This is a genomic window from Kitasatospora sp. NPDC005751, from assembly GCF_040630835.1.
GTDB lineage: Bacteria > Actinomycetota > Actinomycetes > Streptomycetales > Streptomycetaceae > Kitasatospora.
This window is the reverse complement of sequence record NZ_JBEXYC010000012.1, coordinates 1-174,606: the sequence shown is the minus strand read 5'-3', so window position 1 is coordinate 174,606 and position 174,606 is coordinate 1. Positions and strand designations below refer to the sequence as shown.

General features: G+C 73.7%; 161 protein-coding genes and 1 tRNA gene. 98 read left to right on the top strand and 64 right to left on the bottom strand.

The window, feature by feature from the left end; translation table 11 throughout:
- The first annotated feature begins 166 nt into the window (after positions 1-166).
- The 3 genes from ABZ497_RS15100 to ABZ497_RS15090 all read left to right on the top strand — a co-directional run bounded on the left by ABZ497_RS15100 (position 167) and on the right by ABZ497_RS15090 (position 1,158).
- Positions 167-406 carry a hypothetical protein gene (locus ABZ497_RS15100; protein WP_359805272.1) on the top strand — a complete coding sequence of 80 codons (240 nt, stop codon included), beginning with the start codon at positions 167-169 and terminating at the stop codon, positions 404-406.
- Entirely contained in the window at positions 403-687 is a 285-nt protein-coding gene (locus ABZ497_RS15095; RefSeq protein WP_359805271.1) for a hypothetical protein, read from the top strand. The genes ABZ497_RS15100 and ABZ497_RS15095 overlap by 4 nt, the downstream gene beginning before the upstream one ends.
- 102 nt (positions 688-789) lie before the next feature.
- Positions 790-1,158: a VOC family protein gene (locus ABZ497_RS15090; RefSeq protein WP_359805269.1), complete on the top strand. Its 369-nt coding sequence runs from the start codon at positions 790-792 to the stop codon at positions 1,156-1,158.
- A gap of 17 nt (positions 1,159-1,175) precedes the next feature.
- Here the strand turns inward: ABZ497_RS15090 and ABZ497_RS15085 are convergent, their stop codons facing one another.
- From ABZ497_RS15085 to ABZ497_RS15075, 3 genes are all read right to left on the bottom strand, one after another.
- On the bottom strand, positions 1,176-1,790 hold the full coding sequence (locus ABZ497_RS15085; protein WP_359805267.1) for a potassium channel family protein: 615 nt from the start codon (positions 1,788-1,790) through the stop codon (positions 1,176-1,178).
- Between the two features lie 129 nt (positions 1,791-1,919).
- The gene (tatA, locus tag ABZ497_RS15080) at positions 1,920-2,240 is read right to left on the bottom strand and encodes a Sec-independent protein translocase subunit TatA (RefSeq protein WP_359805265.1); all 321 of its coding nucleotides are present in this window, start codon (positions 2,238-2,240) and stop codon (positions 1,920-1,922) included.
- A gap of 180 nt (positions 2,241-2,420) precedes the next feature.
- Positions 2,421-2,816 (bottom strand): DUF202 domain-containing protein, encoded by a 396-nt coding sequence (locus tag ABZ497_RS15075; RefSeq protein WP_359805264.1) that lies wholly within the window; start codon positions 2,814-2,816, stop codon positions 2,421-2,423.
- Between the two features lie 145 nt (positions 2,817-2,961).
- On the opposite strand from ABZ497_RS15075, the gene ABZ497_RS15070 reads away from it, so the two are divergent.
- Complete coding sequence (locus ABZ497_RS15070) at positions 2,962-3,819, top strand: DUF3626 domain-containing protein (RefSeq protein ID WP_359805262.1); 858 nt, start codon at positions 2,962-2,964, stop codon at positions 3,817-3,819.
- A gap of 193 nt (positions 3,820-4,012) precedes the next feature.
- Here ABZ497_RS15070 and ABZ497_RS15065 read toward each other — a convergent pair whose 3' ends face one another.
- Complete coding sequence (locus ABZ497_RS15065; RefSeq protein ID WP_359805260.1) at positions 4,013-5,584, bottom strand: MFS transporter; 1,572 nt, start codon at positions 5,582-5,584, stop codon at positions 4,013-4,015.
- Between the two features lie 122 nt (positions 5,585-5,706).
- On the opposite strand from ABZ497_RS15065, the gene ABZ497_RS15060 reads away from it, so the two are divergent.
- Positions 5,707-6,297 carry a TetR/AcrR family transcriptional regulator gene (locus tag ABZ497_RS15060; RefSeq protein WP_359805258.1) on the top strand — a complete coding sequence of 197 codons (591 nt, stop codon included), beginning with the start codon at positions 5,707-5,709 and terminating at the stop codon, positions 6,295-6,297.
- Positions 6,298-6,334: 37 nt separating this feature from the next.
- Here the strand turns inward: ABZ497_RS15060 and ABZ497_RS15055 are convergent, their stop codons facing one another.
- A complete protein-coding gene (locus ABZ497_RS15055; protein ID WP_329488429.1) occupies positions 6,335-6,652 on the bottom strand; it encodes a cupin in 318 nt (105 codons plus the stop codon).
- A gap of 168 nt (positions 6,653-6,820) precedes the next feature.
- Here ABZ497_RS15055 and ABZ497_RS15050 point away from each other — a divergent pair, with 168 nt between their 5' ends.
- On the top strand, positions 6,821-7,099 hold the full coding sequence (locus ABZ497_RS15050) for a hypothetical protein (RefSeq protein WP_329488428.1): 279 nt from the start codon (positions 6,821-6,823) through the stop codon (positions 7,097-7,099).
- A gap of 283 nt (positions 7,100-7,382) precedes the next feature.
- Here the strand turns inward: ABZ497_RS15050 and ABZ497_RS15045 are convergent, their stop codons facing one another.
- On the bottom strand, positions 7,383-8,540 hold the full coding sequence (locus tag ABZ497_RS15045; protein WP_329488427.1) for an acyl-CoA dehydrogenase family protein: 1,158 nt from the start codon (positions 8,538-8,540) through the stop codon (positions 7,383-7,385).
- 320 nt (positions 8,541-8,860) lie between these two features.
- Between ABZ497_RS15045 and ABZ497_RS15040 the strand changes: the two genes are divergently transcribed.
- Positions 8,861-10,033 (top strand): TetR/AcrR family transcriptional regulator, encoded by a 1,173-nt coding sequence (locus tag ABZ497_RS15040; protein WP_359805256.1) that lies wholly within the window; start codon positions 8,861-8,863, stop codon positions 10,031-10,033.
- Positions 10,034-10,184: 151 nt separating this feature from the next.
- Here the strand turns inward: ABZ497_RS15040 and ABZ497_RS15035 are convergent, their stop codons facing one another.
- Positions 10,185-10,505 carry a hypothetical protein gene (locus ABZ497_RS15035; protein WP_329488425.1) on the bottom strand — a complete coding sequence of 107 codons (321 nt, stop codon included), beginning with the start codon at positions 10,503-10,505 and terminating at the stop codon, positions 10,185-10,187.
- Between the two features lie 427 nt (positions 10,506-10,932).
- On the opposite strand from ABZ497_RS15035, the gene ABZ497_RS15030 reads away from it, so the two are divergent.
- From ABZ497_RS15030 to ABZ497_RS15005, 6 genes are all read left to right on the top strand, one after another.
- A complete protein-coding gene (locus tag ABZ497_RS15030) occupies positions 10,933-12,906 on the top strand; it encodes an ATP-binding protein (RefSeq protein WP_359805254.1) in 1,974 nt (657 codons plus the stop codon).
- A gap of 226 nt (positions 12,907-13,132) precedes the next feature.
- Entirely contained in the window at positions 13,133-15,490 is a 2,358-nt protein-coding gene (locus ABZ497_RS15025; protein ID WP_359805252.1) for a hypothetical protein, read from the top strand.
- 151 nt (positions 15,491-15,641) lie between these two features.
- Positions 15,642-16,295 (top strand): VTT domain-containing protein, encoded by a 654-nt coding sequence (locus tag ABZ497_RS15020; protein WP_359805250.1) that lies wholly within the window; start codon positions 15,642-15,644, stop codon positions 16,293-16,295.
- 178 nt (positions 16,296-16,473) lie between these two features.
- On the top strand, positions 16,474-18,363 hold the full coding sequence (locus tag ABZ497_RS15015; RefSeq protein WP_359805248.1) for a threonine/serine exporter family protein: 1,890 nt from the start codon (positions 16,474-16,476) through the stop codon (positions 18,361-18,363).
- 152 nt (positions 18,364-18,515) lie between these two features.
- On the top strand, positions 18,516-19,595 hold the full coding sequence (locus tag ABZ497_RS15010) for a hypothetical protein (protein WP_359805246.1): 1,080 nt from the start codon (positions 18,516-18,518) through the stop codon (positions 19,593-19,595).
- A gap of 418 nt (positions 19,596-20,013) precedes the next feature.
- Positions 20,014-21,231, top strand: a complete 1,218-nt coding sequence (locus ABZ497_RS15005; protein WP_359805244.1) for a C40 family peptidase — start codon at positions 20,014-20,016, stop codon at positions 21,229-21,231.
- 48 nt (positions 21,232-21,279) lie between these two features.
- Here ABZ497_RS15005 and ABZ497_RS15000 read toward each other — a convergent pair whose 3' ends face one another.
- A complete protein-coding gene (locus ABZ497_RS15000) occupies positions 21,280-21,708 on the bottom strand; it encodes a DUF4190 domain-containing protein (RefSeq protein ID WP_359805242.1) in 429 nt (142 codons plus the stop codon).
- A 143-nt stretch (positions 21,709-21,851) separates the two neighbouring features.
- Here ABZ497_RS15000 and ABZ497_RS14995 point away from each other — a divergent pair, with 143 nt between their 5' ends.
- The 3 genes from ABZ497_RS14995 to ABZ497_RS14985 all read left to right on the top strand — a co-directional run bounded on the left by ABZ497_RS14995 (position 21,852) and on the right by ABZ497_RS14985 (position 25,399).
- Positions 21,852-23,189, top strand: coding sequence for a histidine kinase (locus ABZ497_RS14995; RefSeq protein WP_359805241.1), 1,338 nt, complete (start codon positions 21,852-21,854; stop codon positions 23,187-23,189).
- Positions 23,186-23,971, top strand: a complete 786-nt coding sequence (locus tag ABZ497_RS14990) for a response regulator transcription factor (RefSeq protein ID WP_359805239.1) — start codon at positions 23,186-23,188, stop codon at positions 23,969-23,971. Before ABZ497_RS14995 ends, ABZ497_RS14990 begins: the two co-directional genes overlap by 4 nt.
- Before the next feature lie 123 nt (positions 23,972-24,094).
- Positions 24,095-25,399, top strand: a complete 1,305-nt coding sequence (locus tag ABZ497_RS14985) for a GNAT family N-acetyltransferase (protein WP_359805237.1) — start codon at positions 24,095-24,097, stop codon at positions 25,397-25,399.
- A gap of 113 nt (positions 25,400-25,512) precedes the next feature.
- Here ABZ497_RS14985 and ABZ497_RS14980 read toward each other — a convergent pair whose 3' ends face one another.
- On the bottom strand, positions 25,513-26,340 hold the full coding sequence (locus ABZ497_RS14980; RefSeq protein ID WP_359805235.1) for a TetR family transcriptional regulator: 828 nt from the start codon (positions 26,338-26,340) through the stop codon (positions 25,513-25,515).
- A 183-nt stretch (positions 26,341-26,523) separates the two neighbouring features.
- Here ABZ497_RS14980 and ABZ497_RS14975 point away from each other — a divergent pair, with 183 nt between their 5' ends.
- The gene (locus ABZ497_RS14975) at positions 26,524-27,066 is read left to right on the top strand and encodes an N-acetyltransferase (protein WP_359805233.1); all 543 of its coding nucleotides are present in this window, start codon (positions 26,524-26,526) and stop codon (positions 27,064-27,066) included.
- Positions 27,067-27,084: 18 nt separating this feature from the next.
- Here ABZ497_RS14975 and ABZ497_RS14970 read toward each other — a convergent pair whose 3' ends face one another.
- Entirely contained in the window at positions 27,085-27,570 is a 486-nt protein-coding gene (locus tag ABZ497_RS14970) for an Appr-1-p processing protein (protein WP_359805231.1), read from the bottom strand.
- A gap of 10 nt (positions 27,571-27,580) precedes the next feature.
- Positions 27,581-28,885 (bottom strand): MFS transporter, encoded by a 1,305-nt coding sequence (locus ABZ497_RS14965; protein WP_359805229.1) that lies wholly within the window; start codon positions 28,883-28,885, stop codon positions 27,581-27,583.
- A 110-nt stretch (positions 28,886-28,995) separates the two neighbouring features.
- Here ABZ497_RS14965 and ABZ497_RS14960 point away from each other — a divergent pair, with 110 nt between their 5' ends.
- Positions 28,996-29,961: a LysR family transcriptional regulator gene (locus ABZ497_RS14960; protein WP_359805227.1), complete on the top strand. Its 966-nt coding sequence runs from the start codon at positions 28,996-28,998 to the stop codon at positions 29,959-29,961.
- A gap of 134 nt (positions 29,962-30,095) precedes the next feature.
- Here the strand turns inward: ABZ497_RS14960 and ABZ497_RS14955 are convergent, their stop codons facing one another.
- Positions 30,096-30,707: a YceI family protein gene (locus ABZ497_RS14955; RefSeq protein ID WP_329488406.1), complete on the bottom strand. Its 612-nt coding sequence runs from the start codon at positions 30,705-30,707 to the stop codon at positions 30,096-30,098.
- Positions 30,708-30,955: 248 nt separating this feature from the next.
- Here ABZ497_RS14955 and ABZ497_RS14950 point away from each other — a divergent pair, with 248 nt between their 5' ends.
- The 4 genes from ABZ497_RS14950 to ABZ497_RS14935 all read left to right on the top strand — a co-directional run bounded on the left by ABZ497_RS14950 (position 30,956) and on the right by ABZ497_RS14935 (position 36,461).
- Positions 30,956-32,080 (top strand): MerR family transcriptional regulator, encoded by a 1,125-nt coding sequence (locus tag ABZ497_RS14950; RefSeq protein ID WP_359805225.1) that lies wholly within the window; start codon positions 30,956-30,958, stop codon positions 32,078-32,080.
- 395 nt (positions 32,081-32,475) lie between these two features.
- A complete protein-coding gene (locus ABZ497_RS14945) occupies positions 32,476-32,667 on the top strand; it encodes a hypothetical protein (protein WP_329488403.1) in 192 nt (63 codons plus the stop codon).
- Positions 32,668-33,279: 612 nt separating this feature from the next.
- Positions 33,280-35,721 carry a sel1 repeat family protein gene (locus tag ABZ497_RS14940; protein ID WP_359805223.1) on the top strand — a complete coding sequence of 814 codons (2,442 nt, stop codon included), beginning with the start codon at positions 33,280-33,282 and terminating at the stop codon, positions 35,719-35,721.
- Between the two features lie 128 nt (positions 35,722-35,849).
- Positions 35,850-36,461, top strand: coding sequence for a hypothetical protein (locus ABZ497_RS14935; protein ID WP_359805222.1), 612 nt, complete (start codon positions 35,850-35,852; stop codon positions 36,459-36,461).
- An 85-nt stretch (positions 36,462-36,546) separates the two neighbouring features.
- Here the strand turns inward: ABZ497_RS14935 and ABZ497_RS14930 are convergent, their stop codons facing one another.
- Complete coding sequence (locus ABZ497_RS14930; protein WP_359805220.1) at positions 36,547-36,948, bottom strand: hypothetical protein; 402 nt, start codon at positions 36,946-36,948, stop codon at positions 36,547-36,549.
- Between the two features lie 393 nt (positions 36,949-37,341).
- On the opposite strand from ABZ497_RS14930, the gene ABZ497_RS14925 reads away from it, so the two are divergent.
- From ABZ497_RS14925 to ABZ497_RS14915, 3 genes are all read left to right on the top strand, one after another.
- A complete protein-coding gene (locus tag ABZ497_RS14925; RefSeq protein ID WP_359805218.1) occupies positions 37,342-37,758 on the top strand; it encodes a helix-turn-helix transcriptional regulator in 417 nt (138 codons plus the stop codon).
- Positions 37,759-37,775: 17 nt separating this feature from the next.
- The gene (locus ABZ497_RS14920; protein WP_359805216.1) at positions 37,776-38,303 is read left to right on the top strand and encodes a hypothetical protein; all 528 of its coding nucleotides are present in this window, start codon (positions 37,776-37,778) and stop codon (positions 38,301-38,303) included.
- A 146-nt stretch (positions 38,304-38,449) separates the two neighbouring features.
- Positions 38,450-38,803 (top strand): DUF2516 family protein, encoded by a 354-nt coding sequence (locus tag ABZ497_RS14915; protein WP_359805215.1) that lies wholly within the window; start codon positions 38,450-38,452, stop codon positions 38,801-38,803.
- Positions 38,804-38,941: 138 nt separating this feature from the next.
- On the opposite strand, the gene ABZ497_RS14910 is transcribed toward ABZ497_RS14915, so the two are convergent.
- Positions 38,942-40,426 (bottom strand): SpoIIE family protein phosphatase, encoded by a 1,485-nt coding sequence (locus tag ABZ497_RS14910; RefSeq protein WP_359805213.1) that lies wholly within the window; start codon positions 40,424-40,426, stop codon positions 38,942-38,944.
- A 243-nt stretch (positions 40,427-40,669) separates the two neighbouring features.
- Between ABZ497_RS14910 and ABZ497_RS14905 the strand changes: the two genes are divergently transcribed.
- Positions 40,670-41,305: an O-acetyl-ADP-ribose deacetylase gene (locus ABZ497_RS14905; protein WP_359805211.1), complete on the top strand. Its 636-nt coding sequence runs from the start codon at positions 40,670-40,672 to the stop codon at positions 41,303-41,305.
- Between the two features lie 259 nt (positions 41,306-41,564).
- Here the strand turns inward: ABZ497_RS14905 and ABZ497_RS14900 are convergent, their stop codons facing one another.
- Positions 41,565-42,395 carry a class I SAM-dependent methyltransferase gene (locus ABZ497_RS14900; RefSeq protein ID WP_359805209.1) on the bottom strand — a complete coding sequence of 277 codons (831 nt, stop codon included), beginning with the start codon at positions 42,393-42,395 and terminating at the stop codon, positions 41,565-41,567.
- A 512-nt stretch (positions 42,396-42,907) separates the two neighbouring features.
- Between ABZ497_RS14900 and mshA the strand changes: the two genes are divergently transcribed.
- Together mshA and ABZ497_RS14890 are read left to right on the top strand one after the other, a co-directional pair.
- Positions 42,908-44,233, top strand: a complete 1,326-nt coding sequence (gene mshA / locus ABZ497_RS14895) for a D-inositol-3-phosphate glycosyltransferase (RefSeq protein WP_329492153.1) — start codon at positions 42,908-42,910, stop codon at positions 44,231-44,233.
- 152 nt (positions 44,234-44,385) lie between these two features.
- A complete protein-coding gene (locus ABZ497_RS14890) occupies positions 44,386-44,901 on the top strand; it encodes a YbjN domain-containing protein (RefSeq protein WP_359805207.1) in 516 nt (171 codons plus the stop codon).
- Positions 44,902-44,936: 35 nt separating this feature from the next.
- Here the strand turns inward: ABZ497_RS14890 and ABZ497_RS14885 are convergent, their stop codons facing one another.
- A complete protein-coding gene (locus ABZ497_RS14885; protein WP_359805206.1) occupies positions 44,937-46,385 on the bottom strand; it encodes an MFS transporter in 1,449 nt (482 codons plus the stop codon).
- Between the two features lie 147 nt (positions 46,386-46,532).
- Between ABZ497_RS14885 and ABZ497_RS14880 the strand changes: the two genes are divergently transcribed.
- Both ABZ497_RS14880 and ABZ497_RS14875 read left to right on the top strand, forming a co-directional pair.
- Positions 46,533-47,291, top strand: a complete 759-nt coding sequence (locus ABZ497_RS14880; RefSeq protein WP_329488392.1) for a phosphoglyceromutase — start codon at positions 46,533-46,535, stop codon at positions 47,289-47,291.
- 263 nt (positions 47,292-47,554) lie between these two features.
- The gene (locus ABZ497_RS14875) at positions 47,555-48,142 is read left to right on the top strand and encodes a lytic polysaccharide monooxygenase (RefSeq protein ID WP_359805204.1); all 588 of its coding nucleotides are present in this window, start codon (positions 47,555-47,557) and stop codon (positions 48,140-48,142) included.
- 145 nt (positions 48,143-48,287) lie between these two features.
- Here ABZ497_RS14875 and ABZ497_RS14870 read toward each other — a convergent pair whose 3' ends face one another.
- Together ABZ497_RS14870 and phoU are read right to left on the bottom strand one after the other, a co-directional pair.
- Positions 48,288-48,464, bottom strand: coding sequence for a hypothetical protein (locus tag ABZ497_RS14870; RefSeq protein WP_329488390.1), 177 nt, complete (start codon positions 48,462-48,464; stop codon positions 48,288-48,290).
- Positions 48,465-48,819: 355 nt separating this feature from the next.
- Positions 48,820-49,497, bottom strand: coding sequence for a phosphate signaling complex protein PhoU (gene phoU, locus ABZ497_RS14865; protein ID WP_359805202.1), 678 nt, complete (start codon positions 49,495-49,497; stop codon positions 48,820-48,822).
- Between the two features lie 307 nt (positions 49,498-49,804).
- On the opposite strand from phoU, the gene ABZ497_RS14860 reads away from it, so the two are divergent.
- Positions 49,805-51,091, top strand: a complete 1,287-nt coding sequence (locus ABZ497_RS14860; RefSeq protein WP_329488388.1) for an ATP-binding protein — start codon at positions 49,805-49,807, stop codon at positions 51,089-51,091.
- Between the two features lie 2 nt (positions 51,092-51,093).
- Positions 51,094-51,786: a response regulator transcription factor gene (locus ABZ497_RS14855; protein ID WP_238863613.1), complete on the top strand. Its 693-nt coding sequence runs from the start codon at positions 51,094-51,096 to the stop codon at positions 51,784-51,786.
- A gap of 218 nt (positions 51,787-52,004) precedes the next feature.
- On the opposite strand, the gene ABZ497_RS14850 is transcribed toward ABZ497_RS14855, so the two are convergent.
- A complete protein-coding gene (locus tag ABZ497_RS14850; protein ID WP_359805199.1) occupies positions 52,005-52,676 on the bottom strand; it encodes a DUF461 domain-containing protein in 672 nt (223 codons plus the stop codon).
- A gap of 546 nt (positions 52,677-53,222) precedes the next feature.
- Between ABZ497_RS14850 and ABZ497_RS14845 the strand changes: the two genes are divergently transcribed.
- From ABZ497_RS14845 to ABZ497_RS14815, 7 genes are all read left to right on the top strand, one after another.
- On the top strand, positions 53,223-53,705 hold the full coding sequence (locus tag ABZ497_RS14845) for a CarD family transcriptional regulator (protein WP_030244332.1): 483 nt from the start codon (positions 53,223-53,225) through the stop codon (positions 53,703-53,705).
- A gap of 271 nt (positions 53,706-53,976) precedes the next feature.
- On the top strand, positions 53,977-54,735 hold the full coding sequence (gene ispD, locus ABZ497_RS14840) for a 2-C-methyl-D-erythritol 4-phosphate cytidylyltransferase (protein WP_329492152.1): 759 nt from the start codon (positions 53,977-53,979) through the stop codon (positions 54,733-54,735).
- Complete coding sequence (gene ispF / locus ABZ497_RS14835; RefSeq protein ID WP_359805198.1) at positions 54,725-55,297, top strand: 2-C-methyl-D-erythritol 2,4-cyclodiphosphate synthase; 573 nt, start codon at positions 54,725-54,727, stop codon at positions 55,295-55,297. The genes ispD and ispF overlap by 11 nt, the downstream gene beginning before the upstream one ends.
- 234 nt (positions 55,298-55,531) lie before the next feature.
- Positions 55,532-55,927: a PPOX class F420-dependent oxidoreductase gene (locus tag ABZ497_RS14830; protein ID WP_329488383.1), complete on the top strand. Its 396-nt coding sequence runs from the start codon at positions 55,532-55,534 to the stop codon at positions 55,925-55,927.
- A gap of 116 nt (positions 55,928-56,043) precedes the next feature.
- Positions 56,044-57,438 (top strand): cysteine--tRNA ligase, encoded by a 1,395-nt coding sequence (gene cysS, locus ABZ497_RS14825; protein WP_359805196.1) that lies wholly within the window; start codon positions 56,044-56,046, stop codon positions 57,436-57,438.
- Between the two features lie 134 nt (positions 57,439-57,572).
- Positions 57,573-58,568, top strand: a complete 996-nt coding sequence (gene rlmB, locus ABZ497_RS14820) for a 23S rRNA (guanosine(2251)-2'-O)-methyltransferase RlmB (protein ID WP_352286100.1) — start codon at positions 57,573-57,575, stop codon at positions 58,566-58,568.
- A 380-nt stretch (positions 58,569-58,948) separates the two neighbouring features.
- Entirely contained in the window at positions 58,949-60,580 is a 1,632-nt protein-coding gene (locus ABZ497_RS14815; RefSeq protein WP_359805194.1) for a DoxX family membrane protein, read from the top strand.
- Between the two features lie 112 nt (positions 60,581-60,692).
- Here the strand turns inward: ABZ497_RS14815 and ABZ497_RS14810 are convergent, their stop codons facing one another.
- From ABZ497_RS14810 to ugpC, 3 genes are all read right to left on the bottom strand, one after another.
- Positions 60,693-61,529, bottom strand: coding sequence for a nucleotidyltransferase family protein (locus ABZ497_RS14810; RefSeq protein WP_359805192.1), 837 nt, complete (start codon positions 61,527-61,529; stop codon positions 60,693-60,695).
- Between the two features lie 37 nt (positions 61,530-61,566).
- Positions 61,567-62,007, bottom strand: coding sequence for a hypothetical protein (locus ABZ497_RS14805; protein WP_329488377.1), 441 nt, complete (start codon positions 62,005-62,007; stop codon positions 61,567-61,569).
- 184 nt (positions 62,008-62,191) lie between these two features.
- Positions 62,192-63,283, bottom strand: coding sequence for a sn-glycerol-3-phosphate ABC transporter ATP-binding protein UgpC (gene ugpC, locus ABZ497_RS14800; protein WP_329488376.1), 1,092 nt, complete (start codon positions 63,281-63,283; stop codon positions 62,192-62,194).
- Positions 63,284-63,560: 277 nt separating this feature from the next.
- Between ugpC and ABZ497_RS14795 the strand changes: the two genes are divergently transcribed.
- From ABZ497_RS14795 to ABZ497_RS14785, 3 genes are all read left to right on the top strand, one after another.
- Positions 63,561-63,634 (top strand) — tRNA-Thr (locus ABZ497_RS14795).
- Between the two features lie 353 nt (positions 63,635-63,987).
- Positions 63,988-64,221, top strand: coding sequence for a hypothetical protein (locus ABZ497_RS14790; RefSeq protein WP_329488375.1), 234 nt, complete (start codon positions 63,988-63,990; stop codon positions 64,219-64,221).
- A gap of 137 nt (positions 64,222-64,358) precedes the next feature.
- Positions 64,359-64,904: a methylated-DNA--[protein]-cysteine S-methyltransferase gene (locus tag ABZ497_RS14785; protein WP_359805190.1), complete on the top strand. Its 546-nt coding sequence runs from the start codon at positions 64,359-64,361 to the stop codon at positions 64,902-64,904.
- Between the two features lie 88 nt (positions 64,905-64,992).
- On the opposite strand, the gene ABZ497_RS14780 is transcribed toward ABZ497_RS14785, so the two are convergent.
- The gene (locus ABZ497_RS14780) at positions 64,993-66,057 is read right to left on the bottom strand and encodes an ATP-grasp domain-containing protein (RefSeq protein ID WP_329488372.1); all 1,065 of its coding nucleotides are present in this window, start codon (positions 66,055-66,057) and stop codon (positions 64,993-64,995) included.
- A gap of 381 nt (positions 66,058-66,438) precedes the next feature.
- On the opposite strand from ABZ497_RS14780, the gene ABZ497_RS14775 reads away from it, so the two are divergent.
- Both ABZ497_RS14775 and ABZ497_RS14770 read left to right on the top strand, forming a co-directional pair.
- Positions 66,439-67,866 (top strand): family 2B encapsulin nanocompartment shell protein, encoded by a 1,428-nt coding sequence (locus tag ABZ497_RS14775; protein ID WP_359805188.1) that lies wholly within the window; start codon positions 66,439-66,441, stop codon positions 67,864-67,866.
- 87 nt (positions 67,867-67,953) lie between these two features.
- A complete protein-coding gene (locus ABZ497_RS14770) occupies positions 67,954-69,003 on the top strand; it encodes a family 2 encapsulin nanocompartment cargo protein polyprenyl transferase (RefSeq protein WP_352286110.1) in 1,050 nt (349 codons plus the stop codon).
- A 231-nt stretch (positions 69,004-69,234) separates the two neighbouring features.
- On the opposite strand, the gene ABZ497_RS14765 is transcribed toward ABZ497_RS14770, so the two are convergent.
- On the bottom strand, positions 69,235-70,302 hold the full coding sequence (locus ABZ497_RS14765; RefSeq protein ID WP_359805186.1) for an NAD-dependent epimerase/dehydratase family protein: 1,068 nt from the start codon (positions 70,300-70,302) through the stop codon (positions 69,235-69,237).
- Positions 70,303-70,604: 302 nt separating this feature from the next.
- On the opposite strand from ABZ497_RS14765, the gene ABZ497_RS14760 reads away from it, so the two are divergent.
- From ABZ497_RS14760 to ABZ497_RS14750, 3 genes are all read left to right on the top strand, one after another.
- Positions 70,605-71,978, top strand: a complete 1,374-nt coding sequence (locus ABZ497_RS14760) for a DUF1254 domain-containing protein (protein ID WP_359805184.1) — start codon at positions 70,605-70,607, stop codon at positions 71,976-71,978.
- Positions 71,979-72,122: 144 nt separating this feature from the next.
- Entirely contained in the window at positions 72,123-73,457 is a 1,335-nt protein-coding gene (locus tag ABZ497_RS14755; protein ID WP_359805182.1) for a DUF1254 domain-containing protein, read from the top strand.
- A gap of 38 nt (positions 73,458-73,495) precedes the next feature.
- Positions 73,496-74,167, top strand: a complete 672-nt coding sequence (locus ABZ497_RS14750; protein ID WP_359805181.1) for a GAP family protein — start codon at positions 73,496-73,498, stop codon at positions 74,165-74,167.
- A gap of 88 nt (positions 74,168-74,255) precedes the next feature.
- Here ABZ497_RS14750 and ABZ497_RS14745 read toward each other — a convergent pair whose 3' ends face one another.
- On the bottom strand, positions 74,256-76,340 hold the full coding sequence (locus ABZ497_RS14745) for a sigma-70 family RNA polymerase sigma factor (protein ID WP_359805179.1): 2,085 nt from the start codon (positions 76,338-76,340) through the stop codon (positions 74,256-74,258).
- A 169-nt stretch (positions 76,341-76,509) separates the two neighbouring features.
- On the opposite strand from ABZ497_RS14745, the gene radA reads away from it, so the two are divergent.
- Together radA and disA are read left to right on the top strand one after the other, a co-directional pair.
- Positions 76,510-78,021 (top strand): DNA repair protein RadA, encoded by a 1,512-nt coding sequence (radA, locus tag ABZ497_RS14740; protein WP_352286122.1) that lies wholly within the window; start codon positions 76,510-76,512, stop codon positions 78,019-78,021.
- A gap of 140 nt (positions 78,022-78,161) precedes the next feature.
- A complete protein-coding gene (gene disA, locus ABZ497_RS14735) occupies positions 78,162-79,268 on the top strand; it encodes a DNA integrity scanning diadenylate cyclase DisA (protein WP_329488361.1) in 1,107 nt (368 codons plus the stop codon).
- Between the two features lie 172 nt (positions 79,269-79,440).
- Here the strand turns inward: disA and ABZ497_RS14730 are convergent, their stop codons facing one another.
- Positions 79,441-80,322 (bottom strand): hypothetical protein, encoded by an 882-nt coding sequence (locus tag ABZ497_RS14730; RefSeq protein ID WP_359805177.1) that lies wholly within the window; start codon positions 80,320-80,322, stop codon positions 79,441-79,443.
- Positions 80,323-80,548: 226 nt separating this feature from the next.
- On the opposite strand from ABZ497_RS14730, the gene ABZ497_RS14725 reads away from it, so the two are divergent.
- A complete protein-coding gene (locus ABZ497_RS14725; protein ID WP_359805175.1) occupies positions 80,549-81,496 on the top strand; it encodes an A/G-specific adenine glycosylase in 948 nt (315 codons plus the stop codon).
- A gap of 114 nt (positions 81,497-81,610) precedes the next feature.
- Here the strand turns inward: ABZ497_RS14725 and ABZ497_RS14720 are convergent, their stop codons facing one another.
- Entirely contained in the window at positions 81,611-83,218 is a 1,608-nt protein-coding gene (locus tag ABZ497_RS14720) for an MDR family MFS transporter (RefSeq protein ID WP_359805174.1), read from the bottom strand.
- A 237-nt stretch (positions 83,219-83,455) separates the two neighbouring features.
- Here ABZ497_RS14720 and ABZ497_RS14715 point away from each other — a divergent pair, with 237 nt between their 5' ends.
- Positions 83,456-84,082, top strand: a complete 627-nt coding sequence (locus tag ABZ497_RS14715) for a helix-turn-helix domain-containing protein (protein WP_352286128.1) — start codon at positions 83,456-83,458, stop codon at positions 84,080-84,082.
- Positions 84,083-84,163: 81 nt separating this feature from the next.
- Here the strand turns inward: ABZ497_RS14715 and ABZ497_RS14710 are convergent, their stop codons facing one another.
- A complete protein-coding gene (locus tag ABZ497_RS14710) occupies positions 84,164-85,120 on the bottom strand; it encodes a M23 family metallopeptidase (RefSeq protein WP_359805172.1) in 957 nt (318 codons plus the stop codon).
- 357 nt (positions 85,121-85,477) lie between these two features.
- Between ABZ497_RS14710 and ABZ497_RS14705 the strand changes: the two genes are divergently transcribed.
- On the top strand, positions 85,478-86,641 hold the full coding sequence (locus ABZ497_RS14705) for a beta-eliminating lyase-related protein (RefSeq protein WP_359805170.1): 1,164 nt from the start codon (positions 85,478-85,480) through the stop codon (positions 86,639-86,641).
- 162 nt (positions 86,642-86,803) lie between these two features.
- Here ABZ497_RS14705 and ABZ497_RS14700 read toward each other — a convergent pair whose 3' ends face one another.
- From ABZ497_RS14700 to ABZ497_RS14610, 19 genes are all read right to left on the bottom strand, one after another.
- Complete coding sequence (locus ABZ497_RS14700) at positions 86,804-89,158, bottom strand: immune inhibitor A domain-containing protein (RefSeq protein ID WP_359805168.1); 2,355 nt, start codon at positions 89,156-89,158, stop codon at positions 86,804-86,806.
- Positions 89,159-89,509: 351 nt separating this feature from the next.
- Positions 89,510-92,029, bottom strand: a complete 2,520-nt coding sequence (locus ABZ497_RS14695; RefSeq protein WP_329488353.1) for an ATP-dependent Clp protease ATP-binding subunit — start codon at positions 92,027-92,029, stop codon at positions 89,510-89,512.
- Between the two features lie 710 nt (positions 92,030-92,739).
- On the bottom strand, positions 92,740-93,090 hold the full coding sequence (locus tag ABZ497_RS14690) for an Lsr2 family protein (protein ID WP_329488352.1): 351 nt from the start codon (positions 93,088-93,090) through the stop codon (positions 92,740-92,742).
- 92 nt (positions 93,091-93,182) lie between these two features.
- Positions 93,183-93,719, bottom strand: coding sequence for an amino-acid N-acetyltransferase (locus tag ABZ497_RS14685; protein ID WP_329488351.1), 537 nt, complete (start codon positions 93,717-93,719; stop codon positions 93,183-93,185).
- A gap of 9 nt (positions 93,720-93,728) precedes the next feature.
- On the bottom strand, positions 93,729-94,166 hold the full coding sequence (locus tag ABZ497_RS14680; protein ID WP_329488350.1) for a BlaI/MecI/CopY family transcriptional regulator: 438 nt from the start codon (positions 94,164-94,166) through the stop codon (positions 93,729-93,731).
- A gap of 117 nt (positions 94,167-94,283) precedes the next feature.
- A complete protein-coding gene (locus ABZ497_RS14675) occupies positions 94,284-94,406 on the bottom strand; it encodes a hypothetical protein (RefSeq protein WP_329488349.1) in 123 nt (40 codons plus the stop codon).
- A gap of 4 nt (positions 94,407-94,410) precedes the next feature.
- Positions 94,411-95,973, bottom strand: a complete 1,563-nt coding sequence (lysX, locus tag ABZ497_RS14670; protein ID WP_329488347.1) for a bifunctional lysylphosphatidylglycerol synthetase/lysine--tRNA ligase LysX — start codon at positions 95,971-95,973, stop codon at positions 94,411-94,413.
- 123 nt (positions 95,974-96,096) lie between these two features.
- A complete protein-coding gene (locus ABZ497_RS14665; RefSeq protein WP_359805166.1) occupies positions 96,097-96,825 on the bottom strand; it encodes a hypothetical protein in 729 nt (242 codons plus the stop codon).
- A gap of 99 nt (positions 96,826-96,924) precedes the next feature.
- Positions 96,925-98,160 (bottom strand): ABC transporter permease, encoded by a 1,236-nt coding sequence (locus ABZ497_RS14660; RefSeq protein ID WP_359805164.1) that lies wholly within the window; start codon positions 98,158-98,160, stop codon positions 96,925-96,927.
- Positions 98,157-98,852 (bottom strand): ABC transporter ATP-binding protein, encoded by a 696-nt coding sequence (locus ABZ497_RS14655; protein ID WP_359805163.1) that lies wholly within the window; start codon positions 98,850-98,852, stop codon positions 98,157-98,159. The genes ABZ497_RS14660 and ABZ497_RS14655 overlap by 4 nt, the downstream gene beginning before the upstream one ends.
- Positions 98,849-100,411: a peptidoglycan-binding protein gene (locus ABZ497_RS14650; protein WP_359805161.1), complete on the bottom strand. Its 1,563-nt coding sequence runs from the start codon at positions 100,409-100,411 to the stop codon at positions 98,849-98,851. The genes ABZ497_RS14655 and ABZ497_RS14650 overlap by 4 nt, the downstream gene beginning before the upstream one ends.
- A 323-nt stretch (positions 100,412-100,734) precedes the next feature.
- Positions 100,735-101,520, bottom strand: coding sequence for a type III pantothenate kinase (locus tag ABZ497_RS14645; RefSeq protein ID WP_352286146.1), 786 nt, complete (start codon positions 101,518-101,520; stop codon positions 100,735-100,737).
- A 35-nt stretch (positions 101,521-101,555) separates the two neighbouring features.
- Positions 101,556-102,518 carry a carboxylating nicotinate-nucleotide diphosphorylase gene (gene nadC, locus ABZ497_RS14640; protein ID WP_329488339.1) on the bottom strand — a complete coding sequence of 321 codons (963 nt, stop codon included), beginning with the start codon at positions 102,516-102,518 and terminating at the stop codon, positions 101,556-101,558.
- A 4-nt stretch (positions 102,519-102,522) separates the two neighbouring features.
- Complete coding sequence (locus tag ABZ497_RS14635) at positions 102,523-104,196, bottom strand: L-aspartate oxidase (RefSeq protein ID WP_359805159.1); 1,674 nt, start codon at positions 104,194-104,196, stop codon at positions 102,523-102,525.
- A 17-nt stretch (positions 104,197-104,213) separates the two neighbouring features.
- Entirely contained in the window at positions 104,214-104,663 is a 450-nt protein-coding gene (panD, locus tag ABZ497_RS14630; RefSeq protein ID WP_329488337.1) for an aspartate 1-decarboxylase, read from the bottom strand.
- 115 nt (positions 104,664-104,778) lie between these two features.
- Positions 104,779-105,687 (bottom strand): pantoate--beta-alanine ligase, encoded by a 909-nt coding sequence (panC, locus tag ABZ497_RS14625; RefSeq protein WP_329488336.1) that lies wholly within the window; start codon positions 105,685-105,687, stop codon positions 104,779-104,781.
- Positions 105,687-106,631 carry a DUF2520 domain-containing protein gene (locus ABZ497_RS14620; protein WP_352286152.1) on the bottom strand — a complete coding sequence of 315 codons (945 nt, stop codon included), beginning with the start codon at positions 106,629-106,631 and terminating at the stop codon, positions 105,687-105,689. Before ABZ497_RS14620 ends, panC begins: the two co-directional genes overlap by 1 nt.
- A 193-nt stretch (positions 106,632-106,824) precedes the next feature.
- Positions 106,825-107,514 carry a response regulator transcription factor gene (locus tag ABZ497_RS14615; RefSeq protein ID WP_329488334.1) on the bottom strand — a complete coding sequence of 230 codons (690 nt, stop codon included), beginning with the start codon at positions 107,512-107,514 and terminating at the stop codon, positions 106,825-106,827.
- A gap of 31 nt (positions 107,515-107,545) precedes the next feature.
- Positions 107,546-108,772, bottom strand: a complete 1,227-nt coding sequence (locus ABZ497_RS14610) for a sensor histidine kinase (RefSeq protein WP_329488333.1) — start codon at positions 108,770-108,772, stop codon at positions 107,546-107,548.
- A 128-nt stretch (positions 108,773-108,900) separates the two neighbouring features.
- Here ABZ497_RS14610 and ABZ497_RS14605 point away from each other — a divergent pair, with 128 nt between their 5' ends.
- A complete protein-coding gene (locus ABZ497_RS14605) occupies positions 108,901-109,920 on the top strand; it encodes an SAM-dependent methyltransferase (RefSeq protein WP_359805156.1) in 1,020 nt (339 codons plus the stop codon).
- Entirely contained in the window at positions 109,917-111,086 is a 1,170-nt protein-coding gene (locus ABZ497_RS14600) for an NADH-quinone oxidoreductase subunit D (RefSeq protein ID WP_329488331.1), read from the top strand. Before ABZ497_RS14605 ends, ABZ497_RS14600 begins: the two co-directional genes overlap by 4 nt.
- A gap of 65 nt (positions 111,087-111,151) precedes the next feature.
- Here ABZ497_RS14600 and ABZ497_RS14595 read toward each other — a convergent pair whose 3' ends face one another.
- A complete protein-coding gene (locus ABZ497_RS14595) occupies positions 111,152-111,988 on the bottom strand; it encodes a hypothetical protein (RefSeq protein WP_359805278.1) in 837 nt (278 codons plus the stop codon).
- Positions 111,989-112,245: 257 nt separating this feature from the next.
- Here ABZ497_RS14595 and ABZ497_RS14590 point away from each other — a divergent pair, with 257 nt between their 5' ends.
- From ABZ497_RS14590 to ABZ497_RS14550, 9 genes are all read left to right on the top strand, one after another.
- A complete protein-coding gene (locus ABZ497_RS14590; protein WP_329488330.1) occupies positions 112,246-112,662 on the top strand; it encodes a hypothetical protein in 417 nt (138 codons plus the stop codon).
- Positions 112,663-112,843: 181 nt separating this feature from the next.
- Entirely contained in the window at positions 112,844-115,735 is a 2,892-nt protein-coding gene (locus tag ABZ497_RS14585; protein ID WP_359805154.1) for a toxin glutamine deamidase domain-containing protein, read from the top strand.
- Between the two features lie 130 nt (positions 115,736-115,865).
- Positions 115,866-117,170, top strand: coding sequence for an SUKH-4 family immunity protein (locus tag ABZ497_RS14580; RefSeq protein ID WP_359805152.1), 1,305 nt, complete (start codon positions 115,866-115,868; stop codon positions 117,168-117,170).
- Between the two features lie 212 nt (positions 117,171-117,382).
- Positions 117,383-118,243: a glycerophosphodiester phosphodiesterase gene (locus tag ABZ497_RS14575; RefSeq protein WP_359805150.1), complete on the top strand. Its 861-nt coding sequence runs from the start codon at positions 117,383-117,385 to the stop codon at positions 118,241-118,243.
- A gap of 108 nt (positions 118,244-118,351) precedes the next feature.
- A complete protein-coding gene (locus ABZ497_RS14570; protein WP_329488325.1) occupies positions 118,352-119,314 on the top strand; it encodes a Ppx/GppA phosphatase family protein in 963 nt (320 codons plus the stop codon).
- A gap of 636 nt (positions 119,315-119,950) precedes the next feature.
- Positions 119,951-120,754: a sugar phosphate isomerase/epimerase gene (locus ABZ497_RS14565; protein WP_359805276.1), complete on the top strand. Its 804-nt coding sequence runs from the start codon at positions 119,951-119,953 to the stop codon at positions 120,752-120,754.
- Between the two features lie 28 nt (positions 120,755-120,782).
- Positions 120,783-121,562, top strand: a complete 780-nt coding sequence (locus ABZ497_RS14560; RefSeq protein WP_359805148.1) for a class I SAM-dependent methyltransferase — start codon at positions 120,783-120,785, stop codon at positions 121,560-121,562.
- 118 nt (positions 121,563-121,680) lie between these two features.
- Positions 121,681-123,525 carry a dihydroxy-acid dehydratase gene (gene ilvD / locus ABZ497_RS14555; protein ID WP_359805146.1) on the top strand — a complete coding sequence of 615 codons (1,845 nt, stop codon included), beginning with the start codon at positions 121,681-121,683 and terminating at the stop codon, positions 123,523-123,525.
- A gap of 106 nt (positions 123,526-123,631) precedes the next feature.
- Positions 123,632-124,165, top strand: coding sequence for a hypothetical protein (locus ABZ497_RS14550; RefSeq protein ID WP_329488322.1), 534 nt, complete (start codon positions 123,632-123,634; stop codon positions 124,163-124,165).
- A 4-nt stretch (positions 124,166-124,169) separates the two neighbouring features.
- Here the strand turns inward: ABZ497_RS14550 and ABZ497_RS14545 are convergent, their stop codons facing one another.
- A complete protein-coding gene (locus ABZ497_RS14545; protein WP_359805144.1) occupies positions 124,170-125,519 on the bottom strand; it encodes a hypothetical protein in 1,350 nt (449 codons plus the stop codon).
- Between the two features lie 114 nt (positions 125,520-125,633).
- The gene (locus ABZ497_RS14540; protein ID WP_359805142.1) at positions 125,634-126,083 is read right to left on the bottom strand and encodes a hypothetical protein; all 450 of its coding nucleotides are present in this window, start codon (positions 126,081-126,083) and stop codon (positions 125,634-125,636) included.
- A 187-nt stretch (positions 126,084-126,270) separates the two neighbouring features.
- Between ABZ497_RS14540 and proC the strand changes: the two genes are divergently transcribed.
- From proC to ABZ497_RS14525, 3 genes are all read left to right on the top strand, one after another.
- Positions 126,271-127,098: a pyrroline-5-carboxylate reductase gene (gene proC / locus ABZ497_RS14535; protein ID WP_329488318.1), complete on the top strand. Its 828-nt coding sequence runs from the start codon at positions 126,271-126,273 to the stop codon at positions 127,096-127,098.
- A 22-nt stretch (positions 127,099-127,120) separates the two neighbouring features.
- Positions 127,121-127,774 carry an HAD family hydrolase gene (locus tag ABZ497_RS14530; RefSeq protein WP_329488317.1) on the top strand — a complete coding sequence of 218 codons (654 nt, stop codon included), beginning with the start codon at positions 127,121-127,123 and terminating at the stop codon, positions 127,772-127,774.
- Between the two features lie 100 nt (positions 127,775-127,874).
- A complete protein-coding gene (locus ABZ497_RS14525) occupies positions 127,875-129,080 on the top strand; it encodes an MFS transporter (protein ID WP_329488316.1) in 1,206 nt (401 codons plus the stop codon).
- A 24-nt stretch (positions 129,081-129,104) separates the two neighbouring features.
- On the opposite strand, the gene ABZ497_RS14520 is transcribed toward ABZ497_RS14525, so the two are convergent.
- A complete protein-coding gene (locus tag ABZ497_RS14520) occupies positions 129,105-129,584 on the bottom strand; it encodes a MarR family transcriptional regulator (RefSeq protein WP_352286174.1) in 480 nt (159 codons plus the stop codon).
- A gap of 129 nt (positions 129,585-129,713) precedes the next feature.
- Here ABZ497_RS14520 and ABZ497_RS14515 point away from each other — a divergent pair, with 129 nt between their 5' ends.
- The 6 genes from ABZ497_RS14515 to ABZ497_RS14490 all read left to right on the top strand — a co-directional run bounded on the left by ABZ497_RS14515 (position 129,714) and on the right by ABZ497_RS14490 (position 134,359).
- On the top strand, positions 129,714-130,091 hold the full coding sequence (locus ABZ497_RS14515) for an HGxxPAAW family protein (protein ID WP_359805139.1): 378 nt from the start codon (positions 129,714-129,716) through the stop codon (positions 130,089-130,091).
- Positions 130,092-130,177: 86 nt separating this feature from the next.
- Positions 130,178-131,374 (top strand): acetoin utilization protein AcuC, encoded by a 1,197-nt coding sequence (locus ABZ497_RS14510; RefSeq protein WP_359805137.1) that lies wholly within the window; start codon positions 130,178-130,180, stop codon positions 131,372-131,374.
- A 226-nt stretch (positions 131,375-131,600) separates the two neighbouring features.
- Positions 131,601-131,810, top strand: a complete 210-nt coding sequence (locus tag ABZ497_RS14505) for a helix-turn-helix domain-containing protein (protein WP_148644250.1) — start codon at positions 131,601-131,603, stop codon at positions 131,808-131,810.
- A gap of 190 nt (positions 131,811-132,000) precedes the next feature.
- Entirely contained in the window at positions 132,001-132,099 is a 99-nt protein-coding gene (locus tag ABZ497_RS14500) for an AURKAIP1/COX24 domain-containing protein (RefSeq protein WP_003948845.1), read from the top strand.
- A gap of 147 nt (positions 132,100-132,246) precedes the next feature.
- Complete coding sequence (locus ABZ497_RS14495) at positions 132,247-133,341, top strand: NAD-dependent epimerase/dehydratase family protein (protein ID WP_359805274.1); 1,095 nt, start codon at positions 132,247-132,249, stop codon at positions 133,339-133,341.
- A gap of 7 nt (positions 133,342-133,348) precedes the next feature.
- On the top strand, positions 133,349-134,359 hold the full coding sequence (locus ABZ497_RS14490) for a lysophospholipid acyltransferase family protein (RefSeq protein ID WP_359805135.1): 1,011 nt from the start codon (positions 133,349-133,351) through the stop codon (positions 134,357-134,359).
- A 193-nt stretch (positions 134,360-134,552) separates the two neighbouring features.
- On the opposite strand, the gene ABZ497_RS14485 is transcribed toward ABZ497_RS14490, so the two are convergent.
- The 3 genes from ABZ497_RS14485 to ABZ497_RS14475 form a co-directional block, all read right to left on the bottom strand.
- Complete coding sequence (locus ABZ497_RS14485; RefSeq protein ID WP_359805133.1) at positions 134,553-135,851, bottom strand: DUF5667 domain-containing protein; 1,299 nt, start codon at positions 135,849-135,851, stop codon at positions 134,553-134,555.
- 280 nt (positions 135,852-136,131) lie between these two features.
- Complete coding sequence (locus ABZ497_RS14480; RefSeq protein ID WP_359805131.1) at positions 136,132-137,016, bottom strand: ECF subfamily RNA polymerase sigma factor, BldN family; 885 nt, start codon at positions 137,014-137,016, stop codon at positions 136,132-136,134.
- A 504-nt stretch (positions 137,017-137,520) separates the two neighbouring features.
- Entirely contained in the window at positions 137,521-138,537 is a 1,017-nt protein-coding gene (locus tag ABZ497_RS14475) for an HAD-IB family hydrolase (RefSeq protein ID WP_359805130.1), read from the bottom strand.
- 152 nt (positions 138,538-138,689) lie between these two features.
- On the opposite strand from ABZ497_RS14475, the gene ABZ497_RS14470 reads away from it, so the two are divergent.
- The 7 genes from ABZ497_RS14470 (at position 138,690) to hemB (ending at position 146,083) form a co-directional block, all read left to right on the top strand.
- Positions 138,690-138,974, top strand: a complete 285-nt coding sequence (locus ABZ497_RS14470) for a glutaredoxin family protein (protein WP_359805128.1) — start codon at positions 138,690-138,692, stop codon at positions 138,972-138,974.
- Positions 138,975-139,154: 180 nt separating this feature from the next.
- Positions 139,155-139,868, top strand: coding sequence for a 3'-5' exonuclease (locus ABZ497_RS14465; RefSeq protein ID WP_359805126.1), 714 nt, complete (start codon positions 139,155-139,157; stop codon positions 139,866-139,868).
- Between the two features lie 101 nt (positions 139,869-139,969).
- Positions 139,970-140,869: a redox-sensing transcriptional repressor Rex gene (locus ABZ497_RS14460; RefSeq protein ID WP_359805125.1), complete on the top strand. Its 900-nt coding sequence runs from the start codon at positions 139,970-139,972 to the stop codon at positions 140,867-140,869.
- Between the two features lie 100 nt (positions 140,870-140,969).
- Positions 140,970-142,304, top strand: coding sequence for a glutamyl-tRNA reductase (locus tag ABZ497_RS14455; protein ID WP_359805123.1), 1,335 nt, complete (start codon positions 140,970-140,972; stop codon positions 142,302-142,304).
- Between the two features lie 41 nt (positions 142,305-142,345).
- Positions 142,346-143,359 (top strand): hydroxymethylbilane synthase, encoded by a 1,014-nt coding sequence (hemC, locus tag ABZ497_RS14450; protein WP_329488303.1) that lies wholly within the window; start codon positions 142,346-142,348, stop codon positions 143,357-143,359.
- Positions 143,356-145,023 (top strand): uroporphyrinogen-III synthase, encoded by a 1,668-nt coding sequence (locus ABZ497_RS14445; protein ID WP_329488302.1) that lies wholly within the window; start codon positions 143,356-143,358, stop codon positions 145,021-145,023. Before hemC ends, ABZ497_RS14445 begins: the two co-directional genes overlap by 4 nt.
- Before the next feature lie 79 nt (positions 145,024-145,102).
- Complete coding sequence (gene hemB / locus ABZ497_RS14440; RefSeq protein ID WP_359805121.1) at positions 145,103-146,083, top strand: porphobilinogen synthase; 981 nt, start codon at positions 145,103-145,105, stop codon at positions 146,081-146,083.
- 68 nt (positions 146,084-146,151) lie between these two features.
- Here hemB and ABZ497_RS14435 read toward each other — a convergent pair whose 3' ends face one another.
- The 3 genes from ABZ497_RS14435 to ABZ497_RS14425 form a co-directional block, all read right to left on the bottom strand.
- The gene (locus tag ABZ497_RS14435; RefSeq protein ID WP_329488300.1) at positions 146,152-146,409 is read right to left on the bottom strand and encodes a hypothetical protein; all 258 of its coding nucleotides are present in this window, start codon (positions 146,407-146,409) and stop codon (positions 146,152-146,154) included.
- 221 nt (positions 146,410-146,630) lie between these two features.
- Complete coding sequence (locus tag ABZ497_RS14430) at positions 146,631-146,975, bottom strand: rodlet layer protein (protein WP_329488298.1); 345 nt, start codon at positions 146,973-146,975, stop codon at positions 146,631-146,633.
- A 75-nt stretch (positions 146,976-147,050) separates the two neighbouring features.
- Positions 147,051-147,395: a rodlet layer protein gene (locus ABZ497_RS14425; protein WP_313764319.1), complete on the bottom strand. Its 345-nt coding sequence runs from the start codon at positions 147,393-147,395 to the stop codon at positions 147,051-147,053.
- A gap of 301 nt (positions 147,396-147,696) precedes the next feature.
- On the opposite strand from ABZ497_RS14425, the gene ABZ497_RS14420 reads away from it, so the two are divergent.
- Positions 147,697-148,353, top strand: a complete 657-nt coding sequence (locus tag ABZ497_RS14420; protein WP_359805119.1) for a hypothetical protein — start codon at positions 147,697-147,699, stop codon at positions 148,351-148,353.
- Positions 148,354-148,443: 90 nt separating this feature from the next.
- Here the strand turns inward: ABZ497_RS14420 and ABZ497_RS14415 are convergent, their stop codons facing one another.
- From ABZ497_RS14415 to ABZ497_RS14400, 4 genes are all read right to left on the bottom strand, one after another.
- Complete coding sequence (locus tag ABZ497_RS14415; protein ID WP_359805117.1) at positions 148,444-148,830, bottom strand: hypothetical protein; 387 nt, start codon at positions 148,828-148,830, stop codon at positions 148,444-148,446.
- A gap of 119 nt (positions 148,831-148,949) precedes the next feature.
- On the bottom strand, positions 148,950-149,219 hold the full coding sequence (locus ABZ497_RS14410) for a chaplin (protein ID WP_329488294.1): 270 nt from the start codon (positions 149,217-149,219) through the stop codon (positions 148,950-148,952).
- A gap of 110 nt (positions 149,220-149,329) precedes the next feature.
- Entirely contained in the window at positions 149,330-149,572 is a 243-nt protein-coding gene (locus ABZ497_RS14405; RefSeq protein WP_329488293.1) for a chaplin, read from the bottom strand.
- 311 nt (positions 149,573-149,883) lie between these two features.
- Positions 149,884-150,135: a chaplin gene (locus ABZ497_RS14400; protein WP_329488292.1), complete on the bottom strand. Its 252-nt coding sequence runs from the start codon at positions 150,133-150,135 to the stop codon at positions 149,884-149,886.
- 231 nt (positions 150,136-150,366) lie between these two features.
- On the opposite strand from ABZ497_RS14400, the gene ABZ497_RS14395 reads away from it, so the two are divergent.
- From ABZ497_RS14395 to ABZ497_RS14375, 5 genes are all read left to right on the top strand, one after another.
- Complete coding sequence (locus tag ABZ497_RS14395; protein ID WP_329488290.1) at positions 150,367-150,606, top strand: chaplin; 240 nt, start codon at positions 150,367-150,369, stop codon at positions 150,604-150,606.
- Positions 150,607-150,855: 249 nt separating this feature from the next.
- Positions 150,856-152,541 carry an RICIN domain-containing protein gene (locus ABZ497_RS14390; protein WP_359805115.1) on the top strand — a complete coding sequence of 562 codons (1,686 nt, stop codon included), beginning with the start codon at positions 150,856-150,858 and terminating at the stop codon, positions 152,539-152,541.
- A gap of 203 nt (positions 152,542-152,744) precedes the next feature.
- A complete protein-coding gene (locus ABZ497_RS14385) occupies positions 152,745-154,016 on the top strand; it encodes a hypothetical protein (RefSeq protein ID WP_359805113.1) in 1,272 nt (423 codons plus the stop codon).
- Positions 154,017-154,129: 113 nt separating this feature from the next.
- A complete protein-coding gene (locus ABZ497_RS14380; protein ID WP_359805111.1) occupies positions 154,130-154,618 on the top strand; it encodes a MarR family transcriptional regulator in 489 nt (162 codons plus the stop codon).
- 93 nt (positions 154,619-154,711) lie between these two features.
- Positions 154,712-156,229, top strand: coding sequence for a DHA2 family efflux MFS transporter permease subunit (locus tag ABZ497_RS14375; RefSeq protein WP_359805109.1), 1,518 nt, complete (start codon positions 154,712-154,714; stop codon positions 156,227-156,229).
- A gap of 627 nt (positions 156,230-156,856) precedes the next feature.
- On the opposite strand, the gene ABZ497_RS14370 is transcribed toward ABZ497_RS14375, so the two are convergent.
- Both ABZ497_RS14370 and ABZ497_RS14365 read right to left on the bottom strand, forming a co-directional pair.
- Positions 156,857-158,101, bottom strand: a complete 1,245-nt coding sequence (locus tag ABZ497_RS14370; RefSeq protein WP_352286205.1) for a helix-turn-helix domain-containing protein — start codon at positions 158,099-158,101, stop codon at positions 156,857-156,859.
- Positions 158,102-158,212: 111 nt separating this feature from the next.
- Complete coding sequence (locus tag ABZ497_RS14365) at positions 158,213-158,386, bottom strand: hypothetical protein (protein ID WP_329488283.1); 174 nt, start codon at positions 158,384-158,386, stop codon at positions 158,213-158,215.
- 193 nt (positions 158,387-158,579) lie between these two features.
- Here ABZ497_RS14365 and ABZ497_RS14360 point away from each other — a divergent pair, with 193 nt between their 5' ends.
- The 4 genes from ABZ497_RS14360 (at position 158,580) to ABZ497_RS14345 (ending at position 162,578) form a co-directional block, all read left to right on the top strand.
- Complete coding sequence (locus ABZ497_RS14360) at positions 158,580-159,557, top strand: ParB N-terminal domain-containing protein (RefSeq protein ID WP_359805107.1); 978 nt, start codon at positions 158,580-158,582, stop codon at positions 159,555-159,557.
- Positions 159,558-159,767: 210 nt separating this feature from the next.
- Positions 159,768-160,763, top strand: a complete 996-nt coding sequence (locus tag ABZ497_RS14355) for an NAD(P)/FAD-dependent oxidoreductase (RefSeq protein ID WP_329488281.1) — start codon at positions 159,768-159,770, stop codon at positions 160,761-160,763.
- Between the two features lie 61 nt (positions 160,764-160,824).
- The gene (locus ABZ497_RS14350) at positions 160,825-161,145 is read left to right on the top strand and encodes a hypothetical protein (protein WP_329488280.1); all 321 of its coding nucleotides are present in this window, start codon (positions 160,825-160,827) and stop codon (positions 161,143-161,145) included.
- Positions 161,142-162,578 (top strand): PLP-dependent aminotransferase family protein, encoded by a 1,437-nt coding sequence (locus ABZ497_RS14345; RefSeq protein ID WP_359805105.1) that lies wholly within the window; start codon positions 161,142-161,144, stop codon positions 162,576-162,578. Before ABZ497_RS14350 ends, ABZ497_RS14345 begins: the two co-directional genes overlap by 4 nt.
- Positions 162,579-162,594: 16 nt before the next feature.
- Here the strand turns inward: ABZ497_RS14345 and ABZ497_RS14340 are convergent, their stop codons facing one another.
- A complete protein-coding gene (locus ABZ497_RS14340; RefSeq protein ID WP_359805103.1) occupies positions 162,595-163,872 on the bottom strand; it encodes an MFS transporter in 1,278 nt (425 codons plus the stop codon).
- An 87-nt stretch (positions 163,873-163,959) separates the two neighbouring features.
- Between ABZ497_RS14340 and ABZ497_RS14335 the strand changes: the two genes are divergently transcribed.
- From ABZ497_RS14335 to ABZ497_RS14295, 9 genes are all read left to right on the top strand, one after another.
- Positions 163,960-164,937, top strand: coding sequence for an ArsR family transcriptional regulator (locus ABZ497_RS14335; protein WP_352286215.1), 978 nt, complete (start codon positions 163,960-163,962; stop codon positions 164,935-164,937).
- Positions 164,938-164,990: 53 nt separating this feature from the next.
- Positions 164,991-166,277, top strand: coding sequence for an MFS transporter (locus tag ABZ497_RS14330; RefSeq protein WP_352286217.1), 1,287 nt, complete (start codon positions 164,991-164,993; stop codon positions 166,275-166,277).
- Positions 166,278-166,634: 357 nt separating this feature from the next.
- Positions 166,635-167,336, top strand: a complete 702-nt coding sequence (locus tag ABZ497_RS14325; RefSeq protein WP_352286218.1) for a hypothetical protein — start codon at positions 166,635-166,637, stop codon at positions 167,334-167,336.
- A gap of 89 nt (positions 167,337-167,425) precedes the next feature.
- Positions 167,426-168,682 (top strand): ATP-grasp domain-containing protein, encoded by a 1,257-nt coding sequence (locus ABZ497_RS14320; protein WP_359805101.1) that lies wholly within the window; start codon positions 167,426-167,428, stop codon positions 168,680-168,682.
- Positions 168,675-169,916 (top strand): ATP-grasp domain-containing protein, encoded by a 1,242-nt coding sequence (locus ABZ497_RS14315; RefSeq protein ID WP_359805099.1) that lies wholly within the window; start codon positions 168,675-168,677, stop codon positions 169,914-169,916. Before ABZ497_RS14320 ends, ABZ497_RS14315 begins: the two co-directional genes overlap by 8 nt.
- Positions 169,913-170,653: a GNAT family N-acetyltransferase gene (locus ABZ497_RS14310; protein WP_359805098.1), complete on the top strand. Its 741-nt coding sequence runs from the start codon at positions 169,913-169,915 to the stop codon at positions 170,651-170,653. Before ABZ497_RS14315 ends, ABZ497_RS14310 begins: the two co-directional genes overlap by 4 nt.
- Before the next feature lie 143 nt (positions 170,654-170,796).
- Positions 170,797-172,137 carry a hypothetical protein gene (locus ABZ497_RS14305; protein ID WP_359805096.1) on the top strand — a complete coding sequence of 447 codons (1,341 nt, stop codon included), beginning with the start codon at positions 170,797-170,799 and terminating at the stop codon, positions 172,135-172,137.
- A 66-nt stretch (positions 172,138-172,203) separates the two neighbouring features.
- On the top strand, positions 172,204-173,424 hold the full coding sequence (locus ABZ497_RS14300; protein ID WP_359805094.1) for a biotin carboxylase: 1,221 nt from the start codon (positions 172,204-172,206) through the stop codon (positions 173,422-173,424).
- A 183-nt stretch (positions 173,425-173,607) separates the two neighbouring features.
- Positions 173,608-174,555 (top strand): EamA family transporter, encoded by a 948-nt coding sequence (locus ABZ497_RS14295; RefSeq protein ID WP_359805092.1) that lies wholly within the window; start codon positions 173,608-173,610, stop codon positions 174,553-174,555.
- Positions 174,556-174,606: the final 51 nt, after the last annotated feature.

Here is a 174,606-nt window from a genome sequence, read left to right as displayed (position 1 = left end):
ACCCCCGCCGACCCCTACGCCCTCTCCGGCCGGGGCCTGCACCTCGTCCGCTCCCTCACCCACCGCTTCGGCACCGACCCCCGCAAGCACGGCAAACGCGTCTGGTTCGAACTGGACGCCGCCGCGTGACCACCACCCCCCGACCCGACACCGAGAGGAACCCCCCGTGGGAGTCCTGATCCCGATGACCACCGACGCCATCCACACCGAGCGCACCACCGTCGCCTACCTCACCGTCGAACACACCCCCGACGCCACCGTCCAGCTCCGCCTCGCCGTCGACCTCGACATCCACACCGGCCCCGGCGAACACCTCGCCCTCCCCCTCACCCACGACCAGGCCCACGAACTCCTCCACGACCTCGCCGCCCACCTCGGCCACCGCGTCCTCGGGATCCGCCGATGAGAACCGGCACCGCCAACTTCCTCGTCGGCGCGGCCCTCCTCACCCTCCTCGCCCTCGCCCTCACCACCGTCGCCCTCGGCGTCCTCACCACCCTCAAGGTCAACGACGACCAGCAGCCCACACCACCCCCGATCACCCGCCACGGCCGCTGGGAACTGCGCACCCGCCCCGACGGCACCCACGAATACGCCTGGATCGCCCGCCAGGCCGGCCACTACGGCCCCGAAACCCACCACCGCACCCCACCGAAGAAACCCGCACGCCACGCCCAACCGCACTGACCGGACGCCCGTGCCGGGGTGATGGGCCATCCGCCCGTCGCTCCGGGCGACCCGGGTGGAATTCCCGGTGGCCGGAGCTCGCGACCGGGCAGAATCGGGCCCATGTTGACCATCGGATCCATCGTGTTGGGTGTCGCGGACGTGCGGCGGGCCGTCGACTTCTGGACGGAGGCGCTGGGCTACGCGGCCCGTGACGAGGTCGAGGACCACTGGGCCGTCCTGGAACCCGCCGAGGGGCCGGGCGTGCAACTGGCACTCGGCCTCAGCGGATCGCCCCTCCAGGAGCACCCCCGCGTCCACCTCGACCTGTACACGGCGGACGCCGCCGAGCAGGCGGCCGAGATCGAGCGGCTGCTCGCCCTCGGAGCCAGCTCGGTCGACTGGGACAGCTACCCCGAGGACCCGGACTTCGTCGTCCTCGCAGATCCCGACGGCAACCGGTTCTGCGTGATCGACACCACTCACGGCTGACGGCCGGTCGGGCTCCGTCAGTCGCCCCGCTCGTCGTGTTCGTCCTGCTCCTCCGCCCGGTGACGGCGGCGGGGGAGGCCGTGCCGGTGCTCCCCGCCCTGCGCCCGGGGGAGCCGGCTCTCCAACCCGGTGCGGAGCCGCTGCGTCAGTGTCCCGGCGGCGGTCGCGAGGAAGACGAAGTTGTAGACGATCTGCAGGATCACCACCAGCCGGGGCCCCTGCCCGGCCGCCGTGATGTCGCCGTAGCCGACGGTGGCCATCGTGACGACGGTGAAGTAGAGCGCGTCGAGCCGGGTGTGCAGGCCGTCGAACTCGCCCACCGAGGCGGCCAGCACGTAGTACGTGCCCGCGAAGACGTTCATCGACAGGCAGATCAGCACGACCAGCCACAGCCCCGGCCGTCGGCCCGTCCCGCGCAGCAGGTCGAGGACCCGGCCCAGCAGCAGGCCGCTCAGCAGGGTCAGGACACCGGCGAACACGAGCCAGCTGAGGACCGGGCGGCGTTCGCCGAAGTAGCGCAGCGGCAGCGTGAAGTACGCGAGCATCAGAACGGCGAACGAGCCGAGCAGCAGGAACCAGGCCCGCACGTCGACGCGGTGCTCCTGGGCGAGGGGGGTCGGGGTCGCGGACATCCCGCTCAGCCTGTCGCAGTGCCACCGGTCCCGCTCGCCGGGCTGCTCCGAACGGACCGGCCGGCCAGGGCGGGGCCCGGACACGACGAAGCCCCCACCGTTGCCGGTGGGGGCTCGGTCGGAGAAACCTCAGGCGGTGGTCGTGGCCCGGGGGGTCTCGGTGGCCTTGGTCACGTTGGTCGGCGCGACCACCTGCGGGGCCACCGGCTGCTGCGGCGCGGTCTGCGCCTGCGGAGCAGCGGTGCTCTGCGCCGTACCCGGCGCGGGGGCGGCAGCGGCGTCCGCGGCCGGAGCCTCGTCCTCGCGCAGCGCCTTGGTCTCCGCCTTCAGGATGCGCATCGACTTGCCGAGGCCACGGGCCATCTCCGGCAGCTTCTTCGATCCGAACAGCAGGATTACGACAGCCAGCACCACCAGGAGGTGCCAGGGCTCAAGACCGTTCCGCAGCATCCCCGGCCACCGGTCCCTTCTTGTCTAGAGTCACGGGTGGGCAAAGCGCCCGACCTGGCCAGTATGCATGGCCGCGGAGGCGAACGTATACACCGGTCGGGAAACGCTGGTCAAAAACCAGGTGTTGACCAGGCGGATGGCGATTAGTCGCAGGCCGCGCGGTGAATTCCGGCCACCGGGTCAATTGCCGTATCCGATGATGAGGCCGCAGAACACCGCCGCCACCAGCGCCACCCCGACCGACAGCACCAGCAGGACCCGGGTGCCCGGCAGCGGCGCCCCGGCGCGGATCGCCGCCTCGACCCGGATCCACCGCCGGTACGCGGTGGCACCGAGCACCGCCCCGCCGAGGGCGCAGATCACGGCCAGGGCGATCCGCAGCGGCGCGGGGGCGACGTCGGGGGTCAGCTGGTCGACGGCGATGCCGCCCGCGAGCAGGCCGAGTGCCGTCCGGATCCAGGCCAGGAAGGTCCGCTCGTTGGCCAGCGAGAACCGGTAGTCCGGCTCGCCACCGCCCGGCGACCGCGCGCCGTCCGCCTCCGGCCCCGGCCCCGGCCCCGGCCCCGCCTCCGGCATCGGTCCTCCCGCCGCTCTCCCGAGTGTTCCCGTCGAACCCCAGGCTGCCCTGGCGCGCCCGGCCCCGCAGCTCAGGGCCGGGCGGGCCGCCCGGCCGGCGGGAACTCGGGTGCGGAGGGCGGCCGGCCTCGGCCAGACTGCCGCGATGAGCATCGACACGGCCGGCCCCGCGACCCCCAGCCCCGCCCAGGAACGAGCCCTGCGGCACGTCACGGCGCTCGCCACCGGCGGCCCGCTCGCCGCCGGACTGCGCATCACCCTCAACTTCCACCCCGACCGCGCCGACGGCGGCCGGGACGTCCTGGAGGCGCTCGCCCAGGACGGCGTCTACCGCTCCCAGTTCGTCACCGGTACCGGCAACGGCGGGCTGACCGCCCACCCCGGCGGTGACCGCTGGCGCTGGGAGAGCCGGATCTTCGGCGGCGCCTACGACGAGGCCCCGGCCGAGGAGCGCCCGGTGTACGGGGCGCTGGACTACCGGCGCAAGCCCGTCGGCGCGGCGCCGCGCTTCGGCTCGGCCCATCTCCGGCTCGCCCCGCACGCCCTCGCCCGGGCCACCTTCTGCTACCCGGACAGCTACCTCGACCCGTCCGACTTCGGCACCGCCGACCGGATGGCCCTGATCGCCCTCGCCGAGGCCGACGACGCGGACGAGCTGGACGACTACATCGAGGCCCAGGTGCACGGGCCGGTCCGGCTCGACAGGGACGTGGAGGCGGTGGTGCTGGACCCGAGCTACCGGGGCACCGCGGTCGAGGAGCGGGCCCGCCGGCTGCCGTGCCCGCTCGCCTGGCACCCCGGCCTGCGGCTGTCGACCGAGGAGCTGAGCCGCCACCCCGACTACCGGGGAGCCGAGTTCGTCGCCCTCGGCCTCGCGATCGCCGAGGACGGGCTGCTCGACCCGCGCGTCATCGGTGACGCCGTCCGCACCGGCCGGCACGATCCGCAGGCCCTCAAGCGGGTCTGGCACTACCTGGCGCGCTTCGGCTCACCCGTCGAGTAGCCGGTCGGCCTGCGCTCCCCGTGACGTCGACCGCGTGACGTCAGCTCCCGGTGACGCGGCCCCGGTGGGGTCGGCGTCCCGACGGGCCGGCAGGTAGCCCCCGCCGGGTGGCCGCTTACGGGCGAGAGCCCCCGCCCGGGGGCGGGGGCTCTTGATGACGCGCGGGGGCGGATGCTCCGGTCAGCTTCTTCGCTCAGACGGTGGCGGGCTCGGCGCCCTTTCGGTCGACACCCTCGGTGTCGTCCGTGGCCGGCCGGGCGGGGAGGTGGGACATCAGGCGGTAGGCGAGGAGGGCGGCGCCGACCGCGAAGACCAGGCCGACCAGGGCGGCCACGTGCAGGCCGTCGGTGAAGGCGGCCCGGGCGGTGTCGAGCAGCTCGGTGCCGAGGCGGCCGGGCAGCCGGGCGGCGACGGTGACCGCGCCACCGAGGGTGTCCTGGGCGGTGCGGGCGGCCTCGCCGTCGATCCCGGCGGGGAGGGCGCCGTCCAGCCGAGACCGGTAGACCGCGGCGCCGGCCGCACCGAGCAGGGCGATGCCGAGCGAGCTGCCGAGTTCGACCGCCGTCTCGGAGGTGGCGGAGGCGGTGCCGGCCCGCTCGATCGGTGCGGCGGAGACGACCATCTCGGCGGTGAGCGTCATGGTGCCGACGGTGCCGGCGGCCAGGACCCCCGCCGCGGTGAGGATGAGGGCGAGCGGCGAGTCGGCGCCGACCTGGGTCATCATCGCGAAGCCGGCCGCGCCGATCAGGAAGCCGCCGGCCATCAGCACCGCCGGCCGGACCTTCCCGGCGAGCGCCGCGCCCAGCCCGACCGCCGCACCGACGCCGACGCTGGGGACGAGCGACCAGAGCGAGGCCGTCAGCGGGCTCATGCCCTTGACCAGCTGCAGGTACTGCGAGGTGAAGAGGGTGAAGCCCATCATCGCGAACATCGCGACCATGTTGACGCTGATCGCCCCGGTGAAGGCGCGGATCCTGAACAGGCTCAGGTCGAGCAGCGGGGCGGCGGCGGTGCGCTGGCGGAGGACGAAGAGGGCGGCGAAGACCAGCCCGACCGGGACGGCCGCGGCGGCGAGCGGGCTCCAGCCGTCCACCGCGAGGGTCTTGACGCCGTAGACCAGCGGCAGGATCGAGGCCAGCGAGAGGCCGGCGCCGAGCAGGTCGAAGCCGCCCTGCTGCGGGGAGCGGTACTCGGGCAGCAGGAAGGGGGCCACGACCAGCAGCAGGGCCATCACGGGGACGGCGACCAGGAAGACCGAACCCCACCAGAAGTGGGCCAGCAGGAACCCGCCGACGACCGGGCCGAGCGTGGCCCCGGTGGTGAGGACGCCGCCCCAGGCGCCGAGGGCGAGCTGCCGCTGCTTGGGGTCGTGGAACATGTTCCGGATCAGCGCGAGGGTCGAGGGCATCACGGTCGCCCCGGCGGCGCCGAGCACGGCGCGGGCGGCGATCAGCTGGCCCGCGCCGTCGGCGTAGGCGGCCAGGACCGAGGCCCCGATGAAGCCGGCGGCGCCGATCATCAGCAGCCGGCGCCGGCCGATCCGGTCGCCCAGCGAGCCCATCGTGATCAGCAGCCCGGCCAGCAGGAACGAGTACATGTCCATGATCCAGAGCTGCTGGGTGCCGCTCGGCGCCAGCGTGGTGGAGATGTACGGGACGGCGAAGAAGAGCACGCCCATGTCCATGGTCAGGACGAGCGTGGGGAGCAGGAGGACGGCCAGGCCGATCCATTCGCGACGGCCTGCGCGGCCGGTGGTTGCGGTCATGGGGAAGACGGTACGGGCGTGTCAGACGCTTGTCTAGTACAGATGTCTAAATCGCCTGTCTCAGTCTTCCGTGTGAGACGAACGTGCAAGACATCTGTCCAGACAGGCCGTAGCATCGGGCCATGGGAAATCGTGAGGACCTGCTGGCCGGCGCCAAGCGCTGTCTGTACGAGAAGGGCTACGGGCGGACCACCGCCCGGGACGTCGCCACCGCCTCCGGCGTCAGCCTGGCGGCGATCGGCTACCACTTCGGCTCGAAGGAGGCGCTGCTCAACACGGCGCTGATCGAGGCGACGGGGGAGTGGGGCGTCGCACTGGGCGCCGTGGTGGCGCACGCGAACGAACTCGCGGACGGGCCGGAGGAACGGTTCGTCGCGGTCTGGGACGGGGTGAAGGAGACCTTCGTCGAGCACCGCGGCCTCTGGGCGGCGCAGTTCGAGGCGATGGTGCAGACCGACCGGGCACCCGAGCTGGCGGCGGCGCTCACCGCGGCGCAGAAGGGCGGGCGGCTCGGGCTCGCGGCCCTGTTCCAGGGCCTCGCCGAGGTGCCGGACACCGAGGACGAACTGGCCCGCGGGATGTTCTACCAGGCGCTGCTGGTCGGCCTGGCCGCCCAGTGGCTGGCCGCGCCCGAGATGGCGCCGACCGGGCGGGACTTCCTGCGCGGCCTCCAGCTGGTCGCCCCCTCCGTGCTCGGCGCGGCCGCGCCGTAGGCCGCCGTGGGCCGCCGTGGGCCGCGTCGCCCGGCGGCTACGCCGTGACCGCCGTCAGCAGCACCACCGAGTCGACGTGGGCCAGCAGCCCGTGCCGGTCCTGCGGGATCGGGTGCAGCTGGCCCGCCGACAGCTCCTGCAGATGCCCGGCGACGGTGAGCGAGACCCGGCCGCGCAGCACCTGGATGCTCGCGGCGGCGGGGGCGTTGTGCTCGTCCAGCGACGTCCCGGCGGTCAGCGCGATCACGGTCTGCCGCAGCACGCCGTCGTGCACCACGAGGTGGGCGCTGCGCCCGTGCGGGCTCTCGGTGGCTTTGGCCGCGTGCTCCACGGCGAGCTGTTCGAGATCGACCATGGGTGTCCTCCTGGGCCTGCCTGCCGGGTCCGTCGGCGGGTCCGTCGCCGGGCCCGCCTGCCGGGCCGTTCGCGGCGGCCCTGGGGCCAGCGTCGCGGACGGGCCCGGCTCCCGCACCCCGGAGCGGCTCGGCGTGCGGGGATCGCCGACTGCGCCCATGGTGGACGCATGGCGACCAATGACAGTTTCCTCAGTGGCTTCCAGGTCAACCGTTCGCTGCTGGCCGGCGGAGCGGTTCTCACGGGCATCGGCGCGGTGCTCGGCGCGGCCGGTGCGGCCATGGTGTGCGCGGCGCTGGCCACGGCCGGGCGTACGTGGATCAGGCGGTTGGAGACCCCGCCGACGGCGGTCGCGACGGCCGTCGCGCAGCGGGCGCTGCGCGAGGCGAAGGTGGCCTCGGCGGCCGGCTGGGAGGCCTGGCGCGCCGAGCACAGCTCGCCCAACTGAGCGGCCCGGGCGCGGTCCGCGTGCCGTCCCGCTGCCCGCCGGGCCGCCCCGCCGCCCTCTCCACCGTCCCGCCGCGCCGCCCGGCTTCACCCGGGCGGCGCAACCGTCGTGACCGCGCGGGCGGGGGGAGCGCCGGCGGGCCGCCATGGGGGTGCGGCCCGCCGGCTTTCCCGGCTGTGCCGGCCCGGTGGGTGCGGCCGGCCCGGCTCCCGTTGCGGGGGTCCTCGCCGCCGGGCGCTCGCCGCCGGTGCCCCGCCGCAGGGTCCTCGCTACAGGGTCCTCGCTACAGGCCGAGCGACTTCGCGACGATGCTGCGCATGACCTCGCTGGTGCCGCCGTAGATCCGGAACACCCGGTTGTCGGTGTAGAGGCGGGCGATCGGGTACTCCAGGATGTAGCCGTAACCACCGTGCAGCTGGAGGCACTTGTCGATCACGCCGGAGGCCGACTCGGTGCAGAACAGCTTGGTCGCCGCCGCGTCCGCGACCGTCAGCTCGCCGCTCTGGTAGAGCTCCAGCGCGCGGTCGACCATCGACTGCTGGGCGACCACCTGGGCCTCGCAGTCGGCCAGCGTGAACTTGGTGTTCTGGAACTCGGCCACCGCCTTGCCGAACACCTTGCGGTCCTTGACGTACTGGACCGCGAACCGCACCGCCGCCGCGGAGGCCGCGTAGGCGCCGACCGCGATCGCCAGCCGCTCCTGGACCAGGTTGTGGGTCAGGTAGGAGAAGGCCTTGCCCTCCTCGCCGAGCAGGTTCTCCACCGGCACCTTGACGTCGCTGAAGGCCAGCTCGGCGGTGTCGGAGGTGCGCAGACCGATCTTCTGCAGCTTGCGGCCCACGGTGTAGCCCGCGGAGGCCGTGTCCACGCAGAGGATGGAGAGGCCGGCCCGGCGGTTCTCCGGGTCGTACGGCGCGGTCCGGCAGATCACCAGGACGAGGTCGGCGAGCACGCCGCCGGTGATGAAGGTCTTGGCGCCGTTGAGGACGTAGTGGGTGCCGTCCTCGGAGAGCCGGGCCGTGGTGGTGATGCCCGCGAGGTCGGAGCCGGCGCCCGGCTCGGTCATCGCGATGGCGGTCATGATGTCGCCGGAGACGAAACCGGGCAGCCAGCGCTGCTTCTGCTCCTCGTCGGCGTACTCCAGCAGGTACGGCAGCACCAGGCCGGTGTGCACGCCCGAGGAGCCGAAGCTGACGCCCGCCCGGGCGGTCTCCTCGGCCACCACGGCCTGGTACTTGAAGCCGCTCTCGCCCGCGCCGCCGTACTCCTCGGGGACCTCGATGCCGAAGACGCCGAGCGCGCCGAGCTGGCGGTAGAAGTCGCGCGGCGGGTGGCCCTCGGCCTCCCAGCCCTCGTAGACGGGCACCACCTCGTTGGCGATGAAGTCCCGGATGGTCTCCCGGAAGGCCTCGTGGTCCTCGGTGAACACGGTGCGGCGCACGACGGCGCTCCCTTCGGTGGTGCCAGGCGGTGCGGGCCGGCACGGGCGGCTGCGGGCCGGTGGACAGCTGATCGCCCCACAAGTTAATCCCGGGTAGCTTCGACTTGTCCAGGGTCGGCGCGGCGGTGTCCGTACCGTGACCGAGCCCGCTGTGACCGGCCCCGGCCCCCCACAAGTGAATCCTTGCTAGCCTACGGTCGGCGGGTGGCGCCCGTAGTCCGCTCCGACCGCGGTGCGGGGCCGCGGCGCCGCAGACCTCGTGGACCGGCATCCGGGCGAGGTGCCCGGCATACGGGCTGGCGAGGGCGAGGAGCGACGTCATGGTGGTACGACGGCCGCCCGCGCGATCCCGGCAGGCGCAGATCCTCGCCGTGGCCGCCGAGCGCTTCCACCGCAGCGGTTACCACCAGGTCTCCATGACGGAGGTCGCCGCCGGGGTCGGCATCACCGCGCCGGCCCTCTACCGGCACTTCCGGGGCAAGCCCGAACTGCTGGACCGCACTCTCCGGTTGGGGCTGGACGAGCTGTCCGGCGGACTGCGCGCGGCTTCGACCACGGCTGACGTCGGCGCCGCGCTGGCCGCCGTCGCGGTCGGGCACCGGCCGCTCGGCACGCTGGTGCAGCGGGACGCCCGGTTGCTGCCGCCGGTCCGACGGGCCGGACTGCGCCGCGAGCTGCGCGCGGACGTCGCGCTGATGGCCGGGGTGCTCCGGGCGGAGCGCCCGGAACTCGGGAGCGCCGACGCCGAGTTGCTCTGCTGGTCGGCGCTCTCCGCCGGAGCCGGCCTCTCCTACCAGTCGGCCGTGCCGCAACCGCGCCGGGCCGAGCGGCTGGTGCGCGAGCTGGTGGCGGCGATCCTGGCGGTGCCGCTGGGCGACACCTCGCCCGACCCGCGGGACTACTGCCCGGCGGCCGCGCCGGTGTCCCGGGCGCAGTCCCGCCGGGAGGAACTGCTCGCGGCGGCGGTGCGGTTGTTCCACCAGCGCGGGTTCGACAACGTCAGCACCGACGAACTCGGCGCCGCGGTCGGCATTTCGGGGCCCAGCGTGTACCGGCACTTCGAGAGCAAGGCCCAGCTGCTGGCCGCCTCACTGGTGCGCAGCAGGGAACGGCTCTGGCACGAGGTCGAGGGCGCGATCGCCGTCGCCGACGGGCCCGGGCCGGCCCTGGAGGCCGCGCTGGCCGCCTACGTGGGCTTCGCCCGGCGCAACAGCGACTACCTGGGCGCGATGCTGAGCGAGACCGAGCGGCTGGCCGCGTCGGACCGGCGGGCCGCGGTGGACTTCCGCCGGGACTTCCTGCGGACCTGGGTCGAACTGCTCTGCCAGGTCCGCCCCGAGTACGACGCGGCCCAGGCCAGGATCCGGGTGCACGCGCTGTTCGCCCTGGTCAACGACGGGGTGCGGAACCGCCCGTACTGTGAATGGCCGGACCTCGGGGACTGCCTGCGGCGGCTCGGCCGGGCCGTCCTGGGCCTCCCCGGGCCCGCATAGCGACGGCCGGGTGCCCGCCCCCGAGGATGGTGGGGGCAGGCACCCGGCCGGCGTCGCGACCCGGTGGATCCGGTCGGGGCCGCGAGCGCACTGGTGCTCGGTCCGGGTCTCGCCGCCGCCGGAGCGGAAGCGGCGGCGAGGAGGGCCGGGACTAGAAGAAGATGTGCGGGTGCACGTCGGCGGCGAGGTTGCCGTTGCCCTGGAGGGCGCCGACGTTGCCGGCGTTGCCGGCGACCGCGAGGCCGTTGTTCTGGTTGCCGGCGCCGGAGCCGGTGGCCGTCTGCTGGGTGCTGACCAGGTTGCCGGTCACGTTGCCGATCACGTTGCCGGAGCCGTTGTTGTTCACGACGCTGCTGTTGGAGTGGTCGTTGGCACCGGCGCCGTTGTCGGCGTACGCCGTGGCGGACCCGAGACCGACCAGGAGGAAGGCCCCGAGGGCGGTGACGGCGGCGGCTGCGCGGATACGGGACACGCTGATCTCCCTGAGAGAGTGCGAAAAAGTGGCGCGTCCGGGGTGGCCGCCCCGCAGCGCCGGTTCCTGACGTCGCACGACCAGCATTCACCAGCACCTGGGCGAACTCCACCGAATGGGTGGCAATTCGCCCGATGGTGTCATGAAGACGACGAACCGGGAGGGGTGGGAGGAGCCGCGCGCGGTCACGCGGAGAGCGGCAAGTTCCCTCGAAGGAGGGCGGATTGGGTCCACCGGACGGCGGCTTCGACGGGACTGCACTGTCAATGCCAGGTTGACCGGTCCTCCGGTGTCAGCCCGGTGTCAGGCCCTCTCAGGCCGAGTCCCGGTCGACCCCGGACCGAGTCCCGGTCGATCCCGAACCGATTCCGGGCCGGCCTCAGAAAGAAATGGTCGCCGGATAGTCGCACTGGCACACTGAGGACCCATGTCTGATGGTCTCCCGCCCGACCCCGTGCCCACCGAGGATCTGCGTACGACCGAGGTCGATCTCGGCGGACTGGTGAACGTCCTCGCCACCCACCTCTACTCCACCCCGCTGGTGGCCCTGCGCGAACTCGTCCAGAACGCGCACGACTCGCACACCCGGCGGCTCCTGGAGGACCCGGACGGCGGCCACCGCCCGCTGATCCGGGTACGCGCCGACGCCGTCCGGCGCACCGTCGGCATCGAGGACACCGGCGCGGGCCTCACCGAGCCGGAGATCCACGCCTACCTGGCCACCGTCGGCACCGGCTACACCCGGATGCTGCGCGAACTCACCGGTAACCAGGAGCTCATCGGCGCCTTCGGGCTCGGCTTCCTCTCCGCCTTCTCGGTGGCCGACGAGGTCACCGTCACCACCACCTCGCACCGCGAGCCGCTGCTCGGCCACCGCTACCGCAGCTTCGGCGGCGAGCAGTACAGCGTCGAGCGGGTGCCCGCCCGGCCGGCCCCCGGCACCCTGGTCGAGCTCGCGCTGAAGACCGAGCACGCCCACCTCGCCGACGAGAACGCGCTGCGCGAGGTGCTCGGCCGGTACTGCGTCCTGCTGCCGATCCCGGTCTACGTCGGCGACGACGAACAACCCGTCAACGCCGTCCCGGTGCCCTGGCGCCAGGCGGTCGACGGCGACCCGTACGCGGCCCGGATGCGGTTCGCCGGCGCCTTCGGCCGCCGCTTCGAACCGCTCACCGCCTTCCCCGTGCAGCCCGTCGAAGGCGGCAGCGACGCGGTCGGCCTGCTCTGGGTCCAGGACGGCGGCACCTACGGCAGCAGCGACAACCGCGACCTCGCCGTCTACCTGCGCGGCATGCTGCTCGCCGAGGACGCCCGCGACCTGCTGCCCAGCTGGGCCGGGTTCATCGGCGGTGTGGTCGAGTCCAGCCGGCTCACCCCCACCGCCAGCCGCGAGGACCTCCAGCGCGACGAGCACTACCGGGCGCTCCAGCAGGCCCTCACCGACGCCGTGGTGGAGGGCCTCTACGAGACCGCCCGGCTGCGCCCCGCCGTCTGGCGCCGCATCCTCGCCCGGCACGGCCAGGACCTGCTCGGCGCCGCGCTCTGCGACGACCGGCTCTTCACCCTGCTCGCCGACGACGTCCCGGTGCCCACCTCACAGGGCGACCTGACGGCCGGTGCGCTGCGGGCCGCCGGCGGCGGCGCGGTGCACGTCGCGCTCGGCAGCGGCGGCGGCTTCGAGGAGATGCTGTACCGGGCGATGCAGGTGCCGATCGCGCGCGGCGACCGCTACGCGGTACTGCCCTTCCTGCGCCGCTACGCCGCACTGCGCGACTGCCGGATCGTCGAACTCGGCAGTGAGAACGGGAACCGTGAGCTGTTCCGCGACCCGGAGCGGCCGCTGCCGGCCGAGGAGACCGCCTGGCTGACCGGCGCCCTGGCCGACCCCGGCGAGCAACTCGTCCCGGCCCGGTTCGACCCGCCGGGCCTGCCGCTCGTCCTCGTCCCGGACCGCGAGGCCGAGCTGAAGGCGCGGATCGAGGACGACCAGGCGGACGCCCGGATCCCGTCCGCCGCACTGCGTCTGGCCCGGGCCTTCACCGCGCGGTCCGGCGGCGAGGTGAAGGCCCGGCTCTACCTCAACCTGGCCTGCCCGGCCGTCCAGGACCTGCTCACCGCCTACCGCGGCGGGCACACCGGCAGCGCGACCGCGGCGGGGCTGCTCCGCTCGCTCAAGGTGATCATGGCGGCGGCCTCGGCCGGGTCCGCCGGGTCCGCCGCGTCCGCCGGCTCGGGCTCGGGCGGTGGCGACCTGGGCGGCGCGCTGGCGGGCATCGGGACGGCGGTCTCCGCGCTGACCGCCGCCGTGCCGGCCGGGCTGGGCACGGTGCCGGACAGCCCCGGCGAGCTCGGGGAACCGGGCGGACCCGGTGACCCGGGGGGCCTTCGCGACCGGGGCTGAACGGCGCGGCCCCCGAGGCCCGCCCGGGGGTCATGCCCCGCACCGGCCGTCCAGGGCCCGACCGTCCGGGACCTGCCCGTTCGGGTCCCGGTCGGCCGGAACCTGTTCGGCCGGGACCCGCCCATCCGGGACCCGCCCGTCCGGGACCGTCGGACGGATTGTCAGAGGTGGTCAGCACACTGTCCACCAGCACAGCGCACCACCCGCAGGGGGAGACGCAAGCAGTATGAGCACCGACATCTGGGCCTGGGTGCACGACACCCACCAGCAGCTGGCCGAGGCCGGCCACCGGCGGCTGGCCGACGCCATCTACGAACTCCCCGGCCACGCCAACGAGGGGCGCAACGACCAGCTCGACGCCGTCTACCCGGAGGCGGTCGCCGCCGCCCGGGCGCTCGGCCTGCCCTGGGTCGAGGTCTACCTGCGGCACTGGCGGATGCAGAACCTGCTGAACAAGCGCCACCAGGGCGAGCAGGCGCTGCCCGAGGCGGTCGACCTGCTGGAGTTCGCGCACCGCGAGGAGACGGCGGGCTGCCCGCAGTCCGTCTGCGTGGTGCAGGACTTCGCGATCTGCCACGCCCGGGTCGACGGTCCCGGCTACGTGCCCGAGCGGCTCGCCGTGCTGAGCGAGACGCTGGAGCGGATCGAGCCCGCCCGGGCCTGCTTCGACTGCCTCTCCCGGGAGTACTCGGACGCCCTGGAGGACGACGGTCGGCCGGCCGAGGCGCTCAGTCACCTCGACACCGCCGCCGCCCGGATGCAGTCCGCCGGCCAGCGGCTCTCGCTGCACTTCCACCACTCCCGGGCCGGCACCCTGCACCTGCTCGGCCGGCACGAGGACGTACTGGCCCTGCTCGACACCGCCGAGCAGGCCGAGCGCGGCCGGGGTCGTGAGATCGACGAGAGCGACCGGCGCTGGGGCGCCGTGCTGCGCGCCCGCGCGCTCGCCTCGCTCGGCCGCACCGACGAGGCGCTGGCCCTGCTGCCGAGCCTGGCGGACGCCGAGCGCCACGCCGACATCCGGGCCGCCTGGACGGCGACGGTCGAGCTGCTGGTCGCCGCCGGCGCCCGCGAGAACGACGCCGAGCTCGGCGCCGCGCTGGCCGGCTGGGTCGGGTACCTGGACGGCACCGGTTCGCACCGCCCCTGCGTCGACCTGCTGCTGGCCGCCGGCCGGCTGGCCGTCGCACGCGGCGCCCGGACGATCGCGCTCACCCTGGCGGCCTTCGGCGAACGGAAGCTGACCCGGCTGCGCCGCACCGACGGCGTCGCCGAGCAGGTCGCCCGGCTGCGCGCGGACGCCGAGGCGCTGCCCGTGCCGGAGCTGCCCGTCCCGGCGGCCGAGCTGTCCGCGTACCTCGGGGAGGCGCAGGTGCCCTACGAGGCCGGCGCCGACCTGCTCGCCGCCGCCCTGGACGAGTACCGGGGCGAGCCGGCCGGCGCCACCGGGCTGGCGCTCGACCTGGCCGCGGTGCTGGGCGGCCTCGGCCACTCCCGGGCCGCCGCGGACCTGCTCTGGGACCGGCTGGACGCCGACCCGGCGAGTGAGGGCCTGACCGCGATGCTCGGCAGCGCCCTGATCGACGCCGGGGACGACGAGGGCATCCGTCGGCTCGCCGACCGGATCACCGGGACCAACCCGTCCGGCGGCCACTGGATCCGGGCGCGCTGGGCCGCCGCCGAGAGCCGCTGGGCCGACGTGGTGGAGCAGTGCGAGGCGATCCTGGCCCTGCACCCGGACCGGATCAACACCCGCCGGCTGGCCGCCGCCGCGGCCACCGAGCTGGGCGACCACGCGGCCGCGCAGCGGTACTACCAGGAACTGCTGGAGCACGCGCTGCCCGCCGAGGGCACTCCGGACGAGCAGCGGCACCGCACCGTCCAGGAGCCCGACCTCTGGCACCTGATCACCGCGGCCACCGTCAACCGGGACTGGGCGACGGTCCGCTCGACCGGCGCGCTGATAGGCATGGAGTTCGACGAGGCCGAGGGCCCGGTCGACGAGGAGTGGCACATCGTCACCGTCCGGGCCACCCGGACCAACGGCGCGACCGCGGACCTCCCGGCCGTCCGCACCGGCCCGGCCACCGCCCGCATCCTGCCGGTGCTCGGTGACGACCTCACGCTCAACCACGGCGACGTGGTGGTCTTCGCCCCGGCCCTGCTGGAGGAGCCGCCCGGCGAGGACACTCCGGAGGAGGAGCGGCGCCGCCACCGCCCGGTGTTCGGACTGCTGGCACTGCTCGACCCGGCCGGCTACACCACCTACTGGATCGACGGCGGCTGGCCCGGCGACGAGGCCTGGGCCCGGCTGCGCGAGGAGCTCGGACAGGCCGGGTACGCGGTCTGGGCCTACAGCGGGGAGCAGTACAGCGTCACCGACCCGACCGACGAGGACGAGGTCCTGCCCGGGATCTACGCCGCCGTCGGGGTGCCGCCCACCGAGCGGGCCACCGACGCCGACGCGCTGCTGCGCCGCCTCACCGCGGCCTGGCCGCACCCGCCCGCCTGGCTCGACCTGGCCCGGGCGGCGGGCACGGACACCGCCCGGCACGAGGAGATCATCGAGCGCTACGGGCTGTAGCGGGCCGCTGGTAGCGGGCCCGGGTTTCGACCCCGAGTAGCCGCCCCGAGGAGTGCCCCCGGTGCGGGGCAGGGACTCCCGGATCAAGAGGCTCTTGGCAAATGCTTTACTGTTTCATTGCCAAGACTCGACCTCCAGGAGTGCCTGCCCCGTGACCAGCCTCGCCCTCGGCCCGTCCTGGCTCGATCCGACCACCCTGATCTCCACCTTCGGGCCGCTCGGCATCCTCGCCATCGTCTTCGCCGAGTCCGGTCTGCTGATCGGTTTCTTCCTGCCCGGCGACTCCCTGCTCTTCACCACCGGCCTGCTGATCGCCGACGGCACCTACCTGCACCTGCCGCTCTGGCTGATGTGCCTGCTGATCGTGGCCGCGGCCGTGGCCGGCGACCAGGTCGGCTACCTCTTCGGCCGCAAGGTCGGACCGGGCCTCTTCCGGCGGCCCGACTCCCGGGTCTTCAAGCAGGAGAACGTGGAGAAGGCGGCCGCCTTCTTCGACCGGCACGGCCCCAAGGCGATCGTGCTGGCCCGCTTCGTGCCGATCGTGCGGACCTTCACCCCGATCGTCGCCGGGGTGAGCAGGATGAACTACCGCACGTTCGTCGTCTACAACGTCATCGGCGGTGTGCTCTGGGGTGCCGGCGTCACGGTGCTCGGCTACTTCCTCGGCCAGATCCCCTTCGTCCGGGAGCACATCGAGGCGATCCTGGTCGGCATCGTGCTGGTCTCGGTGGTGCCGGTGGCGGTCGAACTGCTGCGGGCCCGCCGGTCCGGCCGGTCCGTCCCCGCCCGCCACCGCGCCGGGTAGGCACCCGCGCGGGCGGCCGCCCGCCGCGACGTACATGTGCGTCCGGCAGTTCGATCAGGCAAGGTGTAACCCGTGATCGAACGGCGCCGGGCCGACCCGGCGCCATCAGGGGCGGCAAGGAGCGGAAGTGCCTAAGCGGGGCCGACCGGGCGGAGGCAAGCGGGCCAGGGGCGGCAGGGTGGCCCGTCAGGCGCGACAGACACGCCCGGGGCCGGAGCCGCGTCCGCTCCACCCCTCCGAGGCCCCGCCCACCGAGGGCCTGCTCGGCCACCCCGCCCCGACCGTCGAACCCGCCACCGTGATCCCGCTGGTCACGCCGGTCCGGGAGACCAAGGGCCTGCTGAACCCGGAGCCGGCCGCCGAGCCCTCGGAGCCGGAGCTCGCGGAGGCGGAGCTCTTGGAGGCCGAGCTCTTGGAGGCGGAGCCCCAGCCGGGGCCGGTCGGTGCGGCGGGCGCGGTCGTCGCCGAGGGCGTCGTCGCTGGTGCCGCCGCGGCCGCTGGGGTCGCCGGGGGGCTGGACACCGACACCGTGCCCGGCAGCCGTCGGCGCTCGGTCGCCGAGGACACCCTCACCCCCGAGGAGTGGCGGGCCGCCGGCTACACCCCGCCCGACGGCATCGCCATCCCCACCCTGACGGCGGGCGCGCCCGGCGAGGCGCCCTGGCCGGACCGGATGCGCACCCTGCTGCGCACCCCGATGTCCGAGCGCCCGGCCTTCGAGCGGACCCCCCGTGAGCTGCACCCCTCCGCCGGCCGGAGCGTCCCGCGCATCCTCGACCTGACCCTGCGCATCGGCGAACTGCTGCTCGCCAGCGGCGAGGCCGCCGAGGACGTCGAGGCGGCCATGCTCGGCATCGCCCACGCCTACCGGCTGGACCACTGCGAGCCGCAGGTCACCTTCACCCTGATCGGGATCTCGCACCAGCCCTCGCTGGTCGAACCGCCGGTCACCGCGGACCGGGTGGTGCGCCGCCGCACCTCGGACTACACCCGGCTGAACGCGGTGTACGAGCTGGTCGCCGACATCACCGCCGAGACGGTCTCGGTCAACGACGCGTACCGCCGCCTCGCGCTGATCCGCCGCAACCGGCACCCGTACCCGACCTGGCTGCTCGCGCTGAACACCGGACTGCTGGCCGGCGCGGCGACCTTCCTGGTCGGCGGCCGGATCGACGACAAGGCCTGGCTGGTGTTCGCCAGCGCGTTCATCGCGGCCGTCCTCGGCGACCGGCTGGCCTCACTGATCGCCCGGCGCGGGCTGCCGGAGTTCTACCAGTTCGTGCTGGCCGCGATGCCGGCCGCGGCCTCCGGCATCATCCTCTCGTTCAACACCTTGGGCCTGCGCGGTTCGGTGGTGATCACCGGCGGGCTGTTCGCCCTGCTGCCCGGCCGCGCCCTGGTGGCCGCCGTCCAGGACGGCCTGACCGGTTTCTACATCACCGCCGCCGCCCGGCTGCTCGAAGTGATCTACCTGGTGTCGGGCATCGTCATCGGCGTGATGCTGATCCTCTACCTGGGGGTCGGGTTCGACCCCCAGCTCAAACCGGACGAGAGCCTGGCCGGGGCGAACTACCCACCGGTCCAGATGATCGCCGCCCTGGTGCTCACGCTGGCCTTCGCGATGCTGCTGCAGACCGACCGCCGCTCGCTCGCGCTGGTCACCCTGAACAGCGGCATCGGCTGGGCCAGCTACGGCGTGCTGGTCTACAACGCCGGGGTCTCCCCGATCGCCGCCACCGGAGTGGCGGCGGGCCTGGTCGGCCTCTTCGGCCAGCTGATGGCCCGTTACCGCAACGGCTCGGCGCTGCCCTACGTGACCGCCGCGATCGGCCCGCTGATGCCCGGTTCGGCGCTCTACCTCGGGATGCTCTCGTTCACCCAGGGGCACGCCAGCGCCGGTCTGGTGCAGATCACCCGGGCCGCCGCGATCGCCCTGGCGCTGGCGATCGGGGTGAACCTCGGGGGTGAGATCGCCCGGCTCTTCATGAAGCTCCCGGCCGGCGCCGAGCGGCCGGAACCGTACCTCGCCGCCCCCCGCCGGGCGGCCAAGCGCACCCGCGGCTTCTGACCGCCCGCACCGACGCGCACCCCGGCCTCCGGGCCCCGGGCCCCGGCCCCCGGCGCCGCGTCGGTGCGGGTGGTGGGCTCGTTGGGCCGGTGTTGGCCCCCGGGTCATGTCGTGGCAGGACGTACGCAGGACCAGGAACGAAGGTAAGACGCATGACCACACTGCTGGACGGCTACCGCGAGCACATCGTCGCCGCGCACAAGCAACCGCTGTTCCTGCTGTTGGTCGGATTCATCACCTCCTTCGTTCTGATCCGGTTCAGCGTCCGGATGATCCGGGCCAAGGTCCGCTGGTGGCCCGGCAATGTGACCCCCGGCGGCCTGCACATCCACCACATGGTCTTCGGTCTCGGCTTCCTGCTGACCGGCGGCATCGGGGTGTTCGCGACCTACGGCGGCCACCCGTGGATCGATGTCTTCGGACTGCTCTTCGGCATCGGCTGCGGCCTGGTGCTGGACGAGTTCGCGCTGATCCTGCACCTGGACGACGTCTACTGGAGCGAGCAGGGCCGCAAGTCGGTGGACGCGGTGATCTTCGGCATCCTCTGCACCTCACTGCTGCTCGTCGGGTACGTGCCGCTCGGCGTGGTACCCAGTCAGGAGACCAGGTGGGGACTGGTCACAGTGATCTCGGTGAACGCCCTGGTCTCGGTCATCACCCTGCTCAAGGGCAAGATGTGGACCGGACTGCTCGGCATCCTGGTGCCCGGCCTGTCCTGGATCGGTGCCATCCGGCTGGCCCGCCCGAGCAGCCCGTGGGCGCGCTGGCGCTACGCGACCCGTCCGCGGCGCCGGGCCCGCGCGCTCCGGCGTGAGCGACGACTGCACCGGCGTGCGGACATCGCCCGTACCTGGCTTTTCGACCTGATCGCGGGCGCCCCCGACAAGGTGCCGGCCGGCCACCCCGCCGCTCACCGGGTCGCCGAGCGGATGGCCGCCCGGGCCTCCGCCCACCTGGACGCGCACGCCGCCCGCGCGCTGGCCCGGCGTTCCGCCCGGCTGGCCGATCGCCGCTCGGCGGCGACGCCGGGGCCGGGGGGCAGGCAGCGCCCCGGCCCCGGCGGGCCCGCTCCCATCGGGCCCGAGCCCGGCCCCCGGCCGCTCGCGCAGCAACGCCGCCGCACCGTCCGGGCGGGCCGTCACCGCACCTACGCGGTACGTCCGACCGGTCTGGAGCCCCGGCCCGACCGACACCCCCGGCTGAGGCCGCACACCCCTCGGATTCATCGGTAGTTCGTATACCCTGAGCCCCTGGCTGATGATGATTCCCGGTCAGATCATCTGATGGGTCACCCGGCCAGCGGTGCGGGCTTGGGGTGTGAAGGCCGTCCGGCTTGAGAATATGGCGATGAGTGACCGACTTGTCACGTGATGGGATACTTCGCCAGATTCGCTGGGTGGTCGGGGTGACCAGGTCCGCCTGGGGCTCTCCGAAGGCCCACGTCCGACACCTGAGAAGGGATGTCCCGTGGTGCGCAGGCTCCTGCCGACCCTCCTGTTGTCCCTCACCGCTCTGCTCGGGCTGCTTCCCGCCGCTGCGGCAGTCCCGGCGGACGCGCTCGATGACGCGGCGTCCGGGGCCGCAGCCGGTTCCGGTTCCGGTTCCGGGGCCGGTTCCGGGGCCGGGGCCGGTTCCGAGTCCGGTTCTGCAGTGGGGGCGCCGGCCGACGGGGCCTACCCCTCCGCCGAGGAGGTCGACCGCTCCCGGGTCGAGGCCGACCGCCGGGCCGCCTCGGTCTCCACCATCGAAGCCGGGCTCACCGCGGCGACCGCCGAACTGGACCGGGCCGCCCGCACCGCCGAGCAGGCTGTCGAGGCCTACAACGGCGCGCAGGTCGCACTCGCCCGCGCTCGCACCGAGGAGTCCGCCGCCGCCGGACGGGCCGCCACCGCCCAGGCGGCGCGGACCGAGGCCGCCGAGGACGCCGCCCGGCTCGCCGCCGAAACGTACCGTCAAGGCACCAGCGCCGAGCTCTCCGCCGTCAACGCCCTCATCGGCGCCCATGGGCCGCGCGAGGCCGGCGACCAGGCGGCGGTGGTCGGCGTCGCCAGCGACCGCACCCGGCAGATCCTGGACGCGGCCACCTCCACGGCAGCCACCGCGGCCCGCGCCTCGGCCGCCGCCCGCGCCGCCGCCGAGGCCGCCGAGAAGGCCGCCGCCGAGGTCGGTGCGGCGCGGGGCCGGGCCGAGGCGCGGCTGGCCGCGCAGCAGGCGCAGGTCACGGCGGTCGGGCTGCGCCGCGAACAACTGCTCGCCGATCTCGCCGCCGCCCGCCACACCACCGTCGAACTGGAGCGGCAGCGGCGCGAGGCGCTGGAGGCGATCGCCGCCCGTGAGGCCGAGGCCGCGGCCCGGGCGGCCGCCGAGAAGGCCGCTGCCGAGAAGGCGGCGGCTGAACAGGCGGCAGCGGAGAAGGCCGCGGCGGAGAAGACGGCAGCCGAGGCGGCGGGCACCGCGATGGCGCCGGCTCCGAGCTCGCCTCCGGCTGCCCGCCCGTGGTCGGCCGAGGGCGCGGCCGCCGCCGTCGCCTTCGCCCGTTCCAAGATCGGCCTCCCCTACGTCTGGGGCGGCGAGGGCCCCGGCGGCTACGACTGCTCGGGGCTGACCATGATGGCCTGGCGCCAGGGCGGCAAGCAGCTCAACCACTTCGCCGCCGACCAGTACGCGCAGAGCACCCCGATCGGCTACCGCCAGCTCCGCCCCGGCGACCTGGTCTTCTGGACCGACACCGGCCGAGCCGCCGACATCCACCACGTCGGCCTCTACATCGGCGACGACCAGATGATCGAGGCCCCCCGCCAGGGCATGCCCGTCAAACAGGCCAGCCTCTGGATCATGGGCACCCCGGACTTCTACGCCCGCCCGTAGCGGATACGGCCCCGGGGAGAGGGGCCACTTCATTTCGCGTGGCACTGGTCACCCTCCGGTCAGCTGGTGGTGGACGCATTCCGTGTACTGCCGGAAGCTGTCGGGCTGATAGCACTCCTGGGTGTTGTCGGCGTACCAGACAAAGAAGACGGCCATCAGGGCGGACAGCACGATCGCGACGCACGACGCCACCACACCGGTGATGGCGCCGGCCCGGCCGACTCCGGTGCGCTTGGCCGTCCTCAGCGCGAGGACGCCCAGGACCAGGCCGATGACGCCGAGCGGGCCGCCGATGAGGATGATCGAGGTGACCAGGGCGGTGATGCCCACCACCCAGGCGGCCACCGCGGCGCCGTTGCTCGCCGTCGGAGGCTGCGGGCCCTGACGGGAGGTCGGGCCGTGGAGGCCCGCCCCGGTGCGGGGCGGTGCCGGCCGGCTCGGTACTTCCGGCGCCGTCGTCCGTCCTTGAGCATTCATCAGCCGTACTCCCGTCCCGTCGATTGGTCAGGGCATGATTGTGAGTTCCGGGGGGCGGGGTGCACATCGCTGAAAGGCGGGATATATCGATCCCCCGATCGGGGGAGGTCGACGGCGGACGTTCCGGCAATACTGGCTCGATCATGGTTAAGGGACTCCCGCCGCTGTTGCGCGGCTTCACATTCTCGGGCGCGCTGTTCGCGTTCGGCGGCGCGCTGGCAAGCCTTCCGCTGGTTCCTCTCGCGATGCTGCCGGCGGCAGCCTGGCGGACCGCTCCCTACGGGGCACAGGTCGCCATGACGCTGTCGGCCTGGGCGGCGATGATCGCCGCGGTCGGGCTCGCGCGCCCCACGCGGCAGGTGCTGATCTCGTGCGCCCGCCGTCTGCTGCGGGTACCGCTGCCGGATCTCGTGGCCGCCCGCCGCCCCGTCCCCTCCCTTTCGCACGACACTCTTCCCGGAGCGCCGTCCGTCAGCGTGCAGGCCGTGACCGGGCCTGCCGTCAGCGCGCAGTCCGTCACTGGCCGGTCCGGGGCCGACCGTTGGCGGACCCCGGCCTGGCTGCTCCTGCACGCGGCACTGGGGTGGACGGGAGTGCTGGTGAGCGGCGCCCTGTTCATCGCCGGCCTCACCCTGCCAGGGGGCTGGACCGGGGCCGAGGCGGGGCTGAGCCTCTTCGGCCGTTCGATGCGGCCGGGGACGGGCTGGGCGAGCTGGGGGGTGGCGCTGGTCTGCCTGCTGCTGGCAGCGGCCGGCTGCATCGTCGTGACGGGCGCCCTGCGGTGGCTCGCACCAAGGCTGTTGGGCCCGTCGGCGGCGGAGCGCCTCGCGCTGGCGGCCGAGCGTGAGCTGCGGCTGGCCGAACGCAACCGGTTGGCACACGAGTTGCACGACTCGATCGGTCACACGCTGACGTCCGCCACGATCCAGGCGGCGGTGGCGGGCGAGGTGCTCGCCGCCGATCCGGTGGCCGCGCGGGCCGCCCTGCGCAGCATCGAGGAGTCGACCCGGGCCGCGTTGGAGGACTTGGACTACGTGCTGGGCGTGCTGCGCGAGGAGAAGGCGGGAACGGCCCCGACCAGGACCTTGGCCGACCTGCCGGAGCTGCTGGACCGCTTGCGGCATGCGGGCGCGGTGGTGGTGTCGGAGCTGTCGGGCGAGCCGGCGCAGGTGCAGGGGACGCTCTCCCGGGCGGCGTACCGGATCCTCCAGGAGGGCCTGACGAACGCGTTGCGCCACGGGGCGGGCGGTCCGATCGAGGTCCGGGTGGCGGCCGCGCCGGACGGACTGTCGCTCAGCGTGGTCAACCCGGTCAGGTCGGCGGCAGCCGGCAAGGGCCCGGGCGCCTTCCCCACGTCCGGCCACGGCCTGCCCGGGCTGGCCGAGCGCGTGCGGTTGCTGCACGGTGAGATCGAGGCCGGCCCACACGGGCCGCAGCACTGGCGGTTGGACGTCCGGCTGCCGGTACGGTTGTCCGCATGATCGGCACGACCGGCTCCGGGCCGGCTGAGGCCGCCGCGACCGGCCCGGACGCGAGCCCGGCGGGCGCGACCGGTGACGACACCGGCGCCGCCACCACGAGCCGGGCCACCGCCGGCCCCACCGGCAACCCCGTCACCCTGCTGATCGCGGACGACGACGAGGTGACGCGCAGCGGTCTGCGCATGTTGCTCGCGGTGCAGCCGGGCATCGTCGTGGTCGGGGAGGCCGCCGACGGCGTCGAGGCGGTCGAGCAGGCGCGGCTGCTGCGGCCGGACGTGGTCCTGATGGACGTGCGGATGCCGCGTCGCAACGGAATCGAGGCGACCAGGCAGCTGCTGGCCGACTCGGCCGATGCGCCGAAGGTCGTGGTCATCACCACCTTCGAGAACGACGGCTACGTCACCGCCGCGCTCAGCGCGGGGGCCAGCGGGTTCGTGCTCAAGCGGCTCCCGGTCCGGCAGATCGCCGAGGCGGTGAGGGTGGTGGCGGCGGGAGAGGCGATCCTCTTCCCGGCGGCCCTGCGCCGGATGGTCGCCGCCCGGCCGCTGGGTTCGGCCGAGGCGTTGCCGAGGGCGGCGCTGACCGGGCGGGAGGAGGAGGTGCTGCGGTTGATGGCCACCGGTCTGTCCAACCCGGAGATCGCGGACTCGCTCACGGTGAGCCAGGAGACGGTCAAGACGCACGTCGGAAACGTGCTGACCAAGCTCGGCGCACAGAACCGGACCCATGCGGTGGTGATCGCTTACGAGTCCGGCCTGGTGGTGCCGGGGTGCGCCGCCTGACGCCACCGGCGCGGAAGGGTGGGCCGACAGCGCGGGACCCGGCCGTGCACCGGCCCGCGCGGCCGATTTCGGGGCGGCCGAAAATGAGGTGCCGTCGCCGGAGGGCGGTCGTACCGTGACGTCATGGGCAACGATGTGGACGGCGGTACCCGCGATCCGGGCAGCGCCCAGCAGACAGAAGGCATCGGCGGAGTCGAGATCCGTGCGATCGCCAAGGACGAGATCGAGGGCTGGGACCGGGCGCTCGCTCTCGGATTCCTCCGTTCACACGTGGACAGCGCGGCGGACTTCCGTCGCCAGCAGTGGGCGCCCGGCCGGGTGCTCGGCGCCCTGGACGCCGGCCGCTACGTCGCCACCTTCCGCAGCTTCGACGTCGAGCTGACCGTCCCCGGCGGAGCGGTCGTCGAGGCGGACGCCATCACCTCCGTCACCGTGACCGCCACCCACCGCCGGCGCGGCCTGCTCCGCCGGATGATGACGGAGGATCTGGCGGCCGCCCGGGAACGCGGTTCGGCCGTCGCCATCCTGGTCGCCGCCGAGTACAACATCTACGGGCGCTACGGCTTCGGCCCGGCCACCCGCGGCCACGGCTGGAACATCGACCTGCTGCGGGCCCGGGGTCTGCGCGAGGGCCTGCCGACCGTTCCCGGTGGGCGGATCGATCTCGTCCGTATGGAGGAGCTGCGCAAGGTCGGCTCCGAGCTGCACGACCGCTGGCGGCGCACCCAGCCCGGTGCGATCGCCCGCAACGAGCTCTGGTGGAGGCGCCAGACCGGGGACGTCCAGGTACCGGGCTTCGAGTGGAAGGAGCCCTTCGCCGCCGTCCACCGCGACGCCGAGGGCACCGCGACCGGCCTGGTCGTCTACCGGGTCGACGACACCTGGGACGGCAGCTACCCGAACTGCACCCTCACCGTCGTCGACTTCCTCGCACTGGACCGGGGCACCGCCGCCGAGCTGTGGCGGTTCGTCCTCTCCGTCGACTGGGTGCGCAAGGTCGTGGTGGAGAACATCGGACCGGACGACCCGCTGCCGCTGCTGCTGGCCGACCCGCGCGCCGCCACGCCCTACGCGGAGAACGCCGACTTCATGTGGCTCCGGGTGCTCGACGTCGAGGCGGCCTTCAACGCCCGGACGTACGGCGCGCCCGGCCGGGTCGTCCTGGAGGTCGAGGACCGGGACGGCTACGCGGCCGGCCGGTGGGCCGTCGAGGTCGCCGCCGACGGCAGCGGCCGCTGCACCCGCACCGACGACGAGGCCGACCTCGCGCTGGGCGTCTCCGCGCTCGGCTCGCTGTACCTGGGCGGCGAGACCGCCCCCCGACTGGCCGCGGCGGGCCTGGTCACCGAACTGCGCCCGGGCGCGGCCGCCGCCGCCGACCTGCTGCTGCGCACGCCCCTGCTCGCCTGGAACCCGGACAACTTCTGAGTCGCGCGGGTGAGCCCACGCATCCGGGTGTTCACGGCCGCGTGTTCACGGCCGGGCGTTCCCGATATCGGGAGCGCCCGGCCGTCGCATGTGTTCCAGGGCGGAGGTGGGCCCTATTTGACGGCGTTCTTTCCGATGGTGGGCAGGATGAAGTCCTGAATGAGGCCCTTGGCGTCGCGGACGATCGGCCGGAACACCCGATAGCGCGAGAGGTTGATCACCCGGGCCGCCATGGGGGTCGAGCGCCGGACGAACTCCCGGGTCCGCTCGGTGTCCTCGGTCCGGTCGAAGACCCAGTAGAGGACCACGACCATGAGGTGCAGCCAGAGCACGTCGGGCAGCAGCTCGACCAGCTCGGCGTCCAGCTTCGGCGCCAGGTCGGAGCCCTGCAGCACATCACGGAACAGCTCCACAGCCGTGGCCCGGGCCGGGTGCGATTCGTTGGAGAACGGGCTCAGCGCGCTGTTCGGGTCCGCCGCCGTCCGGAAGAACTGCGCCGCGAACTCGTGGTACGGCGCGGCCGTGTCGAGCCAGGAGGTCAGCGCGATCTCCAGTCGCTCGGAGAAATCCCGCGTCTTGGCCATGCGATTCCTGGCGTCCGCCGCATGGTCGTACGTCATCCGGTCGTAGAACCCCTGGATCAGGAATTCTTTCGCCGAGAAGTAGTAATACGCGTTGCCGACCGAGACACCGGCCTCGGAGGCGATGGCGCGCATGGTGGTCTTCTCGTAGCCCCGTTCCTGGAAGAGCCGCATCGCGGTCTCCAGGATCAGGGCCCTGGTCGCCTCGCTCTTGTCGGTCTTCGGCTGCGCGCGACTGCCGTGCACCTCGGCGGGTGGTGCCGCCGGGGTCGACGGCGTGCCGGGCGCGACCTCGGGGCCGTCCGTGCCGTTCGTGCCGCTCTTCTTGTTCGTACCGTTCGTCGCTGCCAGGTCGTCCACGGCCCCGAGCCTAGCCGGATCGCCCCGCGGCGGCCGGTGTCGGTGCGTGCGGTACCGGATGCCCCCTCCACATCCGGTACCGACGCCCCGCCCCATCCATTTCGAACGCGTTCAAAAGCATCGGGAGACTGTAGGCGCAAAGTTCGATCATGATCAAGTCCGGCCGTGTGGGACGCTCGTCCCATGGACATCACCATCCGCCGCGGCACCGCGGACGACAGCGGGGCCGTCGCCGAGCTGCACGCCCTCAGCTGGCGGACCACCTACACCGGCATCGTCCCGGCGCGGGCGCTGGGCGACGGACTGACCGCCGAGCGGCACGAGGTGTGGGCCCTGCGGCTGGCCGCCGACTACGGCGAACCGGCCAACACCCCGGAGCTGCTGATCGCCGAGCAGGCCGGGAGCGCCGTCGGGTTCGCCTACGTGGTGCCGCAGCCCGACGGCCGGGTGCTGATTGACAACCTGCACGTCCGGCCCGACCGCACCGGTGGCGGCATCGGCCGCGCGCTGCTCGACGCCGTGCGCCTGCACGTCGCCGAGCGCCACCCCGGAGCCGACCTCTACCTGGAGGTGCTGCGCGACAACACCCGGGCGGTCGCCTTCTACGAGCGCGAGGGCGGTCACCGGACGGCGGAGCAGGAGGGCGTCTTCCCGGGCGGATACGTGCTGCCCGAGTACGAGTACACCTGGCCCGCCGCCACACTGACGGTCGGATCGCGGAGGTAGCGAACCGGTGGTGGTCGGCTAGTCATGGTCGTAGACCGTCACCGGCACCCCCTGATCCACCAGTCGGGCCGTCACCAGCGGCTCGACCAGCTCCCAGCGCCCGCCCGCCAGGCCGCAGCCGATCCGGGGCATGTGGACGGAGGCGCCGAGCGCGAGTGCGTGTCCGGCCAGTGCCGCCAGCGCGGAGTCGATCGCCCCGTACCGCACCGGTGGGCCCGTCGACCGGCCCGTCCGGATGCCGCGCTGGCCGACCATGTTGGCCACCCGGATGTACGGCTCGACCTGGACCATCTGCACCGCGCCCAGGCCGAAGTCGTTCTTCGCGCGCTCCCGGTGCCAGCGGCGGAACGCCGCCTCAGGCTCCGGCCAGCGCCGTGAGAGCGCCAGGACGAAGCCCTTCCCCCAGCCGCCGAGGTCGTTGCAGACATGGGCGATCACCTTCACGCCCTTGCCCTGGGGCGCGGTGGCATCGCCACGGACGTATCGGATGGTCGCCGGTTCCATGTCGAGCACGCTAGTGCGCGGCACTGACAATCCGTCCGGAACCCCGGGGCGCCGGGGGAGCGGCCGGCGTCCGCAGGTGGCGGCGGCCGGCCAGGGCGATCAGCAGGGCGAGCGAGGCGGCGCCGGCCGGCAGCCAGTAGCCGGTGCCGGGGGCGGTGTGCTCGGCGACCGCGCCGGCGAGCGCCGCCCCGGCCGAGATGCCGACCACGATGCCGGACACCGCCACCGCCATGCCCTCGTTCAACTGCCGCTCCGGCAGCAGCTCCTGGACGAGCGTCATACCGGTGACCATGGTCGGGGCGGTGCCCGTCCCGGCCACGAACAGCGCCGCGCCGAGCAGGACGAGCCCGGCCCCGCCGAGCCCGGCGGCCAGCGGGAGGAGCAGCAGCACGGCCATCGCCGTGACGCCGAACAGGAAGCGGACGCCCGCCGCCCGGCGGGGCCGAAGCAGGCCGAAGACCAGTCCGGCCACGCAGGAACCGCCTGCCACCAGCGCCAACAGCCCGCCCGCCAGCGGCTTGTGGCCGAGCGCGTCGGCGTACGCCACGGTGGTGAGCTCCATCGAACCGAAGACCACGCCGGTGGCGAGGAAGGTCAGCAGCAGCACCCGTAGCCCGGGGGTCCGGAGCGGAGAGCCGTGCCGGTGCGCGCGATCGGCGGGGTCCGAGCACTCGGGGCGGGGTCCGGACCGGTCGGGCGTCGAGCCGGGGCGCCGGTCCGCGAGCGGGGGTTCGGTCCGGCGCTGGGCGGCGAACAGCAGGGCGCCGGCGCTGCCGAAGACCCCGGCGGCGAGCAGACCGGCCTCCGGTGCGACGGTGGTGCAGAGCACCATCGCGAGCACCGGACCGGCCATGAAGCAGAGCTCGTCCAACGACTGCTCGAAGGAGTTGGCCAGGTGCCGGGCCGCCGCGTCGTCCCGGTACAGGTGTGCCCAGCGGGCCCGCGCCATGCCGCCCAGGTTCGGTGCCGCCGCGCAGGCCGCCCAGCAGGCGTACAGCGTCCAGTCCGGTGCGTCGAACCGGACGCAGAGCAGCAGGCCGACGAGCGGGACGGCGTTGTACAGGGTGGCCGGGACGGTGACGCGGGCCTGCCCGTACCGGTCGACCAGCCGGCCGAGCAGCGGCATGCCGATCGCCCCGGTGGCCAGGCCGACCGCCGCGACGGTGCCCGCCAGCGCGTACGAGCCGCGCCGCTCCGAGAGCAGCACCACCAGGGCGACGCCGGTCATCGACATCGTGAGCCGGCCGAGCAGCCCGGCCAGGGTGAAGGCGGCGGTACCGGGCAGTGCGAACAGCCGGCGGTAGGAGGCGGGCATGGAACTCCTCGTGGAGGGGTGGGGGAGGGCTCCAGCCTCGAACAGCCGCCCGCTTCCGGTCCAACACCTGTTTCGCCGTACTCACATCAGGCTGTTGTTAATCTGCCGCCATGCCCCATGACCTGCACCCCCGGCTGCTCCGCGGCTTCGTCGCCACGGCCGAGACGCTGCACTTCGGCCGGGCCGCCCAGCGGCTGCACGTCGCCCAACAGGCGCTCAGCCGCGACGTCCGCACGCTGGAGAAGCTGCTCGGCGACGCGCTCTTCACCCGTACCACCCGCAGCGTCGACCTCACCCCGGCCGGGCGACGGTTGCTGCCGCAGGCCCGCCGGCTGCTGGCCCTGCACGACGAGATCGTCAACGGTGCCGAGCGGCGCCCACTGCTGCTCGACCTCAACAGCGACGTCTCCGGGCCGGACCTGACCACCGAGCGGGTGCTCGAACGGGCCCGGGCCGCCTGGCCGGAGGGCGAGATCCTGGCCCGCTTCCTCGGCGGACTCGCCGCGGCCGCCGAGGAGTTGGCGGCGCACCGGCTGGATGCGGCGTTCGGGCGCTTCGCCGGTCTGCCGGCCGGCCTGCGTGCTCAACTGGCCCAGACGCCGGTCCGGCTGGAGCGGGTCTCGGTGATGATGGCGGTCGGCCACCCGCTCGCCGACCGGCCCGCGCTGCGGCTCGCGGACCTGGCCGGGCACCCGGTGGACGTCTGCGCGGGCAATCCGGCCACCACCGAGTGGGCCGACCTGGGGACCTGCCTGCTGCGCGACTACGGCCTCACGCCCGCCGCGCCGTACGCGCCGCCGGTCGGGGTGGACGAGACCGCCCGCTACCTCACCCGGCACGGCGACCCGATGCTGACCACCGTCGGGGGCCCGCTGATCCCCGGTGTGGTGAACGTGCCACTGGTCGATCCGGTGCCGTTGACGCTGGTGAGCCTGGTGCGCCGGTCGGACCTGCGGCACCCGGGGCTGTCCGCGCTGGAGGCGGCGGCCGCCGAACTCGGGGCGCGCGAGGGCTGGCTGAGCCGCCCGGCCGGCAGCTGGCTGGCGGAGGCGGACGCCGCGCTGCTCGCGGCGTAGGCGTCCGTAGCCGTGGGGCGGGGAGGCTCGGGGCGCGGCCCGGGCGGGCGCGGTTCGCGGCATGAACCCGCCCCTGCCGTTCGGGGGTCGGCAGGGGCGGGTCGAACGCGGGGCCGTGACAGCGGTCGGCCGGGTCAGGCCGCCTTGACGGCGGAGATGTCGAAGCTGAGCTTGACCTTCTCGCCGATCAGCACGCCGCCGGTCTCCAGCGCGGCGTTGTAGCTGAGGCCCCAGTCGGTGCGGTCCAGCACGGCCGTCCCCTCGAAGCCGACCCGCTCGGCGCCGTAGGCGTCGGTGGCGCTGCCCGTGTAGTCGAGGTCCAGGACGATCGACCGGGTGGTGCCCTTGATGGTGAGGTCGCCCGTCATCCGGTACGAGTCGCCGCGCAGGCGCTCGGCGGAGGTGCTGCGGAAGCGGATCTCCGGGTGGGCCTCGGCCGCGAAGAAGTCGCCGGTGCGCAGGTGCTCGTCGCGCTGGGCCTGGTTGGTGTCGATGCTCGCCACCTTGATCACCAGCTCGGCGGTGGAGTTGTGCGGGAGGGCGCCGTCCAGGTGCAGCTTGCCGTCGTACTCGGTGAAGCGGCCCTTGACGTTGGTGACCATGGCGTGGCGCACCGAGAAGCCGACCTCGCTGTGGGTGGTGTCGATCGCCCAGTCACCGGTGAGGTGGGCGAGGTCCGGTCCGGCCGGGGTCTCGACGACGGCGGTGGCGGTGGCGGCGGTCTTGGTGCGGTTGAAAAGGCCCATGGCTCCTCCTCGGGTCGGAAGCCATTTGTTTAGGCTTCAACTTGTTGCCTCCACCATAGGACGGTTTCGTTCAAAGTTCAACCATGAGGTCCGCGCGGCTCGCGGAATCACCCGGACGACGGAGCGGCGAGGGGGTGGCGGGCGCCTGCCGCCCCGGGGGTGGCCGGCGGGCGGCGATCGGTATCGTCACGTCCGGTCCGGCCGTGCGGCTTGACCCTCGACCTGGTCGAGGCCGGAGAGTCCCGGGCATGGAGAGCGACCTGCGCAGCATCGGTGAACTGGCCCGCGACAGCGGCCTCGGCGTCAGCGCGCTGCGCTTCTACGACGGCGCCGACGTGCTCACCCCCGCCTGGGTCGACCCGCAGACCGGCTACCGCTGGTACGCGCCCGCCCAGCTCGCCGACGCCCGGCTGCTCTGCCGCCTCCGCCGGGTGGGCCTGCCGCTGGCCGACATCCGGGCCGTGCTCGGCGCGGAAGCCGGTTCCGGCGCGGCCCACCGGGTGGTCGACGCGCACCTGCGCCGGCTGGAGGCCGGTCTCGCGGACGCCCGGCGGGAGCTCTCCCTGATCCGCACGCTGATCGACCAGAGGGAGAACCCCATGACCGCCACGCCCGCCGCCCGTACCGTCACCGTCCCCGCGCGCGAACTGGCCGAGGCCCTCGGTGCGGTCCGCTTCGCGGTCGGCGCGGACCCCGAACTCCCGGTGCTGTCCGGGGTGCTGTTCGACCTGGAGGGTGGACTGCTGCGGCTGGTCGCCACCGACCGGTACCGGATGGCGCTCGCCGAGGTGCGGCTGCCGGACGCGCCCGACCTGCCGGACGCACCTGACGAGGGCTGGGCCCCGGTCGCCGCGATCGCTCCGACCGCCCTGGTCGACGGTATCCGCGCGCTGCTGGGATCCGGGGCCGAGGAGGCCGAACTGACCCTCGGCGCGGGCCTGGTCCGGGCCGAGACCGGCGGCCACCGGATCGAGGGCGCCGCCCTCGACCACGACTTCCCCGACTACCGTTCGCTGACCCGGCTGGACCCGGTCCACCGGATCGACCTGGCCGCCGCCGAGCTGCGCGACGCCGTCGAGTCCGGTGCCACCCGCAGCCTGCCCTCGGGCCCGAACGGCGGAGTCTGCGAGGTCACCGTGCTCACCGTCGGCCGGGACGGGCGGCTCACCGTCGCCGCCGACGGCGACCCGGCCCCCGGGGACCTCCGGGTGGCCGTCAACCGCGACTTCCTCCTCGACGCCCTGCCGGCCGCCGGCTCCGAGCAGCTCGTCCTCGAACTCGCCGGTCCCATCGCCCCCCTGGCCATCCGCACGGCCGGCCGCGACGGCACCTTCTCCATCCTGATGCCGGTCCGGGTGGCGGACGGCGTCTGATCAGCCGAGGTCGGTCGGGGCGGCGCTGGTCGCGGGCCTCGACCACCACGGGGGAGCACCGGCGGTATCGGCGAATTCTGGACGGCGCGCGCCCCTGCCACGCGGTCCGGATCCGGCCTCCGCCCCCGGCTCGACGGGCACCGGTCGGCCTGACTTCCGGCCGCCGGTCCGAAGGGCCCGCTGCCGTCGCTCTGGCCGGTCGGGCCCGTCGGCCGGCGTGGAACTTCGAGGAAGCCGGGCCGCCGGCCAGGTGCCGCCGAACGGCAACCCGGTCGGCGGCACCGATCCGGTCGAACACCTCAGCTGCCCGGCAATCCCGTCGTGCCACGCGTAGAACGTCGCCACTCCGGAAGACTCCATGTCATGGATGGACGAACGACCGCAGGGGTGGGCTCATGATCGTTCTGTTGCTGGGGATCCTGGCGCTCGCCATCGGCGGGTGCGTCTGTGTCGTGTGGGCCGATCGGGGTGGGCCCCGATGGGTCCGCGCGGTGGCGGCGGTGACCCTGGCCGCGGGCGAGCTGCTGCACATCGCGCGGCGGAACCGCCGCCGCAGCATCAAGCGGTCCAGCGGCGGCGACGAGTAGGCGGCCCGCCGGCCTGAGCGGGCCGGACGTGCCCGCAGGCGCGCGGGCGGCAGCACCCGGCGGCGATGTGACTGCTCGTGATACATGGCGAGTCTGAGGCGTCATGTCCCCATGTGGAGCACGTGTGGATCAGTGCTCTTGGCACGGTTCTCCAGCACACTTGGCGATTTCGGGGCGCTGAAGCCCACAACACGAAGAGGAGCATTGCTAGGAGTCCTCAGCGGTAGGCACTGACGGCGGCCAGGTACAGACCGCCCACGGCGCCCGCGGCGCTCCCGCCGATCCGGAGAGCCGCACCGGGGCCAGCCCCCTGACGCCACGCGACGAACGCGGCCGCGCACCCGAGGTGGAGAGAGACGGACAAGGCCAGGAGCAGGGCCAGGAGCTGCTGTTGGGTCATCGGAACGATCCGTTTCTCGGGAACTTTCCCCGCCATGTGGCGGGCCTGACGGAGACCCTGTCCGTCCGAAGGCGTGTCCGGCGAGGTTCTGCGATGGATCGGTCATGCGGCGCCCGAGGCGCCGCTCCGATTGTTACGCTCCCGGGTGTCCGATGCTGGCCGATCGGACACCCGGGCCGCAGGGACCGCAGCGGCCGGTGAGGAGCGCGTGCGTGGGCGACGACGTGTTAGCGGATCTCCGCCGGGTGGGGGAGTTCAAGCGCCGTGCGCTGCGCGACTGTCCGTCGAATCGAGACTTGGCCCGGCTGGCAAAGGTCGCCCCCGGTACGCCGGGCACATGGTTAGCCGGCAGGAACCTGCCGCAGGACCTCGGGAAGCTGATCGCCGTACTCGACGCTATCCGTGCCGAGGCCGCCCGCACGGGTGTTCTCGGCAGTCCCGTCGACGAGTCCGGGAAGACTGCCGCCGAGCTGCTCGCCCCCGGGCGCTGGCGTGAGGCCTTCGCCAAGGAGCGCGAGCGCCGGGCCGAGAACACCCGGTCGGCGGTCGAGCGCTGGCAAGCCCATGCGGCGTTGGTGGAGGACGAGCGGCGCGCCCGCCAGGCCGCGCTCGCGGACCGCCCGCGACCGGTTGGGTCGTGGAGCGCCCAGCGGCTCGGCGTGCACCCCGCCATCCCCGGGCGCCCCGTCGGCGATGGCTTCCGCGACGGTGTCGGCGGCGGACCGGCCTTCGTCCTGCCCCGCTACGTGCTCCGCCCACACGATGAGCAGTTGCGTCGCCTGCTGTCGGAAGCGGTAGCGACTGGGGCGCGGCCGAGCCTGATTGTGGTGGAGGGGGGTTCCTGCACGGGGAAGACCAGGACGGCCTTCGAGGGGCTGCGGGCGTCGATGCCGCCGAACGCCCCGCTGTTCTTCCCAGCGGACCAGACCGGCCTGCTGGACGTCCTGGCGGCGGAGGCCCTCGGGCCGGGGAGCGTGCTGTGGCTCAACGAGGCCCAGGACTACCTCACAGGCCCTACGGGTGAGGCGGTCGCTGCGGCGTTGCTGCGACGGCTGGATGGTGAGGGACCGTTCGTGGTGGTCGCCACGCTGTGGCCGGAGCACCTTGAGACCCTGCGAGACACAGACCATAGCTATGGCAGCGGATCCCGGCCCGGTAGCCCAGATCAGCACCGGCTGTCCCGTGCACTCCTCGCCCAGGCCGCATACGTCCACGTACCCCGGACCTTCGCCGACGCGCTGGAGTCCGCCAGGGAACTTGCCAGCGAGGACATTTCGTTGGCCGTGGCCCTGGACTCCGGGCTCGCCAATTTGGCCCAGACCCTGGCTGCCGGTCCGGACCTCGTCGACTTCTACGAGCACCCCATCGGTGAGGCAGGGATCCACTGCAGGGCCGTTCTCAGCGTCGCGATGGACGCTTACCGCCTCGGCGTCACCGGTCCGTTGCCGCTTGTCTTCCTGGAGGCCGCGGTCCCGGGTTACCTGAACGACGACGAAAGGGCCGTCGCTCCCAGGTGGTTCACTCGGGCGCTCGCCCGCGCTCGTACCGTCGTCAAGCAGACCACCAGCCCACTGCAGGACGTCGCGCGACCGGGCCGGATGGGCGTCGTGCCAGGAGTGGTCCGCCTCGCTGACTACCTGCAGCAGCACGGCGGCCGGACCCGCCGTACTGTATGCCCGCCGGCCTCCTTCTGGGACGCCGCAGCCGAGCACCTCACAGACCCGACGGACCTCGACCGGCTCGCCTACGCTGCCGAGCAGCAGTGGAGGAAGCGCCATGCCGCGACCTTGTACGCCGCCAGTGCGGACGCGGGAAACCCCTCGGCTCTGTTTGCGATTGCCATGCGGATGGAGCAAGCCGGAGAGCATCAAGAGACGGCGCGCCAGCTCCTTGAGGTCGCTGCAGCCACGGGCGACGGATGGTCGACGGGTGAACTGGCATGGCGGTGCATGGAGGCGGGGGAACCTGAGGAAGCGGATCGGATTCTCCGGGATGCCACCGATGCCATGCGCCCGGACGCCCTGACGAGGCTGGCACTCAAGCACGATCTGTTCGGGGACAAGGAACAGGCCAAGCAGCTGTACCGGGCCGCCGCCGAACTAGGAAGCGAGTTCGCGCAATCGCAGATCGACTGGGAGTCGAAGGGGGAAGCCGAGCGGCGGAATGCGCCGAAGTCCCTACGCCCGGGGGCTGAGGGCACCTCCCTGTTCGTCCTGGAGGACGTCGATGCCTATGTGTTGCGCCACAACAGGCCGGATGCCAAGCCGACTATCCGCAGGTTCCTGGAGTACGGCGGTCTGCACGAGCTGTTCGCGGATCAGCATGAGCGTCAAGGCAACCACAAGGAGGCGGAACGCCTGTACTGGGCGGCCGCTGGGCTGGGGGATCCCAAGTCGCTCCGAAAACTGGCAGATCGGGCAGCGGAGTTGGGGAACAGCGGGAAGGCGGAGCGGCTGTACCTGGCCGCGCTCGCTACCGGGGGCAACGCGTGGTTCAACGTCAGCGATCTGGCTGCATTGCGCGGGGAACCGGCCGACCAGTACCAGCGGTACGGCGTCGAGGCAGACGGAACGCTGTCCGAGCCGTGGTCCTGGCCCGTTCCGAGATCAGCCGGACTGACGTCCTCGGTAACACGCGAGCTCGAGGGGCGGTAGTCGTGCCGGAACCCGTTGTCGTCTGCTGCCACCGGTCAGCAACAGGCTTTGTGGCCGGTGGCGGGACGACCCGACAGGTCACGGCAGAGGCCTTCTCGTGCGGCGGGCGCCGCCCCTATGGTTGCGCCGTGACGATCACCAGTGCGCCCCACGCACATTTCATTGCTGTCCAAGGCGGCTCTGCGCCGTCGTGGGTCTCCTATACCGGACTTATCGTCAGCATCGTTGCGGCGGCAGGGGCCCTCGCGAACTACCTGCGCACCCACTGGCGCGATCGACGTAAGGACAGCGAGGAGTATGCGGCGAAAGTCGCTGCCTGGACCGGCCCGGACACCGGAGAGGGCCCTGGCGACCTCTACCGCTACAACTCGATAGTCGTGCACAACGGCTCGGATCAGCCGGTTTTCAATGCAGTGGCGGTCCTGGAGACCGCCGAACCTGGCGGATTGCCAGGCGAGACCGACGTGGTGAACATAGCAATCGGCTTGATCCCGCCTGGGGAGACAGTGCAACGCGAGATCGACATCGCGGTGCCAAGGGAGATCCTTCGACGGCCTGTCACCATCTGGTTCCAGGACGCCCGGGGACACAGGTGGGAGCGAGACGAAGCCGGTCAGCTCCGCCGGCGAGAGCACGTGAAGGGCACCGCCATCGAAGCCCGAACCCGGCGAAACGACGACGGATCGATCAGCCACGCCACATCCAAGCCTGGGTTTATAAAGCGCCTGCGGCAGAGGTAGGACTCAACCCCAGCCCTTTCGGCCTATTGCGACCGAGGCGGCGGCTTTCCCATTGGGGCTGCCGATTTGCTGGCGACCGTGGCGCCTATTGCGGGTGGGCCCTGATATCGATCTCGGCCGCCAATTGGTCGGCGTAAGCGTATAGGCGGGTGGCTAGCTCGACCTGGTGTCGGGTCGCGGCTCTGCGCTTCCGGCGGTGCCACTTGGCATAGACGTAAGCGCGCAATGACGAATCTGCAGGTGCAGTAGATTTGTAGTGCAGTAACGGGGCGAGCGTGTACTCGCCTTTCGTGATATGGGTCCAGACAATGATTGAATCGAAAATTCGCGAACGGTCGCTGGGAACTGGATTCCTGTGGCCGTCGGGAAGACCGCCATGGAGGCGGCTCCAGTCTTCCGATGGGATAATCCAACTCGCTAGATAGTTGCGCCGCTTCCCGTAATTTGTCAGACGCTCTGTGCCGTCGAGTTCGACGGCGAGCGTCATTACCGCAGAGTTGAACTGTTGCCATCTTTCCGCGCCCAGCCGCGTCCGAATGATTCAACGCAGACCGTGCGTCGTCCGGGATGGCGTACATGACGCAGAGGTCGCCCAGGCCGCAGAGATCCGACCGGATGGGCCCCGGCTCGGCCGAGGGGGTGTCTGTCCGGCGCGGACTCGAATGCATGGAGTTACCGAACCATGACTCACCGTCCACTAACGGGTGAACTTGCCCTGGCCTTCCGAGTCGCGGCATCCCATCACAGTCCGAGTCGCAGGGCGCTGACCTCGCCAGATTTCCCGATCACTCGCCAACTATCGTGGCGAGTCGCAGCCGACGCGTTTGCTGTTGCTAGCACCGTGCTTGCATTTGCAAGCACGGTGGGGCAGGCTGGGCCCATGGCCTCACTGAACGTCGGCTCGCTGGGCGAGTACATCCGCGAGCAGCGGCGGAACGCGCAGTACTCGCTGAGGCAACTCGCCGAGGCCGCCGGCGTGTCCAACCCCTACCTCAGCCAGATCGAGCGAGGGTTGCGCAAGCCGAGTGCGGAGATCCTGCAGCAGATCGCCAAGGCGCTGCGGATCTCGGCGGAGACGCTGTACGTCCAGGCCGGGATCCTGGAGGAGCGGCGGGGTGAGGGCCTGGAGCTGAGGGCCTCGATCCTGGCCGATCCACTGATCAACGAGCAGCAGAAGCAGGCGCTGCTCGCGGTCTACGACGCCTTCCTCAAGGAGAACGCCGCCCGCAAGGAAACGGACGCGGCGCCGCACGACCCCGAGGCCGACGGTCCGACCGCCGTCGGCTCGGCAACCTAGACCACGGGAGGACCGGCATGCCGATCACGGACGAGATCAAGAAGACCCTGAGCGACCCGACCCCGCTCTACGCACTCGCCGGCGCGGGCGACCTCGCCTACGAGAAGCTGCGCGAGGTGCCCGGCAAGGTCGAGGCCCTGGCCGCGGACCGCAAGGGCACGCAGGACAAGGCCGCCGCCAGGCTCCAGGACGCGCAGGCCAGGCTGGTCGAGGCGCAGGCGAAGGTCGCGGGCACCGTGACCACCCTGCCCGCCGACCTCAAGGTGCTCCAGGAGAAGGCGCAGAGCTTCGCCCTCCAGCAGGTCGGCCGCGCGGTCGAGCTGGCGGTGAAGGCCAAGGAGGCCTACGACGAGCTGGCCGAGCGCGGCAAGGGCGTCGTCGAGCGGGGCGGCCCGGCCGACGCGGTCGAGCCGGTCGGGGCGGCGCAGTCCGCCGAGGGCCCCGAGCTGGTCGAGGCCGAGCTGGTCGAGGACGACGAGCCGGCCGTCGCCCCCGCCGAGGAGCCCGCCCCGAAGAAGGCCCGGGCCAAGAAGGCCGCCGAGTAGCACCGGCACCGCCGCACTCCGGTGGGACCGGGCTGCCCGCAGGGCACATCCGGTGACCTCGGGACGTTGACACCGTGGCGAGCGGTCCGTCGTGCCAGGATGGACGACGGTCGACACGCCGGAGCCGAGACGCAGAGGAGACCGCGATGGGCGGAGTGGCTCAGATCCTGGGCTTGGACTACCTGAACCCGTTCTGGTGGCTGGCCGTCGCCATCCTGGGCTTCAAGTTGTTCGCACTGATCGACGCGGCCACCCGCCCGGAGGACGCCTATCGGGCGACGGACAAGAAGACCAAGGGGTTCTGGCTGGCCGTCCTGGGCATCGCGTTCGGGCTGGACCTGCTGTTCGGGGCGAACTTCCTGACCAGCTTCCTGACCCTGGCGGGTCTCGTCGCCGCGATCGTCTACATGGTCGACGTGCGGCCGGCGATCCGGGAGCTGACCAACCGGGGCGGTGGCCGGGGCGACCAGCGCAACATGGGCCCGTACGGACCCTGGTAGGACTCCGGGCACTTCAGCGACGAGCCCCGGTGCGCGCGGGACCGATCCGCGCGCACCGGGGCTCGCTGCTGTGCCGGTGCCCCGTGCCACCTCGACGCGGCCCCTGGTAGCAGGGCCGGCCGCCTCGGCCGAGGAGCGTCAGCCGAGGATCAGCTGCACCGGGTTGCGCTCCAGCAGCAGGACGGCCACATCGTCCGTCAGCGCGCCGCCGTTGAGCTCCTCGACCTCGGCGATCGCGCTGTCGATCAGGCGGCCCCTGGTCAGCCCGGCGGCCTGGTGGTCGCCGACGAGGTCGGCCAGCCCGTCCTGGCCGAGACGCCGGGAGCCGGCGCCGACCCGGCCCTCGATGAGCCCGTCGGTGTAGAGCAGCAGCCGCCAGCCGGGGCGGAGTTCGAGCGGGTGCGAGGGCCAGACGGCCAGGCCGTCGTCGCAGGGCAGCAGACCGAGCGCGGGGCCGGCCGGGTCGGACGGCAGCGTCACCGGCTTGTGGTCCGTGCCGAGCAGCAGCGGAGCGGGATGCCCGGCGAGGTACAGCTGCGCGTGCTCGACGGCGCCGAGTGAGCCGAGTTCGCCGGTCGCGTCGTTGGGTTCGATGACCAGCATGCAGAGCGTCGCGAAGATCTCGTCGCTGCGGCGCTCGTGCTCCAGAACGTGCTGGAGGGTGGTCAGCAGGGCCTCACCGGTGAGGCCGGCGAAGACCAGGGTGCGCCACGCTATCCGGAGGGCGACCCCGAGGGCCGCCTCGTCCGGTCCGTGACCGCAGACATCGCCGATCACCACGTGGACGGTGCCGTCGTCGGTGCGGACGGCGTCGTAGAAGTCGCCGCCGAGCAGGGCGCGGCGGCGGCCGGGGCGGTAGCGCCGGGTGAAGGACAACCCGGCGCCGTCCAGCAGGGGAGTGGGCAGCAAGTGGCGCTGGAGGCGGGCGTTCTCCTGGCCGCGCAGCTCGGCCTCGACCAGTCGCCGCTGCGACTCGTCGGCGCGCTTGCGCTCGACGGCGTACCGCAGGGCGCGGGCCAGCAGCGGACCGTCCGTCTCGTGCTTGATCAGGAAGTCCTGTGCCCCGGCGGCCACCGCGGCGGCACCGAGTTCGGCGCCCGCGGCGTCGGTGAGCACCACGACGGCGGTGTGCGGGGCCCGCCGGAGCAGCTCGTGCAGACCTTCCAGGCCGTCGGAGGCGTCCGAGGGGTGCGGCAGGTCGGCGGGGGCGGCCAGGTCGAGCAGGACGCAGCTGAAACCGGCGGCGCGCTGCCGTCCACGCCGGCCTCCCGAGGTGCCGGTCGTCAGCAGCTCGGAGGCCTGCTCCAGCCCGCGGGCCCAGTGGATCTCGATCTGGGCGCCGCTGTCGGCCACGGCGTCCTTGAGCAGCTGGGCGTCGGAGGCGTCGTCCTCGATCACCAGCAGCTTGAGCAGGGCGGCCGACGGAACGGCGGAGGAGGCGCCCCGGGAGGGGGCTCCGGCGGTGACCGACCGGGGGTGGGGTATCGGCGGAGTCGCCGTGGCCGGTCCGGCCGACTGCTCGGTGGCGGCGGGCCGAATGCGGGCGCGGTCGGTGAGGGTGCCGTCGAGGGCACCCCACAGGTCCGCGGCACCAGGTGCCCGCCCGTCTCCCGTAGCGGGCATCGACTGCTCCTCCTTTTCCCCGAGTGCGTAACGGTCGGAGCCCGTCCGCAGTGCCCGCCTGGCACTCTGCGCCGGGGAACTTCTCGCGACCATAACGTGACTCCGGGGATTTCTTCGGCCGCCCGGCGCTGTGGTGGCTCCTGCCACGCCGGTGGCGGTGCGGTGGGTACGGGAATGACGGGAACGACAGCGACAGCCGGGGCACGCGCCCGCGAGCTCCGGAACGGACGGTGGAGGTCGGACATGACGGTGACGCGGATCACCCTGGTCGAGGGTGACATCACGGAACAGCAGGTGGACGTGGTGGTGAACGCTGCCAACTCCTCCCTGCTGGGAGGCGGTGGCGTGGACGGTGCGATCCACCGCAAGGGCGGACCGCAGATCCTGGAGGAGTGCCGAAGGCTTCGGGCCTCGCAGTACGGCAAGGGGCTGCCCACCGGGTGCGCGGTGGCGACCGCGGCGGGACGGCTGCCGGCCCGCTGGGTGGTCCACACGGTGGGGCCGGTTCATCTGGCGGAGGAGTACGACAAGAGGGCGGAGCAGCTGGCCTCGTGCTACCGCGAGTCGCTCCGGGTGGCGGTGGAGCTCGGCGCGCGCACGGTGGCCTTTCCGGCGGTGTCGGCCGGGGTGTACGGGTGGCCGCTGGACGATGCGGCCCGGATCGCCCTCGGCACCGTCGCGGCCGCGGCCGCGAGGTCGGTGTCGGGGTCGGTGTCGGGGCCGGTGGGAGAGCTGGAGGAGGTGCGGTTCGTGCTGTTCGGGGCGGAGGCGTACCGGGCGTTCGAGCGCGAGTGGCGGGCGCTGGGGCTCGACGGGGGCCGGTCGCACGGACAAGAGGCCGAGGAGGCCGAGGGGCGGGAGCCGGAGGAGCGGGCATGAGTCGTAGGGGCGTGGCGGAGCGGGAACGGAGGGGCTGGGAGGAGGCGAAGCGTCGGGTCGGAGGGGTGGCACACGAGGTGCCGGCCGAGTGCCCCCATCGTGGCGTGACGAGGCGTCAACACGCCAGAGGTATTCGATAACTCGTTCGAGTGAATCCCCGGGTTCGCTCATCCGCGCACGCCCGAGGCCGGTCCCGCAGGCCGTCCGGTCCGGCAGGCAGGTCCGGCAGGCCGGTCCGGCCGTCCGGCCGCCGCCCCCGCTACGGGGCGAGCGCCGTCCAGGGGACGGTGACCTCGCCCTGCCGCCACCGCCCGCGCGCGTCCACCAACGGCCAGCTGCCCGCCAGCGCCGTGCACGCGGCCACCCAGCGCTGCCGGGCGCCGAACGCCCCGTACGGCGCGGCGGCCGCCCAGGCGCGGTCGAAGTCGGTGAGGAAGGCGTGCACCGGCCGGCCCGCCACGTTGTGGTGGATCAGCGCCTTGGGCAGCCGCTCGGCCAGGTCGGAGGGGAGCCCGAGGCCGCCCAGCCGGGCCGCGAAGGTCACCGTGCGGGGGCCCTCCGGACCGATCGCGACCCAGACGTGCCGGCGCCCGATCTCGTCGCAGGTCCCCTCGACCAGCAGCCCGTCCGGCGCCAGCCGGGCCCGGAGCCGGTCCCAGACGCCGGCCACCGCCGACTCGTCGTACTGCCGCAGCACGTTGGCGGCCCGGATCAGCTGGGCGGGCGCGCCGCCGTCCAGCGGCACCTCGAAGCCGCCGCGCCGGAAGGTGAGCAGCGGCGGTTCGGCGTACGGCAGCGCGGCGGCGACCCGCTCCGGCTCGATCTCGATCCCCACCACCCGGACGTCCGGCCGCACCGTCCGCAGCCGCCCGGAGAGCTCCACGGCCGTCCAGGGCGCGGCACCGTACCCGAGGTCGACGGCGACCGGCGGGCGGTCGGCGGAGCGCAGTGCCGGTCCCAGCGTGTGGGCGATCCAGCGGTCCATCCGGCGCAGCCGGTTGGTGTTGGTGGTCCCCCGGGTCACCGTCCCGACCGGGCGCCCCGTCCGTCCGCGGGCAGGCGCGGTCGCGGAGTCGAAGAAGGCGGCCATGCCGGAAATCGTACGGCCCGCCCGCGGCCGCCCGCGCGCCCCGGCTCCGGCCGCCGCACGGGCTCGCCCCGCGGCAGATCCGGCCCGGACGGTCCGCGCCGGCCGCCCGACACACGCCCGCGCGGCGAGTCACGCGCCCCCGCCGCACCTCCTGAAGCCTTCCGACGACCCCTGCGCTCCGCTCCGCCCCGGCGCGGCGGCCCGCCCGGCCGCCTCCCCGCACCACCCCGCACCCCCGCCCGCCGCCCGGGTTCCCGTCCGTGGGCCATCTCATGGGCCGGGACGGGAATGCCGGTCGATGACCACGTGGTTGGCACACTGGTGGTGATGTGCGCCCGGACGGGGCGGCACGCCGCCGCGCCACATCCCGTGACGCGGCGGTACGGCGTGGGCGGCCGCACACACCGAACAGCAGGCAAGCAGGCTGCAGAGACGGGCAGCTCAGAGGAGGCTTCAGCCAGGTGATCCAGCACCCCGTCCGTCCGGTACGCCGTGCCCAGCCGACCCCGCCCGTGCGGAGCCGGCTCCAGTCGCTCGTCCCGGGCCGCCAGCGCCGTCCGCGCCGGATCGCCATGCTCAGCGTCCACACCTCCCCGCTGCACCAGCCCGGTACCGGTGACGCGGGCGGGATGAACGTCTACATCGTGGAGCTGGCCAAGCGCCTCGCCGAGCTCGACATCGAGGTGGAGGTCTTCACCCGGGCGATCTGCTCGGACGACGCGCCCACCGTCGAGCTGGCCCCCGGCGTCCTGGTGCGCCACGTCACCGCCGGCCCGTACGAGGGCCTGGTGAAGGAGGACCTGCCGGCCCAGCTCTGCGCCTTCACCCACGGCGTGCTGCGCACCGAGGCCGGCCACCGCCCCGGCCACTACGACCTGGTGCACTCGCACTACTGGCTGTCCGGTCAGGTCGGCTGGCTGGCCGCCCAGCGCTGGGGCGTGCCGCTGGTGCACACCATGCACACCATGGCGAAGGTCAAGAACGCCGCGCTGGCGGAGGGCGACACCCCCGAGCCGGCCGCCCGGGTGATCGGCGAGACGCAGGTGGTGGAGGCCGCCGACCGGCTGATCGCCAACACGACCGAGGAGGCCGCCGAGCTGGCGCTGCACTACGCGGCCCGGCCCGACCAGCTCGCCGTCGTCCACCCGGGCGTCAACCTGGACGTCTTCCGCCCCGGCGCCCCGGACGCGCGGGCCGCCGCGCGGGCCCGGCTGGGCCTGCCGCAGGACGCCGCCGTGCTGCTGTTCGCCGGTCGGATACAGCCGCTGAAGGCGCCGGACGTGCTGCTCCGGGCGGTCGCCGCGCTGCTGGAGGCGCGGCCCGAGCTGCGCGAGCGGCTGGTGGTCCCGGTGGTCGGCGGTCCGTCCGGCACCGGGCTGGCCAAGCCGGAGAGCCTGCACAAGCTCGCCGCCCAGCTGGGCATCGGCGACGTCGTCCGGTTCCACCGGCCGGTCGGCCAGGACCTGCTCGCCGAGTGGTACCGCGCCGCCACGGCGCTGGTGATGCCCTCGTACAGCGAGTCCTTCGGGCTGGTCGCGCTGGAGGCGCAGGCCTGTGGGACGCCGGTGGTGGCCGCGGCGGTCGGCGGTCTGCCGGTCGCCGTCCGCGACGGCGTGACGGGGACCCTGGTCCACGGCCACGATCCGCTCGCCTGGGCACAGGCGCTGGAGCCGTACGTCACCGAACCGGCGCTGGTCGCCCGGCGCGGCGAGGCGGCGGCCCGGCACGCCGCCGGGTTCGGCTGGGACACCGCGGCGGCGACCACCGCCGAGGTGTACGCCGGCAGCCTGGCCCGCCCGGCCGGCCGGCTCACCGGGTCCCGGCTGCGACTGGCCTGAGCCGGGGCGGCCGCCGGGGCAGGTCGGCGGAGGTACGGGGTCGGGGCCGAGCGGCTCCGAGCCGCCCCGGCTCCCGGCCCGGGCCGGGAGCCACGGAGCCGCCGCAGCTGCGCTGCTGCGCGCCACCGGTACCGCCGAGTAACGTCACCCCCATGGCAATCCGCACCAAGGACGAGGCCCTCACCCTCCTGCGTACCGCCCTGGACGACGCCGGGGTCGGCTGGGAGCCGGCCACCACCGACCCGTACACCCTGGTGGCGACCCTCCCGGGCACTCGCAAGCTGAGCACCGCCTGCGCCCTGCGGGTCGGCGACCACACGCTCTCGGTGAACGCCTTCGTGATCCGCCGGCCCGACGAGAACCACGAGGCCGTCTACCGCTGGCTGCTGGAGCGCAACACCCGGATGTACGGCGTCGCCTATGCGATCGACGCGCTCGGCGACGTCTACCTGGCCGGCCGGCTGCCGCTGGAGGCGCTCACCGGGGACTCCGTCGACCGGCTGCTCGGGACGGTGCTGGAGAGCGCCGACGAGCCGTTCAACACGCTGCTGGAGCTGGGCTTCGCCTCGGCGATCCGGCGCGAGTGGGAGTGGCGCACCAAGCGCGGGGAGTCCACCCGCAACCTGGCCGCCTTCGCCCACCTGGCCGCGCCGACGGCGCAGCAGTAGCGCCCCGGACCGGCGGGGCTCCGGGACGCTCCGCCTCAGCGGCCGACCGGGGCCTTCGCCGTCGCCGCCTTCGCGGTCGGCACCTTCGTCGACGCCACGTCGGCCGACGGCTCCACCCCCGACAGGTCGACCAAAGGCACCTCGACCGCCGACGCCTCGACCGCCGACGCCTCGACCGCCGACACCTCGACCACCGACACCTCGACCACCGACACCTCGACCACCGACGCCTCGACCACCGGCGTCCGCTTCGCCGGAGCGGCGGCCGTGGCGGCGCCCGGGCGCCGCCCGAGCAGGACGTACCCCGCCGCCGCGACGGTGCCGCAGGCCGCACAGGCGCCCCACACCGCCGTGCTCCCGGCCCGCTCCAGCAGCACTCCGCCGACCGCCGGGCCGAGGAACGAGGCGAGCGACCAGGACAGTGAGTAGACGCCCTGGTAGCGGCCCCGGGCGTGGGTCGGTGACAGCTCGGCGACCAGGCCCATCATGGTCGGCGCGTTCAGGATCTCGCCGATCGTCCAGACCGCCACCGTGAACGCGTAGAACCACGCGGAGGACCCGGCGAGCATGGTCAGCCCGAAGCCCCAGCCGATGAACAGCGCGCTGGCGACCAGGAGCGCCGTCCGGTTGCGCCCCTCCATCCACCGGGTGAGCGGGATCTGCAGCACCACGATCAGCAAGCCGTTGAGGCCGATGACCAGGCCGTACTGGGTCGAGGTGATGCCGTTGCGGCCCATGTCCACGGCGAGCGTGGTACTGCCCTGCTGGGCGACCAGCGCGAGCAGCAGGTTGAGTCCCACGACCGCCATGAACCGGCTGTCCCGGAAGACCGTGCCGAGGCCGACCGCGGGCTGGTCGACCCGGGCGGCCGGGGTGTCCGGCCTGGTCTCGGGGATCCGGACGAAGATCACCACCGCGCAGACCAGCGTGGAGAGTGCGTCCAGCAGGAAGAGCGTGAGGTAGCCGTGCGTGGCGATCAGGCCGGCGGCAGCCGCGGAGAGGCCGAAGCCGATGTTGATCGCCCAGTAGTTCAGCGAGTAGGCCCGGACCCGGTCCGCCGCCGGCACGATGTCGGCGATGATCGCCGAGGTGGCCGGGCGGGTCGCGTTGTTGCAGAAGCCGACCAGGAAGGCGACCGCGGCGATCGCCACCTGGCCGTCGGTGAAGCCCAGCACCGCCGTGAACAGCGCGGTGCCGAGCTGTGCGGCGACCAGCGTCGGACGCCGGCCGATCCGGTCGGTCAGCACGCCGGCGACGATCGCGGCGATGGCCGAGCCCAGGCCGAACAGCGAGGCGACCAGACCCGCGTACGCGGCCGAGTACCCTCGGTCGGTCGTCAGGTAGAGCGCCAGGAACGTGACGACGAACGCGCCGAGCTTGTTGATCAGGGTCGACGTCCAGAGCCACCAGAACTGCCGGGGCAGTCCGCCCACCGTTTCGCTCGCGACTCTTCGAATTCGGACAGGAAGGGGCGAAGCGGGCATCTGAGGGCTCCCGGGCGGCAGGCGTTCCGCTGAGCGGACCGGCATGTCCGCGCTGCGGCGAGGTAAGTGTCACTAGCGCGAAGCACACATTACACAGGGGAACGGGTCCCGACCAGCCGTTTAAACGCCTCCATTAAGCTGGGGGCCATGGCTGACACGACGTACCGACTCATCCTCCTCCGCCACGGCGAGAGCCAGTGGAACCAGAAGAACCTGTTCACCGGTTGGGTCGACGTCGACCTCAACGAGAAGGGCGAGAAGGAGGCCGCGCGTGGCGGCGAGCTCCTCGCCGCCGAGGGCCTGCTCCCCGACGTGCTGCACACCTCGCTGCTGCGCCGCGCGATCCGCACCTCGCAGATCGCCCTGGACAAGGCCGACCGCCACTGGATCCCGGTCAGCCGCAGCTGGCGTCTGAACGAGCGCCACTACGGCGCCCTCCAGGGGAAGGACAAGGCCCAGACCCTGGCCGAGTTCGGCGAGGAGCAGTTCCAGCTGTGGCGCCGCTCGTACGACACCCCGCCGCCGGCGCTGGCCGACGACGCCGAGTACTCGCAGGCCGGTGACGCCCGCTACGCCGACATCCCGAGCGAGCTGCGCCCGAACACGGAGTGCCTCAAGGACGTCGTCGACCGGATGCTCCCGTACTGGTACGACGCCATCGTCCCGGACCTCGCCGCCGGCAAGACCGTCCTGGTCACCGCCCACGGCAACAGCCTGCGCGCGCTGGTGAAGCACCTCGACGGCATCTCCGACGAGGACATCGCCGGCCTCAACATCCCGACCGGCATCCCCCTGGTCTACGAGCTGGACGCCGACTTCAAGCCGGTCGCCAAGGGCGGCCGCTACCTCGACGCGGACGCCGCCGCGGCCGCCATCGAGGCCGTCAAGAACCAGGGCAAGAAGTAATCCACTTGCCGAAACGGCCCCGCTTCCCGCTCCGGGAGGCGGGGTCGTCGCCGTTTCTGCTGCACGGCCAATCCTCCTGCGCGGCAACGGGGTTGGGTGTGTGCCGAAAGTGGTTCAGACCATTGACGGTCGTCGTGGGGGCTCCTACCGTGTGAGCACTGTCCTGGCACAGGCATGCCAACGGATCTTCCATGGCCGCCGCACCCCCAGGCGCGCGCGTCTGTGCCCGGCGCACTCTCCATCCACCCCCACGGAGGAGCACCATGCGCACACGTCATCTCGTGGGAGCGGCCGTCGCCGCGCTCGCGGTTCCGCTCACCCTCGCCCTGCCGGCGCAGTCGCACGGCTACATCTCCACCCCGCCCAGCCGGGCCGCGCTCTGCGGGGCGGGTACGGTCACCGACTGCGGTGCGATCCGCTGGGAGCCGCAGAGCGTCGAGGGGTCGAAGGGCTTCCCTGGCGCCGGGCCGGCCGACGGCACCATCTGCGCCGGCGGCAACAGCCGGTTCGCCGAGCTGGACGACCCGCGCGGCGGTGCCTGGCCGACCACCAAGGTGGCGGCGGGGCAGCGGCTGACCTTCACCTGGAAGTTCACCGCCCGGCACGCGACCGCGAACTTCAAGTACTACCTGACCAAGGCCGGCTACAACGCGGGCCAGAAGGTCACCCGGGCCGGTCTGGAGCTGACGCCGTTCCTGACCGTGCCGTACAACGGCACCCAGGTGCCGAGCACGCTCAGCCACACCGCGACGATCCCGAGCGGCCGGACCGGGCACCAGGTGGTCGTGGCGGTCTGGGAGATCGCCGACACCGGCAACGCCTTCTACTCCTGCACCGACGTCCTGTTCTGATCAGCGCGCGGCACGCTGGACGCCACGCGCCGCACGCCGCGAGCGAGCGGTCGGGCGGCCGGAGGACTCCGACCCGGTGGCCGGGGTGCACGACCGTCTCCCACGGCGGCCGTGCACCACGGGGCTTCGCCGGGTGCGGCGGTTCTCAGTGGCCGCAGCAGCCGCCGCTGACCCCGCCGCACTGGCAGGGGGCGCCGGACTGGCAGCCGCAGCCGCAGCCCGGACCACAGCCGCAGCCGGCCGCGAGGACGGGCAGCAGCTTCGGGGCGGGCGGCTCGACGATCTCGTGGGCCGGTGCCGGTCGGGTCGGGTTTGCCTTCATCGCGCTGGAACCCTCCTTGTGACGGGCACACTTCGGTGCCTACGGAATCGAGTGAAACCGCCGATCGGACGGGGCGTCAACGGGCGCGCGGTGGTGGGCGATCCGAGAAGCCGTGCGCCCTCACCACCCCTGTTCGAGGTTTACTCACCCCGCGGAGTGAGCGCCGCCGGCCCGTCGAAGCCCCGGCCCGCCACCGGCGGAGCCGGTCCACCCACGCCGACCAGCGGCGACCCACCCGTCCGGGACAGGGCCGGCCCACCGCCCGGAGCGGAGACCACGGTGCCCGGAGCGGACACGGCGCCGCCCCCGGCGGCGGGGACCGACCTGCCTCCGGGGGCGCCGTGCCGTACCGGGGTCACTCCCCGGCGGCCTCCGAGGAGGCGATGAACTCGCCCACGTGCTCGCCGGTCACCAGGTACACCACGCGCTTGGCCACCGAGACCGCGTGGTCCGCGAAGCGCTCGTAGTAGCGGCCGACCAGCGTGACGTCGACCGCGGTCTCGATCCCGTGCTGCCAGCGGTCGTCGATCAGGTGCGCGAACAGGTCGCGGTGCAGCGCGTCGATCGCGTCGTCGTCCTGCTCCAGCTCCAGCGCCTTGTCGACGTCCTTGGTGGCGATCACCAGGCCGGCCTTGGCCACCAGCCGCTGGGCGAGCTGGCCCATCTCCAGGACGGTCGCGTGCAGGTCGCGCGGCACCGCCGACTCGGGGTAGCGCAGCCGCGCGACCTTGGCCACGTGCCGGGCCAGGTCGCCGCAGCGCTCCAGGTCGGCGCTCATCCGCAGCGAGGTGACGACGATGCGCAGGTCGGTGGCGACCGGCTGCTGGCGGGCGAGCAGGTCGATCGCCCGGTTCTCCAGCTCGTGGTGCAGGTTGTTGATCCTCTCGTCGGCGGCGATCACACTCTCCGCCAGCGCCAGGTCCGCGTCGAGGAGCGCGGTGGTGGCCCGGCCCAGGGCCGAGCCGACCAGCCGGGCCATCTCGATCAGGCTGTCGCCGATCGAGTCGAGTTCCTCGTGGTACGCGTCGCGCATGCTCTCTCCTCAGTAGCTGTGTCGGTGGCGGTGCCGACCGGTCATCCCGTACGACCGTCGGTAGGGCGTACGAATGACCGCTGCTGGTGGCGCGCATCGTACGCGCGCACCGGGGACGACGGACAGGCGTTCGATCCACCGGCCCTTCCCACACGGGCTGCGTGACCAACTCTGGGCCGCCCGGGCGACCGCGCACGACCCGTGCGGTGAATCGGCAGCTACGTGGAGGTGAATTCTCGGCAACGGGCGGCCGATCCCTTGATCCGACCCTGGAGGAGTGGCCACGTCATGCGCTTAGGCTGGCGGTATGGACGTGAACGTGGCCGCCGCCGCTGCCTGCGCCATAGCCGGGCTCGGCGTCGGCCTCACGGCCTCCATCGCCTTCCGTTGGAGCGAGCGCGAACAGGCCAAGGGCAGATACGGCGGCACCAACGGCAGAACCCGACAGCAGGGGCTCAACAACCCCACCCATGAACCTCCCCTTCCCCCGGGGGTCGACACCGTCCTCTCCGTGCTGCGCTCCTGCGCGATCGTGCTCGGCGAGGGCGACGAGGTGGTCAAGGCCAGCTCCGCGGCGTACGCGATGGGACTGGTGCGCGGCGGCGCGGTCGCCATCGACCAGATGCTCTCGCTGGCCCGGGCCACCCGCCGGGACGGTGAGATCCGCCAGGTCGAGCTGGAGGTGCCCCGCCCCGGCGCGGCGCGGGCCGCCGAGCCGCTCGCGGTGTCGGTCCGGGTCGCCCCGCTGGGCTCCCGGCTGGTCCTGGTCCTGGTCGAGGACCAGACCGACCGCCGCCGGGTCGAGGCGGTCCGCCGCGACTTCGTCGCCAACGTCAGCCACGAACTCAAGACGCCGGTCGGCGCGCTCTCGCTGCTCTCCGAGGCGGTCGCCGACGCGTCCGACGACCCGGAGGCGGTGCAGCGCTTCGCCGGCCGGATGCAGATCGAGGCGACCAGGCTGGCCAGCCTGGTCCAGGAGATCATCGACCTCTCCCGGGTCCAGGACGACCGGCTGATGGTCGACCCGGAGCCGGTCGCGGTGGACGAGCTGATCGCGGAGGCGATCGACCGCTGCCGCCAGCAGGCCGCCGCCAAGCAGATCCTGATCGCGGCCGGCGGCATCGCCGGCCTCTACCTGCACGGCCACCGCGGCCAGCTGGCCGCGGCGCTCGGCAACCTGGTCGAGAACGCCGTGAACTACAGCCCGCCGAGGACCAGGGTCGCGATCGCCACCCGCCGGATCTCCAGCGCCGCCGCCCTCGGCGAGGCCGACGGCGAGCTGATCGAGATCTCGGTGACCGACCAGGGCATCGGCATCTCGGAGAAGGACCGCGAGCGGGTGTTCGAACGGTTCTACCGGGTCGACCCGGCCCGGTCCCGGGCGACCGGCGGCACCGGCCTCGGCCTCTCCATCGTCAAGCACGTGGCCGCCTCGCACGGCGGCACCGTCTCGGTGTGGAGCGTCGAGGGCCAGGGCTCCACCTTCACCGTGCGCCTGCCCGCCGGGCAGGCCCCCGAGGACCACACGCTCCCCGCCGGGGAGTCCGCGCAACCCCTGTCAGACACAACCCCCCAGCTTGCCCCGGAGGCCTGATCGTGACCCGAGTACTGGTGGTCGAGGACGAGGAGTCGTTCAGCGACGCTCTCTCGTACATGCTCCGCAAGGAGGGCTTCGAGGTGGCCATCGCCGCCACCGGCCCCGACGCCCTGGAGCAGTTCGAACGGAACGGCGCCGATCTCGTCCTGCTCGACCTGATGCTGCCGGGCCTGCCCGGCACCGAGGTCTGCCGCCAGCTCCGGGTGCGCTCGAACGTCCCGGTGATCATGGTCACCGCCAAGGACAGCGAGATCGACAAGGTCGTCGGCCTGGAGATAGGTGCGGACGACTACGTGACCAAGCCCTACTCCACCCGTGAGCTGGTGGCCCGGATCCGTGCGGTGCTGCGCCGGCGCGGCGAGGCCGAGGGCCCCGGCGACGGTGGCGGCCCGGGCGCGCTGGAGGCGGGCCCGGTCCGGATGGACGTCGACCGCCACGTGGTGACCGTCGACGGCGCCAAGGTCGACCTCCCGCTCAAGGAGTTCGACCTGCTGGAGATGCTGCTGCGCAACGCGGGCCGGGTGCTCACCCGGATGCAGCTGATCGACCGGGTCTGGGGCGCCGACTACGTCGGTGACACCAAGACGCTCGACGTCCACGTGAAGCGACTGCGGGCGAAGATCGAGCCGGACCCGGGCGCGCCGCGCTACCTGGTCACGGTCCGTGGCCTGGGCTACAAGTTCGAGCCGTAGACCGGACGACCCGGAGCCCCGTGCCGGGGGCGGGTGAGCGGCTCAGTAGAGCGGCCCGCTCCGCCGGCGCGGACCGGGCGGACCCACGAAGGACCCCTCCGGGCAGCCGCCCGGAGGGGTCCTTCGCGTGCGCGACCGAGCCCGGCCGGCCCTCTGCGTGTCCGCCTCCGCGGTGCCCGGACCCCGCGTTCGCGGGACCGGACGCCGGAGGCGGTGGGTCAGTGGGAGCCGGCGGTCGGCGAGGCGGTGCCGGCCGGAGTGGTCGCACCGGTGCCGGCCGCGGTACCGGAGGGGGTGGCGGTGCCCGAGGGGGTGGCGGCACCGGCCGAGGCGCTGGGCGAGCCGGCGGCCTTGGACGGCACGGCGGCGGGGGAGGCGGTCGGGCCCCAGCCCTTGTACAGACCCTTGTTCGGGCTGACCGCGGCCTCGGTCGCGACCTTCTCGCGGTTCTTGAAGGCGAAGGCGGTGGGCACGAAGCCACCGACGTGGACGCTGGCCGAGGCGACCTTGGCGGAGGGGTTGCCTTCGCCGCCGATCAGCACGGCTCCGCCGGCGGGGACGACGATGCTACCCAGCGGGGCGCCCTTCTCGTCGGCGAAGGCGGCGGCCCCGCCGTCGCCCACGACGATCGACTGGAGCTCGACGGGCTCCGTCCCGGTGTTGCTGATGTTCACCGACACGTTGGCCGGACCGGTGTGCTCGCCGGAGGACTCGTCCCCGGTGACGACAACGATGTTGTTCAGCCGGAGGTCGGTGCCGACCGTCGCGTAGGCGTTGTCGGGCTTGATCTCCAGAGTCTCCGCCTTGTTGCCGGCCGAGCAGGACGACAGCGAGGCGATGGCGAGGGCGGCGATGGCGGCGATGCTGCCGACTCGAATGCTGCGGCTCACGGCGGCGGCTTCTCCTAGGTCACATGTCGGGTGGTCAGGCCTCAGATTATCGACCTCGCTTATGCGCTCCTCACGGGGTGGTCCCCGTGTCGCGCTCCGGGAGTCCGCCCGGCGCCCGGACGGCGGCACCCCGCCACGCCCGGAGACGGCCGGCGGGGCGGCGTCGGCGGGGCCCGCGCCCGGCACCGGCACGGCCCGGGCCCGGACGGCGGTACGGCTCCGACCTCGGCCGCGACCCGGCGCCGTACTCGTGGCAACACACCGGCGTGTCCTGGTCAAGTGTCGACCAAGATCGGATCACGATCGGGAAACGGCCCGATAAACGGTGAAATCTCAAGATCCAATCACGGTTTCAGGAGTGTTGCCGCAGGTTTCGGGAGGTACCGGAACCGCCTCCGACCTGCGGGAAGCCCGCGCCGAAGGCCGCCCGCAGCACGTCATGGGGGTCCTTGTCAAGCCCCGAGACCGGCCCTGACCTGCGAAAACGCCCTTCGGGTGCGCCGAAAAGCGTGTTATTCTGGAAAGCCACGGAAGGGGTCCTGTCACATGACGTTCAAGGTTGGCGACACGGTGGTCTACCCCCATCACGGGGCCGCGCTGATCGAGGCCATCGAAATTCGCCAGATCAAAGGTGTGGACAAGACCTACCTGGTCCTCAAGGTGCAGCAGGGAGACCTGACGCTCCGGGTGCCCGCCGAGAACGCGGAGTTCGTCGGCGTGCGCGATGTAGTCGGCCAGGAGGGTCTGGACCGGGTCTTCGAGGTGCTTCGCGCACCGTACACCGAAGAGCCGACCAACTGGTCCCGTCGCTACAAGGCAAACCTGGAGAAGCTCGCTTCGGGTGACGTTATCAAGGTCGCCGAGGTTGTGCGCGATCTCTGGCGTCGCGAGCGCGAGCGCGGTCTGTCCGCCGGTGAGAAGCGCATGCTCGCCAAGGCGCGCCAGATCCTCGTCAGCGAGCTCGCGCTGGCCGAGAACACCAACGAAGACAAGGCGGAGACGCTGCTCGACGAGGTGCTCGCCTCGTAGCGCAGTCGGGCTCGCGCCCACCGCCCACACGTTCACAGCGCCCGATGCCGGCGCGCCGCTCACCGGACGAACCGTCCTGGAGTGGTGCAGTGGCACTTCGGGCGCTGAGGCGTGTCCGGACGACGCCCCCGCACCCGAGCCGGCCAGCCCCGGGCCCGCATGACCGTTTCTGCGTGTTCTGTGGGCGGGAGACCGTGGAGCTTTTCGGAAGGGGTCCCGCGCGCCCGTCGTGCACGCCATGGCCATACCCACTTCGCCGAAGGAGTGAAACCTGAACGCCACAGGAGCAGTTGCAGCAGCGGTGGTGCCCGCCGCGGGACGCGGTGAGCGACTGGGGCCCGGAGCCCCGAAGGCCCTGCGGGAGCTGGGCGGGGTGCCGCTCCTGGTGCACGCCGTCAGGGCGCTGACCCGCAGCCGGGCGGTCGGGCTGGTCGTGGTCGCGGCGCCGGCCGACGGCGTGGCCGAGGTGGTCGGACTGCTCGACACCCACGGCCTGGACGGCAAGGACATCCGGGTCGTGCCGGGCGGGGCGACCCGCCAGGAGTCGGTCCGGCTGGGCCTCGCCGCGATCCCGGCCGAGGTGGAGATCGTCCTGGTGCACGACGCGGCGCGTCCGCTCGTGCCGGTCGAGGTGGTGGACGCCGTCGCGGCCGCCGTCCGCGGCGGGGCGGAGGCGGTGGTGCCCGCCGTGCCGCTCGCCGACACGGTGAAGCGGGTCGAGCCGCGGCCGGGTGGTCCCGAGCCGGTGCTCGACACGCCCGACCGTTCCACCCTGCGGGCCGTGCAGACTCCGCAGGGCTTCCGCCGGGAGACGCTGGCCGAGGTGCACGAGAAGGCGCTCGCCGAGGAGGCCGCCGCGGGGGCCGACGCTCTGCCGGCGGTCACCGACGACGCGGGCCTGGTGGAGCGCTTCGGCGGCCGGGTGGTGGTGGTGCCCGGCCACGAGGAGGCGTTCAAGGTGACCCGTCCACTGGACCTCGTGCTCGCCGAGGCCGTTCTCGCCCGCCGGAGGGCCGCCGATGCCTACTGATCCCACGGCCTCCGGCCCGCGCGCCGAGGACGCGGCGCCGACCGCCCACGCCCCGGCGCCGCCCGCCGCGGACTCGCGGCCGCCGCTGATCCCCCGGGTGGGGATCGGCACCGATGTGCACGCCTTCGAGGCCGGCCGCCCGCTCTGGGTGGCCGGCCTGGAGTGGCCGAGCGCCGAATACGGCCTGGCCGGGCACTCCGACGCCGACGTGGCCGCGCACGCCTCCTGCGACGCGCTGTTCTCGGCCGCCGGGATCGGGGACCTGGGCGCGCACTTCGGCACCGACCGGCCGGAGTGGTCGGGCGCGTCCGGCGTCCGGCTGCTCGGCGAGGCGGCCCGGCTGGTGCGCGAGGCCGGTTTCGAGATCGGCAACGTCTCCGTCCAGGTGATCGGTGTCCGGCCGAAGATCGGCAAGCGGCGCGCCGAGGCGCAGGCCGCGCTCTCGGCGGCGGTCGGCGCGCCGGTCTCGGTCTCCGGGACGACGACGGACGGCCTCGGCCTCACCGGCCGGGCCGAGGGGCTCGCGGCGATCGCCACCGCGCTGGTGTACGAGCGCCGCTGACCCCCGGGGGCGCACCAGGAGCGCCGGACAGCGGCAGGGGCGGCCCGGGGGCGGTAGGAGCGGTGGCGGCGGCCGGTAGGCCGTCCGGGTGGTCCGGGCCGGGAATACCCGGCCCGTGACGGGTGTTCAGGAGCCTTGGCCGGTGCCCGAGTCGCTACCGTTCGGAGCGGGCCGAGCGAGGCCCGCCCGCTCACCGCGGGCCGTCCGACGCCGCTTGACGAGAAGAGGTCCCCGATGGCCGCACAGCTCTCCGACCGGGCCAAGGCCCTGATCGACGGCAAGAGCTTCGCCGTGGTCTCCACCATCCAGCCCGACGGCAGCCCCCAGTCCTCGGTGGTCTGGGTCAAGCGGGACGGTGACGACGTCCTCTTCTCCACGGTGGAGGGCCGCCGCAAGCACCTCAACCTGCTGAAGGACCCGCGGATCTCGCTGGTGGTCAACCCGCCGGAGAGCCCCTACTCCTACGTGGAGTTGCGCGGCGAGGCCACCCTCACCCGGGAGGGCGGCAAGGAGCTGATCGACGAGCTGGCGCGCAAGTACCGCGGCGAGGAGTCCTACGGCTACGACGGCCCGGAGGACGTCCGGGTGGTGGTCCGGCTCAGCCCGCGCAAGGTGGTCGGCAACCTCTGAGAGAGCCAGGCGGAGCGGGTGGCTCCGGTAGGCCATGAAGAAGAAACGGCGTAGCCGCGGTATTGACATTCGAGAATGTCGCGGGGCACCCCCTCATGCCCACTACGCTTGACGCTGTGAGCATTCGCCTGTACGACACCAGCACCCGCCAGGTACGCGACTTCGTCCCGCTTGTACCGGGTTGTGTCTCGATCTACCTGTGCGGCGCTACCGTCCAGTCGGCGCCACACATCGGGCACATCCGGTCCGGGCTCAACTTCGACATCATGCAGCGGTGGTTCGCCTACCGCGGCTACCAGGTGACCTTCGCGCGCAACGTCACCGACATCGACGACAAGGTCATCGCCAAGGAGCGCCAGCTCGGTACGCCGTGGTGGCAGATCGCCTACGCCAACGAGCGGGCCTTCAACGACGGCTACGCGGCGCTCGGCTGCCTCCCGCCGACCGTCGAGCCGCGGGCCACCGGCCACATCCCCGAGATGATCGAGATGATGCGGACGCTCATCGCGAAGGGGCACGCCTACGCGTCGGACGGCAACGTCTACTTCGACGTGAAGTCCTTCCCCGGCTACCTCGAACTCTCCAACCAGAAGCTGGAGAACCTGCGCCAGCCCGAGGGCGAGGGCGAGACCGGCAAGCGCGACCCGCGCGACTTCGCGATGTGGAAGTCCGCCAAGGCCGGTGAGCCGAGCTGGGAGACCCCGTGGGGCAGCGGCCGTCCCGGCTGGCACCTGGAGTGCTCCGCGATGGCGCACAAGTACCTGGGCCGGGCCTTCGACGTCCACGGCGGCGGGATCGACCTGATCTTCCCGCACCACGAGAACGAGATCGCCCAGTCCAAGGCGTACGGCGACGACTTCGCGAACTTCTGGGTGCACAACGCCTGGGTCACCATGAGCGGCGAGAAGATGAGCAAGTCGCTCGGCAACTCGGTGCTGGTCTCCGAGATGGTCGAGCGCTGGCGTCCGATCGTGCTCCGGTACTACCTGGCGGCCCCGCACTACCGCTCGATGATCGAGTACAGCGAGGAGTCGCTGCGCGAGGCCGAGGCCGGGTTCGGCCGGATCGAGGGCTTCGTCCAGCGCGTGGTCGAGCGCTGCGGCGCGGTCGACGCGGCGCCCGAGGTGCCGCCGGCCTTCGCCGAGGCGATGGACGACGACCTGGGCGTTCCCCAGGCGCTGGCCATCGTGCACACCGCCGTCCGCCAGGGCAACAGCGCCCTCACCGCGGACGACAAGGAGAACGCGGTGGCGCGTCTGGCCGAGGTCCGTGCGATGCTCGGAGTACTGGGCCTCGACCCGCTGGACCCGCAGTGGACCGGGGCCGAGCACGGTGAGGACCTCCACGGGGTCGTCGACTCGCTGGTCAGGCTGGTCCTGGAGCAGCGGCAGGCGGCCCGGACCCGCAAGGACTTCGCCACCGCGGATGCCATCCGTGACCAGCTCGGCGAGGCCGGGCTGGCGATCGAGGACACCCCGTCCGGCCCGCGCTGGACGATCAACAACCAGTAACTCCATTCGAGCGATGGGGTGAGGGTGGGCCGTACCGAACCGGTGCGGCCCTCCCGCATGACGTAGCGCATGTCGTCGGCCGGCACCGGGTTCACGGTGCGGCCGGGCATGCCGGACAGACAGGAAGTACAGCCATGGCCGGCAACAGTGCACGCAGGAACCGCCGCAACCCCGGGTCGAAGAAGGGCGCGAGTGTCGGTACCGGCGGCCACAGCCGGAAGGCGCTCCAGGGCAAGGGCCCGACGCCCCCCGGCGCGGAGCGCAAGGGGCACCCGAAGCAGCGCGCGGCCAACGCCGCGGTCAAGCGCGAGCGGGACGCCAAGGCCCGGGCCGGCATGCGCCGGGCCGGCGGTGGCGGCAAGGGCGGCCGTGGCGGTGCCGGCGCGGCGGAGCTGGTCTTCGGCCGCAACTCGGTGGTCGAGGCCCTGCAGGGCGGGGTGCCGGCCACCGCGCTCTACGTCCTGCAGTTCATCGACACCGACGACCGGGTGCGCGACGCCTTCCAGGCCGCGAACGACCGGGGCATCCCGCTGATGGAGGCCCCGCGCCCGCAGCTGGACCAGATGACCGGCAACATGAACCACCAGGGCCTGGTGCTGCAGGTCCCGCCGTACGAGTACGCGCACCCCGAGGACCTGCTGGCGCAGGCCGCGGACAACGGCGAGGACGCGCTGATCATGGCGCTCGACGGGGTCACCGACTCGCGCAACCTCGGCGCCGTGGTCCGCTCCGCCGCCGCCTTCGGCGCGCACGGCGTGGTCATCCCCGAGCGCCGGGCGGCGGGCATGACCGCCGGTGCCTGGAAGACCTCCTCCGGTGCCGCGGCGCGGCTGCCCGTCGCCCGGGCCACCAACCTGACCCGGACGCTGGAGGCCTACCAGAAGGCCGGCGTGATGGTGGTCGGCCTGGCCGCCGACGGCGAGGCCGAGATCGGTGACCTGGAGGCGCTGGCCGGTCCGGTCGTGATCGTCGCGGGCAGTGAGGGCAAGGGCCTGTCCCGGCTGGTCTCGGAGACCTGTGACATCCGCGTGCGGATCCCGATGCCGGGTGCCACCGAGTCGCTGAACGCCGGCGTCGCCGCGGGCATCGTGCTGTACGAGGCCGCGCGCCTGCGCAGCAAGGTCGGCTGACACCTCCCGACGCGCGGCCCGGCCGGGCCGTCGTACCGCGCCGGGCCCGACCGGGCCGGCGGGCGGTACGGCGGTCCGGCCGGGCCGTTTCCGTGCCCGGGTGAGCCGTTTCGCCGCAGCACAGCGGGGTCGGGCGGCGCAGGAGATCTTCCGGATTCTCCGCAGTCCGCCCGCAATTCGGGTGAAAGCGACCGGGCCCGACCGGGCCCGATCGCTTTTCTCATGATCACTTCAAGTGGGCGCCGGACATCCACTCGGGAGAGTGTCCTAACCGGGTGTCACCCGGTTAGACGGGTGTGGACACCAGAACACCTCGGCGCCCCCTCCTGGGCAACGGCAGCACCGGGATAGACGCGGGCCCCGGCCTCAATACCGTCAAGGTGCCGTCCGACCCCGCGCGCCTCAGCGTCACCCAGGCCAGCTTCCGGCTGCGGCTCGGCACCCCGGTGGCGCCGCTGATCGACGCCCCGGCCGGAGCGCTCTCCACCGGGGCCGCGTTCGGCGACCCGTACGCCGGCCAGGGCCTGATCCGCCGTCCGCTGGTCACCCCGCAGGTGGTCGTGCCCGCCTCGGCCGTACCGGCGCTCGCCGGGGCCGGCGGTGCCGGCGCGCCGCGGCGCAAGGGCCGGGTCACCGCCGTCACCTGGAGCGGCCAGGCGCCCCCCGGGGACCAGGCGGCCACCCGGCTGCTGGAGGCCGTCCGGCTGACCGGCGTGCCCGCGCCGGCCGGGGTCGGCGGGCGCGCCCCGGGCGGCTCCACGGCCGACGACGACACCCGGGTGATCCCGTCGTACGCGGGTGCCCGGACGGTCCCGCGCCAGCCGCGCGAGGGCGCCGGTACCGCCACCGAGGCGGGCGTCGGCCCGGTCGGCGCGCCCCAGGGCTGGACGCCCAGCGGCGAGCTGCCCGAGGTCTCCGCCACCGCCGGTGAGGGCAAGCCGCCGTGGTACCCCGGCCGCCGGGTGGACCTCGGCCTGGTGCTGCTGCCGTTGCGCGCGGTGCTGGGCTCGCTCTCGGTCTACGCCGGGTTCAGCAAGCTCTGCGACCCGGTGTACTTCGACGGCGGCGAGCGCGGCTCGATGATGCGCTGGCTCTCCTCGCTGCACCCCTGGAAGGTCGCCGAACCGCTGCTGTCGTTCGCGATGGCGCACCCGGTGGGCTCGGGGCTGGTGGTCTCGTTCACCGAGATCGTGGTGGGCGTGCTGACCATCCTGGGCCTCTGGCAGCGGCTCGCGGCCGGAGCGGCGATGCTGCTCTCCGCCGCCCTGCTGTTCACCGTCAGCTGGCGGGCCGTGCCGGTCTACGACACGCCCGACCTGATCTTCCTGGCGGCCTGGAGCCCGCTGCTGATCGCCGGAGCGCCGTTCGCCTCGTTGGACGGGCGGCTCAACCTGGAGGCGTGGCGGCGCCACGGCTCGGGCGCGCCGGCGGCACTGCGCCGGCGGGTGCTGCGGCGCGGTGCGGTGGTCACCTCGGTCGTGGTCGGCCTGACCCTGCTGCTCGGGTCGATGCTGGGCGCGGCGGTCCGCACCGGCGGCCGTCCGCACCCCGGGCCGTCCCGGCCGGCGACGGACTACGGCACGCCGGTCTGGCCGAGTGGCGGGCCCTCCGCCACCCCCGGTGGGCAGGGGCCGTCCACCTCGCCCGCGCCCGCGCGGCCGGCTTCGCCGGCGGCCGGCTCGTCCGCGCCGTCGTCCTCGGCGCCGGCCCAGGGCGCGGCCTCGCCGAAGGCCGGGACGCCCACGCCGAGCGGCAAGGCGCGGTCCACCAAGCCGGAGAGCGGTCCGAGTTCGGCCCCGGCGGCGCCGCAGACCGCGGCCCCGGCCGCCTCGGCGCCCGCGTCGCGCAGCACCCCGGCGCCGGGCAACGGTTCGGGGGCGGCACCCAAGCCGAGCCCGAGCAGCAGCTCCGGCTCGGGGCTGCTCGGCGGCGTGCTGGGCAGCGGGCCGCTGGCCGAGCTGTCCGGCGGCGGGGCCCGGAACTCCCGGCCGGGGTCGCCGACGGCGACCTGACGGGCCGTCGGGCCCTCGGGGACGACAGGTGGCCGGGTGCTCCGTGGGGGAGCACCCGGCCACCTGTTCGTGGTCCCGGAGCCGTGGGCCGTGGGGCCGCCGCCGGGGTGGGTTACCGGGGCGTGTGGCCGGCTCCGGCGGCGAGTTCCTTGGCCGCCTCGGTGAGGTCCTTCGCGGTGTCGATGGCGCGCCAGTAGACGCCCTGCGGTAGCTGGTACCCCGCCAGGCGCTTGCCGCGCGCGAGTTGGGGGAACGTGGTCCGCTCGTGGTCCCCGACGTCCGGCAGCAGCTCGGCGAACTCCGGGCTGAAGACGTACAGGCCGGCGTTGATCAGGAAGGGCGAGGGCGGCGCCTCGATGAAGTCCAGCACGTTGCCGAACTGGTCCGTCTCCACCGCGCCCCACGGGATGCGCGGACGGGCCAGGGCGAGCGTCGCTACGGCGTCCCGCTCGTGGTGGAAGGCGGCCATGTCGCGCAGGCTGAAGCGGGTCCAGATGTCGCCGTTGGTGGCGTACCAGGGCTCGTCCGGCCGGGGCAGCGCCTTGGCGGCGTACTTCAGACCGCCGCCGCGGCCCAGCGGTTCGGCCTCGACGACGGTGCGGACCTTCAGCGGCAGGTCGGTCCGGTCGAGCCACTCCTCCAGCACGCCGGCCAGGTGACCGCACGAGATGACCACGTCGGTGACGCCCTCGGAGGCGAGCCAGGAGAGCTGGTGTCCGAGGATCGGCGTCCCCGTGCCGGGGATCTCGACCAGCGGCTTCGGCCGGTCGTCCGTGTAGGGCCGCAGCCGGGAGCCCTGGCCGCCGGCCAGGATGACGGCCTGGGTGACGGCCGTCGTGCCGGGCGGGGCCGCCGACGGCTGTGGTGCCTGAGCCGTCTGCGGAGCCTGCGGTGCCTGTGGTGCCCGGGCGGACGTGAGGTCGGCGGCGGAGCCGGAGTCAGCGGTCATGCCTGCACAATAGGGCGGCCGCCGGGGCGTGGCACCCCTAGGCGGCGACCCCGGAGGCGAACGAGCCGTCACAGACCGGCCGGGCGAAGGACCGGGCGCGCTGGACGTCCCCCTGGTACTTGCGCACGGCCGCCTTGCCGAGCTCACCGGCGAGCGAGGTGCAGTACGGCGTCAGGGCCGGCTGCTCGCGCATCGAGCGCTCCAGCAGGTCCAGCGCGCTACCCGGGTTGTGCGCGCGCAACTCCTCCAGCAGGGCCACGCGCAGGGCGTCCTGCGGAGCCAGGCCCTCCGGGGCCTTGGCCGCGGGCACCCGGCCGATGCCGGCGCCGTCCTCGCTGGAGGCTGCCACGACCTGCTGGTCCAGCCCGGTCGGCGGAGCCCACGGCACCCTGGTCACGGCGAGGGTGCCGGTGGTCACCAGGACCACGGGCAGGGTCAGGGCGATGGTCTGGCCGATTCGGCGAACTAGCTGCTTCACGCTCAGGAGAGTAGCGCTGGGTGGGGCCCGGATCGCCCTCCGTTACACCATCGAGTGACGTGGTGTCCGGGTTCGTCCCTTCACCGTGTTGACGCGGGTGGTGCGGACGGCCGAACGACGGCGGAGCCCCGCCGGACCACGCGGTCCGGCGGGGCTCCGCCCGGGTCGTTCGCCGCCGCGAGCGTCAGTTGCTCAGGCGGGCACCGCTGCTGGTGGAGAACACGTGGGTCTCGTTGGCGATCGGCACGACGTGGATGGTCTCGCCGCGCTGCGGGATCTGGCGGCCGTGCACGCGCACGACCAGGTCCTTGTCCTCGCCGCCGAGCTTGGTGGTGCCGTAGACGAAGCCGTCCGAGCCGAGCTCCTCGACCACGTTGACGGTCACGGCGACGCCCTCGATGCCGCCGGCCGGGACGATCTCGAAGTGCTCCGGGCGGACGCCGACGGTCACCGACTTGTCGGTGCCGGCGCCGGAGAGGTCCTCGCGGGAGATGTTGACGATCGAGCCGCCGAACTTCACCCCGCCGTCCACCAGCGGCACGTCGATCAGGTTCATCGCGGGCGAGCCGATGAAGCCGGCCACGAAGAGGTTGGCGGGCCGGTCGTACATGTTGCGCGGGGTGTCGACCTGCTGCAGCACGCCGCCCTTGAGCACCGCGACGCGGTCGCCCATGGTGAGCGCCTCGGTCTGGTCGTGGGTGACGTACACGGTGGTGATGCCCAGGCGGCGCTGCAGGCCCGCGATCTGGGTGCGGGTGGAGACGCGGAGCTTGGCGTCGAGGTTCGACAGCGGCTCGTCCATCAGGAAGACCTGCGGCTCGCGGACGATCGCGCGGCCCATCGCGACACGCTGGCGCTGACCGCCGGAGAGCGCCTTCGGCTTGCGGTCCAGGTACTCGGTGAGGTCGAGGATCTTCGCGGCCTCTTCGACCTTGGTGCGGATCTCGGTCTTGTTGACGCCCGCGATCTTGAGCGCGAAGCCCATGTTCTCCGCGACGGTCATGTGCGGGTAGAGCGCGTAGTTCTGGAACACCATGGCGATGTCCCGGTCCTTCGGCGGCAGGTGCGTGACGTCGCGGTCGCCGATGCGGATCGCGCCGGCGTTCACGTCCTCCAGGCCGGCCAGCATCCGGAGGCTGGTGGACTTGCCACAGCCGGAGGGGCCGACCAGGACGAGGAACTCACCGTCCGCGATCTCCAGGTCCAGCGCGTCCACGGAGGGCTTGTCGGACCCGGGGTAGACACGGGTCGCCTTGTCGTACGTCACAGAAGCCATGGCTGTGCTCTCCTTCACCGGCAGGAACGTGCCGGACGATCCGAGTAAAGGTGGATGTCGTGGCGGGCCCGCTCCTGGTCCGAACCACGGCGCGGGTCAACTCCGGGCGACGCTACCTGCGCCTACGCCGCTTGTCAGCCCCCGGACCCCTGGAATTCGGCATCGGTTCCATCACGCCCGCCCCACCCGCGATCCCCCGGATATGCCACCACCGCCCCACGGCCGCCCGGTAGACTGCCCCCGGTGCCGCCGTGACCTCGTCGCGGACGGTCACCATGCCTCCTTAGCTCAGCTGGCCAGAGCACCGCTCTTGTAAAGCGGGGGTCGTCGGTTCGAACCCGACAGGGGGCTCGGTGCTCGAAGGGCCGGTCGGGCCGGGGTGATCCCGGGCGGGCCGGCCCTTCGTCGTCGTGGGGTGGGAGGTCCGGCCGCCCCGGCCGTCCGGCGCCCAGCTCCTCCACATGGCCCCGCCGTCCCCGGCCGGGTTTCCTGACGCCTGGTCAGCGTGTCTGCGGCGAAATGGCCGTGTCGCCCATGGGGCGGTCGCGGGCGAGGAGGGGCTCCCGAGCCCCTCGCGCGAGGTGGCGGGTACGTCGCGGAGCGTGGCCGGCCGGGCCGGGAGAGGCACCTGCGGTCGCGCGGCGGGCACGGGCGCCGGAGCGGTCGTACGGTGGAGGGGCGGGGGCGAACGGAGGAGGTTGGCCATGCCCGGTTCTCTCACCATCAGCCACCACGAGGCGGCGGTCGCCCTCGATCACGCGGATGCCAAGCGCCTCGCCACGGTGCTGGAGGAGCTCGCGTACCTGCTGGAGATCCCGGGGCCGAACCGGATCAACGAAGCGCAGCTCGACGCCCTGTGCGAGGGCCGGGCGGCCGACCGGACCGAGCTGTCCCGGTGGTCGCGCGGGATCGCCGCCGAGCTGAAGGGGCGGCTCTAGGGACGGTCCGGCCACGCCGGGCGGACCCGCCGTACGATGGCGAGCGGGGCGGGTGGTCCTCGCGCGCCCCGCGGGTACCGGCGTGGCCGGTGGCCGGCCCGGCGGAGGAGGGTGGGGGCCCGAGCGTGCCGCAGTCCGTGTCACAGCCCACGGCGATGTCCTGGATGACGGTGGAGACGCCGCTGCCGAGCGGTCCGATGCACATCGCGGTGACGCCGCTGGGAGTGGCGGCCGCGGGCTACCTGGGGCAGCCGGGCGAGCGGCCGCCGTGCACCGACCGGTCCAAGATCGACGCGGTCACCGGGCGGATAGTCGAGTACCTGGCGGGCGGGCGGCGGGAGTTGGGGCTGCCCATCGACTGGAGCCTGAGCACCGGACCGCATCGCGCGGTGCTGCGGACGCTCTGGCACGAGGTGCCGTTCGGGCGGACCATCACCTACGGCGAACTGGCGGCCCGCAGCGGGGTGTTCGAGGGTGTCGCGGAGCCGGGACTGGCGGCCAGGACGGTCGGGCAGATGATGGCGGCCAATCCCGTCGCGCTGCTGGTGCCGTGCCACCGCGTGGTGGCGGCGGACGGCATCGGCGGATTCGGCGGCGGCCGGGTCGGGATCGACGTCAAGCGCTGGCTGCTCACCCTGGAGGGCGTGCTGGAGCCGACGCTGGACTGGGACGGCCCGCTGTAGCGGGGCCGGGCGGAGCACGGGCGGCGACCGGGGCGGTGGCCGCCGGCGGGGTGGCGCCGGCGGCGGTTCGCGGGTGTCGGTACGGGTGTCAGTGCACGAGTTCGACCGCGGCCGGACCGCGGTCGAACGAACCCTGGCGCGGCAGGACCGGCTGGATCCCGGAGACCAGGGTGTAGTCGATCCCGGCCGGATCCCCGGTGGGCACGGTGTCCGGCCGCTCGCCGAGCGCCAACTGCACCGCGTTCCACGGCAGGTTGAGGCCGCACAGGCGCAGCTGGTGCAGACCGCCGGAGGGGCGGGTGTTGACGTCGATGACCACCGGCTCCCCGGCCAGGTGGCGGAACTGCACGTTGGACAGGAAGGACATCCCGACGGACTCGATCAGCCGGCGGGTGGGCTCCAGGTACCGCGGTGCGGTGGTGAAGCTCCGGCGGCGCCGGTGCTTGCTGCGGCCGACCGCGGCGAGCAGGGTGCCGTCGCGGTCGCCGAGGCAGTCGACCGATATCTCGGGACCCTCCAGGTAGGGCATCACCAGCAGGTCGGCCGGCTCGTCGGCGGCGGCCAGCGCGGCGGCCACCTGGTCGACCTGGACCCGGCTGTCCCAGCCGGCCAGCCGGTGCAGGCCGAAGGGCTCGCGGGTGAGCATCCGGAAGCCCTCGCCGCCGGCGCCGGAAGCGGGCTTGAGGCAGGCGGTGAGCCCGGCGGACTCGATCCGGTCGACGGCGGCGAGCAGGTCGTCGGCGCTCCGGACCAGCCACCACGGCGGGGTGGGCAGCCCGGCGGCGGCGATCGCCGCGTAGCCGTCGGCCTTGCTGTCGAAGGCCGCGATGGCGGTGGCGGGCGGGCAGACGAGGGCGGTGCCGATCGCCTCGAACTCCTGGTGGTGCAGCGAGATCGCGAGCTGGTTGAGCCGGGGCAGGAAGACGTCGATCGCGTGGCGGGCGCAGTAGTCGAGCGCGTAGGCGACGTAGGCGTCCGGGGGGAGGTCGCCCGGTTCCAGGGTGGCGTGGTCGGCGGCGGCGAGCACCGGGGAGTCGGCGTCGACGTGGGTCGCGTGGATCCGGACGGGGCGCGGCGCGGCGCGCAACTGTTCGATGAAGAAGACGTTCTCGGCGTAGGTGCGGTTGAGCCAGACACGTACGGGGGCACTCATGAAGGCCTCCCAGGGCAGGGGTGAACGAGGGGGAGGGCATCCGGTGCGGCCACTCGTTCGTCACTGGCCCCGTGGCCCTTGAGGCGCACCTTAGCGGCCCGGCTCGCCGGGGTGGACGGCGGGTGGGCCGGTGGCCGGGGCGGGGTCCGGCCGGGGGTCAGCCGGGGGTCGGCCGCGGGTGGCGTCGGGGTGCGGCCGGGGTCCGGAAGGAGGGGTTCGACCGCGTTCGAATAGGGATCGAACTGAAATAGATCAGGTGATCTAGTGGTCCTATTTGTTCGGTTATTCCGACCACTCGAAAGAGTGATTGTGGAAGCCTTCGAATGGGCCCATCATGATTCTTGCAAGGCGACACTTCATCGGGTATGCGAAAGGCTCCCTATGTCGACCGAAACCAACGTCGGTATTCCTGCGCCGGGCGGTACGCCGCAATCCGGTTCGCAGCAGAGCCTCGGTACGGCCGGCGCGAGGAACCTCGCGACGACCACCAAGTCCGCGCCGCAGATGCAGGGCATCAGCCCGCGCTGGCTGCTCAGGATGTTGCCGTGGGTCCAGGTCTCCGGCGGTACCTACCGGGTCAACCGGCGCCTGCGGTACGCGGTCGGCCGCGGCCGGGTGAGTGTCGTCCAGACGGGCTCCGACGTGCGGATCGTCCCACCCACCCTGCGCGAGGTGCCGGTGCTGCGCGGGTTCGAGGACGACGCGGTGCTGGAGGCGCTGGCCGGTCGCTTCGTCCAACGCGATTTCTCCGCCGGTGAGGTCCTGGTCACGGCGGGGACGCCGATCGACGAGGTCCTCATCATCGCGCACGGCAAGCTCGACCGGTGGGGAACGGGCAAGTACGGCGAAGCGGTGGTGCTCGGCTCCCTCGCCGACGGCGACCACCTGGGCGACGAGGTGCTCCAGCGCGAGGACGGCAGCTGGCCGTACGCGGTGAAGGCCGCCACCGCGGGCACGCTGCTGGCGCTCTCCTGGCCGTCGTTCCAGGAGCTCGCGGAGCGTTCCGAGGCACTGCAGCTGCAGATCATGGACTACCTGGCAGGCTTCCAGCAGGCGCAGAACCAGCACGGCGAGGCGGCGATCGAGCTCTCCGCCGGGCACCACGGCGAGTACGAGCTGCCCGGCGCCTTCGTGGATTACGAGCTGAAGCCGCGCGAGTACGAGCTGAGCGTCGCCCAGACGGTGCTGAAGGTGCACAGTCGGGTCGCCGACCTCTACAACCAGCCGATGAACCAGACCGAGCACCAGCTCCGGCTGACCATCGAGGCGCTGCGCGAGCGCCAGGAGGCCGAGCTGATCAACAACCCGGAGTTCGGGCTCCTGCGGAACGCCGCGTACGAGCAGCGCATCCAGACCCACTCCGGCCCGCCCACCCCGGACGACATGGACGAGCTGCTGAGCCGGCGCCGCGGCACCAAGATGTTCCTCGCCCACCCCAAGGCGATCGCCGCCATCGGCCGGGAATGCAACCGCCGCGGCCTCTACCCGGACACCGTCGAGGTCCAGGGCAAGCCGGTGTTCGCCTGGCGGGGGGTGCCGGTCTTCCCGTGCAACAAGATCCCGGTCGTCGGTGGTCACACCAGCTCGATCCTCGCGCTGCGCACCGGCGAGGACAACCAGGGTGTCATCGGGCTGCACCAGACCGGAATTCCCGATGAGTACCAGCCGAGCCTCTCGGTGCGGTTCATGGGGATCAGCGAGAAGGCCGTCATTTCCTATCTCGTCAGCGCCTACTACTCCGCCGCCATTCTGGTGCCCGACGCGGTGGGCGTGCTGGAGAACGTCGACGTCGCGCACCACCACGACTGACCGGGGTCGATCGGCATCGCGCCGTCCGGCCGGTCGCGGGGGTCCCGCGGCCGGCCGGACGGCGCCCACCATCAGGGGGAGGAACCCATGGGAAGTTTCACGTTGGAGCGGGAGCACCGGGAGGGCCACGAGGCGGAGGACGTGCTCGCCCGCACCCGTGGTCTGGTCGATCCGGTCCTGCGCGCCGCGGTCGACTCGCTGCCCGGCTCGATGCGCAAGGTGGCCGGCTACCACTTCGGCTGGTGGGAGGCCGACGGCTCACCGGCCGCCGCACCCTCCGGCAAGGCGATCAGGCCGGCCATGGTCCTGGCCGCCACCCAGGCGCTCGGCGGCACCACGGTGACCGCGACCGCGGCGGCGGCGGCCGTCGAGCTCGTCCACAACTTCACCCTGCTCCACGACGACGTCATCGACCGTGACGAGACCAGGCGCCACCGCCCCACCGCCTGGCGGGTGTTCGGCACCACCGAGGCCATCCTGGCGGGCGACGCCATGCACTCGCTGGCGCTGCGCCTCCTCGCGGAGGACACTCACCCGGCCGCGCAGGGCGCGATCCGCCGGCTCACCGACTGCGTGGTCGAACTCTGCGAGGGCCAGCAGATCGACTGCGCCTTCGAGCAGCGCAGTGACGTTTCGCTCGCCGAGTGCCTGGCGATGGCGGAGGCGAAGACGGGTGCGCTGCTCGGTGCCGCCTGCGCGATGGGCGCCCAGTACGCGGGCGCCTCGGAGGAGGCGGCGCAGGCGATGGACGGCTTCGGCCGGGAGATCGGCCTGGCGTTCCAGCTCATCGACGATCTGATCGGGATCTGGGGGGATCCCGCCGTCACCGGCAAGCCGGTCGGGGCGGACTTGGTGGCACGCAAGAAGTCCCTGCCGGTGGTGGCGGCGCTGGGCTCCGACACGCCGGACGGGCGGGCGCTGGCCGAGCTGTACGCGCTCGCGCGTCCGCTCAGCCCGGAGGAGTTGAGCCGTTGCGCGGCCGCGGTGGAGGGTGCGGGCGGCCGGGGCTGGGCGCAGGGGGAGTCGTGCGAGCGGATGGCCGCCGCGCTCGGCCAGTTGGCGACAGCGGTGCCCGAGCCGTCCGCGGCCGACGAACTGCTGGCGCTCGCCGAGTTGGTCACCCGGCGGACGCACTGACCGGCGGACGCAATGACCGGGGGTCCGTCGGCCGCGGCGCACGGTCCGGTCCGCGCCGCCCGGCGTGCGTGCCGTTTTCTGCGGCCCGGGCGTGCGCACTGATCGCGTCGGTCCGGTGACCACAGCCCCGGTCTCCTGGCCCACCCGGGCCCGATGGACGCGCCTGGCTCGCCGCCTCGGTAGGGCGGCGAGCCAGACAGCGTCGGTGCGCAGGGCGCGGCCCGCGTCGCGCTACGCGAGGGCGGCGAGCAGGCGCTGCTCCTTGGCGGGGACCATGCCGGCCTTCTGAGCGGCACCCTTGCGGCCCTTGAGCCCGTCGGCGTCGGTGTCCTCGGCCGGGCCGCGCGCGCGGAGCCAGGCCCAGGTGTCCCGGGCGGTGTCGGCGAACGGCCGACACCGCAGGCCGGCCGCCTGCGCCCGGGCGGTGTCGGCGAGCCAGACGCCCGCCAGCTCCGGCACGTCGGGTGCCCAGAGCGGGAGTTCGCTCCAGGGCTGGACGCTGTCCGGACCTTCGGCGAGCAGGGGGCCGTCCTCGACCCAGACGAGCTCCGCCGGCGGGTGGGCGGCGCCGTCGCCGTCGACGGTCTCGCCGACCACCTCGACGCAGGTCGCCAGGAACTCCCCGAAGGTGACGTTCCCGGCCGGGGCGGTGGTGAGGTAGCGCCCGGTACGGCCGGCCTCCAGCGCGGTCACGCCGAACACCGCGAAGTCGCGGACGTCGATGACCTGCATCGCCCGGGTCGGGTCACCCGGAGCCAGTACCCGGGCGCCGCGGGCCATCCGCTCCAGCCACCACGGCAGGCGGCCGCCGTTCTCGTGAGGGCCGATCAGCAGGCCGCTGTTGAGGATCAGCGTGCGGTCGGCCCCGAACCCCTCCAGCACCGCGCGTTCGCAGCCGGCCTTGAGGGGGTTGCCGGGGGGCTGGTCGGGCGGGGTGTCGGCGGGGCAGGGGTGCAGGGGCGCGGTCTCGTCCACCGCCCGGGCCGGCCAGTCGGCGAAGGCGTGCACGGAGGAGACGAAGGTGTAGTGGTCCGCGTGCGCGCGCAGCAGCCGGGCGGAGAGCGCGGCCTGGGCGGGCTGCTGCGCCGAGGTGTCGACGACGGCGTCCCACCGCCGTCCCTCGACCAGCCGCGCCAGGTCGTCGGCGGAGTCGCGCTCGCCCCGGACGGTCTCGACGCCGGGCAGGTCGCTGCCGGAGCGGCCGCGGTTGAAGGTGGTCACGTCGTGGCCCCGGTCGAGGGCCTGCGAAGCGTAGGCCCGTCCGAGGAAGGACGAACCGCCGAGCAAGAGGATCTTCATATCGCCAGCCTCTCCCGGTCGGACCCGCCACAGGCTTCCGTTCGCGGTGGGCGGACGCACCCGGAGGTACCCCGGGCGCACTCCGGAGGCATCCGGACGCACCCGGAGCTACCTCGGAGGTACCCCAGGCGTACTCCGGAAGCATCGCGAACCCACTCCGGACGTACCCCGGACGCCCGGGCGCGCGGGCGGGGCCCCTTCCGGCATCGCCGACATGCTGATCGACTGGGCCGCCCCTAGGATCCGTTTGAACCTGTATGTCCGGATAAGGGGCATGCGCCGAGGCAGGGGAGAGCGACAGCATGGGCAACCCGGCACTCGTGGATCCGGCCACCGTCCGCGCGACCGCCGCCGAGGCATGGATCTGGGGGTTCCCGCTCCTGGAGAACTACCGGACGCTCTACCCGCAGGCCGTCGACGACGCGGACCCGCGCCACACCGGCGGCTTCGGCGTCTTCCGGCACCATGCGCAGCCCTCCACCCCGGCGACCACCGACGTCGTCACGCCCGACAACGACACCCGGTACTCCTGGGCCTGGCTCGACCTCCGGGCCGAACCGTGGGTCGTCTCGGTGCCCGCCGAGGACCGCTACTACGTCCTCCCACTGCACGAACTCGACACCTCCTACGCCGGGTTCATCGGCACCCGGGCCACCGGCCGGGAGGCTGGCGACTACCTGGTGGCGGGCCCCGGCTGGCAGGGCGCGGTGCCCGAGGGAACGGCCGGTGTCATCCGCACCGCCACCGAGCTGATCGGCATCGTCGGCCGCACCCACCTCGGCGGTACCTCGCCGGAGGCGGTCGAGGAGCTGAAGGGCCTCCAGCGGCAGTACCGGCTGCGCCCGCTGCACGAGTACGCGGGTACCGTGGCACCGCCGCCCGCACCCAATCCCGTCTGGCCGGTCTGGCGGGAGGAGGTGCTGGGCACCATCGAGTTCTTCGGCTTCCTCGACTTCCTGCTCGGCTTCTGCCCCGTGCTGCCCGCCGACGCCGACCTGCGCGGCCGGCTCACCGATCTGGGCATCGACGGCCGGGGCGAGTTCGAGCCCGCCGCGCTGCCGATCGAGGTCCGCGCCGAGATCGGGCGCGGCATCGCCGACGCCCGGGCCGAACTCACCCAGGCCGCCGAACGGGCCGCCGAACGGGCCGCGGATCGGATCGGGGATCGGACCGTGGAAGGGGCCGGGGACACGCCCGGCCTCTCCGGCACGAGCGAGCGGCTCGGCACGGACCACCTCCGGCGGGCCGTCGGCGCCTTGCGGGACCTGTACGGGCTGCCCGTCGAGGAGGTCTGGTACGGCGCCTGGACGGCCGACAGCGACGGCAACAGCCCGCCGAACACCGGCGAGCACGACTACGTCCTGCGCTTCGGACCGGACGCGCTCCCGCCCGCGCGGTTCTTCTGGTCGGCGACCATGTACGCGCTCCCCGGGCGCCGGCTGGTCGACAACCCGCTGGACCGCTACTCGATCGGCGACCGCACCCCCGGGCTGGCCCACGACCCCGACGGCGGCCTCACCCTCTACCTCCAGCACAAGCGCCCGGCCGACGCCCAGCACTCGGCCAACTGGCTGCCCGCGCCCGACGGCCCGTTCGAGGCGGTCGTCCGGCTCTACGGACCGGACGAGCGGGCCCGCGAAGGCCGTTGGGCGCTCCCACCGCTGACGCCACGCTGAGCCCGGCACCGCCTCCAGCCCCGCGAGCAGCACCACCCACCCACGACCCGCCACCCACCCACGACCCGGCACCCACCTCGACCCACCACCGACACACCCTGACCCACCCCGACCCCGCCACCCGGACCCCGGGAAGGACTACCGATGACCCAGCCCGAGCTGGAGGCCCTGGCCGCCGACGCCTACGTCTACGGCTACCCGCTGGTCTCCGACCTCACCATGGTCGAGCGCTTCACCGCGGGCGGCCTGGGGACCCTGCCGGCGGCCCCCTTCAACGACTTCAGCCACGCGACCAGACTGGCCGGCCCGGACGACCCCTTCGTCTCCGTCAACAACGACACCGTCTACTCGATCGCCCAGCTCGACCTCTCCGAGGGTCCGCAGGTGCTGCGGGTACCGGACACCGCCGGGGCCTACTACGTCCTGCAGTTCGTCGGCGCGTGGACCGACAACTTCGCCTACCTCGGCCGGCGGGCCACCGGTACCGGCGCGCAGACCTGGCTGGTCGTCCCGCCCGGCTGGCACGGGACCCCGCCGGACCGGGAACGCGTGATCGTCTCGCCGACCACCGTGGCCACCGTCGTCGGCCGCTTCGCCTGCACCGGCCCGGAGGACCTGCCGCGCGTCCGGGCCCTCCAGGAAGGGCTGACGCTCGAACCGCTGGAGCCCGGCGGCCTGGCCGCCGGGCTGCCCGAGCCGGACCCCGCGGTGCCGGAGCGGCTGGCCTTCTTCGAACGGCTGCGGATCTGGATGGCGGCCTTCCCGCCCGCCGGGCCGGACGTCGAGTACCAGCAGCGCTTCGCCCCGCTCGGCCTGCTCGACACCGGACCGTCGCCGTACCGCGCCGCCGAGCCCGAGTGGACCCTCGCCCTGCTCAAGGGCCTGGCCGCGGGCCGGGAACGGGTCGAGGCCGCCACCCGGCCGCCGGAGGACCACCCGGCCGGCGAGTGGCGCTCCGGGCTGCACCTGTTCGACTTCAACGTCGACTTCCTCGGCCCCGGCACCATCGACGACCCGGAGTGGCGTATCCCCGACCGCCGCGCCGCCTACCTCAGCCGCGCCGCCGCCGCCCGCGCCGGACTCTGGGGCAACCACGCGTACGAGGCCACCTACGCGATGACGTACGACGACGCCGACGGGCGGCCGCTGAGCGGCGCCCACAGGTACACGCTGCGCCTGGACCAGCCGCCGCCGGCCGAGGCCTTCTGGTCCGTCACCATGTACGGCCTGCCGGACTACTACCTGGTCGCGAACCCGATCGAGCGCTATTCGATCGGCGACCGGACGCCTGGTCTGGTCTACGCCGAGGACGGCTCGCTGACGCTCCGGCTGCAGCACGACCGCCCCACCGACCCGGCGGAGGAGGCGAACTGGCTGCCGACCCCGGCGGGGGAGTTCCGGCCGATCATCCGGCTCTACCAGCCGAAGCCGGCCGCCCTCGACGGCACCTACCGGGTGCCGCCGATCCGGCGGAGCTGAGCGGGTTGTCCGCACACCGGTGACCGGGAGGAGTCGGGATGGGTGACGCCGTCGGCCAGATGCTGGCCTCGGCCGTCGGCATCGCGCTCAGCCCGATGCCGCTGATCGCCGTGATCCTGATGCTGGCCACCCCGCAGGGCCGGACCAACGGGTCGGCCTTCACGGGCGGCTGGGTGGCGGCGCTGGGAGCGGTGGTCGCGGTGGTGGTGTCGGCCGGCTCGGGGCTGAGCACCGGCTCCGCCCCGCCGGCCTGGGCGTGGTGGCTGAAGCTGGCGCTGGGCGCGCTGTTCCTGCTGCTGGGGTTCGAGCAGTGGCGGGGCCGCCCGCGCGAGGGCCATGTGCACGCGCCGCCGACGTGGATGCAGGCGATCGACCGCTTCACCCCGGTCCGGGCGGCCGGCCTGGGCGCCGCCCTGGTGGTGGCCAACCCGAAGAACCTGGTGCTGGCGGTGGGCGGCGCGGTCTCGATCGCCACCAGTACGGCCTCCGGCGGCGGCAAGGCGGGCGCGGCCGCGCTGATGGTGGTGATCGGCTCGCTCTGCACGGTGGTGCCGCTGGCGGTGTCCCGGTTCGGCGGCGACCGGTCGACCCGGGTGCTGGGTGAGTGGAAGGCGTGGATGGCCGCGCACAACGCGGCCATCATGATCGTCCTCCTGGTCGTCCTCGGGGCGAAGTACCTCGGCGACGGCATCGCCGGGCTGACCGGCTGACCGGCTGACACACGGGGCCGGGGGCGGGTGGCGGGGCCGGGGGCAGGGCGTCCCCACCCCGGGTTGTGCCTCCCGCTCCCCTCCCGGTTCAGCGCGGCGAAGCGGGCGCCGACGCGCCTCCCCTCGGCGCCGGCGACGCCGACCCGCCCGGCGACGCGGCCCCGCTGGGCGTCCCTGTCCCCGTCCCAGTGCCTGTCCCCGTCCCCGGCCCGGTCGGCGCGCCCGTGGGCGCCCCTGTCGGCGTGCCCGTCGGAGCCCCGGTCGGTGTCGCCGGGGGAGCGGTCGTCGGCGTGCCGTTCGGCGCGGCCGTCGCCGTCGGTCCGGTCGGCGCCGCCGTGGGTCCGGGCCCGGTCGGGGTACCGCCGGTCGGCGGGCCCGTCGGCGTACCGCCGGTGGGCGTCGGCCCCGGATCGGTCGGGGCCGAGGTCGGCTCGCCCGGCGCCGAGGTGCTGCCGCCCCGGTGGTGCGGGCCGCCCTCCAGGGTGACCACCGCCTGCGAGGGCGGCAGGGCGATCCGGGCGGTCCAGTGCGCGTCCGGCGCGAGGTCCTCGTCGACGGTGACGATCACCGTGATTCGCTGGCCCGGTGCGAGCGTTCCGGCGTCCCGGCTGAGGCGCAGCCAGGCGGCCGCCACCTCGGCGTGCCAGCGGATCTCGGTGGCGCCGGAGTTGGTCAAGGTGAGGACGGTGCGGTTGCCGTACTCGCCGGCCTCGACGGTCAGCAGCCCGATCGGCGCGGTGGCCGGTGCCCCCGGACCACCGGCGGGGCCTGCGGTGCCCGGCGCGGTGCCCGGGCCGCCGGTGACGGCGGGGGCCGGTGCGGCGACCAGTGTCGGACTGCCGAGCGGGGTGGCGCCCCGGCCGGGGACCGGAATCGCGGGGCCCTGGATCCCCGGGAGCAACGTTTCTGCACCCCTGGCCCCGGCCAGTTCCAGCCCCGCCACCGCCGGGGCCGCGCCCACGGCCCCCACCACCCCGCCGGGCAGCCCGGGCTGCCCGGCCACCGCCCCGCCCGGCCGGTGCCCGGCGGACCGCGCGTCGTCCTCGACCCGGACCGAGGAGACGGAGGCCGCCGCCCCGGTGCCGCCGCCACCCCGGTGGCCGGCCCAGAGCGCCACCACCGGCGCGGCCAGGACGGCGGCCAGCACCCCGGTGGTCACCACCCGGCGGCGTACCGCCCGGGCCCGGCCGCTGTCCGGTGCCCGGTGGCGCGGGAACCCGCCCTGGTCGAACCGGAGACCGGGCTCGACCACCGGGGCCGGCCCCGAGGACCTCCGACGGGCCGCCTCCTCCGCCGCACGCGGCAGGAACACCGCCCCGTCGGTCCCTGCCCCGGTCGCCGCCGGGGCCGCCGGGGCCGCCGGGGCCGCCGGGGCGGACAGGACCGGCAGCCCGGACAGGCCGTCGGCGCCCTGCGTCACCTCGCCGGCCACCCGCTCGGCGGTGCCCCGACAGGTCGGGCAGTCCGCCACGTGCTGCACCAGCTCGCGGCGTAGCGCGGGGCCGAGCACCCAGTCCCGCCAGCTCTCCGCCCCGGCCCCGCCGAGCCGGTCCAGTTCGGGGCAGCTGCCGACACCGAGCACCAGCAGCGCCGCCCTGGTCCGGCCGACCTCGGCCTCGGCCGAGGCGAGCAGTGCGCGGCAGCTCTCGAAGGGGACGCCCAGGACGGCCGCCACCTCGATCGGGCTCAGCCGGTGGCGCACCGACAGCTCCAGCGCCTCGCGCTGCTCGGGGTCGGTGCCGGCCGCCTCGGGCCAGGCCAGCGAGGCCAGCTCCCGGCGCCGACGGCCCGCCTCCGCGGCCGAGGGACCGGCGGCGTCCGACGGGCCCGCACCGCCGGTACCCGCGCCGGTCACCACGTCGAGCAGGCCGGCGACGGCGGCGGCCCCGGCGGCGGCACCAGGACCGGCAGCGCCACCGCCGCCGAGTCCGCCCCCGTCCTCCAGGCGTCGCAGGCAGCAGTACCGGGCCAGCGAGTACAGCCAGGCCCGGACCATCCCCGGTTCGGCGAGCCGGGCCCCGTGCCGCCGCGCCAGCTCGCGCACCTCGCGCAGGGCGGCCGCGGCCGCGTCGTGCTCGCACAGCACCGAGAGGCAGTAGGTGAACAGGCCGTCCACCTGCCGGTCGTACGCCGCGAGCACGGGGTCGCGCGGCCCTTCGATACGCGTTGTCACCCGTCCGACGGTAGAGAGACCCGGGCCCCCGCCCGGGCTCTTCCCCGCTGTTGTACTTCTTTCGGGTAACAACATCGCCCATTCGTGGACCGGAGGTGCCCGCACCGTCCCGTCCCCGCGCCGCGGCCGCCGGACCCGCGTTGTCGTACCCAGGCGCTACGGTGACCGCATGGCTGCCCGCACCAAGACCACCGCCAAGCCGCGCCCGGCGTACCGCTGCACCGAGTGCGGCAACCAGCTGCCCAAATGGGTCGGCCGCTGCCCGGAGTGCAACGCCTGGGGCACGGTCGAGGAGTACGGCGCGGTGCCGATCAGGACGACGGCCGCCGGGCCGGTGAGCGCGCCCGCGCGCCCGATCGCCCAGATCGACGGCCAGGTCGCGACGGCCCGCTCCACCGGTGTGCCCGAGCTGGACCGGGTGCTCGGCGGCGGCCTCGTCCCCGGCGCCGTGGTGCTGCTTGCCGGCGAGCCCGGCGTCGGCAAGTCCACCCTGCTGCTGGACGTCGCGGCCAAGGCGGCCAGTGCCCAGCACCGCACGCTCTACGTCACCGGTGAGGAGTCGGCCGGTCAGGTCCGGCTGCGGGCGGACCGGATCAACGCGCTCTCCGAGCACCTGTACCTCGCGGCCGAGTCCGATCTCGGCGCCGTCCTCGGGCACATCGACGCGGTGAACCCGGGCCTGCTGATCCTGGACTCGGTGCAGACCATCGCCTCCGCAGAGCTGGACGGCGCGCCCGGCGGGCCGGCCCAGGTCCGCGAGGTGGCCGGTGCGCTGATCCGGGCGTCCAAGGACCGCGGCATGGCCACCCTCCTGGTCGGCCACGTCACCAAGGACGGCCAGATCGCCGGGCCCCGCCTGCTGGAGCACCTGGTGGACGTGGTGCTGAGCTTCGAGGGGGACCGCCACGCCCGGCTGCGGATCATCCGCGGGATCAAGAACCGCTACGGCGCCACCGATGAGGTCGGCTGCTTCGAGCTGCACGACGAGGGCATCGTGGGCCTGGCCGATCCCTCCGGCCTCTTCCTGACCAGGCGTGACAAGCCCGTCCCCGGGACCTGCCTGACCGTCACGCTGGAGGGCCGGCGTCCGCTGGTGGCGGAGGTGCAGGCGCTGATGGTGGATTCGCAGATCCCGTCCCCGCGCCGGACGACCTCCGGCCTGGAGTCGCCCCGGATCGCGATGATCCTGGCCGTGGTCGAGCGGCACGGCGGGGTCAAGCTGGGCAAACAGGACATCTACACCGCGACGGTCGGCGGGGTGAAGCTGAGCGAGCCCTCGGCGGACCTCGCGATCGCGCTCGCCGTGGCCAGCTCCTCCTCGGACACCCCGCTCCCGAGCAACCTGGTGGCGATCGGCGAGGTCGGTCTGGCGGGCGAGGTACGGCGGGTGACGGGTGTGCAGCGGCGGCTGGCCGAGGCGCACCGGCTGGGCTTCACGCACGCGCTGGTCCCGCCGGACCCGGGCAAGGTGCCGGCGGGGATGACGGTCGTCGAGGTCGCGGACATCGGTGAGGCGCTGCGGGCCATCCCGGGCCGCCGCCGGGCCGCCGCCAAGCCGCGCGGTGAGGCGCCGTCGGCGCCGCCGACCCCGCGCCGGGCCGCCGCCGCGGCGCCCGTCGCGGCCTACCCGGAGGAGCTCATGGAGGGGTGGGAGCCGGTCGACTCGGACGAACTGCGCTGACCCAAGCCCTGTTAATGCCGCACGCAGTTAGACTTTCCCCTGTCTAATTGGCAATAAGGCAGTAATAAGCGACAGAGCGACAGACCGTAGGCCGGCGCACGGCGCGAGGCGCGCGGCACGGGGTCGACCGGAGGAGTCACGTGGCAGGCAGCGACCGGGTGGACAAGTCCTCCCGCGAGGAGGCCCTGCTGCGGGCCTCCCTCACCGCCATCGCCCCCGGCACGGGGCTGCGTGACGGCCTGGAACGCGTGCTGCGGGCCAACACCGGCGGTCTGATCGTGCTCGGCTTCGACAAGACCGTCGAGTCGATCTGTACCGGCGGGTTCGTCCTGGACGTCGAGTTCACCGCGACCCGGCTCCGCGAGCTGTGCAAGCTCGACGGCGCCGTGGTGCTGGACAAGGACATCACCAAGATCGTCCGGGCCGGGGTGCACCTGATGCCGGACTCCACCATCCCCACCGACGAGACGGGCACCCGCCACCGCACCGCGGAGCGGGTCAACCGGCAGACCGGGTTTCCCGTGGTCGCGGTGTCGCACTCGATGCGGCTGATCGCGATGTACGTGAACGGCACCCGTCGGGTGCTGGAGGACTCCACCACCGTCCTCTCCCGGGCGAACCAGGCGCTGGCCACGCTGGAGCGGTACAAGCTCCGGCTGGACGAGGTGGCCGGCACGCTCTCCGCCCTGGAGATCGAGGACCTGGTGACGGTCCGGGACGTCACCGCCGTCGCCCAGCGGCTGGAGATGGTCCGGCTGATCGCCACCGAGATCGCCGGCTACGTGCTGGAGCTCGGTATCGACGGCCGGCTGCTCTCCCTCCAACTGGACGAGCTGATCGCGGGCGTGGAGCCGGAGCGCGAGCTGGTCGCCCGGGACTACTTCCCGGAGCGGGCCGCGAAGAAGGGCCGGACGGTCGCCGAGGTGCTGGCCGATCTGGAGGCGCTGACCCACGCCGAGCTGCTCGATCTGCAGACGGTCGCCAAGGCGCTCGGCTACTCGGGCTCGCCGGAGTCGCTGGACTCCGCGGTCTCGCCGCGCGGCTACCGCCTGCTGGCCAAGATCCCGCGCCTGCCCAACACCGTGATAGAGCGGCTGGTCGAGCATTTCGGCGGACTGCAGAAGCTGCTCGCGGCCAGCATCGACGATCTGCAGACGGTCGAGGGCGTCGGCGAGACCAGGGCGCGCTCGGTGCGCGAGGGCCTGTCCCGACTTGCTGAATCGTCCATCCTGGAGCGCTACGTCTGACGACGACCAGTACGTGCGGGCGGCCCTCGGGGAACCTTCCCCGGGGGCCGCTCCGTGTCGCGGCGCCGCCCCGGCGAACCCCGTCCGGAGGTGGCCGGAAACGCGCGAAGCCCCGGCGCGGCGTGCGCCGGGGCTTGGCGGGAGGGCGTCGGGAGCGGGGCGTTCGGGGCGCTCAGCTCTCCAGGCGGATCGAGGAGCGCGCCGACACCTGGCCGCCGGAGAGGCCGGTGAGGTCGGCGACCACCAGGTAGGTGCCGGCGGGCGCGGCCGCGGGATCGGCGGTGGCGCACTGCGGCTTGCTGCGGCCGCGGTCCCAGGTGAAGGTCTCGGTCAGGCCGCTGTTGGCCGGGATCTGCACCCAGTTGCCGCCGCGGTCGGCCGGGCAGTCGCCGGAGGACCAGACGCGGTCGCCGTTGCTGGCCGTCACCGTGATGGCGGAGGCCGTCCGCCCGAGGTCCACGCGGCAGTTGGCGCCGGAGGAGTTGTGGACGGTCAGCGTCAGCTTCGGCTTGTCCTTGGGCTGGTAGGAGTTCTGGGCACTGGCCAGCTCCAGCGTCACCTGGGAGGAGGCGCAGACGGGCAGCGCCATCACCTCGGAGGTGTTCACCGGGGGAGTGCCGCCGCTGCCGCCGGAGCCGCCGGCCGCGCCGCCGCCGGTACCGCCCGCGGCGGACCCGCCGCCGGCCGATCCGCCGGTGGCCGGGTTGGCCGCGCCACCGGAGCCCGTGCCGCCGGTGCTGAGACTCGCGTCGCCGCCACCGGATCCGGAGACCGCGCCGCCGCCCGGGTTGGTGCCGCCCGTCCCGCCGCTGCCGGGGCGCGAGTTGTTCGCGGGCCCGGTCGACGACGCGCCCGGGGTGATCGTCTGGACCGGGGTCTGGGAGGGAGCGGCCTGCGCGCCCTTGCCCGCCGGTCCGTCACCACCACCGCCCTGATCGGACATCAGCCAGACGAGCAGGGCGACGACCGCGGCGGCGGCGACGGCGACGACGAGACGCCGTCGCCAGTAGATCGAGGCCGGCAACGGTCCCACGGGTTGACGCAGAGAAGGCACGCCCAAACTCTACGAGACAGTGTGTGCCCTGTGACTCATCAACACCGCACACTCGCCCCTTCCTTCACATGATCCGCCATATGAGCCGTTCGGGGGAGTCCGGGTGGGGGCCTTCCGAGGCAATCCGGAACCTGCCCGTCCGCTCAGAGGCAGCTCCGAGGCCGCTCCGCACCCGGTCCCGCACCCGCTTCGAGCCGCGGCGCGGACATGGGAGGATCGAAGGGCCATGGCTGCCATCACCGTCACCCCCGCCGTCCCCGCCCCCTCGTCCGCGGCGGCCGCCGTACCGGCGCTGCCGCTGCCGCTGCCGGTGCTGCACTCGACCGTCCTCGGCTGGTACGACGCCCACCGGCGCGACCTCCCCTGGCGGACCCCGGAGGCCTCGCCCTGGGCGGTGATGGTCAGCGAGTTCATGCTCCAGCAGACCCCGGTGAAGCGGGTGCTGCCGGCCTACGCGGCATGGCTGGAGCGCTGGCCGACACCGGCCGACCTGGCGGCCGACGCGCCGGGCGAGGCGGTCCGGATGTGGGGCCGGCTGGGCTACCCGCGGCGGGCGCTGCGCCTGCACGGGGCGGCGGTGGCGATCACCGAGAAGCACGGCGGCGTCGTCCCGGACGACCACGCGACGCTGCTCTCGCTGCCGGGCGTCGGGGAGTACACGGCCGCGGCGGTGGCCTCGTTCGCCTTCCGCCAGCGGCACGTGGTGCTCGACACCAACGTCCGGCGGGTGTTCGCCCGCGCGGTGACCGGGGTGGAGTACCCGGCCCAGGCCACCACGGCGGCCGAGCGGCGGACGGCGACGGCGCTGCTGCCCGACGACGCCGACACGGCGGCGAGCTGGGCGGTCGGCGTGATGGAGCTGGGTGCCCTGGTCTGCACGGCGCGCGCACCGGAGTGCGGCGGCTGTCCGCTGTTCAGCCACTGCGCGTGGCAGCGGGCCGGCCGCCCGCCGTACGAGGGCCCGGCCCGGCGCGGCCAGACCTACGAGGGAACGGACCGGCAGGTGCGCGGGAAGCTCCTCGCGGTGCTGCGGGACGCGCACGGCACGGTCGGGCAGGCACGGCTGGACGCGGTCTGGCCGGACGCGGTGCAGCGGGCCCGGGCGCTGGACGGACTGGTCGCCGACGGCCTGGTCGAGCCGGTCGAGCAGGGGGTCTACCGCCTGCCGCAGTAGCACGGGGGCGGCCCGTGGCGGCCCTTGGCGGCCTGCGGGACGGCGGACCGGAACCACCCGCGCCCGGAGACGCGAAAGCCCCCCTCCCAGGGCGGGAGGGGGGCTTTCCGGGCGTCAGATCGCGACGGCCTCGATGTTGGGCTCGGTGCCCTTGGCGTCGTCCTTCGCCGGCGAGCCGGCGCCGCGCAGCGGCACCTCGCGCAGGAACACCGCCGCGGCGATCGAGATCACCGCGGCCGCGGCGCCCCAGAGGAAGACGGTGTGCATGCCGTTGGCCACGGCGTGGTGGTACGCGTCCTGGACCGGGGCGGGCAGCGCCCGCAGCGCGGCCGGGCTCAGGGAGCTCGGGTCGCCCTTGCCACCGCCGTTGGCGGCCGCGTCGCCGAGCCGCTCCTTCATGGTCTCGGTCACCCGGTTGTTGAACAGGGCCCCGAACAGCGCCACGCCGAAGGAACCGCCGATGGTGCGGAACAGCGTGGCGGTGGAGCTGGCCACGCCCATGTCCTTGAGCTCCACGCTGTTCTGCGCGACCAGCATGGTGATCTGCATCAGGAAGCCCATGCCGGCGCCGAGCACCACCATGTAGCAGGCCGAGGCGAAGCTGCTGGTGTCGGTGGAGAGCATGGACAGCAGCAGCATGCCGCCGGTCATCACGATGGTGCCGATGATCGGGTAGATCCGGTACTTGCCGGTCTTGGTGACCGCCTGGCCGACCACCAGCGAGACGACCAGCATGCCGAACATCATCGGCATCAGCAGCAGGCCGGAGTTGGTCGCCGAGGCGCCCTGCACGGTCTGCTGGTAGAGCGGCAGGAAGACGGTCGAGCCGAACATCACGAAGCCGACGATGAAGCCGATCAGCGAGACCAGGGTGAAGTTCAGGTTCTTGAACAGGTCGAGCGGGAGCATCGGCTCCTCGACCCGCTGCTCGACGTAGCAGAAGGCGATCAGCGTGGCGGCGGCGAGCGCGCCCAGGCCCAGGATCTGCTTGGAGCCCCAGGCGTACTCCTGGCCGCCCCAGGTGGTGATCAGGGTGAGCGCGGTGATGCCGGTGGTGAGCAGGAGCGCGCCGACGTAGTCGATGCGGGCCTTGCTGCGGACCTTCGGCAGCTTCAGGGTGACCACGACGACGGCGAGCGCGATCACGCCGAGCGGCAGGTTGATGTAGAAGGTCCAGTGCCAGCTCAGGTGGTCGGTGATGAAGCCGCCGACCAGCGGGCCGCCGATGGTGGCGAGCGCCATCACCGCGGCGAACATGCCCTGGTACTTGCCGCGGTCACGCGGCGGGACCAGCGCGCCCATGATCGACATCACGCCGACCATCAGACCGCCGGCGCCCAGGCCCTGGAGGGCGCGGAAGCCGATCAGCTCGTTCATGTTCTGCGAGAGGCCGGACAGCGCCGAACCCACGAGGAAGATCACGATCGAGGTGAGGAAGATGCCCTTGCGGCCGTAGAGGTCGCCGAGCTTGCCCCAGATCGGGGTGGAGGCGGCGGTGGCCAGGGTGTAGGCGGTCACCACCCAGGACAGGTGCTCGGCGCCGCCGAGGTCGCCGACGATCGTCGGCATCGCGGTGCCGACGATCAGGTTGTCGAGCATGGCCAGCAGCATGGTGACCACCAGGCCGATCATGACCAGGCGGATCTCCCGGGGGGAGCGCGTCTGCTGCTCCTCGGGCGTCGTCGTTTCCGGTGCCGGGGTGGCGGCCTTGGGTTGTGACATGGGGTGGTGTCTCCCGGACTGGAGGCGGACGACCGATCTGGCCTGCGGAAGGCTTACTTACTTGTCGCCCGGCTAGTTTGTGGACCGTCGGCACGGTAAGTTGTGCACTAGCCGGTCGTCAAGCCAGTTTCCAGGTCGACCACCGGAACGGGGAGAATGAGTTCGGACGGGCAGGCGTCGACCGGCGCCGGCCGAACGCAGCCACAGCAGTCACCGACGCAGTCAACGAGGCAGGCCATGGGTACGACGCACAGCCCCCGCAGCGACACCCGGGCCCGTATCGTCGCGGTCGCACTGGAGCTCTTCTCCGAACAGGGGTACGAGCAGACCTCGCTCCGCGAGATCGCCGACCGCCTGGGCGTCACCAAGGCCGCGCTCTACTACCACTTCAAGACCAAGGACGACATCGTCCACGGCATCGTGCAGAGCATGGCCGCGCCGATCGACGACACCATCGCCTGGGGCCGCGAGCAGGAGTGGACGCCCGCGCTGCGCGACGAGCTGATCCGCCGGTTCGCGGCGGGCATGTCGGAGCGGGCCCCGCTGCTGCGCTTCTTCCACGAGAACCAGCCCGCGCTGCGCGACTCGCCCGCCGGGGTGGAGTTCAAGGACCGCATGATCGCGATGGTCCGGCTGGTGCACGGCCCGGAGGCCACCTTCGAGGACCGGCTGCGCGCCGCGATGTCGCTGTTCACCATCAACTCGGCCCTGTTCCTGATCAAGCAGGACGCCGCCGAGTGCCAGGAGCCCGGGCACGTCCCGGAGCACGCCGTACCGGTGGCCACCGTGGAGGAGGCGATGGCGGCCGCGCAGCGGGTCGCGCTGGAGATCGGCGCCCTGATCAGCCCCCCGGTCCGGGTCTGAGCGGCCCGGCGCCCGCCCACGAACGCCCGAGGGGCGGACCGGTCGCGTGGACCGGTCCGCCCCTCGTCGTGTGCCGCGGCCTCAGAAGCCGGTGACCCCGTGCCCGGAGAGGTAGGCGATCGGGTTGACCACCGCGCCGTAGTGGTTGCTGGAGCGGATCTCGAAGTGCAGGTGGGGCCCGGTCGAGTTGCCGGTGTTCCCGGAGCGGCCGATCTGCTCGGCGGCCGACACCCGGTCGCCCGCCGACACCGAGATCGACGACATGTGCGCGTACTGCGCGTACCGCCCGTCGGCCAGCCGCAGCACGACCTCCTTGCCGTAGGCGCCGTCCCAGCCGGCCGACACGACGGTGGCGTTGCCGACCGCCAGCAGGGCGGTGCCCGGGGACACCGCGAAGTCCACGCCGGTGTGGTAGCCGGCCGCGTACTCGGGGTTGGCCACGCCGTACGGGTTGCTGGTCGGCGCGCCCGGCACCGGCGCGGACCACTCGGGCGCGGGTGCCGGAGCGGGTGCGGGTGCGGGTGCGGGGGCCGGAGCCGGAGCGGGAGCCGGGGCGGGCTCGGCGGCCGGAGCCTGGTCGGCGGACGGCGCGGCCGGGGCGGGCGGCTCCGGGGGCAGCAGGTTGGCGGCGACCGCCACGTACTCCTGCGCCGAGCCGTGCTCGTGCGGCAGCTTGTAGGCGCTCGGGCCGGCGACCTGCACCGGCGTGGGGGCGGGCACCGCGGCGGGCGAGGAGGTGAAGGCGGAGCTGCCGGGGGTGGTGGGTACGACCGTCTGCGCCGAGGCGCTGCCGGGGGCGGCGACCAGCAGGGCGCCGGACAGTATCACCGCGCTCGCGCCGATCGCGGTGACGGTGCGGTGCCGGTCGGCCCGCAGCGGGCCCCCGGGGAGCACGTGGCGGGGCGCGGTGAGCGTGCGCAGCGGGGCGGCGTGGGTGCGGACGGCCTGGCCGAGCCGGGGCTGCCAGGCGGCCGCCCGGTTCGCCGCGTCGGCGGCGAGGCGGCGCAGGGCCGGCCCCATGGGCGGGACGGAAGACATCGGTAGCTCGACCTCACGGACGTACGGGGGCAGCGCAACGAGCCCGTTCGGGCGTGCTGAGCAGGGACCACTCAGGTGTAACCGTCACCGAGCGGACTCCCAAACGGTGTGACGTACTACGGCGTGTAGTCACCGTCCGGCCGGAGATTCAAGCCGACGGAGTAACGATCATGTGATCCGACAGTAGGGTCACGGCCCGCGTCTCCCAGGGCCCCGCCGCGTCGCGCTACTACCGCCGCTCGTACCACGGGCGGTGCTTGTGACCAGTGCCACCCGGCGCCGGGCTCCGGCCGGGCCCGCGGCGCCCGTGGTGTCCGCACCGCTGACCCCGCGCCGTCCCTGCGGGACCATCGACGCATGTATCCCAACAGGAGCGAAGAGACCGAAGCCGACCGCGGGCCCGGCGTCCAGGAGCGCCGGTACACCGCGCTGCGCGGCTGCGAGCGGCTGCTCTCCGGCACCCGGCCGCGAAGCCTGCGCGAGCGGCTCGCCGCCCTGGCCGAGGAGGGCGAGGGCGCCTACGACCTGGACCGGCGGCCGGACATGTACGGCGACGGCGTGGTGCGGGCCCTGGAGAACCGGGTCGCCGAGCTGCTCGGCACCGAGGACGCCGCGTTCTTCCCCACCGGCACGATGGCCCAGCAGGTCGCGCTGCGGATCCACGCCGAGGCCGCCGCGCTGCCGACCGTGGCCACCCACCCGCTCGGGCACACCGAACTGCACGAGCGGCACGCGCTGGGGCGGCTCAGCGGTCTGCGCAGCGTCTGGCCCACGGTCGCGCCGCGGCTGCCCACCGTGGCCGAGCTGCGGGCCTTCGACGAGCCGTACGCGGCGATGATCCTGGAGCTGCCGCTGCGCGAGGCCGGGTTCGTCCTGCCGTCCTGGGCGGACCTGCTGGCCGTGGCCGCGGTGGTCCGGGAGGAGCACGGCGCCGCGCTGCACCTGGACGGGGCCCGGATCTGGGAGTCGGTGGTGCACTTCGACCGCCCGCTGCCGGAGATCGCCGCCCAGGCCGACTCGGTCTACGTCTCCTTCTACAAGACGCTCGGCGGGATCAGCGGCGCGGCGCTGGCCGGCCGGGCCCGCTTCGTGCGGACCGCCAAGGCCTGGCGGCACCGCTACGGCGGCCAGCTGTTCCAGCAGTGGCCGGCGGCGCTCGCCGCGCTGGCCGGCCTGGACCGCGAACTGCCGCGCCTGGGGCAGTACGTCGCGCACGCCGGGACGGTCGCGGCGGCGCTCGCCGAGGGGTTCGCGGGCGTTCCGGGCGCCCGGGTCCACCCGGCCCCGCCGCACACCCACCAGTTCCAGCTCTGGCTTCCCTACCCCCCGCAGGAGCTGGACCTCGCGGGACTCCGGCTGGCGGAGGAGTCGGGGACGGCCCTGTTCGGCGGCTGGCGCGAGCAGGGCCTGCCGGGGCTGTCGATGACGGAGGTCACGGTGGCCGCGGACGCGCTGGAGTGGACCGGCAAGGACGTCACCGAGGCGGTGGACGCCTTCCTCGCCCTGCTGCCGGACCGGTAGGTCCGACCGGAAGTGCCGCGCGGACCCCGCCGGACGGGCGGACTCCGGCGGCTGCGCGGACCTCTCGCGGACAAGCGTCCGGCCCGCCCCCGCAGCTGCGGGGACGGGCCGGACGGGTGAATCAGTGCCTGGTCAGAGGCTGATCGTCACTGCTCGTTTCGATCAGTTGTCGACCGGGCGGACGCGGATCCAGGTCTCGAGGTAGTTCGAGGACTCGTTCTCGACCTCGATGCTGGTGCCGGTCTTCGGGACGATGACGCTGCTGTACGGGTTGTCCTTCGTCCAGTACGACTTGAGGTCGCTGAACTCGTCGACGCCCTTGGCCTTCGGGACGACCGTCTCGACGCCGCTCTTGTGCAGGGTCAGGCTGTCGACCTTGCGCGAGCCGAAGGTCGAGTCGTAGCCCTGGATGCGCGGGCGCATCAGGGTGCCGTCGGTCCACTTGATCGGGGTCGGGTGCGAGTCGACCGGGAGGATCAGGCCGGAACCCGGGTGGTTGGTGACGTTGTTGTCGCTCTGGGAGGTGTCCCACAGCCAGATCAGCAGACCGGCCTGGTAGGGGTAGTGCTCCACCCAGTTCGGCTTGGTGTTGGAGAAGCCGAAGTTGTACGGGCCGGTCTTCAGGGTCCGGTCGTACGAGATGTGCTGGCGGTTCTCGGCGATGTAGTACTGCGCGTAGTCGTTCGAGAACTTGCCGGTGATGCGGGAGAAGCCGTTGGCCGTCCAGCCGTTGTCGCCGTTCTCGGCACCGTCGGTGAAGACGGTGGCGCCGTTGGCGGCGATGGCGATGTCGTCCAGGGCCAGGCCCTTGAGGTGCAGACCGCCGTCGGTGGTGTAGTGGAAGCGGACCTTGACGGCCTTACCCGCGTAGGCGTCGAGCGAGAACGACAGGTCGCCCCACTTGTTGCCCGAGTTGCCGGTCAGGCCGGCCTTGTCTGCGGCGTTCTTCGGGATCGCGACCCCGTTGAAGGTGCCGTTCAGGGCGGTCCAGTTGGCGCCACCGTCGGTGGAGACCTCGGCGTAGCCGTAGTCGAAGTCCTGCTCGATGTCGTACCAGGCCTTGGCCGTCAGCGCGGCGCTGGTCTTGCCGGTCAGGTCGACGTCACGGGCCAGCGACACGTTGAGGTCGTCGGCGCTGCCGCTCCACCACTCGTTGGCACCCGCGAACGGGGTGTTGATCTCGGTGGTGACGGTCTTCTTCGGCAGGTCGACGACCAGGGCCTGCGGCAGGTTCGAGTTGTACTCGACCGGGCCGATGTGGTGGGTCGTCTCGGTGCCGGCCTTGGCCTTGTCGTACTTCAGCCAGCCGAGCTGGAGCTTGCTCCAGGCGTCGAGGTCGTTCGGCATGTCGCCGATCGAGTTCTTGCCCTCGCCGAGCCAGGAGCCGGAGGACATCAGCGACCAGAAGCCGACCGAGTTGTCGATCCCGCTGCCCGAGGTGTCGTACAGGTCCGGCAGGCCGAGGTCGTGGCCGTACTCGTGGGCGAAGACACCGAGGCCGCCGTTCTCCGGCTGCATGGTGTAGTCACCGATCCAGATGCCGGTGGAGCCGACCGGGGTGCCGCCGAGCAGGTTGTTGGCGGGGCCGGTGGAGCCGGCCTGGGTGCCGTAGACGTACGAGCGGTGGGCCCACAGCGCGTTGTCGCCCTGCTTGCCGCCGCCCGCCGACTGGTCCTCACCGGCGTGCACGATCTGGAAGTGGTCGATGTAACCGTCGGGCTCGTTGAAGTTGCCGTCGTGGTCGAAGTCGTACCGGTCCCACTGGTCGTACTGCGCGATGGTGGCCTTGATCTGAGCGTCCGTCTGGCCCTTGGCCTTCTGGTCGGCGACCCAGGCGTTGATGCCGTCGCGGATCAGGTCCTGCGCGTTGTTGCAGACGTGCTGGCCGCAGTAGTCCGAGCCGTAACGGGCCTCGTTCCACGGGACCTTCACCCAGTCGGTGACCTGGCCGTCGACGGAGTAGCGGCCCGAGGACTGCTTCTCGTAGAAGGTCTTCAGCGAGTCCTGGGTCTTGCTGAAGTACATGTCCTGGTAGTGCTGCTGGTTGTAGTCAGCCTGCCAGAGCGTCGAGTTGTTGGTCGCCGCGTCGGGCTTCTCGATCTGGTTGTGCTGCGGACCGGGGTCCCCACCGAACTTGATCTTGCCGTCCGGGGTCTTCGTGGTGTTGTCCACCTGGTCGCTGAAGTCGACCAGGATGGTGAAGATCTTGTCCGTGCGCTCGCGGGCGAGCTCGACGTACTTGTCCTTGCCCAGCTTGATGCTGGAGCTGCCGCCGTGCTCCTCGACCTTCGCGGTGCCGGCGAGCAGCTGCTCGGTGGCGGCCTTCTGCTCGGCCTCGACCTTCTCGGTCAGCGGGCCCGGCAGGTTGTGGTCCGTCTTGACCGACTGAACGGCGTCAGCGGGGTCCTTCGGCGTGGGCGCCGAGCCGGCCGCGAGGGCCGTGCTCGGGAACAGACCCGCGCCCAGAGCGGCTATGACCGCCCCGGCCGTGGCGGCCGCGGCGGCTTTCCTGGTCATCTTCAACGTTGTGACGTCCTCCCCAAACCGGTCCGGCTCTTGGCCTTCCGGTAAACCAATGAAAGACAGGTGGACGACATTTGATCCAAGCGTGGACGGAAAAGATAGACCTTGACCGTTACATGGCCACACCGCTATGCTCCGCGACTCGGTATCAACTGACGATCCGTCAACAACATTGGCATTAAAGATGCCTGCTTACTGGGTCGCACTCGCACCACCGCCCGACCAGGCCTCCCACCTGCGAGCCCGTGGGGTGGATCACAGTTTTCGTAACGGCACGTAAACGGACTGAGCCCCCGGCGCGAACGCCGGGGGCTCAGACGGTGTGCTGTTATCTGTTAACTGTTACTACTTCGTCAGGTCCGGACCGGACGAGGCAACGGCCGCCGGAGTGTCCGCGACCGCGGACTTCTCCTCGCCGCGGAAGGTGAACTTCGCTTCCTTGCCCTCGCCCTCGACACCGACGACCACGATGTGACCGGCTCGCAGCTCGCCGAAGAGGATCTTCTCGGAGAGGTGGTCCTCGATCTCGCGCTGAATGGTGCGGCGCAGCGGACGGGCACCGAGCAGCGGGTCGTAGCCGCGCTTGGCGAGCAGCTTCTTGGCCTCGATGCTGAGCTCCAGGCCCATGTCGCGGTCCCGCAGCCGGCCGTCCACCTTGTCGATCATCAGGTCGACGATCTGGATGATGTCTTCCTCGGACAGCTGGTGGAAGACCACGATGTCGTCGACGCGGTTCAGGAACTCGGGGCGGAAGTGCTGCTTGAGCTCCTCGCCGACCTTCGCCTTCATCCGCTCGTACCCGGTGGTGGAGTCGCCCGTGGCCGCGAAGCCCAGGTTGAACCCCTTGGAGATGTCCCGGGTGCCGAGGTTGGTCGTCATGATGATGACGGTGTTCTTGAAGTCGACCACGCGGCCCTGGGAGTCGGTCAGGCGACCGTCCTCCAGGATCTGCAGCAGCGAGTTGAAGATGTCCGGGTGGGCCTTCTCGACCTCGTCGAAGAGGACGACGGAGAACGGCTTGCGGCGGACCTTCTCGGTCAGCTGGCCGCCCTCCTCGTAGCCCACGTAGCCGGGGGGCGAACCGAAGAGCCGGGAGACGGTGTGCTTCTCCGAGAACTCGGACATGTCGAGCGAGATCAGCGCGTCCTCGTCGCCGAAGAGGAACTCGGCGAGCGTCTTGGACAGCTCGGTCTTACCGACACCGGACGGGCCGGCGAAGATGAACGAGCCGCCGGGGCGCTTCGGGTCCTTGAGGCCCGCACGGGTGCGCCGGATGGCCTGGGAGAGCGCCTTGATGGCGTCCTTCTGGCCGATGACGCGCTTGTGCAGCTCGTCCTCCATGCGCAGCAGCCGGGAGGACTCCTCCTCGGTCAGCTTGAAGACCGGGATGCCGGTGGCGGTGGCCAGGACCTCGGCGATGAGCTCCTCGTCCACCTCCGCGACGACGTCCATGTCGCCGGCCTTCCACTCCTTCTCGCGCTTGGCCTTGGCCTGCAGGAGCTGCTTCTCGTCGTCGCGCAGGGACGCGGCCTTCTCGAAGTCCTGCGCGTCGATCGCGCTCTCCTTCTCGCGGCGCACGTCGGCGATCTTCTCGTCGAACTCGCGCAGGTCCGGCGGCGCGGTCATCCGGCGGATGCGCATCCGGGAGCCGGCCTCGTCGATCAGGTCGATCGCCTTGTCCGGCAGGAAGCGGTCCGAGATGTAGCGGTCGGCCAGGGTGGCGGCGGCGACCAGGGCGGCGTCCGTGATGGAGACCCGGTGGTGGGCCTCGTAGCGGTCGCGCAGGCCCTTGAGGATCTCGATGGTGTGCGGCAGCGACGGCTCGGCGACCTGGATCGGCTGGAAGCGGCGCTCCAGCGCGGCGTCCTTCTCCAGGTGCTTGCGGTACTCGTCGAGCGTGGTGGCACCGATGGTCTGCAGCTCACCACGGGCCAGCATCGGCTTGAGGATGCTGGCGGCGTCGATGGCGCCCTCGGCGGCGCCCGCGCCGACCAGGGTGTGCAGCTCGTCGATGAACAGGATGATGTCGCCGCGGGTGCGGATCTCCTTGAGGACCTTCTTCAGGCGCTCCTCGAAGTCACCGCGGTAGCGCGAGCCGGCCACCAGGGCGCCCAGGTCCAGCGTGTAGAGCTGCTTGTCCTTGAGCGTCTCCGGGACCTCGCCCTTGACGATCGCCTGGGCCAGGCCCTCGACCACGGCCGTCTTGCCGACGCCGGGCTCACCGATCAGCACGGGGTTGTTCTTGGTGCGGCGGGACAGCACCTGCATGACCCGCTCGATCTCCTTCTCGCGCCCGATCACCGGGTCGAGCTTGGCCTCGCGGGCGGCCTGGGTCAGGTTGCGGCCGAACTGGTCGAGGACCAGCGAGGTCGACGGGGTGCCCTCGGCGGGCCCGCCGGCCGTGGCCGACTCCTTGCCGCCGCCGGTCTGGTACCCGGAGAGCAGCTGGATGACCTGCTGGCGCACCCGGTTGAGGTCGGCGCCGAGCTTCACCAGGACCTGGGCGGCGACGCCCTCGCCCTCGCGGATCAGGCCGAGCAGGATGTGCTCGGTGCCGATGTAGTTGTGGCCGAGCTGCAGGGCCTCCCGGAGCGACAGCTCCAGGACCTTCTTCGCCCGGGGGGTGAAGGGAATGTGACCGGACGGGGCCTGCTGGCCCTGGCCGATGATCTCCTCGACCTGCTGGCGAACGGCCTCAAGAGAAATCCCGAGGCTCTCCAGGGCCTTAGCGGCGACACCCTCACCCTCGTGGATCAGACCCAGGAGGATGTGCTCGGTGCCGATGTAGTTGTGGTTGAGCATCCGGGCTTCTTCCTGAGCCAGGACGACAACCCGCCGCGCGCGGTCGGTGAACCTCTCGAACATCGTTTATCGCTCCTCAGAGCGGTCGGGCAGTTCGGGGTCGGTCCCCGCCCTGTCCTTCCGCATGCTAGTCCCGCTCAGCGGCGCGGCCCACGGATTCACTCCCCGGTTACGGGAGCGAGATGCTGCGCGACCAGCCGACACCAATCCCAACCTGATGCTGGGAGACGGTGTTCCCACAGGTGGGCCGGATGCACCAGATACCGCTACGCCATCGGCGAACAACACCGGCCCCGGCGGATCCGGAGGGTCTCCGGCGGGTCGCACGTACTGCCCCGGACGGTGCGCGGGGCACCGTCCACCTGCATTCATACCCGGTATCGGGATGGTTCTCGCGCAGTTTCCGCGGTGGCGGTGTTCGCCTGGCGAGAAGTCGGCCGGCGGTGACGGCGGGTCAGCTCCGGCCCTCGGGGTCGGTAGGCCATCCCGGTGGTGTCGGCGTTACCGCTTCGCCCCTACAGCGTTGCACAGCTCGTGATTGTTCCGCCGCCCGATCCGGTGCTGCCCGGGCGGGTGCCCGAAGGGGCGCCCGTGCCCCGGTCCGCCGGCGTGCCCGCGGAGCCGGGCGGACGGCCCGGATCGGCCGGGCGGGCCGGGCGGGCACGCGCCGCAGGGCGCGGAGAAGGTTCCTCCGCGCCCCGCGCATGTGCCAGGTGCGCCTCCGGCGACCACCGGGGCCCCGCATCCGCTCCGGCGGTCCGGCGCTGCCGGGATCAGGCCGCGTTGGCCTTGTCGTAGGCCTCGCGGACGGTGCTCGGCACCCGGCCGCGGTCGTTGACCTCCAGGCCCTGCTCCTTGGCCCACGCGCGGACCTTCGCGGTGTCCGGCGCGCTGCCGGACGGGCGCGGAGCCGCGCCGCGGCCCGGGCGCCGGGCGCCGGCGAGCCGACCGCTCTGCTTGCGGCCCTTCTCCACGTACGGCGCCAGCAGACCGCGCAGCTTGTCCGCGTTGGCGCTCTTCAGATCGATCTCGTAGGCAACGCCGTCGAGCGCGAACGTCACCGTCTCGTCCGCCGAACCGCCGTCGAGATCGTCTTCAAGAATGACCTGCACCCTCTGTGCCACGGGCTTCCCTTTCCGCTAAACGACCCATTGCCTAAGGAAAGGAAAGCGCCTTTCTCCGGAAAACACAAACCCCTGCCCGGGTCGGGAGCCGCTCACAGGTGCAGCAGCATGCGCGAGTTGCCCAGTGTGTTGGGCTTCACCCGCTCCAGGTCGAGGAACTCGGCGACACCTTCATCGTACGAGCGGAGAAGTTCTTCATAGACATCCGTAGCGATCGCCGCCGGGTCTGTCGTACCATCATCGGTTTCCTGGACCTCGCCGATCTCGACGAAACCGTGTTTCGCGAAGAAGGGCACCTCGAACGTCAAGCAGAAAATCCGACGGACGCCGAGCCACCGCGCGGTCTGCAGCAGCTTCTCCAGCAGCAGGTGGCCGACCCCGTGGCCGCGGCAGGACGGATCGACCGCGAGGGTGCGCACCTCGGCGAGGTCCTCCCACATGACGTGCAGCGCGCCGCAGGCCACGACCGCCCCGGTGTCGTCGCGTTCGGCGACCCAGAACTCCTGCACGGATTCGAACAGGGTGACGGTGGGCTTGTCGAGCAGAATGCCGTCACGGGAGTAGGCGTCGATGAGCCCGCGCACTGCCCGCACGTCCGTGGTCCGCGCCCGGCGGATGGTGACCTCCATGGCGGGACGTTATCGTGCCGGCGCCGGTCCGGTCCCCCCGGTATCCGGCCCGGACTCCGCGGAATCCGGCCCGGCCGGATCGGTCGGGAACAGAGCGGCCACCCGCAACGCGTCGCGCAGCGCCTCCCGTTGCTCGGGCGACATGAGGCCGAAGAAGTGCACCAGGGCGGCCGCGGGATTGTCGCTGGTGGCCCAGGCGTCGTTCATCAGAGCCGCCGTGTAGGCCTCGCGGGACGAGACCGGTTCATATCGATAGGCCCGCCCGGCGCGGTCCCGGCGCAGCCAGCCCTTTCTGTGGAGCTTGTCCAGGACGGTCATCACGGTGGTGTACGCGATTTCCCGTTCCGACCGCAGATCCAGCAGAACCTCGCGAACCGTGACCGGTCGGTTCCACCGCCACACCCGGGTCATGATGGCGTTCTCAAGTTCGCCGAGTTGCCGGACCATAGTGCGGCCAGGATAGGGAGTGAATGGGGCAAATCTTGTGAAGTGCGGCAAACCGGCGCGCCGCCACCCCGGGAATCGGGAATGGCGGCGCGCCGGTGCTCGCGGGCGGGGACGGGGTCAGTCGACCGCGTCCTCCTTGGCCTTCTGGGCCCCGCCCTGGCTGCGGATGATGGCCCGCACCAGGAAGCCGAAGCCGATCGCCATGACCAGCGGCGGGACGATCGCGCTGACGTAGTCCATCAGGTCACTCCTCCTCGGTCCTGTCCGCCGCCGCGGTGGCGGCGGACGCCTTGGGCTCCGGCTTCACGAGCGGGAAGAGCACGGTCTCCCGGATGTTCTTGCCGGTGAGCAGCATGATCAGGCGGTCCACCCCGAGGCCGAGGCCGCCGGTGGGCGGCATCGCGTACTCCAGGGCCCGCAGGAAGTCCTCGTCGACCTGCATCGCCTCGACGTCGCCGCCGGCGGCCAGCAGGGACTGCGCGGTCAGCCGGGCGCGCTGCTCGACCGGGTCGACCAGCTCGGAGTAGGCGGTGCCGATCTCGGTGCCGAAGATCACCAGGTCCCACTTCTCGGCCACGCCCGCGACCGAGCGGTGCTGGCGGGTCAGCGGCGAGACCTCGGTCGGGTAGTCCTTGATGAAGGTCGGCGCGACGGCGTTCTCCTCCAGCAGGCGCTCGACCATCTCCAGCACGATCTGGCCGTGGCCCCAGTCCTTCTCGAACGGGATGCCGTGCGCGGCGGCCAGCTCGCGCAGCTCCTCGACGCCGGTCTCCGGGGTCACCTCGGTGCCCAGGTGCGCCGAGATGCCGGGGTACACGCTGACCTCCGCCCACGGCTCGGCCAGGTCGATCTCGTGCTCCACGCCGTGCGGGTCGAGGCCGCGGATCACCGTGGTGCCCAGCGCGTCCCGGGCGGCGTTGATGATCGTCGCCCGGATCAGCTCGGCCTGGGTGTCGTAGTCGCCGTAGGCCTCGTAGGACTCCAGCGAGGTGAACTCCGGGTTGTGGGTGGAGTCCGCGCCCTCGTTGCGGAAGTTGCGGTTGATCTCGAAGACCTTCTCCGCGCCGCCGACCACCAGCCGCTTGAGGTACAGCTCGGGGGCGATGCGCATGAACAGGTCGATGTCGTACGCGTTGATGTGGGTCTTGAACGGACGCGCGTTGGCGCCGCCGTGCACCGGCTGCAGCATCGGGGTCTCGACCTCGATGTAGCCGCGCTCCTCGTAGGTGCGGCGGATCGAGCGGACCACCTTGCTGCGCAGGTGCAGGATCTCGCGGGCCTCGGGGTTGACGATCAGGTCGACGTACCGCTGGCGGACCCGGGCCTCCGGGTCGGTCAGGCCCTTGTGCTTGTCCGGCAGCGGGCGCAGGCACTTGGCGGTGAGCGCCCAGGCGTCCACCATGACCGACAGCTCGCCGCGGCGGGAGGTGATCACCTCGCCCTCGACGCCGACCTGGTCGCCGAGGTCGATGTCGGACTTCCAGGCCGCCAGCCGCTCCTCGCCCAGCTTGTCCAGGGAGAACATCACCTGGAGGTCGCCGCTGCCGTCGCGCAGGGTGGCGAAGCAGAGCTTGCCGCCGGTGCGGGAGAGGATCACCCGGCCGGTGATGCCGACCCGCTCGCCGGTCGCCGTGTCCGGCGCCAGGTCCGGGTGCTTGGCCCGGAGGTCGGCGATGGTGCTGGTCCGGGGGAAGCCGACCGGGTACGGGTCGACGCCGGCCGCCCGGAGCCGGTCCAGCTTCTCGCGCCGGACGCGCATCTGCTCGGGGAGGTCGTCGGTCGCGGGGATGGGGCTCTGATCGCTCACCCCCCCAGGGTAGCCAGCCCCGGACCGCCGCTCCGCCACGGGTTGGCCGTGCCGCTCGCGGCGTCGGCCGCACGCCGGAGGGGGAGACCGCCGGTGCGGTCTCCCCCTCCGGGTGCGGGGCGGTCAGCCGGTGCCGGTGGCCAGCTCCAGCTCCTCGTCGGGAGTGGCGGGCGGGGCGGGCCGGGCCGGCGGCCGGGGGCGACGGCCGAAGAGCTCGGCGGGGGTCGGCATCCGGTGCGGACGGGGCTGGGGGGCGTCGGGCTGCTCTGCGCCGGGCTCGGTGCTGCTCATCGGGATCCGTCCTCCAACAGGGGTGGGGAGACTGCTCGGGGGTGCGGCGGGGCTCGGTACGGCGACGAGGTGGCGCTGGCCGGTGGTGAGGGCGAGCCGCTCGCGGACGGCCGCCTCGGCCAGTGCGTGGCAGCGCCCGGCCAGCCGCGAGCGGCGGGCCCGCTCGGTCTGGCCGCACGGCTGACGGGTCAGCCCGCGCAGCGCGGTGAGGTCCTCGGGCGCGGGGAGGTAGCCGTCGGCCACCGCCTCCTCCAGGCGTTCCAGGTAGCCGGCGGCGCTGCCGGGCAGCGCCGCCCGGTAGCGGCCGAGGTCGGCGAGCAGGAAGGCGCGCAGCCGGCCGCCCTCCTGGACGGCTTCGTCGATCGCCTCGGTCAGGCGCAGGGCGTCCTGGACGTCCTCCGCCCACAGCTCGGCGCCCGCGCCGGCGAACGGCAGCCGGTCGGAGACCTGGAAGTGGACGGGGACGGCGGGGTGCAGGGCTTGGGCGAGGGCGCGGCGCAGCACGCGGACTTCGTCGGCGCTGAAGGCCATGCCGCCGCGCGATCCGTGTGGCGTAGGCATGGGCTGACACTACGTGAGGAATATCCGATTTGTCGGTAACGTCGCGCCGATCCCCCACGTTTGGCCCGGTGAATGTCCGGTGGACGAACGACCGCCCGTTCAGCGCCGCAGGGCCTCGGCGGGCTGGATCCGGGCCGCGCGCCAGGCCGGGTAGGCACCGGCCAGCAGCCCGGTGGCCAGCCCGGCGACCGGGGCGGCGGCCACCGTCGCCGGGGACACCACCGGGGTCCAGTCCCGGGCCAGCGCCACGCCGAGCACCGTCAGCACCCCCAGCGAGCTGCCGACCAGGCCGCCCAGCAGCCCCAGCGAGCCGGACTCGCAGAGGAACTGGCCGGTGATGTGCCGGCCGCGGGCGCCCAGCGCGCGGCGCAGCCCGATCTCACCGGTCCGCTCCAGCACCGCGACCAGGGTGGTGTTGGCGATCCCGACGGCCCCGATCACCAGGCAGATCCCGGCGAGCAGCAGGAAGAGCCGGTCGAGGTCGGAGGTGACGCCCGAGCGCAAGGTGCGCGGGTCCGGGGGCGGCGTCACGGTGAAGTTCTCCGGGTGGGCCGGGTCCAGCGCCAGCGCGGCCTCGTCGGCGATCTGCCGGGCGGCGCCGATCCTGGTGGCGACGAGCATCTTCGCGCGGTCCCCGGTGGGGCCGCCCCAGAGCCGGGTGGCGGCCCCGCGCGGCACGACCACCGAGAGCAGCAGGTCGGGCCGGCGCCGGACGTCGTCGACGATGCCGATGACGGTGAACGGCCGGCCGGCCAGGAACACCGCGGGCTGGGTGTCGAGCGTGCCGATCCCGAGCCGGGCGGCCAGGGCGGAGCCGAGCACCGCGACCTGCCGCCCGGTGGTGTCGTGCCAGGCGTCGAAGGTGCGGCCCTCGGCCAGGTGCGGCTCGGCCGCCGTGAGGACGCCGGCCGAGGCCGCGATCACGGTCGCCTGCTCGCCGCCGGAGGGCCGGCCCACCGGCGCGGCCCGGACCGACCCGGCGGGCAGCTGGACCGGCCAGTAGACGCCGGCCGCCTCGACCCCGTTCAGCCGCTGGATCCGGGCGTCGGCGTCGGCGGGGAAGGAGAGCGGGGTGAGGTCCGGTCGCGGGCCGCCGGTGTCCTCGACGCTCACCTCGGTCGCGGTGAGCACGCTGAAACGGGAGTCGATCCGGGCCGAGGCGGTGGCCGTCAGCCCGAGCACGGCGACGAAGGCGCCGACCCCGAGGACGGTGCCGAGCGCGGTCAGCGCCGAGCGGGCGGGCCGCTGGAGCACGCCGGCGAGGGCCTCGGCGAGCAGGTCCCGCGGAAGCAGCCGGGTGGGCTCGACGGGGCGGGGGCGGCCGCGCCGCCTCATCCGGCGCCCACCTCCCGCAGCACCCCGTCGCGGATCGCCACCGTCCGCCGGCCGCGGGCGGCCACCTGCGGGTCGTGGGTGATCAGCAGGAGGGTCAGGCCCTGCGCGTGCAGGTCGTCCAGCAGGGTGAGGACGGACCGGGCGGTGGCGGTGTCCAGGTTGCCGGTCGGTTCGTCGCAGAGCAGCAGCGCCGGCCGGCCGACCAGCGCGCGGGCGATCGCGACCCGCTGGCGCTCGCCGCCGGAGAGGCGGGACGGCAGGGCGTCCGCCCGGTGGCCGAGGCCCACCCGGACCAGCGCCTCGCGGGCCCGCTCGCGCCGCTCGGCCGCCGCCCGGCGGCCCCGGGCGGCGGTGTACAGCAGGGCGAGCGCGACGTTCTCCGCCGCGCTGCGGTGCGGGAGCAGGTGGAAGGACTGGAAGACGAAGCCGATCCGGCGCCCGCGCAGGGCGGTGCGGTCGCCGTCGGCGAGCGGGCCGGTGTCGACGCCGTCCAGCAGGTACCGGCCGGTGGTGGGGGCGTCCAGCAGGCCGGCGATGTTGAGGAAGGTGGACTTGCCGGAGCCGGACGGGCCGGTCACCGTGACGTAGTCGCCCGGGTCGACGGCCAGGTCGCAGGGGGCCAGGGCGGTGACCGGCGGCGGTCCGGGGTAGGTCAGGCCGACCCGGCGGAACTCGACCAGCGGGGCGCTCACCGGGTGCCCGCCCGGACCCCGACGATCACCTGGTCGCCGGGCCCGAGCGCGCCCCCGGCCAGCGGGCGGACCTCGGTGCTGCCGCCGCCGACCATGCCCGGGGTCACCTCGACCCGTCGGCGCCCTCCGCCCTCGTACACCGTCACCACCGTCCGGCCGTCCGCCGTCGCGGAGACGGCGGAGAGCGGGACGACCAGCACCGGACCGGCCGAGGAGGCGGCCCGGACGGTGAGGCGGACGTCCTGGCCGGCCAGCCTCGGGTCGAGCGGGGCGTCCGGTTCGACCACCAGCGGGTAGCCGGTCCGGTCCGTGCCGGGCTGCCGGGCGCCGCCGCCGGGCGCGGTGCCGGTGCCGCTGCCGGACGGGGGTCCCTCGCCGGGGGTGTCGGCCACCGCGGTCACCGTCGCGGTCGCGGTGGTGCCGGTCACCTCGGAGAGGATCTCCACCTGCTGGCCCGGGCGGACCAGACCCTTGTCGGGGGCGGTCAGGCTGCCCTTCACGACCAGCGCCCCGGCCGAGACGGTCAGCACGGTGCCGGTGACCTCGCCACCGACCCGGCCGGCGACGCCGTCCACCCGGGCCGGGAAGCCGGTGAGGAAGAGCAGTTCGGCGGCGGGGACCATCGGGCCGACGGTGGCCCGGACGTCGGCGGCCTTCTTCCGGAGCCCGGTGAGGTCCTCGCCGGCCCGGGTCACCTGTTTGCGGGCGGTCTCGACGGCGGTGCGGGCCGCGTCCACCGGGCTCTCGCCTATCGGGGCGCCGGCCGGGGCGCCGGGCGTCGGCGCGGCGGACCGGGCCCGCTCGGCGGCCAGCGCGTCGTCGAGCCGCTTCTGCGCGGCCTTCAACGCGTCCCTGCCGTCCGCCAGGGCCCGCTCGCCGCCCGTCACCGCGTCCTGGGCGGCCGACACCTGGGCGTCGCCGTCCGGCGAGGCCGACCGCGGGTCGTAGCCGCGGGCGGCGTAGAAGGCCGTCACCGCCGCCCCGGTGGCCGCGCCGTAGCGCCCCGCGGGGTCGCCGTCCGAGCCGAACCCGAGCTCCTTCAGGGCCTGTTGGAGCTGCTCGACGTCCTGCCCGGTGGCGCCCGGCCGGAGGTCCCGGTACACCGGGAGGCCGCCGCGGAGGGCGAACACCGGCCGCCCCGAGACCTCCAGCACCGACTGCCCGGCCGCGACCTGGTCGCCGGTCCGCACCGGGAGCTTGGTGACCACCGGCTTGGCGCCGGCCGGACCGCCGCTCCCGGCCGGGGCCACCTCGACCGTCTGGCCGGCGCCGACCTGGCCGCGGAGCACCACCGAGTCGGTCAGCACGCGCTGCTCCACGGCGGCCGTCAGGACGTCGGGCGGCGGGGGCTCGCTCTCGGCGGCGGCCTGCGCGGGCGACCTGATCACCAGTGAGGCGGCCAGCCCGGCCCCCGAGACGGCCGCGGCGACCAGCGTGACGGCCAGCAGCAGCCGCCCGCGGCGGCGCAGCACCGACCCGCCGGGGCCCGGCGGCGGCGCCCCGGGGCCGGTGGCCGGGCCGTCGTCCTGAGCGGCCCCGGACCCTTCGACGATCGACACGCCCCACCCTCGATCCGGCTTCCGGGCCGCCCGACCGAGTGGCCCCGTACGGTTCGCCCGCCCCGTACGTGACGGGGCGGCAGTGCCTCGGCCTGGGCGGGCGGGCTCGTCGGGCGGGCCGGACGCGCGCCCGCACCCCCCGGTGCCCGCCGGTCCCCCCGGCCGCGGGACGGGCGTGCTGCCCCGTCCCGGGGCGTGAAACTAACACAGCGCGGGGGCCCGCCGGCCGGGTTCGCCCGCAACGGCGGGGCGGCTGCGGGGAACTGCGGGGGAATGTCCCGTTCGGGCCGTGCGGCGCCGGGTGGGTGCGGCGAACTCCCGGCTCAGCTGGGCCGGTTGCGCTCGTACACCAGGCGCAGGCCGATCAGCGTCAGCCAGGGCTCGTGGACGTCGATGGTGCCGGCCTCGCCGAGCACCAGCGGGGCCAGTCCGCCGGTGGCGATGACCTGGACGTCGTCCGGGTCCTTGGCGAGCTCCTTGGCCATCCGGTCGACCAGGCCGTCGACCTGGCCGGCGAAGCCGTAGAGGATGCCGGACTGCATGCCCTCGACGGTGTTCTTGCCGATCACGTTGCGCGGGCGGGCCAGCTCGATCTTGCGCAGCTGGGCGCCGCGCGCGCCGAGCGCCTCGACCGAGATCTCGATGCCGGGGGCGATCGCGCCGCCCACGTAGTCGCCGCGGGCGTTGATCGCGTCGAAGGTGGTGGCGGTGCCGAAGTCGACCACGATGCACGGGCCCCCGTACAGGTGGTTGGCGGCCAGCGCGTTGACGATCCGGTCGGCGCCGACCTCCTTGGGGTGGTCCATCAGGACGTGCACGCCCGTCTTCACCCCCGGCTCCACGATCACCGCGGGGACGTCGCCGTAGTAACGGCGGGTCACCTCGCGGAACTCGTGGAGCACGGAGGGGACGGACGAGCAGATCGCCAGGCCCTCCACCGCGGCCTCGTTGACCGCGGTGTGCGAGCCCATCAGGCCCTGCAGGAGCACCGCCAGCTCGTCGGCCGTGCGGCGCGGATCGGTGGAGATCCGCCAGTGCTCGACCACGTCCTCGCCGTCGAACAGGCCGAGCGTGGTCTGGGTGTTGCCGACGTCGATGGTGAGCAGCATGGGGTGCCTTCTGCGTGAGGGGTGATCAGAGGTGATCAGGCGCGCAGGTCCAGGCCGATGTCCAGGATCGGCGAGGAGTGCGTGAGCGCGCCCACGGCCAGGTAGTCGACCCCAGTCTGGGCGACCTCGCGCGCGCTGGCCAGGGTCAGTCCGCCGGACGCCTCCAGCCGGGCGCGCCCGGCCACCAGCTCGACGGCCTCCTTCAGCTGCGGCACGGTGAAGTTGTCCAGCAGGACGAGGTCGGCCCCGGCCTCCAGCACCGGCGGGATCTGCTCCAGGGTGTCCACCTCGACCTCCACCGCCAGGTCGGGGTAGGCGGCCCGGACGGCCCGGAACGCCTCGGCGACACCGCCGGCCGCGACCACGTGGTTGTCCTTGACCAGGGCGGCGTCGGAGAGCGCCATCCGGTGGTTGGCGCCGCCGCCGCAGCGGACCGCGTACTTCTGCAGCGCCCGCAGGCCCGGGGTGGTCTTGCGGGTGTCGCGGACCACCGCGCCGGTGCCCTCCAGGGCGTCCGCCCAGGCACGGGTCGCGGTGGCGATGCCGGAGAGGTGGCAGAGCAGGTTGAGCGCGCTGCGCTCGGCGGTCAGCAGGTCGCGGGTGCGGCTGCGGACGGAGAGCAGCACCTGGCCGGCCTCGACGCGGTCGCCGTCCTCGACGTGCCGCTCGACCTCGAACTCCTCCTCGCAGACCAGCGAGACGACCGCCTCGGCGATCCGCAGGCCCGCGACCACACCGGCCTCGCGGGCGGTGAAGTCGGCGGTGGCGACGGCGTCGGCGGGCACCGTGGCGACCGAGGTGACGTCCTCGCCGCCGGCCAGGTCCTCGGCCAGCGCCAGGGTGGCGATGTCCTCGACCTCGATCGGGTCGAGGCCGGCCTCCTCCAGCAGCTCGGCGAGCCGCGGGTCCAGGCCGGTCTCGTAGCCCTCGCCGTCCCCGCACGCGCAGCCGTCGCCGCAACCGCCGGCCATCGGGAGTTCCTCGTGGGAGTGGGTCATGGTTCTACTGCTCCTCAGGGGTGCTGACAAGGTCGCCGGAGGCGGTGAGGGTGGTGATCAGGTGGCGCTGCCAGTGGGCGTCGTCCCGCTCGGGGAAGTCCTCGCGCCAGTGGCAGCCGCGGGTCTCGGCGCGCCGGGCGGCGGCCGTCACCAGGGCGGTGCCGACCAGCAGCAGGTTGGCGGCCTCCCAGGTCTCCACCCGGGGGTCGGCCGGCTTCTCCTCGGCGACGTGCGCCAGGGCCTGCTCGGCGATCAGGGCGAGTCCGGCGGCCGTGCCGGCCATCGACGAGGCCGAGCGCAGGACGCCCGTGCCGCGCGACATCAGCCGCTGGATCTCGGCCCGCGCCTCGGGGGCGGGCAGCGGCACCGGGCGGGCGGCCCGCGCGGCGGCGACGTCCACCGAGCGCTCGGGCAGTTCGTCCGCGCGGTGCCGGGCGGTCAGGTCGGCGGCGATCCGCTCGGCGAAGACCAGGCCCTCCAGCAGGGAGTTGGAGGCCAGCCGGTTGGCGCCGTGCACCCCGGTGCAGGCCACCTCGCCGCAGGCGTACAACCCGGGGACGGTGGTGCGGCCGGTCGGGTCGGTGCGGATGCCGCCGGAGGCGTAGTGCGCGGCCGGGGCGATCGGGATCGGCTCGGTGACCGGGTCGATGCCGTGCGCGCGGCAGGTGGCGAGGATGGTCGGGAACCGCTCCTCCCACATCCCGGCGCCGAAGTGCCGCCCGTCCAGGTACATGTGGTCGGTGTCCAGGAGCTGCATCCGCTGGGTGATGGCCTTGGCGACGATGTCGCGCGGAGCCAGTTCGGCCAGCTCGTGCTGCCCGAGCATGAAGCGGGTGCCGTCCCGGTCGACCAGGTGCGCGCCCTCGCCGCGGACCGCCTCGGAGACCAGCGGCTGCTGGCCCTCGGCGTCCGGGCCGAGCCAGAGCACGGTCGGGTGGAACTGCACGAACTCCAGGTCGGTGACCTCGGCGCCGGCCCGCAGCGCGAGCGCCACGCCGTCGCCGGTGGAGACCGCCGGGTTGGTGGTGGCGGAGTAGACCTGGCCCATGCCGCCGGTGGCGAGGACCACCGCGCGGGCCCGGATGGCGCCGACGCCGTCGCGCTGGCCCTCGCCCATCACGTGCAGGGTGAGGCCGGCGGCGTGGCCGTCGGCGTCGGTGAGCAGGTCGAGGACGAGGGCGTGCTCGATCAGCTCCAGGCCCGGGTCGGACCGGACGGCGGTGACCAGGGCGCGCGATATCTCGGCGCCGGTGGCGTCCCCGCCTGCGTGCGCGATCCGGCGGCGGTGGTGGCCGCCCTCGCGGGTGAGCTGGATCTCGCCGTCGTCGCCGCGGTCGAAGGCGGCGCCGGTGGCGATCAGGTGGCGGACGGCCTCCGGGCCCTCGGTGACGAGGGTGCGGACGGCCTCCTCGTCGCAGAGCCCGACACCGGCCACCAGGGTGTCGGCCAGGTGCTGCTCGGGGGTGTCGCCCTCGCCCAGGGCGGCGGCGATGCCGCCCTGGGCCCAGCGGGTCGACCCGTCGTCGAGCATCGCCTTGGTGACCACCATGGCCCGCAGGCCGGCCTTGCGGACGTTGAGGGCGACGGTGAGTCCGGCCACGCCGGAGCCGACCACGACGATGTCGGTGGTGGCCGTCCAGCCGGGGGCGGGGGCGGTGAGGCGGTGCGTGACGGGCATGGCGTTCAGTGGCTCCTTCAGCGCGCGGCGGTCGGGGCCGCGCCGTTGCCGTCACGGTACGCCGCGTCGCCGCGGAGCAGCCCGGTGCCCTCCCCGGCCTCGGCGGGGTCGCCGCCCATGCCGGTGATCCGGTTGTCGGCGTCCACGAAGACCACCTTCGGCAGGTAGCCCTTGGCCTCGGCGGTGTCCATCTGCCCGTAGGCGATGAGTATGACGAGGTCGCCGGGGTGGACCAGGCGGGCGGCGGCGCCGTTGATGCCGATCACGCCGGAGCCGCGCGGGCCGGCGATGGTGTAGGTCTCCAGCCGGGCGCCGTTGTTGATGTCGACGATGTGGACCAGCTCGCCGGGGAGCAGGTCGGCGGCGTCGAGCAGGTCCTCGTCCACCGTGACGGAGCCGACGTAGTGCAGGTCGGCCTGGGTCACGGTGGCCCGGTGGATCTTGGACTTGAGCATGGTGCGGAGCATGGGGTCACGCCTCCAGTGAGTGCATGCCTGAGGGAATGTGCTGCCGGACGGTCCTGCGGGTGGTGCGACCGCGGGTGGTGCGACCGCGGGGGCCCGCGGGTGGTGCGTCGCCGCGTCAGCGGCAGATGATGCGGACGTTGTCGATCAGGCGGGTGGAGCCCACCTTCGCGGCGACGGCCAGCACCGCCTCGCCCCGGAAGTCGTCCGCCGCTTCGGTGAAGTCGTGCGGGTCGATCAGGGCGAGGTAGTCCAGGGTGACACCTTCGGCGGCGTCGAGGGCGGCCGCGGCGGCCTCGCGCACGGCCTGCGGACCCTGCGCGGCCACGTCGCGGCCGGCGAACAGGGCCCGGGACAGCACGAGCGCGTGCTCGCGGTCCTCGGCGGACAGGAAGCGGTTGCGGGAGGAGAGCGCCAGCCCGTCCTCCTCGCGGACGGTCGGCACGCCGACGATCTCGACGTCGAAGTCCAGGTCGGCGACCATCCGCTGGACGAGCGCCAGCTGCTGGGCGTCCTTCTCGCCGAAGAAGGCGAAGTCCGGGTCGGTGATGTGCAGCAGCTTGGCCACCACGGTCAGCACCCCGTCGAAGTGCCCGGGCCGGGTGGTGCCCTCGAAGCGCTCGCCCATCGGGCCGGCCGCCAGGCGCACCTGCGGCTCGCCGTTCGGGTAGACCTCCTCGACGGACGGCGCGAAGACGACGTCGGCACCGTTCTCCTCGGCCAGCCGGACGTCCGCCTCCAGGTCGCGCGGGTAGCGTTCGAGGTCCTCGCCGGCGCCGAACTGCAGCGGATTGACGAAGACGGTCACGGCGACCCGGCCCTCCCGGCCGACCTGCTTGCGGGCGGCCCGGATCAGCGCGCCGTGGCCCTCGTGCAGCGCGCCCATCGTCATCACGACCGCGTTGTCCACCGGCTGCTCGTCCGGCCAGAAGGCCGCCTCGAAGTCGGTGACGCTCCGGGTGACGACGGCCCGGTGGACCTTGGGTGCCCGCTGGGCCTTGCCGGCCTGCTTGCCGCGTGCTGCCATCAGTTCTCCTCGTTCAGTACGTCCAGCAGCGCCGCCGCCGACGCTTCGTCGATCGTCCCGTGGGCGAGCGCCCGCTGGGCGGTGGCGCGGGCCATCGCCCGGTAGGCGGCCGGGATGTCCGGGGACACCGTACTGAGCTGCGCCAGGTGGCGCCGAACGGTGCCCGCGTCGCCCCGCGCGACCGGGCCGGTGAGGGCCGCGTCGCCGGAGCGCAGGCTGTTGTCCAGGGCGGCGCCCAGCAGCGGGCCGAGCAGTCGGCCGGGCTCGGCGACCCCGGCCGTGCGCAGCAGCTCCAGCGCCTGGGAGACCAGGGTGACCAGGTGGTTCGCGCCGTGCGCGAGGGCCGTGTGGTAGAGCGGGCGGACGCCCTCCGGCACCCACTCGGGCTCGCCGCCCATCTCGACCACCAGGGCCTCGGCCACGGGGCGCAGCTCCTCGGGGGCGGTCACCCCGAACGGGCAGCCGGCCAGCCGGGCGAGGTCGACCGTGGTGCCGGTGAAGGTCATCGCGGGGTGCAGTGCCAGCGGCAGCGCCCCGGCCCGGGTGGCGGGCTCCAGGACGGCGACGCCGTGCGCGCCCGAGGTGTGCACCACCAGCTGGCCGGGGCGGACCGAGCCGGTCGCGACGAGGCCGGCCACCAGGTCGGCCAGCGCGTCGTCGGGGACGGTGAGCAGCACCAGGTCGGCGGCGGCGAGCACCTGCGGCGGGGTGACGATCCGCACGCCCGGCAGCAGCTGTTCGGCGCGGCGGCGGGAGGCGGCGGACACCCCGGAGGCGGCGACCACCCGGTGCCCGGCGAGCTGCAGGGCGGCGCCCAGCGCGGGGCCGACCCGGCCGGTGCCGACCACCCCGACGGCGAGCCGGGCCGGCCGGTTGCCGGGGTCGGCCGGGTCGCCGAAACCGTCGTCGAGCGGGCCGGGGCCGACGCTGTCGGAGGCGCTCACGCGGCCACCTCCGGGTCGTTCCCGGGCCGGGGGGCACCCCGGCGCTCGGCGGGGGCAATCGCCATGGCGCACCTCTCGACGGTGAGCCCGGTTCGCTCGCTCACAGCTCGGCCCTGGTCCTCACTCTTACCGTTCCGGTCCTCTGCGGGTACCGGACGCACCGGCCCATTCTACGGCCGGGGCGGACGGCGGATTAATCCGCGGCGCCGGCCCGGATCAGGCCCGCCTCGTAGGCGAGGACGACGGCCTGGACCCGGTCGCGCAGGCCGAGCTTGGCCAGGATCCGGCCGACGTGGGTCTTCACGGTGGCCTCGGACAGGACCAGCCGGGCGGCGATCTCACCGTTCGAGAGGCCCTGGGCGACCAGCAGGAACACCTCGCGCTCGCGCTCGGTGAGCGGGCCCAGGGTGTCCGGTCCCGGCGTGCTCGCCGCGGTGGGCAGCACCTCGGCGAAGCGGTCGATCATGCGGCGGGTGGTGGTCGGCGCGACCACCGCGTCGCCGCCGTGCACCGCGCGGATCGCGGCCACCAGCTCGGTCGGCGGCACGTCCTTCAGCAGGAACCCGCTGGCCCCGGCCTTGAGCGCGGCGAAGGCGTACTCGTCCAGGTCGAAGGTGGTGAGGATGAGCACGTGCGGCGCGTTCGGCAGTGGGCTGCCGTCCTCGGCGAGGCAGATCCGGCGGGTGGTCTGCACCCCGTCCAGGCGGGGCATCCGGACGTCCATCAGGATCACGTCCACCTGCGTGTGCCGCAGCCGCTCCAGGGCCTGCGCGCCGTCGCCGGCCTCGGCGACGATCTCGATGTCGCCCTGGGACTGCAGGATCATCCGGAAGCCGGTGCGCAGCAGCTCCTGGTCGTCGACGAGCATCACGCGGATGGTCAAGGTGGCTCCTAGTTCGTGGGCGGCAACGGGGTCAGTGTGCTGCCTTGAGGGGCAGGACGGCGCGGATCCGGAAGCCGCCGCCGGGGCGCGGCCCGACGTCGAGGCTGCCACTGACCATGCCGACCCGCTCGCGCATGCCGATCAGGCCGTGCCCCTGGCCGTCCGTCCCGCCGGCGGCGAGCTGCTCGTCCGTCGAGCCGCGGCCGTCGTCCTCGATCAGGACGGCCAGCTCGCGCTCGCCGAAGTCGACCGCGACCCGGGCGTGCACATCGGGGCCGCCGTGCTTGCGGACGTTGGTCAGTGCTTCCTGGACGATCCGGTAGACGGTCAGCTCGACGCCGCGCGGCAGTTCGCGCGGGTCGCCGGAGGTGGCGAAGTCCACCTGGAGGCCGGCCGTGCGGACCTGGTCCAGCAGCTCGGGCAGCTCCTCGACGCCGGGCTGCGGCACGTACTCCTCGGCGGTGTCCGCGGTGCGCAGCACACCCAGCAGCCGGCGCATCTCGACGAGCGCCTGGCGCCCGGTGGAGGCGATCGTGCCCAGCGCCTCCCTGGCCTGCTGGGGCGAGTTGTCCAGCACGTAGGCGGCGCCGTCGGCCTGGACGATCATGACGGAGACGTTGTGCGCGACCACGTCGTGCAGCTCGCGGGCGATCCGGGCGCGCTCGGCGGCGACCGCCACCTTGGCCTGGGCGTCGCGCTCGCGCTCCAGCCGGGCGGCGCGGTCCTCCAGCTCGACCAGGTAGGCGCGGCGCACCCGGGTGAGCCGGCCCCAGGCCCAGCAGAGGATGAACGGGCTGCTCATCGCCGCGGTGAGCAGCAGGAACTCGCCCAGGCTGTACGAGCGCTGCTGGGCGTCGCCGTTCGGGTCGATCACGGTCTTGCTGAGGTGGAGCTGCCAGTACGTCAGCGGTCCGGCCGCCAGCCCGGCGGCCAGGGCCAGCCGGGAGATCCAGGCGGAGCCGAAGGCGGCGCCGGTGTAGGCGAAGACCAGGTACCCGATGCTGGAGCCGGCGGGCAGGATGCCCAGCGTGATCTGACCGATCCCCAGCGCGGTGGCGGCGGCCACGGTGGCGTCGGGGTAGCGGCGCCGGAAGACCATCAGCAGCGGGATGAGCAGGGCGATGACGAACTGGGCGGGGGCCCGCCAGGCGCTGTTGTCGCCGCCGTCCGGCAGGAGCCCCAGGAACAGCACGATCGCCGCCCAGGCGGAGTCGACCACCATGGGGTGACGGCGGAGCCAGGCGTTGAGTCGTTGCACGTCTCAAGCGTAGGCAGTCGCGGAGCGTGGTCAGGTCCGCCGGGAGGGCGATCCGTCCTACTCCCTAGGTCGGAGAAGCCCGGACTCCGGTTGGGAGGGGAACCCCGGCGCCGGTAGCGTCCCGCCGCATGACTTGGATGCGGTGGCGGCCCGCCATGGAAGAGGCCCTCTACGCCCCCGTCGGCGGCTTCTACCGCAGGCCGGAGGGGCCGGCCGGGCACTTCCGCACCTCGGTGCACGCCTCCCCGCTGTTCGCCCGCGCGGTGGCCCGGCTGCTGCTGGACGTGGACGCGGCCCTCGGCCGTCCGGAGGAGCTGGCCTTCGTGGACGTCGGGGCGGGCCGCGGCGAGCTGCTGACGGGGGTGCTGGCCGAGCTGCCGGACGGCGTGCTGGCCCGGCTGCGGCCGTACGGGGTGGAGATCGCGGCGGACCGCCCGGCGGGACTGCCGTCCACAGCCCTGTGGACGGACGAGGTGCCGCGCGGCGTCAGCGGGCTGCTGTTCGCCAACGAGTGGCTGGACAACGTGCCGCTGGACCTCGGCGAGGTGGACGAGGACGGGGTGCTGCGCTACGTCGAGGTGGACACCGCGACCGGCGAGGAGCGGCTCGGGTCCGCGGTGGACGCGGCCGACGCCGCCTGGGCCGCGCGCTGGTGGCCGGCCGCCGAGCCGGGTGACGTCGTGGAGTTCGGCGCCCCGCGCGACGCCGTCTGGGCCTCGGCCGTCGCCGGGCTGGAGCGCGGTCTCGCGGTCGCGGCGGACTACGGGCACACCGCCGCGAGCCGCCCGCCCCTCGCCACCCTGACCGGGTTCCGGGCGGGCCGGGAGGTGCGCCCGGTGCCGGACGGCTCCTGCGACCTCACCGCGCACGTGGCGCTGGACGCGGCGGCCGCGCCCGCCGTCCACAGCCTGTGGACAACGCAGCGCGAGGCGCTGCGGGCGCTCGGCGTGAGCGGTGCCCGACCGCCGCTGGCGCTGGCGTCCACCGACCCGGCGGCCTACCTGCGGGCGCTCGGCGGTGCCGGGGAGGCCGCCGAGCTGACCGACCCGGCGGGCCTGGGCGCGTTCGGCTGGCTCGCCCAGGCCGTCCGCATGCCGGTACCGGAGACCCTCGCCGGCCTCGGGGGATGGCAGACTCTCGGGTCATGAGGGAGACCACGGTCGGCATCGGGGCGGGAGCCGAGAACTTCACCGGCGCGGCGGGCAGCACCGACATGGTGCTCAACATCGGCCCGCAGCACCCGGCGACGCACGGTGTGCTGCGGCTGAAGCTGGTACTGGACGGCGAGCGGATCGTCACCGCGGAGCCGGTGATCGGCTACATGCACCGCGGCGCGGAGAAGCTCTTCGAGGCCCGTGACTACCGGCAGATCATCATGCTGGCCAACCGGCACGACTGGCTCTCCGCGTTCGCCAACGAGCTGGGCGTGGTGCTCGGCGTCGAGCGGATGCTCGGCATGGAGGTGCCCGAGCGCGCGGTCTGGATCCGCACCCTGCTCGCGGAGCTGAACCGCGTCCTCAACCACCTGATGTTCCTCGGCTCCTACCCGCTGGAGCTGGGCGGGATCACCCCGATCTTCCATGCCTTCACCGGCCGTGAGGACCTCCAGCACGTGCTGGAGGAGGCCTCCGGCGGCCGGATGCACTACATGTTCAACCGGGTCGGCGGCCTCAAGGAGGACCTGCCGGCCGGCTGGCTCGGCCGGGTCCGGGCGGCGATCGCCACCGTCCGCTCGCAGCTGCCGGTCTTCGAGGACCTCGTCCTCGGCAACGAGATCTTCCGGGCCCGCACCGCCGGCGTCGGCGTGCTCAGCCGGGCGCACGCCGAGGCGTACGGGGTCAGCGGCCCGATCGCGCGTGCCAGCGGGCTCGACTTCGACCTGCGCCGCGACGAGCCCTACCTGGCGTACGGCTCGGACGAGCTGCGCGCGGTGCTGACCGTGGTCACCCGTGAGGAGGGTGACTGCCTGGCCCGGTTCGAGTGCCTGCTGGAGCAGACCGTCAACGCGCTGGACCTCGCGGACGCCTGCCTGGACAAGCTCGCCACGCTGGCGCCCGGCCCGGTCAACCTGCGGCTGCCCAAGGTGCTCAAGGCCCCCGAGGGCAGCACCTACGCCTGGACGGAGAACCCGCTCGGCGTCAACGGCTACTACCTGGTCTCGCGCGGCGACAAGACGCCGTGGCGGCTGAAGCTGCGCTCGGCGTCCTTCAACAACATCCAGGCGCTCACCGAACTGCTGCCCGGCACCCTGGTCGCCGACATGGTGGCCATCCTGGGCTCGATGTTCTTCGTCGTCGGCGACATCGACAAGTAGGCGGCATCGACACGTGGCGGTGGGGCGCCGGGCGCCGGCGGCGGCGAGGGCGTACCACCGGCGGGCTACTTCTTGCGGCCCGGCTTCCGGCCCGGGTCGGCCGGGTGCGGCGCCACCTTGCGGTCGCCCTTGGTGGCGATCCGCTGCTCGCAGAGGCCGGCCAGCACCTCGTACCCGGCCTTGCCCATCAGCTCGGTGAGCTCGGGGCGGTAGCTGATGTACACCGGGTCCGGGCCGGTGTGCGCGTCCGGGCTGCCGGTGCACCACCAGTGCAGGTCGTGGCCGCCCGGGCCCCAGCCGCGGCGGTCGTACTCGCCGATGGTGACCTGGAGGTAGCGGGTGTCGTCCGGGCGGTCGATCCAGTCGTAGGTGCGCCGCACCGGGAGCTGCCAGCAGACGTCCGGCTTGGTCTCCAGCGGCTCCTTGCCCTCCTTGAGGGCGAGGGTGTGCAGCGCGCAGCCGGCGCCGCCGGCGAAGCCGGGGCTGTTGAGGAAGAGGCAGGCGCCGTTGACCCGGCGGGTCTGCCGGTCGCCGTCCTCGTCGAACATGGTGATGCCGCCGTCGAGCCGGATCCGGCCCTTGGCGTCGGTGCCGTGCGCGTGGTTCTCCCAGATCTCGGGCGTCAGCCGGGCCGCGTGGCCGGCCACGCGCCGCTCGTCGTCCTCGTCCGAGTAGTGCGCGCCGAGCGTGCAGCAGCCGTCCGACTCGCCGCGGCCCTCGCGGATGCCCTGGCAGCCCCGGCCGAAGATGCACGTCCAGCGGGAGGTCAGCCAGGTGAGGTCGCAGCGGAAGACCTGCTCCTCGTCGGCCGGGTCGGCGAATTCGACCCAGGCCCGGGGGAAGTCGAGCGGGACCTCGGGGCGCGGGGCGTCGAGCGGGGCCTCGACGCGCAGGGTCGGCATCGCGAGGTCGACCGGGGTCGCGCCGGCCTTGGTCTTCTTCTTGGAGGTCTCTGCTGCTGCCACCCGGCAAGGGTAGAGCCTTCACGGCGGTGCGAACCGCCTGCGGGCGGGGCATTTGCGGTGGTTTCGCCGAGCGGCGGCGGTCGGAGCCGCCGTCGGGCGAGGTGAAGGCGGGGTGAAGAGGTCTCCGGCGCGCTGCGGCCCGGCGCGGCCGCCCCTCTAGGATGGCGGCCGGTCCGCTACGGGGAGGTACGGGGATGGCGAGCGGCAGTGGCAACGGCGATGCCGGAGGCGGCACCTTCGCCCTCAAACCGTGGGAACTGCACGGTGAGGGGCGCGAGTTCGAAAAGATCTCGGAGGACTTCGGGAAGGCCGCCAGCACCTTGGAGCAGTCGCTCGCGGCGCTCGGCAGCCCGTGGGGGCAGGACCGGCCGGGCAGCGGATTCGCCGCCGCCTACAAGGACGCGCGCGGCGGTCTGCTCGGCGGTCTGCGCGGGCTGGCCGGGCAGCTGGGGCAGGTCGGCTCGGGGCTGCACACCATGGCCGAGCGGACCGTCGACGCGGAGACCGCGGCGGCCGCCGGCTTCGGCGGCGCGGCGGGGCAGGGCGGGCCGGTGACGCCCGCGGCAACCCCGGGGGCCCGTACGACCGTCCCCAAGGACAGGTCGGCCTGACGGCCGGGGCCGTCCGCCGGACGCGGACCGCGGGTGACGCGGTCCGTGCGCGGCGGTCGGCACCCCGTGTTCCGTCGCCGCCGTGCTCCGCCACGCCGTGGCCCGCACGTCGTGGCCCGCACACCGAAGTCCGCACGCCGCGGTCCGTACGTCGAAGTCCGTACGTCGAAGGGGGAAGCGCATGTCCCGCAAGCTGCCCGAGGAGCTGGCACCGCTGCTGGCCAGGACCGGCCACCAGTGGCCGCAGGCCGACGAGGACGGGCTGCGCAGGGCGGCCGGCCTCTGGCGCGACTTCGGCGTCGAGGCCGAGCGCCTCGGCAAGCGCGGCGGGGACTCCGCCAAGCGCGTCACCGGGGAGAACTCCGGCCGCGCGGTGGACGCCTTCGGCGAGTACTGGCGGGCGTTCAGCGGCCGCGGCACCGGCCACCTGGACGACGCGCACAGCGCCACGATCCTGGTGGCCGGCGCCTTCGACAAGGCCGCCCGGGCCGTCGACAGCTGCAAGGCCGACCTCGTCGCCACCCTCACCGAGCTGGCCGCCGAGCTGAAGAAGGCCGAGGAGCAGGCGGCCCGGGCCAAGGCGGCCGCGGCCGAGGTCGCCACCGCCACCCGCGGCGACGGAGCGGCGCCCGGCGGGGTCTTCGGCGGGCTGCGGCAGGGCCTCGGCGCGGTGGCGGCCGGGGTGCGCGACGCTGCCACCGAACACGTCGCCGAAGCGGTGGCGGCGGCCGCCGTCGAGTCCGCCGGGCTGAAGATCGGCGGCCTGCTGGACGAGCTCGGCCGGGCGATGAAGGACGGGCTGGACGGCACGCTCAAGGAGCCCGCCGTGGTCGCGCTGCTGCGCCTCGCGCCGGGCGGCGTCCCCGGGGTGCGTCCGGCGTCGTTCACCGGCGGGGCCTTCGACCCGGTCGCCGCCGGGCTGCCCGCCGTGCTCGGCGAGCCGGGCGTGCTGGGCGCGGACGGCGCGGGCCTGGCGGTGGTGCTCGGTCAGGACGGCCGGCCCGTGGTCGGCGTGCCGGGGCTGGCGGTCAAGCTCGACGAGGCCGGCCGACCGGTGCTCGACGAGCACGGAGACCCGGTCATCGTCCGGGCCGACGGCACGACGGTGACGGACCCGAGCGGGCTGCTCGTCGTCCCGGGCCCGGACGGCAAGCCGGTGGTGGGGGTCGAGGACCTCGCCGTGAAGGTGGACGAGCAGGGGCGGCCGGTGCTGGGCCGGGACGGCCTGCCGGTGCTGACCGACAAGGACGGCAAGGAGGTCCGCGGCATACCGCTGAACGACCCCGCGGCGGGTCGCGGGAACGGCCACGGACTGGACGGCAAACCGGGCGGGCCGCTCGCCGACGGGCCGGGCGCGGTGCTGCCGGGCGCACCCGGGGCGCCCGGAGTCCCCGGGGCCGGCACACCCGGGGCCGGGCCGGACGGCGTGGTCGTGATGGACGGCGCCGGCCGCCCCGGCCCGGGCGGTCCGGGGGAGCACCCGGACCGGGCCCCGGACGGGGGCGGTACGGGGCCGCTGCGGACCGGTTCGGCCGGCGGCGACCGGCCGCCGGACGGCCCGGGCCGTCCGGCCGCCCCGGCACAGTTCGCCAGTGGTGGCGGCGGCGACGGTGGTGGCGGTGGCGGTGGCGGCGCGGTCGGCTACGGCGGCCGGGCCGACGACGACTACCACCTACCGCCCGCCCACCCGGGGGGTGGCGGCGGCGCGCCCGTGACCGTACGGACCGACTCGGTGCTCGCGCCGCCCGCACCGCAGGCCCCCGCCGCGCCCTCGCACCTCGGCGCGCCGGACGTGCCGTCCGGCGGCGGACCCGCCCAGGGCGGCCCGCACGGCACCTCCTACGGCGCCCAGTTCACCGTTCCGGTGGCCGCCGGGCCGACCGGCCCCGGTCCGCTGGCCGGCCCGTCCGGCGGTTCCTACCCGGGCCCGGTGGCGGCCGGGCACGGTCCGGCGCCGTTCGGCAGCGGGGTCGGCGCCGGACCGCCCGCCGGGGGCGCCCCCGGCGCCGTCCCGGCCGGGACCGTGGGCGCGGTCGGCCCGGTCGTCGTCCCCGGCCCGGGCACCCCGGCGGCCGGGGCCCCGGGCGCGTCCGGGACGCCCGGCGCCTCCGCCTCCGGACAGCAGGCGCCCGCCGAGGGCCGGCCGGGCGCCGGGGTGGGCGCGGGCGCCCCGCGGGGGGCCACCGGCACCCCGCACCCGGTCACCGCGCCCGGCCCGGTGACCGTCCTGCCGCCGTCGGCCCCGCCGGTCGCCGGCCCCGGCCGCCCCGAGGAACACCCGGAGGACCACCGCCGGCGCCCCGGCGGCTCCCCGGCCGAGGGCGGGGACAGCCTGGCCTGGGCCGCCGTCCCGGTCGCCACCGCGCACGCCCTGGCGCTCCAGCTGGCCCGGCGCGCCCTGCGCGGCGACGGCGCCGAGGAGGAGTTCCAGGCGCGCCTGCGGACCATCGCCGACAGCCGCCCCTACGGACTGCCCGGCGGCCTGGCCCCGGTCGACCCGGAGCACCAGCGCGAGGTCGAGCGCCGGGCGCCCCGGGACGCGGCCGGTCTGCCCGTCCGCCACCCCGACCCGGCGGCCGGCGGCTGGACGGAGGTGGTCAACGCCGACGGCCCGCACGCCCCGGGCCGGGCGAACAACAGCCTGGAGATCGCGCTGTCCGCCGTCGACACCTTCACCGGCCGCCCGACCTGCGCCGCGCCCCGGATCCCCACCGAGGGCGACGCGGGGGAGCGCGGCGGCCGGGACCGTGCCGAACGCGAACTCGGCGCGCCCTTCCGCGACCTCGGCGACGGCGGCCCGGCCTTCGGCCGCCTCACCGGCGAACTGCGGCGGGCCGGCCACGGCGCCCAGGCCGTGCTGCTCACCCTGGACGGCTTCGGCCGTCCGCACGCCTGGAACGCCGTCAACCACCGGGACACCGTGACCTACCTCGACCACCAGGTCGGCCGCCGGGGGGCCGAGCCGCTGCACGACGCCGCCCACGGCCTCTGGGCGATCGCCCTCGACCCGGACGGGTGCCCGCTCGACCTCGCCGCGCGCCGTCCGGAGCCGGCGACGAGCGGCGCCCGGTGACCGCCGTCCTGAGCGCCCGCCACCGGGCGCCGCGTCGGGCCGCTGACCGGCGGTGCCCGGTGACCCTCCGTCCGCCCCTCTCCGCCCGCGCGCCCCTCCCGGGCCGCGCCCATGCAAGGAGCAGCACCCTGTGACCACCCGCGCGCAGGCGGTCGAGGCCGCCCACCGCTGGATCAACGGCGAGCTGCCGAGGGCCTCCGCCGACGGCTCGACCGGGAGCCGGCGGGTGCACTCGCACGAGTTCGACCTCGGCTGGGTGGTCTGGGCGGAGCCCTCGCCGGTGGGGGTCGACCCGCTGACGGGGGAGCGGCGCGCACCCGAGGAGGTGGGGGCGGCCTGTGCGGTGGTGGACCGGATCACCGGGCGGTTCACCGTCTGGCCGTCCGTACCGGTGGACGAGGTGACCGCGCTCTACCGGGACTTCGTGGGCGCCGGCGCCCACGACCCGGCCCTGCCACCGGCCACCGGCCGGGGCACCCGGGCCGAGCTGACCTACCGTGACGACCTCGGCGAGGTCCGCTCGCTGGCGCTGCGCTCGGCGCCCGGGCTGCCGCACCCGGCGCTGCGCGGCTGGTGGTGGCTGCGCGAGCGGGGCGTCCGCCCGGAGGACGTGCTGGCCGTCCGCACCGACCTGCGGCTGAGCGCGCTGCCCGGCGGCTACTGGGCGTACGCGCTGGCCGCCGAGCTGCCGGGCGCCCGGGTGGAGGCCGAGCTGTCCTACGGACCGCGCTTCGACCACCGGGCGGCAGCCGTCCGCGCGCTCCCGGCCGAGCCCGGCGGACCGGTCCGCAACCGGGTGCCCTTCCCGCGCGGCGGCCCGGCCCCGGCCGCCGGAGCGGACGACGGGCTCGCGGCGCTGCTGGTGGAACGCTTCGGCGCCGGCGGCGTCCGGCGCTTCGACCCGGCCGACGTCGCCCGGGCCGACCTGCCGGAGGAAACCGCCCGGGTACTGCTGACGGTCGGCGTGCCCGTCGCGGTCGAGGGCTTCTTCGCGCTGCACCACCCGCGGCCGGACGCCATCGCCGACGGCACCCGGCCCGGTACGGTGCTGCCGTCGCTCGCCGCCCACCTGGCGCAGACCGGCCGCGGCACCCGGGTGGCCGAGCGGGAGCGCCTCGCACTGGCCCCACAACTGCTGCTCGGGACGGACGGCTGGGCGCTGATCGCCCTGGACACCGCCTGCGGCGCCGTCCGGGCCGTCGACCCCGACTACGCCACCGCCCGGCACTGCAACGCCGGGCCGGCGGCCTTCGTCCGCAGCCTGGCCCTGTTCGCCGGGTGGCTGCCCGGTCTGCCCGGGCTGGACCCGCGGGCCGCCGGCACCGCCGTCGCCGAGCTGCAGCGCGCGCTGGCGGCGATCGACCCGACGGTCTTCGACGACCCGGAGAACTGGTGGGCCGTCATCGTCGAGCAGCTGTGGGACGGTCTGCTGTGACGCCGGGGCGGCGCGTCCGGGTGACCCGCGGTGCGCCGCCGCCGGGCCGGAGCGGGCGGCGGGCGCACGCTGGAGGCGACCGCCGGCACGGTCAGGTTGTCGGAGCCGGTTCGCTGATCCCCCGCCGACGCGTCGACGAAGTCCCGGACGCCCGGCACCCCGCCGGACAGCCGCGTCCGCCCGGCGTCCGAACCAGAGCTGGAGCCCGAGCCGTGACCGCCTCGCCCCGCACCGCCCACGCGGCCGTCCTCGCCGCCCTCGCGGTGCTGGCCGGCGGCTGCGCCCCCGCCCCCGAGCTCCGCGCCCACCCGGTCGCGGCCGAGCGGAGCTGCGACGCCCCGACGGTGATCGGCCACCGGGGCGCCCCGCTCGACGCCCCCGAGAACACCATGGGCTCCTTCGAGACGGCCCTCGACCAGGGCGCCGACTGGCTGGAGACCGACGTCCAGACCACCCGGGACGGCGTGCCGGTCCTGATGCACGACCCCACCGTGGACCGCACCACCGACGGCCACGGCGCCGTCGCGGACCTGACCGCCGCTCAGGTCGCCGGGCTGCGGGTGACCGTCGGCCCCGGCCCGGCCGAGGCCGTGCCGACGCTGGAGCACCTGCTGAAGCGGCTCGCCGGCAGCCCCGTGACGCTGCTGATGGAGATCAAGTGGCAGCGGGCCGAGGACGTCGTCCGGATCGCCCGGGTCGCCGCCGGCAGCGGCGCCCGGGTCTACCTGTACTCGTTCTCCGCCGAGCACCTGCGCCAGGCCCACGCCGCCGCCCCCGTCCTGCCGGTCGTCCTCATCCAGGGCGTCTCGCTCGCCGACGACCCCGGTGACCTGCCGCTGCACGGCATCGCCCTGGAGGGGGCGCTGGCCACCGCCGACCGGATCGCCGCCGAGCGCGCGGCCGGCCGCGAGGTCTACGTCTGGACGCTGGACGACGAGGCGTCCTGGCAGCTGATGACCGACCGGGACGCCGACGGCCTGATCACCAACGCCCCCGGCCGGGCCCGCCGCTGGGCCGACGCCGGCTGCCGCGCCCTCCACCCGGTCGCGCCGCGGGGCACCCACCGGCCCTGAGCCGGCGCCGCTGGTCCGGACCAAGTCACCGGGCCCGGACCGCCGGACCAGCACGAATACCGACGCGCCAGGTCTGTCCGGAGGCGGGATCGCGTAGCGTGAAGGGCTATGCGACTCGGTGTTCTCGACGTAGGTTCCAACACGGTCCACTTCCTCGTGGTGGACGCGCACCCCGGTGCCGCCCCCGTCCCCGCCTACTCCCACAAGGCGGAGCTGCGGCTCGCCGAACTCCTCGACGACCGGGGCGCGATAAGTGAGCCCGGGGTGGCGAAGCTGGTCGGCATGGTCGCCTCCTCGCTGCGGGTCGCCGAGGACAAGGGCGTGCTCGACATCCTGCCGTTCGCCACCTCCGCCGTCCGGGAGGCCGCCAACGGCGAGGAGGTGCTGCGCCGGGTCGCCGAGGAGACCGGGGTCGAACTGCGGGTGCTCTCCGGGCAGGACGAGGCGCGGCTCACCTTCCTCGCCGTCCGCCGCTGGTTCGGCTGGTCCTCCGGCCGGCTGCTCAACCTGGACATCGGCGGTGGCTCGCTGGAGATCGCCTGCGGGCTGGACGAGCAGCCCGACGTGGCCTGTTCGCTGCCGCTGGGCGCCGGCCGGCTCACCGGCCGCTGGCTGCCCGGGGACGTCGCCGACCCGGAGGGCCTGCGCGAACTCAGACGCCACATCCGGGCCGAGATGGCCACCGTCGTCGGCGAGATCGCCCGGCTGGGCTCCCCCGACCACGCGGTCGCCACCTCCAAGACCTTCAAGCAGCTCGCCCGGATGACCGGCGCGGCCCCCGCCGACGCCGGCCCGTACGCCGACCGCCGGCTGACCCGCAGCAACCTCTCCGCCTGGCTGCCCCGGCTCTCCGCGATGACCGTCGCCGAGCGGGCGCAGATCCCCGGTGTCTCCGAGGGCCGCGCCAAGCAACTGCTGGCCGGCGCCCTGGTCGCCGACGCCGCGATGGACCTCTTCGGCCTGGACGAGCTCGACATCTGCCCGTGGGCGCTGCGCGAGGGCATCATCCTGCGCCGCCTGGACACCATGGACGGCGCGGTCGACCGCCGCCGGCCCGCGCTCGCCACCTGAGGGGCGGTCCGGCCGGCCCGCGCCGGGAGGGCCGCTCCCCGTTCCGGGCGCGGTCCGCTTACGCTGTCTCCCGTGGCGCAACCAGCGGACGAGGACGGGACGCGGGAGGGCCGCGCTCCCGGGGACGGGCAGCCGCGGCCGGACACCCCGCGCCGCACGGACCCGCCGCCCGCGGCCGCCGGCGGCGAGCCGGCCGGGACCGGCGGTGCCGGACGGGCCCGCAAGCTGGGCAAGGCCGTGAAGGGCGCGAAGAGCGCGCGGAGTGCCGAGAGCGCGAAGAGCGCCGGGCCGGCCGGGGCTTCCGGGGATTCTGGTACTTCTGGGGCGGCGGCCGCGGCGAAGTCCGCCCGGGCGGCCCGGAAGGCCACCGGCGGAGCGGTGAAGAAGGCGGCGAAGAAGGCCGCCAAGAAGGCGACGAAGAAGGCCCCCGGGCAGCCACCCGCGGCGGGGACCGCGACCGGCGGGACCGGCGGGACCGGCGCGGCGCCCCGCGGGACCCGGACCGCCCGGGCGGCCGGCGCCGCCAAGGCCGCCGTCCAGTCGGTGAAGTCCGTCAAGGCCGCCCGGCAGGCCGCGGCCCACCCGGCCCCGCTGCTGCGCACCACCGACCGCCTGGTCCTGCCCCCGCACCCCGGCCTGCACATCCCCGACACCAAGGTCGCCCTCTCCACCGCCTCGGTCTACCCGGCCAACACCGCCATCGCCTTCGAGCTGGCCGAGCGGCTCGGCTACGACGGCGTCGAGGTGATGGTCTGGAACGACCCGGTCAGCCAGGACGTCGAGGCGCTGCGCCGGCTCTCCGACGCCCACCGGATGCCGATCCTGGCCGTGCACGCGCCCTGCCTGCTGATCACCCAGCGGGTCTGGACCAGTGACCCGTGGACCAAGCTCGTCCGGGCCCGCGCGGCGGCCGAGAAGCTCGGCGCGAGCGCCGTCGTCGTCCACCCGCCGTTCCGCTGGCAGCGCCAGTACGCCCGGGACTTCGTCGAGGGCATCAACCGGATGGCGGGCGAGACCGACGTCCGCTTCGCCGTCGAGAACATGTACCCCTGGCGCTACCGCGACCGCGAGATGCTGGCCTACGCACCCGGCTGGGACGTCACGGAGGAGGAGTACCGGCACTTCACCATCGACCTCTCGCACGCCGCGACCTCCCGGATCGACGCGCTCGCCATGGTCGACCGGATGGGCGACCGGCTCGCGCACATCCACCTGGCCGACGGCAGCGGCTCCGGCAAGGACGAGCACCTGATCCCCGGCCGGGGCAAGCAGCCCTGCGCCGAACTGCTGGAGCACCTCGCCCGGACCGGCTTCGACGGCCACGTGGTGCTGGAGGTCAACACCCGGCGCTCCGCGTCCCCCGCCGAACGCGAGGCCGATCTCGCCGAGGCGCTCGCCTTCACCCGTCTGCACCTGGCCACCCCCGCCCGGGTACGCTGACCACGAACTGCCGTACCGAGGGGGACATATGACGGACAGCACGGACTACCGCCGGCTCGCCGGCTCGTTCGGCGTGGTGGCCGCCGAGTACGACCGGGCCCGTCCCTCGTACCCCGACGAGCTCTTCGACGCGCTGGAGCGCCTGGCCGGCCGCACCCTGAAGGGCGCCCGGGTGCTGGACGTCGGCGCCGGTACCGGTATCGCCACCCGGCTGCTGGCCGGCCGCGGCGCGGACGTGATCGCCGTCGAGCCCACCCCCGGCATGGGCGCCCAGTTCCTCACCTCCTCGCCGGGCCTGCCGCTGGTCCGGGGCGACGGCGACGACCTGCCCTTCCACGACGGCTCGGCCGACTTCGTCACCTACGCCCAGGCCTTCCACTGGACGCACCCCGAGCGGTCCGTCCCCGAGGCGATCCGGGTGCTGCGCCCCGGCGGCGCGCTCGCGACCTGGTGGAACGTGAAGGACAGCGGCGTCGCCTGGGTGGCGGCGATGGGCGAGCGGCTCGCCAAGGCGCTCACCGGGACGTACCACGGCTACGGCGCGGTCAACGAGATCGTCTCGCACCTCGCCCCCCACGACCTGCGGATCGGCACCGCCACGCTGCGCTGGGAGCGCCGGGTCACCGTCGACCACGTGATCACCGACCTGGTCTCGCGCTCCTACCTGGCCTCCCTCGCCCCCGAGGAGCGGGCGCCGCTGCTGGCCGTCGAGCGCGAGGCGCTGCTGGCGGAGTTCCCGGACGGCTGGGTGGTCGAGCCGTACGTCCTGGACCTCACCGTGGCCCGGACCCCGGACGCCACGGCCTGACCGCATCGCGGACGCGGTGTCCGCCCGCCGGACGTCGGGCGTAGTCTCGAAAGACACAGCGGCCGCGCACCCTCCTCACCGGCGGGGCCGCCAGCAGCCTCCGAAGGAGTGGAGCACAGTGCCCGAGCTGAAGTCCCGTACGGTCACCCACGGTCGCAACATGGCAGGCGCCCGGGCGCTTCTCCGGGCCGCCGGCGTAGCCCGCGAGGACTTCGGCAAGCCGATCATCGCGGTCGCCAACTCCTTCACCGAGTTCGTCCCCGGGCACACCCACCTCCAGCCGGTCGGCCGGATCGTCTCCGAGGCGATCAAGCAGGCGGGCGGCATCCCGCGCGAGTTCAACACCATCGCGGTGGACGACGGCATCGCGATGGGCCACGGCGGCATGCTCTACTCGCTGCCCTCGCGCGACCTGATCGCCGACTCGGTGGAGTACATGGTCAACGCGCACTGCGCGGACGCCCTGATCTGCATCTCCAACTGCGACAAGATCACCCCGGGCATGCTGATGGCCGCCCTGCGCCTCAACATCCCGACCGTCTTCGTCTCCGGCGGCCCGATGGAGGCCGGCAAGGCCACCCTGGTCGACGGCACCGTGCGCAGGCTGGACCTGGTCGACGCGATCTCCCAGGCGGTCAACGAGAACGTCTCCGACGAGGACATCGCGATCATCGAGGAGAACGCCTGCCCGACCTGCGGGTCCTGCTCGGGCATGTTCACCGCCAACTCGATGAACTGCCTGACCGAGGCGATCGGCCTCTCGCTGCCCGGCAACGGCTCGGTGCTCGCCACCCACACCACCCGCCGCGCGCTGTACGAGAAGGCCGGGCGGACCGTCGTCGAGATCACCAACCGGCACTACCAGCAGGACGACTACAGCGTCCTGCCCCGCTCGATCGCCACCCGGTCCGCGTTCGAGAACGCCATGGCGCTGGACATCGCGATGGGCGGCTCGACCAACACCATCCTGCACCTGCTCGCCGCCGCCCAGGAGGCCGAGCTGGACTTCGACCTGCGGGCCATCGACGCGGTCTCCCGCCGGGTGCCCTGCCTCTCCAAGGTCGCGCCCAACGGCTCGTACTACATGGAGGACGTCCACCGGGCCGGCGGCATCCCCGCCATCCTCGGCGAGCTCTACCGCGGCGGCATGCTCCACGAGGACGTGACCACCGTCCACTCCGACTCGCTCGCCGAGTGGCTGAAGACCTGGGACGTCCGCGGCGGCTCGCCGTCCGCCGAGGCCGTCGAGCTCTGGCACGCCGCCCCCGGCTGCGTCCGCTCCGCCGAGGCCTTCTCCCAGTCCGAGCGCTGGGAGTCGCTGGACACCGACGCCGCCAACGGCTGCATCCGCAGCGTCGAGCACGCCTACTCGGTCGAGGGCGGCCTGGCCGTGCTGTACGGCAACCTCGCCGAGGACGGCTGCATCGTGAAGACCGCCGGTGTCGACGAGTCGATCTGGACCTTCAGCGGCTCCGCGGTCGTCGTCGAGTCCCAGGAGGACGCCGTCGACGCGATCCTCACCAAGCGGATCAAGGAGGGCGACGTCGTCGTCATCCGCTACGAGGGCCCCAAGGGCGGCCCCGGCATGCAGGAGATGCTCTACCCGACCTCGTTCCTCAAGGGCCGGGGGCTCGGCAAGGCCTGCGCCCTGGTCACCGACGGCCGCTTCTCGGGCGGCACCTCGGGCCTGTCGATCGGCCACGCCTCCCCGGAGGCCGCCTCCGGCGGCACCATCGCGCTGGTCGAGGACGGCGACATCGTCGCCATCGACATCCCCGGCCGGACGATCTCGCTGGAGGTCCCCGCCGAGGTGCTGCACGAGCGCCGGCTGAAGCTGGAGGCCGCGGGCGGCTACCGTCCGAAGAACCGCGAGCGCCAGGTCAGCCAGGCGCTGCGGGCCTACGCCGCGATGGCGACCTCCGCCGACAAGGGCGCCGTCCGCGACGTCTCCAAGCTCGGCTGACACCCCCGCGCCACGAGGAGCCGTTCCGCCCCGGGCGGGACGGCTCCTCCCGCGTCGGCCGCCGGATGCTGTCTCGCGGGCGGGGCGCCGGGTGATAATCGGCCGTGTGAACGAGGACCCCACCCCCACCCCCAGGCCCGCCGGCGCCCCCGAGCCGGAACCGATCCGCTGGTTCGGCACCAGCTGGGTCGGCCGTGGCACCGACTACCGGCTGCGCCGGGTCGTGGTGCCGCTCGGCGCCCTGCTCGCGGCGGTGGCCGGGGCGTTCGTCCTGCGCTTCGCCGTCGAGGGCGTCCAGCTGTCCGACAACGGCGGGTTCGTCAACGGCCTGCTGGTCGCCGCCGTGGCGATCTGCTCCTGCCTGGCCGGGCTGCGCAACTGGAAGCTGCTCAGCGAGGGCAGGGACCAGCTGACCGGCTGGATGGCCGAGGACAAGTCGCTCGGCGTGGTCTGGGTCATCGGCGGGGTCGGCGCGCTGTTCGCCTACTTCCTGCGCGGCCTGGTCGAGGCCCCCGGCGAGGCCGTCAAGCGCGCCCGGTACGAGCGCGCCACCGCCCAGTACGGGCGGCGGCAGGCGGGCCGCGGCGGCCGGCCCGGCGCGAAGAAGGCGGCGCCGGGCCGGGGCGGGCGCAAGCGCTGAGCGGTCAGCTGCGGGTGATCGTGCCGCACTCGCCCCGCGCGGTCAGCTCCTTGGAGCGGTCGTACGGGTCGGTGGCCGGTCCGGTCCGCTCCGGGTCCGGCTGGGCGAACTGGGGGAACCGCGGGTGGAGGAAGCCGTCGTAGACCTCGCAGGCGGTGTTGCCGACCTCGGACCGGCGCTTGCCGAAGTTGATCTTCTTCGGGCTGTTCTGGTACTTGCCCGGGTCGTAGAACCGGAAGTCCTCCGTCTTGCGCACGATGGTGCGGGCGGTCCGGGTGTCCCCGGGGACGTCGGCCACCGGGAGCAGCAGGCCGACCGGCTTGACCGCGCCGTCCCCGGGCGCGGGCGCCGCGGGCGGCGCCGACCGCGGGGACTGCGCCGGGGCTCCCGGCGTCGGCCGCTGGGCCGTGGCGCGCTGGGCCGCCTCCGGGCCGGGACGCAGCGCGTAGACGTAGGTGAAGTCGGTGTGCACCACCACCCCCTTCTCGCCGTCGCCCTCGACGCTGAGCCGGCCCTGCAGCCTGACCCCGTCGGCCACCTGGACCGCCTCGCGCGGATCGAAGCGGTCGAACGCCGAGGTGGGGTCGTCCTCCTTGCTGGGGCGGGCCAGCGCGATCTCCAGCTTGTCCCGGCTCTCCCGCTCCAGCATCGCCAGCGCGGCGTCCGGCCGGCCGCCCGCGATCACCTTCGGATCCAGGTTGGCCGCCGCCAGGTAGTCCTTCACCAGCTTGACCTGGGCGGCCACCTGCTCGGCGCCGAACACCCCGATGGCGCCGGGGGCCTGCGGCAGGTCGAAGGCGTCCATCGTGGTCGGCCAGTCCTTGGCGGGGGAGCCGGCCCACGGGCGGTCGACGGTGGGCTGCTCCTCGTCGACCGGTGAGGGCGCGCCGGTCGGCCGCGCGGTCTCCGGGGCGACCGGCGCGGCGGACGTGCCGGACCGGTCCGGGGCGGCGCCGAAGGTCGTTGAGAACCAGGAGCGCACGCCGTCGACGTTGAGCGCGCCCAGCAGTACGACCACCGTCAGCAGCACGTACAGCGGCGCCTGCCACCGCGGCCGCGGGCGGGCGTTGCCCCAGGGGTCGACCGGCTTCGGGGCGCGCCCGAAGCGCCCGGCCTTCCTCGGGCCGTCGTTCACCGAGCGCCGGCCGCCCGGGTCGACCGGCGGGGTGTGCTGCCACCGGGCGGAGAGCATCCGGGTGCGGCCCGCGGGCTCCTTGACGGCGGCCCCGCGGACGAACTCCTCGTCCAGGACGAGGTCGGCGAACGGGTCCTTCCCGCCCGCTCCGGACGGGTCCGCCCCGTCCGGGGCCCGGCCCTCGGACGGGCGCGGTTCTGGATCTTCGGCTATCGGCATCGCGCCAGTATGCCGACGGGGTGTGACAGGGAATCGATCGGGGGCACACCGTGTGGTGAACTCGGGTGCGGCGTGCGGGAATCACCCCGTTTTGTCCGGCTCGCGGGCCGGTGCTCAGCCCTTGCCGCGGGCCTGCTTCACCGAGCCGACCACGCCCGCGACGGCCAGCAGGAGACCGGCCGGCAGCAGCGAGAGGAAGAACGCGCCGAACAGGCCCGCGTCCCCGAGGATCGTCTGCGCCAGCATGTTCAGCACCAGCAGCCCGCCCGCGGCCGGCAGCGCCGACTTCCACGGATGCGCGTCCGCCCACCGGCGCAGCCGCCGGTCGGTGGTGTCCTTGCGCAGCTGGCCGCCCACCGTGCCGACCAGGAAGAAGAAGAACAGGGCCCAGCCGGCCGGTCCGGCCAGCATGCTCAGCGACCAGTCGCCGGTGATCGCGTCGATCCCCAGGGCGGTCGCCCCCACCACCGCACCGACTCCCGCGGCCGTCCGCCACGGCCCCAGCGTCGCGGCGGCGACGGCGGCTTGCCGGTTCTCACGTCGGGACATCTCTCCGTGTGCCATGCCTCCACGGTGCGCCCGCGCACGGCCCGAAGCCATAGGGGAGAACCCCGAGTTTCTCCCTAGGGCGGACGCCCCCGGGCCCGGTCCCGGGGCGGACGCCGCCGTGCCCTTCCGCAGGGTGGACGGTCCCGCCGCGGGCGCGGGAGCGGTGCGAGGATGGCGGCAGGAACGGATGCAAGGAGCGGGCATGGGCAGCGGCGCGGCGCACGGGCAGAAGATCGCCTTCCTCGGGACGGGCAAGATCGGGGAGGCCCTGCTCTCCGGTCTGCTGCGGGCCGGCAAGGACCCGGCGGACGTCCTGGTGACCGCCCGCCGGCCGGAGCGGGCCGCCGAGCTGGCCGCGAAGTACGGCGTCGGCGTGGTGGCCAACCACGAGGCCGCCAAGCTCGCCGACACCCTGATCCTCGCGGTGAAGCCGCAGGACATGGGCACCCTGCTGGACGAACTGGCGCCGCACGTCGGCGCGGACCGGCTGGTCATCTCGGCCGCGGCCGGCATCCCCACCGCCTGGTTCGAGGAGCGGCTGGCGCCCGGTACCCCGGTGGTCCGGGTGATGCCGAACACGCCCGTCCTGGTGGACGAGGGCATGAGCGTGATCTCCGGCGGCTCGCACGCGACCGAGGCGCACCTGGAGCGGGCCGAGGAGATCTTCCGCTCGGTCGGCAAGGCGCTGCGGCTGCCGGAGTCCCAGCAGGACGCGGCGACCGCGCTCTCCGGTTCGGGCCCGGCGTACTTCTACTTCCTGGTCGAGGCGATGACGGACGCCGGCATCCTGCTCGGCCTGCCCCGGCACGTGGCGCACGACCTGATCGTGCAGTCCGCGATCGGCGCCTCGGTGATGCTGCGGGACTCCGGCGAGCACCCGGTGAAGCTGCGCGAGGCGGTCACCTCGCCGGCCGGCACCACCATCGCGGCCATCCGCGAGCTGGAGAACCACGGGGTGCGGGCCGCGCTGCTGGGCGCCCTGGAGGCGGCCCGGGACCGCTCCCGGGAGCTGGCCTCCGGCGGCCGGTAGGCCGCCCAGTAGGCTCGGCCGCATGGCCTACGACCTGGTGATCTTCGACAACGACGGCGTGCTGGTGGACAGCGAGCCGCTCTCCAACCGGTTGCTCGCCGAGTACCTCACCGAACTCGGCTACCCGACCACGATCGAGGACTCCTACCGGGACTTCATGGGCACCGCGGCCCACCGGATCCACGACGTGATCGCCGAGCGGCACGACGGCGCGAAGCTGCCGGAGGGCTTCGACGAGCTGTTCCACGGCCGGGTGTTCGCCGCCTTCGACGCCGAACTCACCGCCGTGCGGGGCGCGGAGACGCTGCTGAAGGAACTCGGGCAGCGCTCCGTGCCGTTCTGCCTGGCCTCCTCGGCGCACCACGCGTGGATCCGCACCGCCCTCGACGTCACCGGTCTGCGCGGGTACTTCGCCGAGGAGCGGATCTTCAGCGCGCAGGACGTCGGCGTCGGCAAGCCGGCCCCCGACCTCTTCCTGCACGCCGCCCGCGCCCTCGGCGTCGACCCGGCCCGCTGCCTGGTGCTGGAGGACAGCGTCAACGGCGTGCTGGCCGCCCGGGCGGCCGGGATGGACGTCTACGGCTACACGGCGCTCACCGACCCGGCGCGGCTGACGGCGGCGGGCGCCACCGGGCTGATCGGGGACCTCGCCGAGGCCGCCGCGCTGCTCGGCTGAGCGGCCGGGCCCGTACCGGCGTGCGCACCCCCTCCCCAAAAGCCGCGCCACCCCCTACGCTCTCGCCAACATCGTTGTACCGGCCAGTAGCGAGGTGTGCGTGAAGATCGGGACGGCGCCCGGTGCCGCGGCACCGCCACGGCTGCGGGCGGGCCGGGCCGCGCTCACCGCGAGCTTCCTGCTCCAGGGCGTCACCTTCGCGCTGCTGGTCACCTGCATCCCCGAGATCCAGGACCGGTACGGGCTGAGCGACGCGCTGCTGCCGGTCTTCCTGGCCGCCGTGCCGATCCTGGCCGGCGTCGGGTCGATCGTCTCCGAGCAGCTGGTGCGGCGGGCCGGCGCGCGGGCGGTGCTGCGGGTCGTCCAGCCCGCCGTCTGCCTCAGCCTGGCCGGCGCCGGGTTCGGCCGCACGCTCTGGCAACTCGCGCTCGCGCTCGGCGCGTTCGGCCTGCTGGTCGGCGCGCTGGACGCCAGTATGAACATGCTCGGGGTCGGCCTGCAGCGCCGCTACGGGCGCTCGATCATGCTCGGCTTCCACGCCGCGTTCAGCCTCGGCGGCATCCTCGGCACGGTGGTCACCGGCCTCGGTTCGCACTACCACCTCGGCCTGCCCGTGCTGTTCGGGACGGCCGCCGTGGTGATCGCCCCGCTCGCGGTGCTGGCCGGGACGCGGTTCGCCGGGCCCGCCGAGCTCGGTGACGCCGTCCGGGAGGCCGCCGAGGCCGCGGCCCGGAGCGTCCCGTGGCGGCCGCTGCTGCCGCTCTGCCTGGCGATGGCCTTCGCGTACATCGCCGACGCCTCGGTCTCCAACTACAGCGTCAAGTACCTCACCGACGGCCTGGGCAGCGCCGAGGACGTGGCGAAGCTGTCCTACCTCGGCTACATGGTGGCGATGCTGCTCGGCCGTGCGCTGGGCGACCGCGCGGTGCAGCGCTGGGGCGCCGTCCCGGTGGTCCGCGGCGGCGCCGCGCTGGCCGCGCTGGGCTTCGCGATCGCCGCCGCCGCGCCCGGTGCGGCCGCCGGCATCGCCGGGTTCACCGTGCTCGGCTTCGGGATCTGCGCGATCATCCCGCAGGTCTTCGCGGCCGGCGGGCGGCTCCTCCCGGACGACTCGGACGCCGCCGTGGCCCGGCTCAACCTCTTCAACTACGTGGGCTTCCTGATCGGTTCGCCGCTGGTGGGCGCGATCGCCGACGCCAGTTCGTACCGCTGGGCGCTGCTCGCCCCGATGCTCCTGGTGCTCGCCGTCCTCCCGCTGGCCGACCGCTTCGCCCCCGCCCCGGCGCTCGTCCCGGCGCGGGCCTGACGGCGGCGCCGCGCCGCGTGGCGCTCAGCCTTCGCGGATCTCGTCCAGCGACTCCCGCATCAGGGCCTTGGCGCGGGTGAACCAGTCCGCGAGCACGGCGATCTCGTCCGGGGTGTAGTCGGCGAACAGGCGGCCGAACCGCTCGTACATCGGGCCGTAGACCTGGAGGATGCGGGCCTGCGCGGAGTCCTCCATCACCACCCGTACCCGGCGGCGGTCGGCCGGGTCGGCCTCGCGGCGGGCGTACCCGGACTTCTCCAGCCGGTTGAGCACGCCCGTCACCGCGCCGGTGGTGAGCTGCGCCCGCTCGGCGAGGTCGCCGGCGGCGAGCGGCTCCCCGGCCATGGCCGCCTCGATGACGAAGCCGAGGCAGGTGAGGTCGGTGACGTTCAGCCCGAGCCGGGCGGCGACGTCCTGCTGTCCGAACTGGGCGAGCGCGATCATCCGGTCCATCGCGTACTGCGCCTGCTCGGTCGTCGCCCGCGGGCGCGGCTTGCCCTCCACGGAGCATCTCCTTAGTATCTAAGTTACTTAGCTCGCGAGATAAAACGTCGGTCGCGGCCCGCTCCCCGGGCGCGCCGACCGTCCGCGAAGCCCATCACAGCGGAACCCCATCACACCAAAGAGGGAGACATGGGCGCACACGACGAGCACGACATGGGTCACACCGTCGCCGGCTGGACGGGTGTCGCGATCGCGATCGCCGGCAGCGCGGTCGCCGGGGTGGCCTTCGCGGCGGGCTCGGCCGCCGCGTTCTGGACCGGCCTCGCCGTCGCCGCGGCCGGGGCGCCCGCCGCCTGGCTGCTGCACCTCGCGGGCTGGGGCAAGGCCACCGGGCCCCGCCCGGCCGGCCGCCGGCACTGGCGCACCCGGGACACCGCCGCCGGGGCCGGCCACGCCGACTGCCTCGGCTGCCGGCTGGCGGGCCGCACCGGCGTCGCCGCCGCGCCCGCACCGGCACCCGCACCGGCACCCGCGCCGGGCCCGGCCGCCCGGCTCTCCCGGAGGTAGGCCCGCGCCCGGGCGGGCCGTTCACCGATCCCCGGGGGTGTGACCTGGCGGCGGTCGCGGCGCGCGCACGCACTACCGTGGACGCCATGCCCGAAGCCGAGCGTGACACCCCCTGCGGCCTGCACCTCTTCTGGGACGAGGCCGTCACCGCCTACGACTTCGGTCCCGGCCACCCGATGGACCCGGACCGGCTGGCGCTCACCATGCGCCTGGTGGAGTCCCTCGGGCTGAGCGCGGGGCCCGGCGTCACCGTCCGGTCCGCACCGCCCGCCGGCGACTCCACCCTGCGGCTGGTGCACACCCGGCAGTACGTCGCGGCGGTCAAGCACGCGGCCGCCCACCCCGAGGAGGTGGACCTGCGGCACGGGCTCGGCACCGACGACAACTGGGCCTTCCCCGCCGTCCACTCCGCCTCCGCGCTGATCGCCGGGCAGTCGGTCGCCGCCGCCGAGGCGGTCTGGCGCGGCGAGACCCCGCACGCCGTCAACTTCGCGGGCGGACTGCACCACGCGATGCCCGCCCGGGCGTCCGGCTTCTGCATCTACAACGACCCCGCGCTCGCCATCGCCCGGCTGCTCGAACTCGGCGCCGAGCGGGTCGCCTACGTCGACGTGGACGTCCACCACGGGGACGGCGTCCAGCAGGCGTTCTGGGACGACCCCCGGGTGCTCACCGTCTCGCTGCACGAGCACCCCGCCACGCTCTTCCCGCAGACCGGCTGGGCCACCGAGACCGGCGGCCCGGCCGCGCCCGGCTCGGCGGCCAACCTGCCGCTGCCGGCCGGTACCGGTGACTCCGGCTGGCTGCGCGCCTTCCACGCCCTGGTGCCCGAACTGCTGGCCGCCTTCCGCCCGCAGGTGCTGGTCACCCAGCACGGCGCGGACACCCACCTGGAGGACCCGCTCGCCCACCTCGCCGTCACCGTGGACGCCCAGCGGATGATCGCCGAGGAACTGCACGCCCTGGCCCACGAGCACGCCGACGGCCGCTGGATCGCGCTGGGCGGCGGCGGGTACGCCGTCGTGGACGTCGTCCCGCGGACCTGGACCCATCTGGTCGCCACCGCCGCCGGCCGGCCCGTCGACCCGGCCACCGAGACCCCGGAGGCCTGGCGCGCCGAGGTCTACCGGCGCACCCGCCGGCCGGCCCCGCTGCGGATGACCGACGGCGCCCGGCCGGTCTGGCGGGACTTCGACGCGGGATACGATCCGGCCGACCGCCTCGACCAGGCGATCCTGGCCAGCCGCCGCGCCGTGCTGCCGCACCACGGCCTGCTGCCCTGAATCCCGGCCCCCGGTTGTGGAGGCGCCGGGCGGTGCGCACGACCCCTGCGACAGACCGCCGAGTGACTACGTAATGCAACAGGACTATCTCTCACCGTACGAGGACTGGGCTTCTCCCTCTTCCCACTGGTACCACCCATAACTACTCTGGGGATACACGTGTGCCGGTGGAGTCACCGGAGGGGAAGCCGGTGCCTTGCACACGGGTAAGGGTCGGGTGATGGTCATGAGTTCCGGCGAACGCCCCCTGCAGGAAGTCGTCTTCCTGACCGTGGCCGAAGTGGCCGCGGTCATGCGGGTGTCCAAGATGACGGTGTACCGATTGGTGCACAGCGGAGAGCTGCCGGCCATCCGGGTCGGTCGGTCCTTCCGGGTGCCCCAGCAGGCGGTGCACGAGTACCTCAAGGAGTCCTACGTGCGGCTCGAAAGCGCGTAGGACTCGGCTGACGTGGGCGGGGGTCACAGCCGGTGGCCCCCGCGCTCGTTTGCCGCGGATTTCCCGCGAGTTTCCCGGTCCGGGGAGCACGATTACGGCCCTGGCCGCGTGGACGGTAGGCTAGGCCCTCCGTCAGTCGTATGGACTCCGTCTCTCACGGACGGGAGTCTCAGTGAGCGAGGGTTGTTCCGTGGGCTCTGTCATCAAGAAGCGTCGTAAGCGTATGGCCAAGAAGAAGCACCGCAAGCTTCTGAAGCGCACCCGCGTGCAGCGTCGCAACAAGAAGTAAGCGCCCGCCGCGCCCTGCGCGCCCGGTGCTTCCACCGCCCGTCCAGGCCCTCGTGGCCCGGGCGGGCGGTGTCGTCTCACGGCCCGCCACGGCGGCGCGGTACGGTGCACGCAGGCCCGCCGAGGCCGAGGAATGGGGTGCAGCACTGTGGGCATGGTCGTGCTCGTCACCGGCGTGGCGCGCCACCTCGGAGCCCGGTTCGTCGCGGAGCTCCGCCGCCGGCCCGACGTCGACCTGGTGGTCGGCGTGGACGTGCAGCCGCCCCGGCACCCCGTCGAGGAACCGGACGGCCCCGCCGCCCCGTACCGCTTCCACCAGCTGGACCTGCGCCGCCCGGCGGTCGCCCGGGTGATCGCCGAGCACCGGGTCGACACCGTCGTCCACCTCGCCGTCAGTGCCACCGGACTGGGCTCCACGAACCGCTCCTCGGTCAAGGAGTCCAACGTCATCGGCACCATGCAGCTGCTCGGTGCCTGCCAGAAGGCCCCCGGAGTGCGCCGGCTGGTGGTGAAGTCGACCACCGGCGTGTACGGCTCGGCGCCGCGCGACCCGGCCGTGTTCACCGAGCGGACCCAGCCCAAGAATCTGCCGGGCGGCGGCTTCGCCAAGGACGCGGTGGAGGTCGAGGGCTACGTCCGCGGCTTCGCCCGCCGCCGCCCCGACGTCGCGGTGACCGTCCTGCGGTTCGCCAACATCGTCGGCCCCGGCGCGGACACCCCGCTCGTCGAGTACTTCGCGCTGCCGGTCCTGCCCACCGTCCTCGGCTACGACCCCCGGCTGCAGTTCGCCCACGAGGACGACGTCGTCGAGGTGCTCTGCCGGGCGGCGCTGCCGCCGGAGCCGGGCACCGTCAACACCGGCACCTTCAACGTGGCGGGGGAGGGCGTCCTGCTGCTCTCCCAGTGCGCCCGCCGGCTCGGCCGGCCGACCCTGCCGCTGCTGCGGCCCGCGATCAGCTGGATGGCGGCGCTGGCCCGGCAGACCAGGATGGTCGACTTCTCGCCGGAGCAGCTGCGGCTGCTCACCCACGGCCGGGTGGTGGACACCGCCCGGCTGCGCGAGACCTTCGGCTACCGGCCGCGGTTCACCACCGCCGAGGCCTTCGCCGACTTCGCCGCCGCCCAGTCGGCCGGCCTGCTGCCGCCCGCGCGGCTCGCCGCCGTCACCGACGGGCTGGCCGCGCTGCTCGGGCCGGAGTACGCGCGGGCCGCCCGTTCCCATGCCAGCCGACCCAGGAGCTGAACCCGCGATGAGTGCCGCTGCCGAGAACGCGCCGGGCCAGGCCAAGGTCATCCCGATCGAGTCCGCGCCGAGCTGGAGCGAGCCCGACCGCCCCGCCGGCCTGGCCGACCAGCTCGCCGACGCCGTCGGCGGGGCGCTGGCCGGCCGGCTCGGCCCGGCCGCCACCCGGCTGTTCGGCAAGGGCTGGGAGGGCCGGGCCGCCGAGCGCCTCGCCTTCCTGCGCCGCCGGGTCACCGGTGACTACGAGGTGGACGAGTTCGGCTTCGACCGCGAGCTCACCGAGGAGGTGCTGCTCTCGCTGCTGCGCCCGCTCGCCGAGAAGTACTTCCGGGTCGAGGTGCGCGGGGTCGAGAACATCCCGGCCGAGGGCGGCGCGCTGATCGTCGCCAACCACTCCGGGACGATCCCGTTGGACGCCCTGATGACCCAGGTCGCCATCCACGACCACCACCCGAGCCGGCGGTACCTGCGGATGCTCGCCGCCGACCTGGTGTTCGTGCTGCCCGGCATCAACGAGCTGGCCCGCAAGGCCGGTCACACGCTGGCCTGCAACGAGGACGCCCAGGCGCTGCTGGAGCGCGGCGAGCTGGTCGGGGTCTGGCCGGAGGGCTTCAAGGGCATCGGCAAGCCGTTCTCCGAGCGGTACAAGCTGCAGCGCTTCGGGCGCGGCGGCTTCGTCTCCTCGGCGCTGCGGGCCCGGGTGCCGATCGTCCCCTGCGCGATCGTCGGGGCGGAGGAGACCTATCCGATGATCGGCAACTTCCGGACGCTGGCCCGGCTGCTGGGGCTGCCGTACGTGCCGGTGACGCCGACCTTCCCGTGGCTCGGGCCGCTCGGCGCGGTGCCGCTGCCGACCAAGTGGACGATCCAGTTCGGCGAGCCGATCGCCACCGACGGCCACCCGGTGGAGGCGGCGGACGATCCGATGCTGACCTTCGACCTCGCCGACGAGGTGCGCGAGACCATCCAGCACACCCTCTACAAGCTGCTGGTGCAGCGGCGTTCGGTGTTCTTCTGAGGTTGTCCGCCGGTGCCCGTGAGGCACGGACGCGGGAGGGGCCCGGCGGATACCGCCGGACCCCTCCCGCGTCGACGGGCCGGTGGTGCGGGGCGGCTCACGCCGTACCGCACCACCGGCCCGTCGACCGTCCGGCGGTTCGGCCGGATCGGCCCGTCCGGCCGGTCGAGCTGATGCAGCCGATGCAGCCCGTTCAGCCGCCGAGGATCCGCAGACCGGGCAGCAGCCCGGGGATCAGCGGCGGCACGTCGACACCCTGCGGTGCCGTGCCGGGCGCGGCACTGGGCGAGCCGGACGGCTGCGGGGCCGCCTGGTCCGGTGCCGGGTCCGCGCTCGGCGAGGGCTTCTGACCGGTCAGCCCGTTGGTGAGGTTGTCGACCAGCCCGCCGACCGCGCCCGCCGCGTTGCTCGGTGCGCTGCTGGGCGCACCGGCGCCGCCACCGGGCGTGCTCGCCCCGGCGGACGGTGCCCGCTCGGTGCTGCCGGGCTTGCCACCGTTCGCGCTGCCCGCGCCGCCCTGGGCCGTCCCGGCGCCCGGTGCGGCGTTGCCGCCGACGGCCGGGGCGTCGCCCTGCGAGCCGCCGTCGGCCGGATGGCCCGCGCCGCCGCCCGCCCCGCTGCCGGCCGGTCCACCGCTCTTGGCGGGGGGCTGGGCCAGTCGCAGGGGCGCGACGTCCTCGCTTATGTCGTCGAACAGCTGGTCCACCAGGTGGGCCTGCGAGGTCAGCTGGACGGGCAGCTTGCTCTGCAGCTCCGTCCAGTGGCCGTCCTCGTCCTGGGCGAAACCGGCCAGGGCCCGCATCGGGTCCAGCGAGCCGTTGCTGCGGTAGACCGAGCGCAGCAGGTCGCGGCCCTTGAGGGCGTCGGCGTGCATGTCGTCGAGCGCCCTGCGGACCTGGTCGACGGTGCCCGGGCTGAGCGAGCCGCCCGGGTCCGTCCGGCCGACCAGGCTCTTCGCCTCGCCGAGCCGGGTGGCCGCGTTGTCCAGCAGCAGCTCGCCGCGCTCGCTGTCGGTGTCCGCGAGGTCGAGCCGGAGCCCTTCCAGACCGCGCTTCATGCCGTACAGCGTGTCCCCGGGGAGGGCGTTGGCGCTCGCGGCGGCCGCGCCGGCGAGGCTGCCGACGGCGAGCCCGGCGACCAGGCCGCCGATCGCGAACCGGCGGCTCCAGCGGCCGCGCGGGGCGGTCCGGACCGCCCGGTGGCCGCGCTGGCGGGGCACCGCGGCACCCGGCCCACCGGCGAAGACCTGCTCGAACGCGGCCATCAGCTGAGCGCGTTGGACCGTTCGGACCTCCTGGTCCAGTGCCGGTCCGGGCAGCGCGCCGAGTGCGCCGACCATGCCGACCAGCTCCGCCATCGCGGCCGAACCGGCGCCGGTGGAAGCGGCGTTGGCCGCCGCGGAACCGGCGGCGCCGCGTTCCTCTGCCTGGTGGGCCTCCAGCGCCTCGGCGAAGGCCTTCGCCCGCCGGTGCTCCAGCACGTTTGCCGTCACGGGCCACACCTCCCTTCGTCGTTGTCGACACCCCGGCCTGCCGGACGGTTGCCTCGGCGGGCCAAAGCCACTCCATCGGGTGAGAGGTCGCAATTCGACTTGACCGTACGCCTGGTGGAGGCTTGCACGCTGGCCAACGAGCGGTGCGGGCGGTCGGTTACGCACGGCTGATCATCGGATCGACCGTTCACCCGGACGTGTCGGACCGCCGCCGTCGGTGACGGCCCGCCGGATATCTCGCCGGTGCCGTCCGCGGCACCGCCCCCGGTCTTCGCGCCGCTCACCGCGCGTCGGGCGGCAGCAGCCGGGCCAGCGTCCGTACCGCGCGGTACTGGAGCGTCTTGATGGCGCCCTCGTTCTTGCCCATGATCCGGGCCGTCTCGGCCACCGAGAGTCCCTGCAGGAAGCGGAGCGTGACGCACTCCTGCTGCTGCGGGTTGAGCCGCCGCACCGCGTCCAGCAGCGCCGCGTTGGAGAGCGACTCCAGCACCGAGTCCTCCGGGCTGCGTTCGCACTCGTTGGAGTCGAGCATCTCCCCGGTGGTGACCTCCAGCCGGAACCGGCTGGACTTGAAGTGGTCGGCCACCAGGTTGCGGGCGATGGTCACCAGCCAGGCGCCGAAGTCGCGGCCCTGCCAGGTGAAGGTGCCGATCCGGCGCAGGGCGCGGAGGAAGGTCTCGCTGGTGAGGTCCTCGGCGGTGGCCCGGCTCCCGACCCGGTAGTAGATGTAGCGGTAGACGGTGTCCGCGTAGTGGTCGTAGAGGCTGCCGAAGGCGTCGCTCTCGCCGGCCTGGGCCCGCTCGACCAGCTCCATGATCGGGTTGTGCTCGGTCTCGTAGCCGGGGGCCGGGGCCGTCCGTGCCCGGCTGCGGCCGCTGCTGCCGGTGGCTCCGGTCCGTCCGCGCGAGCCGGTTCCGGTGGAGCCGGCGGCCGTGGTGCGCAGGGCGAGACCGGCCGGCTGCGGCTGCTGGCCGAACGGGACTCCGGCGGGCACCAGTTGGGGTGAGGTGGCGAGCTGGCTGCGGAGCAGGGTGCGCAACAGTTCCAGGCCGGTGGAGATCTGCCGGGCCGAGGCCGGGCGGCCGCGCAGGCTGGTGCGGGAGCGCAGGGTGGCGGGCGACGGGCGGGAGGGTGCAGGCGCGTCGTTCCGGACGGGTGGGTACACGGGACTCCCAGAGGCAGAACTGTGGACGGATCACCTCCGCCTGCGCGGAGAGCACGCCCGCGCCGCCCGTTCGAGCGGGGCGCGTGGGTGACGTGCATCCAGGAGAGAATAACGCTTTGTGCAATGACAGCTACACCGTGTGGTCGAAGTGGTCGTTTGGGATCCACATGGCGTGCATATTCGGCTGACACTGACCGAACGTGTCATCGTTCATCCGGCTCAACGTGATCGAACATGTGCACCGGGTGACCAATTAGGCGGTCGGACGGCCGGTTTCCCCTTGGTTGGCCCTGGTAACCCCCGACTTTCCCCGTCTGACGAACGATCAGAACCGGTCACCCAGTGACAGCTTCGTTCAGGCTCTTCGGGCTCCCGGCCGGTGGAGGGGAGTTAGCCCGTACGGGGGCCATGTTCGGTGTACGGATTGACGGCCGGTCACCCTCGCAGGGGGGTGGTTCGGCGGTGGCCGCCGGGCGTGGCCCCCACCCCGGTCCGGTCCGCGGCTCAGGCGCGGTGGCGGCGCTGCAGGGCGATGCCGGCGGCCGTCGCCCCGGCGGCCACCCCGAGCGCGGCGGCGGCCGGGAGCCCGACCCGGGCCGCCTTGCGCCCGGTCCGGAAGTCCCGCACCCGCCAGCCCTGGGCCCGGGCGTGGCGGCGCAGCGCGCCGTCCGGGTTCACCACGTACGGGTGGCCGACCAGCGAGAGCATCGGGATGTCGTTGGCCGAGTCGCTGTACGCGGCGCAGCGCTCCAGGTCGAGCCGCTCGCGCCGGGCCAGCGCGCCGACGGCGGCCGCCTTGGCGGGCCCGTGCAGCAGGTCGCCGACCAGCCGGCCGGTGTACAGGCCGCCCCGGGCCTCGGCGACGGTGCCGAGCGCGCCGGTCATGCCCAGCCGGCGGGCGATCACCCGGGCCACCTCCAGCGGTGCGGCGGTGACCAGCCAGACCCGCTGGCCGGCGTCCAGGTGCATCTGGACCAGGGCCCGGGTGCCGGGCCAGATCTTCTCGGCGATGACCTCCTCGAAGACCTCCTCGCAGATGGCTTCGAGGTCGGCGGTGCGCTTGCCCGCGACGAGGCCGAGCGCGGTGTGCTGGGCGTCGGCCATGTGGTCCGGGTCCTCGGTGCCGTGCAGCCGGAACCAGGCCTGCTGCCAGGCGAACCGGGCGATGTCGCGGCGGGTGAGGAAGCCGCGGCGGTAGAGGCCGACGCCGAGGTAGAAGATCGCGGCACCGCGCAGGATGGTGTTGTCGCAGTCGAAGAAGGCGGCGGCGCGCGGGTCGTCCCGCTCGGGGGTGTGGTTGCCGGCGGGTGCCTTGGGGGCCTTCGCGGGCCGCTCGTCGGAGTCGTCCGGGGCGGTCGCCGCGTGCGCGGCGGTCGGCGTGGCGGGGGCGTCCGGGTCGTGCGGGGCGTCCGTGGCGGCCCGCAGGGCGGCCTCCGCGGCCTCGGCCGCGGCCTCGCCGGCCAGGGCGTTCCGCTCGGTGGTGGAACGCCTTGACTGGGTGAGCCTTCGGAGCACGGCCATGCCGTCGAGCATATCGAGCCGGGCCGGGAGGAGCCGTGACGGCGACGTGCCCACCGGGTGAACAGCGACCGGTCCGGCGCCGGGTCCCGGGCGGGCGGTGCCCGGGCCGGCCGGGCGTCGGGGCCGGTGTGAGGCGGGCGCACAATGGCGGGGTGAGCCCACTGCTGCGACGTGACAAGAAACAGAGCCCCGAGCCGGCCGACCGCACCGTGACCCTGGTCGGCAAGCCGGGCTGCCACCTCTGCGACGACGCCCGGGAGGTGATCGTGCGGGTGACCGGCGAGCTGGGCGCGACCTTCGAGGAGAAGGACATCACCCAGGACGAGGAGCTGTACCGCGCGTACTGGGAGCAGATCCCGGTCACCCTGATCGACGGGCGTCAGCACGACTTCTGGCGGGTCGACGAGCGACGCCTGCGCGCCGCGCTCGGCGCCTGACGGCGGCGAACCGCCCCCGCCGACCGGCGGGGGCGGTTCGCCGAATCGTTGTGAAGAATCCCGTACCGGGCCTGGGAACGGCGATGTTCGTCGGCTTACGATCGAACTCGTCCGCGCCCATGGGGGGCTGAGCACACGAGGAGTGCCGCCATGCTTCCCGGTCCGACCCCAGGGACGCCCGTGCCCGCAGCCGGCGGGGGCTTCGCGGTGGTGGACGTGGAGACGACCGGCCGCAGCCCGTGGCGGCACCGGGTGGTCGAGGTCGCCGTCGTCCTGCTGGACGAGCGGCTCCGCCCCGAGGGCGAGTTCTGCACCCTGCTGGATCCGGCCGGTCCGGTCGGCCCCACCCATGTGCACCGGATAGCCCAGGCCGACGTGGAGGGCGCCCCCCGGTTCCGCGAGGTCGCGCCGCGGCTGCTGGAGCTGCTGGCCGGCCGGGTGCTGGTCGGCCACCACGTGACCTGCGACCACGCCTTCCTCGATCGCGAGTTCGCCCGGATCGGGGTGGCCCTGCCGCCGGTCCCGCTGCTCTGCACGATGCGGCTGGCCCGCGCCCACCTGTCGGAGGCGGGCGGCTTCGGTCTGGCGGCCTGCACGGAGGCGGCCGGGCTGGGCCGGTTCCCCGCGCACACCGCGCTGGGCGACGCCCGGGCCACCGCCGGGCTGCTCCGGCACTGCCTGGACGCGCCCTCCTGCCCGCCCGACGACTGGGCGGCGCCCCTGCGCGAGGCGGCCCGGGTGCCGTGGCCGAGGCTGGGCCGGGCCCGCTCGGGCGCCGCCGGGGCGGTCGTCCCGCAGCTCCGCCGGGAGCCGCCGTACGGCCTCCGGCCGCCCGGTGCGCAGCCCCCGGCGGCGGTGCCGACGGGGACCGGTGCTATGGACTCGTCGGCGTGATGCGCATCACTGTGCGGGGACAAATCGGACACCATCTTTGTGCACACGTTCACAAACGCATAGCCTGGCTGCCAAAGCCCAGCTTCACCCACAGGAGCACCGTGGCAATCGGCCGATCACCACAGAGCAGTTCGCAGACGCCCGACCAGGGCGCCGCGCGCCGACCCTCGCGTGCCCGGGGCATCCCGGAGGCGACCGTCGCCCGCCTTCCCCTCTACCTGCGGGCACTCACCGCGCTCTCCGAGCGTTCCGTGCCGACCGTCTCCTCGGAGGAGCTGGCGGCCGCCGCCGGCGTGAACTCCGCGAAGCTGCGCAAGGACTTCTCCTACCTGGGCTCGTACGGGACCCGCGGCGTCGGTTACGACGTCGAGTACCTCGTCTACCAGATCTCCCGCGAGCTGGGCCTGACCCAGGACTGGCCCGTCGTCATCGTCGGCATCGGGAACCTCGGCCACGCGCTCGCCAACTACGGCGGCTTCGCGTCCCGCGGGTTCCGGGTGGCGGCCCTGCTGGACGCCGACCCGGCCGTGGTCGGCAGCAGCGCCGCCGGGCTGCCGGTGCGCCACATGGACGAACTGGAGTCCATCGTGGAGAACCAGCACGTCTCGATCGGTGTCATCACGACCCCGCCCGGTGCCGCCCAGCAGGTCTGCGACCGCCTGGTCGAGGCCGGTGTCACCAGCATCCTGAACTTCGCCCCGACGGTGCTCACCGTTCCGGACGGCGTGGACGTGCGCAAGGTGGACCTCTCCATCGAGCTGCAGATCCTGGCCTTCCACGAGCAGCGCAAGGCGGGCGAGGAGCCGGACCGCACCGAGTCGGTGCTGGACCGCGCCCCCGGCCCGGTCCGCGCGGCCGCGGCCAAGCTGCGCCGCGCCGCGGCCGGCTCCGGCAAGGCCCGTCCGGTCGCCGAGCCGGCCAAGGACGACGAGGCGCCGGCGAAGGCCAAGCCCGGCAAGGCCGGCGGCGAGGGCGAGCTCTCCGCGGTGATGCCGGCGTGAGCGAGCGAACCATCGGGAAGGTGCGCGCGGTGCGGAGCGGTCGTCGGTCGCAGCGGGCCGGGCGCGTGCGGTGCGGGATCCGTGGCACCGGGGGGCGGGCATGAGCCTCCTCGTCGTAGGCCTGAGCCACCGCACCGCCCCGGTCGGCGTGCTGGAGCGCGCCGCCCTGACCGGTGACGTCCCGACCCGGCTGCTGCACGACGCGGCGGCCACCGCGACCGTCGCCGAGGCGGCGCTGCTGAACACCTGCAACCGGATCGAGCTGTACGCGGACGTGGACAAGTTCCACGCCGGCGTCGCCGAGCTCTCGCTGCTGCTGGCCCACCACAGCGGAGTGGACCTGGAGGAGCTGACCTCCCACCTCTACGTCCACTACGAGGACCGCGCCGTCCACCACCTCTTCTCGGTGGCCTGCGGCCTGGACTCGATGGTGGTCGGCGAGGGGCAGATCCTCGGCCAGCTGCGCGACGCGCTGGCCAAGGCCCAGGAGCAGCACACCGCCGGGCGCGGCCTGAACGAGCTGTTCCAGCAGGCCCTGCGGGTCGGCAAGCGGGCGCACAGCGAGACCGGCATCGACAAGGCCGGCCAGTCGCTGGTCACCTTCGGCCTGGAGCAGGTCGCGGCCGGCGCGGGCGAGATCGCGGGCAAGCGCGCCCTGGTGGTCGGGGCGGGCTCGATGAGCTCGCTGGCCGCCGCCACGCTGGTCCGCGCCGGCGTCACCGATCTGCTGGTCGCCAACCGGACCCCCGAGCGCGCCGAGCGCCTGGTCGAGATCCTCGGCGCCGACGTGGCGCGGACGGTCGAGCTGGCCAAGGTGCCCGAGGCGCTGGCCGACGTCGACCTGGTGATCTCCTGCACCGGCGCGGCCGGCGTGGTGATCGGGGCCGAGGACGTCGCCGCGGCGGTCGCCGCACGCGCCGGCGGGACCCCGCTCGCCCTGCTCGACCTCGCCATGCCGCGGGATGTCGACCACGCCGTGCACGAGCTGCCCGGCGCGCTCCTGGTCGACCTGGAGAGCCTCTCGCAGGCCCACGCCGCCACCCCCGGCGCGGGCGACGTCGACGCCGTCTCCGGCATCGTCGCCGACGAGGTCGCCGCCTTCGGCGCCGCCCAGCGGGCCGCCCGGATCGCCCCGACCGTGGTGGCGCTGCGGGCGATGGCCTCCGACGTGGTCGCCGCCGAGCTGGGCCGTCTCGACGCGCGGCTGCCCGCCCTGGACGAGCGGTCCCGCGCCGAGATCACCCAGACCGTCCGCCGTGTCGTCGACAAGCTGCTGCACGCCCCCACCGTGCGGGTGAAGCAGCTCGCCGCCGAGCCGGGCGGCGCGTCCTACGCGGACGCGCTGCGCGAGCTGTTCGACCTCGACCCGGCGGCCGTGCACGCGGTCTCGGGCACCCCGATCGGCACCCAGCCTTCGGGCGGGGGCGCCAGATGAACCGTCAGCCATCCCACGAGTACCACCGGGACGATCACCTCATGAATGGTCAACCGCTCACCGACCAGGCCCCGGCCGCCACCGCAGCAGCGCTGCGGCTCGGCACCCGGCGCAGCGCGCTCGCCATGGCCCAGTCGGGCATGGTCGCCCGCGAGGTGACCAGGGTCACCGGGCGCCCCGTCGAGCTGGTGGAGATCACCACCTACGGCGACACCTCCAAGGAGGCGCTGGCGCAGATCGGCGGCACCGGCGTCTTCGTCTCCGCCCTGCGGGACGCGCTGCTGGAGGGCCGGATCGACTTCGCCGTGCACTCGCTGAAGGACCTGCCCACCGCCGAGCCCGAGGGGCTGGCGCTGGCCGCCGTCCCCGCGCGCGAGGACGCTCGCGACGCCCTGGTGGCGCGCGAGGGCCTGGCCCTGGACGAGCTGGTGGAGAAGCTGGCCGGCGCCGGGCGCACCGCCCGGATAGGCACCGGCTCCCCGCGCCGGATGGCCCAGCTCAACGCCTGGGCCCGCGGCCGGGGCGCCCAGATCGAGACGGTGGCGATCCGCGGCAACGTGGACACCCGGATCGGCTTCGTGGCCTCCGGCGAGCTGGACGCGGTGGTGCTGGCCACCGCCGGCCTGAACCGGCTCGGCCGCGCCGCCGAGGTCACCGAGCACCTCGACCCGGAGCTGATGCTCCCGGCACCCGGCCAGGGCGCGCTCGCCATCGAGTGCGCCCGCGCCGACGGTGAGCTGGCCGCCGCGCTGTCGGCCCTCGACCACGCCCCCACCCGGGCCGCGGTCGCCGCCGAGCGCGCCCTGCTGGCCACCCTGGAGGCCGGCTGCTCCGCACCGGTCGCCGCGCTGGCCACCTGGGGCCACGAGTACGAACTGCGGCTGGAGGGCGTGGTCGGCACCGTCGACGGCGCCACCCTGCTGAAGATGTCCGCCAACGGTCCGATCGTCCTCGACGAGACCGCCGAGCGGCAGGCGGCGGCCCTCGGCCGCGCGCTGGCCGCCCGGCTGCTCGACGCGGGCGCGGCCGCCCTGATGGGGGAGCGAGCCCGATGAGCCCCACCGCCGCCACCGAGACGCCGTTCCCGGCCGACAGCCCCTTCCCGGGCGGGACGCCCGCCGCGGGCCGGTGCACCTTCCTGGGCGCGGGCCCCGGGGACCCGGGCCTGCTGACCCTGCGCGCGGTCGAGGTGCTGTCCTCGGCCGACGTCCTGGTCGCCGACCCGCTCACCGCCGCCGCCGTGCGCAGCCACTGTCCGGCCGGTGTGCAGGTGCACACCCCCGGCGCCGAGGGCCCGGAGTTCGACCTGGCCGAGCTGGTCGCCGAGGCGGTCCGTTCGGGCAAGCACGTCGTGCGCACCGTCGACGGCGACCCCGGCCTGGACGGCTGCGCCGCCGAGGAGATGCTCGGCTGCGCGGGCCACGGCATCCACTTCGAGGTGATCCCGGGCGTCGCCCAGTCGGTCGGCGTGCCGGCCTACGCGGGTGTCCCGCTGCGCGGTGTGGGCGGTACCGACGTCCGCTTCGTGGACGGCGCCGCGCTGCTCGCCGGCAGCCCGGTGGACCTGGGCGCGCCGGAGACGACCCTGGTGGTGCGCACCACCCTGGGCCAGCTGCCGGCCACCGCCAACGCGCTGGTCTCCAACGGCCGCAAGCCGGAGTCGGCGCTCAGCGCGACGCTCTCCGGCACCACCACCCGCCAGCGCACCTTCACCGCCACCCTGGCCACCATCGCGGCGGACCTCAAGGTGGCCCGGGTGCTGCCCTCGCCGGTCTCCGCCCCGGTGGACCCGGCGACCTCGGTGATAGCCGTGGTGGGCGAGCAGGTCGCGCACCGCGCCTCGCACTCCTGGTTCGAGACCAAGCCGCTGTTCGGCTGGAACGTCCTGGTGCCGCGCACCAAGGAGCAGGCCACCGGCCTCTCCGAGCAGCTGCGCTCGTACGGCGCGGTGCCGCAGGAGGTGCCGACCATCGCGGTCGAGCCGCCGCGCACCCCGCAGCAGATGGAGCGGGCGATCAAGGGCCTGGTCACCGGCCGCTACGAGTGGATCGCCTTCACCTCGGTGAACGCGGTGCGTGCCGTCCGCGAGAAGTTCGAGGAGTACGGCCTGGACGCCCGGGCGTTCGCCGGGATCAAGGTGGCGGCGGTCGGCGAGACCACCGCGCAGGCCCTGGTGGACTTCGGCGTGAAGCCGGACCTCGTGCCGTCCGGCGAGCAGTCCGCCGCCGGGCTGCTGGAGGACTGGCCGCCGTACGACCCGGTGTTCGACCCGATCGACCGGGTACTGCTGCCGCGCGCCGACATCGCGACCGAGACCCTGGTCGCCGGCCTGGTCGAGCTGGGCTGGGAGGTCGACGACGTGACGGCCTACCGGACGGTGCGCGCCTCGCCGCCGCCGGCCGAGACCCGCGAGGCGATCAAGGGCGGCGGCTTCGACGCGGTGCTGTTCACCTCGTCCTCGACCGTGCGGAACCTGGTCGGCATCGCCGGCAAGCCGCACAACGTCACGGTCATCGCCTGCATCGGCCCGGCCACCGCCAAGACCGCGGAGGAGCACGGCCTGCGGGTCGACGTGATGGCCCCGGCGCCGTCGGCGGCCGCGCTGGCCCAGGCCCTGGCAGACTTCGGGGCCAGGCGTCGCGACACCGCGACCGCGGCGGGCGAGCCGGTCTACCGGCCCAGCGAGCGCCGTCCCGGCTCGCGCCGCAAGGCGCGCTGAGGCCGGCGCCCGACCAACCGGGGCCGGGGGCGGCCGACCGTCGCCCCCGGCGCCGCCCAACCGTTCGGAGAGAGAAGCCGTGTCCGCTGAATTCCCGTACGTTCGCCCGCGCCGGCTGCGCTCGACCCCGGCGATGCGCCGGCTGGTCGCCGAGACCCGGCTGCACCCGGCGGAGCTGATCCTGCCGCTGTTCGTCCGCGAGGGCGTGCGCGAGCCGGTCCCGGTGTCGTCGATGCCGGGCGTGGTCCAGCACACCCGCGACACGCTGCGCAAGGCCGCGGTCGAGGCGGCCGAGGCGGGCCTGGGCGGCCTCATGCTGTTCGGCGTGCCCGCGGTGCAGGACGCGGTCGGCAGCGAGGGCACCAACCCGGACGGCATCCTGCAGCAGGCGATCCGGGACGTGGTCGCAGAGGTCGGCGACTCCCTGGTGGTCATGTCCGACCTCTGCCTGGACGAGTACACCGACCACGGCCACTGCGGCGTGCTGGCCGCCGACGGCAGCGTGGACAACGACGCGACCCTGGAGCGCTACGCCGAGATGGCCCGCGTGCAGGCGGACGCGGGCGTCCACCTGGTCGGCCCGTCCGGGATGATGGACGGTCAGATCGGGGCGATCCGCAAGGCCCTGGACGAGGCCGGGCACCAGGACACCGGCATCCTCGCCTACACCGCCAAGTACGCCTCGGCGTTCTACGGCCCGTTCCGCGAGGCGGTCGGCTCCTCGCTGAAGGGTGACCGCAAGAGCTACCAGCAGGACCCGGCGAACGCCCGGGAGTCGCTGCGCGAGCTGGAGCTGGACGTCGCCGAGGGCGCCGACCTGGTGATGGTCAAGCCCGCGATGGCCTACCTGGACATCCTGCGCCAGGTGGCCGACGCCTCGCCGGTGCCGGTCGTCGCCTACCAGGTCTCCGGCGAGTACGCGATGGTCGAGGCCGCCGCGGCCAACGGCTGGATCGACCGGGAGCGGATGATCCTGGAGACGCTGACCTCGATCCGCCGGGCCGGGGCCGAGCAGATCCTCACCTACTGGGCGCTCGAAACCGCCGCGATGATCAAGTAGTCGGAGCCGTGAGCACGACGGAGGCCGGACCCCGGGCGGGGTCCGGCCTCCGTCGTACCACCCGGGCGTCAGCCGACGTGGGCGAAGCCCTCCAGGCCACCGAGCGCGTCGGTGGAGGTGGCGGCGCCGAACGCATGCGCGCCGGTGTGGATGTGCGAGGTGTGGGCGAGGCCGTACCACTCACCGGCGGCGAACACCGGGTGCGCGGAGGCGACGAACTCGCCGCCACCGGCCAGGCCGACGTGCGCGAACGCCGGGGTGGCGACACCCGCGAGCGCCAGCGCGCCGAAGGCGGTCAGCGCGGCCTTGCCCAGCTTGTTCTTCATTGGATCTGCCCTCTCTTCCGGAGCGCTCGGTCGGAGCGCCCTGCCACTGACACGTGAACACACGCTGCCGTCGGCCGCGGCGCTCCACGCGCCGCCCCGACGGCCTGTCACCCGGACGGCCCGCGCCCGTGGGTACGGGCCGACCGGACAGTCGATCCACCGAAGCCCGGAGGGCCCGGGGACACGTCCCCGGGCCCTCCGTCGCTGTCCTGTGGCGGCAATCAGCCGATCAGGTGCGAGACGCCCGCGTCGCCCGAGGACTGGGTGTTCTGGCCGACGTTGCAGATCTGCTTCGGGGTGCTGTTCAGGACCGGGACCTCGACCGGAACCGCGACGCCGATGACGGCGACCGCGATGTTGTGGACCTCCGGCAGGCAGATGTTCGCGTTGTCCAGGGTGTGGAAGTTCGGCGAGCTGTTGCCGTGGGTGCCGGTCTGGTTGGTGCCGCCGTTGCCCTGGGCGGAGACGGCCGAGCCGTCCGAGTCGGCGATGGCGGAGGCCGAACCGGCGGACATCGCGATGGCGGCGGCGGCCAGGCCGGCGGCGGCGAGGGTCTTCTTGATCATTTCGGGTTTCCTCTCGGGGGATGAATCGGGGAGCGATTCGAAGGGTGGTTCAGGAGGTGGTGCGGGGTCGGCAGGTCAGCCGATGAGGTGGGAGACGCCGGAGTCGCCCTTGCTCTGGGTGCCCTGGCCCTGGGTGCAGTACTGCTTGCCACCGCTGTTGGCGATCGGGACCTCGACCGGGACGGCCACACCGAGCACGCCGACCGCGATGTTGTGGATCTCGGGGAGGCAGACGTTCGCGTTGTCCAGGAAGTGGAAGTTCGGGCTGTTGTCACCGACGGTGCCGGTGAAGTTGGTCCCGCCGTTGCCCTGGAGGGACGCGGCGGAGCCGTCCGAGTCCGCGATGGCCGAGGCCGGCGCCGCAGCGGCGGCCAGCGCGGCGACGGCCAGGCCGGCGGCGGCGAAGGACTTCTGGATCATGGGGAGATCCCTCTCTGGAATGCTTTTGGTTTCCGTGCGTACAACGCGTAGAACGCTCAGGCCCGGTCTGCGGTCACTGACATTCAGATCAAAGAATGACGCCACGGAAGGTTACGGGGATTCTTGAAAAGAGTCCGGGAGGCGCGACTTCCGGGGGATTCCGGTCGGATTATTAGGCCGAACCGGTTAACGGCCGCAATCAGGGCTCCGGGTGTCTCGTTGAGACAGATGGCTTTCGGCTGCGCCCTGCGCGCGGCCGACCCCCAGATCCCCAGTACGGACAGGCAGAACGGTGAAAAGCATGAAGTTCTCCAAGCGGGCCGGCGCGATGCTGCTGGCGGTCGGTGCGGGCGTGCTCGCCTCCCAGGGCGCGGCCTCCGCCGCCGCGGTCAGTCCCGACCAGGTCGGGGCCCTGGAGGACCGGCTGGCCACCCAGCAGGTCCCCCTCGACATCCCGCTCGCACCCCTCGACAGCCGGATCTCCGGTGGCATCCCCACCTCCCTGGTGATGCCGGCCGTCCCCGGCCGCACCACCGGCAACGAGCTGCTCCCGGAGCGGATCGTGCCCCAGCTCGGCACCGGCAAGGTGGGCCCCTCGGCCAAGGCGGAGCTCCCGCTGCCGCTGGTCGACCAGGGCGCCGACCTCGGCGAGCTGCTGCTGGAGGCCCCGGCCGCCCCGCTGCACGCCGACACCCCCGGGATCGGCCTGGGCAAGCCGCTCGCGCTGGCCCAGGACGGCACCGGGCAGCTGGCCGACGGCACGCTCAAGGTCGGCGAGATCGACCCGCGGCTGGTCACCGGCGCGGTGCAGGCCGTCCCGGGCGCCAAGGCGACGCTCGGCAACGAGGACGAGCGGATCTCCGTCACCGACTCGGTGGGGGACCTCGCCACGACCGCCACGGCGACCACCACCGGTGTCGTGGAGCAGAGCGGTCTGACCGGGCTCGCCCAGCTCTGAGCCGGTCCGGGCCGACCCGGCGCGCACGGGAGCCCGGCGCCCCCTCCCCGCGGAGGGCGCGCCGGGCTCCCGGCCGTGCGGCGCCGGTGCTCAGCCCGGCAGGGCGCCGAGCAGCTGACCCACGACCGGCAGGTCGCGCGGACCGCCGCCGGCGCTCAGCGGACCGGTCAGCGTGCTGGTGCTGACCGGGGCCAGGCCGGTGTTCTCCGGCTGGACGGTCGCGCCGTTGTTCAGCACGTCGGCGGAGGAGTTGGCCCAGGGGTCGACGCGCAGGTCCTTGACCGGCGCGATGCCGTAGCCGAGACCGGTGGTGGTGCCGCCCAGCGCCTGGGCGAGGTCGGTCTTGGCCAGGCTGGCGCCGCCCTCGGCCGGCGCCGCGTGCGCCGTGCCGGCGCCGGCGCCGAGCAGCATCGCGGCGCCCAGGGCGGCGGCCAGGCCGGCCCCGCTCTTCATCGAAACCATGCTCTTCGCAACCATGCTCAGTCACCTTCGGGAGATCGGGTCCCCGGGCGGCCGTACTGCGCCCGGGTATGCCGAACTGCCCCCCGACCGGCTGGACGGGGGGCAGTTCGGCCGGTACGCGTGCCGATCGGGGATCAGCAGTCGTCGGCGGGCTGCGGGTGCGCCTCGACGTTGGCGCAGCTGTTGCCGAACGCCGGGTTCAGGGCGCCGATCACGTTGACGGAGTTGCCGCAGAGGTTCACCGGGATGTGCACCGGGATCTGCAGCTGGTTGCCGGAGAGCACGCCGGGCGAGCCGGCGGCCACGCCCTCGGCGCCGGAGCTGGCGGCGGCGGAGCCCGCCGCGCCCAGCACCAGGCCGGCAGCGGCGGCGGAGAGGACGGCGGCCTTCTTCACGTTCTGCATGGGGTTGATCTCCTCGATCACACACGGGTTGAGCGGGCCGCACCCCGCCCGGGGGCGGGATGCGGCACGGACTCGGTGGAACTGCCGTCGCCGGTGCGGCGACCGCCGGTTCAGCCGATGTTGGCGCAGTTGTTGCCGAACGCCGGGTTCAGGATGCTGATGACCCCGATGGAGTTGCCGCAGACGTTGACCGGGATGTGCACCGGGATCTGGATCTGGTTGCCGGAGAGCACACCGGGGGAGCCGGCGGCGACGCCCTCGGCACCGGAGCTGGCGAACGCGCCGCCGGCCGCGCCGACGACCAGGCCGGCGGCGGCGAGGGACAGGGCGGCGGCCTTCTTGAGGTTACGCATGTGGTTCTTCCTCCGTTTTCTGCCCGACCGTCAATGGAATGAGTCGGGAGCCGGGCGAAGGGAAATCATCGCCCGCTGGTTTCTGGGATTGCCGTGATTGTCACTCTGGCGGCCCAAGTGGCGCGTGTCGCCCGTGGCTTGGACGATGGGAGGCCGCCGCTGCACCAGCGCGTCGCGAGGAATTCCCGCACGGCCGGGAACAACTCGCGCAGACGCGCGACCAGGAGCGATTCCGGACGGGCTCGGACCGGCGGCGGATCTCCCGGAGTCGATGGGTCGCCCGGTGGGCCGGGCGGCCGTTCCGCGCCGGCTCAGGCGTTCGCGCAGTGGTTGCCGAAGGCCGGGTTGAGCAGGCCGGCGACGTCGACGGAGTTGCCGCACAGGTTCACCGGGACGTGCACCGGGATCTCGAACTGGTTGCCCGAGGCCACCCCGGGCGAGCCGGCCGCGACGCCCTCGGCGGACGCGCCGTGGGCGTGGTGGGCGACGGCGACGCCGGCGCCGGCGGCCAGCAGGGCGGCGGTGGCCGCCGTGCCGAGGGCGCCGTGGGCGAGCTTGCGCATGTGCGGTACTCGATTCGTCTCGTGGGCCTGTGCGGAACGGGTTCCGAGAGGGAGAACGAGGCAGTGGCCGGAGGGAAACGGTCGGGTCCGGTGATCACCCGAATGCCGGGAGGCCCGGGCCCGTTGGGCCAGCCGGGTGACAAAGGGGGCGGTGCAGCAACCGGGCCGGACGGGTGTCGTTCTAGATGTCGCACTCCCCGTGCAGTTCTGTCGATCAGTCAGGAGGCTCCTATGAGCATCAAGAAGACGGCCGCCGTCGGTGCCGCCGTGGTAGGCATCGTGGCGGCCGGTGCCGGCACCGCGATGGCCAGCTCCGGCGCCGAGGGTGTCGCCGCGGGTTCCCCCGGCGTCATCTCCGGCAACCAGGTCCAGGTGCCGGTCCACGTCCCGGTCAACCTCTGCGGCAACACCATCGACATCATCGGTCTGCTGAACCCGGCGTTCGGCAACCACTGCGTCAACGCGGGCTGACCGACGCCCGGTTCGGCCGGCGCGAGCCGCCGTTCCGCGCTTCCCTCCTGGGGCGCGGGGCGGCGGCTCTCCGCGTTCTCCGGCGCCGCCGGCGGACGCCGGCCCGGCCGGGGGCGTCCCGGCCGGTGCTGTCCGGAGCCTTGTTGCGTTACTTGTCAGTACCTAGAATATGAGACCTGCTCACCTTTCTTTGCTCCGAACCGTCCGGCGTCCCCGGCCGGGCGGCCCCCACCCCGCAAGGAGTCACGAGTGATCAGGTCACCCCTGTCGGGCGCGCGCGGATCCCGGTCGGTCGCGCGCCGCTCCCCCTACGGCGCACTGCTCGCGACGGGCGCCCTCGTCGCCGCCCTCGGTCTGGTCGGCGCCCCCACCGCCCTCGCCGACTCCGGCGCCTCCTCCGCGGCCTCCGCCACCGGCCGCCCGGCCGCGGTCGTCGCCCTCGGCGACAGCGCCATCTCCGGGGAGGGCGCCGGCACCGACACCGGTGACGGCTACTTCCCCGAGACCGACTCGCCCACCAACTACTGCCACCGGCACCCCAAGTCGGAGATCTTCGTCACCGGCATCCCCGACGTCACCCCGATCGACCTGGCCTGCTCCGGCGCCCAGACCGGCGACCTGGTCAGCGACCCCGAACTGGCCGCCATCACCGGCCCCGGCAGCGGGGACTTCGGCGAGCCCAAGCAGGACGTCCGACTCGCGGACGTGGCAGGCCGGTACGACGTCAAGATGGTCGTCGTCACGATCGGCGCCAACGACGACTTCGACTTCAGCGGGATCATGATGCACTGCCTCGCGCAGTACTTCCCCGTCCCCAAGGACCAGGGCTGCCGCGACACCATCGGCAGCGCGGAGATCGCCGAGCGGGCCAGGGCGGTCCAGCCCAAGGTGGTCGCGGCGCTGCGCGACATCCGGCAGACCATGCGCCGGGCCGGCTACGCCGACAGCGCCTACCAGCTGGTCTACCAGTCCTACTTCAACCCGATCACCCCGGACATCCGCCGCAACGACTACGTCGGCAAGGTCGCCGACGGCTGCCCGGCGTTCCCCGAGGACCTCGCCTGGGGCCACAACTGGGTGGTCCCGCTCTTCAGCGACACCCTGCGCGCCGCGGCCGAACAGGTGCCCGGCGTCCGGTACCTGGACCAGCGCCGGGTCGCCTTCGGCCACGAGGTCTGCGCCGAGTGGACCAGCTCGCCGTACGAGTACACCAACGGCGATGTGATCAACCTCGCCGAGTGGATCCGCAACGGCTGCGACCAGCAGATCGGCATCCCCGGCCTCTGCATGAACATGGTCCGCCAGTCCTACCACCTGCGGGTGGCCGGCTACCGCGGCGAGGGCGTCTGCCTCGGCCAGTTCTACGCCAGGCCGGACCAGCAGCAGGCCTACTGCACCCTCGACCAGCGGAACACCACCTCCATCCAGCCGCTCACCCCGGGGAAGCCGTTCGGCGACGGGCCGGAGGACGGCGCCTGGTACCAGCTCACCTCCGCCGCCGACGGCAAGGCGCTCGACTTCTCCGGCGGCGGCACCTACGGCGACTCCACCAACGGCCGCGGCGCCCTCACCTACACCCCCACCGGCGGGCTGAACCAGTCCTTCGTCCTGGAGGCCGAGCAGGGCGGCGGCTACGAGCTCGACTTCAGCGGCAACCGGAACATGTGCCTGGACGCCGACGCGGGCTCCACCGCCTCCGGTACCCGGCTCCAGCAGTGGGGCTGCAACGGCGGCGGCAACCAGCACTGGGTCTTCGAGCCGGCCGGCGACGGCCTCTACAAGCTGGCCGACTCCCAGGACCGCACCAAGGTCGCCACCGCCGGCGGCAGCCGCGACGCCAAGGGCAACACCCTGGTCGAGCTCGCCACCGACACCGGCGCCGCCAACCAGCTCTGGCGGCTCACCAAGCTCGGCATCGTCTACCTGCACGGCTGACCCGCCCCGCCCACCCCGCCGCCGCCCCACCCGGGCGGCGGCGGCCCGCTGCCCGGGGCCGCGCCCGGTCCGGGGCGGGTCCGCGACCGGCCCGGGGCGGCACCGGAAGGTCGGCCGGAGAGGCCCGATCCCGTGCCGTAGGCTCGCTCGGCGGCGCGATCGTGGCCGCGCCGACCACGAGCGGGGGCGGGAGTCCAGAGCTGATGAGCACGGCATCGAGTACATCGAGCGCGGAGCCGGCGAGCGCCGAGCCGTCCGGCACCGGCGCCCCCTCGGCCGAGGCCGGGCGGCAGGGCCGCCTCGGCGCCGTCGTGGACCGGTTCGCGCCCGCGCTCGGCGCGTACGCGGTGGTGAAGGCCACCGGCCTGGCCGTGCTCCTGCTGCTGCTCTCGCACACCGGTGACTTCCTCCGGAAGGAGCCGGGCCGCGGCGGTGGTGCCCAGCCCTGGGACGTGCTCGGTACCTGGGACGGCGTCTGGTACCAGCGGATCGCCGAGAACGGCTACCACCCGCAGCTGGTCCCGCTGCACGGCTTCCCGCTCGCCACCTACTACGAGAACTCGGCCGCGTTCTTCCCGCTCTACCCGTGGCTGATGCGCCTGGTCGGCGCCGTCACCGGGCTCGGCCCCTACGGGTCGGGCATCGCGGTCTCGGTGGTGGCCTCGTTCGTCGCGGCGGCCGGCGTCTTCGCCGTCGCCGAGCGGCTCGGCGGGTTCCGGGCCGGGGTGATCGCGGCGGTGATCTGGGGCCTCTTCCCGGGGTCGGGCGTCGAGTGGGCGGTCTACTCGGACTCGTTGTTCGTCGCCCTCTCCGCCTGGGCCTGCTACTGCGTGATGACCCACCGCTGGCCCGCCGCCGGCCTGCTCGCCTTCGCGGCCGGCCTCAACCGGCCCACCGCCGCCGCGCTGATCGCGGCCGTCTCGATCTCCGCGCTGGTGGCTCTGGTCCGGCGCACCGACGGCGTCGCGCGACCGCTGACCGCGATGCTGATCACGCCGTGGGGCCTGCTCTGGTACGTCGGCTGGGTCGGCTACCGGATGGGCGACTGGGGCGGCTACTTCAAGCTGCAGCGGGGTGCCTGGAACCGCTACTTCGACTGGGGCGCCTCCACCTCGCGCACCTTCCTGGACGTGATCACCGGGCACTGGGACTTCTGGCAGTCCAACCCCGCGCCCGACCTGATCGCGGTGGCCCTGCTGATGCTCCTGCCCGCGCTGCTGGTGCTGCTGCTGCGCATCCGGCCGCCGCTGGTCCTGGTGGTCTACACGCTGCTGACCGTCTTCACCGCGCTGAGCAGCAACCAGATCTTCGGCAACATCTCGCGCTACCTGCTGCCCGCCTTCCCGCTCTTCATCGGGCTGGCGGTCGCGCTGCGCCGGGTGAAGGTGCCCACCCTGCTGGGCCTGTGCGCGATGCCGACGCTCGCGGCGGGCTGGTACGCCGGGTACGCGCTGTTCGAGCTCGGCATTCCGTAGGCCGGGCCGCGCCCGCCGCCCGCCCCGCCCCGCCGGTACCGTGGGTCGCCGCCCCGCGGGATCGTTGTTCACGGGATCATCTGCCGGCAGACGGCCTTGCTACGCTCGGACGTATGACGACGAGCCCGCCGGTGCGCCGGATCCGAGACCTCTCCGGCCTGCTGAACCACGCCAGCCATGTCCTGGCGACCCGGATGGCGGCCGCCTTCACCGAGCTCGGGATCACCCCGCGGGCCTACTGCGTGCTGTTCCACGCGCTGGAGACCGAGCGCACCCAGATCCAGCTGGCCGAGCTGTCGGACCTGGACAAGACCACCATGGTCGTCACCGTGGACGAGCTGGAGAAGGCGGGCCTGGCGGAGCGCCGCCCGTCCGCCACCGACCGCCGGGCCCGGATCATCTCGGTCACCGAGGCGGGCGAGCGCGCCGTCGAAGAGGGCACCGCGATCGCCGACCGGGTGCACCGCGAGGTGCTGGAGTCGCTGCCCGAGCCCGAGCGGACGGTCTTCGTCTCGGCGCTGACCCAGCTGGTGGGCGGGCATCTGGCGGAGCCGGTGGAGAGCGACCGGACGGTCCGCCGGGCCCGTCGCTCCCGGAGCTGAGTATCTCGAAAGAGACCTTCCCGAGAAAGATAGTCCCGAACAAAACAATCTGCTAGCGTCATACCCGGTACTCGACGAACCGGGAGACCCGCCATGACCACGCACGCCCCCAGCACGCCCGCCCCGGGCGCACCGGCCCGGAGCGCATCCGCCCCGGACGCGCCCGCCCCGACCCGGGCCTCCTCGGCCCGTTCCCGTGCGCTCGCCCTGGCGGTGCTCTGCGCGGGGATGCTGATGATCATCCTGGACGGCTCCATCGTCACGGTGGCGCTGCCGGCCATCCAGGCGGACCTCGGCTTCTCGTCGGCCGACCTGACCTGGACGGTCAACGCCTACCTGATCGCCTTCGCCGGACTGCTGCTGCTGGCCGGCCGGCTCGGCGACCTGATCGGCCGCAAGCGGGTCTTCGTCGCCGGGCTCGCCCTCTTCACCGCCGCGTCGGTGCTCTGCGCGGTGGCCACCGGCCAGGGCATGCTGATCGCGGCCCGCTTCCTCCAGGGCGTCGGCGGGGCGATGGCCTCCGCGGTCAGCCTCGGCATGATCGTCACGCTCTTCCCCGAGCCGGGCGAGCGCGGCCGGGCGATCGGCGCCTTCAGCTTCGTCGGCGCGGCCGGCGCCTCGATCGGCCAGGTCCTCGGCGGCGTCCTCACCCAGGCCCTGAACTGGCACTGGATCTTCCTGATCAACCTGCCGCTCGGCCTCGCCGCCGTGCTGCTCGCGGTGCGGGTGCTCGACACCGACCGCGGCCCGGGCCTGCGGGCCGGCGCCGACACCCTCGGCGCCGTGCTGATCACCGCCGCCCTGATGCTCGGCATCTACACCATCGTCGGTACCGGCGAGCACGGTTGGGCCTCCGCCCGCACCCTCGGCCTGGGCGCGCTCGCCGCCCTGCTGCTGGCCGGCTTCCTGCTGCGCCAGGCCCGCGCCGCCCAGCCGCTGCTGCCGCTGCGGATGCTCCGCTCCCGGACCGTCGCCGGGGCGAACGTGGTGCAGGTCCTCGCGATCTCCGGGATGTTCGGCTTCCAGATCCTGCTCGCGCTCTACCTGCAGAACGTGCTCGGCTACGGCGCGGCCGCGACCGGTCTGGCCATGCTCCCGGCAGCGGTGTCCATCGGAGCCGTGTCGCTCTTCCTCTCCGCCCGGCTGAACGCCCGCTTCGGCGAGCGCAACGTCCTGATGGCCGGACTGGCCCTGCTGGTCGCCGCGCTCGGGCTGCTCGTCCGGCTGCCGGTGGACGCCGACTACGTCGTCCACCTGCTGCCGACCATGCTGCTGATCGGCGGTGGCGGGCTGGTGCTCTCCGGTCTGACCGCGCTGGGCATGTCGGGCGCCGGCGCGGCGGACGCGGGCACCGCCTCCGGCCTCTTCAACACCACCCAGCAGGTCGGCGCGGCCCTCGGCGTCGCCGTCCTCACCACCCTCGCCGCCGCCCGGACCGGAACCCTGAGCGGTGTCGGACACCCCGCGGCCGAGGCGCTGACCGGCGGGTTCCGCCTGGCCTTCGCGGTCGCGGCCGGGCTGCTGGCGCTGGCCCTGGTGGTCACGGCCGTCGTCCTGAAGCCCGCCGGGGCCGCGAGCTCCGCCGAACGGCCCGCGGCGGCGGTGCTCTGACCCGCCGAACCGGACGGGCCACCGGGGCATCCGCCCCGGTGGCCCGCAGGGCTGTCGCGGCGTGGACGGGGCCGGCTGTCAAGGATTCGGAAGGGATTCCGGGGCAATTCTCATGTCCCCGTCGGGACATGTCGGCTATGCCGGTCTTCGTGGGTTCGCGGAACGGTGCTAAGTGGCCGGAGATCTTCCGGATATGGGCATTAGGTGTGATCATCGCCAAATTCAGGACGGAATCCGTGGCGATGGGGAAAGGCGCCCGGCCGTCCGCCCGCCCCGGCGTGCGGCGGAGCGCGGCGCCGCGGCGGGGGAGTCACAGGGAGCGCGGGAGCGCACGAAAGGGCACCGCGAAGCCGTGCGACGGGGCAGTACGCGAGGGCAGCGTGAGGGCGGTGCGGGGGCAGCACGAGACGGCCGGCGGCGAGGAACGGCGACGGCGGAGGAGGCGGGGTGCTGCGCGGGTGGCGGCCGGCGGGGTCGGCACGGGGGCCACCGAGGGGGCGCGGTGCGCGAGTGCTGAGCCGGGTTCTCCGGCCGCCGGCACATCGCGTCGCGACGTTCGAGCGGGGTCCGTACTCCACCGGTGGGTCGGATCGTGACCGACGGTGACCGGAAGGCGGACCGGTCGGCTCAGGCGGGGCGTTCGGCCTGGGCCAGCGTGACGGCGAGGGAGCGCCAGACCTCGGAGGCGAGGTCGATGTTGGCCGCTTCCTGGGCCTGTTGGGCGAGTTGTTCGAGTTCCCGGATGGCGGCGTCGCGCTCACCGTTCAGGATGCGCAGCTGGTTGCGCAGCATGAGGTGCCGGACGCGGTCCCGAAAGGACAGGTGCTCGGGGTGGTCGCCGAGCCGTTCGCAGAGCTCCCGGGCGGCCGGGTGGTCGTCCTGGTGGAAGGCCAGGTGGGCCCGGAGGGTGAGGAACTCCTGCTGGTGGACCGGCAGGTTCAGCAGCTCGACGGCCGGGGCGGCCTCGCGGAGCCGGCGTTCGGCCTGGTCGGTGCGGCGCGGGTCCATCCGCAGGTAGAGCGAGGCGGCGGCGAGTCTCAGCCGCATCCAGAGCACGAGTTCCTCGTTGCCGGCGCCCAGCAGGTCCATGGCCTGTTCCAGCAGGGCGGCGGCCTCGGCGTGCCGGCCCTGGCGGATCCGGATGCTGCCGGCCGTCCAGAACGTCTCGGCGCGCAGGGTGACCGGGAGTTCGTCGACGAGCCGGAGCACCTGGTCGGTGTGGTCGAGGGCCTCGACCAGCCGGCCGGTCTCGGCCTCGACGGAGATCAGGACGAGCAGGGTGCGGGTCAGGTCGCTGCGGGAGAGCTGGTGCTCGGTGGCGAGTGCGTAGGCCTCGGTGGCCATCCGGTGGGCGGCGGGGACGTCGCCGGTGGTCCTCTGACATCGGGCGAGCTGGACCCTGGCTCTGACCTGCAGATGCGGGTGTTCGATCTGGTCGCTCAGCTCGGTGAGCGACTGCAGGGTGCGCTGCTGGTCCTGGCGGGCGCCGCTCTTGCGCTGGTTCTCGGCCAGCATCCAGAGGGACTGCCAGCGCAGCGCGGGGTGGGTCGGGACGCCCTGCTGCACGGTGTCCAGCAGCATCCGGGTGGCGTCCTCGGCGTCGCTCCCGGAGACCACCATGGCGAGCGTCTCGGCGGTGCGGTCGGTCGGTTCGGCCTGGAACGACGAGAGCGGCAGGTCCAGCTTGTCGCAGAGGTAGGCCACCGCGCGGTCGGTCGGCGGGCGGCTGCCCGACTCCAGACGGGAGAGGTAGGCGGCGGACATGCCGGGCCCTGTCAGCTGGGCCTGCGAGATGCCTCGGTTCTGCCGGATCGTCCGTAGCCGGATGCCGAAGTAGGGCTGTGGCAGGGTTTGGAGGGACGTCTGGAGCATGGCGACGACACTGCCACAGCGCCACCGTCATTTGTCAAGCCCGCACCGGGGCCCCGGCAATTCTGTCAACCGGGGCCCGCGCGCAGTGGAATCAGGGCTGGTCGGAGCGGCTCACGGCCACTCGATGTCGCCCTCCTTGCCGTCCGGTACGACGATCGTGATGTCCTTCCCGGCCGTGGTGGCGGAGCCCGAGTGGGCCGTCAGGGCATGGATGCTCTGGGCGGCGCCGAATGCGAGGACCACCGCCAGTCCGGTGAGCGCGAGCGTGCGGCGGAGTGTGTTCATCGTGCTTTCCCTAGGGTTGTTCAGCAGTGAATCCTGGCGGCGGTACGGGCCGGCTTCCCCCCGATCACTCCGCAGCGGCAACGTAGCCCACCTGGGGTTATTTGACAAGCATCTGCCAAAGAGATTGACAAACTTGGCAAGCGATCGAAGGGTGCTGTCTTATGAGGCTGTAGCGGAGAAGGGGGTGGTGGCAGTGACGGGGGCTGTCACGTCCGAGGTCAACAGCGTGCCGATCGCGGAGTTGAGGCCGGCCGACTCGCCGCGGCTCGCGGGCGAGGACAGCGGACATGTCGAGACGCTTGCCCAGAGTGGGACGGCCTTCGACCCGATCCTGGTGCACCGGGCCACCCGGCGGGTGGTCGACGGCATGCACCGGTTGCGCGCCGCCGCCATGCGCGGCGAGCGCCAGATCAGGGTGCGGTACCTGGACGGGCCGGAGGAGGAGATCTTCATCCGCTCGGTGGAGGCCAACGTGGCGCACGGCCTCCCGCTGACCCTGGGGGACCGCCGGGCGGCGGCCACCCGGATCCTCGCCTCCCACCCGGGCTGGTCGGACCGGGCGATCGCCCGCACCACCGGGCTGTCGCCGAAGACCGTGGGGGCGATCCGGCGCCGGTCGAGCGAGGAAAATCCTCAGTCGAGCGCCCGGGTCGGCCAGGACGGGCGGATCCGTCCGGTGGATCCGGTCGAGGGGCGCCGGGCCGCGGTCGCGCTGCTGACCGAGCGGCCCGAGGCGACCCTGCGGGAGATCTCGCAGGCCGTCGGCATCTCGTCCAGCACCGCGCACGAGGTGCGCCGGCTGCTGCGGCAGGGCGAGGACCCGCTCCGGCTGGCCGGCCGGGTCCCGCGGCAGGACCGCCGCGCCTTCCCGGCCCGGACCGCCCAGCGGTCCCGGACCCCGGAGCCGGCCGACCGGTCGGGCATCCTGGAGCGGCTCGCCAAGGACCCGTCGCTGCGGTTCACCGAATCCGGCCGGCTGCTGCTGCGCTGGCTGGGCACCCACGACTTCGACGCGCGGACCGGTCAGGAGCTGATCGCCGCCGTGCCGCCGCACTGCGCCGCCGCCGTGGCCGACCTGGCGAGCAGCTTCGCGCGCGAGTGGAGCCGCTTCGCCGAGGAGCTCGCCCAGCGCGCCGACGTCCCGGACGATGGCCGACCCAAGGCTTCTTGACGCTCGATCAGGGGCGTTGCGAGGATCGACGCGCTGCTGCCGTGAGTGCGACGAGAGCCACCGGCGTGGTGGCTCTCCGCGCGTCCGTCCCGCCTTCTCCCGTGCCCGGCGCTCGCAGCGCGCCGGCACCGCCGGCCCCGGATCCCGGGCCGGCGCCCTGGCCGGCCGGACCGCGACCATCCCTGCTTCCGAACACCAAAGGAGACGGCCGTGGCGCCAGCCACCGAGTCCACTGTCGACATCGCCATCGTCGGAGCCGGCCCCGCGGGCCTGTACGGCGCCTACTACGCCGGCTTCCGCGGCCTGACCAGCGCGGTCATCGACGCGCTGGAGCAGCCGGGCGGCCAGGTCGCCGCGCTGTACCCCGAGAAGCGGCTGTACGACGTGGCCGGCCATGTCGCGGTCAAGGGGCGGGAGTTGGTCGACAACCTGCTGGAGCAGGCGGCGACCTTCGACCCCCGCTACCTGCTCGGGCAGACCGCCACCACCCTCACGCCGAACGGCGCCGGGTGGGAGATCACCACCGACGCGGGCAGCCGGGTCCTCGCCGGGGCGGTGGTGATCTCGGCCGGCATCGGCCGCGTGGTGCCCCGCACCCTGCCGTGCTCGCTGCCCTTCGAGGGCCGGGGCGTCGCCTACCACGTGCCCCGGCTGGAGGAGCACCGCGACCGGGACGTGGTGATCGTCGGCGGCGGCGACAGCGCGGTGGACTGGGCGCTGGCACTGGCCCCGATCGCCCGGTCGGTCACCGTCGTCCACCGGCGCGGCAGCTTCCGGGCCCACGAGCACAGCGTGAAGCAGCTGTACGCCGCCCCGGTCCGGGTCGTCACCGACGCCCAGGTCACCGCCTGCCACGGCGCGGACCGGCTGGAGGGCGTCACCGTCCGGGGGGCCGAGGGCGAACTGGAGCTGCCCGCCCAGGCGCTGGTCGCCGCGCTCGGCTTCTCCTCCCAGCTGGGCCCGATCGCCGACTGGGGCCTGAAGCTGGAGAACCGCCAGATCCTGGTCGACCCGGCGATGCGGACCAGCCTGCCGCAGGTCTACGCGGTCGGTGACGGCTGCACCTACGAGGGCCGGGTCCCGCTGATCTCGGTCGGGTTCGGCGAGGCCGCCACCGCCGTGAACCACGCGGCCGTGGCGCTGCGCCCCGGCGCCCAGCTGGCCCCGGAGCACTCCTCCGACTTCCCGCAGTCCGGTCCGGCCTGAGCCGACGACCGCCCCGACGCGCCCCGGCGCGTGCCGCCACACCGATGAGAGGAAGCCAATGATGACGACACCTCAGATTGATTCGGGCCAGTTCAGCGACGTGATCCCCGGAGTGGTCGACGGGACGGTCACGGCCACGCTCGACGCGGAGGGCAACGTCTCCCTCCACGTCCTGGTCGGCCGGCACGGCCGGAACTCCGAGCGGTGCGACCGCATCGAGTTCATCCTCACCGAGGAGAACGCCCGGCAGCTGGGCGAGATGCTGACCAACGCCACCGCCGCCCGGACCGGTCCGGTGCCCTGCTCGGTGGGCGTCCGGCTGAACTCCCCCTTCAGCGGGACCGAAGCGGACCTCGCCTCCGCCGGTCCGTCGGCGCGTTGAGCTACGCGCTGACGGCCTCCCAGGTCGTGCGGATGCTCGGCGAGTGGAGAGCGGCCGGCCCGGCCTACGCGGACCTCGCGGAGGCCTTCCAGGTGCTGATCTCCGACGGCCGGCTGCCGGCCGGCGCCCGGCTCCCGGCCGAGCGGACCTTCGCCGTCCAGTGCGGGCTCAGCCGCAACACCGTCACCGCCGCGTACCGGATCCTGCGTGAGCGGGGCTTCCTGGCGAGCGACCGCGGGGCGGGCTCGTTCGTCCGGCTGCCGGAGCCCGGCCGGCGGACGCGGGCCCCGTACTCGCTGGCGGCCCGCAGCGCCGGGTCGATCGACCTGGCGGTGGCCTCGCTGCCCGCGCCGGAGGCCGTCCTCGGCACCGCGACCCGGCTGGCCGCCGGTGACCTCGGCCGCTACTCCCACCTGCTCGGCTACGACGTGGCGGGGGTGGCCGACCTGCGCCGGACGATCGCCGAGGACTTCACCCGCCGGGGTGCGCCGACCGACCCCGGCCAGATCCTGGTGACGGCCGGCGCCGACCACGCGCTCGGCCTGCTCATCCGCCTGCTGTCGCGCCCGGGCGAGGCGGTGATGACCGACAGCCCGACGTACCCCAACGTGCTCGACCTGACCAGGGCGCTGGGCCGCCGGCTGCTGACCGTGGGTCTCGGCGCCGACGGCTGGAACACCGACGTCTGGAAGTCCGCGCTGCGCCAGGAGGCGCCGCGGCTGGCCTACCTGATGCCGGACTTCCACAACCCGACCGGCCTGGTGATGCCGGACTCCGCGCGGTCCGCGATCGTCGACGCCTCGCGCGGCTCCGGGACGTACCTGGTGGTGGACGAGGCGCTGCGCGAACTCGCGCTCGACGGCGGCGAGCTTCCGCCGCCGATGGCCGCCTGGTCGACGCCCGATCACGTCATCACCATCGGCACCATGAGCAAGACCTGCTGGGCCGGCCTGCGGGTCGGCTGGATCCGCGCCTCCAAGTCGGTGATCGCCCGGCTGATCGGGCTGCGCAACCTCGTCGACACCGGCAACTCGCTGCTCACCCAGCTCATCGCGCTGCGGGTGCTGGAGGCCGGCGCCGGCCTGCTGCGGGAGCGGCGGGAGCTGCTGCTGGAGCGCCGCCGGGTGCTGGTCGACCTGCTGGCGCGGGACTTCCCCGACTGGCGGTTCACGCTGCCGCACGGCGGGCTCTCGCTCTGGGTGGACCTCGGTGCCAGGCTGGGCTCGCCGCTGGCGCAGGCGGCGGGCCGGCGCGGGCTGGAGATCCTCTCCGGCGGCCGGTTCGGCGTGGACGGCACGCTGGAGAGCCATATCCGGATCCCCTTCGTCGCCGACGAGCGGACGCTGGTCGCGGGCTGCGAGCGCCTCGCGGAGGCCTGGCGGGAGGTCCAGCTGACCGGCCGGGGGAGCCGGCGGACGCAGGCGGCGGCCTGATGCCGGCGGGCCGGCGTCACGGGGCCAGCGCCAGCGGCGCCCCGCCCGCCGGCGCGGGTGCGACCGGCAGTTCGCGCATCCGCCGCAGCGGCGAGAGGAGGACCGGCAGGACGGCGAAGAGCTCGCCGATCACGCCGACCCACATCGCCTGGCGGACGCCGATGCTCTGGCCCAGCACCCCGCCGATCAGCGCGCCCAGCGGCATCGCCCCCCAGACCAGGAAGCGCACCGTCGCGGTCATCCGGCCCAGCAGCGGCTTCGGGCAGAGCTGCTGGCGGAACGCCACCCCGGTGATCTTGAAGGTCATGAAGACCACCCAGCCCAGCGCCTGGAGCGCCAGGGCGACCGCGAACCGCCAGTCGGCCTGGTACATCGGCAGCGCCAGCAGCCAGAGCACCGCGCTGGTGATCATCGCCGCGCACATCGCCGGCCCCTGGCCGAACCTGGTCACGATCCGCACCGTGACCAGGCTCCCGATCAGGCCGCCGACGGCCTCCGCGGTGAACACCAGGCCGCACAGGAACGGCGACAGGTGGAGCTCACCGGCCAGCAGCACCAGCAGCATCGAGGCACCGATGGTGCCGCACATGTTGGAGATCGCCGCGGTCAGCGTGATCGAGCGCAGCAGCCGGTCGCCGAAGACGAACCGCAGCCCCTCGCCGATCTCGGCCCGCAGGCTGGCGTCCGGGTGGATCTCGGGCCGCTCCTCGGGCCGCTTGATCCGGCCCACGAAGAGCGCCGAGAGGACGAAGCTCACCGCGTCGACCACGATCGCGACCGGTGCGGTCAGCGCGCCGACCAGCACCCCGCCCGCGCCCGGCCCGCCGACCTGGATGGTGCTGCGGCTGGCCTCGATCTTGACGTTGGCCTCCACCAACTGGTCGTCCTCCACGAGGTGCGGCAGGTAGCTGCCGTGCGCCGCGTCGAAGAACGCGGTGCAGACCGACATCCCGAAGGCCACCCCGTACAGCTGGAGGAGCGTCAGGCAGTCCAGCCAGGAGGCGATCGGGACGGAGGCGAGCAGGGCGGCCCGGCCGAGGTCGCCGACGACCATCACCCGGCGCCGGCGCACCCGGTCCACCCAGGCGCCGGCCGGCAGGCCGATGAGCAGGAAGGCCAGGTACTCGAAGGTCACCAGCAGGCCCGCCTGGAAGGGCGTGGCCTTCAGCGTGCCGATCGCGACGAGTGGCAGGGCGATGAGCGTGACGGCGGTGCCCGCCTGGCTCACCGAGTCGGCCGCCCAGAACCGACGGAAGTCGGTATGGCGGAGGAGACTGGTGCGAGGCGGCGTCATGGCGGCCAACACCACCACCCTGGAGCCGGAACGGCCATTGTTTTAGTCTGGGCGAAAACCTCGCAGGGGCGGGCGGAGGACGAGGCCATGGGTGAACTGCGGTTCGGCGTGCACGACATCGTCAACATCAGGTTCGCGATCTCGCCGCTCTGGGAGACGGTCGCCAGCCTCCGGGCGGTCGCCGACCCGGGTCGGCACGTGGTCCATCTGCCGTGGATCAGAAGGGCGCTGGCGCTGCGGCAGGACCGCTCGCTGGTCGTTCGCACGGCGGCGCTCTCCGCCTTGCTGCCGAGGCGCGACCACGGGCCGGCCTTCCTGACCCCGTCGCCGCGCTGCCCGCTGGCCGAGATCGAGGAGGAGCTGGCGATCATGCTGGCCACCCCCGCGGAGGAGGTCCGGGCCGGCCTCGACCCGGCCTGCCCGGGCCGGCCCACCCCGCCGTTCGAGCGGCTGCTGGCCGAGGACCCGGAGCGGGCCCTGCCCGAGCTGGCCGAGGCCGTGCACGCCTGGTGGCTGGCGGCGGTGAAGCCGCACTGGCCGCGGATCCGCGCCGTCCTGGAGGCGGACATCGCCCACCGCACCCGCCAGCTCGCCGAGGACGGCATCCAGCAGGTGCTGGGCGGCCTCCACCCGAGCCTGCACTGGGTCGGCGACCGCCTGGTCTCGCCGGACCTCCCGGCCGCCGGGCTCGACCTCGGCGGCGCGGGCATCACCCTCACCCCCAGCGCCTTCGCGGGCCGCTGCCACCTGCTGACCGCCCGTCGGGCCACCCCGCCCGGCGCGGTCTACCCCTCCCGGGCGCTCGGGGTGCTCTGGGAGCGCCGGGAGAGCGCCGGCGACGGTCTGGCCCGGCTGCTCGGCCGCAGCCGGGCCCAGCTGCTGGCCTGCACCGCCTCGCCGGCCACCACCACCCAGCTGGCCGCCCGTACCGGGCTCAGCCTGGGGGCGGTCTCCCAGCACCTCGCGGTGCTGCGCGACGCCGGACTGGTCACCAGCCACCGGTACCGGCGCGAGGTGAATTACACGGTCAGTGACCTGGGGACGGCCCTCTTGCAGCAGGCGTAGTTCCGGGCGGTATCGCGTTGACAGACCGACCGGCCGCGCAGCATGCTCCTCTGGTGTCCCAATCGAGCCCGGCGCCCAAAAAGAGCCTGATTTCCCACCACGATTTCCGGCAACTCTGGGCCGGCCAGTCCATCAGCCAGATCGGCTCGGCGGTCACGCTGCTGGCCCTGCCGTATCTGGCGATCAAAGAGCTGGACGCCACGCCTTTCCAGGTGACACTGCTCACGATGTTCCAGTACCTCGCATTCCTGCTGCTCGGCCTTCCGGCCGGCGCCTGGGTCGACCGAATGCGGCACCGCCGGGTGATGATCGTGGGCGATGTGGGCCGCGCGATTCTGCTCGGCTCCATTCCGGTCGCCCACGCCTTCGACGCGCTCACGCTGACGCAGCTCTACGCCGTCACGTTCGGCACCTCGGTGCTCACCCTCTTCTTCGACGTGGCCTACCAGAGCGTGCTGCCGTCGCTGGTGGCCGACGAGCAGCTGGTCGAGGGGAACGCCAAGCTCGAAGCGACCCGCAAGGTGGCCGAGGTCGGCGGGCCCGGGCTGGCCGGCGCGGTCATCAACGTGCTCAGCGCGCCGCTGGCCATCGCGATCAACTCGGTCAGCTTCCTGGGCTCCGCGTTCTTCCTGACCAGGATCCGCCGGCCCGAGCGGCGCGCCGAGCCCCGCCCGGACAGCAACCTGCGCAAGGAGATGGGCGAGGGCCTGCGCTTCGTGCTCGGCCACCCGATCCTGCGGCCGATCGCCGCCACCGCGACGATCTCCAACCTGTGGGGCACCATCGGCATCTCGCTGCTGGTCGTCCTGCTGGCGGACACCCTGCACCTGTCGGCGCTGCTGGTCGGCCTGGTGTTCAGCGCCGCGGCGGCGGGCGGCATCGCCGGCGCGGTCCTGGCGGAGCGGGTGGTCGCCCGGCTGGGCCAGGGGCCGGCCATCTGGATCTGCATGGTGGCCAGCACGGTCTGCTGGTTCCTCGCCCTCCCGCTGTACCAGGACGACTGGCGGCTCGCCCTCGGCATCGTGCTGCACGGCCTGGGCTGGATCCCGTTCATCATCTACAACGTCACCCAGGTCAGCTTCCGGCAGCGGGTGACGCCCAAGCACCTGATGGCCCGGATGAACGCCACGATCCGCTTCATGGTCTGGGGCGTGGTGCCGATCGGCGCCCTGCTGGCCGGTGTGCTGGCCGAGAAGTACGGAGTCCGGGCGGCGATGTGGGTGGGCGTGGTCGGCGAGCTCTTCGCCGTCCTGCCGGTGGTGGTCTCGCCGCTGCGCTCGATGCGGGAGCTCCCGACGGCGCCGGAGGACGAGCCCGCGGCGGCCCCCGCCACCGTCTGACCTCCGCTTTCCCCGCATTCCCCGGCCGGATGATCTCCGGCCGGGCCGCGGCGGCCCCGCGCCATTCGCGCACGGTTTCTCCGGGCGCCGCCCGATTTCTCCCGCGGGTGGTTTCTCCGGACCCCCGGTAATTTCCCGGCCGGTGGCCGGCTCGATCCGTCGAGCCGGCCACCGGCCTTTTCGCGTCCTGGCACCCGGCGGGGCCATGGTGCCAAGCATGGTGAATTGGCACTGTCCGACCACCGCGCCGGTTGCTAGCGTCCTTATCGACGGGGAATGCGCCATTGAGCCGCACATTCGGAGCAGTATGTGGCGTCTCCCTGGCATGGCAGCGCATTGGTACTAGGAGGAAAACAAGTGGCAGCGGAAACCCTGGACCGCGAGAAGCTCGAAAACCTCGCGGCCGAGCTGATCGAGAAGCAGTTCCAGCGCGTCCCCAAGATGCGCGAGCTGCACGCCGGCGAGTGGACGGACCGGGACTTCTACATCCGTCACATCACCGAGACCGTGCTTCGCATCCGGCTGAACAACGAGGTCGACACCTACGCCCTCTTCAAGGTCGGTTCGAAGGACGACACCCTCGCCGCCCACCTCGCCAAGTACCTGGCGGAGGAGTTCGGCCACGAGAGCATGTTCACCCGTGACCTCTTCAAGTTCGGCCTCACCCAGGAGGACATCGACGCCACCGATGTCTTCCCGTCGACCAAGAAGCTGATGGGTTACCTGCGTCTTGAGGCCGACTCGCGCGGCCCGGCGCCCACGACGGTCTGGGACTGGCTGGTCGAGTGGTACTCCGACCGCTACAACCCGATCATCACGAACAAGGCCGCCGAGGACTTCGGCCGCGAGTTCGTCGCGGGCACCGCGACCCACATCGAGTTCGACGAGTCGCACGACCACGACGAGCTGATGTTCCGTACGGTCGCCCGCGCGGTCGAGGTGTTCGGCACCCCGAAGCAGGCGTACCAGGACCTCACGACCTTCGTGGAGCTCATCGGCGACTACTTCGCCGAGCTCTACGAGCTGACCGTGGGCAGCAAGCAGCCCGCCGGGGTCTGAGTGAGAACGGCACGGGCGCGGCCTCCCGCCGCGCCCGTGCCGGCCGCCCCTGATCATGTCGCGCACCCGTCCGTGAGGGTTGAACACTGATGTCTGAACAACTGCCCGCCTCGCGCGGGCGCGTCCTGATCGTCGAGCCGAGTTCGTCAGGGGTCGCCCTGCTCGCGGAGGCGCACGCGCTCGGTTTCGAGACCGTCGTGGCGTCGGCGGACGTCGACGACCGGCGCCTCCCGGACGCGGCCCGCACCCACGTCGACCGCCTGGTCGTGGTGGACACCAACGACGAGCAGGCGCTGGCCGAGGCCGCCGCCGCGCTCCACGCCGAGCGCCCGCTGGCGGGCATCGTGCCGGGCTTCGAGTTCTACGTGGACACCGTGGCGCGGCTGGCGCCGGCCCTGGGCCTGCCCGGCCTGCGGGCCGACACCGCGCGCGGGCTGCGCAACAAGGCCACCATGCGCCGCCTGGTCGAGGCGGCCGGGCTGCGGGTGCCCCGGCACGCCGAGGCCAACGACGAGCGGGAGCTGCTCGCCGCCGCGGCCCACGTCGGCTACCCGGCGGTCCTCAAGCCCACCGAGTCCGCGGGCAGCATCCACGTCAGCCGCGTCGACTCGCCCGAGCAGCTCCTCGCCGCCTTCCGCAGCCTGCGCGCCGACCACCGCACCGACCTCGGCCGGGTGCTGGACGGCCCGGTGCTGCTGGAGGAGTACCTGGACGGACCCGAGGTCAGCGTCGAGGGGTACGTCGAGAACGGCCGCGCCGTCGTCCTGGCGGTCACCACCAAGATGCTCGGCCCGGAGCCCTACTTCGTGGAGCTCGGCCAGATCATGCCGCACCCGGCGGCCCCGGAGGCCCGGGCGGCCATCGACGCGTACGTCGCCGGCGTCTGCGAGGCGCTCGGCGTGACCCGGGGACCGTTCCACTGCGAGCTGCGGCTGCCGGCGGGGGAGCCGGTCCTGATCGAGCTCGGCGCCCGGCTGGCCGGCCACCGCATCCCGAACCTGGTGGAGGCCGTCACCGGGATCTCCCAGGTGCGGATCATGCTCGCCGGCTACACCGGTCTGACCGCCGAGGAGGTCGGCGCCGAGTCGGCGCCGACCGCCAAGTACGTGGGCATCGCCTGCTTCACCGCCTACGGGCTGACGCGGTACCAGCACATCGAGGGGCTGGACGAGTTGCGCGACCACCCGGACACCCTGGAGGTGAAGCTCTACGTCCGGCCGGGGGAGCCGATCCCGCCGGCCGAGGACTTCCGCTGCTTCCTCGGCCATGTGGTCTACAAGGCCGAGTCGTACGAGGACGCCGCGACGCGCTGGCACGCCGTCCGGGACGAGGTGCGCTTTGTCTAGTCGAGAGATCCCCCAGTACCTGGTCGTCAACCGGTTCGACGACGAGTTCGGCGAGTACCACCGGTTCGTCGAGCCGGGCAGCTGCCGGCTGGCGTACATCACGCTGCCGTGCGGCCTGCCGATCCTGGACGAGGAGAGCGCCCTCGACCTCGTCGTGGTCGACGACCTGGAGATCGGGACGCTGCTGCCGATCGCCCGCCGCCTCGCCGAGCTGCACGGCGGCTTCGACGCGATCGTGGGCCCCTCGGAGTACGACGTGCTCTCCACCGCGCAGCTGCGGGAGGAGCTCGGAGTCCCGGGCTGGCGGCCGGAGTTCGTGACGGCCTTCCGCGACAAGGCCCGGATGAAGGACCTCGTCGGCGGCGCGGGCCTGCGGGTGCCGCGGTTCTGCCGGCTGGACGCGGGCAGCACCGCCGCCGGGATCGCCGCCGAGGTCGGGCTGCCGCTGATCCTCAAGCCCCGGGCCGGCTGGTCGGCGCGCGGTGTGGTGCTGGTCCGCGACGAGGCCGAGCTGGCCGCGCTGCTGGTCGAGCAGGGCGCGGAGCTCGAAGGCTTCGAGTGCGAGGAGTACGTCGAGGGCGCGATCCTGCACGTGGACGGGATCCGCCGGGACGGCAAGTTCCACTTCGTCAGCGCGTCGGAGTACATCAACACCTGCCTGGACTTCCTGACCGGCACGCCGCTCGGGTCGGTCCTGCTCGACCCCGGCGCCCGGCTGGACCGGGTCACCGAGTTCACCGGCGGCTGCCTGGACGCGCTGGACCTCCTCGACGGCCCCTTCCACCTGGAGCTCTTCGACACGCCCGGCGGCGAGCTGGTCTTCCTGGAGGTCGGTCTGCGCCCGGGCGGCGCGGAGGTGCCCTTCGTGCACCGCGACCTGTTCGGCATCGACCTCTTCGCCGAGGCGTTCCGGGCCACCATCGGTCTGCCGCCCGCGGTGCCCGCCGAGGCGCTGCCCGACGGGGTGGCCGGCGGCTGGGTCAGCATTCCCGAACCGCGGCCGTACCCCAGCACGGTGGTGTCCCGCAGCTCGCTGCTGGGCACCGTCGACGAGGTGTACGCGGAGGTCGTCCCCGACGTCGGCACCGTCTTCGACGGCAGCGGCGGGTACGAGCACATCGGCGGCCGGTTCCGGCTGCGCGGCACCGACCACGCCGCCGTGCGGCGCGCGGCGCTCGCCGTGATGGACCGCTACCGGCTGGTGGTCGAGCACGAGGGGCCGGACGCCCGATGACCTCTGCTCTCACCAGTCCGGTCGGGATCCTGATCGCCCGGGGCGGGCCGGACATCGACGAGGTGAAGATCCGCCGGGCCGGCCCCGCGCACCTGGCGGCGGTCCGCGAGCTGACCGGGGCGGCGGGCGCCGCCCTGCCGGTCCGGCCGGAGGCGTTCCACGCCGAGCGGATCGAGGAGTTCTGCCTGATCGAGCAGCTCGGCACGGTGATCGCCTGCGTCGGCGTCCACCGCACCGACGAGGGCGCCGAGCTGTACGACCTGGCGGTGGCGCCGGACCGGCGGGGCATCGGCCTCGGCCGGCTCCTGGTCGCCGCCGTGCTGCTGATGCTCAGCGGCGAGCCGGTGGCGGAGGTCCGGGTGGAGCCGGGGGAGGCCCGGGAGTGGTTCACCGGGCTCGGCTTCACCGAGCTGTCGCCGACCGTGCTGCGCCGGGACACCGCCGGCGGCTACGACGCGCTGGAGACCCTGGGCCGGATCGCCGACCTCCAGATCGAGTTCCAGCGCTCGGGCCGGACGCTGCGCTGGGAGCCGTCCTCCACCGCGCTGCTGATGTTCGCGCAGCGCGGCGGGCTGAAGCCCGAGTCGCTCTGCTGGGCCGGGGTCTGCGGGACGTGTGCCGTCCGGATCAAGCGCGGCACCGTCAGCTACAACACCGACCCGGGCGTCGACCCCGAGGACGACGAGGTGCTGCTCTGCATCACCCGGCCGGTCACCGACCTGGTGCTCGACCTCTGAGCGGACCGTGACCGGCACGGGGGCCGGTACGGGGGCGGCCGCGGCCAGGGGCGCCGGCACCGGGGGTGCCGGCGCCCGTGGGCGGCCGTGCGGGACGCGAGTACGGAAGCGAGTACGGAGAACGTGATGACGGAGAACAGACGATGACCAACCGCGTGACCGAGGCGTACAACGCCGCCTGCAAGATCCCGGGCAACGGCCTGGTCGACGTCATGCGGACGCTGGCGGCGAACCCGGCGATCCCGACCTGGAAGCGCCCCTACCCGCCGCGGCCCAACTTCGTCGAGGAGCGCGAGATCCGCGCGTTCGCCGACGACCTGATGGCCCTGCTGGGCATGCTCACCACGCTGCCCGACCGGCTCTTCGACGGCGACCTGGACCGCTTCCTCGACGCCGTCGGCGTGCACGGCGCCCGCGCCGAGCTGATGCGCCGCCACGCGCACCAGACCCCGGTGGTCTTCGGCCGCGCCGACGTCTACCACGACGGCGACGCGTTCAAGCTGCTGGAGTTCGGCATCGGCAGCGACCTCGGCGGCTGGGACTGGGCCGGCGAGGTGCCGCGCGGCCTGCTGGAGATCGACGCCTTCGCGGCCTTCGCGAAGGAGCACGGCCTCGGTTACGTGCACACCGGCCGCGAGACGGTGCGCACCATCAAGGAGGCCGCCAAGGCCGTCGCGGGCGACCGCGAGCCGGTCGTCGCGATCATCGAGGGCCCGGGCGGCCTGGACACCTTCGGCGCGGCCACCTGGTACAACGTGCACCGCGTGCTGCGCGGCCTCGGCCTGGACCTCCACCTCGGCGAGCTCGACGACCTCCAGGTGAAGGACGGCCGACTGGTGCTGGACGGCCACGTCATCGACGTGGTGTGGCGCGCCTTCGACACCGACCAGCTGCTGGAGGACCCGGCGTTCGTCGAGCTGGCGGAGCCGGTCTTCCGGGCCCACGAGGCGGGCACGGTGCTGCTCTGGCACACCCTGCAGAGCAACCTCTTCGGCGAGAAGGGCTGCATGGCGCTGCTCTCCGACCCGCACTACGCGAGCGGCTTCACGGCCGCCGAGCGGCAGGTCATCGACCGCGCGCTGCCCTGGACGAGGTCCCTCCAGCGCGCCGAGGACCTGCTGGTCCCCGGCCGGCTGGACGACCTGATGGCCCGCCGCGACACCCTGATCCTCAAGCCCAACAACCTCTTCGGCGGGCACGGCGTCGTCGCCGGCTGGGAGACGGCCGAGGACGCCTGGCGCACGGCCCTCACCGAGGGCGCGGCCGCGGGCTGCGTGGTGCAGGAGCGGGTCGTCCCGCGCACCGAGTCCATGGTCGACCCGGCCACCGGCGAGGAGCGGCCCTGGCAGACCCTCTGGGGCGTCTTCTACCAGCCGGACGGCTACGCCGGTGCCCAGGCCCGGGTCGTCCCGGCCGGTTCCACCGAGGTCATCGGGCACCGCTCCATCGACCAGGTCCACACCGGCTCGGTGCTGACGTACTGAGCCGTCCGCGCCGAACCGCCGTACAGAATCAGGATGGGTGAAGTGAGAACGTCGGAAGACCACGGAATGTCACACGTCATCGTGATGAACCGTTGGAAGGACACCTACGCCGACTACGCGGCCTACCTCGACCACACGCGCTGTGCCGTCACGTACATCACCAGCCCGCTCGGGCGCGGGGCCGTCCCCGCGGGCGCGGCCGAGGTCGTGACCCTGGACGACATCCAGGACCTCGCGCAGCTGCGGGCCGCCGTCCTCGCCCTCGCCGAGCGCCACGGCACGCCGGACCGCCTCATCACGCTGAAGGAGGAGGACCTGGAGAACGCCGCCGTCGTCCGGGCCGAGCTCGGGCTCCCGGGGATGCGGCTCGACGAGGTCCTCGCGTTCCGCGACAAGGTCGTCATGGGCGAGCGGATCGCCGCCGCCGGCCTGCCGATCCCGGCCTTCGCCGCGGTCTCCGCGGCCGAGGACATCACCGCCTTCGCCGCCGAGCACGGCTGGGACCTCGTGGTGAAGCCGCGCGACGGCAGCGGCAGCGCCGGCGTCGTGGTGGTCTCCGGCCCGGAGGACCTCGACCGGATCGAGTTCGGCCGCTGGAAGCTCATGGCGCAGGTGCGCAACCCGCACCCGATCTGCCACGTCGACGGCGTGTTCGACGGCGAGCGGCTGCTGGTGTGGCGCGGCTCGCGCTACGTCAACACCTGCCTGGACTTCGCCCAGGGCACCTTCTACGGCTCGATCGAGGAGGCCGATCCGGAGCTGCACCGGATCATCGGCGAGGCCACCGAGCGGTACATGCGCGCCCTCACCGACCGGGCCACCCCGTTCCACCTGGAGCTGTTCCTGGAGGAGACCGGGACCGGGGCCACCTGCTCCTTCCTGGAGACCGGTGCCCGGGTCGGCGGCGCGGAGACGCCGTTCCTCTGGCGCGAGGTGCACGGGTACGACCTGATGAAGGCGGCGTTCCACCTCCAGCTCGGGGTGCCGCTGGAGGAGGGCCCCGACTGGGACACCCAGGACGTCGCCGGCTTCCTGGTGGTGCCGGCGCCCGCGCCCCGGCCGTGCCGCTTCACCCACATCACCTCGATGGTCGGGCGGACGCCGGGTCCGTACGCCGAGTCGCTGGCCAAGGTGGGCGACGTCCTGCCGGTCGCGCACGGCTACGAGCACGTCGGCGGCCGCTTCCGGTTCCGCGGCGCCACCGCCGAGGACGTCCTGGAGTCGATCACCGAGACCTTCAAGGGCTACACCGTCTCGGCGGAGACCGTGGAAGCCGCCGCGGTGTGACGCCGGCTCGGGCGCCCGGTGTCCCGGATCTCCGGCCGCCGCGGCCCGTACATCTCGCGACGGCCTGTCAGGAGGCCCGCGACGTGCGTACGGTGACCGTGGCGGACGGCCGTGGGCCACCCCCCACGGTCGGATCCGAGACCCGAGACCTGCGCCGAGTACCCGCGGAAGGACCACCACCTCATGCCCCCAGCGACCACCACGACGGGCCGTGCTCGGAAGGCACTTCCGGGCACCTACGGCGCCGCCGCCCTCGCCGTCGGCGCGATGATCTGCGTCCAGTCCGGTGCCGCGGTGTCGACCTGGATGTTCCCGACGGCCGGGCCGCTCGGCACCGCCTCGCTGCGGCTCGCCTTCGCGGCCGCGATCATGCTGATCTGGGCCAGGCCCCGGCTGCGCGGGCGCAGCCGGCAGGACCTCCTGCTCGCCGCCGCGCTCGGCGCGGTCAGCGCGCTGATGACGATCTCCTACTTCGTGGCCATCTCCCGGATCCCGCTCGGGGTCTCCAGCGCGCTGGAGTTCCTCGGGCCGCTCGCCGTCGCCGTGGCCGGCCTGCGCCGGCGGATCGACGTGATCTGGCCGCTGCTCGCGGTCTGCGGCGTGCTGGCGCTGACCCAGCCGTGGAACGGCTCGGTCGACCTCGTGGGGCTCGCCTTCGGGGCCCTGTCCGGGGCGGCGCTCGGCGGCTACGTGATCTTCACCCAGCGCGTCGGCGACCGGTTCTCCGGCGTCGACGGGGTGGCCATCTCGCTGTCGGTGGCGGCCCTGTGCGCCGCGCCCTTCGGGCTGGTGCAGGCCGTGCCGGTGCTCACCCCGGGCATCGTGGCCGGGGCGGCCGGGGCCGCGGTGCTGCTGCCGGTCCTGCCGTACGTCCTGGAGATGCTGGCGCTGCGCAAGCTCACCACGGCTGCGTTCGGGACGCTGCTGAGCTTCGAGCCGGGCTTCGCCACGCTGATCGGCTTCGTGCTGCTGCACCAGACCATGAGCCTGCTCCAGCTCGCCGGCGTCGTCTGCGTGGTCGCGGCCAGCCTCGGCGCCGTGCGCCGCGGCGAGCGCACCCCGGAGACGCCCGCCGGCCCCGGATCCGACGCGGCCGTCGTCCCCGCGCCGGAGAAGGCCGCCACCGGCTGACCGGCCGGTAACCCGCACGCGCGTCCGCCCCGGAGTTCTCGTAGTCGAAGA

Bases quoted from the DNA above. Each gene is read 5' to 3' on its own strand.
- ABZ497_RS14560 (WP_359805148.1), top strand. From the start codon at position 120,783: ATGACGGACAGCACGGACTACCGCCGGCTCGCCGGCTCGTTCGGCGTG.
- ABZ497_RS14715 (WP_352286128.1), top strand. From the start codon at position 83,456: ATGGGTACGACGCACAGCCCCCGCAGCGACACCCGGGCCCGTATCGTC.
- ABZ497_RS14875 (WP_359805204.1), top strand. From the start codon at position 47,555: ATGCGCACACGTCATCTCGTGGGAGCGGCCGTCGCCGCGCTCGCGGTT.
- phoU (WP_359805202.1), bottom strand. From the start codon at position 49,497: ATGCGCGACGCGTACCACGAGGAACTCGACTCGATCGGCGACAGCCTG.
- ABZ497_RS14890 (WP_359805207.1), top strand. From the start codon at position 44,386: ATGGCAATCCGCACCAAGGACGAGGCCCTCACCCTCCTGCGTACCGCC.
- panC (WP_329488336.1), bottom strand. From the start codon at position 105,687: ATGGCAGCACGCGGCAAGCAGGCCGGCAAGGCCCAGCGGGCACCCAAG.
- ABZ497_RS14660 (WP_359805164.1), bottom strand. From the start codon at position 98,160: ATGAGGCGGCGCGGCCGCCCCCGCCCCGTCGAGCCCACCCGGCTGCTT.
- ABZ497_RS14925 (WP_359805218.1), top strand. From the start codon at position 37,342: ATGGCCTCACTGAACGTCGGCTCGCTGGGCGAGTACATCCGCGAGCAG.
- rlmB (WP_352286100.1), top strand. From the start codon at position 57,573: ATGGCCGGCAACAGTGCACGCAGGAACCGCCGCAACCCCGGGTCGAAG.
- ABZ497_RS14590 (WP_329488330.1), top strand. From the start codon at position 112,246: ATGGCGAGCGGCAGTGGCAACGGCGATGCCGGAGGCGGCACCTTCGCC.
- ABZ497_RS14310 (WP_359805098.1), top strand. From the start codon at position 169,913: ATGACCTCTGCTCTCACCAGTCCGGTCGGGATCCTGATCGCCCGGGGC.
- ABZ497_RS14705 (WP_359805170.1), top strand. From the start codon at position 85,478: ATGTATCCCAACAGGAGCGAAGAGACCGAAGCCGACCGCGGGCCCGGC.
- ABZ497_RS14425 (WP_313764319.1), bottom strand. From the start codon at position 147,395: ATGATCCAGAAGTCCTTCGCCGCCGCCGGCCTGGCCGTCGCCGCGCTG.
- ABZ497_RS14755 (WP_359805182.1), top strand. From the start codon at position 72,123: ATGACCCAGCCCGAGCTGGAGGCCCTGGCCGCCGACGCCTACGTCTAC.
- ABZ497_RS14570 (WP_329488325.1), top strand. From the start codon at position 118,352: ATGCGACTCGGTGTTCTCGACGTAGGTTCCAACACGGTCCACTTCCTC.
- ABZ497_RS14830 (WP_329488383.1), top strand. From the start codon at position 55,532: ATGGCCGCACAGCTCTCCGACCGGGCCAAGGCCCTGATCGACGGCAAG.
- ABZ497_RS14335 (WP_352286215.1), top strand. From the start codon at position 163,960: ATGGGTGAACTGCGGTTCGGCGTGCACGACATCGTCAACATCAGGTTC.
- ABZ497_RS14900 (WP_359805209.1), bottom strand. From the start codon at position 42,395: ATGGCCGCCTTCTTCGACTCCGCGACCGCGCCTGCCCGCGGACGGACG.
- ABZ497_RS14370 (WP_352286205.1), bottom strand. From the start codon at position 158,101: ATGCTCCAGACGTCCCTCCAAACCCTGCCACAGCCCTACTTCGGCATC.
- ABZ497_RS15025 (WP_359805252.1), top strand. From the start codon at position 13,133: ATGAGCACCGACATCTGGGCCTGGGTGCACGACACCCACCAGCAGCTG.
- ABZ497_RS15085 (WP_359805267.1), bottom strand. From the start codon at position 1,790: ATGTCCGCGACCCCGACCCCCCTCGCCCAGGAGCACCGCGTCGACGTG.
- ABZ497_RS14455 (WP_359805123.1), top strand. From the start codon at position 140,970: ATGAGCCTCCTCGTCGTAGGCCTGAGCCACCGCACCGCCCCGGTCGGC.
- ABZ497_RS14945 (WP_329488403.1), top strand. From the start codon at position 32,476: ATGATCGTTCTGTTGCTGGGGATCCTGGCGCTCGCCATCGGCGGGTGC.
- ABZ497_RS14635 (WP_359805159.1), bottom strand. From the start codon at position 104,196: ATGCCCGTCACGCACCGCCTCACCGCCCCCGCCCCCGGCTGGACGGCC.
- ABZ497_RS15000 (WP_359805242.1), bottom strand. From the start codon at position 21,708: ATGAATGCTCAAGGACGGACGACGGCGCCGGAAGTACCGAGCCGGCCG.
- ABZ497_RS14700 (WP_359805168.1), bottom strand. From the start codon at position 89,158: ATGACCAGGAAAGCCGCCGCGGCCGCCACGGCCGGGGCGGTCATAGCC.
- nadC (WP_329488339.1), bottom strand. From the start codon at position 102,518: ATGACCCACTCCCACGAGGAACTCCCGATGGCCGGCGGTTGCGGCGAC.
- ABZ497_RS14780 (WP_329488372.1), bottom strand. From the start codon at position 66,057: ATGAGTGCCCCCGTACGTGTCTGGCTCAACCGCACCTACGCCGAGAAC.
- ABZ497_RS14435 (WP_329488300.1), bottom strand. From the start codon at position 146,409: ATGAAGAACAAGCTGGGCAAGGCCGCGCTGACCGCCTTCGGCGCGCTG.
- ABZ497_RS14885 (WP_359805206.1), bottom strand. From the start codon at position 46,385: ATGCCCGCTTCGCCCCTTCCTGTCCGAATTCGAAGAGTCGCGAGCGAA.
- ABZ497_RS14710 (WP_359805172.1), bottom strand. From the start codon at position 85,120: ATGTCTTCCGTCCCGCCCATGGGGCCGGCCCTGCGCCGCCTCGCCGCC.
- ABZ497_RS14790 (WP_329488375.1), top strand. From the start codon at position 63,988: ATGCCCGGTTCTCTCACCATCAGCCACCACGAGGCGGCGGTCGCCCTC.
- ABZ497_RS14385 (WP_359805113.1), top strand. From the start codon at position 152,745: ATGAGCACGGCATCGAGTACATCGAGCGCGGAGCCGGCGAGCGCCGAG.
- ABZ497_RS14725 (WP_359805175.1), top strand. From the start codon at position 80,549: ATGGCTGCCATCACCGTCACCCCCGCCGTCCCCGCCCCCTCGTCCGCG.
- ABZ497_RS14395 (WP_329488290.1), top strand. From the start codon at position 150,367: ATGAGCATCAAGAAGACGGCCGCCGTCGGTGCCGCCGTGGTAGGCATC.
- ABZ497_RS14675 (WP_329488349.1), bottom strand. From the start codon at position 94,406: ATGGACTACGTCAGCGCGATCGTCCCGCCGCTGGTCATGGCGATCGGC.
- ABZ497_RS14695 (WP_329488353.1), bottom strand. From the start codon at position 92,029: ATGTTCGAGAGGTTCACCGACCGCGCGCGGCGGGTTGTCGTCCTGGCT.
- ABZ497_RS14380 (WP_359805111.1), top strand. From the start codon at position 154,130: ATGACGACGAGCCCGCCGGTGCGCCGGATCCGAGACCTCTCCGGCCTG.
- ABZ497_RS14920 (WP_359805216.1), top strand. From the start codon at position 37,776: ATGCCGATCACGGACGAGATCAAGAAGACCCTGAGCGACCCGACCCCG.
- ABZ497_RS14545 (WP_359805144.1), bottom strand. From the start codon at position 125,519: ATGCCGATAGCCGAAGATCCAGAACCGCGCCCGTCCGAGGGCCGGGCC.
- panD (WP_329488337.1), bottom strand. From the start codon at position 104,663: ATGCTCCGCACCATGCTCAAGTCCAAGATCCACCGGGCCACCGTGACC.
- ABZ497_RS14400 (WP_329488292.1), bottom strand. From the start codon at position 150,135: ATGCGCAAGCTCGCCCACGGCGCCCTCGGCACGGCGGCCACCGCCGCC.
- ABZ497_RS15040 (WP_359805256.1), top strand. From the start codon at position 8,861: ATGGTGGTACGACGGCCGCCCGCGCGATCCCGGCAGGCGCAGATCCTC.
- ABZ497_RS14965 (WP_359805229.1), bottom strand. From the start codon at position 28,885: ATGCCCGCCTCCTACCGCCGGCTGTTCGCACTGCCCGGTACCGCCGCC.
- ABZ497_RS14985 (WP_359805237.1), top strand. From the start codon at position 24,095: ATGGGCAACGATGTGGACGGCGGTACCCGCGATCCGGGCAGCGCCCAG.
- ABZ497_RS14880 (WP_329488392.1), top strand. From the start codon at position 46,533: ATGGCTGACACGACGTACCGACTCATCCTCCTCCGCCACGGCGAGAGC.
- ABZ497_RS14595 (WP_359805278.1), bottom strand. From the start codon at position 111,988: ATGCCGACCCTGCGCGTCGAGGCCCCGCTCGACGCCCCGCGCCCCGAG.
- ABZ497_RS15075 (WP_359805264.1), bottom strand. From the start codon at position 2,816: ATGCCGGAGGCGGGGCCGGGGCCGGGGCCGGGGCCGGAGGCGGACGGC.
- ABZ497_RS14870 (WP_329488390.1), bottom strand. From the start codon at position 48,464: ATGAAGGCAAACCCGACCCGACCGGCACCGGCCCACGAGATCGTCGAG.
- ugpC (WP_329488376.1), bottom strand. From the start codon at position 63,283: ATGGCTTCTGTGACGTACGACAAGGCGACCCGTGTCTACCCCGGGTCC.
- ABZ497_RS15095 (WP_359805271.1), top strand. From the start codon at position 403: ATGAGAACCGGCACCGCCAACTTCCTCGTCGGCGCGGCCCTCCTCACC.
- ABZ497_RS14340 (WP_359805103.1), bottom strand. From the start codon at position 163,872: ATGACGCCGCCTCGCACCAGTCTCCTCCGCCATACCGACTTCCGTCGG.
- ABZ497_RS14775 (WP_359805188.1), top strand. From the start codon at position 66,439: ATGTCGACCGAAACCAACGTCGGTATTCCTGCGCCGGGCGGTACGCCG.
- ABZ497_RS14845 (WP_030244332.1), top strand. From the start codon at position 53,223: ATGACGTTCAAGGTTGGCGACACGGTGGTCTACCCCCATCACGGGGCC.
- ABZ497_RS14415 (WP_359805117.1), bottom strand. From the start codon at position 148,830: ATGGTTGCGAAGAGCATGGTTTCGATGAAGAGCGGGGCCGGCCTGGCC.
- ABZ497_RS15060 (WP_359805258.1), top strand. From the start codon at position 5,707: ATGGGAAATCGTGAGGACCTGCTGGCCGGCGCCAAGCGCTGTCTGTAC.
- ABZ497_RS14300 (WP_359805094.1), top strand. From the start codon at position 172,204: ATGTCACACGTCATCGTGATGAACCGTTGGAAGGACACCTACGCCGAC.
- ABZ497_RS14860 (WP_329488388.1), top strand. From the start codon at position 49,805: ATGGACGTGAACGTGGCCGCCGCCGCTGCCTGCGCCATAGCCGGGCTC.
- ABZ497_RS15030 (WP_359805254.1), top strand. From the start codon at position 10,933: ATGTCTGATGGTCTCCCGCCCGACCCCGTGCCCACCGAGGATCTGCGT.
- ABZ497_RS15070 (WP_359805262.1), top strand. From the start codon at position 2,962: ATGAGCATCGACACGGCCGGCCCCGCGACCCCCAGCCCCGCCCAGGAA.
- radA (WP_352286122.1), top strand. From the start codon at position 76,510: ATGGCTGCCCGCACCAAGACCACCGCCAAGCCGCGCCCGGCGTACCGC.
- ABZ497_RS14320 (WP_359805101.1), top strand. From the start codon at position 167,426: ATGTCTGAACAACTGCCCGCCTCGCGCGGGCGCGTCCTGATCGTCGAG.
- ABZ497_RS14930 (WP_359805220.1), bottom strand. From the start codon at position 36,948: ATGACGCTCGCCGTCGAACTCGACGGCACAGAGCGTCTGACAAATTAC.
- ABZ497_RS15055 (WP_329488429.1), bottom strand. From the start codon at position 6,652: ATGGTCGATCTCGAACAGCTCGCCGTGGAGCACGCGGCCAAAGCCACC.
- ABZ497_RS14685 (WP_329488351.1), bottom strand. From the start codon at position 93,719: ATGGAGGTCACCATCCGCCGGGCGCGGACCACGGACGTGCGGGCAGTG.
- ABZ497_RS14585 (WP_359805154.1), top strand. From the start codon at position 112,844: ATGTCCCGCAAGCTGCCCGAGGAGCTGGCACCGCTGCTGGCCAGGACC.
- ABZ497_RS14645 (WP_352286146.1), bottom strand. From the start codon at position 101,520: ATGCTGCTCACCATCGACGTCGGCAACACCCAGACCACGCTCGGCCTG.
- ABZ497_RS14960 (WP_359805227.1), top strand. From the start codon at position 28,996: ATGCCCCATGACCTGCACCCCCGGCTGCTCCGCGGCTTCGTCGCCACG.
- ABZ497_RS15010 (WP_359805246.1), top strand. From the start codon at position 18,516: ATGACCACACTGCTGGACGGCTACCGCGAGCACATCGTCGCCGCGCAC.
- ABZ497_RS14990 (WP_359805239.1), top strand. From the start codon at position 23,186: ATGATCGGCACGACCGGCTCCGGGCCGGCTGAGGCCGCCGCGACCGGC.
- ABZ497_RS14295 (WP_359805092.1), top strand. From the start codon at position 173,608: ATGCCCCCAGCGACCACCACGACGGGCCGTGCTCGGAAGGCACTTCCG.
- ABZ497_RS14605 (WP_359805156.1), top strand. From the start codon at position 108,901: ATGACTTGGATGCGGTGGCGGCCCGCCATGGAAGAGGCCCTCTACGCC.
- ABZ497_RS14915 (WP_359805215.1), top strand. From the start codon at position 38,450: ATGGGCGGAGTGGCTCAGATCCTGGGCTTGGACTACCTGAACCCGTTC.
- ABZ497_RS14515 (WP_359805139.1), top strand. From the start codon at position 129,714: ATGGGCGCACACGACGAGCACGACATGGGTCACACCGTCGCCGGCTGG.
- ABZ497_RS14910 (WP_359805213.1), bottom strand. From the start codon at position 40,426: ATGCCCGCTACGGGAGACGGGCGGGCACCTGGTGCCGCGGACCTGTGG.
- ABZ497_RS14750 (WP_359805181.1), top strand. From the start codon at position 73,496: ATGGGTGACGCCGTCGGCCAGATGCTGGCCTCGGCCGTCGGCATCGCG.
- ABZ497_RS15090 (WP_359805269.1), top strand. From the start codon at position 790: ATGTTGACCATCGGATCCATCGTGTTGGGTGTCGCGGACGTGCGGCGG.
- ABZ497_RS14445 (WP_329488302.1), top strand. From the start codon at position 143,356: ATGAGCCCCACCGCCGCCACCGAGACGCCGTTCCCGGCCGACAGCCCC.
- ABZ497_RS14305 (WP_359805096.1), top strand. From the start codon at position 170,797: ATGACCAACCGCGTGACCGAGGCGTACAACGCCGCCTGCAAGATCCCG.
- ABZ497_RS14975 (WP_359805233.1), top strand. From the start codon at position 26,524: ATGGACATCACCATCCGCCGCGGCACCGCGGACGACAGCGGGGCCGTC.
- ABZ497_RS14365 (WP_329488283.1), bottom strand. From the start codon at position 158,386: ATGAACACACTCCGCCGCACGCTCGCGCTCACCGGACTGGCGGTGGTC.
- ABZ497_RS14475 (WP_359805130.1), bottom strand. From the start codon at position 138,537: ATGGCCGTGCTCCGAAGGCTCACCCAGTCAAGGCGTTCCACCACCGAG.
- ABZ497_RS14505 (WP_148644250.1), top strand. From the start codon at position 131,601: ATGAGTTCCGGCGAACGCCCCCTGCAGGAAGTCGTCTTCCTGACCGTG.
- ispF (WP_359805198.1), top strand. From the start codon at position 54,725: ATGCCTACTGATCCCACGGCCTCCGGCCCGCGCGCCGAGGACGCGGCG.
- ABZ497_RS14405 (WP_329488293.1), bottom strand. From the start codon at position 149,572: ATGCGTAACCTCAAGAAGGCCGCCGCCCTGTCCCTCGCCGCCGCCGGC.
- ABZ497_RS14540 (WP_359805142.1), bottom strand. From the start codon at position 126,083: ATGGCACACGGAGAGATGTCCCGACGTGAGAACCGGCAAGCCGCCGTC.
- ABZ497_RS14600 (WP_329488331.1), top strand. From the start codon at position 109,917: ATGAGGGAGACCACGGTCGGCATCGGGGCGGGAGCCGAGAACTTCACC.
- ABZ497_RS15050 (WP_329488428.1), top strand. From the start codon at position 6,821: ATGGCGACCAATGACAGTTTCCTCAGTGGCTTCCAGGTCAACCGTTCG.
- ABZ497_RS14955 (WP_329488406.1), bottom strand. From the start codon at position 30,707: ATGGGCCTTTTCAACCGCACCAAGACCGCCGCCACCGCCACCGCCGTC.
- hemC (WP_329488303.1), top strand. From the start codon at position 142,346: ATGAATGGTCAACCGCTCACCGACCAGGCCCCGGCCGCCACCGCAGCA.
- proC (WP_329488318.1), top strand. From the start codon at position 126,271: ATGGGCAGCGGCGCGGCGCACGGGCAGAAGATCGCCTTCCTCGGGACG.
- ABZ497_RS14760 (WP_359805184.1), top strand. From the start codon at position 70,605: ATGGGCAACCCGGCACTCGTGGATCCGGCCACCGTCCGCGCGACCGCC.
- tatA (WP_359805265.1), bottom strand. From the start codon at position 2,240: ATGCTGCGGAACGGTCTTGAGCCCTGGCACCTCCTGGTGGTGCTGGCT.
- ABZ497_RS14420 (WP_359805119.1), top strand. From the start codon at position 147,697: ATGAAGTTCTCCAAGCGGGCCGGCGCGATGCTGCTGGCGGTCGGTGCG.
- ABZ497_RS14950 (WP_359805225.1), top strand. From the start codon at position 30,956: ATGGAGAGCGACCTGCGCAGCATCGGTGAACTGGCCCGCGACAGCGGC.
- ABZ497_RS14665 (WP_359805166.1), bottom strand. From the start codon at position 96,825: ATGCCTACGCCACACGGATCGCGCGGCGGCATGGCCTTCAGCGCCGAC.
- ABZ497_RS14490 (WP_359805135.1), top strand. From the start codon at position 133,349: ATGAGTGCCGCTGCCGAGAACGCGCCGGGCCAGGCCAAGGTCATCCCG.
- ABZ497_RS14995 (WP_359805241.1), top strand. From the start codon at position 21,852: ATGGTTAAGGGACTCCCGCCGCTGTTGCGCGGCTTCACATTCTCGGGC.
- ABZ497_RS14720 (WP_359805174.1), bottom strand. From the start codon at position 83,218: ATGTCACAACCCAAGGCCGCCACCCCGGCACCGGAAACGACGACGCCC.
- ABZ497_RS14680 (WP_329488350.1), bottom strand. From the start codon at position 94,166: ATGGTCCGGCAACTCGGCGAACTTGAGAACGCCATCATGACCCGGGTG.
- ABZ497_RS14430 (WP_329488298.1), bottom strand. From the start codon at position 146,975: ATGATCAAGAAGACCCTCGCCGCCGCCGGCCTGGCCGCCGCCGCCATC.
- ABZ497_RS14510 (WP_359805137.1), top strand. From the start codon at position 130,178: ATGCCCGAAGCCGAGCGTGACACCCCCTGCGGCCTGCACCTCTTCTGG.
- ABZ497_RS14765 (WP_359805186.1), bottom strand. From the start codon at position 70,302: ATGAAGATCCTCTTGCTCGGCGGTTCGTCCTTCCTCGGACGGGCCTAC.
- ABZ497_RS14375 (WP_359805109.1), top strand. From the start codon at position 154,712: ATGACCACGCACGCCCCCAGCACGCCCGCCCCGGGCGCACCGGCCCGG.
- ABZ497_RS14810 (WP_359805192.1), bottom strand. From the start codon at position 61,529: ATGACCGCTGACTCCGGCTCCGCCGCCGACCTCACGTCCGCCCGGGCA.
- ABZ497_RS14530 (WP_329488317.1), top strand. From the start codon at position 127,121: ATGGCCTACGACCTGGTGATCTTCGACAACGACGGCGTGCTGGTGGAC.
- ABZ497_RS14410 (WP_329488294.1), bottom strand. From the start codon at position 149,219: ATGCAGAACGTGAAGAAGGCCGCCGTCCTCTCCGCCGCCGCTGCCGGC.
- ABZ497_RS14970 (WP_359805231.1), bottom strand. From the start codon at position 27,570: ATGGAACCGGCGACCATCCGATACGTCCGTGGCGATGCCACCGCGCCC.
- ABZ497_RS14350 (WP_329488280.1), top strand. From the start codon at position 160,825: ATGACGACACCTCAGATTGATTCGGGCCAGTTCAGCGACGTGATCCCC.
- ABZ497_RS14770 (WP_352286110.1), top strand. From the start codon at position 67,954: ATGGGAAGTTTCACGTTGGAGCGGGAGCACCGGGAGGGCCACGAGGCG.
- ABZ497_RS15065 (WP_359805260.1), bottom strand. From the start codon at position 5,584: ATGACCGCAACCACCGGCCGCGCAGGCCGTCGCGAATGGATCGGCCTG.
- ABZ497_RS14905 (WP_359805211.1), top strand. From the start codon at position 40,670: ATGACGGTGACGCGGATCACCCTGGTCGAGGGTGACATCACGGAACAG.